195 protein-coding genes, 13 tRNA genes and 1 pseudogene (2 of these 209 only partly in view) are annotated in these 230,686 nt (G+C 68.3%); 144 read left to right on the top strand and 65 right to left on the bottom strand.

Features of this window, described 5'->3' with window-relative positions:
• The 5 genes from purK to Strain318_RS10230 form a co-directional block, all read right to left on the bottom strand.
• A protein-coding gene (gene purK / locus Strain318_RS10250) for a 5-(carboxyamino)imidazole ribonucleotide synthase (RefSeq protein ID WP_367885606.1) crosses the window boundary here: on the bottom strand, positions 1-500 show its beginning. 646 nt of this gene lie to the left of the window's left edge; 500 of the gene's 1,146 nt are visible here — the first part of the coding sequence; its start codon is at positions 498-500; its stop codon lies beyond the left edge, outside the window.
• Positions 497-982 (bottom strand): 5-(carboxyamino)imidazole ribonucleotide mutase, encoded by a 486-nt coding sequence (purE, locus tag Strain318_RS10245; RefSeq protein WP_367885605.1) that lies wholly within the window; start codon positions 980-982, stop codon positions 497-499. Before purE ends, purK begins: the two co-directional genes overlap by 4 nt.
• A 38-nt stretch (positions 983-1,020) precedes the next feature.
• On the bottom strand, positions 1,021-1,530 hold the full coding sequence (locus tag Strain318_RS10240) for a DUF1697 domain-containing protein (RefSeq protein ID WP_367885604.1): 510 nt from the start codon (positions 1,528-1,530) through the stop codon (positions 1,021-1,023).
• An 11-nt stretch (positions 1,531-1,541) separates the two neighbouring features.
• On the bottom strand, positions 1,542-2,312 hold the full coding sequence (locus Strain318_RS10235; protein WP_367885603.1) for an SDR family NAD(P)-dependent oxidoreductase: 771 nt from the start codon (positions 2,310-2,312) through the stop codon (positions 1,542-1,544).
• A gap of 82 nt (positions 2,313-2,394) precedes the next feature.
• Positions 2,395-2,467 (bottom strand) — tRNA-Asn (locus Strain318_RS10230).
• Between the two features lie 130 nt (positions 2,468-2,597).
• Between Strain318_RS10230 and Strain318_RS10225 the strand changes: the two genes are divergently transcribed.
• A complete protein-coding gene (locus Strain318_RS10225) occupies positions 2,598-3,815 on the top strand; it encodes an ABC transporter permease (protein WP_367885602.1) in 1,218 nt (405 codons plus the stop codon).
• A gap of 14 nt (positions 3,816-3,829) precedes the next feature.
• Here Strain318_RS10225 and uvrA read toward each other — a convergent pair whose 3' ends face one another.
• Entirely contained in the window at positions 3,830-6,637 is a 2,808-nt protein-coding gene (gene uvrA, locus Strain318_RS10220; RefSeq protein WP_367885601.1) for an excinuclease ABC subunit UvrA, read from the bottom strand.
• Positions 6,634-8,496: a serine/threonine-protein kinase gene (locus tag Strain318_RS10215; RefSeq protein ID WP_367885600.1), complete on the bottom strand. Its 1,863-nt coding sequence runs from the start codon at positions 8,494-8,496 to the stop codon at positions 6,634-6,636. The genes uvrA and Strain318_RS10215 overlap by 4 nt, the downstream gene beginning before the upstream one ends.
• Positions 8,497-8,590: 94 nt before the next feature.
• Between Strain318_RS10215 and Strain318_RS10210 the strand changes: the two genes are divergently transcribed.
• The 4 genes from Strain318_RS10210 to Strain318_RS10195 are packed head-to-tail and all read left to right on the top strand — an operon-like array spanning position 8,591 to position 12,819.
• The gene (locus tag Strain318_RS10210; RefSeq protein WP_367885599.1) at positions 8,591-10,447 is read left to right on the top strand and encodes an ABC transporter ATP-binding protein; all 1,857 of its coding nucleotides are present in this window, start codon (positions 8,591-8,593) and stop codon (positions 10,445-10,447) included.
• A 56-nt stretch (positions 10,448-10,503) separates the two neighbouring features.
• Positions 10,504-11,871, top strand: a complete 1,368-nt coding sequence (locus Strain318_RS10205; protein WP_367885598.1) for an FHA domain-containing protein — start codon at positions 10,504-10,506, stop codon at positions 11,869-11,871.
• 5 nt (positions 11,872-11,876) lie between these two features.
• Complete coding sequence (locus tag Strain318_RS10200; RefSeq protein WP_367885597.1) at positions 11,877-12,629, top strand: Stp1/IreP family PP2C-type Ser/Thr phosphatase; 753 nt, start codon at positions 11,877-11,879, stop codon at positions 12,627-12,629.
• Positions 12,622-12,819, top strand: a complete 198-nt coding sequence (locus Strain318_RS10195; RefSeq protein ID WP_367885596.1) for a hypothetical protein — start codon at positions 12,622-12,624, stop codon at positions 12,817-12,819. The genes Strain318_RS10200 and Strain318_RS10195 overlap by 8 nt, the downstream gene beginning before the upstream one ends.
• Positions 12,820-12,825: 6 nt before the next feature.
• Here the strand turns inward: Strain318_RS10195 and Strain318_RS10190 are convergent, their stop codons facing one another.
• On the bottom strand, positions 12,826-14,043 hold the full coding sequence (locus tag Strain318_RS10190) for an HD domain-containing protein (RefSeq protein WP_367885595.1): 1,218 nt from the start codon (positions 14,041-14,043) through the stop codon (positions 12,826-12,828).
• A 143-nt stretch (positions 14,044-14,186) separates the two neighbouring features.
• Here Strain318_RS10190 and Strain318_RS10185 point away from each other — a divergent pair, with 143 nt between their 5' ends.
• The 5 genes from Strain318_RS10185 to Strain318_RS10165 are packed head-to-tail and all read left to right on the top strand — an operon-like array spanning position 14,187 to position 20,478.
• Complete coding sequence (locus tag Strain318_RS10185; protein ID WP_367885594.1) at positions 14,187-15,290, top strand: Fic family protein; 1,104 nt, start codon at positions 14,187-14,189, stop codon at positions 15,288-15,290.
• 46 nt (positions 15,291-15,336) lie between these two features.
• Positions 15,337-15,987: a DNA methyltransferase gene (locus tag Strain318_RS10180; RefSeq protein WP_367885593.1), complete on the top strand. Its 651-nt coding sequence runs from the start codon at positions 15,337-15,339 to the stop codon at positions 15,985-15,987.
• A complete protein-coding gene (locus Strain318_RS10175) occupies positions 15,984-17,630 on the top strand; it encodes an Eco57I restriction-modification methylase domain-containing protein (RefSeq protein ID WP_367885592.1) in 1,647 nt (548 codons plus the stop codon). Before Strain318_RS10180 ends, Strain318_RS10175 begins: the two co-directional genes overlap by 4 nt.
• Positions 17,623-20,160 (top strand): DEAD/DEAH box helicase family protein, encoded by a 2,538-nt coding sequence (locus Strain318_RS10170; protein ID WP_367885591.1) that lies wholly within the window; start codon positions 17,623-17,625, stop codon positions 20,158-20,160. Before Strain318_RS10175 ends, Strain318_RS10170 begins: the two co-directional genes overlap by 8 nt.
• A gap of 33 nt (positions 20,161-20,193) precedes the next feature.
• Positions 20,194-20,478 carry a hypothetical protein gene (locus Strain318_RS10165; RefSeq protein ID WP_367885590.1) on the top strand — a complete coding sequence of 95 codons (285 nt, stop codon included), beginning with the start codon at positions 20,194-20,196 and terminating at the stop codon, positions 20,476-20,478.
• A gap of 72 nt (positions 20,479-20,550) precedes the next feature.
• Here Strain318_RS10165 and pckA read toward each other — a convergent pair whose 3' ends face one another.
• Positions 20,551-22,161 carry a phosphoenolpyruvate carboxykinase (ATP) gene (gene pckA, locus Strain318_RS10160; protein ID WP_367885589.1) on the bottom strand — a complete coding sequence of 537 codons (1,611 nt, stop codon included), beginning with the start codon at positions 22,159-22,161 and terminating at the stop codon, positions 20,551-20,553.
• A gap of 7 nt (positions 22,162-22,168) precedes the next feature.
• Positions 22,169-24,427, bottom strand: coding sequence for an NADP-dependent malic enzyme (locus Strain318_RS10155; RefSeq protein ID WP_367885588.1), 2,259 nt, complete (start codon positions 24,425-24,427; stop codon positions 22,169-22,171).
• A 126-nt stretch (positions 24,428-24,553) separates the two neighbouring features.
• Here Strain318_RS10155 and Strain318_RS10150 point away from each other — a divergent pair, with 126 nt between their 5' ends.
• The 3 genes from Strain318_RS10150 to Strain318_RS10140 all read left to right on the top strand — a co-directional run bounded on the left by Strain318_RS10150 (position 24,554) and on the right by Strain318_RS10140 (position 27,840).
• Complete coding sequence (locus Strain318_RS10150) at positions 24,554-24,940, top strand: DUF2946 family protein (protein WP_367885587.1); 387 nt, start codon at positions 24,554-24,556, stop codon at positions 24,938-24,940.
• 87 nt (positions 24,941-25,027) lie between these two features.
• Positions 25,028-27,298, top strand: a complete 2,271-nt coding sequence (locus tag Strain318_RS10145; protein ID WP_367887951.1) for a TonB-dependent receptor — start codon at positions 25,028-25,030, stop codon at positions 27,296-27,298.
• A gap of 74 nt (positions 27,299-27,372) precedes the next feature.
• Positions 27,373-27,840 carry a hypothetical protein gene (locus Strain318_RS10140; protein WP_367885585.1) on the top strand — a complete coding sequence of 156 codons (468 nt, stop codon included), beginning with the start codon at positions 27,373-27,375 and terminating at the stop codon, positions 27,838-27,840.
• On the opposite strand, the gene Strain318_RS10135 is transcribed toward Strain318_RS10140, so the two are convergent.
• Genes Strain318_RS10135 through Strain318_RS10085 form a run of 11 tightly spaced genes read right to left on the bottom strand, consistent with a single transcriptional unit; the run spans position 27,837 to position 37,233 of the window.
• Complete coding sequence (locus Strain318_RS10135; RefSeq protein WP_367885584.1) at positions 27,837-29,054, bottom strand: murein hydrolase activator EnvC family protein; 1,218 nt, start codon at positions 29,052-29,054, stop codon at positions 27,837-27,839. The two genes, Strain318_RS10140 and Strain318_RS10135, sit on opposite strands and share 4 nt — an antisense overlap.
• An 8-nt stretch (positions 29,055-29,062) precedes the next feature.
• Positions 29,063-29,911: a cell division protein FtsX gene (locus Strain318_RS10130; protein ID WP_367885583.1), complete on the bottom strand. Its 849-nt coding sequence runs from the start codon at positions 29,909-29,911 to the stop codon at positions 29,063-29,065.
• On the bottom strand, positions 29,908-30,594 hold the full coding sequence (ftsE, locus tag Strain318_RS10125; RefSeq protein ID WP_367885582.1) for a cell division ATP-binding protein FtsE: 687 nt from the start codon (positions 30,592-30,594) through the stop codon (positions 29,908-29,910). Before ftsE ends, Strain318_RS10130 begins: the two co-directional genes overlap by 4 nt.
• A gap of 3 nt (positions 30,595-30,597) precedes the next feature.
• Positions 30,598-31,755 (bottom strand): trans-sulfuration enzyme family protein, encoded by a 1,158-nt coding sequence (locus Strain318_RS10120; RefSeq protein WP_367885581.1) that lies wholly within the window; start codon positions 31,753-31,755, stop codon positions 30,598-30,600.
• A gap of 16 nt (positions 31,756-31,771) precedes the next feature.
• A complete protein-coding gene (locus Strain318_RS10115) occupies positions 31,772-32,074 on the bottom strand; it encodes a molybdopterin dinucleotide binding domain-containing protein (RefSeq protein WP_367885580.1) in 303 nt (100 codons plus the stop codon).
• Positions 32,074-32,628, bottom strand: coding sequence for a hypothetical protein (locus tag Strain318_RS10110; RefSeq protein WP_367885579.1), 555 nt, complete (start codon positions 32,626-32,628; stop codon positions 32,074-32,076). Before Strain318_RS10110 ends, Strain318_RS10115 begins: the two co-directional genes overlap by 1 nt.
• Positions 32,625-33,518: an ATP-binding protein gene (locus Strain318_RS10105; RefSeq protein ID WP_367885578.1), complete on the bottom strand. Its 894-nt coding sequence runs from the start codon at positions 33,516-33,518 to the stop codon at positions 32,625-32,627. Before Strain318_RS10105 ends, Strain318_RS10110 begins: the two co-directional genes overlap by 4 nt.
• Positions 33,515-34,468: a carbohydrate kinase family protein gene (locus Strain318_RS10100; RefSeq protein WP_367885577.1), complete on the bottom strand. Its 954-nt coding sequence runs from the start codon at positions 34,466-34,468 to the stop codon at positions 33,515-33,517. Before Strain318_RS10100 ends, Strain318_RS10105 begins: the two co-directional genes overlap by 4 nt.
• The gene (locus Strain318_RS10095) at positions 34,465-35,466 is read right to left on the bottom strand and encodes an ROK family protein (RefSeq protein WP_367885576.1); all 1,002 of its coding nucleotides are present in this window, start codon (positions 35,464-35,466) and stop codon (positions 34,465-34,467) included. Before Strain318_RS10095 ends, Strain318_RS10100 begins: the two co-directional genes overlap by 4 nt.
• A gap of 8 nt (positions 35,467-35,474) precedes the next feature.
• A complete protein-coding gene (locus tag Strain318_RS10090) occupies positions 35,475-36,656 on the bottom strand; it encodes a glycosyltransferase family 4 protein (protein ID WP_367885575.1) in 1,182 nt (393 codons plus the stop codon).
• A gap of 4 nt (positions 36,657-36,660) precedes the next feature.
• Entirely contained in the window at positions 36,661-37,233 is a 573-nt protein-coding gene (locus tag Strain318_RS10085; RefSeq protein ID WP_367885574.1) for a hypothetical protein, read from the bottom strand.
• 114 nt (positions 37,234-37,347) lie between these two features.
• On the opposite strand from Strain318_RS10085, the gene Strain318_RS10080 reads away from it, so the two are divergent.
• Complete coding sequence (locus Strain318_RS10080; protein ID WP_367885573.1) at positions 37,348-38,511, top strand: hypothetical protein; 1,164 nt, start codon at positions 37,348-37,350, stop codon at positions 38,509-38,511.
• A 72-nt stretch (positions 38,512-38,583) separates the two neighbouring features.
• On the opposite strand, the gene lepA is transcribed toward Strain318_RS10080, so the two are convergent.
• Positions 38,584-40,383, bottom strand: coding sequence for a translation elongation factor 4 (lepA, locus tag Strain318_RS10075; protein ID WP_367885572.1), 1,800 nt, complete (start codon positions 40,381-40,383; stop codon positions 38,584-38,586).
• Positions 40,384-40,499: 116 nt separating this feature from the next.
• Here lepA and Strain318_RS10070 point away from each other — a divergent pair, with 116 nt between their 5' ends.
• The 10 genes and pseudogenes from Strain318_RS10070 (at position 40,500) to Strain318_RS10025 (ending at position 55,212) form a co-directional block, all read left to right on the top strand.
• Positions 40,500-41,420 carry a DUF58 domain-containing protein gene (locus Strain318_RS10070; protein ID WP_367887950.1) on the top strand — a complete coding sequence of 307 codons (921 nt, stop codon included), beginning with the start codon at positions 40,500-40,502 and terminating at the stop codon, positions 41,418-41,420.
• Complete coding sequence (locus Strain318_RS10065; protein WP_367885570.1) at positions 41,417-43,216, top strand: vWA domain-containing protein; 1,800 nt, start codon at positions 41,417-41,419, stop codon at positions 43,214-43,216. The genes Strain318_RS10070 and Strain318_RS10065 overlap by 4 nt, the downstream gene beginning before the upstream one ends.
• The gene (gene mfd / locus Strain318_RS10060; protein ID WP_367885569.1) at positions 43,216-46,524 is read left to right on the top strand and encodes a transcription-repair coupling factor; all 3,309 of its coding nucleotides are present in this window, start codon (positions 43,216-43,218) and stop codon (positions 46,522-46,524) included. The genes Strain318_RS10065 and mfd overlap by 1 nt, the downstream gene beginning before the upstream one ends.
• A gap of 32 nt (positions 46,525-46,556) precedes the next feature.
• Positions 46,557-47,990, top strand: coding sequence for a foldase protein PrsA (locus Strain318_RS10055; protein WP_367885568.1), 1,434 nt, complete (start codon positions 46,557-46,559; stop codon positions 47,988-47,990).
• A 12-nt stretch (positions 47,991-48,002) separates the two neighbouring features.
• Complete coding sequence (locus Strain318_RS10050) at positions 48,003-49,325, top strand: peptidylprolyl isomerase (RefSeq protein ID WP_367885567.1); 1,323 nt, start codon at positions 48,003-48,005, stop codon at positions 49,323-49,325.
• On the top strand, positions 49,322-50,227 hold the full coding sequence (gene pdxA / locus Strain318_RS10045) for a 4-hydroxythreonine-4-phosphate dehydrogenase PdxA (RefSeq protein WP_367885566.1): 906 nt from the start codon (positions 49,322-49,324) through the stop codon (positions 50,225-50,227). The genes Strain318_RS10050 and pdxA overlap by 4 nt, the downstream gene beginning before the upstream one ends.
• A gap of 53 nt (positions 50,228-50,280) precedes the next feature.
• Positions 50,281-51,330 carry a cation diffusion facilitator family transporter gene (locus Strain318_RS10040; RefSeq protein WP_367885565.1) on the top strand — a complete coding sequence of 350 codons (1,050 nt, stop codon included), beginning with the start codon at positions 50,281-50,283 and terminating at the stop codon, positions 51,328-51,330.
• Positions 51,330-52,904: a type IV pilus twitching motility protein PilT gene (locus tag Strain318_RS10035; RefSeq protein ID WP_367885564.1), complete on the top strand. Its 1,575-nt coding sequence runs from the start codon at positions 51,330-51,332 to the stop codon at positions 52,902-52,904. The genes Strain318_RS10040 and Strain318_RS10035 overlap by 1 nt, the downstream gene beginning before the upstream one ends.
• A gap of 159 nt (positions 52,905-53,063) precedes the next feature.
• Positions 53,064-54,898: pseudogene (gene typA, locus Strain318_RS10030) on the top strand (translational GTPase TypA).
• Positions 54,898-55,212: a hypothetical protein gene (locus Strain318_RS10025; RefSeq protein ID WP_367885562.1), complete on the top strand. Its 315-nt coding sequence runs from the start codon at positions 54,898-54,900 to the stop codon at positions 55,210-55,212. Before typA ends, Strain318_RS10025 begins: the two are co-directional and overlap by 1 nt.
• 39 nt (positions 55,213-55,251) lie before the next feature.
• Here Strain318_RS10025 and pap read toward each other — a convergent pair whose 3' ends face one another.
• Positions 55,252-56,730 carry a polyphosphate:AMP phosphotransferase gene (pap, locus tag Strain318_RS10020; protein ID WP_367885561.1) on the bottom strand — a complete coding sequence of 493 codons (1,479 nt, stop codon included), beginning with the start codon at positions 56,728-56,730 and terminating at the stop codon, positions 55,252-55,254.
• Positions 56,731-56,852: 122 nt separating this feature from the next.
• Between pap and Strain318_RS10015 the strand changes: the two genes are divergently transcribed.
• Positions 56,853-56,926 (top strand) — tRNA-Ile (locus Strain318_RS10015).
• 90 nt (positions 56,927-57,016) lie between these two features.
• On the opposite strand, the gene Strain318_RS10010 is transcribed toward Strain318_RS10015, so the two are convergent.
• Complete coding sequence (locus tag Strain318_RS10010) at positions 57,017-58,765, bottom strand: M14 family zinc carboxypeptidase (RefSeq protein ID WP_367885560.1); 1,749 nt, start codon at positions 58,763-58,765, stop codon at positions 57,017-57,019.
• A gap of 140 nt (positions 58,766-58,905) precedes the next feature.
• Between Strain318_RS10010 and dgcN the strand changes: the two genes are divergently transcribed.
• The 7 genes from dgcN (at position 58,906) to Strain318_RS09975 (ending at position 64,556) form a co-directional block, all read left to right on the top strand.
• Positions 58,906-59,922 carry an N-acetyltransferase DgcN gene (dgcN, locus tag Strain318_RS10005; RefSeq protein ID WP_367885559.1) on the top strand — a complete coding sequence of 339 codons (1,017 nt, stop codon included), beginning with the start codon at positions 58,906-58,908 and terminating at the stop codon, positions 59,920-59,922.
• The gene (dgcA, locus tag Strain318_RS10000) at positions 59,919-60,902 is read left to right on the top strand and encodes an N-acetyl-D-Glu racemase DgcA (protein ID WP_367887905.1); all 984 of its coding nucleotides are present in this window, start codon (positions 59,919-59,921) and stop codon (positions 60,900-60,902) included. The genes dgcN and dgcA overlap by 4 nt, the downstream gene beginning before the upstream one ends.
• Positions 60,903-60,972: 70 nt before the next feature.
• On the top strand, positions 60,973-61,299 hold the full coding sequence (locus tag Strain318_RS09995) for an ArsR/SmtB family transcription factor (RefSeq protein ID WP_367885558.1): 327 nt from the start codon (positions 60,973-60,975) through the stop codon (positions 61,297-61,299).
• Positions 61,300-61,354: 55 nt separating this feature from the next.
• Positions 61,355-62,272 (top strand): arsenite methyltransferase, encoded by a 918-nt coding sequence (locus Strain318_RS09990; protein WP_367885557.1) that lies wholly within the window; start codon positions 61,355-61,357, stop codon positions 62,270-62,272.
• Positions 62,273-62,312: 40 nt separating this feature from the next.
• On the top strand, positions 62,313-62,762 hold the full coding sequence (gene arsN2 / locus Strain318_RS09985; RefSeq protein WP_367885556.1) for an arsenic resistance N-acetyltransferase ArsN2: 450 nt from the start codon (positions 62,313-62,315) through the stop codon (positions 62,760-62,762).
• Positions 62,756-63,802, top strand: a complete 1,047-nt coding sequence (gene arsB, locus Strain318_RS09980) for an ACR3 family arsenite efflux transporter (protein ID WP_437436298.1) — start codon at positions 62,756-62,758, stop codon at positions 63,800-63,802. The genes arsN2 and arsB overlap by 7 nt, the downstream gene beginning before the upstream one ends.
• A gap of 4 nt (positions 63,803-63,806) precedes the next feature.
• Positions 63,807-64,556, top strand: coding sequence for a metallophosphoesterase family protein (locus tag Strain318_RS09975; RefSeq protein WP_367885555.1), 750 nt, complete (start codon positions 63,807-63,809; stop codon positions 64,554-64,556).
• On the opposite strand, the gene Strain318_RS09970 is transcribed toward Strain318_RS09975, so the two are convergent.
• Positions 64,553-65,374, bottom strand: coding sequence for a ZIP family metal transporter (locus Strain318_RS09970; RefSeq protein WP_367885554.1), 822 nt, complete (start codon positions 65,372-65,374; stop codon positions 64,553-64,555). The two genes, Strain318_RS09975 and Strain318_RS09970, sit on opposite strands and share 4 nt — an antisense overlap.
• Before the next feature lie 63 nt (positions 65,375-65,437).
• Between Strain318_RS09970 and Strain318_RS09965 the strand changes: the two genes are divergently transcribed.
• Genes Strain318_RS09965 through Strain318_RS09950 form a run of 4 tightly spaced genes read left to right on the top strand, consistent with a single transcriptional unit; the run spans position 65,438 to position 69,113 of the window.
• On the top strand, positions 65,438-66,274 hold the full coding sequence (locus Strain318_RS09965) for a sterol desaturase family protein (RefSeq protein ID WP_367885553.1): 837 nt from the start codon (positions 65,438-65,440) through the stop codon (positions 66,272-66,274).
• 10 nt (positions 66,275-66,284) lie between these two features.
• Positions 66,285-67,607 carry a Na+/H+ antiporter NhaC family protein gene (locus Strain318_RS09960; protein ID WP_367885552.1) on the top strand — a complete coding sequence of 441 codons (1,323 nt, stop codon included), beginning with the start codon at positions 66,285-66,287 and terminating at the stop codon, positions 67,605-67,607.
• Positions 67,608-67,656: 49 nt separating this feature from the next.
• On the top strand, positions 67,657-68,844 hold the full coding sequence (locus Strain318_RS09955) for a mannose-1-phosphate guanylyltransferase (protein ID WP_367885551.1): 1,188 nt from the start codon (positions 67,657-67,659) through the stop codon (positions 68,842-68,844).
• The gene (locus Strain318_RS09950) at positions 68,844-69,113 is read left to right on the top strand and encodes a hypothetical protein (RefSeq protein ID WP_367885550.1); all 270 of its coding nucleotides are present in this window, start codon (positions 68,844-68,846) and stop codon (positions 69,111-69,113) included. The genes Strain318_RS09955 and Strain318_RS09950 overlap by 1 nt, the downstream gene beginning before the upstream one ends.
• Here the strand turns inward: Strain318_RS09950 and Strain318_RS09945 are convergent.
• Positions 69,110-69,655 (bottom strand): hypothetical protein, encoded by a 546-nt coding sequence (locus tag Strain318_RS09945; protein WP_367885549.1) that lies wholly within the window; start codon positions 69,653-69,655, stop codon positions 69,110-69,112. The two genes, Strain318_RS09950 and Strain318_RS09945, sit on opposite strands and share 4 nt — an antisense overlap.
• Positions 69,656-69,723: 68 nt before the next feature.
• Here Strain318_RS09945 and Strain318_RS09940 point away from each other — a divergent pair, with 68 nt between their 5' ends.
• The gene (locus tag Strain318_RS09940; protein ID WP_367885548.1) at positions 69,724-72,249 is read left to right on the top strand and encodes an IPT/TIG domain-containing protein; all 2,526 of its coding nucleotides are present in this window, start codon (positions 69,724-69,726) and stop codon (positions 72,247-72,249) included.
• A gap of 1 nt (position 72,250) precedes the next feature.
• Here Strain318_RS09940 and Strain318_RS09935 read toward each other — a convergent pair whose 3' ends face one another.
• Both Strain318_RS09935 and Strain318_RS09930 read right to left on the bottom strand, forming a co-directional pair.
• Positions 72,251-74,797 (bottom strand): ABC transporter permease, encoded by a 2,547-nt coding sequence (locus Strain318_RS09935; RefSeq protein WP_367885547.1) that lies wholly within the window; start codon positions 74,795-74,797, stop codon positions 72,251-72,253.
• On the bottom strand, positions 74,794-75,531 hold the full coding sequence (locus Strain318_RS09930; RefSeq protein ID WP_367885546.1) for an ABC transporter ATP-binding protein: 738 nt from the start codon (positions 75,529-75,531) through the stop codon (positions 74,794-74,796). The genes Strain318_RS09935 and Strain318_RS09930 overlap by 4 nt, the downstream gene beginning before the upstream one ends.
• A gap of 7 nt (positions 75,532-75,538) precedes the next feature.
• On the opposite strand from Strain318_RS09930, the gene Strain318_RS09925 reads away from it, so the two are divergent.
• From Strain318_RS09925 to Strain318_RS09875, 11 genes are all read left to right on the top strand, one after another.
• On the top strand, positions 75,539-76,258 hold the full coding sequence (locus Strain318_RS09925; RefSeq protein ID WP_367885545.1) for an arylesterase: 720 nt from the start codon (positions 75,539-75,541) through the stop codon (positions 76,256-76,258).
• The gene (locus Strain318_RS09920) at positions 76,255-79,422 is read left to right on the top strand and encodes a S41 family peptidase (protein ID WP_367885544.1); all 3,168 of its coding nucleotides are present in this window, start codon (positions 76,255-76,257) and stop codon (positions 79,420-79,422) included. The genes Strain318_RS09925 and Strain318_RS09920 overlap by 4 nt, the downstream gene beginning before the upstream one ends.
• A gap of 107 nt (positions 79,423-79,529) precedes the next feature.
• Positions 79,530-80,096, top strand: a complete 567-nt coding sequence (efp, locus tag Strain318_RS09915) for an elongation factor P (protein ID WP_367885543.1) — start codon at positions 79,530-79,532, stop codon at positions 80,094-80,096.
• A gap of 62 nt (positions 80,097-80,158) precedes the next feature.
• A tRNA-His gene (locus Strain318_RS09910) sits at positions 80,159-80,232 on the top strand.
• 12 nt (positions 80,233-80,244) lie between these two features.
• Positions 80,245-80,317 (top strand) — tRNA-Trp (locus Strain318_RS09905).
• A gap of 134 nt (positions 80,318-80,451) precedes the next feature.
• Positions 80,452-80,524: transfer RNA gene (locus Strain318_RS09900), tRNA-Glu, on the top strand.
• A gap of 41 nt (positions 80,525-80,565) precedes the next feature.
• Positions 80,566-80,637 (top strand) — tRNA-Glu (locus tag Strain318_RS09895).
• Between the two features lie 93 nt (positions 80,638-80,730).
• Positions 80,731-80,805 (top strand) — tRNA-Asp (locus tag Strain318_RS09890).
• 79 nt (positions 80,806-80,884) lie between these two features.
• A tRNA-Leu gene (locus Strain318_RS09885) sits at positions 80,885-80,966 on the top strand.
• A 41-nt stretch (positions 80,967-81,007) separates the two neighbouring features.
• Positions 81,008-81,079: transfer RNA gene (locus tag Strain318_RS09880), tRNA-Thr, on the top strand.
• Positions 81,080-81,264: 185 nt separating this feature from the next.
• Entirely contained in the window at positions 81,265-81,852 is a 588-nt protein-coding gene (locus tag Strain318_RS09875; protein ID WP_367885542.1) for a hypothetical protein, read from the top strand.
• A gap of 20 nt (positions 81,853-81,872) precedes the next feature.
• Here the strand turns inward: Strain318_RS09875 and Strain318_RS09870 are convergent, their stop codons facing one another.
• From Strain318_RS09870 to Strain318_RS09845, 6 genes are all read right to left on the bottom strand, one after another.
• Positions 81,873-82,970, bottom strand: coding sequence for a hypothetical protein (locus tag Strain318_RS09870; RefSeq protein ID WP_367885541.1), 1,098 nt, complete (start codon positions 82,968-82,970; stop codon positions 81,873-81,875).
• The gene (locus Strain318_RS09865) at positions 82,970-83,974 is read right to left on the bottom strand and encodes a hypothetical protein (RefSeq protein WP_367885540.1); all 1,005 of its coding nucleotides are present in this window, start codon (positions 83,972-83,974) and stop codon (positions 82,970-82,972) included. The genes Strain318_RS09870 and Strain318_RS09865 overlap by 1 nt, the downstream gene beginning before the upstream one ends.
• 7 nt (positions 83,975-83,981) lie before the next feature.
• Positions 83,982-84,635, bottom strand: a complete 654-nt coding sequence (locus Strain318_RS09860) for a hypothetical protein (RefSeq protein WP_367885539.1) — start codon at positions 84,633-84,635, stop codon at positions 83,982-83,984.
• On the bottom strand, positions 84,635-85,540 hold the full coding sequence (locus Strain318_RS09855) for an ABC transporter ATP-binding protein (RefSeq protein WP_367885538.1): 906 nt from the start codon (positions 85,538-85,540) through the stop codon (positions 84,635-84,637). The genes Strain318_RS09860 and Strain318_RS09855 overlap by 1 nt, the downstream gene beginning before the upstream one ends.
• The gene (locus tag Strain318_RS09850) at positions 85,537-85,914 is read right to left on the bottom strand and encodes a GntR family transcriptional regulator (protein ID WP_367885537.1); all 378 of its coding nucleotides are present in this window, start codon (positions 85,912-85,914) and stop codon (positions 85,537-85,539) included. The genes Strain318_RS09855 and Strain318_RS09850 overlap by 4 nt, the downstream gene beginning before the upstream one ends.
• Before the next feature lie 201 nt (positions 85,915-86,115).
• Complete coding sequence (locus Strain318_RS09845; protein WP_367885536.1) at positions 86,116-87,393, bottom strand: acetyl-CoA hydrolase/transferase family protein; 1,278 nt, start codon at positions 87,391-87,393, stop codon at positions 86,116-86,118.
• A 79-nt stretch (positions 87,394-87,472) separates the two neighbouring features.
• Here Strain318_RS09845 and Strain318_RS09840 point away from each other — a divergent pair.
• From Strain318_RS09840 to Strain318_RS09830, 3 genes are all read left to right on the top strand, one after another.
• Positions 87,473-87,545 (top strand) — tRNA-Gly (locus tag Strain318_RS09840).
• 63 nt (positions 87,546-87,608) lie between these two features.
• On the top strand, positions 87,609-88,925 hold the full coding sequence (locus Strain318_RS09835; RefSeq protein WP_367885535.1) for a hemolysin family protein: 1,317 nt from the start codon (positions 87,609-87,611) through the stop codon (positions 88,923-88,925).
• A complete protein-coding gene (locus tag Strain318_RS09830; protein WP_367885534.1) occupies positions 88,918-90,237 on the top strand; it encodes a hemolysin family protein in 1,320 nt (439 codons plus the stop codon). The genes Strain318_RS09835 and Strain318_RS09830 overlap by 8 nt, the downstream gene beginning before the upstream one ends.
• Positions 90,238-90,255: 18 nt before the next feature.
• Here Strain318_RS09830 and Strain318_RS09825 read toward each other — a convergent pair whose 3' ends face one another.
• From Strain318_RS09825 to Strain318_RS09805, 5 genes are all read right to left on the bottom strand, one after another.
• Entirely contained in the window at positions 90,256-90,642 is a 387-nt protein-coding gene (locus tag Strain318_RS09825) for a type II toxin-antitoxin system VapC family toxin (RefSeq protein WP_367885533.1), read from the bottom strand.
• Positions 90,643-90,645: 3 nt separating this feature from the next.
• Entirely contained in the window at positions 90,646-90,876 is a 231-nt protein-coding gene (locus Strain318_RS09820; protein WP_367885532.1) for a type II toxin-antitoxin system Phd/YefM family antitoxin, read from the bottom strand.
• A gap of 120 nt (positions 90,877-90,996) precedes the next feature.
• The gene (locus Strain318_RS09815; protein ID WP_367885531.1) at positions 90,997-91,782 is read right to left on the bottom strand and encodes a phenylalanine 4-monooxygenase; all 786 of its coding nucleotides are present in this window, start codon (positions 91,780-91,782) and stop codon (positions 90,997-90,999) included.
• Between the two features lie 264 nt (positions 91,783-92,046).
• Positions 92,047-93,300, bottom strand: a complete 1,254-nt coding sequence (locus tag Strain318_RS09810) for a RagB/SusD family nutrient uptake outer membrane protein (RefSeq protein ID WP_367885530.1) — start codon at positions 93,298-93,300, stop codon at positions 92,047-92,049.
• 5 nt (positions 93,301-93,305) lie between these two features.
• Positions 93,306-96,281: a SusC/RagA family TonB-linked outer membrane protein gene (locus Strain318_RS09805; protein ID WP_367885529.1), complete on the bottom strand. Its 2,976-nt coding sequence runs from the start codon at positions 96,279-96,281 to the stop codon at positions 93,306-93,308.
• A 377-nt stretch (positions 96,282-96,658) separates the two neighbouring features.
• On the opposite strand from Strain318_RS09805, the gene Strain318_RS09800 reads away from it, so the two are divergent.
• The 6 genes from Strain318_RS09800 (at position 96,659) to dprA (ending at position 108,237) form a co-directional block, all read left to right on the top strand.
• Positions 96,659-97,735 (top strand): serine hydrolase, encoded by a 1,077-nt coding sequence (locus tag Strain318_RS09800; protein WP_367885528.1) that lies wholly within the window; start codon positions 96,659-96,661, stop codon positions 97,733-97,735.
• Positions 97,736-98,116: 381 nt separating this feature from the next.
• Positions 98,117-101,320: a helicase-related protein gene (locus Strain318_RS09795; protein WP_367885527.1), complete on the top strand. Its 3,204-nt coding sequence runs from the start codon at positions 98,117-98,119 to the stop codon at positions 101,318-101,320.
• A complete protein-coding gene (locus tag Strain318_RS09790) occupies positions 101,317-102,075 on the top strand; it encodes a DUF4391 domain-containing protein (RefSeq protein ID WP_367885526.1) in 759 nt (252 codons plus the stop codon). The genes Strain318_RS09795 and Strain318_RS09790 overlap by 4 nt, the downstream gene beginning before the upstream one ends.
• A gap of 14 nt (positions 102,076-102,089) precedes the next feature.
• On the top strand, positions 102,090-104,033 hold the full coding sequence (locus Strain318_RS09785) for a site-specific DNA-methyltransferase (protein ID WP_367885525.1): 1,944 nt from the start codon (positions 102,090-102,092) through the stop codon (positions 104,031-104,033).
• 151 nt (positions 104,034-104,184) lie between these two features.
• Positions 104,185-107,163 (top strand): type III restriction-modification system endonuclease, encoded by a 2,979-nt coding sequence (locus tag Strain318_RS09780; protein ID WP_367885524.1) that lies wholly within the window; start codon positions 104,185-104,187, stop codon positions 107,161-107,163.
• A gap of 120 nt (positions 107,164-107,283) precedes the next feature.
• Positions 107,284-108,237: a DNA-processing protein DprA gene (gene dprA, locus Strain318_RS09775; RefSeq protein ID WP_367885523.1), complete on the top strand. Its 954-nt coding sequence runs from the start codon at positions 107,284-107,286 to the stop codon at positions 108,235-108,237.
• Between the two features lie 788 nt (positions 108,238-109,025).
• On the opposite strand, the gene Strain318_RS09770 is transcribed toward dprA, so the two are convergent.
• Both Strain318_RS09770 and Strain318_RS09765 read right to left on the bottom strand, forming a co-directional pair.
• Entirely contained in the window at positions 109,026-110,144 is a 1,119-nt protein-coding gene (locus tag Strain318_RS09770) for a tyrosine-type recombinase/integrase (protein ID WP_367885522.1), read from the bottom strand.
• A 608-nt stretch (positions 110,145-110,752) separates the two neighbouring features.
• The gene (locus Strain318_RS09765) at positions 110,753-111,688 is read right to left on the bottom strand and encodes an ArdC family protein (RefSeq protein ID WP_367885521.1); all 936 of its coding nucleotides are present in this window, start codon (positions 111,686-111,688) and stop codon (positions 110,753-110,755) included.
• Between the two features lie 749 nt (positions 111,689-112,437).
• Here Strain318_RS09765 and Strain318_RS09760 point away from each other — a divergent pair.
• Positions 112,438-112,860 carry a rolling circle replication-associated protein gene (locus Strain318_RS09760; RefSeq protein WP_367885520.1) on the top strand — a complete coding sequence of 141 codons (423 nt, stop codon included), beginning with the start codon at positions 112,438-112,440 and terminating at the stop codon, positions 112,858-112,860.
• A gap of 68 nt (positions 112,861-112,928) precedes the next feature.
• Here the strand turns inward: Strain318_RS09760 and Strain318_RS09755 are convergent, their stop codons facing one another.
• Positions 112,929-114,761 (bottom strand): ATP-dependent nuclease, encoded by a 1,833-nt coding sequence (locus Strain318_RS09755; protein ID WP_367885519.1) that lies wholly within the window; start codon positions 114,759-114,761, stop codon positions 112,929-112,931.
• Between the two features lie 399 nt (positions 114,762-115,160).
• Between Strain318_RS09755 and Strain318_RS09750 the strand changes: the two genes are divergently transcribed.
• Positions 115,161-115,234 (top strand) — tRNA-Pro (locus Strain318_RS09750).
• 74 nt (positions 115,235-115,308) lie between these two features.
• Positions 115,309-116,142 (top strand): DUF1028 domain-containing protein, encoded by an 834-nt coding sequence (locus Strain318_RS09745; protein WP_367885518.1) that lies wholly within the window; start codon positions 115,309-115,311, stop codon positions 116,140-116,142.
• Here Strain318_RS09745 and Strain318_RS09740 read toward each other — a convergent pair.
• The gene (locus Strain318_RS09740) at positions 116,096-116,716 is read right to left on the bottom strand and encodes a DUF3592 domain-containing protein (protein ID WP_367885517.1); all 621 of its coding nucleotides are present in this window, start codon (positions 116,714-116,716) and stop codon (positions 116,096-116,098) included. The genes Strain318_RS09745 and Strain318_RS09740 overlap by 47 nt on opposite strands.
• Positions 116,717-116,839: 123 nt before the next feature.
• Here Strain318_RS09740 and Strain318_RS09735 point away from each other — a divergent pair, with 123 nt between their 5' ends.
• On the top strand, positions 116,840-117,466 hold the full coding sequence (locus Strain318_RS09735) for a hypothetical protein (RefSeq protein WP_367885516.1): 627 nt from the start codon (positions 116,840-116,842) through the stop codon (positions 117,464-117,466).
• A 65-nt stretch (positions 117,467-117,531) separates the two neighbouring features.
• Positions 117,532-118,668, top strand: coding sequence for an isoaspartyl peptidase/L-asparaginase (locus Strain318_RS09730; protein WP_367885515.1), 1,137 nt, complete (start codon positions 117,532-117,534; stop codon positions 118,666-118,668).
• Positions 118,669-118,670: 2 nt separating this feature from the next.
• Here Strain318_RS09730 and Strain318_RS09725 read toward each other — a convergent pair whose 3' ends face one another.
• Entirely contained in the window at positions 118,671-120,638 is a 1,968-nt protein-coding gene (locus Strain318_RS09725) for a hybrid sensor histidine kinase/response regulator (RefSeq protein WP_367885514.1), read from the bottom strand.
• Positions 120,639-120,756: 118 nt separating this feature from the next.
• On the opposite strand from Strain318_RS09725, the gene Strain318_RS09720 reads away from it, so the two are divergent.
• The 4 genes from Strain318_RS09720 to Strain318_RS09705 all read left to right on the top strand — a co-directional run bounded on the left by Strain318_RS09720 (position 120,757) and on the right by Strain318_RS09705 (position 122,836).
• A complete protein-coding gene (locus Strain318_RS09720) occupies positions 120,757-121,401 on the top strand; it encodes a Pycsar system effector family protein (protein WP_367885513.1) in 645 nt (214 codons plus the stop codon).
• Positions 121,398-121,778, top strand: a complete 381-nt coding sequence (locus tag Strain318_RS09715) for a DUF423 domain-containing protein (RefSeq protein WP_367887903.1) — start codon at positions 121,398-121,400, stop codon at positions 121,776-121,778. The genes Strain318_RS09720 and Strain318_RS09715 overlap by 4 nt, the downstream gene beginning before the upstream one ends.
• 87 nt (positions 121,779-121,865) lie before the next feature.
• Positions 121,866-122,147, top strand: coding sequence for a rhodanese-like domain-containing protein (locus Strain318_RS09710; protein WP_367885512.1), 282 nt, complete (start codon positions 121,866-121,868; stop codon positions 122,145-122,147).
• Between the two features lie 239 nt (positions 122,148-122,386).
• A complete protein-coding gene (locus Strain318_RS09705; RefSeq protein ID WP_367885511.1) occupies positions 122,387-122,836 on the top strand; it encodes a VOC family protein in 450 nt (149 codons plus the stop codon).
• Positions 122,837-122,846: 10 nt separating this feature from the next.
• Here Strain318_RS09705 and Strain318_RS09700 read toward each other — a convergent pair whose 3' ends face one another.
• Positions 122,847-123,770 (bottom strand): hypothetical protein, encoded by a 924-nt coding sequence (locus Strain318_RS09700; RefSeq protein ID WP_367885510.1) that lies wholly within the window; start codon positions 123,768-123,770, stop codon positions 122,847-122,849.
• A 17-nt stretch (positions 123,771-123,787) separates the two neighbouring features.
• Positions 123,788-125,533, bottom strand: coding sequence for a hypothetical protein (locus Strain318_RS09695; RefSeq protein ID WP_367885509.1), 1,746 nt, complete (start codon positions 125,531-125,533; stop codon positions 123,788-123,790).
• A gap of 49 nt (positions 125,534-125,582) precedes the next feature.
• Between Strain318_RS09695 and dut the strand changes: the two genes are divergently transcribed.
• The 3 genes from dut to Strain318_RS09680 are packed head-to-tail and all read left to right on the top strand — an operon-like array spanning position 125,583 to position 129,562.
• The gene (dut, locus tag Strain318_RS09690; protein ID WP_367885508.1) at positions 125,583-126,083 is read left to right on the top strand and encodes a dUTP diphosphatase; all 501 of its coding nucleotides are present in this window, start codon (positions 125,583-125,585) and stop codon (positions 126,081-126,083) included.
• Positions 126,084-126,102: 19 nt separating this feature from the next.
• Positions 126,103-127,440, top strand: coding sequence for a M16 family metallopeptidase (locus tag Strain318_RS09685; protein ID WP_367885507.1), 1,338 nt, complete (start codon positions 126,103-126,105; stop codon positions 127,438-127,440).
• A 1-nt stretch (position 127,441) separates the two neighbouring features.
• A complete protein-coding gene (locus Strain318_RS09680) occupies positions 127,442-129,562 on the top strand; it encodes a M16 family metallopeptidase (RefSeq protein ID WP_367885506.1) in 2,121 nt (706 codons plus the stop codon).
• Positions 129,563-129,716: 154 nt separating this feature from the next.
• On the opposite strand, the gene Strain318_RS09675 is transcribed toward Strain318_RS09680, so the two are convergent.
• Together Strain318_RS09675 and Strain318_RS09670 are read right to left on the bottom strand one after the other, a co-directional pair.
• Positions 129,717-132,311 carry a zinc-dependent metalloprotease gene (locus tag Strain318_RS09675; protein ID WP_367885505.1) on the bottom strand — a complete coding sequence of 865 codons (2,595 nt, stop codon included), beginning with the start codon at positions 132,309-132,311 and terminating at the stop codon, positions 129,717-129,719.
• A 36-nt stretch (positions 132,312-132,347) separates the two neighbouring features.
• Positions 132,348-133,574, bottom strand: a complete 1,227-nt coding sequence (locus Strain318_RS09670) for a Y-family DNA polymerase (protein WP_367885504.1) — start codon at positions 133,572-133,574, stop codon at positions 132,348-132,350.
• A gap of 49 nt (positions 133,575-133,623) precedes the next feature.
• Between Strain318_RS09670 and Strain318_RS09665 the strand changes: the two genes are divergently transcribed.
• The 5 genes from Strain318_RS09665 (at position 133,624) to Strain318_RS09645 (ending at position 139,166) form a co-directional block, all read left to right on the top strand.
• Positions 133,624-135,600, top strand: coding sequence for an acetoacetate--CoA ligase (locus Strain318_RS09665; protein ID WP_367885503.1), 1,977 nt, complete (start codon positions 133,624-133,626; stop codon positions 135,598-135,600).
• 222 nt (positions 135,601-135,822) lie between these two features.
• Entirely contained in the window at positions 135,823-136,947 is a 1,125-nt protein-coding gene (gene hppD / locus Strain318_RS09660; RefSeq protein ID WP_367885502.1) for a 4-hydroxyphenylpyruvate dioxygenase, read from the top strand.
• Positions 136,947-138,128 carry a homogentisate 1,2-dioxygenase gene (locus Strain318_RS09655; protein ID WP_367885501.1) on the top strand — a complete coding sequence of 394 codons (1,182 nt, stop codon included), beginning with the start codon at positions 136,947-136,949 and terminating at the stop codon, positions 138,126-138,128. The genes hppD and Strain318_RS09655 overlap by 1 nt, the downstream gene beginning before the upstream one ends.
• Positions 138,129-138,153: 25 nt before the next feature.
• The gene (locus tag Strain318_RS09650) at positions 138,154-138,783 is read left to right on the top strand and encodes a flavin reductase family protein (protein ID WP_367885500.1); all 630 of its coding nucleotides are present in this window, start codon (positions 138,154-138,156) and stop codon (positions 138,781-138,783) included.
• A gap of 5 nt (positions 138,784-138,788) precedes the next feature.
• Positions 138,789-139,166, top strand: coding sequence for a hypothetical protein (locus Strain318_RS09645; protein ID WP_367885499.1), 378 nt, complete (start codon positions 138,789-138,791; stop codon positions 139,164-139,166).
• Between the two features lie 75 nt (positions 139,167-139,241).
• Here Strain318_RS09645 and Strain318_RS09640 read toward each other — a convergent pair whose 3' ends face one another.
• Both Strain318_RS09640 and Strain318_RS09635 read right to left on the bottom strand, forming a co-directional pair.
• The gene (locus Strain318_RS09640) at positions 139,242-141,743 is read right to left on the bottom strand and encodes a YbcC family protein (protein ID WP_367885498.1); all 2,502 of its coding nucleotides are present in this window, start codon (positions 141,741-141,743) and stop codon (positions 139,242-139,244) included.
• On the bottom strand, positions 141,740-143,293 hold the full coding sequence (locus Strain318_RS09635) for an NADH-quinone oxidoreductase subunit L (RefSeq protein WP_367885497.1): 1,554 nt from the start codon (positions 143,291-143,293) through the stop codon (positions 141,740-141,742). Before Strain318_RS09635 ends, Strain318_RS09640 begins: the two co-directional genes overlap by 4 nt.
• 93 nt (positions 143,294-143,386) lie before the next feature.
• On the opposite strand from Strain318_RS09635, the gene Strain318_RS09630 reads away from it, so the two are divergent.
• Both Strain318_RS09630 and Strain318_RS09625 read left to right on the top strand, forming a co-directional pair.
• Positions 143,387-144,286 (top strand): LysR family transcriptional regulator, encoded by a 900-nt coding sequence (locus tag Strain318_RS09630; RefSeq protein ID WP_367885496.1) that lies wholly within the window; start codon positions 143,387-143,389, stop codon positions 144,284-144,286.
• Positions 144,287-144,426: 140 nt separating this feature from the next.
• On the top strand, positions 144,427-146,121 hold the full coding sequence (locus Strain318_RS09625; protein ID WP_367885495.1) for a hypothetical protein: 1,695 nt from the start codon (positions 144,427-144,429) through the stop codon (positions 146,119-146,121).
• 44 nt (positions 146,122-146,165) lie between these two features.
• Here Strain318_RS09625 and Strain318_RS09620 read toward each other — a convergent pair whose 3' ends face one another.
• On the bottom strand, positions 146,166-146,519 hold the full coding sequence (locus Strain318_RS09620) for a hypothetical protein (protein WP_367885494.1): 354 nt from the start codon (positions 146,517-146,519) through the stop codon (positions 146,166-146,168).
• A gap of 115 nt (positions 146,520-146,634) precedes the next feature.
• On the opposite strand from Strain318_RS09620, the gene Strain318_RS09615 reads away from it, so the two are divergent.
• Positions 146,635-148,041: a tetratricopeptide repeat protein gene (locus tag Strain318_RS09615; RefSeq protein ID WP_367885493.1), complete on the top strand. Its 1,407-nt coding sequence runs from the start codon at positions 146,635-146,637 to the stop codon at positions 148,039-148,041.
• 6 nt (positions 148,042-148,047) lie between these two features.
• Positions 148,048-148,239 (top strand): DUF2256 domain-containing protein, encoded by a 192-nt coding sequence (locus tag Strain318_RS09610; protein ID WP_367885492.1) that lies wholly within the window; start codon positions 148,048-148,050, stop codon positions 148,237-148,239.
• On the opposite strand, the gene Strain318_RS09605 is transcribed toward Strain318_RS09610, so the two are convergent.
• Both Strain318_RS09605 and Strain318_RS09600 read right to left on the bottom strand, forming a co-directional pair.
• A complete protein-coding gene (locus tag Strain318_RS09605) occupies positions 148,193-149,578 on the bottom strand; it encodes an MATE family efflux transporter (protein ID WP_367885491.1) in 1,386 nt (461 codons plus the stop codon). The genes Strain318_RS09610 and Strain318_RS09605 overlap by 47 nt on opposite strands.
• Complete coding sequence (locus Strain318_RS09600; protein WP_367885490.1) at positions 149,575-149,949, bottom strand: cupin domain-containing protein; 375 nt, start codon at positions 149,947-149,949, stop codon at positions 149,575-149,577. Before Strain318_RS09600 ends, Strain318_RS09605 begins: the two co-directional genes overlap by 4 nt.
• 114 nt (positions 149,950-150,063) lie before the next feature.
• On the opposite strand from Strain318_RS09600, the gene Strain318_RS09595 reads away from it, so the two are divergent.
• Positions 150,064-153,447, top strand: a complete 3,384-nt coding sequence (locus tag Strain318_RS09595; RefSeq protein WP_367885489.1) for a WD40/YVTN/BNR-like repeat-containing protein — start codon at positions 150,064-150,066, stop codon at positions 153,445-153,447.
• A 4-nt stretch (positions 153,448-153,451) separates the two neighbouring features.
• Here Strain318_RS09595 and Strain318_RS09590 read toward each other — a convergent pair whose 3' ends face one another.
• Positions 153,452-153,820 carry a carboxypeptidase regulatory-like domain-containing protein gene (locus tag Strain318_RS09590; protein ID WP_367885488.1) on the bottom strand — a complete coding sequence of 123 codons (369 nt, stop codon included), beginning with the start codon at positions 153,818-153,820 and terminating at the stop codon, positions 153,452-153,454.
• Positions 153,821-153,913: 93 nt separating this feature from the next.
• Here Strain318_RS09590 and Strain318_RS09585 point away from each other — a divergent pair, with 93 nt between their 5' ends.
• The gene (locus Strain318_RS09585) at positions 153,914-155,092 is read left to right on the top strand and encodes an aminotransferase class I/II-fold pyridoxal phosphate-dependent enzyme (protein ID WP_367885487.1); all 1,179 of its coding nucleotides are present in this window, start codon (positions 153,914-153,916) and stop codon (positions 155,090-155,092) included.
• A 32-nt stretch (positions 155,093-155,124) separates the two neighbouring features.
• Here Strain318_RS09585 and Strain318_RS09580 read toward each other — a convergent pair whose 3' ends face one another.
• On the bottom strand, positions 155,125-157,353 hold the full coding sequence (locus tag Strain318_RS09580) for a TonB-dependent receptor family protein (RefSeq protein WP_367885486.1): 2,229 nt from the start codon (positions 157,351-157,353) through the stop codon (positions 155,125-155,127).
• A 253-nt stretch (positions 157,354-157,606) separates the two neighbouring features.
• On the opposite strand from Strain318_RS09580, the gene Strain318_RS09575 reads away from it, so the two are divergent.
• The 3 genes from Strain318_RS09575 to Strain318_RS09565 all read left to right on the top strand — a co-directional run bounded on the left by Strain318_RS09575 (position 157,607) and on the right by Strain318_RS09565 (position 161,545).
• On the top strand, positions 157,607-159,736 hold the full coding sequence (locus Strain318_RS09575) for a S9 family peptidase (RefSeq protein WP_367885485.1): 2,130 nt from the start codon (positions 157,607-157,609) through the stop codon (positions 159,734-159,736).
• Between the two features lie 72 nt (positions 159,737-159,808).
• Positions 159,809-161,404: an SLC5/6 family protein gene (locus Strain318_RS09570; protein ID WP_367885484.1), complete on the top strand. Its 1,596-nt coding sequence runs from the start codon at positions 159,809-159,811 to the stop codon at positions 161,402-161,404.
• 12 nt (positions 161,405-161,416) lie between these two features.
• Complete coding sequence (locus Strain318_RS09565) at positions 161,417-161,545, top strand: MetS family NSS transporter small subunit (protein WP_367885483.1); 129 nt, start codon at positions 161,417-161,419, stop codon at positions 161,543-161,545.
• A 178-nt stretch (positions 161,546-161,723) separates the two neighbouring features.
• Here Strain318_RS09565 and Strain318_RS09560 read toward each other — a convergent pair whose 3' ends face one another.
• Positions 161,724-162,287, bottom strand: a complete 564-nt coding sequence (locus Strain318_RS09560) for a DUF502 domain-containing protein (RefSeq protein ID WP_367885482.1) — start codon at positions 162,285-162,287, stop codon at positions 161,724-161,726.
• Between the two features lie 79 nt (positions 162,288-162,366).
• Here Strain318_RS09560 and Strain318_RS09555 point away from each other — a divergent pair, with 79 nt between their 5' ends.
• Positions 162,367-165,225, top strand: a complete 2,859-nt coding sequence (locus tag Strain318_RS09555; RefSeq protein ID WP_367885481.1) for an alpha/beta hydrolase family protein — start codon at positions 162,367-162,369, stop codon at positions 165,223-165,225.
• Between the two features lie 19 nt (positions 165,226-165,244).
• On the opposite strand, the gene Strain318_RS09550 is transcribed toward Strain318_RS09555, so the two are convergent.
• Positions 165,245-166,147 carry a c-type cytochrome gene (locus Strain318_RS09550; protein WP_367885480.1) on the bottom strand — a complete coding sequence of 301 codons (903 nt, stop codon included), beginning with the start codon at positions 166,145-166,147 and terminating at the stop codon, positions 165,245-165,247.
• A 144-nt stretch (positions 166,148-166,291) separates the two neighbouring features.
• Here Strain318_RS09550 and speA point away from each other — a divergent pair, with 144 nt between their 5' ends.
• Both speA and Strain318_RS09540 read left to right on the top strand, forming a co-directional pair.
• The gene (speA, locus tag Strain318_RS09545) at positions 166,292-168,268 is read left to right on the top strand and encodes a biosynthetic arginine decarboxylase (protein WP_367885479.1); all 1,977 of its coding nucleotides are present in this window, start codon (positions 166,292-166,294) and stop codon (positions 168,266-168,268) included.
• 182 nt (positions 168,269-168,450) lie between these two features.
• Positions 168,451-169,746 carry a cation:proton antiporter gene (locus Strain318_RS09540; RefSeq protein ID WP_367885478.1) on the top strand — a complete coding sequence of 432 codons (1,296 nt, stop codon included), beginning with the start codon at positions 168,451-168,453 and terminating at the stop codon, positions 169,744-169,746.
• A gap of 78 nt (positions 169,747-169,824) precedes the next feature.
• Here Strain318_RS09540 and Strain318_RS09535 read toward each other — a convergent pair whose 3' ends face one another.
• A complete protein-coding gene (locus tag Strain318_RS09535; protein ID WP_367885477.1) occupies positions 169,825-170,433 on the bottom strand; it encodes a superoxide dismutase in 609 nt (202 codons plus the stop codon).
• Positions 170,434-170,490: 57 nt separating this feature from the next.
• Positions 170,491-171,132 carry a DedA family protein gene (locus Strain318_RS09530; RefSeq protein WP_367885476.1) on the bottom strand — a complete coding sequence of 214 codons (642 nt, stop codon included), beginning with the start codon at positions 171,130-171,132 and terminating at the stop codon, positions 170,491-170,493.
• Positions 171,133-171,208: 76 nt separating this feature from the next.
• On the opposite strand from Strain318_RS09530, the gene Strain318_RS09525 reads away from it, so the two are divergent.
• The 9 genes from Strain318_RS09525 to Strain318_RS09485 all read left to right on the top strand — a co-directional run bounded on the left by Strain318_RS09525 (position 171,209) and on the right by Strain318_RS09485 (position 180,605).
• Positions 171,209-171,961: an RNA methyltransferase gene (locus Strain318_RS09525; protein ID WP_367885475.1), complete on the top strand. Its 753-nt coding sequence runs from the start codon at positions 171,209-171,211 to the stop codon at positions 171,959-171,961.
• 152 nt (positions 171,962-172,113) lie between these two features.
• Positions 172,114-172,836: a cytochrome c3 family protein gene (locus Strain318_RS09520; RefSeq protein WP_367885474.1), complete on the top strand. Its 723-nt coding sequence runs from the start codon at positions 172,114-172,116 to the stop codon at positions 172,834-172,836.
• Positions 172,837-172,843: 7 nt separating this feature from the next.
• Positions 172,844-175,921, top strand: a complete 3,078-nt coding sequence (locus tag Strain318_RS09515) for a molybdopterin-dependent oxidoreductase (RefSeq protein WP_367885473.1) — start codon at positions 172,844-172,846, stop codon at positions 175,919-175,921.
• 15 nt (positions 175,922-175,936) lie between these two features.
• On the top strand, positions 175,937-177,340 hold the full coding sequence (nrfD, locus tag Strain318_RS09510) for an NrfD/PsrC family molybdoenzyme membrane anchor subunit (RefSeq protein ID WP_367885472.1): 1,404 nt from the start codon (positions 175,937-175,939) through the stop codon (positions 177,338-177,340).
• 1 nt (position 177,341) lies between these two features.
• Complete coding sequence (locus Strain318_RS09505) at positions 177,342-177,845, top strand: DUF3341 domain-containing protein (RefSeq protein ID WP_367885471.1); 504 nt, start codon at positions 177,342-177,344, stop codon at positions 177,843-177,845.
• The gene (locus tag Strain318_RS09500; RefSeq protein WP_367885470.1) at positions 177,835-178,566 is read left to right on the top strand and encodes a c-type cytochrome; all 732 of its coding nucleotides are present in this window, start codon (positions 177,835-177,837) and stop codon (positions 178,564-178,566) included. Before Strain318_RS09505 ends, Strain318_RS09500 begins: the two co-directional genes overlap by 11 nt.
• Position 178,567: 1 nt before the next feature.
• Positions 178,568-179,911, top strand: a complete 1,344-nt coding sequence (locus Strain318_RS09495) for a hypothetical protein (protein ID WP_367885469.1) — start codon at positions 178,568-178,570, stop codon at positions 179,909-179,911.
• A gap of 78 nt (positions 179,912-179,989) precedes the next feature.
• Positions 179,990-180,062: transfer RNA gene (locus Strain318_RS09490), tRNA-Ala, on the top strand.
• A gap of 78 nt (positions 180,063-180,140) precedes the next feature.
• Positions 180,141-180,605 carry a redoxin domain-containing protein gene (locus Strain318_RS09485; RefSeq protein WP_367885468.1) on the top strand — a complete coding sequence of 155 codons (465 nt, stop codon included), beginning with the start codon at positions 180,141-180,143 and terminating at the stop codon, positions 180,603-180,605.
• Between the two features lie 107 nt (positions 180,606-180,712).
• Here Strain318_RS09485 and Strain318_RS09480 read toward each other — a convergent pair whose 3' ends face one another.
• Positions 180,713-181,144, bottom strand: a complete 432-nt coding sequence (locus Strain318_RS09480) for an Hsp20/alpha crystallin family protein (RefSeq protein WP_367885467.1) — start codon at positions 181,142-181,144, stop codon at positions 180,713-180,715.
• A gap of 215 nt (positions 181,145-181,359) precedes the next feature.
• Between Strain318_RS09480 and Strain318_RS09475 the strand changes: the two genes are divergently transcribed.
• The 10 genes from Strain318_RS09475 to Strain318_RS09430 all read left to right on the top strand — a co-directional run bounded on the left by Strain318_RS09475 (position 181,360) and on the right by Strain318_RS09430 (position 191,500).
• Complete coding sequence (locus tag Strain318_RS09475; RefSeq protein ID WP_367885466.1) at positions 181,360-182,928, top strand: two-component system sensor histidine kinase NtrB; 1,569 nt, start codon at positions 181,360-181,362, stop codon at positions 182,926-182,928.
• A complete protein-coding gene (locus Strain318_RS09470; protein ID WP_367885465.1) occupies positions 182,925-183,593 on the top strand; it encodes a response regulator in 669 nt (222 codons plus the stop codon). The genes Strain318_RS09475 and Strain318_RS09470 overlap by 4 nt, the downstream gene beginning before the upstream one ends.
• A gap of 7 nt (positions 183,594-183,600) precedes the next feature.
• Positions 183,601-185,118: a sensor histidine kinase gene (locus Strain318_RS09465; RefSeq protein ID WP_367885464.1), complete on the top strand. Its 1,518-nt coding sequence runs from the start codon at positions 183,601-183,603 to the stop codon at positions 185,116-185,118.
• A 109-nt stretch (positions 185,119-185,227) separates the two neighbouring features.
• Complete coding sequence (locus tag Strain318_RS09460; RefSeq protein ID WP_367885463.1) at positions 185,228-185,941, top strand: energy transducer TonB; 714 nt, start codon at positions 185,228-185,230, stop codon at positions 185,939-185,941.
• A gap of 36 nt (positions 185,942-185,977) precedes the next feature.
• Positions 185,978-186,718, top strand: a complete 741-nt coding sequence (locus Strain318_RS09455) for a MotA/TolQ/ExbB proton channel family protein (RefSeq protein WP_367887949.1) — start codon at positions 185,978-185,980, stop codon at positions 186,716-186,718.
• A 35-nt stretch (positions 186,719-186,753) separates the two neighbouring features.
• Positions 186,754-187,203 carry an ExbD/TolR family protein gene (locus Strain318_RS09450; protein WP_367885461.1) on the top strand — a complete coding sequence of 150 codons (450 nt, stop codon included), beginning with the start codon at positions 186,754-186,756 and terminating at the stop codon, positions 187,201-187,203.
• Between the two features lie 28 nt (positions 187,204-187,231).
• Positions 187,232-187,642, top strand: coding sequence for an ExbD/TolR family protein (locus Strain318_RS09445; RefSeq protein ID WP_367885460.1), 411 nt, complete (start codon positions 187,232-187,234; stop codon positions 187,640-187,642).
• Between the two features lie 77 nt (positions 187,643-187,719).
• Positions 187,720-188,562, top strand: a complete 843-nt coding sequence (locus Strain318_RS09440) for a hypothetical protein (RefSeq protein WP_367885459.1) — start codon at positions 187,720-187,722, stop codon at positions 188,560-188,562.
• A 159-nt stretch (positions 188,563-188,721) separates the two neighbouring features.
• Positions 188,722-190,161 (top strand): amino acid permease, encoded by a 1,440-nt coding sequence (locus Strain318_RS09435; protein WP_367887948.1) that lies wholly within the window; start codon positions 188,722-188,724, stop codon positions 190,159-190,161.
• Between the two features lie 10 nt (positions 190,162-190,171).
• The gene (locus tag Strain318_RS09430; RefSeq protein WP_367885457.1) at positions 190,172-191,500 is read left to right on the top strand and encodes a dicarboxylate/amino acid:cation symporter; all 1,329 of its coding nucleotides are present in this window, start codon (positions 190,172-190,174) and stop codon (positions 191,498-191,500) included.
• Between the two features lie 88 nt (positions 191,501-191,588).
• Here Strain318_RS09430 and Strain318_RS09425 read toward each other — a convergent pair whose 3' ends face one another.
• The 4 genes from Strain318_RS09425 to Strain318_RS09410 all read right to left on the bottom strand — a co-directional run bounded on the left by Strain318_RS09425 (position 191,589) and on the right by Strain318_RS09410 (position 197,547).
• Positions 191,589-192,527 (bottom strand): BadF/BadG/BcrA/BcrD ATPase family protein, encoded by a 939-nt coding sequence (locus Strain318_RS09425; protein WP_367885456.1) that lies wholly within the window; start codon positions 192,525-192,527, stop codon positions 191,589-191,591.
• Positions 192,528-192,549: 22 nt separating this feature from the next.
• Positions 192,550-194,079, bottom strand: coding sequence for a sodium:solute symporter (locus Strain318_RS09420; RefSeq protein ID WP_367885455.1), 1,530 nt, complete (start codon positions 194,077-194,079; stop codon positions 192,550-192,552).
• A 75-nt stretch (positions 194,080-194,154) separates the two neighbouring features.
• A complete protein-coding gene (locus Strain318_RS09415) occupies positions 194,155-194,511 on the bottom strand; it encodes a HesB/IscA family protein (RefSeq protein ID WP_367885454.1) in 357 nt (118 codons plus the stop codon).
• Between the two features lie 90 nt (positions 194,512-194,601).
• Positions 194,602-197,547, bottom strand: a complete 2,946-nt coding sequence (locus tag Strain318_RS09410; protein WP_367885453.1) for a glycoside hydrolase family 3 N-terminal domain-containing protein — start codon at positions 197,545-197,547, stop codon at positions 194,602-194,604.
• On the opposite strand from Strain318_RS09410, the gene Strain318_RS09405 reads away from it, so the two are divergent.
• The 19 genes from Strain318_RS09405 to Strain318_RS09315 all read left to right on the top strand — a co-directional run bounded on the left by Strain318_RS09405 (position 197,539) and on the right by Strain318_RS09315 (position 212,019).
• Positions 197,539-198,849: an exo-beta-N-acetylmuramidase NamZ family protein gene (locus tag Strain318_RS09405; RefSeq protein ID WP_367885452.1), complete on the top strand. Its 1,311-nt coding sequence runs from the start codon at positions 197,539-197,541 to the stop codon at positions 198,847-198,849. The genes Strain318_RS09410 and Strain318_RS09405 overlap by 9 nt on opposite strands.
• A complete protein-coding gene (locus Strain318_RS09400; RefSeq protein WP_367885451.1) occupies positions 198,849-199,472 on the top strand; it encodes a CDP-alcohol phosphatidyltransferase family protein in 624 nt (207 codons plus the stop codon). The genes Strain318_RS09405 and Strain318_RS09400 overlap by 1 nt, the downstream gene beginning before the upstream one ends.
• Before the next feature lie 51 nt (positions 199,473-199,523).
• The gene (locus Strain318_RS09395; RefSeq protein WP_367885450.1) at positions 199,524-199,970 is read left to right on the top strand and encodes a hypothetical protein; all 447 of its coding nucleotides are present in this window, start codon (positions 199,524-199,526) and stop codon (positions 199,968-199,970) included.
• 26 nt (positions 199,971-199,996) lie between these two features.
• Positions 199,997-200,308, top strand: a complete 312-nt coding sequence (locus Strain318_RS09390; RefSeq protein ID WP_367885449.1) for a hypothetical protein — start codon at positions 199,997-199,999, stop codon at positions 200,306-200,308.
• Positions 200,309-201,448: a thiamine pyrophosphate-dependent dehydrogenase E1 component subunit alpha gene (locus Strain318_RS09385; protein ID WP_367885448.1), complete on the top strand. Its 1,140-nt coding sequence runs from the start codon at positions 200,309-200,311 to the stop codon at positions 201,446-201,448.
• Positions 201,449-201,450: 2 nt separating this feature from the next.
• Entirely contained in the window at positions 201,451-202,425 is a 975-nt protein-coding gene (locus Strain318_RS09380) for an alpha-ketoacid dehydrogenase subunit beta (RefSeq protein ID WP_367885447.1), read from the top strand.
• The gene (locus Strain318_RS09375; protein ID WP_367885446.1) at positions 202,422-202,715 is read left to right on the top strand and encodes a hypothetical protein; all 294 of its coding nucleotides are present in this window, start codon (positions 202,422-202,424) and stop codon (positions 202,713-202,715) included. The genes Strain318_RS09380 and Strain318_RS09375 overlap by 4 nt, the downstream gene beginning before the upstream one ends.
• A 30-nt stretch (positions 202,716-202,745) precedes the next feature.
• Positions 202,746-204,086 (top strand): dihydrolipoamide acetyltransferase family protein, encoded by a 1,341-nt coding sequence (locus Strain318_RS09370; RefSeq protein ID WP_367885445.1) that lies wholly within the window; start codon positions 202,746-202,748, stop codon positions 204,084-204,086.
• Positions 204,086-204,346 (top strand): hypothetical protein, encoded by a 261-nt coding sequence (locus Strain318_RS09365; RefSeq protein WP_367885444.1) that lies wholly within the window; start codon positions 204,086-204,088, stop codon positions 204,344-204,346. Before Strain318_RS09370 ends, Strain318_RS09365 begins: the two co-directional genes overlap by 1 nt.
• On the top strand, positions 204,346-204,612 hold the full coding sequence (locus Strain318_RS09360) for a hypothetical protein (protein WP_367885443.1): 267 nt from the start codon (positions 204,346-204,348) through the stop codon (positions 204,610-204,612). Before Strain318_RS09365 ends, Strain318_RS09360 begins: the two co-directional genes overlap by 1 nt.
• Entirely contained in the window at positions 204,609-205,472 is an 864-nt protein-coding gene (locus tag Strain318_RS09355) for a PHP domain-containing protein (RefSeq protein WP_367885442.1), read from the top strand. The genes Strain318_RS09360 and Strain318_RS09355 overlap by 4 nt, the downstream gene beginning before the upstream one ends.
• A gap of 4 nt (positions 205,473-205,476) precedes the next feature.
• Positions 205,477-206,202, top strand: a complete 726-nt coding sequence (locus Strain318_RS09350; RefSeq protein ID WP_367885441.1) for an SDR family oxidoreductase — start codon at positions 205,477-205,479, stop codon at positions 206,200-206,202.
• Positions 206,189-206,986, top strand: a complete 798-nt coding sequence (locus Strain318_RS09345; RefSeq protein WP_367885440.1) for a hypothetical protein — start codon at positions 206,189-206,191, stop codon at positions 206,984-206,986. The genes Strain318_RS09350 and Strain318_RS09345 overlap by 14 nt, the downstream gene beginning before the upstream one ends.
• Before the next feature lie 52 nt (positions 206,987-207,038).
• Positions 207,039-208,022, top strand: coding sequence for a thioredoxin-disulfide reductase (trxB, locus tag Strain318_RS09340; protein ID WP_367885439.1), 984 nt, complete (start codon positions 207,039-207,041; stop codon positions 208,020-208,022).
• A complete protein-coding gene (locus Strain318_RS09335) occupies positions 208,022-208,666 on the top strand; it encodes an MBL fold metallo-hydrolase (protein ID WP_367885438.1) in 645 nt (214 codons plus the stop codon). The genes trxB and Strain318_RS09335 overlap by 1 nt, the downstream gene beginning before the upstream one ends.
• 90 nt (positions 208,667-208,756) lie before the next feature.
• The gene (locus tag Strain318_RS09330) at positions 208,757-209,554 is read left to right on the top strand and encodes a hypothetical protein (RefSeq protein WP_367885437.1); all 798 of its coding nucleotides are present in this window, start codon (positions 208,757-208,759) and stop codon (positions 209,552-209,554) included.
• Positions 209,551-210,942 carry an aspartate ammonia-lyase gene (locus tag Strain318_RS09325; protein ID WP_367885436.1) on the top strand — a complete coding sequence of 464 codons (1,392 nt, stop codon included), beginning with the start codon at positions 209,551-209,553 and terminating at the stop codon, positions 210,940-210,942. Before Strain318_RS09330 ends, Strain318_RS09325 begins: the two co-directional genes overlap by 4 nt.
• A gap of 45 nt (positions 210,943-210,987) precedes the next feature.
• Entirely contained in the window at positions 210,988-211,443 is a 456-nt protein-coding gene (locus tag Strain318_RS09320) for an RrF2 family transcriptional regulator (protein WP_367885435.1), read from the top strand.
• 3 nt (positions 211,444-211,446) lie between these two features.
• Positions 211,447-212,019, top strand: coding sequence for a hypothetical protein (locus Strain318_RS09315; RefSeq protein WP_367885434.1), 573 nt, complete (start codon positions 211,447-211,449; stop codon positions 212,017-212,019).
• A 79-nt stretch (positions 212,020-212,098) separates the two neighbouring features.
• Here the strand turns inward: Strain318_RS09315 and Strain318_RS09310 are convergent.
• Positions 212,099-212,182, bottom strand: a tRNA-Leu gene (locus Strain318_RS09310).
• A gap of 64 nt (positions 212,183-212,246) precedes the next feature.
• Here Strain318_RS09310 and smpB point away from each other — a divergent pair.
• The 20 genes from smpB to Strain318_RS09210 all read left to right on the top strand — a co-directional run.
• Complete coding sequence (gene smpB / locus Strain318_RS09305; protein ID WP_367885433.1) at positions 212,247-212,723, top strand: SsrA-binding protein SmpB; 477 nt, start codon at positions 212,247-212,249, stop codon at positions 212,721-212,723.
• Entirely contained in the window at positions 212,723-214,150 is a 1,428-nt protein-coding gene (locus Strain318_RS09300) for an N-acetylmuramoyl-L-alanine amidase family protein (RefSeq protein WP_367885432.1), read from the top strand. Before smpB ends, Strain318_RS09300 begins: the two co-directional genes overlap by 1 nt.
• On the top strand, positions 214,150-215,094 hold the full coding sequence (locus Strain318_RS09295) for a dihydroorotate dehydrogenase (protein WP_367885431.1): 945 nt from the start codon (positions 214,150-214,152) through the stop codon (positions 215,092-215,094). The genes Strain318_RS09300 and Strain318_RS09295 overlap by 1 nt, the downstream gene beginning before the upstream one ends.
• A 90-nt stretch (positions 215,095-215,184) precedes the next feature.
• Entirely contained in the window at positions 215,185-215,874 is a 690-nt protein-coding gene (gene pyrF, locus Strain318_RS09290; RefSeq protein WP_367885430.1) for an orotidine-5'-phosphate decarboxylase, read from the top strand.
• A 303-nt stretch (positions 215,875-216,177) separates the two neighbouring features.
• On the top strand, positions 216,178-216,294 hold the full coding sequence (gene rpmJ / locus Strain318_RS09285) for a 50S ribosomal protein L36 (protein WP_367885429.1): 117 nt from the start codon (positions 216,178-216,180) through the stop codon (positions 216,292-216,294).
• Between the two features lie 5 nt (positions 216,295-216,299).
• Positions 216,300-216,677: a 30S ribosomal protein S13 gene (rpsM, locus tag Strain318_RS09280; protein ID WP_367885428.1), complete on the top strand. Its 378-nt coding sequence runs from the start codon at positions 216,300-216,302 to the stop codon at positions 216,675-216,677.
• Positions 216,677-217,054: a 30S ribosomal protein S11 gene (gene rpsK, locus Strain318_RS09275; protein ID WP_367885427.1), complete on the top strand. Its 378-nt coding sequence runs from the start codon at positions 216,677-216,679 to the stop codon at positions 217,052-217,054. Before rpsM ends, rpsK begins: the two co-directional genes overlap by 1 nt.
• 3 nt (positions 217,055-217,057) lie before the next feature.
• Entirely contained in the window at positions 217,058-217,690 is a 633-nt protein-coding gene (rpsD, locus tag Strain318_RS09270; RefSeq protein WP_367885426.1) for a 30S ribosomal protein S4, read from the top strand.
• 187 nt (positions 217,691-217,877) lie between these two features.
• Entirely contained in the window at positions 217,878-218,951 is a 1,074-nt protein-coding gene (locus Strain318_RS09265; RefSeq protein ID WP_367885425.1) for a DNA-directed RNA polymerase subunit alpha, read from the top strand.
• A 5-nt stretch (positions 218,952-218,956) separates the two neighbouring features.
• A complete protein-coding gene (rplQ, locus tag Strain318_RS09260; protein WP_367885424.1) occupies positions 218,957-219,313 on the top strand; it encodes a 50S ribosomal protein L17 in 357 nt (118 codons plus the stop codon).
• 3 nt (positions 219,314-219,316) lie between these two features.
• Positions 219,317-219,538: a 50S ribosomal protein L28 gene (gene rpmB / locus Strain318_RS09255; protein ID WP_367885423.1), complete on the top strand. Its 222-nt coding sequence runs from the start codon at positions 219,317-219,319 to the stop codon at positions 219,536-219,538.
• Between the two features lie 160 nt (positions 219,539-219,698).
• The gene (gmd, locus tag Strain318_RS09250) at positions 219,699-220,673 is read left to right on the top strand and encodes a GDP-mannose 4,6-dehydratase (RefSeq protein WP_367885422.1); all 975 of its coding nucleotides are present in this window, start codon (positions 219,699-219,701) and stop codon (positions 220,671-220,673) included.
• Between the two features lie 2 nt (positions 220,674-220,675).
• Positions 220,676-221,629, top strand: coding sequence for an NAD-dependent epimerase/dehydratase family protein (locus Strain318_RS09245; protein WP_367885421.1), 954 nt, complete (start codon positions 220,676-220,678; stop codon positions 221,627-221,629).
• On the top strand, positions 221,616-224,855 hold the full coding sequence (gene carB, locus Strain318_RS09240; protein ID WP_367885420.1) for a carbamoyl-phosphate synthase large subunit: 3,240 nt from the start codon (positions 221,616-221,618) through the stop codon (positions 224,853-224,855). Before Strain318_RS09245 ends, carB begins: the two co-directional genes overlap by 14 nt.
• On the top strand, positions 224,852-225,430 hold the full coding sequence (locus tag Strain318_RS09235) for an acyltransferase (protein WP_367885419.1): 579 nt from the start codon (positions 224,852-224,854) through the stop codon (positions 225,428-225,430). The genes carB and Strain318_RS09235 overlap by 4 nt, the downstream gene beginning before the upstream one ends.
• On the top strand, positions 225,427-226,467 hold the full coding sequence (locus tag Strain318_RS09230) for a Gfo/Idh/MocA family protein (RefSeq protein ID WP_367887947.1): 1,041 nt from the start codon (positions 225,427-225,429) through the stop codon (positions 226,465-226,467). The genes Strain318_RS09235 and Strain318_RS09230 overlap by 4 nt, the downstream gene beginning before the upstream one ends.
• A 92-nt stretch (positions 226,468-226,559) precedes the next feature.
• Positions 226,560-227,672, top strand: coding sequence for a DegT/DnrJ/EryC1/StrS family aminotransferase (locus Strain318_RS09225; RefSeq protein ID WP_367885417.1), 1,113 nt, complete (start codon positions 226,560-226,562; stop codon positions 227,670-227,672).
• Between the two features lie 20 nt (positions 227,673-227,692).
• Positions 227,693-229,039: a nucleotide sugar dehydrogenase gene (locus Strain318_RS09220; RefSeq protein WP_367885416.1), complete on the top strand. Its 1,347-nt coding sequence runs from the start codon at positions 227,693-227,695 to the stop codon at positions 229,037-229,039.
• A 7-nt stretch (positions 229,040-229,046) separates the two neighbouring features.
• Positions 229,047-230,354: a UDP-glucose dehydrogenase family protein gene (locus tag Strain318_RS09215; protein WP_367885415.1), complete on the top strand. Its 1,308-nt coding sequence runs from the start codon at positions 229,047-229,049 to the stop codon at positions 230,352-230,354.
• On the top strand, positions 230,351-230,686 hold the beginning of the coding sequence (locus Strain318_RS09210; RefSeq protein WP_367885414.1) for a UDP-glucuronic acid decarboxylase family protein. It continues 621 nt past the right edge of the window; the window shows 336 of its 957 coding nt (coding positions 1-336); the start codon lies at positions 230,351-230,353; the stop codon falls past the right edge of the window. The genes Strain318_RS09215 and Strain318_RS09210 overlap by 4 nt, the downstream gene beginning before the upstream one ends.

Raw genomic sequence — 230,686 nt, 5'->3', positions numbered from 1 at the left:
GCGGTCTTCACGCGTACCTGGCCGCGGCCATCGTAGCCGCCCATCGCCGCCTTCACGATGCTCGGGCCCAACGCCGCCACCGCAGCCTCGGCCCCGGCGGCATCCGTCACGACGCGGAAGGCGCCGAGAGGAAAGTGATGTCGCTCCAACCACTGCTTCTGCCGCGCCCGTTCCTGCACCGTGAAGACGGCGTCGACGCCCGGATGCAGCGGTGCGGTGCGCGCCACGGCTTCGAGCGAGGGGCGGGGAATCTGCTCGATTTCCAGCGTGACCGCGGCGCAGCCCTGCGCGAGCTCGGCTGCGGCGGCGGCATCGCTCCACGCGGCAGTGATCGTGTGCGACGACACGCCGCGCGCCGGGCAATCCTTCTCGGGGTCCAGCACGCGCACATCGTACCCCAGCGTGCGCGCGGCCATCGCCGTCATGCGGCCGAGCTGGCCGCCGCCGAGAAAGCCGATCGTCGCGCCGGCGGGAACGGCGGGATGAGCGCCGCCGCTCACGGCAGCGTCTGCGCGCGGACGTCGGCGGCGCGGCTCTCGCGCCAGGCCTTCAGCTTGGCGCGCACCTCGGGCTTGTGCGTGCCGACGATTTCCGCGGCGAGCACGGCGGCGTTCGTCGCGCCGGGCTTGCCGATCGCCAGCGTGCCGACCGGAACACCCGCCGGCATCTGCACGATGCTGAGCAGGGCGTCGAGCCCGTTGAGCGCCGTGATGTTCACCGGGACGCCAAGCACGGGCACCAGCGTCTTCGAGGCGACCATGCCCGGCAGGTGCGCCGCGCCGCCGGCACCGGCGATGATCACGAGCAGGCCGCGCGATTCCGCGGACTCTGCGTACTTGAACATCTCATCCGGCGTGCGATGGGCCGAGACGACCTTGGCTTCGAAGGGGATGCCGAAGTGCGCCAGCAGCTCGCACGCGGGGGCCAAGGTCTCGTAGTCGGACTTGGAGCCCATGATGACGCCGACGAGTGGTGCGGTCATAGGGGAAATATGCCCGCAGGGCGGGGGACGGCGCCACGCTAGGGCGCCGCCAGCTCCAGCAGCGCCCGCACGGTGTTCAGGTTGCGACCCGTCCCTTGGTCCGCGAGCGGGACCTTGAGCTTCGACGTGCCCATGCCGTCGGGGAAGTGGATGAACAGCTCGCGGCCGTCGAGATGCAGTTGCTCGCGGCCGGGAATCTTCACGCCCTTCATCACCGTGCGAGGCGGTGCGTCATCAAGGAACACCACCAGGACGCGTTTGGGATCGGCATCCCGAAACGGATTGCGGGTCTCGACCTCCACGAGCTCGTCCACGCTGCGGAGCAGTGCCGCGTGGCGCTTTCCGAGACGGCGCTCGAGCGCGTCTTCCAGGGCGCGTCTGGCGCGCACGGCGCACAGTCGGCTCTCGAAGACCACGTTCCCGGACTGGATGTAGGTGCGCACGTTCGTGAAGCCAATCGACTCGCAGAGCGCACGCAGCTCGGCCATCGGCAGCTTGCCGGTACCGCCGACGTTGATGGCGCGGAGCAGGGCGATGTGCGTGGGCATCGCCCGGGAGCTTAGCGCCCCGCGCGCACCCGCGACATCCCGCCGTCGATGGGGATGACCTGACCTGTCACCCAATCGCTGGCGGGATCGAGCAGCCAGCGCGCCGCGGGTACCACGTCCTCCGGACGCCCGATCCGGCCGGCGGGGTGCATGGCCACGGAGACTTCGAGCGACTTCGCGTTGCCCGTGATGCGCGCGGCGAGCGGCGTCTCCACCAATCCCGGCGCGAGCGCGTTGACGCGCAGCTTGCGGCCGGCATACGTCGCGGCGGCGCTGCGCGCGAGACCGCCCACGGCGGCTTTCGCCGCGGCAATCGCCTCGTGGTTTGGCAGTCCGACCTCCGAGGCCGAGCTCGCGAAGAGCAGCACGCTGCCACCGTCGGTCATGACCTTGCCGGCGGCTCGGACGGCGGCGAAGGCCGTCTGCACGTTCTGCCGGAGCGTGTCCGCGAGGTCGGCCTCACTCGTCATGTGCGCCGGCTTGAGGAGAATGGAGCCCACGGCATTGACGATGCCCGCCACAAGGCCATGCCGCTGCGCGGCGCCGGCGACCAGCGCCTCGACGGCGGCGAAGTCGCTCGCCTCGACCGCCGCGGTTTCGACTTCGGCGCCGTGCGCGTGCAGCCCAGCGGCAAGCGCGTCGAGCGCCTCCGGGCGGCGGCCGGCGAGGACGAGCCGTGCGCCGTCGGCGGCGAGGGAGCGGGCGATGGCGGAGCCGATGCCGCCGGCGGCGCCGAGGATCACGAAGGCGCCGGCGGACGAGAGGTCGCGATTGAGCGTCATGCGAGGCGAACGGCTGGCCCCGATGTCACGTTCCGAAAATCCGAACGCCCCGTCTGCGATGCAGGGCGGGGCGTTCGGAAAGCTCCGGCGACAGGACTCGAACCTGTGACCCGGTGATTAACAGTCACCTGCTCTACCAACTGAGCTACGCCGGAATAGACGCGTAAGATAAACGGGCCAACCGCCCGCGTTCAAGGCGTCGGACCAGTCTCGGGTTCCCCCTCGGACGCCTCCCCGCGCGGGCGGCCCTCGTAACCTCCCGCCGCCCGCGCCGTATTTCCCACCATGCGACACTCCCTGCACGTCGGCGTCGAGGCCCTCCGCGCCAATCCGCTCCGCACGATCCTCTCCACGCTCGGCGTCGTCATGGGCGTCGGTGCCATGGTGTCGGTCCTCGCCCTCGGCGACGGCGTCGAACGCTACGCCCGCGAGGAACTGGCCCGTACCACGGACCTGCTGACCGTCGCGATCTCGCCCCGGACGGCGGTCGAGGTGGATGGCATGTTCCTCGCCCGCGACTCCGTGCTGCGCCTCAGCCTCGATGACGCCGAGGCGCTGCGCCGCGCGTTGCCGACCGCCGCGGCCGTGCGACTGTCGGCGCGCGGCGGTGCGATTGTGCGCCTGGGCAGTAGTGAGGCGCCACGCGGTCTGGAGATCCGCGCCGTCCCAGCGGAAGGGGAAAGCGAAGGCGTGCCCACACTCGCGACGGGCCGCTGGATCACGGATGCCGACACCGCCGTGATCGTGCTCGCCCACGCGGCCGCTGGGGCTGTGGCCGGCGACTCCACGGCGCCGCAGCAGGCACTCGGCGCTTCGGTGAGCCTGCGTGGGCAGCCGCACACGGTGATCGGCGTCCTGGCTCCGCGAGACGGCGACCGCGGTCTGGTCGCCTACGTGCCCGTGGCAGACGCCGAGCGCGCCCTCGGGCCGCGCGTCGCCGCGTCGCTCGTCATCCAAGCGGCGCGGATCGAGGACGTGGACTCCCTGCGGGCGGGGGCGGAGCGATGGGCGCAGCAGCGCATCGGCACCGAATGGCGCGAACAGGTCCAGGTGGTGAATCGCCGCGATCGTGCGGAGCAGGCGGCGACGGCGATGCGCGTGTTCAAGCTGCTGATGGCGGCCATCACCGGCGTGTCGCTGCTGGTCGGCGGCGTGGGGATCATGAACGTGCTGTTGGCGTCGGTGGCCGAGCGTACGCGCGAGATCGGCATCCGCAAGGCGGCGGGCGCGCGCGACCGCGACATCCTCACGCAATTCCTCGCCGAGTCGGTGGCGATCACGGGCGCGGGCGCGCTGATCGGCGTATTGCTCGGGCTCGGCGTCGCCTACGCCACGGCCGCGGTGATGCGCATGCAGACGCAGGCGCCGGTGCAGGCGGCGGTCACGCTGCCGACCGTCGGCTTCGCCGTCGTGATCTCGGTGGTGATCGGGCTGACGTTCGGGCTGTATCCGGCGCGGCGGGCGGCGCGCCTGAGTCCCGTCGACGCGATGCGCAACGAATAGCGCGGCGCGCGCGATCAGGGCTTGGCGGTGAGCTCCGGGGCGAGGAATCGCCCCGTGTGCGACGCCGCGACGGTTACGATGTCTTCCGGCCGCCCCATCGCGACGACCCGGCCGCCACCGTCGCCGCCGTCCGGCCCCATATCGATGATCCAGTCCGCGCGCTTGACGACGTCCATGTCGTGCTCGATCACGATGACGGTGTGCCCGTTGTCCACGAGCCGGTCGAGCACGTCGCAGAGCACTTCGACATCCCGCGGATGCAGGCCCGTCGTGGGCTCGTCGAGGATGTAGCACTTGCGGCCGCCCTTCTTCGCGGCGAGCGCGAGTTCGCGCGCGATCTTGAGCCGCTGCGATTCGCCGCCGGACAGGGTGGTCGCGGGTTGACCGAGGCGGAGGTAGCCCAAGCCCACCTGCTGGATCTGCCACAGCGCCTGGCCGAGCTTCTCCTCGCGCGGGAAGAAGCGGATCGCCTCGTCCACGGTCATGTCGAGCACATCGGTGATGCGCTTGCCGAAGTACGTCACTTCGAGCACCTCGGGCTTGTAGCGCGTGCCGCCGCAGGTCTCGCAGGGCACGAAGACATCGGCCATGAAGACCATCTCGACCTCGAGCGCGCCGGCGCCCTCGCAGGTCTCGCAGCGCCCGCCGGCCACGTTGAACGAGAAGGTGCCCGCGCTGTAGCGGCGCTGCCGCGCGAGCGGCACCTCGGCGAAGATGCGCCGGATCTCGTCGAAGGCCTTCACGTAGGTCACGGGATTCGACCGCGGCGACTTGCCGATCGGCTCCTGATCCACGAGGACGACCTCGTCGAGCGCCTGCCAACCGTCGAGGCTGTCGAAGGCGCCGACGCGTTCGCCGAGGTGCTGGCGCGCCGTGTGCTCGCCGGTGAGCTGGCGCTCGAGGGCGCGGAAGAGCACGTCGTGCACGAGCGTGCTCTTGCCGCTGCCGCTCACGCCGGTGACGCAAGTGAGCGCGCCGAGCGGGATCTTCACGGCGACCTCGCGCAGGTTGTGCTCGCGCGCGCCGCTGAGGGTGAGCCACTGCGGTCCGACGCGACGGCGCTTGGCGGGCACGGCGATCGTGCGGGCGCCGGTGAGGAACTGTCCGGTGAGCGGACTGTCGGCCGCGTTCACCGTCGGGCCGCTGAACACGACTTGTCCGCCCTTCTCGCCGCTGGCGGGGCCGAGTTCGAGCATCCAGTCGCTCAGGCGGATGGCTTCGAGGTCGTGCTCGACCATGAGCACGGTGTTGCCCGTGTCGCGCAGGCGCTTCAGCAAGTCGAGCAGGCGCCCGAGGTCGCGCGGGTGGAGGCCGATGCTGGGTTCGTCGAGCACGTAGAGCGTGTCGACGAGGCGCGCGCCGAGCGAGTTGGCGAGGCCGATGCGTTGGGCTTCGCCGCCCGAGAGCGTGCGCGTGGCGCGGTCCAGCGCGAGATACGTGAGCCCGACATCGCAGAGGAAGGCGATGCGATCGCGGGCCTCGCGCAGGATGTGCGCCGCGATGGCCGTCTCCTGCGGCGAGAGCGCGAGAGTGTCGATCCACGCGCGCAGCAAGCCGACGGGCATGGCCTGCACCTCGGCGATGGTCTTGCCCGCGACCTTCACGTGCAGCGCGTCGGGCTTGAGCCGTGCGCCCTGGCAACTCGTGCAGGTCTGCGCGGTCTGGTACTGCCGCAGGAACACGCGGATGTACTGCTTGTACTTCTTCGGCTCGAGGGCTTCGAGGAAGGGGAACATCCCGACGTAGCCCTTGGCCTTGCCGCGCAGCAGCTTTTCGCGCTGCGCCGATGCGAGGTCGCGCCAGGCGACATCCATGGGGATGCCATTCGCCTTGGCGAACTCCGCCAGCGCGCGGCGCTTGTTCTCGTAGCGCGGCTTGGTCCACGGATCGAGCGCGCCTTGGGCGAGCGTGCGCTCGGGGTACGGGACGATGAGCGCTTCGTCGTACTCCAGGGTGGCGCCGAAGCCGTTGCAGGTCTCGCAGGCGCCGCGCGGGTTGTTGAACGAGAAGAGCTGGGGCGAGGGCGGCGGCGCGACGTGCCCGTCGTTCGGGCAGCGAAACGCGGTCGTGAAGCGTAGCGGCGCGAGTGCGATCGGCTCGGACACCGGAATCACGACAGCGTCGCCGTCCCCCTCGCGGAACGCCGTCTCGAGCGCGTCGGTCAGGCGCGTGCGCTGCTCCGTGCCGACCGACAGGCGGTCCGTGACCACGAGCAGCTCCTTCACCTTCGCGAGGTTCGGCTTGCTGCCCGTGATCTCGTCGAGGTGCAGCACGATTCCATCCGCGGCGACGCGCACGAAGCCCTTTGCGCGCAGATGCTCGAGGATGCGTGCGTGCGTGAGCTTGGCCGAGCGCGCGAACGGAAAGGCGACCATGAGGCGCGTGCCTGCCGGCCAGGCGAGGACGGCGTCGCAGGCGGACTCCGCGGAATCCGGCTTGAGCTCGCGTCCGCAGTGCGGGCACAGCGTGTGTCCGGCGCGGGCCCAGAGCAGCCGCAGGTAGTCGGTGATCTCGGTGGCCGTGCCGACCGTCGAGCGCGAGGTGCGCGTCGGGTTCTTCTGTTCGATGGCCACCGACGGCGAGAGGCCGTCGATGGAATCGACATCCGGCTTGGGCATGCGCTCGAGAAACTGCCGCGCGTAGGCGGACAGGGACTCGACGTAGCGCCGCTGGCCCTCGGCGTAGATGGTGTCGAACGCGAGCGAGGACTTCCCGGAGCCTGAGGGTCCGGTGACGACGGTGATGGCGCGGCGGGGGAAGTCGACCGAGACGTCGCGCAGGTTGTGCTGGCGCGCGCCGCGGACGATGATGCGGTCTTTCACGTGCTGAGCAGCGTAATGTCTGGGCCTGACGCGGCGGCCGGCGGCGGGAGCGCCGGCGGATCCTCCTCGAACACGCTGCGGGTGCGCAACGTGCCCTCGATGGCCTGCAGCAGCTCCTCGAGCTCCTGCGTGGCCGTCTGCAGCTCCCAGCGGTAGAAAGCTCGCGAGGCGGAAATGGCCAGCGCGCCGGCGGCCAGTGCTGTGATGGCGGCCGGTGCGCCGATCGCGAGGCCGGCGAGGGCCATCGCCTTGGCCCCGATTGCACCGCCGATGACCCCGGACACCGCGCTAATCCCGCCGGCGATGATGCCGTAGCCCCACACGTTGTAGCCCACTCCCGGCCGCAGGTCCGCCACGACGGTCACCTCCGCGGCGCCGCCGTCGAGGTCGAGCGGGCGGATCGTCGCTCGCAGCTCGCGCGCGTAGAGTCCGTACCGCAACCACGTGAAGTGCGTGAAGTTCGTCCCCGAGGCGTCCATGTCGGGCAACTTGAAGACGAGGATGCCGCCGTCGAGCGGATGCCGACCGAGCTGGTCCTTGAGCGTCAGCCGGAAAGTGGCGTTCTGGAACGTCCGGCCCATCGCCTTGAGCACGTCGCGCGCCGGCGCGCGGATGACCCGCGAGACCGACAGCGAACGTTGGACGCGCCCGAGGATGGCGCGCCCCGCCTGCTCGCGCGCTTCGCTCGGGTCGACCGCCGCCTCGAGGGCGTCCGTCCCGGGGAGCTCGCTCAGCGCCAGGGCCACGTAGCGCTGCGAAATGCCGGCTTCGATCGCCGCCGATTCCACGTCCTGCAGGCGATAACTCGACGTCGGTGGGCCTTGGGCCGGCGTGCTCGTGGTCACGGGTTCACCCAGCTGCGTCCGCACGGCGTGTGCCCGGGTCTCGCGTTCGAGGCGCGCGGCCGCTTCCGCCTGCAGTTGGGCGGCCCGCCGCCACACCAGTGCGGCCTGATCCTCCGAGAGGAGGCGATGCCGATCGCTGACGACAGGTTCGCGCGATGCGACGGCGCCTTCCATGGCTCGCCGCAGCGCCTCGGCTAGATCCTCGCCCGTGGCAAACCGCTGCTCGGGATGCTTCGCGAGGCAGCGATCGATGGTCTCGGCCAGCGCGGCCGGCAACTGCGGCGCGACGCTGCGCAGCGGCGGCGGCGCTTGGGTAGCGTGCGCGACCAGCACCGCCCCCGGGGTCATGCCCTCGAACGGCAGTTTGCCACTGAGCAGGAAGTACCCGACGACGCCGAGTGCGTAGAGATCCGAGCGACCGTCAAGCGCGCCGCCGTTGACCTGTTCGGGACTCATGTAGTGCGCGGTGCCGACGACGTGGCCTTCGGTGGTGAGGTGCGCCGCGGTCTCGACGCGCGCGATGCCGAAGTCCGTAACCAAGGCGCGATTGCTGCCGCGCTCGATCATGATGTTCTCGGGCTTCACGTCCCGGTGGATCACCCCGCGCGCGTGGGCGTAGGCGAGCGCCCAGGCGACCTCGCGCAGGTGCCGCACGGCGTCGCCGGGCGGCAGCGGCCCGCGATCGCGCACGCGCTGGCCGAGGTTTTCGCCTTCGACCAAGCCCATCACGAAGTACGCGAAGCCCGCACGCTCGTCGGCGCGATGGATGTGCACTATGTGCGGATGCGAGAGCTGGCCGGCCGTCCGCGCCTCGCGGAGGAAGCGCGCGCGCACTTCGGGGTCGGCCCCGAGGGACGGCGGCAACACCTTCAGGGCGACGCTGCGGTCCAGCATCAGGTCCGTGGCGCGGAACACCACGCCCATGCCGCCGCGCCCGAGTTCCGCCTCGAGCGCGAACTCCTGCGCGAGCGCCGCGGCGAGCGGGGCGAATTGCGGGTCGAGGGCGGGGGTCACGGCGGCGTCCGTTCCGGCATGGCTGAAAAGTATTGCCTGCGCAGCGCTGCCACTGGGGCTAGCCCGGCTCCCGCGCCACCGGCGAGATTCCATCGTGACCGCACCCACCAGCATCAGCCACGAGGAGGAGGCCCTCAACAAGGCCTTCGACCTGCGCCTGGCCCGCCGCTTGCTCGCGCTCGTGCGGCCGTATCGTTGGCAGGTCGCCGGGGCGCTGGGCCTGCTGCTCGCGGTCGGCACCCTGCAGCTCGTCGGGCCCCTCATGACGCGGCGCGTCATCGACGTGGCGATCCCGGCCAAGGACAGCGCGTTGATCGTGCAATCCACGCTCATCCTGCTGGCCGCGCTGCTCGCCCAGGTCATCGGCGCGTACTTCGAGACGGTCGTCACGGGCAAGCTGGGACAGCGGGTGATGCACGACCTGCGCCGTCGGGTGTTCGCGCAGCTGCAGCGCCTGCCGGTGACGTTCTTCGACCGCAATCCCGTCGGGCGCTTGGTCACGCGCGTCACGAATGACGTCGAGTCGCTGAACGAACTGTTCACGTCGGGTGTGGTGGCCGGCATCGGCGACCTGTTCACGCTGGTCGCCATCACGGTCCTCATGCTGGTCGTCGATTGGCGGCTCGCCCTCGCCGCCTATCTCGTGGTGCCGGGCATCCTCTGGGTCTCGGCGGTGTTCCGCAAGCGCGTGCGCACCGAGTACCGCGAGATCCGCACGAAGCTGGCGCGCATCAACGCCTTCCTGCAGGAGCGCATCGCGGGGATCCGCGTGGTGCAGCTGTTCGGGCGCGAGGCCGACGAAGCCGCGCGGTTCCGCGAGATCGACCGCAGTCACCTCGCCGCGCACCTGCGCAGCGTGACGGTGTACGCGATGTACTTCCCGGCCATCGAGATCCTCACGACCGTCGCGCTTGCGGCGCTGATCCTCGCGGCGGCGCCGCGCGTCGAAGCCGGGGGGCTCACGGTCGGCACGCTCGCCGCCTTCCTCCAGCTGGCGCGCCGCTTCTACCAGCCGCTGCAGGACCTCAGCGACAAGTACAACACCCTGCAGCAGGCGATGGCGGCCAGCGAGCGCATCTTCAAGCTGCTCGACGAGACGCCGGAGCCGGAGCGGGCGGGGGAGGGGCCCGATCGTCCCGCCGCGACGCTGCGCGCGGACGCCGTGCAGCGACACGGCGTGACGGTCGCCTTCGAGGATGTCTGGTTTGCGTACGACCTTGCGCACGTCGCCAGCGGGGCCGCCGCGCCGGCCGAACCCGAGTGGGTACTGCGCGGCGTGAGTTTCTCCGTGCGGCCGGGCGAGACGTTGGCGCTGGTCGGCCATACCGGCGCCGGCAAGACGACGGTCATCAACCTGCTGCTGCGCTTCTACGAACCGCAGCGCGGGCGCATCCTGGTAGACGGCGTGGATATCCGGCAGATCCCGCTGGACGAACTGCGCCGCGCCGTCGGCTACGTGCAGCAGGACATCTTCCTCTTCGCCGACGACATCGCGACGAACATCCGCCTCTCCACGCCGCTCACGGACGCCGAGGTGGCGAGCGCCGCCGCCCGCGTGGGGGCCGACCGCATCGTCGCCCGACTGCCCGACGGGTATCGCCAGCGCCTCGGCGAGCGCGGCAGTTCGCTGAGCGTCGGCGAGCGGCAGCTGCTCAGCTTCGCGCGCGCCATCGCGGCCGATCCCGCCCTGCTCGTCCTCGACGAGGCGACGAGCAGCGTCGACAGCGAGGTCGAAGCCCAGATCCAGCGCGGACTCGACGTCCTGATGCAGGGCCGCACGACGATCGCCGTCGCGCATCGCCTCAGCACCATCACGCGTGCCACGGAGATCCTCGTCATGCATCACGGCGAGGTGCGCGAGCGCGGCAGCCACCGCTCGCTGCTTTCGGCCGGCGGACTGTATGCGCGGCTCTACCGATTGCAAGCGGGAGAACTCGCCACGGCCTCGTGACACGGGGACCGTCGCGCTTGCCGACCTTCCGGACGGTGCGGTAACTTTCGTCCCGGATGCCCTATCTGCAGCTCCAGGACCAACAGTTCCCGCTCCCGGCGGGTGATGCGACCGTCGGTGCCTTCCCAGGCGCGACGGTCCCGCTGCCTAACGGGGGCGCGTCGGACCGGGCGGTGGTGACGGTCGGGAGCTCCGGAGTGGTGATCAAGCGCGGGGCGCCGGATGCGGTCATCCTGGTGAACGGGGTGCAGCTCGGTCTCGAGCCCAGCCCCCTCCTGCACGGCGACCGCGTCGAGATCGCGGGCCACGAGCTGCGACTCGGCGACGACCAAAAGGAAGGCAGCACCCAGTTCGTCTCGGCGGCGGATGTCGCGGCACTGGTGGCGAACGCCAAGGGCGGCGCGGCCCCGAAGAAGCCCACGACGGCGACCGGCGGTCGCCTTGTCTCGCTCGTGGACGGACGCGAGTACACCGTGAGCGACGCGGGCATCACCTTCGGGCGCGAGGTCGGCAACGACGTCGTCCTCTCGTCGAGCGAAGTCTCGCGCAAGCATGCGAGCATCGCGCCGGCGGCGAACGGCTACGTCTTGGCGGATCACAGCACCAACGGCGTGTGGGTGAACGGCGTGCGCGTCGCGGGCTCGCAGTTGCTCGGTCGCGGCGATGTGCTGAAGATGGGGAGCGAGGAGTTCCGGTTCTACGCGGATGTCGCGAAGGCGGCACCTGCGCCTGCGGTTGCCGCCGCACCGGTGCCGGCGCCCGAGCCGGTTCGTGAGCCGGCACCAGCACCAGCACCAACTCCAGCTCCGACACCAGCTCCGACGTCTGCACCCGCAGCCGTGCCGACTCCGGCCGCTGTGTCCGCGCCGGACGCAGCGCCCGCCGCCCGACCGGGCCGCGCGCCACTGGCGACGCTCGAGATCAAGGCGGAGGGTCCGCTCAAGGGCACGCGATTCGATCTCCACGCCGCGCTCACGAACATCGGGCGCGGTGAGCACAACGACATCGCGATCCGCGATGAATCGATCTCCGACTCCCACGCGAAGATCCAGAAGCGCGCGGACGGCTGGTGGGTCGTGGACCAGGGGTCCACGAACGGCACCTACGTCGGCGGCCGTCGCGTGCAGGGTGAACAGAAGCTCGAAGGCTCGCCGGACATCCGGTTCGGCGGTATCAAGATGACGTTCCGTCCGGCGGCGCAGGCCGCCGAGGCGGCGGGTTCGACGCGGGCGATCGCCGCGGCCGACGTGGACGCGCTGCGGCGCGGCGCGGCGGCAAGGACACCGGCCATGGCCAAGGCTCCGGTCGCTCCGGCGCCGGAAGCCAAGAAGAAAGCCGGTTGCGGTGCGGTCATCGCCATCTTCCTCAGCCTCGCCGGTGCCGGCATGGGGCTCATCGCGTTCCTTCTGACTACGGTGCGCTGACCGCTATGCAGATTCACGTCGGCGCCGGGACGGATGTCGGTCGTATCCGCTCGGGTAACGAGGACAACTTCTTCGCCGAGGCGGATGATCGCCGCGGCGTTTTCGTGGTGGCGGATGGAGTGGGCGGTCACGCGGCGGGCGAAGTCGCCAGCGAGATGGCCGTCACCATCGTCTCGCGACACCTGCTCGGCCTCTCGTCGGTGCGCGACGCCGGTGCCGCCGACCTGGTCAACAAGTCGCTGCAGGAAGCCAACCGCGCGATCTTCGAGCGCATGCTCGCCGAGTCGGACAAGCAGGGCATGGGCACCACCGCCTCGGTGATGGTGCTTTCCGACCATGGCTACCTGATCGGGCAGATCGGCGACTCGCGCGTCTATCTGTACCGCGACGGCGCCCTGGTGCAGATCACCAAGGACCACTCCTACGTGCAGGAGCAGGTGGACGCCGGCCTGCTCACGCCGGAGCAGGCCCGGTATCACCCCTACAGCAACGTGATCACGCGCTGCGTCGGGGCGAGCGACGAGGTCGAGTCGGACATCTATTCGGGTGAGGTGCGCGTCGGCGACGTGTTCCTGCTCTGCTCCGACGGACTCACCGGCATGGTCGACGACCGTCGTCTGGCGCAGCTGCTCATGGCCCGCTCGGGTCCGGGCCGCATCGTCGATTCGCTGATCGCCGAGGCCAACGGCCGCGGCGGCCTCGACAACATCACGGCGATCGTCATCCAGGTCCTCGGCCTCGAGGCCGCGGGTGGCTGAACAGCCGGAATCGGTCGGCGGGCTCGCCGAGCTGTACCTGGGCAACATCCTCTACGCGCTGGAGCGCTGTGCCCTCGCGATGGCCGAGGAAGGGCGCGGGGCCGATGCGAAGTTCTATCGCGGCATCGGCAAGTTGTTGGCCGAGGCGCACGGCAAGGCGAAGCAGGCGTCGTCCGAGCCCACGGCGTAGCGGCCCTCAGCGCCCGAGCACGGCCAGTACCTCGGCCAGTGCCACCGACCGCCGCTCGGACGTGAACACGCGCAGCCAGCGCGCCGACTGGTAGAGCTGCTCGCCGAGAATCGGCAGGTTGAGCGTGCCGGCGAGCCCGGCGTCGGTGAGGCGATGCACGCTGCCGTCCTTGGCGAGCAGCGGTAGGTCCAAGCCGAGCATGCGCTCCTTGCGCGGGAAGTCGAGCAGCAGCTCGCCCGCCTTGAGCCCCATCGACGCGGCCAGCGCATCCTCGGCGAGCCGGATGCGGGCGCGATCGTCGGCCAACCATTCGAGGTCGTAGTCGGCGAGGGCGAAGGCCGGGACCTCGAGCGCACGCTTGAAGAGGCGGCGTTCGCGAATGGCCGCGACCAACGGGCGGTCGCCGCGCTCGAGGTCGTGCAGCAGCCCTTCGTCGGTGAACTGCGCGAGCCGCAGCGGGTCGAGCGAGCCGTCCTGCAACGCGTCCTCGACGAGGCGCTTGTACATCGCCGTCGCGCTGCGCACCGCGTGGTGCCAGTACACGTTGCGGTACATCTGGTACTTGGCGAAGAGCAGGGACTCGAGCGCCGAGAGGCCGCGTTCCTTCAGGCCCACGGCGCGGCGGCCCGTGACGGGATCGGTGACGAGGACCAGCGCATGGCGCAGGCGGTCGACGTCCACTTCGCCGTACGAGACGCCGCAGTTCATGGCGTCGCGCTTGAGGTAGTCGATCTTGTCGAGGTCGATGCTGCCGGAGATGAGGCCCTGGAGGGGCTCCTGGCTCTCGCCGCGCACCAGCGCGAGGATGCGCTCCGGCGCGTCCGTCGCGAATTCGCTGCGCAGGATCTCGGCCACTGCACCCTCGGCGATCAGCGGTCCCGCGACCGTCTCATGGTGCGGGACGCCCAGCTCCTCGAGCGCGTGCGAGAACGGGTAGTGCCCGATGTCATGCAGCAGCGCCGCCGCGATGACGACGCGGCCGTCGAGCTCGCGGAAGCCGTCTTCTACCGACGTCTCACGCAGGATCCGGACCGTTTCCTGCGCGAGGTGGTAGGCGCCCAACGCATGCTCGAAGCGCGAGTGCGTCGCGCCGGGATACACCAGGTGCGCGAGGCCCAGTTGCCGCACGTAGCGCAGCCGCTGGAACGCGGGCGTGTCGAGCAGGCGAAGGTAAGGGCCTTCGATGCGGATGTTGTTCCAGAGGGGGTCGCGGAGCGTGGGCATGCTGGGAATGAATATATCTGCTTTATTGACAATGAGTTACAGCGTTTGCGGCGAATACGCAGGCTATTCGCCGCAAATTGTGCGGTAAATAGTTGATTCTTTCGCCGCAAACGGCCATATTCACCGCATAATTTGCGGTGAATATGTCATACATCCATAATAACCCTGAGTGGCCGCGGCTCGCCTGGGACATCGAGTCCCTGGCTGGGCAGCTATCGGGCGTGCGGCATCGGCAGGGGTTGTTGGTGGGCCGAGTGGCAGCGCTGGGGCTCGAGACGCGGCAGGAGTCGCAGCTCGCGGCGCTCACCGCCGATGTGGTGAAGTCCTCGGCCATCGAAGGGGAGCAACTGCCTCCCGCTGAAGTGCGATCGTCCATCGCCCGCCGGCTGGGGATTCCCGTGGGCGGACTGTCAGAGACCAGCCGTACCGTGGACGGCGTGGTGCAGATGATGCTTGATGCAACGCAGCACTACGATCAGCCGCTCACGGAGCGGCGATTGTTTGACTGGCATCTCGCGCTGTTTCCTGTCGGGCACACCGCGCGCAGTCGACTCTCAGTCGGCGCGTGGCGAACGGATGCGCAGGGTCCGATGCAGGTGGTCTCGGGGTCGTTGGCCGAGCCGCGTGTGCACTTCGAGGCACCGGCGGCCGCGCGGGTGCAGGGCGAGATGGAGAGGTTCTTCGAGTGGATGAACGCGCCGTCGGCGTTGGATCCCGTGCTGCGGGCGGCGGTCGCGCACTTCTGGTTCGTGACGATCCATCCGTTCGACGATGGAAATGGACGCATCGCTCGCGCAATCGCGGACTTGGCCTTGGCGCGCGCGGATGGTCGGCGTGAGCGTTACTACAGTATGTCGGCGCAGATCGAGGCCGAGCGCAACGACTACTACCGGCAGTTGGAGCGTGCGCAGAGTGGCGGGCTGGATATCACGAGTTGGATCCGATGGTTTCTCGGATGTCTTGATCGCTCGTTCACGCGTGCCGAGGGGGCGATGGCCCGCGTGCTGCGCGATGCACGGGTGTGGGACTTGGTCAATGCGCGCGGCCCCAATGATCGCCAGCGGTTGGTGCTTTCGCGGATGCTCGGGGACTGGGCGGGATGGTTGACGACGTCGAAGTACGCGACGCTGGCGAAGTGCTCGAGCGATACGGCGCTGCGGGACGTGAAGGAGTTGGTGGGGTGGGGGGTGTTGGTGCGGAACGAGGCCGGGGGGCGGAGCGTGAGTTATCGGCTGGTGGGGGAGTAGTGCGAACAGCTATCCTATACCGTCAACCCTCTTTGCGCCCCAGCCTATGACTCTCGTCAGATCCAAGCAGCGCGTCGCCGATCACGGAGAGGTGTTTACGCCTGCGTGGATGGTTGAGGCGATGCTCGACCTCGTGAAGGGCGAGACGGAGCGCATCGATTCCCGATTCCTTGAGCCGGCCTGCGGCAGCGGCAATTTCCTGGTCAAGATCCTGCAGCGCAAGCTCGCTGCGGTCGAGACGAAGTTCGCTCGGTCAGACTTCGAGCGACGGCACTATGCGCTCCTTGGTCTGATGTGCACGTACGGGATCGAGCTCCTGGACGACAACATCGCGGAGTGCCGCGCGAATATGCTCGAAGTGTTCGCGGAGTATTTGCGGCTCGAGGAGTCGGATGTCCTGCAGCGCGCAGCCGCGTACGTGCTCTCCGTGAACCTCGTGCACGGGGATGCCCTGACGATGCGAACGAGCGTCGGGCAGCCCATCACCTTTGCAGAGTGGGGTTACCTCGGCAAGGGCAAGTTCCAGCGTCGGGACTTTCGTTTGGACAAGCTGACCCAGTCCTCGGCGTTCAGCGAGGAAGGATCGTTGTTCGCCCATCTCGGGAAGCACGAGATCTTCACGCCGGCCAAGACGTACCCGCCGCTGACGGTCCTCGAGCTGGCGGAAATGGCTGCACGGCAGGGGGATGTCGAATGAACGGACAGGCGCCCTTCACGCTGCGCAACCGCAATCCGGACATCCTCACCTGCATCGCCAATCTGTCGAACGATGAGGTGTTCACGCCGCCGGAGTTCGCCAACCGGATGCTGGACACGCTGACCGAAGCGTGGGCAGCGGATCATCAGGGTGCGAATCTGTGGGCGGACAGTACGGTTCGCTTTCTCGATCCGTGCACGAAGTCTGGCGTGTTTCTGCGTGAGATCACGCGGCGGCTGAATGAGGGGCTCTCGGGGCAGATTCCGGATCTGCGGGAGCGAGTGGATCACATCCTGACGAAGCAGGTGTTCGGGATTGGCATCACGCAGCTCACGAGCCTGTTGGCTCGTCGGAGCCTGTACTGCTCGAAGCACGCGATGGGTGCGCATTCGATTGTGAAGGGGTTCGCGAAGGACGAGGGCAACATCTGGTTCGAACGCGTCGAGCATTCGTGGAACGCGAACCGGTGCGTGTACTGCGGGGCAAGCAAGAAGACGCTGGACCGGGGAGAGGACCTTGAGTCCCACGCCTATGCGTTCATACACACCGATGACATCAAGTCGCGCGTAGCCGACTTGTTTGGAGGCGCGATGCAGTTTGACGTGATCATTGGAAATCCGCCGTATCAGCTCGAGGATGGCGGATACGGTACGAGTGCGGCGCCGATTTACCATCTCTTCGTTGAGCAGGCAAAAAAGCTTGAGCCGCGATATCTGTCGATGGTGATACCGTCGCGATGGTTCTCTGGCGGAAAGGGGCTGGATGATTTTCGCGAGTCGATGCTAGCGGATGATAGGCTGCGCTCGATTGATGACTTTCTGAGCGCGGCCGATGTGTTCCCGGGAGTCGGCTTGAAAGGCGGCGTGTGCTACTTCCTTTGGGACCGAGACAGCCGGGGGCTCTGCCGTGTTACGACTCATCACAAAGACGAGAAGCCTTCGGTGGCAACACGCCGCCTGCTAGAGCCTGGTAGCGACGTGTTCATCCGGTTTAACGAAGGATTGTCAATTCTGACTAAAGTCGTCGGCGTCGAGAACGGGCAGGCGCGGTCGCTTGCACTCCCTGAGAATAGACGCTTTGACTTGCTGGTGAGCTCGCGAAAACCCTTCGGCTTGGATACGACGTTCAGGGGGCGCGAGAAGAAGCGCGAAGGTGATGTCGCTGTGTACCAAAACGGCGGTGTTGGTTACGCATCACGAGATAGCATTACGACGGGTAGGAATCTCATTGATTGTTGGAAGGTCTACGGCGGCTACGCCGCTCCAGGCACGGGAAACAAAGACACCTATCCACATCGAGTTATCAGCACGCCATTTGTCGGTGAGCCCGGTTCTGTCTCATCCGAAACCTATCTCTGTTTTGGCCCATTTCAGTCAAAGCCGCAGGCGGAAAGTGTACTGTCGTACCTCTCTTGCCGGCTTACGCGCTTCCTGATTCTTCTGCATAAGCCCTCACAGCACACGACTCGCAAGGTCTACGCGTTCGTCCCAACACAGGACTGGTCGCGGAAGTGGACCGATGCTGATTTGTACGCAAAGTACTCGTTGACGGCTGAAGAAGTGGAATTCATCGAGAGGATTGTCCGCCCGATGGACCTCTCTGAGAGAGACTCGGAGCAACCAGGATCCGACACTGATGAGTAGGTCAATCGAGGCTATTCTGGCGCCCAAGCCGGAGGCACGCCCGCGCATCTACGCCTACTCTATCGCGGACGACGCACACCAAGGGCTCCTCAAGATCGGGCAAACCACGCGCTACGTGAAGGAGCGCGTGGCGGAGCAGCTGAAGACAGCCCACATCAGGAACTTCCGCATCGAGCTGGACGAGCCCGCCGAGCGCGTGGACGGCAGCGTCTTCTCGGATCACGACGTGCGTGCCGTGCTGCTGGAGAAGGGCTTCAAGAAGGTCGCGCTGGAGTGGATGCGCTGCACCGTCAAGGACGTCCAGACGGCGCTGACGGAGCTGCGCACGGGGCAGCGGTTCATCGGCGCGCACGACCAAACCTTCAAGCTGCGGCGCGAGCAGGCCGCCGCCGTCGAGGCCACCCACGCATACTTCCACTCGCGGTGGCAGGAGGATATGCACGCCGTCCCGCGCTTCCTCTGGAACGCGAAGATGCGCTTCGGCAAGACCTTCACCACCTACCAACTCGCCAAACGGCTTGGCGCGAAACGCGTGCTGGTGGTGACGTTCAAGCCGGCCGTCGAGGATGCGTGGCGCACGGACCTCGAGTCCCACAAGGACTTCGACGGCTGGCAGTACTTCTCCAAGTCGGTCGGAAAGGATCCGACGACGGCCAAGAAGGCGCAGCCGCTCGTCTACTTCGGGTCCTTCCAGGACCTTCTCGGCCGCGACGACGTGGGCAACATCAAGGCCAAGAACACCTGGCTGCACAAGATCAAGTGGGATCTCGTCGTCTTCGACGAGTACCACTTTGGCGCCTGGCGCGACACTGCCAAGGAGTTGTTCGAGGGTGAAGACGGTGCGGTTGCGCGGAAAGAGGCACGGCTCGAGTACGCGGCCGATCTCGAGGAGATGAACGAGGACCTCACCGTCCTCTCGGAGCAGGAGAGCGCCTTTCTCCCCATCACCACCAAGGCGTACCTGTATCTCTCGGGCACGCCGTTCAAGGCCTTGGCGACCGGCGAGTTCATTGAGGAACAGATCTTCAACTGGACGTACACCGACGAGCAGCGTGCCAAGGCGGACTTCGCACGCAGGCATCCGACGGAGTGGAACCCGTACGGCGCATTGCCGCAGCTGCGCCTGCTGACCTATCAGATGCCGGACGAGCTGCTCGCAATCGCCAGCGGCGGCGAGTTCGACGAATTCGACCTGAATGAGTTCTTTGCCGCGACGGGCACTGGCACTGCCGCACGCTTCAGGCACGCGAGTGAGGTGCAACGCTGGCTTGACATCATCCGGGGCGGGGACAAGCAGAAGTCCCACGAGCACCTGAAGACCGGAACCAGGCCGCCCTTCCCGTACTCGGACCTGCGGTTGCTGCCGTACCTGCAGCATTCGTTCTGGTTCCTACCGAGCGTGGCGGCGTGTCACGCGATGGCCAACCTGTTGCGCGAGCGGCACAACACGTTCTGGCGCGACTACGAGGTGGTGGTGGCCGCTGGCAGCGGCGCTGGGCTCGGGCTCGCCGCCCTCCCGCCGGTGCGCGACGCCATCGGCAGTGGTTTCGACACCAAGACCATCACGCTCTCGTGTGGCAAGCTCACGACCGGTGTCACGGTGCCGCAGTGGTCGTCCATCCTGATGTTGCGGAATCTCACGTCGCCCGAGACCTACTTTCAGGCCGCGTTCCGCGTGCAATCGCCCTGGGCCATCAGGAACCCAAACGGTGACGACCCGCACGAAGAGGAGATCCTCAAGCCGGTCTGCTTCGTGTTCGATTTCGCGCCCACGCGGGCGCTACGACAGCTCTCCGAGTACGGCATCGGTCTCTCGCCGGGCGACCCCAACCCCGAGAACGCCGTGAAGGACCTCGTCGCGTTCCTTCCGGTGCTGGCCTACAACGGTGCCACGATGAAGCAGGTGGACGCCGGGGAGATTCTCGACATCGCAATGGCCGGGACGTCCGCCACGTTGTTGGCTCGGAAGTGGGAGTCCGCGCTGCTGGTGAACGTGGACAACGCCACGCTGGCTCGCATCCTCGCGGATCCCGAGGCAGTTGCGGCGGTGGAGCGCATCGAGGGCTGGCGATCGCTTGGCGATCACCCGATCGAGACTATCATCAACAAGAGCGAGAAGATCAGGGAGCTGAAGGGGAAGGCCAAGGACGGCAAGCTTACGGCCAAGCAGCAGAAGCAGCTTACGGAGGCCGAGCGGGAGTACAAGTCCAAGCGGAAGCTCATCCAAGAGAAGCTCATCAAGTTCGCGACGCGCATTCCGGCGTTTATGTACTTAACAGACTTCCGTGAGAATACGCTCCAAGATGTCATCACCAAGCTCGAGCCGGACCTGTTCCGGACGGTGACGGGGCTGACGGTGAAGGACTTCCATCTGCTGGTGCGCCATCGGGTCTTCAATACCGAACAGATGAACCAGGCAGTCTTTGCGTTCCGGCGCTACGAGGACGCCTCACTGCAGTACACGGGCATCGCGAGCCACGAGGGGCTACGGCAGTATGGCTTGTATGACACGGTCGTGGCCAAGGAGTGAGTCGGGATACCGTCAACTCTTCGGAGGCGGAACGTGGCGAAGAAGAAGGCGACTCGGGAGCGAATCGTTGGCAGCGTGAAGGAAGTTGATGTCGTGCGGCAACCGCACGGTGCGAAGCGCATTGGTGAGCCCGTCGCGCTCAAGGTTCGCACGCGCGCCGAAGGGAGAGTTCAGGCGGAGTGGTTTGCCGTGGGCAAGAAGCTCAAGAGCCGCGTTCGTGATTTGGCGTCGGTGCCTGAGCAGCTGGTCGGACATACATTCGAGTTCTCGCTGAACGAAGCGGGAGAGATCGTCGAGCTCTCCCGCATCTCCATGTAGCGCACATGTGAAGAAAGGGGGCCGAGACTCTCGTCTCGGCCCCCTTCCGTCCTCCGCCCAAGGCCCTCGCGTTCAGCCCTTCGGCCCCGCGCTAAGAATATCCGCGGAGACCGCCGCACCGAACTTCTTGATGTTCTCCTGGAACATCGCGGCGAGCTTCTTGGCCTGCTCATCGTAGGCCTTCGAGTCCTTCCACGTGTTGCGCGGGTTGAGGACCTCGTTCGGCACGCCCTCGACGTGCACCGGCAGGTGCAGGCCGAAGATCGGGTCGGTGATCGTGTCTTCCTTCTCGAGCGCACCCGAGAGGGCCGCACGCACCATCGCACGCGTGTACGGCAGCTTCATGCGTGCGCCGACGCCGTAGGGGCCGCCGCTCCAGCCGGTGTTCACGAGCCACACCTGCGAGCCGTGCTTCTTCAGCAGCTCACCGAGCATCTCGGCGTACTTGGTCGGGTGCCACACGAGGAACACGGCGCCGAAGCATGCCGAGAACGTGGCCTGCGGCTCGGTGACGCCGCGCTCGGTGCCGGCCAGCTTGGCCGTGTAGCCCGAGAGGAAGTAGTACATCGCCTGCTCGGGCGTGAGCTTCGCCACCGGCGGCAGCACACCGAAGGCATCGGCCGTGAGGAACACGACGTGCTTCGGATGGTTGCCACGCCCGCTCGGCACGTGGTTGCGGATGTAGTGCAGCGGGTACGAGGCGCGGGTGTTCTCCGTGATCGCCTGCGAGCCGAAGTCCACGCGCTTGGTGCCCGGCTCGAGCACCACGTTCTCGAGGATGGTGCCGAACATCTCCGTCGTGGCGTAGATGTCGGGCTCCTGCTCCTTCGAGAGGTTGATGACCTTGGCGTAGCAGCCGCCCTCGAAGTTGAACACGCCGTGCTCGCTCCAGCCGTGCTCGTCGTCGCCGATGAGGCCGCGCTCGGGGTCCGCCGAGAGCGTCGTCTTGCCGGTGCCCGAGAGGCCGAAGAACAGCGCGGTGTCTCCGTCGTTGCCGATGTTCGCCGAGCAGTGCATGGAGAGCACGCCCTGCTTCGGCAGCATGTAGTTCATCACCGTGAACATCGACTTCTTGAGCTCACCCGCGTAGCGCGTGCCGCCGATGAGGATCGTGCGCTTGGCGAGGTTGAGCACGATGAACGTGCTCGTGCGCGTGCCGTGCTTGGCCGGATCGGCCTGGAACTCCGGCGCGTGCAGGATCGAGAAGTTCGGCACGAAGCTGGCCAGCGCGCTGACGTCCGGGCGGATGAACATGTTCCGCACGAAGTTCGCGTGCCAGGCATTCGGCGTGACGTAGCGGCAGGAGAGGCGGTACGCCGCATCGGCGCCGCAGTAGAGGTCCTGCACGAACAGCTCGCCCTGCTGGTTCAGGTAGGCCTGCACGTCGGCGAGCAGCGTCTCGAAATGCGCCTCGCTGATCGGCTGGTTGACCTTGCCCCAGTCGACGTCGTTCTCGGTGCTCGGCTCCTTCACGACGAACTTGTCGTTCGGCGAGCGGCCGGTGTGCGGCTTGGTCACGGCGACGAAGGGCCCCATGTGGGCCAGTTCGCCTTCACCCTTGCGGATGGCGGCCTGCACGAGGTCCGGCGCCTCGAGATTCCAGTGAAGCGTGCCAGCGGGCTTGAGGCCCTGGGCGCCGAGTCCGGTCGAGCTCTCGCGCACGGGAGCGGAAGCAGTGGTCATGGGAATGTCAGGTGGTGGGACGGGAGCGCTGCTGCGCGTCGATGACGGCAACGGCGGCCATGTTGACGATCTCCTGCACGTCGGCGCCCTGTTCCAGTACGTGGACCGGGTGCTGCATGCCGACGAGGATGGGGCCGATCGCCGTGGCCCCGCCCAGTTGGGTAAGCAATTTATACGCGATGTTCCCCGCGCTGAGGTCGGGGAAGATCAACACGTTCGCCGCCTCCTTGAGGGCGGAGAACGGGAAGCGGGTGTTCAGGATCTCGCTGCTGAACGCCGTGTCCGCCTGCATCTCGCCGTCGACCACCAGCGAGGGGTCGCGGAGGCGGAGCATCGAGACGGCCTGGGCCACCTTCTGCGCCTCGGGGTGCTTGACCGAGCCGAAGTTCGAGAACGACAGCATCGCGATGCGCGGCGAGATGCCGAAGGTGCGGGCGAGGCCCGCCGCGCTCCAGGCGATCTGCGCGAGCTGCTCCGACGTCGGCTCGATGTTCACCGTGGTGTCGCCGAAGAAGACGACGTGCTTCTCGAACACCAGCATGTAGAGGCCGCTCACGAGCCCGTGGCGACGGTCCGTGCCGATGATCTCCAGCGCCGGACGGATCGTCTCGGGGTAGTGCTTGCCCAAGCCGCCGACCAGGGCGTCGGCGTCGCCCATCGCGACCATGACGGAGCCGAAGCTCGTCGCGCGCGTGATGCGCTGGCCGGCCTCCACCAGTGAGAGTCCCTTCCGCTGGCGCTTCTGCCAGAGGTACTGTGCGTAGCGCTCGCGGTTGGCGCTCGTGCCCGGCTCCTCGACGTGGATCATGTCCAAGGAGATCCCGAGGTCCTCCGCCGTGGCGCGCACGCGGTCCTTGCGGCCCAGTAGGATGGGCGTCGCGATCCCGTCGTCGGCGAGGATCTGTGCGGCGCGGATGATCTTCGGATCCTCGCCCTCGGGGAAGACCACGCGCTTGGGTTCACGCTGGGCGCGCGTCGCCAGCCCGCGCATGATCCCGCGGGCGCGACCGAGCCGCGCCTCGAGCTGGTCCCGGTAGGTCTCCAGCTCGATGAACTCGCGGGCCACGCCGCTGGCGACCGCCGCCCATGCCACCGCGGGCGCCACGGTCAGCAACGCGCGGGGATCGAAGGGGAAGGGAATCAGGTACTCGGGCCCGAACTTCACGTTGGTGAGGCCGTACAGCGCGCTCACCGACTCGGGCACGTCTTCCTTGGCGAGCTGCGCGAGGGCGCGTGTCGCCGCCATCTTCATCTCCTCGTTGATCTCCGTCGCGCGGGCGTCGAGCGCGCCGCGGAAGATGAACGGGAAGCCGAGGACGTTGTTGACCTGGTTGGGATAGTCCGAACGGCCGGTGGCGATGATCGCGTCATCGCGGACGGCGCGCACCTCGTGCGGGAGGATTTCCGGCACGGGATTGGCCAGCGCGAAGATGATCGGGGCCTTGGCCATCTTGGCGATCATCTCGCCGGTGACGGCCCCCGCGACGGAGAGCCCGACGAAGATGTCGGCGCCGTCCAACGCGTCGGCGATGCTGCGCATGTCCGTCTTCCGCGCGAACCGCGCCTTGTACGGATCCATGTCTTCCTTGCGGCCTTCGTAGATGACGCCCTTGCGGTCGCACATGGTGATGTGCTCGCGCTTCACGCCCAGCCGCACGTAGTGCTCGGCCGTCGAGATGGCGGCGGCGCCGGCGCCGGAGAATACGACCTTGACCGTCGCGATGTCCTTGCCGCTCACCTCGATGGCGTTGAGCAGCGCCGCGCCGGAGATGATCGCCGTGCCGTGCTGGTCGTCGTGGAAGACGGGGATCTTCATCGTCTTCCGCAGCGTCTCTTCGATGTAGAAGCAGTCCGGCGCCTTGATGTCCTCGAGGTTGATGCCACCCACGGTGGGCTCGAGGAGTTGGCAGAACTTGATGACGTCGTCCGGGTGCTCGGAGCCGACTTCGAGGTCGAAGACGTCGAGGTCCGCGAACTGCTTGAACAGGTTGCCCTTGCCTTCCATCACCGGCTTGCCGGCGAGGGCCCCGATGTTGCCGAGCCCGAGGACGGCCGTGCCGTTCGTGACGACGGCGACCAGGTTGCCCTTCGCCGTGTACTTGTAGGCGTCGTCGGGGTTGGCCTTGATTTCGAGGCAGGGCTCGGCGACGCCCGGCGAGTAGGCCAGGGCCAGGTCGCGCTGGTTGGTGAGCGGCTTGGTCGGGACGACGGCGATCTTGCCGGGTCGTCCGCGGGCATGGTACTCGAGGGCGTCCTCTCGCTTCATCCGCGCAATCTAGTGGATTCGGGCCGCTCACGGAGGTCGCTCCCCCCGTCGTAAGCGCTTGGGCTGGAACCCCTTGGGGGCGAGCGGGGTTGTGAACGGGTTCCCGTGCGACTACCCATTCAAGCCGTGACCACCGCCCTCCGCGCCCCCTCCCGCCAGCCCCGCCACTCGCGGGGTGCCTTGGGGCGCGTCCTGGCCGGCCTCTGGCTTGTGCTGCAAGTGTTCGTGGTCGCGGCGGCACCGGTGGCCGACGGCTTGGTGGACCACGGTGATGCAGTCGTGGTGCACATGGAGGACGCCGATGGCGGGCCGTGCCCCGCATCCCACGGCCCCGAAGCCTGCGACCTGTGCCAGTTGGCCCACGGCATGCGCGGCCTCGCGGGGCAGTCGAAGGCGCTCACGGTGCCTACCGTCGCGCGGGTGTCCGCGCTGCCGGTCAGCCGTGTCACCCACCCAGTCGCCTTCGAGTTCCTCGAGGGTCACTCCTCCCGAGCCCCACCGGCCCTCGGTTGAGTTGAGCGTCGCGCCCCCGAAGGGGCGTGACTGAGTCGTACCGTGGACGCCATCCGGGCCTCCACTCAACCGTCATCTCGGATACTCATGGACCGCCAGTTCCTGGCGATGCGCGCGGCGTTCGCTGCCGCATGCCTCCTCCTCACGACCGCCCCCCTCGTGGCGCAGACGGCGCATGTCGTCGGCCGCGTCGAGGACGCGGCGACCGGCACGCCGCTTCCGGCTGCCGTGGTGCGGCTCGTCGAGCTGCATCGTGAGGCGCGCAGCCACGAGGACGGCTCGTTCACGCTCGGGGCGGTGCTGCCCGGTCGCTATCAGCTGACGGTGCAGCGCATCGGTTACCGCAGCGTCACGCGCGTGGTCGAGGTGCGAGTCGGCATGGACTCGCTGCGCATTCCCATGACGGCCTCGCCGCTGCAGTTGGGCGCGACGGTCGTCACGGGCCAGGTGTCGGAGCGCGGAGCGGCGGACGCGATCAGTCCCGCGAACGTGCTGGCCGATGCGCGGCTCGACCGCGTCCTCGACGGCACGGTCGCGGCGACGATTCGCGGGACGCCCGGCGTCGCCATGGCGTCGATGGGCCCGGCGACCGCTCGGCCAGTCATCCGCGGCTTGAGCGGCGACCGCGTCCTGGTGCTTGAAGACGGCCAGCGCCCGGGCGACCTCTCGAGTTCTTCCATGGATCACGCGGTGGCGGTCGAAGCCCTCACCGCGCGCAAGGTCGAGGTCGTCCGCGGCCCGATGTCGCTGCTCTACGGCTCGAGCGCATTGGGCGGCGTGGTGAACGTGATCCGCCAAGAAGTCCCGTCGGTGGCGCTCGAGCACCTGCACGGCGGCATGAGCGTGCAGGCGAGCTCAGTGAACGACGGCGGCACGGTCGGCGGCTACGCCGAGTTCCCGCTGGCAGGGTTCTCCGTGCGCGCTGAGGGGAGCGGACGCTTGGCCGGCGACCTGCGCACGCCGGTGGGGCGCTTGGTGAACACCGGTGTGGTCAGCTCTGGCGCGGCGCTGGGCGTGTCGAAGGTGGGCGACTGGGGCTACAGCGGCCTGAGTTACCGCTTCTATGGAAACGAGTACGGCATCCCGGGGGGCTTCGTCGGCGCGCATCCCGGCGGCGTGGACATCCGCATGTTCCGCCACACGTTGCGCAGCGAGACCGACTGGCACCCGCGCACGGGCCGCTTCGAGAGCGTCAAGGCGACCGCGACGTTCACGGCGTACGAGCACGATGAACTGACGGCGAGCGGGAACGTCGGGACGGCCTTCGATCAGACGCAGGGTACCTTCGAGCTGGTCGCGCGTCACGCGCACACCGGCATTGCCGAAGGCGGTGTGGTCGGGATGCGCGCCCAGTACCGCGACATCGCGCCATTCGGCGCCAACCGCTCGACGCGGACGGCCGACTGGTCGTTCGCGGGATTCGTCATCGAGGAGTTCGGGGCGGGGCCACTGCGGGCGCAGGCCGGGTTGCGCTACGACCTCGCGCGGTTCGTGCCGCTCGAGGACCGCAACATCGTCGTGCAGAACGACACCTTGCCGGTCGCGCCGCGGACCTTCGGCAGCGTGAGCGCGTCCCTCGGCGCGATCTACAGCTGGACGAACGGCATCAAGGTCGGCGCGAGCGTCAGCCGATCGTACCGCACGCCGGATTTCAACGAGCTCTACTCCGACGGCCCGCACCTCGCGGCGTACTCGTACGACGTCGGCGACCCGCGCAACAACCAGGAGACGGGCGTCGGCGCGGACCTGTTCCTGCGCATCGATCGCACGCGCGTGCGCGGCGAGATCGCCGCGTTCGCGAATCAGATGCAGGGCTATCTGTTTCCCCGCAACACGGGCGAGCTGGGCCGCGTGGGCGAGCGCTGGAAGTTCCAGTTCACCAACGAGGACGCCACGCTCGTTGGCGCCGAGGGCGAGGTCGAGCTCACGCTCGCCGAGCATTTCGTGCTGGAGGCCACCGCGAGCTACGTGCAGGGCACCATCGCCGGCGCGCGTGACAGCATCCCGGCCTCGCCGGGCCAGCCGGCGCGCCTCGAGTCGCGCTTCCTGCCGCTGATGCCGCCGCTCAATGGGCGGCTCGGCCTCCGCCACGAGACGCCACAGTGGTCGTACGGCGCGGGCCTGCGCCTCGCCGCGCGCCAGACGTCGCTCGGCGACTTCGAGACCGAGACGCCGGGCTATGCCACCGTCGACCTCAACGTGGGCCGTCGCTTCGTGATCGGTTCGCGCCTGCACAGCCTCACGCTGCGTATCGACAACCTGCTCAACGCCGAGATCCGCGAGCACCTCTCGCGGACGAAGGAGATCATCCCCGAGGCGGGGCGCAATGTCGCCCTGCTGTATCGGGTGCAGTTCTGAAGCCTGTTGTTCCCCTGGCGGCCGCATGGGGCGGCCGTCGCATCCGTCACACCATTCGTTGGAGAATATTCGCGATGCTTCAGTTGTCCCGTCACGCCCGCCGTGCCGCGCTGCTCGTGCTGTCCGCCTTCGCCCTCGCTGCCTGCAGCGATGACAAGGATGACCACGAGGTCGAAGTCGACTTCATGCGCATTACGGCCGGTGCCCAGCAGGTGATGGTCAACAGCACGGGCGCCGTCACGGGCGGTCCGCTCACGTTGCAGGCCGGTGTCGCGCGCTCGATCACCGTCGATTTCCTCAAGGCCGACATGACCAGCGACGCGCTCGAGGACGAGGCGGACGAGTTCCAGGTGGCACTCACGCTGCCGGCCGGCGTGACGTTCACGCGCACGGGTCCGTTCGCGGGCACGTTGACGGCCTCGGCGGCCGGCTCGTACAACGTCTCGTTCGCGCTGCTGCACGTCGAGGAGAACCACGAGGACTTCGGGCCGTTCGCGGTGCCGGTCAGCGTGAGCGCCGCGGCCGTCGCGGTGCAGCGTTAACGCGGCTGGCGCCTTAGCCAGTCGAGCGGATCCACTGCCCGGCCGCCGTTGGGCCGGATCTCGAAGTGCAGACGGGGGGGCAGGTCGGGATCGGCCTGCCCCACCGTCCCGAGGGTCTGGCCCTTGGTGACGCGGCCGCCGCGGCGCACGTGCACTTCCTGCAGCGAGGCGTACATCGAGTAGGCGCCGCCGCCATGCTGCACGATCATCGTCAGGCCGTAGGTGCCGGCCTGCTCGGCGAACACCACCTCGCCCTCGGCGATGGCCTTCACCGGGGTGCCCGCCGGCGCCGAGATGCCGATCCCGTTCCAGGTGATGCTGGTGTTGTTCGGATTCACCACGCGGCCGTAGCGATACACGATGCTGCCTTCCACCGGCCAGTCGAGGCGTCCGAGGTCGGCCGTGGTCAGGGCGCTGGCGCTGGGCGCGGCGCCTGAGCGCGCCGCCGCCGCTTCCGCACGCCGCCGCGATTCCTCGAGGGCGGTGATCACGTTCGTGAGCCGCTGTTCGTCGCGCGAGATCTGCTGAAGCCGCTGCTGCGCGGTGCGCTGCTGGGCCTCGATCTGCGCCAGCGTCCGGCCGCGCTGCAGTTCGAGCCGACGGAGGCGCTGCTCCTCCTCGGCCTTCTCGCGACGGTTCATCTCGACGTCGCCCTGCAAGCGCACCAGCATGGCGCGCTGCTCGGAGATCTGGCGATTCAACTGCTCCACGCGCTGCACCAATGAGCGGTCGCGCTGCGCCGCGAGGTGCAGGTACTTGTAGCGGGCCACGAGCGACCCGAAGCTCTCGGCCGAGAGCAGGGCTTCGAGCGTGTACAGCGGCCCGCGCTTGTAGATCTCCTGCACGCGCCGCGTCAGCACGGCCCGCTTGATGAACAGCTCGTCCTGCGTGCGGACCAGCGACGCATTGACGTTCTCGACCTCGTTGTAGAGCGTGCCGAGCTGCGAATCGAGCGAGCGCACGACGCGCGCGGTGGCCTGCGCCTGACGCTCCAGGTTCTGCCGTTCGGCGGCGACGTTCTGGGCATTGCGCTGGTAGTCGCGCATGCGCTGCTCGAGCGTGCGCCGCTCCTGGCGCAGCCGTTCGAGTTCGAGTTGCTGCTCGCGGATACGCTCCGTGGACTGCTGCGCCGACGGCGGCAGGGCGGGGCGCTGCTGGCCGTCCAGCCCGGCGGGCAAGGCGCACAGGACGAGCGCGAGTGCCAGCCGCCTCACGCCCACCGTCAGACCTTCCGCAGGTGCCGCCCGACAGACACCGCGCTGCCGAGCAGGCCGATGCCGGCGCCGGCGACGATGCCCGCGAGCGCGATCGGCGCATCGAAGAACTGCACCTGCATCACCCAGCGGCCGGAGACCTGCACCGCGACCCAGGTGAGCAGCAGCGCGAACAATCCGCCGAGCGTGCCCTTGATCGCGCCCTCGACCAGGAACGGCGCCCGGATGAACCCGTCCGTCGCGCCGACGAGGCGCATGATCACGATCTCGCGGCTGCGGGCGAGCACCGCCATGCGGATCGTCGAGCCGATGATGATGATCGAGACCAGCGCGAACGTGATGCCGAGCGCGAGCCCGGCGCCGGTCGCGATGTTGCGCAGGCGGTAGAGGTTGCGCACCCACTCCTCGCCGTAGCGTACGTCGTCGATGAAGTCGTAGTTCTCGAGGCGCTTGGCCACGCGGGCCACCGTCTCGGGGTCGCGGAAGCCCGGCTTGAGCCGTACCTCGATGCTCGACGGCAGCAGGCCCTCCTCGAACACGTCGGTGAACTCGCGCAGTTCGCGGCGCGCGCGCTCCAGCGCCTGCGCCTCGGTGACGAGGCGCACCTGCGCCACCTCGGGGAACAGGGCGACGTCGTCGACGGCCGCGCTCGAGGCTTCGGGCGGCGTCCCCGCGGCGACGAAGCCGCGTACCTCCACGCGGTCCTCCACCTGCTGCAGCGCCTGCCGCAGGTTGAGCGCGACGAGGCCGAACAGGCCGAAGGCGAACAGCGAGAACGCGATGGTCGTGATGGACAGCATCGAGAGCATCGGCGCGCGCTCGAAAGCCCGCAGGGCTTCGCGGATGGCGAGTCTCATCCCTGCGCTCCCGGGTCATCGGCGGCGGAGTCGAACACCAACCGCCCCCGATTCAGTTCGAGCGTGCGGAAGCCCGCATCGCGCACGAGCGTGAGGTCGTGCGTGGCCATGAGCACCGCGGTGCCGGAGGCGTTGATGTCGCGCAGCAGTTGGAAGATGCCGCGCGTGGAGCGTTCGTCGAGGTTGCCCGTCGGTTCGTCGGCGAGCAACACCAGCGGATCGTTCACGAGCGCGCGGGCGATCGCCACGCGCTGCTGCTCGCCGCCCGAGAGTTCGTGCGGCAACGCCGTGGACTTGCTGGCCAGGCCCACCTGCGTGAGCGCGCGGGCCACCTTCGGCCCGATCTGCGTCTGCGGCGTGCCCGTCACCTCGAGCGCGAAGGCCACGTTCTGCTCCGCCGTGCGGTCCTCGAGCAGCCGGAAATCCTGGAACACGACGCCGAGGCGGCGGCGCAGCCGCGGGATCTCGCGGCGCGAGAGCGTGACGGAGCTCTTCCCGTCGACGCGCACCTCGCCGCTCGACGGCCGTTCGGCCACGTAGACCAATTTCAGGATGGTGCTCTTGCCGGCACCCGAGGGGCCCGTGAGGAACGCGAACTCACCGCGGCGGAGACTGAACGACACCTCCTCGAGGGCCGGCCCGCCGCGCGGGTACTGCTTGGAAACCTTGGTGAATCGGATCATCGATTACTTGAGGGCCTGCTCGAGGTCGGCGATGAGGTCCTCCGCCGACTCGAGCCCGATGCTGAAGCGCAGGAAGCCATCGGGGATGCCGATGGCCGCGCGCTCGGCGGGCGTCATCTTCGCATGCGAGGTGAAGCGCGGCTCGCTCACGAGCGTGTCCACCCCGCCAAGCGATGGTGCATGAGTGACGAGTCTGAGGCGCTTGAGGAAACGGTCCGCGGCCTTTCCGCCGCCCTTCAGTTCCAGCGCCAGCATGCCGCCGTAGCCATCGAGGATGTCCTTGGCGATCTCGTGGTCCGGGTGCGACTTGAGGCCGGGGTAATGCACCTGCACGACCTCCTTGCGCTTCTCGGCCCAGAGCGCGACCTGCATCGCCGTCTCGTTCGAGCGCTGCACGCGCACGTCGAGCGTCTTCAGGCCGCGCTCGAGCAGCCAGCAGGCGAAGGGATCGGGCGTCTGGCCCCAGAGCATCTCCTTCTGGAGCACTTCCTCGATGTACGGCTCGGAGCCGAGCACCGCGCCCATCAGCACGTCGTGGTGGCCGTTGAGGTACTTGGTGGCCGAGTGGATGACGACGTCGGCCCCGTGCTCGAGCGGGCGGAAGTTGATGGGGCTGGCGAAGGTCGAGTCGACGACGAGCGCGATCCCGGAGTTGCGCGTGAGGAACGAGATCGGCCGGAGGTCGAGCACGCGGCAGGTGGGGTTCACCGGCGTCTCGAGGAAGATGGCCCGCGTCTCCTTGCGGATGTTCTTGCGCCAGACGCGGGGCTCCCAGGGATCGACGAGCTGCACGTCGATGCCCATGCGGACGAACTCCTCAATGAACAGGCGATGCGTGCCGCCATAGATGTACTGCGACGCCAGGAGGTGGTCCCCCGGCCGCAGCAGCGCGAGCAGCGCGCAAGCGGTGGCCGCCATGCCGCTCGAGAGCAGCAGCGAGGCCTCGGCGCCCTCGAGCAGCGCGAGGCGCTTCTGCACGCGCGCCGCATTCGGCGTGTTGCCGTAGCGCGTGTAGAGCAGCCCCTCGCCGGTGCCGGGCTTCTGCAGGTGGTTGACGCTCTGGACGAGCGGTTCGACGACGGCATCGCCGTGCGCGTGGGCCTCGCGGGCGCCGTGAATCGCGAGCGTCGCGAGGGAGGGCTTCTTCGACTTGGGAGGCATCCGCGGACCTAGGCGCTCAGGCGAGGTTCTTGGTGAGGACGGGGCGGTGGTCCACGTCCATCTTCACGAGCTTGACGATCTCGGTGATGGCGACGCCGGCGAGGTCGCGCACGACGATCCCGCCCTTCGGCAGCGAGTCGTCATACGCCACGGGCGCGAGTTCGTGGCGCCGGGGCCCGTACACCCACACGAGTTCGCCGTCGTCGATGAGGCGCATGCGGGCGTCCTCGGGCCGGATGCGCACCAGCGGGCCCCGCTCCGCGTCGCCGCGACGCGAGGCCACGTAGCCCACCACCTGCAACGGCTGGAACGCCCGCATCAGGCCACGGCCCCGAGCGGCACGAAGCGATCGGCCTCGCGGCGCAGCAGGCGACGGCGCGCCAGGCGCTCGAGCATCTCCTGGCAGGTCTCGCAGGCAAGGCCCACTTCTTCGGCGACGGCGTCCGCGAGTGCGGCGCCATGGCGCATCACGGTCTCCCAACAATGCCGCTCCTTCTCCGTCACCGCGCCGACCAAACGGACCTCGGCGTTCGGCAGCTGCACGACGAGGGCGAGCTCGTGCACCTCAAGCACGGCCTCGATGATCTCGAGGTGGTGCTCGGCGATGCCGCGCAGCAGCAGGTAGCCGTCCTTCGACGGATGGTCCGCCGTGAGCGGCAGCATGAGCTTCGAGAGGATCTCGTCGGCGCAGGAGCGGTCGAGCAGGCCGATGTGCGAGAAGTCGAGCACGGCGACGCTGCCGTCGGCGAGGTCGGCGATGCGATGCTCAATCACCGTGCGCACGAGCTGCCCGGTGCGCCGCGTGACGAGATCGGAGTACGGCTGCTGGCTGCCTTCCTGCAACGCGGAGCGCACGTCGATGTTCGGCGTCACGATCCCTCCGCCCGTTCCGGGATGATGATCTGCAGCTGCGCGCCCACAAACGCCGGCAGGCCGTCCTCGCGCGCGGGGGAGTCGTCCCAAGGAGGGACGATTGTGACCCGCGAAGTGCCACTGCGGATGCTCAGGCGGCCGTCGTGCCGGTGCACGTAGCCCTTGATGCCACGGATGCCCTGGCCGCGGCCGGGCTCCGTATGGCGGCTGTAGCCATTCGTGACAGCCGCCTCGAGGGCCTCGCCGTCGCCCCAGCGGTCGCCGGCCAGCGCACGCACCCGCGTCGTGGACAGCGATTGGCGGAAGCCTTGGCCGGCGTCGGCCACGGCAATCACCACCACCTGCCGTCCGACGCGCCGCTTGGCCCAATTGTAGACCTGCACGCCCACCCAGCCGCCGCGCCCCGCGTGTTCCACGATGTTCTGGCAGGCCTCCGACAGCGAGACCGTGAAGCCCATGGTCGCGCGCGTCTCGAGCTTCAGCTTGTTCGTCAGGATGTGCGTCGCGCGGTCCTTCACGCGCTCCACCACCGTGTGCACGTCCTCGCTCTTGGCGATCGGCGTGACCTCGAGCACGGTGTCCGAATCCTGGTGCACGCGGCCCTTGGGCACCGTGCCGCGCATCGTGAACAGCTCCTCCGCGTAGCGGAAGAACGACGAGCGCGACCAGTACGACTTCACCTCGTCATCGGCCGGCGGCGCGAAGTCGGCCTTTTCGGCGCGGGACTGCGCCAGGCAGAGCAAGCCGGTGAGACCGTAGGGCGTCGCGAACCGCGTGTGCCGCGCGTCGACGAGGAGCTTGGCGTCGGCCGGCAGGGGCGCCACCTGTTCGAGCACTTGCTCGAAGCTCTGCTCGTCGAGGGACGCGGGTACGGTGATGACGGCGGTCACGGCGCGTGCAGCTCTCCCCGGAGGTGATGGGCGAGGCCGGACGCCCCGCGGTGCTCGACGTTGCGCGCCGCCGCCTCGACGGCGCGGCGCATCGCAACCTCTAAGGTATCACCCGCGACGGCACGGGAGAAATAGGTCGCGCCCCAGACGTCGCCGCAGCCCGTGGGATCGCCGGGCCCGTCGACGCGCGCCACCGCGGCCGGCACCAGCGCGGTGCGCAGCGGACGCCCCGCGCCCGCATCCTCGAAATACACTACGCCGCGCTTGCCCATGGTGACGAACAGCGTCCGCACGCCGTGGCTGAGCGCCTTGGCCGCCAACGCCAGCGGGTCGGGCGCGAGCATCGCGACCTCGTCCTCGTTCACCTGCAACACGTCGAAGCAGGCACACCAGGCCTCGACCTCGGGGATCTGCCGCCACGTGCGCAGCCCGTTCGGCTCGAGCGCCAGGGTGAGCGAGTGCAGGTCGCAGTAGATCGGTCCCTTGAAGTGCTGGCGGACGAGCTGCGCCGTCTCGAGATCCAGCTCGAAGCCGCTGATGAGGTTGATGTACAGCGCGTCGATGTTGCGCAGCAGCGGCTGCAGGCCGGCCCAGGTCCAGCCGGGCACGCCGCCGCTCAGCACCTCGCTGCGGCGCTCGTCGGAGTGGTAGCGCAGCTCGACACGGTTGTTGCGGTAGGGGACCTCGACGGGATGCGCGTCGGGCGCGAGGTGCCGCAGCGTCCGGAGGAACTGCCGTGCCTGCGGGGCGAGGTCGCTGCCCACCTTCACGATCGGCACCAACTCCCAATCGTCGGGCAGTGCCGCATCGCAGGCGGAGAGCGCGTAGGTGATGCCGCCCCATTCCTCGACCGGTGCGCTGCGCACGTCGCGGCCGTGGATCACGTCCCAGACGAAGCTGCCAATGACTCCGAGGCGGCGCTTGGGTGCGCGCGCCGGCGCAGCGGTCACATCAACCCCTGCTGCTGCGCGAAGGTCGCGATGGCGCCCACGACGCCTGCCTTGCCCTGCAGCGAGCCCGGCACGATGCGGCAGGCGTCCACGGCGGGCTTGAAGGCGCGCCGGCGCACTTCGGCACGCATCGGCTCGAAGAGCGCGTCGCCGGCCTGCGTGACGCCGCCGGCGAGCACCACCGTATCCGGATTGAAGATGTTGAGCAGGTTCGCCACGCCCGCACCCAGCAGCCGCGCCGTCTCGCGCACGACTTCCAGGGCGAGCCGGTCGCCTTCGCGGGCCGCTTGGTACACCAGCGCCGCGGTGAGTCGCGAGAGGTCGCCGCCGACCAGCGCCGGCATGCTGCTCGGCTCGCCGCCGGCCAGCGCCTCGCGCGCGCGCTCGGCGATCGCCGGCCCCGAGGCGTACGCCTCAAGGCAGCCGTAGTTGCCGCAGCCGCAGCGCCGGCCCGTCGAGTCGATCGTCGCGTGGCCGAGCTCGCCGGCCACGTCGCTCGCGCCGTGATAGAGCCGGCCATCGAGGATCAGGCCGCCGCCGATGCCGGTGCCAATCGTGAGCCCCACGACGTTGCGTCCGCCCTGCGCCGCGCCCCGCCACCACTCGCCGAGCGTCGCGCAGTTGGCATCGTTGTCGAGCGTTGCGGGGAGGCCGACGGCTTCACTCACCCGGTCGCGCAGGGGGAAGTCGCGCCAGCCCAGGTTGGGCGTGAAGATGACCAGGCCGCGCTCGCGATCTAACGGGCCCGGCGATCCGATGCCGACGCCAAGCAGCGCGTCGCGCGACGCCCCTGTGGCGGCCATCGTCTCGGCCGCCACGCGTTCGATGAGCTGCACGATGCGCTCCACCACCGCGTCGGCGCCCATCGCGGCCCGCGTCGGGATCTCGTGCATGCCGAACTCGCGCGTGCCGTCCACGCTCATCGCGCCAACCACGATGTTCGTGCCGCCGAGGTCGACGCCGAGGATGTAGCGGTCGTGGGGAGCGCTGCGGGCCATGCCGAAAACTAGCGGGCCGTGATCGGCCCCGCGCCGCGCGCCACCGCCGTGCGGATCACCGCATGCACCTCGGCGAAGTTCCTCGGCTCATCGTGCCGTGCGCCCTCGACGGCCGCCGCGGCGCCGACCCTCGCGCGGAATGCGTCGTCGGCCAGTTGCCGGATGGCGCCGATGATCGCCTCGTCGCGCGCGGGATCGACCACGAGGCCGGATTCGCCGTTGACGATCAACTCCGCCGCGCCCACGTAGGGCGTCGTCACCACCGGCAGCCCACTGGCCATCGCCTCCAGCGAGACGAAGCCGAACGAATCGTGCCACGAGAGGTGCAACAGCGCGTCGGCTGCGGCGTGCGCGTGCAGCGACGGCCGCACGTCACCCGCGAACGTGACCTGCCGCTCGAGGCCCAGCGACCGCACCAGGCGCCGGGCCTTGCGGCGCTGCGGTTCGCCGGTGCCCTTGCCCGCGACCAGCAGGTGCACCGGCCGGCCGAGCGGGCCGAGCCGCGGCAGGACCTGCAGCATCTGCCACAGGCCCTTGAGTCGGAAGTTGTGGCCGAGGAAGAGCAGGCAGAGCGCCTCCGGGGGGATCTGCCAACGCGCCCGCATCTCGTCGCGCAGCGCGAGCCGCCGTGCGGGTGTGTACTCCTCGGTGTCCACGGCATTGTGCACCACGTGCACGTGCTCGGGCGGGATGCGGTAGCTGCCAAGGATCTGGTCGCGCATGTATCCGGACTGCGCGATGACGTCGGGGAAGGGCCGATGCCCCTCATAGAACTGGCGCTCCCAATGCATGTCGGCCAGCGTCCACGGCAGCGCACGAATGGCTTTCCGCATCCCGTACTCGAGCGGGTTGCGGAACGAGCGCAGCTTCTGGAGATACTGCTCGGTGCCGTAGGCCGCCCGCAGCACGTTGGCCCGGATGCCGCGGAAGGGACGCGAGCGCTCTGGGTTGAGCAGCAGCGCATCGAGGGCGAGGTCCTGCACGGCGCCGCGAACGGCGCTCGCCGTGTGCCGATGCCAGTCGTGCACGTGGGTCCCTGCAGGCGCCTCGGGCGCGGCCTTCTGCGGCAGGACGGTCATGTAGTGCACGTCGTGCCCGCGCTGGGCGAGCCAGCTGCCGAGCCGCCACAGGTAGCGCTGCTGCCCCGGACCCTGCGGGGGCACCACGCGCATGTCGATCCCGATGCGCACGCCGCTACCGGAAGCGGTAGTGGCGCATCGAGCCGGCCTGGGTGACGAAGCGCGTGGGGCCGAGGAAGTGGTCGGCGGTCTCGCGCTCGACGGCGCGATGGCAGTCATGCACGAACACGTCGGCGCCGCTCTTCGCGGCCAGCACCGAGGCGGTGTAGACGCTCTTCATGCGTCCGGGCGCCTTCCAGTTCGTCCCGCGCGGCGCGTCCACCAGGATCACGTCCCACGGAGTCTCGAGCACGTCCCGGGGGAGCTCGCGCAGGAACAGGCGTTCGGGCGACATCCGCTTGAGCAGCGGCCACATGAAGCGCCGCGTCCAGCCGTAGGACAGGTCGTGGACGATGGCCGTCGGCGAGGCTTGGCGCGAGAAGTCCGCCCACCGCTTCACGTTTTCGAGGAAGACCGTCGTGCCGCCGCGATTCACGTCGAGCCACAAGGGCGTGTCGCGGCCGACGCCGAACACCAGCATGCGGCAGGGCACGCGCTGGGCGAGGACGCGGTACACGATGGTGTATTCCTCGACCGTGGCCTGGCCGGGGTTGCTGGCGACGAGTGCGGCGATGGCGGCGTCCGACATGGCGCGAAAGCTACCGGTGCCGTTCCGACGCGACAATGTGACCTGCGTCCGTGGCGACTGGCGCCGCGACGATTCATATTCTGGCGGCTCGACTCACACTCTTTCGGAGGTCCGATGTCCCGCGTGCGTGGCTCGCTGGTTTCCTTGATGACCCTTGCCGCGGTGGGTCTCGCGCCGGCTCCCTTGGCCGCCCAGGCGAGTCGCACGGCGAACGCGCCGGCGCAGGGACTGCGGCCGATTCGCCTCGGCCAGGATGTCGCCGGGACGCTCGCCGCCACCGATCCGGCGCTCAGCGGCCGCGGTCCCTTCCACGCCTACCGCTTCACGGCGCGCGCCGACAAGCGCTACGTCATCACGATGACCGCGCCCGATTTCGACGCGTTGGTCACCGTGATGCGCGAGGTCGGCGGCCTCACGGACCAGATCGCCAGCGATGACGACGGCGGTGGCGGCACCGACGCGCGCCTGCGCTTCCGTCCGCCGGCCGCCGGCTCGTACATCGTCGTCGCGCAGGCGCTGTCGGAGGACACGCGTGGCGCGTACACCCTGCGCATCGAGGAGACCGATCCGCCGGTTGCGCCGAAGGCCCGCGAGATCGGCGTCGGCCAGTCGGTGCAGGGGACCATCAGCAATGAATCGGCCGTCGACGACGAGGAGGGGTTCCCCTTCGACCTGTACGCGCTCAGCGGCAGTGGGCAGCGCGTGCGCATCGTGATGCGCTCCGGCGAGTTCGACACCTTCCTCAGGCTGTCGAAGGTGACGGACTCCGGCGAGGAGGAAGTCGCCACCGATGACGACGGCGCCGGCGGCACCGATTCGCGGATTTCCGTGCTGCTCGACGGCCGCTACCGCGTGTACGCGCGCCCGCTCTCCAACAGCGACCGCGGCGGCTACACGCTGTCCGTCGAGGAGGCAGTGCCGGTGGCCGTCGTGCAGCGCCCGATCCGTGCCGGCCAGACCGTCGAGGGCGAACTCAGCTCCGGCGATCCCGAGCTGGATGAGGGCGGCTACTTCCATGAGTACGTGATTGACGCCGCTGCCGGTGACGAGCTGCGCCTCACGCTGCGCTCCGGCGAGTTCGATTCGTTCCTGCGCTGGGGCACCAAGAGCGGTGACGCGTTCACCGAGATCAGCTCCGACGACGACGGCGGCGGCGAGCTCGACTCGCAGCTCACGGTCCGCGTCAGCACGGCCGGCCGCTATGTCATCCGCGTGTCGTCGTTGGGTTCGGGCTCGGTCGGTCCCTACTCGCTCAGCGTGGAGCGCGTCGGTCGCTAAGCCGCCGTCGGCGAACGCAAAAGGGGCGCCCGGCATCCGCCGGGCGCCCCTTCGCCATTCCGTTGCGCGCGACTATTCGACCTGCAGCACCGCGAGGAAGGCTTCCTGCGGGATCTCCACCGAGCCCACCTGCTTCATGCGCTTCTTGCCTTCCTTCTGCTTCTCGAGGAGCTTGCGCTTGCGGCTGATGTCGCCGCCGTAGCACTTGGCGAGCACGTCCTTGCGCAGCGCCTTCACGGTCGAGCGCGCGATGACCTTCTGGCCGATCGCCGCCTGGATGGCGACCTCGAACAGCTGCCGCGGGATCAGGTCCTTGAGCTTGTCGGCCACCTTGCGGCCCCACTCGTAGGCCTTCGACTCGTGCACGATCACGCTGAAGGCGTCGATCGGGTCGCCGTTGATCAGCATGTCGAGGCGCTGCAGGTCGCTGCGGCGGTAGCCGAGCATCTCGTAGTCCAGCGAGGCGTAGCCGCGGCTGATGGACTTGAGCTTGTCGAAGAAGTCGAGGATGATCTCGCCGAGCGGGAACTCCCAGTCGATCTCCACGCGCGTGGTGTCGAGGTAGTTCATGCCCTTGTACTCGCCGCGGCGCTCCGTGCCCAGCGTCATGATCGGCCCGATGTAGTCCGTGGGGACCATGATGCGGGCCTTCACGTAGGGCTCTTCGATGTATTCGATGACGCTCGCCGGCGGCATCAGCGCCGGGTTCTCGACGAGGATCTCCTCGCCATCGGTCTTCTTCACGTGGTATTCCACGCTGGGGACCGTCGTGACGAGGTCGAGGTCGAACTCACGCTCGAGCCGCTCCTTCACGATCTCCATGTGGAGCAGGCCGAGGAAGCCGCAGCGGAAGCCGAAGCCCAGGGCGGTGGACGTCTCGGGCGTGTAGTTCAGCGAGGCGTCGTTGAGCTGCAGCTTCTCCAGCGCGTCGCGCAGGTCCTCATACTGCTGCGTGTCGGTGGGGAAGATGCCGGCGAACACGAACGAACGCACCGCCTGGTAGCCCGGCAGCGGCTGCGTCGCCTTGTTCTCGGCGTCGAAGATGGTATCGCCGGCGCGCGTTTCCTTCACGGACTTCACGCTGGCCACGACGTAGCCGACCTCACCGGCGGTCAGCGCCTTCGTCGGCACCTGCCGCATCTGGTTGTAGCCCACGTCGAGCACTTCGTACACCGACTCCGAGGCGCCGAAGGTGATCTTCATGCCCTTCTTGAGCGTGCCGTCCACGACGCGCACGCTGGGAATCGCGCCGCGGTACTTGTCGTAGTAGGAGTCGTAGATCAACGCGCGCAGCGGGCCGTCGGGATTGCCGCGCGGCGGCGGGACCTTCTTGACGACCTCTTCCAGCAGCTCCGGGATGCCAAGGCCCTCCTTGGCGCTCACCAGGAGGATGTCCTCGGGCTTGCAGCCTAGCAGGTCCACCACCTCTTGGCGGCGCTTCTCCGGCTCGGCGCCCGGCAGGTCGATCTTGTTCAGGATCGGGATGATCTCGAGCCCGGCGTCCATCGCGAGGAACAGGTTCGACAGCGTCTGCGCCTGGATGCCCTGTGACGCATCGACGACGAGGACGGCGCCTTCGCAGGCGGCCAGCGAGCGGGAGACCTCGTAGGTGAAGTCCACGTGCCCGGGCGTGTCGATGAGGTTCAGCTCGTACGTGGTGCCGTCCTTGGCATCATAGGACATGCGGACGGCGTTGAGCTTGATCGTGATGCCGCGCTCGCGCTCGAGGTCGAGCGTGTCGAGCACCTGGGCCTTCATTTCACGCTTCTGCAGCATGCCCGTGGCCTCGATGAGGCGGTCGGCCAGGGTGGACTTCCCGTGGTCGATGTGGGCGACGATGCAGAAGTTGCGGATCAGGTGCGGGGCGGTCACGGCGGATGGAGCGAGAGGGCGATTGTGGATAGCCTTGAAAGCTAGCGGCAGGGCGCTGCGGTTCCAACGCCAGCGGGTTGGAGCGCGTTGGTGAGCCGTCTAGCTTTCCCACTCAGATGTCAGCACCGGCCACGGGCCCCCTCCGGCCCGACTTGATGGACCCCCGGACCCTCGCGGCGCTTGGTCGCCTCGAGGTCATTTCGCGTTGGCTGGTGGACGGCGTGCTCAACGGCCTCCACCGCTCGCCGAAGAAGGGTTTCTCCGTCGAGTTCGCCGAGCATCGCGCCTACCAGCCGGGCGACGACCTGCGCCTCATGGACTGGAAGGTCGCCGCCCGCGCCGACAAGTGGCTCATCAAGCAGTACGAGGAAGAGACCAACCTGCGGGCGACCATCGTGCTCGACGTGTCCAAATCGATGGACTGGGCCTCGGCACCCACGCTGCTGACCAAGCGGCAGTACGCGGAACAGGTCGTGGCTGCGCTCTCGCTCCTGCTCCTGCGGCAGCGCGATGCCGTCGGCCTCATCCGCTTCGACGACCAGATCCGCAGCGCGATCAAGCCCGCGTCGCGGCAGCTGCAGTTCACGCGCCTCGTCGCCGCGCTGGGGGAGTCCGGCGGCGGGCCCGCCTCCGATGCCGGCAGCGCGCTGCGCCAAGCCGCGCAGGCGGTGAAGCGCCGCGGCATGGTCGTCCTCGTGTCCGACCTGCTGCTGGACCCGCAGGACGTCGACGATGCCGTGCGCGTGCTGCGCGCGCAGGGGCACGACGTCGCGGTGCTGCACATCCTCGATCCCGCGGAGCGTAGCTTCGAGCTCGGGGTCGGTGAGTCGCTCTTCGTGGATACGGAAGGCGGCGAGTCGCTCGCCGCGACGCCCGCGGAGGTGCGCGAGGCCTACGTCGAGACCGTCGCCGAGGCGATGGCCGAATGGCGCGCGCGGCTCTCGGCCTCCGGCGCCGTCTATGAGCCCATCCTGACCACCGAGCCCTTTGGCGTGCCCCTGCGCCGCGCGTTCGCCCGCCGCCAGCGGCTCCCGTGAACTTCCTCACACCGTGGGCGCTGCTGCTGTCCGTCGCGGCGGCCGTGCCGTTGCTGCTGCACTTGCTGCGGCGACGTACGGGCGACCGTGTGGAGTTTCCGGCGCTCCGGTACCTGTTGCGGGCCGAACGCGAACACGCCCGCGAGGTGCGGCTCCGCAATCTGCTCCTGCTGCTGGTCCGCATCGCGATGGTTCTCGCCGTCGCCGGCGCCCTCGCCCGGCCGGTCGGGCCGTTTCCCGGCGTCGGGCACCCGCCGACCGCGCTGGCCATCGTGCTCGACAACTCGGCGTCGTCGGCGGCCGTCGTCGGCGGGAGCACGATCCTCGAAGCCGAGAAGCGCGCCGCACGTGACGTCCTCGCCGCCGCGTCCGATGCCGACCGCCTCTCGTTGGTGACGATGGACGGCGAGGTGCGCAGCGGATCCCCCGACGCCTTGCGGACCGCACTCGATGCCCTGCGGCCCATGGACGGCGCGGGAGACCTCGCCGCAGCCCTGCGTCGCGCCGAGGCGGCCGTCGCCGCGGCCGCATTGCCGGAGTCCCGCGTGGTGGTGCTCAGCGATGGGCAGCGGAGCGCGCTTGCCGCGACGGTGGCGGACTCCGGCAGCGTGCCGCGGTCGCTGTATGTGGTGCCCGGTGCGCGCCCGGCCAATCGCGGCATCGCCAGCGTGCGCCTAGAGCCGCCGTACTGGAACCCGCGCGGCGCGCTGCGCGCGCAGCTCATCGGTGACTCCGTCGCCTGGCGCGTCGAGGTCGCCGGTCGCAGCGTGGCGCGCGGACGCAGCACCGACGGCGTCGTCCTCGCCCGGGTGCAGGACCTGCCGCGCGGTTGGCACGCGGGCAGCGTCGAACTCGACGCCGACGACTATCGCGGTGACGACCGGCGGTACTTCGCCGTGCATGTCGGCGACGCTCCCGGCCTCACGGCCGACGCGGCGAGTCCGTTCCTGCGCGAGGCCGTGGCCACCCTCGTCACCTCCAGCCGCGCGCGCGCCGGCGGCCAGGTGTTCATCGGCAGCGCGCTGCGCGCGCGCCGCCCGGCGGTGCTCTTCGCGCCGGCCGATCCGCTCGAGATCACGGCCGCGAATCGCGCGCTGGCGCGCGCTGGCGTACCCTGGCAATTCGGTTTGAAGCGGCAGGGGCCCGCACCGTTGCGTGGCGCCTCGGTCGACGGCGCCACGGCCACGCAGTGGTTCTCCCTGACGCCGCTCGACGGTGCGCGCGCCGACACCATCGCACGCGTCGGCAGCGATGCCTGGGCGGTGGCCGGTGAAGACTACGTCCTCGTGGCCTCGGCGGCCGATGCCGGCGCCACCGATCTCACCGTGCGCGCCGCGTTCGTTCCCTGGATCGACCTGCTGGTGAGCGAACGCCTCGGCGCCGCCGAAGGGCGGGCGCTTGAGGTCGCGGCGGCGGCTCGTGTGACCGTGCCGACGGGTGTCGATGCGCTCGAGTTCCCGGACGGCGAGTCCCGACCCGTCGCTGCGACGGCACAGATCGCCGCGCCCAGCGTGGCCGGCGTGTACTTCTGGCGGCGCGGCGCCGCGCGCGTCGGTGCGATCGTCGTCAACGCCGAGGCGCGCGAGTCCGAACTCGCCATGATGCCGGCGGATTCCGTCGCCGCGGCACTCGACGCGCCTCGCGGGGAATCCACGCCGGAATCGCTCGCCCGCGCCGCGTTCGCCGCCGGTGGCCGTCGCGCGCTCGATACCCCACTGCTGTTGCTGGCCCTGGTCCTCGTCGTCGCCGAGTCGTGGCTCGCCCGACGGGGACACGCCGCACGTTCCGCTGACTGATGGCTCTTCCCATTCTCATTGAGCGCCTGCGGGCGCTCCCAGCGTTCACCCGACTCACCGCAACCCTTCCGGCCAAGAGCGGGCATCAAGAGGTTGGCGGGCTCGCGGGATCTGCCGATGCCGTGCTCGTGGCGGCGCTCGCCGAACGCGAGCCCAACCGCCTGTTCGTCGTCGTTGCCGACCAACTGCCGGACGCCGAGCGCTGGCACGCCGACCTGCAGTCGGTGTTCGGCGCCGACGGCGTGGCGCTGTACCCGCCGCGCGAGGGCTTCGGGGAAGTCGAGCCGCACGCGGAAGTCGCCGGCGAGCGCGTCGAGACGCTGGAGGCGCTCGCGAAGGGCGCCGTGCGCGTGTTGCTCACGACGGCGCGCGCCCTGCAGGAACGCACACGCCTGCCGCGTGCCTTGGCCGACGCGCGCCTCGAGCTCAAGCGCGGCGACACCTGGCGCCTCGAGGAGCTGATGTTCCACCTCGAGAGCGTGGGCTTCGAGCGCGTGCCGCTCGTCGAGGATGTGGCGCAGTACTCGGTGCGCGGCGGCATCCTCGACGTGTACGGCTTCGGCATGCGCGAACCCGTGCGCCTCGAGTTCTGGGGCGACGAGCTCGAGGAGCTGCGCGGCTTCGACGTGGCCACGCAGCGCGCCACCGGGCCGGTGGACCGCGTGGTCATCCTCCCGGTCGACGTGCGCGGCGACGAGGCGGAGGCCAAGTACCAGCGCGCCGCGCTGCCCGACCTGTTCCCGCCGGGCACGCTGTTGGTGTTGCCGCAGGGATCGAAGCCGCGCGAGGAGTTCGACCGCACCTGGCATGAGGCGCAGCACCATCTCGAGCTGGCCCGTCGCCGCGGCGAGGATGCCGCACCCCGCGACGAGCTCTTCCAGTCGCCGCCGACCGCCGAGGGCGTGCTGCGCGGCTTCCCGCGCCTCGAGATCATCGCCGCCAGCGAGGATGACCCGCGCGCCGTCGTCTTCCCGCTGCGTGCGCCCGAGCCCGTCGAGCGCGACATGGCCAAGCTCGGCGCCATGGTGCGCGATGGCACGCCGACGCTGATCCTCTGCGACAACAGCGGCCAGGCCGAGCGATTGGAAGAACTGCTCGAAGGCGCGCGCGGCGGCGGCGAGACGCGTGAGCGGCTGACGCTCGCCATCGGCGTCCTCGCCGGCGGCTTCATCCTGCCGCCGCGCGGCCCGGAAGGCCTGCGCGTCCTCACCGACCACGAGATCTTCCGGCGCGAACGCCGCATCCGACGCGCGCGGCGCTACGCCTCGGGCGCTGCCCTCGAGCACGTCACGGCGCTCAAGCCGGGCGATTTCGTCGTGCACCTGGAGCACGGCGTCGGCATCTACCGCGGCATGAACACGATCTTCCACGGCGAAGCCACGATGGAAGTCGCCGTGATCGAATACGAGGGCGGCGACCGCCTGAACGTGCCGCTCTATCGGCTCGACCAAGTCGAGAAGTACCGCGCCGCCGGCGACGTGGACGACGACGCGCCGCCGCCCAAGCTCCACAAGCTCGGCGGCAAGAAGTGGGCGGCCCAGCGCGACCGCACGCGCTCGGCCCTGCGCGAGATGACGGCCGAGCTGCTCGACCTCTACGCGCGGCGCCGCATCGCCGCGCGGCCGCCGCATCATCCCGACGGCGCATGGCAGAAACAGCTGGAGAGCTCGTTCCTCTTCGAGGACACGCCCGACCAGCGCACGGCCACCGATGCGGTGAAGCAGGACATGGAAGCGCCGCGCCCGATGGACCGCGTCTTGGTTGGCGACGTGGGCTACGGCAAGACGGAGATCGCCGTGCGGGCCGCCTTCAAGGCGGTGCAAAGCGGGCGGCAGGTGGCCGTGCTCGTGCCGACCACCGTGCTCGCCGAACAGCACGCCCGCACCTTCGGGGACCGCTTCGCGGATTTCCCCGTGCGCCTCGCCGTGATGAGCCGCTTCCAGACCGCCAAGCAACAGGCGGAGGCGCTCAAGGAGATCGCCGAGGGCAAGGTGGATGTGGTCATCGGCACGCATCGCCTGCTCAGCCCGGACGTCACGTTCCACGGGCTCGGGCTCATCATCGTCGACGAAGAACACCGCTTCGGCGTGAAGCACAAGGAGCGGCTCAAGCAGCTGCGCTTGGAGACCGACGTGCTCACGCTCACCGCCACGCCGATCCCGCGCACGCTGCACCAGTCGCTGGCCGGCCTGCGCGACCTCACACTCATGCAGACGCCGCCGCGCGACCGCTCGCCGGTGCTCACCTTCCTCGAACCTTGGGACGACGCGCTCATCGACGAGGGTATCAACCGCGAGCTCGACCGCGGCGGCCAGGTGTTTTTCGTGCACAACCGCATCGAGACGATCCTCGCCGTGGCGGACCACGTGCAGCGCATCGTACCGCGGGCCCGCGTGGCCGTCGGCCACGGCCAGATGAAGGAGCGCGAACTCGAGGACGTCATGCGCCGCTTCGTCGCCGGCGAGATCGACGTCCTCGTGTCCACGCTGATCGTCGAGAGCGGCATCGACGTGCCCAATGCGAACACGATGTTCGTGGATCGCGCCGACCGGCTCGGGCTCGCCCAGCTGTACCAGCTGCGCGGCCGCGTCGGCCGCTCGCACCGCCGCGCCTACTGCTACCTGATGGTGCCGGATCGCATTGACGAAGACGCCGAGCGCCGGCTGCGCGTGCTCGAGCACCACACGGAGCTCGGCGCCGGCTACCGCGTGGCCCTCAAGGACATGGAGCTGCGTGGGGCGGGGAATCTGCTCGGCCCTGAGCAGTCGGGCTTCGTGCAGGCTGTGGGCTTCGACCTGTATCTGCGCATGCTCGACGAAACGGTCGAACGCATGAAGCGCGGCGATTCGGCGCCCCCGCCGCCCCCCGCCGACGTCACGCTCGACCAACCGCACTACCTGCCGGACGACTACATCGAATCGGCGGCCGTGAAGCTCGACCTCTACCGCCGCATCGGCGCCGCCAAGGTGGCCGACGACATCGACGCCCTCCGGGCCGAGATCCGCGACCGCTTCGGCAAGCTGCCGCCCGAGGCCGAGGCGTACCTCATGGTCGCCAAGCTCCGCCTCGTCGGCGCGCCCCTCGGCGTCGAGGCGATGCTGGTGCGTGGGGACGAGGCCCGCATTAACTTCCGAGCCGACGCCGTCCCGCGTCTGAAGCCGCTCGCGGCCGCCTTCCGGGACGTGCAGTTCCAAGTGGACGTGCGCCGGGTCCAGCCGTTGTCGCTTGCCCTCAAGCGCCTCGGCGGGTCCGCCCTGCTGGACGGCATCGTCCGGGCGTTGCGGACCATCGAGCCCGATCCACGGTAGTACATCCTTATCCAATCCCCCTTCTCGGTCCCATGACCCGCCTTCGTCTTGCTCTCGTTGCCGTCATCCTGACCGCCGTCACGGCCTGCGGCGCCCTCAAGGACGCGATGACCGCCCACGTGGATGTCGTCGCCCGCGCCGGCAACCAGGAGCTCACGGTGTCGCAGCTCAGCGACATGCTCGCGAACTCGCAGGTGCCGCTCCGCCCCGACGTCGCGCGCAGCGTCGCGCAGCTCTGGGTGAACTACCAGCTGCTCGGCCAGGCTGCCGCCGCCAACGATACGCTCCACTCTGACGAGCTCGCCGATCAGGGCATGTGGTCGGCCATCGACCAGATGCGCCTCGCCGCGCTGTTCGAGCAGTACACGGCGACGGTGGGACGTCCGGACTCGACCAAGTTCCAGGCCGCGTATGAGGCGGGCGAACTGCTCGGCGCCGCGCACATCCTGCTCACCAAGCAGCCGGATGGGCTCGGCACGGCGGTGAACGACTCGATCAAGCGCGAAGCCGAGCGCATCGCGCGCACCGTGACCTCGGCGACCTTCGCCAGCGTCGCGCGTGCCCGCTCGCAGGATCCGGGCTCCAAGGATCGCGGCGGCGACTACGGCGTGTTCCCGCCGGGCACGATGGTCCCGGAGTTCGAAGCTGGCATCCGCAGCGTGCCGCCGGGTGGCATCACCGGCGTCGTGGAGACGCAGTTCGGCTACCACATCATCCGCCGCTCGACCTGGAACGAGATCAAGGACCAGTTCGCGCAGACCTACGGCCAGATCGTGCAGCAGCGCGCCGAGAGCACTTTCTTCGCGGAAGCGGAGAAGGACGCGAACATCCAGGTGAAGGGCAGCGCGGCGCGCATCGTGAAGGCCATCGCCGAGGATGTCGATTCCTACCGCACCGACCGCACCGTCATCGCGACGTCGCGCCGCGTGGACCTCACGGCCGGCCGCATGGCGATGTGGATCGCCGCGTTCCCGCCGCAGGCACAGATCCGTCCGCAGATCACCGAGGCGCCGGACTCCGTCATTCCGTCGTTCGTGACCAACATCATGCGGAACGAGCTCCTGCTCAAGCGGGCCGATGAACAGGGCATCAAGGCCGATACGGCCCGCGTGCGCGAGGCCCGTGAAGCGTTCTTCGGCGCCGTCACCGGCTCCATGACCGCCCTTGGCGTCGCGCCGGCGCAGCTCGCCGACACCACGGACGACCGCAAGGCGCGCGAGGCCTTCGCCGGCAATCGCGTGACGGCCTTCGTGCAGTCGCTGCTCCGCAGCCAGGTGGAGTACGTCGATGTCCCGGAGCAGGTGGTCTTGGTGCTGCGCGACCGCTACGAGGCCCGCGTGGTGCCGGCGGGGCTCGACCGTGCGCTGGCCGAGGCGACCAAGTTGCGGACGGCGGCCGACTCCGCGGCCGCGGCGAACCAGACGCCGAGCGCGGTGCCGATGCCGTCGCCGACGCCCAACCCGTAAGCGGCGGTGGTGATGCATCTGCGTCGTCTCCTCCTCGCGCTGGTCGCCGGCGCCGTCGCACCTGCGGCGGCGCTGCAGGCGCAGGACGGCGTGCGCCTCATTCCGGTCGATCGGGTCGTGGCGGTGGTCGCCACCAAGCCGATCCTCTGGAGCGAGGTGCTCGAACGGATCAGCCTGGCGCGCGCGCAGGGCCTGCAGGTGCCCAGCGACTCGGCGGCGCAGATGGCCATCGCCAAGGACATCCTCGAGCAGTTGGTGGACGAGGAGGTCCTGCTCGCCGTCGCCACGGACTTCAAGCTCGAGGTCCCGGAGACGGAAGTGTCGGCGAACGTCGACCGACAGTTTGACCAGATCCGCGGGCAGTTCGGGACGGAGGCGGAGTTCCGCGAGGCGTTGCGTCGCGAGGGCTTCGGCACGCCGGAGGAGTATCGCCGCAAGACGCTGGAGCAGGCGCAGCGTGACGAGCGCCAGCGGAAGGCGCTCGACACCCTGCGGGCACTCGGACGCTTGGCGCCGGTCAACGTGACCGAGCGCGAAGTGGCGGAGGCCTTCGAACGCTTGAAGGCTCGTCTCGGGCCGCGCCCAGCGCTCGTCGCGTTCCGGCAGGTGGTGGTGCCGCCGCGCCCGCGCCAGGCCGCGAAGGACCGTGCCCGCGCGCGCATCGATTCGCTGCGTGCCCGCCTCGAGGCTGGGGCGGACTTCGACTCGCTGGCGCGCGCCGTCTCGATGGACCAAGGCAGTGCGCAGCAGGGCGGCGATCTCGGCTGGAACCGCCGTGGCCGCATGGTGCAGGCCTTCGACAACATGATGTTCGCGCTCGCGCCCGGGCGCATCAGCCCCGTCGTCGAGACGGAGTTCGGGTTCCACGTCATGCGCGTCGATCGCGTGCGTGCCGGCGAGGTGCGGGCGCGGCACATCCTGATCCAGCCGGACGTGGACTCGACCGATGCCGCGGCGGCGCGGTTGCGTGCCGATTCCGTCCGCACGCTGTGGCAGGGCGGCATGCCCTTCGATACGCTGATCGCCCGCTATCACGATCCGGCCGAGGAGCGCTCGATTCCCGAGGGCTACCCGATCGACTCGCTGCCCCCCGAGTACCGCGTGGCCCTGCGCAGCGTGCCCGAGGGCGGCTTCTCGCAGGTGTTCGCGATGCCGATGCCCGGCACGCAGCTCAGCAAGTACATCGTCGCGTTCGTGACGCAGGCGAAGCCGGCCGGCGAGTGGTCGTTGGCCGACTACCAGGAGCGCATCCGGCGGCAGCTGCAGGAAGAGCGCTCGACGCGCCGCACCTTGGATAACCTGCGGCGCGAGTACTACGTCTCCGTCCGATTGTGACGCTGCCGACGCTCGCGGTCACGCTGGGCGACCCGCGGGGCATCGGGCCGGAGATCGTGCGCGCGGCGCTCGCGACCCCCGAGGTCATGGGCGCCGCGCGCTGCGTTGTGGTGGGGCCGAGCGGGGCGGGGATCGCGGTGGAGGAATCCATCGGCGAATGGCATGGCCGTCCCGGGCCGTCGACGCCGGAGCTCGCCGCCGCGGCCGGGTCGCTGGCCGGCAAGGCCATCGAGCGCGCGGTCGAGCTCGTGCGCAGCGGGGCGGTGCAGGGCATCGTCACGGCGCCGATCGACAAGGCGGCACTCGCGGCCGCCGGCTATGCGGACCCCGGGCACACGGAGATGCTCGAGCGGCTCACGGGGCATCCGACGGCGATGATGCTCGCGTCATCCATGCTGCGGGTGGTGCTCGCCACCACGCATCTCGCCCTGCGCGACGTGCCGCAGGCGGTCACGCAGGCGGCGCTCGTCCGTGCCGCCAAGCTCACGCGCGACGGGCTGCGCGACTGGTTCGGCATCGCCGAGCCGCGGCTCGCGCTCTGTGCGCTCAACCCGCACGGTGGAGACGGCGGCCGCTTCGGGGATGAGGACATGCGCGTGCTGGCGCCCGCCGCGCGCGAGGCGGAGATGGCGGGGCCGTTTCCGGCGGACACCGTCTTCGTACGGGCCATGCGCGGCGAGTTCGACGCCGTCATCGCGCCGTATCACGACGTGGGCATGACGGCCATCAAGGTCGCGAGCTTCGGCGAGGGCGTGAACGTCACCCTCGGGCTCCCATTCCCCCGCACGTCCCCCGACCACGGGACGGCGCTGGATATCGCGGGCAGCGGCCGTGCCGATGCCGGGGCGATGGCCCATGCCATCGTCGTCGCGGCCGAGATCGCCCAGCGTCTCGCTCGCTGACGCCTCGGCTGACTGGCCCCCCGGCCGTCGGGGGGAGAGATTATCGCAGAGCGATGTCTACGCCGCGCGATCCCTCCGTGCCCTCGTTCGAGGACTGCCAAGCGCACCGCCCCTCGGCGGCGCGCGAACATGCGCACGGGTATGCGCACGGGCATGCGCACGATCATGCCCACGAGCACGACGCGCACGCGACGGCGCATCGACACCACCATGACGACACCTCCACGCGCCGACTGGCCCTGGCCCTCGGCGTGACGGGACTGCTGCTCGTCGCCGAGGTGGTGGGCGGCATCCTCGCCAACTCCGTCGCGTTGCTCGCCGACGCCGGCCACATGCTGACCGACGCGGGAGCGCTCGCGCTGTCGCTGTTCGTCGCGTGGTTCGCGCGGCGGCCGGCCACGCCGCAGCGCACGTATGGCTACCTGCGCTGGGAGATCCTGGCGGCGTTCATCAATGGCGCCACGTTGCTGCTGCTCTCGGCGTGGATCCTCGTCGAGGCGGTGCAGCGCATCGGCGCTCCGGAGCCCGTCGGCGGCGCCCTCATGCTGGGCATCGCCGTCGCGGGCCTGCTGGCCAATGGCGTCAGCGCCTGGTTGCTGCACGGGCACCACGAAGGCAGCCTGAACATGCGCGGGGCCTACCTGCACGTCCTCTCCGACTTGCTGGGCAGCGTGGCCGTGATCCTCGCCGCGATCGCCGTGCACTGGTTCGGCTGGACGCTCGCCGACCCGCTGGCGTCGATCGCCGTCACGTTGCTCATCATCCGCGGCGCCTGGCGCCTCGTCCGCGAGGCGGTCGAGGTGCTCCTCGAGCACACGCCGGCGCATATCGACGCCGAGGCGCTGCGCGAGGCCATGCTTGCCGTGCGCGGCGTCGGGGCGGTGCATGACCTGCACGTGTGGACGCTCACCTCCGGCGTGGTCGCCATGAGCGCCCACGCCATTGCGCCCACGGTGCAGGAGCACCCGCGCGTGCTGGCGGACCTCCACGCCGCCGCAGCACGATTCGGCATCCTCCACACCACGATCCAGCTCGAGGGCGAACCCCTGGCCGCCTGCTGCGGTGAGTTCGCCGACTCCCCCCTCACGCCGGCGACCCGCTGATGGCCCAACTCGACAAGCTGCTCTCCGTGATGATTTCCAACCGTGCGGACGAACTGGTCCTCACGGAGGGCGCGGCCGCCGTGCTGCTCTCACAGGGCAACGAACGCCCGGTCACCAAGGCGCTCACCGCGCCGCAGATCGTCGCCCTGCTCAAGGAGATCGCGCCGGCGCCGGCGCACGCGGCCCTCGACGCCAAGCAGCCCACGAAGTTCCAGTACATGAGCGAGGACTCCGTCTTCGCCGCGCGGGCGATGGTGCTGGGCGACGGCAAGCTGTCCGTGCGCATCCAGGTGGACGCCGACGGGGAGTTCAAGCGCTCGACCGGCATGTTCACGCGCGTGGTGTTGCCGGAGGAACCGTCGGCGCCGTCGGCGGCGGCGATGCCGAACGTGAAGGAAGCGGCGGTCGATCCGGCCGGCGCCCGCGAGGCCATGGAGAAGCTGCTGCGCATGCTCGTCGAGCAGGGCGGCTCCGACCTGCACATGCGCGTCGGCGAGCCGCCCATCCTGCGCAAGAGCGGCGAGATGCACCGCGTGGAGGGCCAGCCCAAGCTCGATCCCGCGACGACGGAAGCGCTGCTCGCCTCCATCATGCCCGAGCGCAACCAGAAGGAGTTCCGCGAGAGCAACGACACGGACTTCGCGTACGAAATCGCCGGCGTGGCGCGCTTCCGCGCCAACGTGCTGCGCGACCGCAAGGGCTGGGCGGCGGTATTCCGCGTCATCCCCAACACGATCATCACGGCCGACCAGCTGGGCCTCTCCCAGGAAGTGCAGAACCTCTGCTACCTGACGAAGGGACTCGTCCTCGTGACGGGCCCGACCGGCTCGGGCAAGTCGACGACGCTCTCGGGCATGATCGACCTCGTGAACCGCTCGCGCAACGACCACGTGATCACGATCGAGGACCCGATCGAGTTCGTGCACGAGAACAAGAACTGCATCATGACGCAGCGGCAGGTGGGCGTGCACACGGGCTCGTTCAAGAGCGCCTTGCGCGCCGCGCTGCGTGAGGACCCGGACATCATCCTCGTCGGCGAGCTCCGCGACCTGGAGACGGTGAGCATCGCGATCGAGACGGCCGAGACGGGCCACTTGGTGTTCGGCACGCTGCATACGACCACGGCGGCCAGCACGATCGACCGCCTCATCGACCAGTTCCCGGCCGACCGCCAGGAGCAGGTCCGGACCATGCTGTCCGAGTCGCTCAAGGGCGTGATCTCGCAGGTGCTCTGCAAGAAGATCGGCGGGGGCCGCGTGGCCGCGCGCGAGATCCTGCTCGTCACCCCGGCGATCTCGAACCTCATCCGTGAGGGGAAGACGTTCCAGATTCCGTCCATCATGCAGACCAGCAAGCGCCTCGGCATGATCACGATGAACGACACGCTGCTGGAACTGGTCGAGAAGAAGCTGGTCGAACCGAAGGAGGCCTACATGAAGTCGGTGGACAAGGGCTCCTTCGTGAACTCGCTGAAGGCCAAGGGCTTCGACGTGAGCTTCGTGGAAGCGGACGAACCGGGCGGTGCCAAGCCGGCGATGGGCGGGCCGGCAGCCAAGCCGGGCGCGAAGAAGTAGCCGAAGGGAAGGAGCGAAGAGCGAGGGCGAAGACCTGAGGGGCGAGGGGAAGGGGTGAAGGGTCAGGGCGAAGGCGGCTCTCCCCCTCACCCTTCACCCCTTTCCCTCATCCTTCGCCCCTCCCCCTCGCTCTTCGCTCCTCTGTTATCTTTAAAGGCTATGGAAATCCGCAACATCGCCATCATCGCGCACGTGGACCACGGGAAGACGACCCTCGTGGACCAGATGCTCCGGCAAGCCGGGGCCTTCCGCGCCAATCAGGTCGTCGCCGAACGCGTGATGGACTCCAACCCGCTCGAGCGCGAGCGCGGCATCACGATCCTCGCCAAGAACACCTCGGTGCACTGGGGTGACGTCAAGCTCAACATCGTCGACACGCCCGGGCACGCCGACTTCGGCGGCGAGGTCGAGCGCATCCTCCGCATGGTCGACGGCGTGCTCCTGGTCGTCGACGCCTTCGACGGCCCGATGCCGCAGACGCGCTTCGTGCTGCGCAAGGCGCTGGCCCTCGGCCGCACGGTCATCATCTGCATCAACAAGATCGACCGCCCCGGCGCCGATCCGATGCGCGTGCACGAGGAAGTGCTCGACCTGCTGATCGAGCTCGAGGCCAACGAGGCGCAGCTCGATGCGCCGGTGGTCTACGCCTCCGGCCGCGACGGCGTCTCGACGATGTCGATGGACGTCCCGCCGACGGACCTCAAGCCGCTGTTCGATACCATCGTCCAGCACGTGCCGCCGCCGCCGAGCGATGCGGCTGCGCCGTTCCAGATGCTGGTGTCCACGATCGACCACTCGAACTACCTCGGACGCCTCGCGATCGGCCGCATCGACCGCGGCACCGTGAAGGTCGGTGACACCGTCGCGCTCTTGCCCGTCGACCACGCCGCCAAGGGCGCCCTCGGCCGTGTCACGAAGCTGTTCGGCTACGAAGGCCTCGAGCGCGTGGAAGTCGAGACGGCGACGGCGGGAGAGATCGTCGCGCTGGCCGGCTTCGAGCACGTGGAGATCGGCCTGACCCTCACGGATCCCGAGCATCAGGAGCGCCTCGAGGGCATCGCCGTCGAGGAGCCGACCATCTCGGTGGACTTCCTCGTGAACAACTCGCCGTTCGCCGGTCAGGACGGCAAGTTCGTGACCTCGCGCCAGATCAAGGAGCGTCTCGAGAAGGAACTCGAGCGCAATGTGGCGCTGCGCGTGGAAGAGACGGACTCGACGGATACGTGGACCGTGTCCGGCCGCGGCGAACTGCACCTCTCCATCCTCATGGAGACCATGCGTCGCGAGGGGTACGAGTTCCAGGTGTCGCGGCCGCGCGTCATCACGCACCTCGGCGAGAACGGGGAGCGGCTGGAACCGTACGAAGAGCTCGCCATCGACGTGCCCGAGGAGTTCATGGGCACCGTCATCGAGAAGCTCGGGCCCCGCAAGGCGCAGATGATCGAGATGAAGAATCCGGGGCAGGGCCTCGTGCGCCTCGTGTACAAGATCCCGGCGCGCGGCCTCTTCGGCTACCGCTCGGAGTTCCTCACCGACACGCGCGGCACGGGCATCATGCACCACCGCTTCCTCGAGTACGGGCCCTGGGCCGGCGGGCTGCAGGGCCGCCTGCGCGGCGTGCTGGTCTCGATGGAGCTGGGCACCATCATCGCCTTCGCCCTCGGGAACCTGCAGGAGCGGTCGACGCTATTTGTGAAGCCGGGCGACGAGGTGTATGAGGGAATGATCGTCGGCGAGAACTCGCGGCCGGGGGACATGGACGTCAACCCGACCAAGGAAAAGAAGCTGACGAACATGCGGTCGAAGGGCGCGGACGACGCGATCCAGCTCGAACCGCCGCGCCTGTTGACGTTGGAAGGTGCGCTGGAGTATATCGAAGACGACGAGCTGATCGAGGTCACCCCGCGAACATCCGGTTGCGCAAGCGCATGCTCAAGGCGAGCGATCGCAAGCGCATCAACCGCGATGCCAAGCGGGAGCGTGAGGCGAGCTGATGTCGTCGGACGTGACAACCAACTGGAGAATGCGGACGATGCGGGGCAGCGCAGTGGCGCCGTGGAAGTTGGCGGCGGAGGATGAAGAGGAATTCGACGGCTTCGATCCCGACCTCGACGAAGACGACGAATTCGATGACGAGGACGAGCTCGACGAGGACGAGGATGACCTCGATCTCGACGAGGACGACCTCGACGACGATGACGATGATCTCGACGACGACGATCTCGATGATGACCTCATCGACCTCGACGACGAGTACGACGACGCCGACGAGGACGACAAGCCCCACCCGGGGCGATTCGACGAGTGAGGGCAGCGGGGGGCGCCAGGCGGCGCCCCCCGCCGCGTATCAGGCCCCGGCCTCGAGCGCGCCCTCGAGCCGCTCGACGATCGTGCGCAGGATCTGCACCCGGGCGAAGCGCTTGTCGTCGCCCGCCACCACCGTGAACGGCGCCTCGCCGGGGCTGCAGCGCGCCAGCATCTCGTCCACCGCCGCCTTGTAGGCCGGCAGCTTCTTGCGGTTGCGCCAGTCCTCGTCGGTGATCTTGTGGCGCTTCCACGCCACGCGCTGGCGCTCCTTGAAGCGCTTCAGCTGCTCCGCGGGGCTGATGTGGATCCAGAACTTGCCAAGCGCCGCGCCGTGGTCCACGAGCTGCCGCTCGAAGGCATCGATCTCGAAGTAGGCGCGGTCCCAGTCGGCGACCGGCGCGAATCCCTCCACGCGCTCCACGAGGACGCGGCCGTACCAGGTGCGGTCGAAGATCGTGATGCGCCCGTCGCGCGGGACGTGCCGCCAGAAGCGCCAGAGGTAGTGCTGGGCGCGCTCTTCGTCGGTGGGGGCGGCGATGCCCACCACCCGGTACAGGCGCGGGTCCAGCGCCTGGGTGACGCGCCGGATCGCGCTGCCCTTGCCGGCGGCGTCCCAGCCCTCGAAAGCCAGGATGGTCGGCACCTTCTCCTCGCGCGCGCGCCAGGCAAGGCGCGAGAGCCGCTCCTGCAGCTGCGGCAGCTCGCGTTCGTATTGGCTCACGGTCAGCCGCTGCGTGAGGTCCACTTGATCGAGTTGCGACGGTCCAGGGACCCAGGTGCGGGCCGCCGGTGCCGCGGCGCGAGCGCGGCGCTTGGGCGCCTCGAGCGTCGCGGCATGCTCGAGCGTCGCGAGGAGCAGCTTGGCCGCCGTGATCTCGCGGTGCCGGCGGTCGGTCGCATCCACGGGATGCCACGGCGCGTGCGGCTGGTGCGTATGCTCCAAGGCGAGCTCCGAGACCGTGCGGAAGCGGTCGTACTGTTTGAAGTGCTTCCAGTCGTCGGGGCCCAAGCGCCCGAGCCTTTCCAGTTCCTTGAGCCGCTGGCGCTGCGCGGGCTTCGAGAGGTGGAGCCACAGCTTGAGGACGTGGATGCCGCCATCGGCCAGCATCTTCTCGAAGGCCACGATGCGGTCCAGTTCGGGCACGAAGTCGCGCTTCCGCCGCGACTTGGTCACGCGGTCGATGATCGGCCGCGTATACCACGAGCCGAAGAAGATGCCGATCTTGCCCGCGCCCGGCATTGCGCGCCAGAAGCGGTAGAAGTGCGGACGCTCATCCTCCTCGTCGGAGTGGTCCCAGAACGCCGTCGTCGTGACGCCCCGCGGGTCCAGCCATTCGTTGAGGCGGTGCACCAGTTCGCCCTTGCCGGCCCCGTCGCTGCCGGACACGATCACGAGGACCTGTCGGCCAGACTGCTGAAGCGCGAAGTGCGCCTTGAGCAGGGCAGGGCGCAGGGTTCGGAGCTGGCGCTCGTAGGCGCGGTCCGTGAGGGTCAGGCCTTGTTCGGCGGCGTCGAGCATAGACGGGTGGGCTGGGAGTCCCGAGAGGGTCGCCCCGCGCCGCCACCGCCGCAAGTCGGGGGCCCGCCGATGCGCAAACGGTTGACCGACAGGGGCTTCCACGCTTTATTTCAAGGCTCGCCGGGCCTGTAGCTCAGGTGGTTAGAGCGCACGCCTGATAAGCGTGAGGTCGGAGGTTCAACTCCTCCCAGGCCCACTCCGGCAAACCGACGGCCCCGCAAGCGCTTCGCTTGCGGGGCCGTCGTGCGTTCCGTCGAGGTATCGCCGCGCGCCGCGCGGCGCTCCATCACGGCTGGTAGTACCGGGTGCGGTTGAACTCGTTGAAGCTCGTGACCTCGAGCAGCGACATCGGCTGCGGCTTCACCACGCGCATCATCGGCACCCGCTGCTTCTGCCGCATCATGGCTTCGGCGCGCGTACGGAGCTGTGCCTGCTGTTCCGGCGTCAGTGAGTTGAGGTCGGTGTCGCCGAGCAGGGCCTGCATGGCCTCCTCGACGTTGGTCGGCGTCACGCGCAGCACGTTGTCCGTGTAGTTCCACGTGATGAGGTTGTCGTCGGTCTCGGGTTCGAGCAGGTAGCTGATCAGGTTGCCCTTGGCCTGCGCGGTGCTGATGTAGTACCAGCCGGCGGGCACCGCGATGCTTTCGGTCTTCTTCTCGACGCCGGTGACGGCCTGCAGGTAATGGCCCTGGAAGTACTCGCGCCGTTCGACGCCGAGTGCATCGTAGACCTCGAGTTCGAGCGTGGTCGGCGCGGTGAACCGGTGCACTTGGATGCCGTGCTCCATGAGCAGCGGCACGACCTTGGCGATGGACGCAGGCAACACGTAGCCGCGCGCGCGGGGTACGGTGCGCACGACGTCATACTTGAGCCACACCGGCACGTTCTGCAGCGTGTAGGTCACGTCCTGTCCCGGTCCGCTCGGCATCCACACCGGTTCCGTGCCGCGCGAGACGAGTGTGTAGTCGACGACCACGCCGTCGTTCGCGGTCGGATTGGCGCCCGCACGAATGGCCCGCTGGCGCGACGCATTGGTGAGCGTCCGGATCTCGCCGCGCTTCGCGTGCGCGTGCTGCAGCACCGTCCGCAGGCCGATCACCTGGCCGCGCACCTGGTGGAAGTACCGCTCCGGCTGCGGGATCGCCTCGACACGCCCGTTGCGCACGCGGTGCGACGACGACGGCGTCTCGAAGAGCATGCCGATGGAGTTGATCAGGCCCGTGTACACGTGGTGCTTGCGCGCTTCCACCGACGTCGAGCCCCAGCCGCGCACGCCATCGCGCGTCTGCGCACCGGAATAGTCGAAGCCGTCGTAGCCCTCGGCCTGCAGCGCGCGGCGGATGGCGGGGAAGACCGTGCGGTACGGATACTCGCGCAGCTGGCGGTCGGCGGCGGGATTCAGCGTGCCCTGCCACGTGAGCGTGTAGGGGGCGGATCCGCCGTGGTGCGTGTCCACGTGGATGTCGGGTGTCCACTCGTTGAGGATCTGCGTGACGATGGCGTGGATCTCCTGCGACTCGAGCTTGAGCCAGTCACGGTTCATGTCGAAGCCTTCTTCGTTCGTGCGTCGCCGCACCTCGCCGCCGTCGGGGTTGATCAACGGGACGATGAGCACGATGGCGCTGTCGAGCACGTGCTTGAGGTCGCCGAACACGAGGTCGCGGGCGATGAGCTGGCTGGCTTCCTTGCCCGCGGGCTCATTGCCGTGCACGGCGTTCGCAATGAGCACGATCGTCTTGCCCGAGCGAATCGCGTCCTGCGGGTTGGCGATCGGCTCCCGGGCGATCGTGACCAGCGTGAACGGCCGGTCGAGCAGCGTGCGCGTGAGCGGGCGGATGCTGACTTCGTCGCTCAGGCGGTCGAGCTCATACCAGAACTTCATCAGCGGCTCGTACGGCGTGGGCCCGGCCTTGAAGTCGTTCTCTTCCTGGAAGGTGCGCGGCAGTGCCTGCTGCGCGTCGAGGGGACTGGCCGAGCCGCCGATCGCGGCAAGGACGAGCGCCGCAGAGGCGGCGCGCAGGAACGGGGAGGGCATCGTCGGTGGGGATTCGGGAAATGGCGCGATGGAGCCTGTTCGAGAACCTTACGCGCCGCAGGGCGGCACCGCTGCCAACTCCCCCGGCGCAGCCGTTGCCCGCAGCGCCCGGGCTGGGTACACTCCGCGCGGAGACTCCCATGGAAATCGCTCATCCATACCTTCTGTTCATCGGCGACGTGCCCGACGCGCTCGCCGCCAAGACCGCGCAAGGCATTGTCGACTGGCGCCCCGAGTGGTGCGTCGGCCAGCTGCGCTATCCCGGCTGCAAGGCCGACCTCGGCATCCCGGACCTGAGCGTGACGGCCGCGCGTGCGGCCGGTGTCCGTACGCTGATCGTCGGTGCCGCGAACGCCGGTGGCATCCTCCCGGACCACTGGGTCGCGACCATCGTCGAAGCGCTGGATGCGGGCATGGACGTGGCGAGCGGCTTGCACGTGCGCCTCGGGTCTGTGGCGGCGATCGCCGACGCGGCCCGGCGCAACGGGCGCTCTCTCTTCGATGTGCGCCACTCGTCGCAGCGGTTCGATACCGGCAAGGGCGACAAGCGCAGCGGCATGCGCCTGCTGACGGTCGGCACGGATTGCTCGGTGGGCAAGAAGTACACGGCGCTGGCGCTGGAGAAGGGCATGCGGGCCGCGGGCTTCGAGGCCGACTTCCGCGCCACCGGGCAGACCGGCGTGTTCATCTCCGGCCGCGGCGTCGCCATCGACGCCGTGGTCGCGGACTTCATCTCGGGCGCGGTCGAGTGGATCTCGCCGGCCGCGGCGCCCCACCACTGGGACCTGATCGAAGGACAGGGCTCCCTGTTCCATCCGTCGTTCGCCGGCGTGACGCTCGGGCTGCTGCACGGCGCGCAACCAGACGCCTTCGTGGTGTGCCACGAACCCACGCGCACGACCATGCGCGGCGTGAAGCATCCGTTGCCGAGCATCCAGGCGGTGATCGATCTCACGGTGCGCTGCGGGCAGCTCACCAATCCGCAGATCCGCTGCGTCGGCATCGCCGTCAACACCGAAGCGCTCGAGGAATCGGCGGCGCGGGCGTATCTCGCGCGCGTCGAGGCCGAGCATGGGCTGCCCGCGACGGACCCGGTGCGCTTCGGCGTGGAGCCGATCGTCGCGCGCCTCGCGCGCGAGTTCCCGCGCGCGGGCTGACCGTGCGCCTCGGCGTCGCCGTCGAACGCTGGCCGATCGCCGGCCGATTCACCATTTCGCGCGGCAGTCGCACCGAGGCGGTGGTGGTTGTCGCGACGATCCGAGCCGGCGACCATGTCGGCCGCGGCGAGTGCGTACCCTACACGCGCTACGGGGAGACCGTCGAGGGCGTGGCGGCGGCCATCGAGGCACAGTGGCAACTCGTGGAGCACGGGCTCGATCGCGCGGCCTTGCAGGACGCCCTGCCGGCGGGGGCGGCGCGCAATGCGCTGGACTGCGCACTCTGGGACCTCGACGCGAAACGCAGCGGCCGTCGCGCGTGGGAGCTCGCCGGTGCCCGTGCCCCGCAGGGCGTGACCACTGCGTACACGCTGAGCCTCGGCACGCCCGCGGAGATGCGCGTCGCGGCGCAGGCGGCGAGCGTCCGCCCGCTGCTCAAGGTCAAGCTCGGCGGCGCCGGCGACGCGGAGCGCATCCGCGCGGTGCGCGAGGGCGCACCAGGTGCCACGCTCATCGTGGATGCCAATGAAGCCTGGCGCGCCGAAACGCTCGGCGAGAACCTCGCGGCCTGTGCGGCCGCGGGCGTCGCCCTGATCGAACAGCCGTTGCCCGCCGGAGACGACGCCGCGTTGGATCAGGTGCGGACGACCATCCCGATCTGCGCCGACGAGAGTTTCCATGACCGCGGGAGCTTCGATGCCATCGCCGAGCGATATCAGGCCATCAACATCAAGCTCGACAAGACCGGCGGCCTGACGGAGGCCTTGCAGGTCGTGCGCATGGCGCGTGCGCGAGGGCTGCAGGTGATGGTGGGCTGCATGCTCGGCACCTCGCTCGCCATGGCGCCGGCGATGCTCCTGGCCGGCGAGGCGGAGTTCGTGGACCTGGACGGCCCGCTGCTCCTGGCCAAGGACCGCGAGCCGGGGCTGCGCTTCGACGGCAGTCGCGTGTCGCCGCCGGACGCGGCGCTTTGGGGCTGAGGCACCCCGTGAAATGCATCAAGGAAACTTGGTGGTTGACAGATCAAGAACTCTTGATACATTCAACGCCATGACGACCACCGCTGCCACCGCCATCGCCAACAGCCGGAGCGCCGAGCTCTTCCATGCGCTCTCGGACGAGGCGCGCCTGCAGATCATCCAGATCCTGCTCGACGGCGAGCACTGCGTCTGCGACCTCCAGGGCCATCTCGACGTGGCGCAGTCGCGCCTGTCGTACCACCTCAAGGTCCTGAAGGACGCGGGCGTCGTCACCGACCGCCGGGAAGGCCGCTGGGCGTACTACACGCTGAACCGCGACGCCATCGTCGAAGCCGAGCGCCTGCTGGCGGCACTGCGACCCGCGTCGAACCGACGCCTCGTCGCCCGCTGCTGCTGACCACGCCCCCTTTTTTCGCCAGATCCATCAAGATTTCTTGTTCAAGGAGCATCGTATGGAATCCCTCAAGCGCCGTGACCCCAATAGTGATCCAGTCTCCCCGCTCCGCGACGCGGTCCGCGAGCGCTATGGCGCCGCCGCGCGTCGCGTCGCCGAGGGCATCGCCGCATCAGAGACCGCCGCGACCGCTGCGGCCACGGCGACGGCCAGTTGCTGCGCGCCGGCGGATGGTACAAGTGGCTGCTGCGGCAGCTCGACGGCCTCCTGGGACCCGATCACGGCGGACCTCTACGATGAAGGCCAGGCCGCCGGCGTTCCCGCCGAGGCGCTGCTCGCCTCGCTGGGCTGCGGCAATCCGACCTTGCTCGCGAACCTCCACGAAGGGGAGACCGTCCTCGACCTCGGCTCCGGCGGCGGCATCGACGTGCTGCTCTCCGCCAAGCGCGTCGGCCCGACCGGGAAGGCCTACGGGCTCGACATGACCGACGAGATGCTCGCCCTCGCCAACGAGAACAAGGCGAAGGCCGGCGCGACGAACGTCGAGTTCCTCAAGGGGCACATCGAACAGATCCCGCTTCCCGACGCCTCGGTGGACGTCATCATCTCCAACTGCGTGATCAATCTCTCCGGCGACAAGCGCAAGACCTTGGCCGAGGCTTTCCGCGTGCTCAAGCCGGGTGGCCGCTTCGCCGTGAGCGACGTGATCGTGCGCGGCGAAGTGCCGGCGGACGTGCGGCGCAACATGGAACTCTGGATGGGCTGCGTCGCGGGCGCGCTGGAGGAGCGGGAGTTCCTGTCCCTCCTGCAGGAAGTGGGCTTCGAGCAGCCGAGCATCGAGCCGACGCGCGTGTACACGGCGGACGACGCGATGGCCTTGCTCGCCGGTACCGGCCTCGACGCCACCCGGTTCGCGCGGGAAATGGAAGGGAAGTTCCTCAGCGGCTTCGTTCGCGCCACGAAGCCAGCCGCCTAGTGCTCAGATGACTGCCGCCACGACATTGCCGAGACCGACCATGACGACGACCGCACCGATCCTCAGACCCGCTTCCCCAGATGACCTGCCGCGCGTGGAAGCCTTGCTGACCGCCAACAAGCTGCCGCTCGACGGCGTGCGCGAGGCCTTGCCGTGCTTCGTGGTCGCGGAGCATGACGGCGCGCTCGTCGGGGTCGCGGGCACGGAGCGCTGCGGCGTCGGGCAGTACGCGCTCCTGCGCTCCGTCGCGGTGTCGGACGCCTGGAAGGGGAAGGGTCTCGGGCGCGCGCTCGTGACGCGCGTGATCGCCGACGCCGAGTCGCGCGGCGCCCGCGCCCTCTACCTGCTCACGACGACCGCTGAGCAGTACTTCCCGTCGTTCGGCTTCCGGCAGACGACCCGCGCGACCGTGCCGGCGGAGGTGCAGTCCTCGGTGGAGTTCACGAGTGCCTGCCCGGCCAGCGCGGTGGTGATGGTGCGGGAGTGCTGAGCCGCCTCTCGACGCTGGATCGCCTCCTGCCCGCGTGGATCGTCGCGGCGATGCTGCTGGGCATTGGGCTCGGCCGCGCATTCCCGGGCCTCGGGGCGGCGCTTGACCGGGTGCAGGTCGCCGGTGTGTCCGTGCCCATCGCGATCGGCCTGTTGTGGATGATGTACCCCGTGCTCGCCAAGGTGCGCTATGAGAGCATCGGCGCGCACGCACGCGACACCAGGCTCCTCGGCACCTCGCTGGTGTTCAATTGGGTCCTCGGGCCGATTGTGATGTTCGCGTTGGCCTGGATCTTCCTGCCGGACCTGCCGGAGTACCGCAACGGCTTGATCCTCATCGGGCTGGCGCGATGCATCGCGATGGTGCTCATCTGGAATCAACTGGCCTGCGGCTCCGGTGAGCTCGCGGCGGTGCTCGTCGCGCTGAACTCCGTGTTCCAGATCGTCACGTACAGCGTGCTGGGCTGGTTCTTCCTCGGCGTCGCGCCGGAGTGGTTCGGCGGCGAGACGGCGGTGGTGGACATCTCCATGCTCGAGATCGCCAAGAGCGTGGGCATCTTCCTCGGGATTCCGCTGCTCGCCGGCTACCTCACGCGCCGCATCCTCGTGGCGCGCCGCGGCGGCCAATGGTACGACGAGCGCTTCATCCCGCGCATCGGGCCGACGGCGCTGATCGGCCTGCTGTACACGATCGTGCTGATGTTCGCGATGCAGGGCGACCGCATCCTCGAACTGCCGATGGACGTGCTGCGCATCGCGCTGCCCTTGCTCGTCTACTTCCTCGTGATGTTCGGCCTGGCCTTCACGATCTCCGCGAAGCTCGGGTTCGACTATCCGGCCACGGCGTCGCTGTCGTTCACGGCGGCCGGCAACAACTTCGAGCTGGCGATCGCCGTCGCCGTGGCGACCTTCGGCATCGGCTCCGGCGAGGCCCTGGCCGCCGTCGTCGGACCGCTCATCGAGGTGCCGGCGCTGGTCGCGCTCGTGTACGTCTCGCTGTGGGCGGGTCGCCGCTTCTTCAACTTCGCACCGCAGGGATGACGCCGTGCGCTACGCGCTGATCTCCGATATCCACGCGAATCTCCCGGCGCTCGACGCCGTGCTCGCCGCCATCGATGCCCGGGGCGACGTGGACGCGATCGTGCACGCCGGCGATCTCGTCGGCTACTCGACGTTTCCCAACGAGGTCATGCAGCGCTTGGCGGAGCGGAGAATCGCCGGGGTCGCCGGCAACTACGACTCCACCGTGGCGACGGGCTACAAGCATTGCGGCTGCCGCGCCGATACGCCGCGCCAGGAGGAGCTCGCGCACGTCTCCTACGAGTACACGCTGCGCACGACCCGCGAGGAGACCAAGCGCGCACTCGCGGCGCTGCCGTTCTCGCTCGATCTCCGGCCGCTCGGGGGGCACGGCGCCGGGCCGCGCCTCGTGCTCGTGCACGGCACGCCCACGCTGAATACCGTGTACTGGACCGCCGACCGCGACGACGACTTCTGCCGCAAGATGGCCGCGCTCGTCGGCTTGAAGGCGGGCGACGCCATCGCCTTCGGCCACACGCACAAGCCCTGGCACCGCATCGTGGACGGCATGCACTTCATCAATACGGGGAGCGTCGGCCGCCCCAAGGACGGCGACTGGCGCGCGGGATACGTCCTGCTCGAGCTCGGCGAGGGCGAGGCGCGCGTGACCTTCGAACGCGTGGCGTACGACATCGCGACGACCGTCGCCGGCATCCGTGCCGCCGGCCTGCCCGAGGACTTCGTGACGTTCCTCGAGAGCGGCGGGAAGGCTTAGCCCAGCGCCACGTCGAGCACCATCATCACGATGAAGCCGCCGATGAACCCCAGCGTCGCGATGTCGGTGTTCGCCGCCTGCTGCGTCTCGGGAATCACTTCCTCGACCACCACGTAGATCATCGCGCCGGCGGCGAAGGCGAGGGCGTACGGCAGGATGGGCTGCATGAACAGCACGGCGGCGGCGCCGATGACGCCGGCGACCGGCTCCACCATCGCGCTCGCCTGGCCGAGGCCGAAGCTCTTCCACTTCGAGAGGCCGGCGCGGCGGAGTGGCATCGACACGGCGATGCCCTCGGGGAAGTTCTGCAGGCCGATGCCGATCGCCAGCGCGACGGCGCCGCCGATCGTCGCTTCCGGGATGCCCGCGGCCACGCCGCCGAACAGCACGCCCACCGCGAGGCCTTCGGGGATGTTGTGCAGCGTGATCGCCAGCACGAGCAGCGTCGTGCGATGCCAGGGCGTCTTCACGCCCTCGGTCCTGGAGACATCGAAGTTGATGTGCAGGTGCGGCAGCACCTTGTCGAGCGCGAAGATGAACAGCGCGCCCATCGCGAAGCCCACGGCGGCGGGGAGCCATCCGGGGACGCCCATGCGCTCCGCCATCTCGATCGCCGGGTTGAGCAGCGACCAGAAGCTCGCCGCGACCATCACGCCACCCGTGAAGCCGAGCATGGCGTCGAGCCATTGGCGGCTCATGTTCGGCACGATGAGCACGAGGCCGGCGCCCGCGGCGGTGACGAGCCACGTGAACGTCGTCGCGATCAGCGCGCCGAAGACGGGGTCGGTACGTGCGAAGAAGTCGAGGACCGGAGTCATGGACGAGAAAGTTAGGACGCACTAACTCAATGTCAAGACGCAACTATTGTAGATTCTGCGCCTATGCAAGCGATCGCTGACTACTTCGCCTCCATTCCGTCGTCGCACCGGGCGATGATCCTGGCCGGTGGCATCGCCTTCTTCTGGATCTGGGAAAGCGCCGTGCCGCTGTTCAAGCACGAGTACCGCAAGTGGCCGCATGCGCTGGTGAACTTCTTCTTCACGTTCACCACCATCGTCGTCAACTTCGCGCTGGCCTTCCTGCTGCTGCGCGCCTCGGAGTGGGCGATCGCCCGCGAGTTCGGCCTGCTTTTCTGGCTGCCCGCGATGCCGTTGCTGCTGAGCACGCTTGTCGGATTGCTGATGCTCGACCTGATCTCCGCGTGGCTCGCGCACTTCGTCTCGCATCACGTGCCGCCGCTGTGGAAGCTGCACCTGATTCACCACAGCGACACCCACGTCGACACGACGACCGCGAATCGCCATCACCCGGGCGAGAGCGTGGTGCGCTTCGCGTTCACCGCGCTCGCCGTCGTCGTCACCGGCGCGCCGCTCTGGATGGTCTTCCTCTACCAAGCGATGAGCGTGGTGCTCAGCCAGTTCAACCACGCCAACATCTCGCTGCCCGCGTGGCTGGACCGCGCGATGGCCTGGGTGATCGTGTCGCCCGACATGCACAAGGTGCATCACCATTACGTGCTGCCGCACACGGACTCGAACTTCGGCAACATCTTCTCCGTGTGGGACCGGATGTTCGGCACCTTCCGCACGATCGATCGCGCGCGCTTGGTGTACGGCATCGACACGCACATGGACCCCAAGGAGCACACGGGCATCGGCGCGCTGCTGACGATGCCGTTCCGGCCGAAGCCGCAGCCGACGCGCCCGCCCGCCGAGTGACGGGCCGCCCGTGCTGACGCGCCGCGCACCGCACCCGTTGGTTCTCCTGTTGGGCGGGGTAGGCGCCGCCGCGGTGCTCACCTGGTTGCTGCCTGCCGGGGCTTACGAGCGCACGGTGGATGCCGCGACCGGTGCGGCCCGCGTGATGCCCGGCACCTTCGCGCCGGTCGAGCCCGCACCCGTCGGACTCATGGACGCGCTGCTCGCCGTGCCGCGCGGCTTCGTCTCTGGTGCCGACGTCATCATGACGATCCTCGTGACCGGCGGCGCATTCGGGCTGCTCGATGCCAGCGGCGCGCTCTCGCGGCTCCTCGGCGCCTTGGTCGGCCGCACGCGGCGTCCGGCGCTCGTCGTCATCGGGCTCAGCATCGTGTTCGCCGGATTCGGCGCCGCGGAGCAGATGCACGAGGAGTTCGTCGCGCTGATCCCGGTGCTCGTGATCCTCGCGCGCAACCTCGGCTACGGCTCGGTCACGGCGCTGGCGATGAGCATGGGGGCGGCGATGGTCGGCGCGGCGTTCGGTCCGACGAATCCCTTTGGCACCGGTGCCGCCTTGAAGGCGGCCGAGCTCGCGCCGATGAGCGCGGCGGGGACGCGCGTCGCCGTGCTGCTGGCGGCGCTTGCGGCGTGGATCGCCTACACGCTCTGGCGCGCGCCCGCGGACGACGTGCGCCCCGAGGTCACTGCCCCCTCGACGGAGCCGCCGACCTGGCGCGACGCCTGCTCGCTGCTCGCGCTCGTGCTGCCGATCCTGTTGTACGTCGTCGGCATCCTGCGCTGGGGCTGGGGCATCAACGAACTCTCCGCCCTCGTGCTCGTCGGGGGCTTCGTGGTCGGCGCCCTGCAGCGCTATGCGCTGCGCGAGACGGCCGCGAGGTTCCTCGTGGCGATGGAAGGCATGGTCGCGGCCGGCGTGCTCGTCGGCGTCGCGCGCGGCATTGGCTTGGTGCTCACCGACGGGCGCATCATCGACACGATCATCGCGGGCATCGTCGCGCCGTTGCAGCTGGTGCCCGCCGAGGTGGCGGCGGTCGCAATGATCCCGGCGCACGCCATCATCCACATCGGCGTTTCCTCCACGAGCGGCCAGGCGATGCTCACGATGCCGATCCTCGCGCCGCTGGGGGACCTGCTGGGCATCTCGCGCGATGCCGTCGTGCTCGCGTTCTCCGCCGGCGGCGTGTTCACCGATGCCGTGAACCCCACGAACGGCGCGCTCTTCGCGATGCTCCTGAATGCCAAGCTCACCTACGGACGCTGGCTCAAGTTCGCGATCCCCGGGATGCTGCTCGTCTGGACCGCGGCCGCGGTCGGCATCGTGCTCCTCGGCTAGCCGCCGAGCCGTGGCGATGCCGCGACGCCCCGTCTAGGTTTTCCTGTCTATGCCTCTTCCCGGCGCGACGCCTCCCGGCGACCTCTCCGGCAGCACTGCCGCCGGCAGCACTGCCGCCGGCACGCTGCCCGCGGAGCAGCTGGCGGCGTTCAGCGAGCCCGAAACGGACGTCGCGCTCTGGGCGGTGATCTTCGCCGGCGGCATCGGCTCGCGATTCTGGCCGCTCTCGACGCCGGCGCGCCCGAAGCCGCTGCTCGCGCTCGTGTCCGAGCAGACGCTCATCGAGGAGACGGTGGGACGGCTGCAGCCGACGATCCCGCCCGAGCGCGTGCTGATCCTCACCAGCCGCGACATCGCGCCGGCCATCCGCTCCGTGACGAAGGACGTACCGGACGAGAACGTGCTCGTCGAACCGCGTCCGTTGGGCACCGCGGCGGCGCTGGCGTGGGGGGCGCAGGAGCTCGTGCGTCGCGCGGGCCCGAGCGCGATGTGCGTCGCGATCCACGCGGATCTCGCGGTGGATTTCCCCGAGGAGTTCCGGCGCACGCTGCGCCGTGCCGCCTCCTACGCCGCCCGCGAGCGCGCGTTGGTCTCCGTCGGCATCCAGCCCTCGCGTCCGGAGACGGGCTTCGGATACATCGTGCCGGGGCCGGCGCTCGACGTGGACCACCCGCTCGGCAAGGGTGGAGCGGCCACGACGCTGCGCTACGTCGAGAAGCCGAGCGAACACGAAGCGGCACAGTTGATCCGCGAGGGGTGCCGCTGGCACTCCGGCATCGTCGTCGCCTCGGCGGAGACGATCCTCTCCGAGCTGGCGGCGCACACCCCGGAAGTGCGCGACGGCCTCGAGGCGCTGCGGCTCGGCAACCTGCCCACGTTCGTCGGCATGGTCCGCGCCACCTCGCTCGAGCGCGGATTGCTGGAACGCACGCAGCGTCTCCTCGTCATCCAGGGCGAGTTCGGCTGGGACGACGTCGGTACCTGGGCCTCGCTGCGCCGCGCCCGCGACCTCGATGACGACGGGAACGGCGCCGTCGGCCACGTCCATTTCGTCGAGGCCGACTGCAACGTCGTGCACGCTGAGCGCGGGACGGTCGTGGTGTACGGCGTCTCGCGTATGCTTGTCGTCACGCTCGATGGCCTGACGTTCGTCACCTCGCTCGACCGCGCCACCGATCTGCGTCCGCTGCTCGACGCCCTGCCGGGCTCGATGCGCATCCATCCCACGGGGTCCTGATGAAGAAGAGCACGCTGGTCACCATCCTCATCATTGCCGGCTTCACCGGCCTCCTGCTGTACTCCACGCTCTCGGCACAGCAGGTGGAGTGCTCGGCCTGCGTGACCTTCGAGGGCAAGACGAACTGCGCGACGGCCACCGGCAAGGACGAGGCCGAAGCGTTGAAGACCGTCGTGAACACGGCCTGCGGCACCATCTCGCAGGGCATGGACGGCAGCATCCGCTGCTCGGGGATGCCGCCGCAGCGCCCCGTCTGCCGCACGCGCTAGGCCTCGGGCGGCCGCTCCGTCGCCATCCAGCGGGCGAGCTGCAGCGTGAACAGCGTCGCGCCGATCACGAGCAGCCAGCCCACGCCGCGCAGCATGCGCGCCAACGCCAGGTCCTGCTTGAGCGCGCCGGCACTCGCGAGCAGGTAGTGCCAGTCGTGGCCGCCGCCGTCGGGCGAGAAACTCACGAGATCGAGGTCCTGCGCTCGCGCATCGGCCACGTACCACGAGAGATCGCCGAGCGCAGAGGCGAGGAACAGCGCGCAGACGGCGACGCCGAACCAGTCTTTGGATCGCAGCACCACGGCCGCCGCGCCGATCGGCACGAGCAGTTGCATGAGGCTGCCGCCGGCGATGGTCATCCATTCGCCGAAGAACGCGAAGAACAGGTGCCCGAACTCGTGGGCGCCGAAGTTGATGCCCGCGAAGAGGTGACCACCCATCGCCCGGAGCGGGCGCACGGCCTGCCAGGCGAGCACCGCGAAGAGCGGTACGCGCCAGTGCCATGAACGGCCGGCAGCCCAAGTCCGGGGCGGGGTCAGCACGCGTCGAATCTACCGCGGGCGGAACGGTGGCGTGGGGCGTGGGGTTGTCGTAGAGTACGAGCAGCGTCGTGCGCCTCTCCCCCGCCATCCGCTTGGGGCGCGTCCCCTTGGTCGGCAGCGCCATCGTGATGATTGCGCTGTCGCTGGGCTGCGCGCCCGATCGGCCGCTGCCGCCGTTCGGCGTGCGGCAGGTGGCGATTCTCCTCGATGCCGATACTATGCGCCCGGGGCAGCAGCGCCTCGCGCGCGCGGTCGCGACGGGATTCGGCGGTGAGATCGTCGATGCGCCCGTGGTCTGGCGCTCGCTCACGCCAACGACCCTCGCCGTCAGCGCCGCCGGCCAACTGCTCGCGCTCGCCCCCGGGGTGGGCGTCGTACGCGCCGCCGTGGGAAGCGTCGTGCGCGACCGCGAAATCCAGCTGGTGAACCCGCCGGCCGTCGCCTTCATCGTCGAGCCGGAGTCGCTGGCCCTGCGCCTGCCGGGACCGAGCGTCGTCCCAAGCGTGATCCCGCTCGACGTGTTTGGCGAACCGATCATCGGCGCGGCGCTGCGCTGGTCATCGGACGCCCCGCGTATCGCGACGGTGTCGCCGACGGGCAGTGTCACGCCCGTCGCGGTCGGTGCCTCCACGCTGCGCGTCGAACTCGACGCGGTCTCGCGCGACCTCATGGTGCGCGTCGACGCGGCGGGCGGCGCGTCGGCGCCGAGCATCGATTCCGTGGTGCCGTCTACGATCGTGACCGGCGCGCCATTCACGGTATACGGCACGCGGTTGACGGCGGGCGGCTTATCGAGCGGTCTCGCCGTGGATGGCTTCGCCGCACAGGTGCTCACCAGCGCGAGTACGCAGATCACCGCGCTGGTGCCGTCCACCGCCGCCGCCTGCGTGCCGAGCGGCGAGGCGGCGGTGCAAGTGAGCACGGCCGACGGCATCGGCGCCCATCCGGTGCGCATCGCTTTGGCGCCGCGCCGCACGCCGGCCCTCGGCAGCGCCGTGTTGCTACTCTCCGCCGCGGAGGCGGCCTGCGTCGAGTTGCCGGCGTCGGGTCGCTACCTCGTGAACGTCCTGCACGCGGCGCGCGCCGTCGGGGCCGGCAGCATCGCCCTCTCGGTCGATCACCGCAGCGGTCGCGAGGCGCCGTCGACGCTGCAGTTCGCGTCGGGCCCCGTCCCGTCCTCGGGACAGCACGCGCACCTGGCGCTGCTGGAGCGCAACCGAGCCTTTGCCGCGCACGATGGTGCGCCCGAAGCTCCACGCGTCGGTGTGCGCGCCTCGCTGCAACTCCCGCCACTCGGCGGCTTCGCCGCCGTCCGCGTACCGGATCTCGACGATCCGCGGCTCTGCGTCGGGTTCCGCGCCATCGGCGCGCGCACCGTGTATGACGGCACCCGCATCGCCATCCTCGAGGACACGACGTCGCTCATCGGTGACCGCCCGTCGCTGGCCGGGCAGATGGATGCGGCCATCGCCGCCCTCGGCAGCGAGATCGATCTCACCATCTGGCCGCTGATCGAACGCTTCGGCAATCCGCTCGTCATGGACGACCGCCTGGACGCCAATGGCAAGGTGGTGGTCGTGCTCACGCCGACGCTCAACGCGATGCGGGGCGGCGCCATCATGGGTGCGGTGGTGAGCTGCGACTTCTTCCCGCGCGCCGCGGCGCCGGCGAGCAATGTGGGCGAGATGCTCTACCTGCAGGTGCCCGATGTCCGCGCGCATCCGGATCCGGTCGAGGCGCTCCGCGTGTGGCGGGCGGCCGTGCGCGGCACCATCGCGCACGAACTCAAGCACGTCGTCGGTTTCGCCGAGCGCATCGCGCGCGGCCAGCTGCTCGAGGAATCCTGGCTCGAGGAAGCCACCGCGCGCCATGCGGAGGAGCTCTACACACGCGCGCTCACCGGGCTGACGTCCACCAGCGACGCCGCCTACGCCAGCATCCGCTGCGAGGCGCGCGCGGCGCTCGGCGACGGCAGTTGCCAGGACACACCGGTGCTCATGCGGCCGGCGCTCGCCGGACTGTATCGCTTTCTCGACGCGCGCGGCGCCCGGTCGCCGCTCGGGAGCGTCGCGTCCGGCGACGACAGCTACTACGGGAGCGGATGGTCATTGCTCCGCTTCGCGATGGATCACGCCGCCATCGATGAAGCGAGCTTCACGCGCGCGCTCAGCGTCAACGGACAGTCCGGGATCGCCAATCTCGAGGCGCGCAGCGGCCGCAGCTGGGACGAGCTGCTCGCGCGCTGGTCGCTCGCGGTGGTCACCGACGGTCGCGCCGCCGGCGCCGCGGTCGAGCCGACGCTGCGGCTCAAGGGCTGGGCGCTCGGCGATCTCTTCGAGGGCTTCTGCGGTGACCTCGGGGCCTGTGGCGGTAGCGGCGGCGTGAACGACGTGTTCGGTCGGGCGGATCCCGTGCGGCGCACGGCCTTAGCCGGCAACGTGACGGTCGATCTCGCCGAACTCGCGCCCGGTGGCTTCGCGACGTTCGAACTCGCGCCGTCCACCGCCGGCAGCACCAGGCTGCTGCGCTTGCGCGGACTCGGCGGCGCGCCGTTGCCGTCGACGGCGCGCGTCGCGTTGCTGCGCGTCGAGTAGCCTACGCCTCTCGCAGCACCGCCATCGGGGTCTCGCGGAACACGTCGCGACCGGTGAGCAGGCCGATCGAGACCGCGAGTGCCATCATCGCGCCGGCGATGCCGAGCGCCGGTAACGCCGCGAACGTGAACGTGCCTTCGAACACGAAGGTGATCAGTCCCCACGCGCCGCCGACCGCGAGCAGCATGCCCGAGAGGCTGCCGAGCAGCCCCAGCACCGCGTACTCGGCGAGCAGGATGCGGCCGATCTGCGCGCGCGTCGCGCCCAGCGTCTTGAGCAGCACGCCCTCGCGCAGGCGGTCGCGGCGCGTGGCGGCCACGGCGCTGAACAGCACCGGGATGCCCATCGCGAGCGAGAACAGCGCGAGGAAGCGCACGGTGAGCGTCACCTTGCTCACGATCTGGTTGATCGTGCCGCGTACCAGCGAGAGGTCGATGCTCGATACGTTCGGGTACCGCCGCACCGCGTCGCGCTGCAGGCGGGCGACCGCCGTGTCGCTCGACACGGCGGCGATGGTCACGAACTGGGCGGGCGCGCCTTGCAGCGCCGCCGTTTGGAACACCGCGAAGAAGTTCGGTTCGAAGCGGCCCCAGTCCACCTCGCGGGTGCTCGTCACCACCGCCCGGATCGTGACGCCCTGCACGTCCCACTGCAGCGTGTCGCCGAGCGCGGCGTGCAGCTCGTCGGTGATGTCGCGCTCGAGCGACACCTCGTAGACGCCGCTGGGCAGTGCCCGCGCGCCGAACCACTCGCCGGTCAGCAGCGTCTCCGTCGGGACGATCGAGTCCCGGTACGTCGAGCGATACTCGCGCCGCAGCGCCCAGTTGCGCGCGGGGATGCCGACGCGCTCCGCCCATTCCTCGCTCGTGAGCCCGTTGCCGCCGGCGAACCGCATGGTCACGATCGGCGTTTCGCTGACGATCTCATGGCCCGCCGTGCCGATCAGCTCGGCCAATCCGCTGCGCTGGTCTTCCTGGACGTCGAAGAACACCAGGTTGCCCCGCGACTGCGCGGCCGTGAACTCGAACTGCGCCAGCAAGTTCGTCTGCACGAGCACGATCGTCGTCACGAGGAACGAGCCGAATCCCAGCGCCAGGATCACCGACTGCGTCTGGGCGGCGGGGCGGTGCAGGTTCGCCACGCCTTGGCGCAGCACGTACGGCCAGCTCGGCGCGACGATGCGGCGCGTGAGGCGGGCCAAGCCCGCGGCGGCGAGCCACAGCGTGCCGATGCTCACGAACACGCCCACGGCAAACAGCAGGCCCTGCGGCACGGTCTCGGCGCGGTTGACCGCGAGCCCGATCACCGACGCCACCAGCGCGACGTTGGTGAGCTGCGTGGCGGTGTCCTTGCGGCGCGATTCCGCGAGCGCCGCGTCATCGCGGCGGATCGCCTGCAACGGCGAGACGCGACGGAGGACCAGCAGCGGACGCAGCGCGAAGACCACCGCCACCCAGACGCCGATCGCCAGGCCGAGCAGGATCGCACTCGGCACCAACGTCACCTGCACATCGACGGGCAGGAAGTCGCCGAGCACCTGCGGCAAGCCGAACTGGATGCCGATGCCGAGGACCACGCCCACCGCGGCACCCACGAAACCCATCGCCGCCGCCTGCACGAGATAGATCGTCAGCACCTGCGCGCTGGACGCCCCGAGGCAGCGCAGGACCGCGACGGTGTCGATCTTCCGCTGCACGAAGGCATTCACGCCGCTCGCGACGCCGATGCCGCCGAGCAGCAGCGCGATGAGGCCGACGACGGAGAGAAAGCGCGCGAGCTGCTGGATGGCATCGGTCAGGTCGATCTCCCGTTCCTCGACCGTGCGGATGCGGATGTTCTCCTTCTCGAGGCGCGGTCGCAGCGGCGCGACCCAGATCGGCGTCTTCGTGCCCTCGGGGAGCTTGAGCACGGCCTCGTACTCGGCGCGCGCGCCGGCCGTGATGAGGCCCGTCTCGGCGAGATGCCGCGCCGGGATGAACACCCGCGGCCCGATGGTCGCGGCGATGCCCGGATCGCCCGGGATGTTGGTGATCGACGCCAGGATCTCGAAGCGCGCGTAGCCGATCCGCAGCGAGTCGCCGACCTGGGCGTCGAGCCCGATCAGCACGGAGGGATCGACCATCACGTAGCGGCCGCGATGCAACTCGGCCCAGCGGCCGGCGGGTTCGGTCAGCACTTCGCCGTAGAACGGGAAGCCGGGCGTCACCGCGCGCACCTGCGTGAGCCGCGTGTTGCCACTCGGGTACGCCGATGCCATCGAGGCGAAGCTCGTGACCTTGGCCCAGGGGTAGCCGGCCGTCGCCAGCGAGTCGAGCACGGAATCGGCGGCGGCGGTGAAGCCTTGGCGCGCGCGCAGGTTGAGGTCGCCGCCCATGAGGGTGCGCGACTGGTCCTTGATCGAGCGCTGGACGTTGGCCGCAAAGGAGTCGATGGCCACCAGCGCCGCCACACCCAGCGAGATGCTGCTCATATAGAGCAGCAGGCGACGGCGAGCGGTGCGGCTCTCCCGCCACGCGAGGCGGAAGAGCGTCGAGAGCGGAGCCCTCACGCGCTGGCTCCGGCGGCTGCGGTCGGGTCGTCCGAAGCCGCGGCGTGCGTACCCGAACCGCCGCGCCCCGCGCGATCCTCGATGACGACGCCGTCGCGCAGGCGGATGACGCGCTGCGCGTGCTCGGCCAGCGAGAGGTCGTGCGTGACGATGACGACCGTCGCGCCGGACTCCTGGTTCAGTTGGTCGAGCAGCGCGACGATCTTCGCGCCGGTCGCCCCGTCGAGATTCCCCGTGGGTTCGTCGGCGAAGAGGATCTTCGGCTCGTTCGCGAAGGCGCGCGCGATGGCGACGCGCTGCTGCTCGCCGCCGGAGAGCTGCGAGGGAAAGTGGTCGAGACGGTCGCCCAGCCCGACGCGCGAGAGGAGGTCGCGGGCCTTCTCGCCCGCGTCGCTGCGGCCCTGCAGCTCGAGCGGCACTTGCACGTTCTCCTGCGCCGTCAGCGTCGGGATGAGTTGAAACGATTGGAAAATGAACCCAACTTTCTCGCCACGCAGGCGGGCCCGCGCGTCCTCATCGAGGCGCGTCAGGTCCACGCCATCCAGGAGGACGGCGCCGCGCGTGGGCTGATCGAGGCCCGCGAGCAGGCCGAGCAGCGTCGTCTTCCCGCTTCCCGAGGGCCCCACGATGGCAACGAACGCTCCTTCGGGAATGTCGAATGACACGTCACGCAGCACGGCCAACGGGGCCGTGCCGCTGCGGTATTCCTTCGTCAACGTGCGAGCGACGAGCATGGGCAGAGTGAGAGTTCGGGCGGGAATGGCGCTGGTGGCGCTCGGGGCCGCGGTCGCGGCCTGCGGGGGCTCCGAGACCAAGCCCGCCGCGACGGCGCAGGTTCCGGTGGAATCAACCACGGCGACACCGACTGTGGCAACGGATGGTCGTGTGCGCGTCCTGTTTGTCGGGACGTCGCTGACCGCCGGATTGGGGCTGGACCCCGAGCAGGCCTATCCGGCCGTCCTTCAAGCGATCGCCGATTCGGCCAACTATCGCATCCAGGTCGTCAACGCCGGCCTGTCCGGCGAGACCTCGGCCGGCGCGCTGCGGCGCGTGGATTGGCTCCTCCGCGACACGCCGCCGCAGGTCGTCGTTATCGAGACCGGGGCCAACGACGGGCTGCGCGGCCTCTTGCCGGATACCACGCAGGCCAATCTCACCGGCATCATCACGAAGGTGCGCGCCGTGAATCCCGAGGCGCGCATCCTGCTGGCGCAGATGGAGGCGCCGCCGAACCTCGGGCCGCAGTACACGCGGCGCTTCCGCGATGTCTTCCTCGCCGTCGCCGCCGACCAGGCGGTGACGCTCATCCCCTTCTTCCTCGACGGAGTCGCCGGCGTGCCGACCATGAACCAGGCGGATGGCATTCATCCCACGGCGGAGGGCGCGCAGCTCGCGGCGCGTAACATGTGGCGTACCCTCGCACCGGTGCTGCGCGAAGTGCCGGGAGTGTTGGCCCAATGAGCCGCGCGCGCATGCTGGGCCTCGTACTCGTCCCCACGCTTGGGGCGATCGCTGCTGCGGCGCCGCTCTCGGCACAGTCGCTGGGCACGCCGCGCCCTGCGCTCTTCGCCGAGCCCGACCCCTCGCCCGACGGCCGCGAGCTCGCGGTCGTCTCGGGTGGCGACATCTGGGTCGTGTCGGCCAGCGGTGGCGAGGCACGCCTGCTCGTCGCGCACGAGGCCAATGACTATCGCCCGCGCTGGTCGCCGGATGGCAAGCAGCTCGCGTTCGTCTCCACGCGCAGCGGCAACGGCGACATCTACGTGCTGGAGCTCGCGACCAACGCCGTGCGTCGCGTGACGTACGACGACGGTGCCGAACAGCTGGATGCGTGGTCTCCCGACGGGCAGTGGCTGTACTTCTCGAGTTCCTCGCAGGACATCGCCGGCATGCAGGATGTGTATCGCGTGCGGGCGAGCGGCGGCACGCCGGCGCGCGTCGCCGGGGATCGTTACGCGAGCGAGTACTGGGCGGCCCCGGCACCGGATGGCCGCCGGCTGGCGATCACCGCGCGCGGCACCACGGCGGGCCAATGGTGGCGGCGCGGGTCCTCGCACATCGACGAAGCCGAGATCTGGACCGTGTCGCTGGAGGAGACCCCCGTCTATGCGCGCGTGTCCTCGGGGGAGCGCCCGGGCAAGGGGCGCGACGTGTGGCCGATGTGGACGCCCGATGGCCAGGCGATCGTGTACATGAGCGACCGCGGCGGCGTCGAGAACCTGTATCGCCAGCGCGTCGGCGCGGCGGATCGCGAGGCGCTCACGCGCTTCACCGACGGGCGCGTCCTCTGGCCGCGCATGAGCCGCGACGGCAGCACGGTGTACTTCGAGCGGGATTTCCAGGTGTGGAAGCTCACGCTCGACGGCTCGGCACCCGCACCGCTGCCCATCACGCTGCGCGGCAGCGCCACGCGCCCGCAGGGCGAGCGCCTGTCGCTCACCACCGGCGTGCAGGAGTTCGCGCTCTCGCCAGATGCGAAGAAGCTCGCCGTCATCGTCCGTGGCGAGCTGTTCGCCGCCGACGCCAAGGAGGGCGGGGAGGCGACGCGCCTCACGACCAGCGTCGTCCCCGAGGGCATGCCCGCCTGGGCGCCGGACAGTCGGCGCCTGGCGTTCACGGCCTGGCGCGGTGCGAAGGCGGGTCTCTTCCTCTATGACGTGGCGGCGCGGAGCGAGCGCCCGCTCACGCCGGGCGGTGACGACGTGAACCCGACGTGGTCCCCGGACGGCAAGCTCGTCGCCTTCGTGCGCGATGGACGCGAGCTTCGCATCGTCGACGTGGCGAGCGGCGCCGAACGCCTGCTCGCGACCGGGCGTCAGCTCGGGCGCGTACCGTTTCTCCCCGAGCGGAACTTCGCATTCTCGCCGGACGGCTCACACCTCGCGTATCTCGACATCACCGACCGCGGTTTCCTGAATGCCTTCGTCGTGCCCGTGGCCGGAGGTGCGGCGCGGCAGGTCAGCTTCCTCTCCAGCGCCTTCGGCGGCACCGTCACCTGGGCTGCGGATGGCCGCGCACTCTACTTCACCAACTCGCAGCGCACCGAGCAGAGCCAAGTGATCCGCGTGGACCTCGTGTCGCGCGGACCCGCGTTCCGTGAGGCGCGCTTCGATGCGCTCTTCACGCGGGACTCGACGCCCGCCGGCAGCGTGCGCATCGACACCACGGGCCTGCGGCGTCGGGCCACGGCCATGCCGATCAATCTCTCCGTGGGGTCGGTCGCGGTGAGTCCCGATGGCAAGACGCTCGCCATGATCGGCACGGCGGCCGGCCAGACGCAGCTGTGGACCTGGCCGCTCGAGGAGGGTGGCAGCGAGGCGCCGCAGTTGCGGCAGGTCACGTCGAGCGCGGGCGGCAAGGGCAACCTGCGCTGGTCGCCGGACAGCAAGGAGCTCTGGTTCCTCAGCGGCGGCCGCGTGCAGGCGATCGGCGTCGAGAACCGGCAGCTCCGCAGCATCAGCCTGACGGCCACGCTGACCACGGACTTCGTGGCCGAGCGCGCCGAGGTTTTCCGCCAGGTCTGGGGCTGGACGGCTGAGAACTTCTATGATGCCGACATGCACGACGTCGACTGGCCGGCGATGCGCACGCGCTATGCGCCGATCGTCGCCGCTGCGCAGACGCCGGAGGAAATGCGCCGCGCGCTCGGCCTCATGATCGGCGAACTCAACGCGTCGCACACGGGCGTCGGCGGGCCGTCGGCGCAGCCGCCTTCCACGGGGCGCCTGGGCATCGACCTCGACCGCGCCGCACTCGAGCGCGATGGCTCGCTGCGGATCGCCGCCATCCTGCCGCGCGGCCCCGTGGCCTTGGCGGGCGGCGTCGCGGTGGGTGATATCATCGTCGCCGTGGACGAGTCGCCCGTGCGCGGCGCCAATCTCGACTCGCTGCTCACCTTCACCACGGGCCGCCGCGTCACACTGCGCGTGCGGAATGCGTCGGACGGCCGCACGTCGCGTCTGGTGACGGTGCAGCCGATCAGCACCGGTGCCGAGAAGGCGCTGCGCTACGAGGCGTGGGTGGAGGAGCGCCGGGCGTACGTCGCCAAGGCCAGCAACGGCCGCTTGGGCTACGTGCACATGCTGGACATGGGCGAGGGTTCGCTGCGCCAGCTCTACTTGGACCTCGACGCCGAGAACCTGGGCCGCGATGGCGTCGTGATCGACATCCGCAACAACAACGGCGGCTTCGTGAACGCGTATGCGCTCGACGTGTTCGCGCGCCGGCCGTACATCACGATGGAGCGGCGCGGCACGGGGGTCGAAGCGTCGGCGCGGTTGCAGCTGGGCCAGCGGGCCTACGAGAAGCCCACGGTGCTGGTCACGAACCAGCATTCGCTGAGCGACGCCGAGGACTTCACCGAGGGCTATCGCGCGCTGGGTCTGGGGCCGGTGATCGGCGAGCCGACGTCGGGCTGGATCATCTACACGAGCAACGTCACGCTGTTCGAGGGCACGACGCTGCGCATCCCGTTCATCCGGATCCGCGACGCCGAGGGCAAGGACATGGAGCTCTTCCCGCGGCCGGTGGACGTGCGGGTGGACCGGCCGGTGGGCGAGGAGTACCGGGGGGTCGACAGCCAGCTGGATGCGGCGGTGCGCGCGCTGCTGGCGCGGCTCCGGTAGGCAGGACGGGGCGAACGGGGTCCGTTGACCGAGGGGGAAAGCGCAGTTAAGCTTAAAGGCTGTCTAGGTTTACCTGCGCTTTTCACTCCGTTCTTTTCGGTCCGACTATGGCACTGCCGGCCACCCAGATCCGCCGCGGGATGGTGATCGTCTTCGAGGGCGATCCCTGCCGTATCATCGAGTTCCGCCACCACACGCCGGGCAACCTGCGTGCGATGGTGCAGGCGAAGCTCAAGAACCTGCGCTCGGGCAACAACTTCGAGCACCGCTTCCGCGCCGACGACCAGATCCACAAGGCGGACATGGAGACGCAGGAACTGCAGTTCCTGTACAAGGCGGGCGACACGTATCACTTCATGAACACGGACAACTACGAGCAGCTCGAGATGGACGACGAGACGCTCGGGGACAATGCCCAGTGGATGCAGGACAACATGATGGTGATGGTGGAGTTCTATAACGGCAAGCCGATGTCGGTGCAGCTCCCGCAGTTCCTGAACTTCACGATCGTCGACACCGCGCCGGTGATGAAGACGGCGACGAAGACGGCCAGCTCGAAGCCGGCCAAGCTCGAGAACGGCGTGACGATCAACGTGCCGGAGTTCATCGCCACGGGTGAGCGCGTGCGCGTGAATCCGAACACTGGCGAGTACATGGATCGCGCAAAGGACTAGTTGATAAGCCCGGACCGCTCCACTATTTTTCGGATTCTCCGGCCGATGCGGGCCGAGATATGGTGGCTGTAGCTCAGTCGGTTAGAGCATCGGATTGTGGTTCCGAGGGTCGCGGGTTCGAATCCCGTCAGCCACCCCTCGAGGTCTTAGGTCCGTAGCTCAATTGGTAGAGCACCGGTCTCCAAAACCGGCGGTTGGGGGTTCGATTCCCTCCGGGCCTGTTGGGACTGCAGATGTAAGCTGTAAGTCGGAAGATGTGAGAAGACGGGAGTGCGAGACGGCAGAGCGTGGAAGTGGTTGCAGTTCGGTTGCAGTCCGCTTTCATCTCACGTCTCTGATCTCAAGTCTGCCCTTTGGCGGTATCGTCTAGAGGCCTAGGACACAGCCCTCTCAAGGCTGGAACACGGGTTCGAATCCCGTTACCGCTACTGTTGGATGCAGCATCGCTGGTGTGGCACCGTGGGACATCGGCCCCATCGTCTATCGGCTAGGACGGCACCCTTTCAAGGTGCAGAGACGGGTTCGATTCCCGTTGGGGCTACTCCGCCCCCGCTTGGGGGAGGAAGTTGGAGCAGGAGGTGCGGGTGAAGGATCGGGTCACCGTTCCCAGCCAGTGCACGCGCAGGACGTAGTTGGGGGCGTAGCTCAGTTTGGTTAGAGCACTCGACTGTCACTCGAGAGGTCGCGGGTTCGAGCCCCGTCGCTCCCGTTCAGGAAGAATGGCAAAGGTGAAGGATGAAGGGGTTTCCGTTCAGCCTTCACCTTGTCCGTTCCTCCCCCGTAGGAAAGCCCTGGTGGTGAAATTGGTAGACACGCCATCTTGAGGGGGTGGTGCCGCAAGGCGTCGCGGTTCGAGTCCGCGCCAGGGCATGTCGGTGTGGTTCCTCAGTACCGAGTGGGATCCTCTCCCCGCCACAGTAGCTCAGGGGTAGAGCACTCGATTCGTAATCGAGCGGTCGTGGGTTCAATTCCCACCTGTGGCTCTCCAGCAGTATTCACGTCGCGGCCCCCGGCTTCCCGCCGGGGGCCGCATGTGCATGCGGACGGGGTGCGACCGCGCGCCGGCGTCCCGCGCCCGGTGGCACCACAGGGCGCTCGCGGGGTAACTTCTGCGCGGTGCGGACGTCCCATGGGATGTCCCCGTGCTCACCACCTCGAGAGGACCGTCATGCGTCACGCCCCGCTCGCGCTGCTGCTCGTCACTGCCGCCTGTGCTTCCGGTCCTGGCGGCTCCGATCCCGCGCCGGTTCCGTCCACGGCCCCGACCATCCAGACCGAGCGTGTCGTGACGTCGTCGGGCGGCGGCGGTCTCGCCATCACGTCGGCCAATCTCGACAACAACATCCGCCTCCTCTCGACCGGCACCGTTGCCCAGGTGTGGTCGGTGCTGCCCAGCGTGTACGAGGATCTCGGCATCCCGCTCACGGTCAACGACGCCAATCGCAAGGTGATTGGCAACGAGGGCTGGCGTACGCGTCGCCAGATCGGGCGCGTGCCGATGCAACGCTACCTCGAGTGCGGCCGCTCGGGTACGATCGAAAACGCCGAGACCTACCAGATGAACATCACCATCGTCACGACGGTGACGGCGAATCCCGGCGGCGGCTCCGTGGTCGGCACGATCATCTCGGCGGTCGGACGCAATCCCATCACGTCGAGCACGCAGGACGTTCGCTGCTCGTCGACCGGCGACCTCGAGATCCGCATCCGCGACATGGTGCAGCAGCGCGTCGCGGCGATGGTGCAGCAGCCCTAGTCGGCGCCGCGCGCTCGGCCCTAGCTGCGCGCGCGGGGCGCGCGCAGCACGGCCCAGCCGCTGAGTCCCGCCACCAACAGCAACCCGAGCGCCAGCGGGAGGCCCGCGCGCAGCGGCCCGCTGTTGCGCTCCCCGACGTAGCGGCGCATGTACGACATCGCCCAGGTCTCGAAGGCCTCCCCGGTCACGGCCTCGTACGCCTGCGCCGGCGGAAGGGCGCTCTGCCACCAGCGTGCGAAGCGCTCGGCGCCCATGGATGCCCGGAGGGTCGCCGTGACGTCGCCCGGGTAGTCACGCAGCTCGAACGGATACGCCGACGAGAGCCGCGGTTCTTGCGCGACCGGGAGGCTGACGCGGCGCCTGGTGTCGTTCACAGGATTCAGCAGCGCGATGTGGCAGGCGTCGCCGCGCCCCGCGGCGCAGGCCAGCGGCGCGGCAGCCTCGAGCATCATGCCGCCGCTGAGCCGGCTGACGCCGCCCCAGGCAACCTGCCGTTGGGTCGGGGCCTCGCGGTCCCAGGATGCGGAGCTGTCACCCGCCGCGCTGATGGCGCGCGTCTCGTCCAGCCACGCGGCGATGCCGGGCCCGGGCATCCCGTGGCGTGCATACAGGCCGCAGACGCCGAGGCGGCGGTCCCCCGTGCGCGGGGCGAAGGTCTGGCTGCGCGATTCGCGGATGCGGATCATGACGATGCAGGGCTCGCCTAGGCGCGCCGGTCGCAGGTACCAGCCCGAGTACGAGCTGAAGCTCGCGTTGCTGTCGGCGACGAGGAGCACGCGCAGCGGGACCTTCGGTGTGCCGATCGCCTGGAGTTCGCGCTCGATCAGCTGCAAGAAGGCCGCGCGCGTGCCCGCGCTGATGGCTCCTCGCGTCTCGAGCACGAATGGCTGCGGCCCGCGGGTGACGGACGCGGCGATCGCGAGCGTCTGCGCGCGCGCCAGCGCCGCAGACCAGGCGCGCATGGTGTCGCCGCGGGCGAGCACCTGCGCGCGCGCTTCCGCCACCTCCGGGTGCTGCTGGGCGAAGACGGCGTCCGGCGTGCGCTCGCGCATGCGGGCCACGAGCACGGTCGCGACGACGATGCCGGTGACGACGGTGGCAGTGATCCAGCGGCGCATCAGCGAGGCCTCCGGCGGGTCGCGACGAGTCCGAACACCAGGATCCACGCGAGGCTGGTCAGACCCATGGCGGGCGATACGCGCGCGCGCGCCTCGCCGCCACTGGAGATCGCCGCCTGCCATTGCGTGATGAGTTGGTCGGGATCCAGGGATGCGGCCGAGGCGAGCACGGCGATCGGACTCGCGTCGGCGGGCGCGGCGTCCATCGCGGTCACGAGCTGCGGCCCCGCGCGTTCCATCACGAACATGAACAGCGTCGCGCGCACGCCCGCCGAGGCGGGCGGGAAGTTGCGCCGCGTGTCTTCCTCCGTGTACCACTCGTCGCGGCGCGCGGGGTCGAGGATGATGGTGCACTCCCGCACGTCGCCGCGCGCGCAGCGGCGCGAGCGCGTCGTGCCACGCAGGACGAGATCGCGCGAGGCGCCGTAGTACATCTCCGCGCGATCGCGCAGGAACAGCGAGCCGCCGAGCCAGCTGCCGAAGGCCGCATGCCGCGCGACGATCCGGTCCCCGACGCCGTTCTTGATGATGCGGACCACGGTTTCGCTCGACAGCGGGAATCGCAGCAGGCTCGCGGCGGACTCGGAGCGACGCGTCGCCGGGAGGAGGCTGACAAAGGGACGGCCCAGCGCGCCGGGACGCTTGAGGACCGTCAGCTGCCACCGAGTCTCGGCCAGCAGCGTGCGCGCGACGTCGCCGAGCTCGGCCTGCAGCTCGCGATCCGCCGTCGCGAATGCGGCGGCCAAGCGGCGACGCTCGGCTGCCGGGACATCCGCCGACGTGAAGCGCACGACGGCGCCCGAGAACACGAGGGAATCGTCCGGCCGCGACCGCAGGCGCGCTTCGGCCTGTGCCAGCTGCGCCCGCGCTTCGCCCGAGCGCAGCCGCAGCGCCGCGACGGAGTCCTCGATGGCCGCGATATCCTGCGCGCGTGCGTCGGGGGCCAGCGCGGCACCGAGCATCACCGCGATCGCGGCGAGTCGGCGCACCGGGCGGCGAAACATCAGCGACTCACACATCGATCAGCGTCCACGGCGCGACGAACAGCGAGAGCGGGCCCGGCCAGAGGAAGAGCAGCTCGGCGCCGCGCTCCAGCAGATCCCCTTGGCCGAGGAGCGTGGCCCCCAAGACAATCACGAGCACGCCGACCAGGATGCCCGCCGCGACGTGCGTCGCACGGCGGCCTGCGAGATACTGCAACGCAAACGAGATGGCGTAGGCCAGCAGCGACGCGAGGAAGAACCGGAACGCGAGTGCGCCCGGATACGCGCGCAGCAGCGGCGGCAGGTCAATGGTCGAGACCGTGGCCCAGGCGCCGATGTACAGCGCAACCGCGGGGATCACCAGCGTGATCGCGCCGATGAGGAAGCGCGTCCGCACCCACCACGACCACTCGACCGGCAGCGAGAGCGGGTACACGTGCCGCGTCTCGTGGTCGATGGTCCAGGGCAGCGCGGCGAGCACGAACGGGCCGAGCAGGGCGAGGAAGCCGAGCATCGGTCCCAGCAAGGCGAATCCATCGAGGACCTGCGTGATGGCGCGATCGGCGCCCGCGCTGCGCGTCAGGTAGCGGACCAGCGTGGGGAACACCAACGCCAGCGCCGCGATTCCGAACACCGCCAGCCGCGTCCAGCGCCACTGCATGCGGAACATCATCGCGAACATCAGCGGGCCTCCATGGTCGCGGCGCGGGCGCCGCTCAGCAGTTCGACAAAGCTCTCTTCCAGGTCCAGATCCTCCACCTCGCGCAACTCGGCGCCGGCGCGCGCGAACCACTCCCGCATCTCGGGCTGCCAGCCGCGCACCACCCAGGTGTCGACATGCGGTCCGCTCGCGCCCTTGGAGAGCAGCGTGCAGGGGAACGGCGCCGTACTCACGGCGTCGCCCGACACGCGCAGGCGCTTGATGCCCGAGCGGAACTCCTGCATCGGCAGCTCGGCCACGAGCCGACCGCCATCCATGACGCCGACCCAGTCGCAGATGCGCTCCTGCTCATGGACCAGGTGCGACGAGATGAGCACGGTCGCCTGCTTGGCCTCGACGAACTCGACCAGCGCGGAGAGCACGTCGCGGCGGATGACGGGATCCAAGCCATCGGTTGGCTCGTCGAGCACCAACAGCTCGGGCCGCTGCGCGAGTGCGAGCAGCATCATCAGCTTGCCGGCTTCGCCCTTCGACAGCGCGGCGATCCGCTGCGTCTCGCGCAAGGTGAAGCGCTTGCGCAGGCGCTCCGCCTCGGCGTGGTCGAAGGTCGGGAAGAAGGTCGCGTGAAAGCGGATGCTCTCTTCGACCGTGAGCCGCCCGTACAGATGCAGGCGTTCCGGCACGTAGCCGATGCGCGCGAGGGCCGCCGGCGCCTTGGCGGGCATGGCGTGGCCGAGCACCTCGATGCTGCCGCCGTGCGGAGGCTGCATGCCCAGCAGGCAGCGGATGGTGCTCGTCTTGCCCGAACCATTGGGCCCAAGGAATCCATAGATGGCGCCGGTGGGCACGCGCATCGAGAGGTCGCGGATGGCGAACTCGCGGCCGGCCTTCCAGTGCAGGTCGCGAATGCGGATGGCGTCGGTCACGCGTCCTCCGGGAGTTCCTTGTCGAGCGCGACGCGGACGTCGCGCGGGGTCAGGCCGAGGCGCGTAGCCTCGGCGAGCATCTCACGCACGAGGCGGCGTGCGGCGGCACTGCGTTCGCGGGTCTTCGTCTCGGCGCCGATCGGCGCGATGAAGGTGCCGGCACCCTGCCGCAGCTCGACGATCGCTTCGCGTTCGAGGGCGCGGTACGCTTGGACGATGGTGGCCGGATTCACGCGCAGCTCGGCGGCCAGCGCGCGGACTGAGGGCAGGGCATCGCCCTCCTTCAGGTCCCCGGCGGCGATGGCCACGCGGACGCGATCGGCGATCTGCGCGTAGATCGGGACGGGGCTGCGGGGGTCGATGCGGGAGAACATGGTCTGGTGTATTGGTGTGCCAATACACTAGGCGTGCGGGCGGAGGCTGTCAAGACACGGCTGGGAGAGGGGAGACGGCGGTACGGGCGGGGGGTGGGATACGGGAATGGGGGAGATGGGGGGCAGACGTCTCACGTTCGTCTCACGTCGTCCCCCCATCTCCCCCATTGGCCTCTCTCCATCTCCGCCCCTACCGCCGTCTCACCTCTTCCACTTTCGGAGTTCCGCCCGAAAGTCCGGATGCGCAATCGAGATCAGCAAGTCCGCGCGCTCCCGCAGCGACCGCCCATGCAAGTTCACCGCGCCGAACTCCGTGACGACCCAGTGCACATGGCCTCGCGTGGTGACCACGCCCGCGCCCTCATCCAGCACGGGCGCGATGCGCGAGACAGTGCCTTTCGCCGCGGTGCTCGGCAGCGCGATGATCGGCTTGCCGCCCGCGGAGCGCGCGGCGCCGCGGATGAAGTCCATCTGGCCACCGATGCCGGAATAGATGCGCGTGCCGATGGAGTCGGCGCAGACCTGGCCCGTGAGGTCCACCTGCAACGCGGAGTTGATGGCCACGACCTTCGGGTTGCGCCCGATCCGGCCGGTGTCGTTGGTGTAGTCGCAGCCTTCGAACTGCACGGCCGAGTTGTCGTGGACGAAGTCGAAGACCTTCTGCGACCCGAGCACGAACGACGTCACGATGCGCCCGCGCGCGAAGGACTTCTGGTCGTTCGTGATCGCGCCGGTGTGGTAGAGGTCCACGAGACGGTCGGAGAACATCTCCGTGTGCACGCCGAGGTTGCGCCGGGTGCCGAGGCGCGCGAGCACGGCATCGGGAATCGCGCCGATGCCCATCTGCAGCGTGGAGCCGTCCTCGATGAGATCGGCCACCAACTCGCCGATGCGCGCGATCTCCGGCGTCTCGGCGGCAGGCGCGTGCTCGGGCAGCGGGCGATCCGTCGTGGTGAAGGCGGTGAGCCTGGTGAGCGCGACGGCCGTGTTGCCGTGCGTGCGCGGCATCTTGGCATTGATCTCGGCGAGCACCAGCGCGGCGCTGTCGACGGCGGCGCGCGCGGCGTCCACGGCGGTGCCCAGCGAACAGCGGCCGTGGCGATCCGGCGCGGAGAGCTGCACCAGCACGGCGTCGAGCTTCACGATGCCGCTGGTGAAGAGCCCCGGGACGTCCGAGAGGAAGATCGGGACATAGTCGGCGCGCCCCGCATTCACCGGCTCTCGCTGCGAGGGTCCGGTGAACAGCGAGACACCGCGGATGCGGCCGGCCATCTCGGGCGCCATCCACGGCGCGGGGCCGTCCGTGTGCAGGTGGTACAGCGTGACGTTCTCGAGGTCGCTGCGGCGGCAGAGCGCCTGCAGCAGCGGATGTGGCGTCGCGGCGGAGCCGTGGACGAACACGTGCATGCCCGAGCGGATGTGCTTGACGACTTCGTCGGGCGAGCCCGCCGCCTGGGCCCAAGTGGGGGGGAGCGTCATGCCGGGAAGTCTAACGTTTGCAAGCACTTGCGTCACGCGGCTTGATGGCGCCCCTGCCGCACGGTATGTTCCCTCTCATGCGGGCGTAGCTCAGTTGGTAGAGCGCCAGCTTCCCAAGCTGGATGTCGTGGGTTCGAACCCCATCGCCCGCTCTGGCAGGTCCTGATAGGGTCCCTCTGGCCGGTGGCCGCAGGGACCTTCTCATTTCCCACTTTATGAGTCTGGTCGTCGCGGCGGTCGTCGCTGCATTGATCCTGGTCAACGCCCTCTACGTGGCCGCCGAGTTCTCGGCGGTAAGCGTGCGGCGGAGCCGCTTGCAGCAGATGGCGGAGGAGGGCGATCGACTCGCCGCGCGCATGCTCGCCGTGCTCAACGACGGCGTCGCGCTTGACCGCTACATCGCCGCGTGCCAGGTCGGCATCACGATCTCGTCGCTGGTGCTCGGCGCCTACGCGCAGGCCACGCTCGCCGTGGATCTCGCGCCGATGTTCGCGCGCCTCGGAGACCTGCAGGAGGCCACGGCCGAGAGCGTCGCGGCGGCCGTTGTCCTCGTCTTGCTCACCGTCCTGCAGATGGTCATCGGCGAGCTCGTGCCGAAGTCGCTGGCGCTGCAGTTCCCGACAAAGGTCTCGCGCCTGACGGTGCTGCCGCTGCTGCTGTCGCTCAAGCTGATGCGCTGGCCCATCTCGCTGCTGAACGGCAGCGGTGCGGCGATCCTCCGTGCCTTGCGCATGCCGACGCACGGGCACGCGCACATCCACTCGCCGACGGAGATCGAGTACCTGATCGCCGAGAGCCGCGAGGGCGGGCAGTTGGATCCCCAGGAGTCGCAGCGCCTGCGCGAGGCCCTGCGCCTCGGCATGCGCACCGTGGGCGAGCTGATGGTGCCGCGGACGCGTGTCGTCGGCATCGCGGACGACACGACCTGGCCCGAGGTGGTCGAGGTGCTGCGGCGCACGCCCTTCTCGCGCCTGCCGGTCTACGAAGAGACGCTGGATCATGTCGTCGGCGTCCTGCACGTGCGCGACGTGGTGCGGCGCTTGATCGACGGCGCCGAGCCGCCGGCCTCGCTGCGCGACGTGATCACGCCGGTGCTCGTGGTGCCGGAGACGATGGCCGTCGATCGCCTGCTCGAGCGCCTGCGCGCCGAGCGGAAGGCGCTGGCGATCGTCGCCGACGAGTTCGGCGGCACGGCGGGCCTCATCACCGTCGGCGACCTCCTCGACGAACTACTCGGCGAGACCGGCGACGAGTTCAAGCCGAAGGAGAACGCGCCGCAGCGCCTCGCCGACGGGCGTGTGCGTCTGCCAGGCGCGCTGCGGCTGGACGAAGCCACGCCGTGGGTCGGGGTGCATTGGGAAGCGGACGCGTACACGGTGGGTGGACTCGTGATGGAGCGTCTCGGACGCCTCCCGGTGGCCGGGGACGCGCTCGAGGTCGACGGCGTGCGCATCGAAGTCGAGGCGCTGCGCGGTCGCGCCGTGGAGTGGCTGGTCGTCACGCCGAAGCGCGCGGAGGCCCGCGATGCTTGAGGCACTCGCCGCTGCCATCGCCCCGACGCTGATCGTCACGGCGCTGGTGCTGGCCAACGGTCTCTTCGTTGCGGCCGAGTTCGCGATCGTCGGCGCGCCGCGCGCGACCATCGACCGGCTCGCCAATGGCGGCAACCGCGCCGCGCGCCTCGTCCGGCGCATCGTCGAGGATGCGCGCGAGGTGGACCGGTTCATCGCCACGGCCCAGCTCGGCATCACACTGGCCTCGCTGGGGCTCGGCATGTACGGCGAGCACCTGCTGGCCGAGTGGCTCTCGGTGAAGTTCGAGGCGCTGGGGGCGAGCCGCTGGATCGCCGCGCATACGCTGGGGAGCATCGGCGCCATCGCGGTGCTCACCTACATACACATCGTCGTCGGCGAGATGGTGCCGAAGAGCATCGCCTTGGCGAAGGCCGATCGCGCCGTGCTGTGGATCGCGCCGCTGATGCGGGGCTTCCAGCTGGTGCTGTTCCCCTTCGTGGTGGTGCTCAATGGCATCGGCAACGCGACGCTGGCGCTGTTCGGCGTCCGCCGGCAGGAGATGAGCGCCGAGTCGGTGCGGACGCCGGACGAGCTGGCGTACATCGTGCGCGAGAGCTCGGCGGGCGGCCTGCTCAAGAAACAGAGCGCCACCGTCGTGCAGGAGCTGCTGGAGTTCGGCGACCTCACGGCGGGGCAGGTCATGGTGCCGCGTGTGCGCGTGGTCGGGGTCGACGTGGCCGATCAGGCGCCGGAGGTCGCAAAGCTGCTGCGCGATGCGCCGCACTCGCGGTATCCGGTGATCGACGGCGATCTCGATCACATCATGGGGATGGTGCACGTGAAGGACCTGCTCGGCGGCCTCGCCCCGGGGCAAACCGTGCGCAGTCTCTCGGCGCGCCCCGTCCCCTTCGTGCCCGAGACGATGACCGCCGACCAAGTGCTCGCGACGATGCGCCAGCAGCGCTCGCAGCTGGTGGTCGTGATGGACGAGCACGGCGGCACCGCGGGCATCATCACGCTCGAGGACCTGATCGAGGAAGTCGTCGGTGAGCTCACCGAGGACGCCTCGGCGCCGGCGGAGATCCGGCCGCGCGAACAGGGACGCTTCGTGGTCGCGGGCACGGTGCGCGTGCTCGATGCCGGCGCGGCGATCGGCGCGGTGGTCGAGCATCCCGACGTGGAGTCGGTGAGCGGGCTCGTGCTGGCGCTGCTCGGCCGCCCCGCGAAGGTCGGCGACGTGGTGGAATACGAGGAGATGCGCATCGAGGTGCTGACGCTGCGCGGGCGCGGCGTGCGCGAGGCGTTGGTGGAGCGGCGCGCCGGGCGCTGACTCAGCAGCTGCGCAGCACTACCAGATGCGCGTGATGCCGTAGGCGTCGAAGAGCGATTCGGTTGAGACCAGCGCGAGGCGTTCGCCGCGGGCCTGTGCGATCAGCATGCGGTCGAAGGGATCCCGATGCTCGCCCGGAAGCTCACCCGCGACCTGTGCCTGCTCAACCGTGATGGGCAGCGCGGAGAATCCTTGCGCGCGAATCACGCGGGCGAAGTCCACGGCCAAGGGGCCCGCACCGGGCAACTTGCCGATGCGGTGCTTGGTCGCCACTTCCCAAGCGGACGCAGCGCTGACGAAGATCTCGTGGCGCTCGTCCGAGATGGTGCGCTTGGCGCGCGGCGAGAGCGCGGCATCGCCGGCCAGCCACCAGAGCAACGCGTGCGTGTCCAGCAAGACGCGCACGCGTCAGCTCTCCCACGCATCGAGTTCCGAGGCCGGCAGCGGGTCGAAGAACGCCGGCGTGACCTGGACCGAGCCCGCGAGGGCGCCGAAGCTGCGGGTAGGCGCTGTGCCGATGCCCACGAGCCGCGCCACGGGGGTGCGGCCCCGCAGGATCACGACTTCCTCTCCGGCCTCTGCGGCTGCGACGAGCTTGGAGAGGGTGGTCTTTGCGACGTGCATGGTGACGGTCTTCATGAGAGGGGCTCCAGTTAGCTAATAACATAGCTAAGTGAGAGGCCCGTGGCAAGTGCCACAGGATACCCGCCCGCACGGGCGCGCGGGTATCCGGCGATTTCCCATGGTATCGCATCGTGGCTAGGCCGCGCGTTGCCGCGCCGTCAGCGTCTCCACCGCCTCGAACAGTTGGTCGAAGTGCTCGACCACGAAGAGCACGTCCTGGAAGTGGTCGATCTCGAACGGCTGGTTGATGACGGCCTCCACCGAGAACGGCCGGCGGTCCACCTTCGGGCCAAGGGCGTTCGCGGCGTCACCATGGGAGGAGATGAGGCCGCTGCCGTAGATGCGCACGTCGCCGCGCTCGCGGATGAGCCCGAACTCCACGGTGAACCAGAAGAGCCGCGCCATCTGCGTGGTCTCCTCCGGCGTGCGCACGGCGGCCGCGAGGGCACCGAAGCGCTGCAGGAAGTCCGCAAAGACGGGATCCGCGTGCAGCGGTACGTGACCGAACACGTCGTGGAAGATGTCCGGCTCGGGGAGGTAGTCGAGCTGCGCGCGCGGGCGCACGATCAGCGTGGTCGGGAAGCGCCGGCGCGAGAGGCAGCGGAAGAACTGCGCGGCGGGGATGAAGCCATCGACACCGACGGCGTTCCAGCCGGTGCTCGCGTCGAGGCGGCGGTTGACGTCGTTCAGGTCGGGCACACGATCGGGCGCAAGGCCGATGCGCGCCATGCCGTCGAGGAACACGCGGCTCGCCGTGTCCTGCAGCGTGGCCATGCGGCGCTCGAAGAGTATCTGCCAGACGGCATGTGCCTCATCGTCGTAGCGCGCGTATTGCTGGGCGCGGAACTCCGGCAGCTCGGCTTCGGTGGGCGTGACGGCATCATGCTGACCGGCGTGGTGGTGCGCGTGCGTGTGTGACATGGCGGTGTGCGGGTGCGGGTGGAAAACGAAAAGCGCCCCGTGGAGAATCCACGGGGCGCTGGGGAACTCGAGCTTCGGTGAGGCGCTGCTCTGTCGCTAGGCGCGCACGGCTCGGACTCCGCGTCCCGGGATTCGGGGCGCGTAGTAATAGGAGCGGGTCACGGAGCGGCAGGCCATACAGGAATCGTAGTGGGCGACGCGGGACTGTTCCAGTCCCGTCGGCGGGCCGGCCACACGCTTGGTGGCCGGCCCCGCCTGAGGGCGTCAGAAGTTCGGGTTCGCCAAGCGCTCGACGTTCGGAAGCGGCCAGCAGCGCTGGTTGCCGTACTGGCTCCCCTTCGGATACGCCGTTCCGGCCGCCGGGACCTGCGCGAGGTTCAGCCGATTCATGTCCCACCAACGCGTGCCCTGCAGGAAGAGCTCGCGGCTCCGCTCGCTTGCCAGCGTGGCGGAGTAGTTCGCTTGCTCGGCGGCATCGAGCGGCGGCAGGGCGACGCCCGGTCGCGCCCGGAGGGTGTTGAGGATCCCGACGCCAGTGCCGGGGCCCGCGACTTCGGCACGGATGAGGGCCATCTCGATGCCGGTCGCGATCGGCGTCGGCGCGGTGAGCGACGTGTACTTGGCCTGGACGAAGAACGTGTTGACTTGATCGGGCATCAAGGTGGGCGTTCCCGCGCTCACGGCGACCCGAGGATCCGGCGCGCCTTGGACCTGGAGGCCGCGGTACGCCGGGGCAATCGTGACCGCCCGGCCTTGGTTGTTCTGCGCGAAGATGCGGTTGTTACGAACGGCCGCGTTGGCGTCGGCCGTGGCGTTGTAGACGAAACTCTGCGGGACGTTGGCCGCGTCGGCCGCGGCGCCGGGACCATCGCCCCCGTTGAGGCGGGCGCGCGCCCGTCCGGCGTACGCGAGGTTGATCAGGGCCGCGTTGTTGGCCGCCTGCGCTGCGGCGAGCGCCACGGTGAACCGGGCTTCCGCCGAGTCGAAGGCGGCCGCCTGCGTGAGTGCCGGCCCGACGTTGATCACGCACTCACAGAAGGACTCGCCGAGCAGGAGGATGGCGTAGCCCGCCATCGCCGCGTTGCGCGCAATCATCAGCTGGCGGTTCGGCACCTGCGCGTCCGTCCATTCGGACAAGAGGCGCACCGCTTGGTCGTTGGTGTGCCGGGCTACGTTGAGCGGCGTATACACGCCGATTCCCACGCAGCTGCCCGAGGAGTAGAGGTCCTGGTTGGCGTCGACGTCGCGGCGGTCGTAGCTCCAGCGCGCCGCCGTCTGGCTGCCGTCGGCCAACTCGCCCGCGGCGAGGCCGGCAGCGACGATGTACCCCCCCAAGGCGCACTCGAAGTCCGCGACGGCCGAGGCCGAGATCAGTGCCGCGTTGGAGGGTTGGAGGAAGTTGTTCTCGGAGAGCCGGCTCGGAGACTCGACGGAGAGCAGGCGGTCGAAGGCATCGCAGGCCGACGTGCCAAGCACGAGGACGGCGACGCAAAGGGTCGCGCGGAAGTCGGTGCGCATCGGTGTCAGAAGTTGAGGTTGATGGTCACGACATAGCTGCGCAGTTGCGGGAGCACGTTCTGCTCCCACTGGCCGTAGGCGCCGCCGCGGGTGCCGCTGTTGAACGAGGCCTCGGGTTCGATGCCCGGGAAGTCCGTCCAGAGCGCGAGGTTGCGGCCGGCCACGGTGATGCTGGCCCTGGTGCTGCCGAACCGGCTGGCCAGCGGCGTGGGGATCGTGTACGTGACGGACAGCTCGCGGAAGCGCGTGAAGCTGGCGTCGTGGATCAGTTGGTACGTGTACGCCGTGCCGCCGCGGTGCGCCGCGATGAGCTCGGGCGCATAGCCGTCCTGCGGGTAGTAGTTGATGCGGCAGAGATTGAAGAGGCTGCAGCGCACGCGGTCGTTGCCGTCGAGCTTGCTGTAGCCGCCCCGGTAATCGAAGAACGCATTCACGCGCCAGTCGCGGAAGAGCGTGCTGCCGATGCTGAACGAGCCCTCGCGGGTCGGGACGGAGTTGCCGAGGAACACCGCGGGCGCGCTCGCGCAGGCGACTGAGCCGCCGGCGCCGTCGTCGCAGAGGACGTTGGACACGACGTTGGTCGCGGGGTCGTAATCGGCGCTCACGATCCGCCGATCGAACCAGGCGCCCGGGGCGTAGCCGACGCGGTGCTGCACATTGCTCGTGACCGCGACGATCTGCGTGTTGGCGCCGAGGCTCTTGATGTCGTAGCCCACCGTCGAGCCGCTGAGAGCGAGATCGAGCGCCACCCGCGGCGTGTTGAGCGGCTGGTAGCGGATGAGCCACTCCATGCCGCTGCGGTCGACGCGCCCGGCGTTGAAGAGCTGGCTCCCGGGGAAGCCCGCGGACGGCGGTGCGAGGCGCGAGAGGATCGCGTCGCGGGTGGTGCCGTTGAAGTACGTGAACTCCACGCCGAGGCGGTCGTCCAGCAGCGAGGCATCGAGGCCGAGCTCCGTCTCGAGGCTGCGCTCGGGGCCGAGGTCGGGGTTGCCCGCGTTGGCCGGCGTGAGGAAGCCGCCGGCGGCCGCATAAGTGCGCACGGCGTCGAAGGCGCCCGGCTGCTGGCCGCTGCCGCCAAAGGCCGCGCGGAGCCGCAACTCGCCCACCGCGTCCGGCAGCGGGACCCGCGGGTCCTCGCTGATGACGTAGGACGCACTGAGCTTCGGGTAGGTGACGATGTCGAAGTTGGTGCCGAAGGCCGAGTTGTCGTCGGCGCGCATCGCGCCGGTCAGGTAGAGCCGGTCGCGCCAGATGACCTGCTGCTGCACATAGCCGCCGACGGTGTTGTTCTCGAACACCTCGTCGCCCGAGATGTCGCGGATGGCCGCTGCGGCCAGCGAGGTCAGGCCCGCGGCCGGGAAGCCGGTCGCCGAGGCGGCCCGGAACAACGACCGCCGTCCGAAGAACTGGCCGCCGGCCGAGGTCACGGTGCGCCAGCGGTCGTTCCAGGTGAAGTCCGCGTTGGCGGCATAGTCCCAGGTCGAGACGACGACGTCGCGGGTGGAGACGGCCATCGACCCGTTGGTGGGCGCCGTCAAGCCGCTGAACGCCGCGTAGCGCGCACCGATCACGTCGTCGCGTGGCGAGAGCGCCTGGTTGTCTTCCATCAACCGGTCGACGCCGACGATGATGCGGTGGTTCAGCCACGCCAGCGGGCGATGCGCCAGCGTGATGCTACCGGTGAAGCGGTCGGCGTCCTGGAAGTTGTTGTAGGCGTCGTAGTACACATCCGGCGGACCCGAGCGGAACCCCAGTTGCGGGTTGCCGGGATTCCCCGCGCTATACAGGAATGCGGGGGAGGAGAAGTACGTGCCCCACGTCGCACCGCCGCCACCGGCTTCGTAGGGTAGGTACGTGCGGCCCGACGTGTAGTTGATGGACGTCGTGACGCTCACCTTGTCGTTCGGCACGGCCGAGAGGTTCAGCCGGAGATTGGAGCGGTTGAGGCGGTTGACCGGCTCCGCACCCTGGTTCTCCTCGTAGCCCACGCCGAGGTAGTAGCGCAGGGCGTCCGTCCCGCCACCGACGGAGAGCTGGAGGTCCTGCAGGGCGCCGACCTCGAAGATGTCGCGGCCGAAGTTGCGCTGCAGCGAGTCGTTGAGCTGTCGCGTCGAGATGGAGACGGTGTCGAGGCCGCCGCCGGCACGCGGCACCGTGCCGTAGTTGTCCGCGAAGCGTGTGCGCCAGTCCGGCACCCAGTTGCCGCCGCTACGCAGCGTGAGGTTCCACGTCGGGCGTCCGGCGCTGCCCTTCTTGGTGATGATCTGGATGACGCCGGCCGCCGCCTCGGTGCCGTAGAGCGTTGCCGCCGCGGGCCCCTTGATGACCTCGATGCTCTCGATGTCGTCGGGATTGAAGTCATTCCAGCGCGAGATCGATTGCGACCCGAACCCTTGCGTCGTGGGGCCGCTGGCCTGCGAGTTATCGACGCGCACCCCGTCCACGAAGATGAGCGGGTTGTTGGTGAGCGAGAGCGACGAGGCACCGCGGACGCGGATGCGCGAGCCCGTGCCGACTTGGCCCGAGCTCCCGACGACGCTGACCCCTGCGGCCCGCCCGTTGAGCAGCTCCTGGAACGAGCTGACCGGCTGCGTCGCGACGATCTCGGCGGCGTTCACCGTGGACACGGCGTTGCCGATGGCGCGGCGCTCGGCCACGCCTGCCGTGCCGGTGACGACCACGCCGCCCAACTCCACGGCGCGTTCCGTGAGGCCGATGCGAAGGTCCAGTTGGCCCACGTCGGCGCTCAGCGTGCGCGGCGCGAAACCAAGGCGTCGGACGGTGATTTCGACCGTTCCGCTCGTCGGGAGTCCAACGAGCCGGAACCGGCCGCTGGCGTCCGTGGCGACGGCAAGGTTGCGGGCCTGGACGAGCACCTGCGCTCCCGCGAGGGGACCACCGGTGCGTTCGCTGACTACGGTGCCGCTGATGACGCCACCCGTCTGCGCGCCGATCGGCACCGCGGCGGCGAGGGCGGACAAGAGCGCGAGCGTGGCAGGCCACCATGAACGAGGAATCGCTGCGACCATAGGATCTCTCCGTAAAGGTTGGGTCACATGAACGAGTCGCGGTCGCCATCGTATGACTTTGCGGGCAGCGCCGCAAGATGGGCCGGCTTGCGGGTGGATGGCGGGTGCCCGAGCTTGCGGCCATGCCGATCCCATGCCGGCCGCACCGACCCCTGAGGCCACGACGGACAGCCCCGTGGCTCATCCTGCTGGTTGCGTTGTCGGGCTGCCCGGGGCCTGCAGGGGCACCGGCTCCACGGCAGGACGCAGACCCCCTCGCCGCCTCCGTCGCGACCGCCGCAACCGTAGCGGGTGCACCTGAGATCTTTGCAGATCCCGCGCGCTACCGCGTGCAGGCGATCTGGACGCAGATCGATCGCGACGCGGCCGGTCGGCCGCGGTTCACCGAACACCGCTTCCGTGCCGGGGCCGAGTACCACTATCCGGCCTCCACGGTAAAGCTGCCCGTGGCGGTGCTTGCGCTGGAGAAGGTCAACGCGCTCGCCGCATCGGGCGTGCGGCGCGATTCCTGGATGGTCACGCATCCGCTGCTCGAGGGCGACACGCTCGTCGACCGCGACAGCACCGCCGCCAGCGGCCGGCCGAGCGTGGAGCACTATATCAAGCGGATCCTGTTGGTCAGCGACAACGCCTCGTTCAACCATCTCTTCGAATTCGTGGGGCGGGAGGCGATCAACGCCCGTCTGCACGCGCTCGGCTTCGCTGATGCCGAGATCATGCACCGGCTTGAACGGCCGCTGCCGCCGTCGGAGAACGCGCGCAGCAACGCGGTGGAGTTTCGCGATGCTACGGGCCGCGTGCTGCATCGGCAGCCCGCCGACACGGCGCCCGTGCACCATCCCACGCGTCGCGACCTGCTCGGCGTCGGCTTTCTCGCCGACGGTCGCCTCGTGAACGCGCCCTTCGACTTCAGCCTGCGCAACCGCTGGACGCTGGAGCACGCGCATCGCCTGACGCAGTGGCTGCTCTTCCCGGAGACGCAGCCCGCCGACCGTCGGTTGCGGCTCACGCGGGAGGACTATGCGTTCCTACGGCGATATATGGGCATGTGGCCCGCCGAGAGTGCGGATCCCGTGGTCGCACCGCCGGCCTGGCCCGCCTATGTGAAGTTCCTCGTGTACGGCAGCCGGCGCGACGCCGAGCCGGACGCGGGACTGCGCATCTATAACAAGGTTGGCAACGCGTACGGCTTTCTCACCGACGCGGCCTACGTCGTGGACTCGCTGTCCGGGGCGGAGTTCCTGCTGTCCGCGTCGATCTACGTGAACGCCGACGGCATCCTCAACGATGGGCGGTACGAATATGAGGAGGTGGGACTGCCGTTCCTTGCGGCGCTGGGGCGCGAGGTGCTGGCCGCCGAGCGTCGGCGACGCGCCCGGGTGGAATCCCAGCGCGGGACCGACTAGGTTTCCCGGTCTGTCCGCGCACGCGGCGGACGGGACGTAGCGCAGCCCGGTAGCGCACCTGAATGGGGTTCAGTACGACCGCGTGTTGGAAGCTGGGATGAGTGATTGGATAAGTGTTTGTGAGACAATGTGTTGTGCCAGCCGGAGCCCCTTGATTGGGGCTCTTTTCGTTTCTGGAGTTGTGCGAGTAGTGTGCGGGATGACCAGACCGCTACCCTGTCAGCCTCCCCCTCAGCTTCAGCCCTAGGCCATTTCGCTCCGTAAGCCGCTCGGTTGCGCTGTCGCGGACTCGTCCCGAGTCGTAGGTTGACCGAAGCGTCGAACTGCATCCAAACCCAGAGGCAATAGCCTCCGCCACGACACCAGAGCCCAGTAGTTGTCATGCGACTAGTTGCGAATGCCGGTAGCGATCGAGTCATCGACATCTTCAGCTCCGCATTGCAACCGGGACGGCGACTTGACCTGGTGACGTCGTCGCTCTCGCTCTTCGCCTTCGCGGAACTGAGAGCGCCGTTGTCCAGGCTCGGCCACAGCCGGCTCGTACTACCGAGGTCTGGCTCCGACCTGCTACTCCTGGGCTCAGAGCAGGATCGCGCAGCCCGGAATCGGCTTCAGCAGCGTTGGCTCGCCCGTTCTCTGGCCGAATGGCTAAGAACGACAGTTGAGGTGCGCCGAGCTAGGGGAGCCGTGCCTCAAGGCACCGCCGTGGTGCGTGATGCCTCCGGCGCGCCGCTCAACGTGGTGCTGGGCTCACTCTCCCTGAGCACGGATGGCCTCGGGCTCGCCCCTGGAAACTCGCTCAGCCTGATCCAAGCATCCGAGTCGGTCGGCGAAGCGGCAGCGTTGAGCGGCTGGTTTGACGTTCAGTGGAAAAGCTTGCTCGCTGACGAGAGCGCCAAGAGTGAGCTGCTGGCCGAGCTCGACGGTCTGGCTTCGCACAAGGATCCATCCCTCGTCTACAACCTGATTTTACATCACGTCTTCAAGGCGCGCGGAGACGACTTGGATGAGGAGCGGGTCGTCAAGTCGGCCACGGGGATCCGCGAGACGCAGGTGTGGAAGAAGCTCTACAAGTTCCAGCGAGACGGCGTGGTCGGTGCTATCGACAAGCTAGAGCGGTTCGGCGGCTGCATTATCGCAGACAGCGTGGGGCTCGGAAAGACTTTCGAAGCACTGGCCATCATCAAGTACCACGAGCTTCGGAATGATCGGGTGCTGGTGCTTTGCCCAAAGCGTCTGCGCGACAACTGGACGCTCTACAAGGCCAATGACCGTCGGAACGTGCTGGCGGGGGACCGGTTTAACTACGATGTCCTGAATCACACGGACTTGTCCCGTGACGGCGGGCTTTCCGGCGATATCGATCTCGCCCACGTGAACTGGGGCAATTACGATCTCGTTGTGATCGACGAGTCGCACAACTTCCGGAACAAGAAGACGCCTCAGGCCGGAGGCGAGACGCGCTATGACCGTCTCATGCGCAAGATCATCCGCGAAGGGGTGAAAACGCGGGTTCTGATGCTCTCGGCCACGCCAGTTAACAACCGCCTGGCTGACCTCAGGAATCAGATCGCATTCGCCACCGAGGGCGACGACACCGCACTGTTGGACCACGGCATCGGAAGCATTGATGCCACGACTCGCCTTGCGCAGCGGCAGTTCAACCGCTGGCTCGATCTGGACGAAGCCGAACGCACGCCCTCGCGTCTCATTGAGATGCTGGGATTCGACTACTTCACTTTGCTCGACCTCCTTACCATCGCTCGTTCTCGTCGCCACATCGAGAAGTACTACGGCACCAAGGAAACTGGCCGATTCCCAGAGCGCCTCAGGCCCATCAACATCAAGGCCGACGTGGATCGAGCAGGAGAATTCCCGGCAATCGCGGCCATCAATCTCGAGATTCGCCGGCTGAACCTCGCCTCATACGCCCCCCTACGTTACGTGCTGCCGCACAAGCAGGAGGCCTACGATCGCAAGTACAGCACTCAGGTGAAGGGGGGAACGGGCTTCTTCCGCCAGGTTGACCGCGAGGAAAGCCTCATACACTTGCTGCGGGTCAATGTCTTGAAACGGATGGAGAGCGCGGTGCCGTCATTCGCGCTCACCGTGGAGCGCCAGCTCCGCGACGTAGAGGCGACGATCGCGCGCATCGAGGCGCAGGCCGACGACTTGGAAGAGATAGAGATGTCCGCTGATGACCTCGACCTTGAGGATCCAGCGTTCGAGAGCCTGGTCGTTGGGCGCAAGGTCAAGGTGTTGCTCAGGGACGTGGACGTGGTGCGCTGGAGGCAGGACTTGATCGAGGACCGTAACCGGCTTGCGAGCTTAGTCTCCGCGGCGCGGGAGGTCGATGCCGGCCGAGACGCCAAGCTGGCGGCACTGCGCGAGGTGATCGAGCACAAGTGTCGCCAGCCAATCAATCCCGGCAACCGCAAGGTCATCGTCTTCACCGCGTTCGCCGACACTGCCCGCTACCTGTACGAACAGCTCGCTCCCTGGGCCAAGAAGTCCCTGGGAATACACGCCGCGCTGGTCACAGGCGCGGGCGGAAACCAGACCACGCTGCCCGGTCTGCGCAGGGATCTTGCGTCGATCTTGACTTCCTTTGCGCCGCGTTCGAAAGAGCGGCCAGAGGAACTGGCGGATGAGGGTGACGTCGACTTGCTCATCGCCACGGATTGCATTTCTGAAGGTCAGAACCTTCAGGACTGCGACTGGCTGATCAACTACGACATTCACTGGAACCCGGTCCGGATCATCCAGCGCTTTGGTCGGATTGACCGCCTGGGGTCACCCAATGCCAGCATCCAGCTCGTGAACTTCTGGCCCAACATGGAGCTCGAGGAGTATATCGGCCTCGAGCAGAAGGTGAGTGGCCGTATGGTGCTCCTCGACATTTCGGCCACGGGGGAGGAGAACCTGATCGAGCAGCAGTCAGGTAATCCGATGAACGACCTCGAGTATCGTCGCAAGCAGTTGCTGAAGCTGCAGGATGCGGTCATCGACCTCGAGGACCTGTCCACCGGTGTATCGATTGCGGATCTGACGCTGACCGACTTCCGCATTGACTTGGCGGAGTACCTGCGAGCCCGTCCTGGTGTGCTCGAAACTCTGCCGCTCGGGACGATGGCCGCTGTTGTCACCGCGGACGATGCTATCCCGCCGGGCGTTGTGTACTGCATACGAGCCGAGGGTGAGGCCGCCGCCCGGTCCTTCGAGCCGGGCTACCCGCTGGCACCGCACTACCTCGTGCACGTCGGCGACGACGGCACCGTGTTGCTGCCGTTTACGCAGGCAAAGCAGATTCTGGATCGGCTCAAGCGCATGTGTGTGGGCCGGGATCTGCCCGACGCCGCTGCCTGCGCCAGCTTCGACGTGGCCACCAAGCGCGGTGAGGATATGAATCGTGTCAGGCGGCTCCTTGGTGCGGCGGTAACCTCTGTCGTCGGAAAGACCGAGGAACGTGCTGTCGCCAGCCTCTTTACCCCGGGCGGTACCCACGCGCTCGAGGGCGAGTTTGCCGGGATTGACGACTTTGAGGTAGTGGCGTTCCTTGCGATCCTGTCAGATAACGCCTCGTGACGGTTGCCGATACGATTGCCGCGCTGGACCTGCCACCAAGCGCGCGGGTGGGCCGCCGTGTGCCCAAGACCCTTCTGGTGGAGCACGGTGCGCCGACGGCTGCTGACCGGCGTCGGATTATTGAAGGTGTTGAGGAGGTGCACTGGGTGGCCACCCTGAAGCCGGGTACGGTCGGCGTGCCAGCGTTCCGCGACGACGTGCGTGAGTACCTGGAGATCGCGGTGCTTATCGCTTCGCTTCGGGTTGGCGCCAGGGCCGGCCGTCTCGTCGAACTGCTTCATCGCGCGATACCATATCCGGTCTTGCTTCTTTCGGACGACGGCGGGAGTCGTGCGCTTTCACTGGCCCACAAGCGATGGTCGATGGGGCAGGAGCGATCAACGGTGCTCGATGGCGAGGTGGTGGCGGCGCACGTAGCGACGACGGAGCAGGCGGACGTGCTTTCAGAGTTTCGGAATGCGCTGTCTCTGGCACGGCAGCCGCGCTCCGACCTGTATGAACTGTATCAGGGCTGGATGGACACCCTGATTGCACTGCTTGCCGCTCAGGTGTCAGGGCGGTTTGCTATCTTGTCCGAGGCTGGAGAACGCTGCGCAAGGCGAGAGGCGCTTCGGGCGCACGAGCGGTATAGTGCCGAAGTCGCTCGGCTGCGCGCGGCTGCCGCGAAGGAACGGCAGGTGCCCCGGCAAGTGGAACTGAATCTCGAACTTAAGCGCGTCGAGGCCGAGCTGGCTGCGGCGCTGGCAAGGCTCTGAGGAATGAGGACTCGATGAAGAAGCTGTCTGCCGCAGATTCGGAGACCAAGAGCGCAGATCTCGTGTCTGAGAACGTCGAGCGCCTCAAGGCTTTGTTTCCCGAGCTTGTGACCGAGGGGCTGGATGGCGTCGCTATCAACGTGGACGTGCTTAAGTCGCTTGTTGGCGACAGGACGGTAACCGACGCCGAGGAGAAGTACGGCCTCACGTGGCACGGCAAGCGTCGCGCCCGGCAGCTTGCCCTCACACCCTCCACCGGCACGTTGCGCCCCTGCCCAGAGGACAGCGTTGACTGGGAGACGACCCAGAATGTGATGATCGAGGGCGACAACCTCGAGGTGCTCAAGCTCCTTCAGAAGAGCTACGCGGGGAAGGTGAAGCTCATTTACATCGACCCGCCCTATAACACGGGCAAAGACTTCGTATATCCCGACGACTTCAAGGACAACATCAAGAACTACCTTGAGCTCACGTCACAGACAGAGGGCGGGCGGAGGACTAGCAGCAATACTGAGGCCAGTGGAAGGTTCCATACGGATTGGCTCAACATGATGTATCCGCGGTTGAAGCTGGCGCGGGCCCTGCTTAAGCAGTCCGGTGCGATCTTTATTTCAATCGATGACAATGAGCTTTCCAACCTAAAGGCAGTCTGTGACGAAGTGTTTGGTCCCGAGTGCTACGCTGGATGTGTGGCACGAGTCACAGGAACACCGACTGGCGGTGGATTCCGAACGCTGGTCAACGAAACGGACAACGTCCTTCTCTACTTGCGGCAGCCGGATGTCGAGATTCAGGGCGTCGCCTTCAGTGAAGATGACGCCGCGATCTACGACCGCGAAGACGCGAACGGTAGGTACCTCATTCGGTCTCTGCGCAGGACCGGAGGTGAGGACAGACGAGAGGATCGGCCTAGTATGTACTTTGGACTAACCGCTCCGGACGGTAGCGAGATATTTCCGATTGGACCTACGGGCTATCAGAGCCGATGGATCTGTGGTCGGGATCGCTATGAGGAGATGGTTGCTGAAGGTCTCATCGAATGGCAGCAGGTCGAGAGTAGCGGCGCGCTCACGTGGCAAGTGTATCAGAAGTTCTACCTTGAAGGACGCCTTAAGCAGCCGTCGAACCTTTGGGACGAACTGGAGGGCAACAAGAAGGCAACGCGGGCTCTCAAGACTCTCTTCGACGGAGAGAAGGTTTTCAGCTATCCGAAGCCAGTTGGTCTGCTCCGGCACATTCTTCAAATGGCGGCTGCGGAGCAGGATGCAATCGTTGTGGACTTTTTCGCCGGCAGCGGCACCACTGCACACGCCGTGCTTGAGCACAATGCGAGCGACGGCGGTCAGAGGCGCTTTATCCTCGTCCAACTGCCCGAACCACTGGACCCAGAGACAAGAGAACAAAAGGTGCCGGCCGACTTCTGCGACAAACTCGGCAAGCCGCGCAATATCGCTGAGCTGACCAAGGAGCGTCTTCGTCGCGCCGCGGCGAAGGTCAGGGGTGACAATCCGCTCTTCGCTGGTGATCTTGGATTCCGCGTGTTCAAGCTCGACTCCAGCAACATCCGTGCGTGGGAGCCTGATCGCGACAATCTGGAAGAAACGCTCCTCGAGCACGCCGACCACCTTAAGGAAGGCCGCACCGAGCAGGACATCCTTTACGAGCTGCTGCTTAAGCTGGGCCTCGATCTGTGTGTGCCAATCCAGAAAGCGACTATCGCCGGCCGGGAGGTGCACAGCATCGGAGGCGGAGTGCTCCTAGCGTGTCTCACTACAGAGATTACTCGCGAAGAGGTGAATCTCCTCGCTGAAGGCATCGTGGACTGGCACAAGGCGCTCTCGCCGGCGGGCGACACCACCTGCGTGTTCCGCGACAGCGCCTTTGCCGACGACGTGGCCAAGACCAATATGGCGGCCATACTTAATCAGCACGGCATCACAAACGTGCGGAGCCTGTAGAAGTGTCGAAGCCAAACGAACCGACCGGCAGGCGCCCTGCGGCAGAGTACGGGGCGTCGGTTCCGATTCGCCTCGTGCTCTCGGAGGCTCCGAGGCAGTCGCGGCTCCCCGGTGCAGCTGCAAGCACACAAGGCAGGAAGGGCGGTCCCCGATGAGGCTCCACTTCGAGCCGAACCTTGACTACCAGCTTCAAGCGATCGAGGCCGTCTGCGACCTGTTCCGCGGGCAGGAGGTCTGTCGCACGGAGTTCACCGTTACACGGAATGCGGTGGGCGGACAGGAGGCATTGGCCTTTGCCGAAAGCGACCTGGGTGTTGGAAACCGGCTGACGCTGCTCGACGAGGAATTGTTGAAGAACCTCGAGGACATTCAGCTGCGCCACAGTCTCCTCCCGTCGGGCACGCTGGCTTCGGGCGACTTCACAGTCGAGATGGAGACCGGTACCGGCAAGACGTACGTCTATCTGCGAACGATCTTTGAGCTGAACAAGCGGTATGGATTCACCAAGTTCGTGATCGTTGTGCCGTCAGTGGCGATTAAAGAGGGGGTCTACAAGTCGCTACAGATTACCGAGGAGCACTTCCGAGGGCTCTATGCCGGCGTCCCCTTCGACTTCTTTCTGTACGACTCTGCCAAGCTTGGCCAGGTACGCAGTTTCGCCACCAGTGCCAGCATCCAGATCATGGTGGTTACTGTGGGAGCCATCAACAAGAAGGACGTCAACAACCTCTACAAGGACAGTGAGAAGACCGGCGGCGAGAAGCCGATCGACCTAATCAGGGCCACGCGTCCCGTCTTAATCGTGGACGAGCCGCAGAGCGTAGACGGCGGCCTCGAGGGACGCGGCAAAGAAGCACTCGATGCGATGAACCCGCTCTGCACCTTGCGCTACTCCGCCACCCATGTGGACAAGCACCATATGGTCTACCGGCTTGACGCGGTGGATGCGTATGAGAGGCGGCTGGTGAAGCAAATCGAGGTCGCATCGGCAACGATCGAAGACGCTCACAACAAGCCCTATGTGCGGCTTGTTTCCGCTAACAACAGGCGCGGTGCGGTCAGTGCACGGGTTGAGCTGGATATGCAGGTTGCAGGGGGCGGGGTGCGCCGGCAGGAGGTTACCGTCCAGGACGGCGACAGCTTGGAGCTGACTACCGGCCGAGCACTCTACACTGACTGCAGGATTGGCGAGATCCGTGTGGCTAAGGGCGACACGTACCTAGAGTTGCGAGTGCCTGGTGGTGAGCACTATCTGAAGCCCGGGCAGGCTTGGGGTGACGTAGATCCGATGGCGGTGCAACGCGAGATGATCCGCAGGACGATTCGAGAGCACCTGGACAAGGAGAAGCGTCTCAGGCCGCAAGGCATCAAGGTGCTATCGCTGTTCTTCATCGATGAGGTTGCCAAGTACCGGTCGTACGACGCAGACGGCAATCCGGTGAAGGGAGAGTACGCGCGTATCTTTGAAGAGGAGTACCGCCGCGCGGCGAATCTGCCCGACTATCGCACGCTGTTTCAGGAGGTGGACCTCACTCGTGCCGCTGAGGCGGTGCACAATGGTTACTTCTCCATCGACAAGAAGGGCGGATGGACGGACACCGCGGAGAACAACCAGACGAACCGCGACAACGCTGAGCGCGCCTACAACTTGATTATGAAGGAGAAAGAGAAGCTGCTCGGGTTCGAGACGCCGCTCAAGTTCATCTTCTCACACTCTGCGCTAAAAGAAGGTTGGGACAACCCGAACGTCTTCCAGATCTGTACCCTGCGTGACATCCAGACCGAACGCGAACGGCGCCAGACGATTGGGCGAGGGCTGCGACTCTGCGTCAACCAGAACGGCGAGCGTGTACGCGGCTTCGAGGTCAACACGCTTACTGTTGTCGCGATGGAGCGCTACGAACAGTTCGCCGAGAACCTTCAGAAGGAGATCGAGCAGGATACGGGAATACGATTCGGCGTCGTCGAGCCGCACCAGTTCGCTGGGCTCGCGGTCCCACAGCCTGACGGCAGCACCGCGCCGCTTGGCGTTAAGCAATCCAGGGCGCTGTGGGACCACCTCAAGGCCGTTGGGCTCATAGACGCGAGAGGGAAGGTGCAGGATGCGCTAAAGCAGGCGTTGAAGGACGGTACTCTAACTATGCCAGAACCGTTCGCTACGCAGCGCGATCAGATCGCCCAGGTCTTGAAGAAGCTGGCAGGGCGCCTCGAGATCAAGAACGCTGACGAGCGTCGGCAGGTTGGCACTCGTCAAGCCGTGTTGCACAGCCCTGAGTTCAAGGCTCTGTGGGATCGTATCAAGCACAAGACGACTTATCGCGTGCAGTTCGACAACGAGAAGCTTGTCGAGAACTGCATCCGCGCGGTGCGCGAGGCGCCTCCAATCCCGAAAACCCGCTTGCAGTGGCGTAAGGCTGACATTGCCATTGGCAAGGCCGGCGTCGAGGCCACAGAGCGGGCGGGGTCGGCTACGGTGGTGCTCGATGAGGCCGACATCGAGTTGCCCGATCTGCTCACCGACCTGCAGGACCGTACGCAACTGACCCGCCGAAGCATCCAGCGCATCCTAACCGGTAGCGGGAGGCTCGGTGACTTCAAGCGCAATCCGCAGGCCTTCATCGAGTTCACCGCTGAGGCGATCAATCGCTGCAAGCGCCTCGCTATCGTCGATGGCATCAAGTACGAGCGGATGGGCGACGAGCACTACTACGCGCAAGAGCTCTTCGCGGAGAAGGAGCTGACTGGCTACCTCAAGAATCTGTTGGAGGCGAAGAAGGCGGTCTATGAGGGTGTCGTATACGACTCGGACGTCGAGCGCGCCTTTGCTGACCAGTTAGAGAAGAACGACTCGATCAAGGTGTACGCCAAGCTGCCGGGGTGGTTCGTCGTGCCAACGCCGCTCGGTGGCTACAACCCGGACTGGGCGGTGCTGGTCGAGAAGGATGGTGCGGAGCGCCTCTACTTCGTGGTGGAGACGAAGGGGGATCTCTTCCTGGACAGTCTCCGTGACGTGGAGAAGGGAAAGATTGAGTGCGGCAAGGCGCATTTCCGTGCGCTTGCGGTCAGGGAGAGTCCAGCGGAGTACACCGTGGTTCGGACGCTCGATGACCTCCTTGCTACATCGTCGTGATGTGCGCTTGCCGCGACCCTCGGTTGTGGCGGACAGTAGGAACGGGCTCTCTGGCGCTCGTGCTGGACTTCCATTAGATTCCCGAACATAATCCGAAGCACTGCCTACGTCGGGAGCACGATGACTCACGCCAACGCCAAGCTGGAAGCTGAGATACAGAGCGCCTGGCAGCTTTGGATCGAGATCTCCGAGGGTAGGAACCACGGTGCCCTCGAGCAGGTCTATCGTCGCTATAGCGCCTACGTTCAAGAGTTTGAGGCGCCGTCCGCTGCCCTTCGCACTTGGCGCGACAGGCAACAGCAGTTCGGAGACCTTTTCGCTGCAGCCGTCGAGGTAGACGGAAGCTCAATCGCTGCATCGGCACCGAGCGCTTGGCAGGGCAAAGCTTTCAAGCCCATTCCGCTCGGAACCGAGTCGTATCCCAGCCAACTGGCCGAGATTGCTGACGCGCCGCCGATCCTCTTTGTCGAAGGCGCATCGGAGTCACTACTTCGACCTGGCGTAGCGGTGGTCGGCACCCGCAAGGCTTCGAAGGCCGGCATAGTGAGGGCTCGCAAGGCGGCCGAGGCCTTGGTGAAGTCAGGCTTTACGGTCGTCTCTGGGCTTGCCGCTGGAATCGACGCGGCGGCTCACTCAGCTGCCCTGGAGTCTGACGGGGTCACGGTAGCTGTGATGGGAACGTCGATTGATCGACGCTATCCTGCCGCAAACGCCACGCTTGCCGAAAGCATCGTTGGTCAAGGTGGAGCACTCGTGAGCGAGTTTCCGCCAGGGACCGTGACGCGGCCATGGCACTTTTTGCGTCGCAATCGAACCATGTCGGGGCTAACGCTGGCAACCGTGGTGATCGAGGCGTCAGAGACGTCAGGCGCCAAGTCGCAAGCATTCGCAGCCTTGGAGCACGGGCGACCGGTGTTTCTGCCGCAGTCATTGACGGAACAACACGCTTGGGCCAAGTCGCTTGTCGAAGAGGGCCGACGGGGCAGGAGGGCAATCTTGGTTCGGGAAGCCGACGAGATCGCCGAAGCGCTCGCTGGTGAGGCTTGGGATACCGTTGCCGACATCGCTTTCTGAGCGACGACGGTCGGTTCTTGCGCCACTCAGTGGGGCGCTTCACTCCGCTGACCACACCGGTCGCGCGGATCAGTGCCCGAGATGCAGCGGAACGAAGGATTCTCTGTTCAAGACGTGCGGTGGTTGCACTATCGTAGCGCGGTCTGTGAAGCTCGGAAGAGTTCACGTCGGGGTGTTGGTCCCAAACCCGTCCGACCTCTATCCGTCCTTCATCTCATATAAGCGAACGCCCGGGCGCCCGGACACAGCTAGTCTAGAACGCGTCACGGCGATTCTCTCTGGTGCCGTTGAGCAACATCTCGATGAGATTTCAAAGGAGCTTGGTGGCGCACCGACGGTTGTTGCCCCAGTTCCCTCTACAAAGGTAGCGGCGGATGTTCAGCCACTCCTGAGGGTCCTTCGCAGCGTGGGTGCTATCAAGAGCGTAGCCGAGCCCGCACTGAAGCACACTGGGCTCCCGCGTGTCACTCGCGAGGTTCAAGCTGGGCTGTTTGAGGCTCGATCCGGTCTACGAGGAGAACGGGTTCTTCTGATCGAAGACCTTTGGGTTCGGGGGACCACTGCGGCGTCGGCGGTGCTCGCCCTGCGAGACGCCGGCTGCGAAGCCTCAATCCTGGCGATTGGCCGCGAGGTTCGGCGAGACTATCTGAGCTGCAGCGAGTTGCTTGACGCGACTGGCCGTCCTGCCTGGTGGTAGCCGGCATTGCAGCGCCCGCGGCCGCGTTCGGAATGGGTCGAGAGTTGCGGCTCTGGTGCCGTGTACAGCCGTTGATTACTAGCATCAAGCGCTAGGATCCGCTCTCGTGCTGCGATGTTCCGAGCAGCGTGGCCAGCGCTGCCGTAGCTTCGTTCTGCTGGTTCGGCAGCACGTGGGCATACGTGTCGATCAGAAATGCCGCGTCCTTGTGGCCGAGCCTCTCCTTGAGAACCGTGAGCGGGACCTGGGCGGCCAGGAGGAGGGTGGTCCCCGTGTGCCGCAGGTCGTAGAGCCGAATCTGCGGAAGCCCATGACGCTGGAGCAGCGTCTTGAACTGCCGCCGTGCCAGAACCTTCTGGTTCATCGGGGTGACCCCGTCCTGGCTGAAGATGAGATCCTCCGGCTTCCGATGCTCTGACTGGTCCCACCGTGCCTTCAGGAGTGTGGTGGCCAGTGGGTCAAGAGGTATGTGGCGGTAGCCCTGCTTGGTCTTGGGAGACTGGATCACCAGCCCCTTGCTCGTCCAAGACACAGCGCGCCGCACGTTGATTGTCCCGCCCTCGATGTCGCACCACCGGAGCGCCAGCGATTCGGATGGACGGAGTGCGGCCGTCAGAAGTAGGGCCCAGAGCGCCCCCAGTGGCTCGCCAGGCAGCGCACGCAACAACGTCTGCGCCTGCTCGACTGTGAGGGAGGCTACCTTCGCCCGCTCGACCGTCGGCCGTTCGATATCCTTACAGGGATGCGTCCCCAGCTTGCCGGCCTTAACAAGCTGGGTGAACGCATTGTGGAGCACTGAGAACGCGTGCTTGATGCTTCGCGGGCTGAGCCCCTTGGCCTTCAGCGTATTGACCCAGGCGACTACGTGGTCGCGAGTCAGCTCGGATACACCGATCTCGCCGAGGTGGGGGACGATGTACCGACGGGCCATCTCCCGGTACCCGTCCGTTGTGCGCTGCTTCCTGTTGGGTTCAACCGTCTTCCTCAGCCACTCATCGAGCCACTCGGCTACCGACATCGTGACCGGACTAAGGAGCGTGCCAGCATCCCGCTGCACCAGCAACTCCCTGAGCCTCTTCTCGGCCGCCTCCTTTGTGGCGTGAATCGTTTCTGAGTACGTGCGACGCCTTCCGCCGATCGTGCCGACGACGATCCGAATGCGATACTTCCCTCTTGCGATGAGCTTACACTGGCCAGAACGACGTGACATTGTGAATCTCCGGAAAACACGACGGGCCCCCGAGCAAATGCTCGAGGGCCCGCGTCGTGTGTGGTTGTAGGTGTGTTACTTGCTACGGCGCTGCGCGAGAGGCGCTGCGTGCGCCAAGCTACTGTGTCGCAGCGGGTGGGCTGCTGGAATGCTTGGGCTCGCTTGCAGTGGTCGCGGTGCTGACACCGTCACCGACGCGAGGTACCGACGAACATCTCCCAGCTTCCAGCGAGTACGCCTCGGGGACAGCACGATCTTGTCGATGGGAAGGGCGTACACCTTCGAGACATCGAGCTTCAGAATGCTGGCGAGCTCCTCAGCGGTCAGGAGCCTGTCGTCGCCGAGATCCACGTCGGCCCCGCGTTGCCCGGCATTGCTGGTTGAGCAGAATACTTCCTGTACATCTGCAATCCTCAGTTGGTGGTTTTGCGCGCCAGGCCTTGACAAAAGCAGCCATTCTTGGCGTTACTACCTGTACTGATAAGCCGAGAGGGGATCAGCTCGCGCGCACCCAAGGGTGCGCGAGCTGATCCCCTCTCGGCGTGATAACAGGTAGTCAGTTGTCGTTACCACCTGGGTACAGCAGAACGTGATCAAGTGGGCGCCCGTCATCCGAGGCAAACCAGCTCGGTCCGCTTGGACGCCTCCTCGACTCCCAGTTCGGTGGCAGGCCTGACCTCCGGCTCCCACTCCCCGAGTACGAAGTCCGCAGCGAGCTGCGCCTCCTTCGCAGCCGTGAACACCGCCCGGCAGTCGCCATCCAACAGGCGAAGCCAGCTCTCGATGTAGCTGGCCGACTGGCTCACGGTCTCCAGCCCAGCGTCGGTGCAGAGGAACGCGGACGCCAGCTCCGCGATCAGCTCCTCAGCGGCGTACGCCGGGTCGCCAAACCGTCCCTCGAAGTTCCGGTGGAGCCGGGTGGGGTGGCCGGTCCAGTGCGCAGCTTCATGGAAGGCCGTCGCGTAGTAGCCCGGGGCGCTGACAAACTGGGCTCGCGGGGGAAGGTAGATGCAGTCCTCCTCAGGGGCGTAGGCCGCGCGGTCACCGGCGTGGATGATGGTCGCCCCGCACCGTTGGATGATCTGCTCAGCGCGCCCATCAGGATCAGCCACGAATGACATCCGGCCGAAGTGCTCCCTGAGGCCGTCCAAGCCTTCGACTTGGTGCAGGGAGAAGACCCAGTGGTGCCGGGCTAGGTACACAAACTCCTGATCAACTTCCTGGTCCCAGCTTGGCTCCTCGGAGGGCCGTTTTGGGCGACGCTCGTAGAAAATCACCATCGTTCCCGACTCGCCACGCCGAACGTGGCCGCCGAGGCGCTTGGCCGCACTGTAGGTCAGCCAGCCCGAGCACTCGTAGCCGCGCTCCAACGCGGTGAGCTCCAGCAGGAGCCGATTGATACCGCGGTAGCGTCTGCCGCTCTCGGCGTTTCGGGGTGCCGCCGACGCCCACGGGCGCTCCCACGGCACCACGCCGTTCTTGAGAGCCTCGACGATTCGGTCGGTCACCTCGAGATAGCGGGGTCCTTCCGTCTTCCTGGGCATTTGGGTGCCCTCCAGCAAAGGGTGGAAACAAGAGCGGCCCCCAGAGCGAAGGCTCTGGGGGCCGCGTGAACCCGCCTCAGGGGCGAGGCGGGGTAGGGGGGCTTCCGGGATAGATGCTGCCCACGGAGGCCGTCAGACTAGGTATGGGCTCAGAAAAACGCGTCGGACTGGGGATGAGATAGTGGGTACCGCTCCTGCGGCTGCCCATCGACGAAAAGAGCGCCTCCTGCACGTCGATATACCCAGTATCCGGAAACCCCAGACGGATACACGTTGAGGTGTATTTGGAGGGTCGTCGATACACGTTGACCGCGACCGCGATACACCTCTATCGACGAAGACGCTGAGGACGGCAGGCGCCGGGACGCAATAGGGGCTAGCTATGCCGCCGGCCATCCGAGCCGAGACGGCCAATGGACCTTGAGGGAACGAAAAAAAGGCCCCCACTCCCCGAACGGGGAGCAGGGGCCTCTGGTGACATCTAGCATCTCTTAGCTGCTGCTGACTGCTCCAAGCGCTGATCGCCGTGGATTCTTGCGATTTGTGCTCGGTGACAGCGACTAACTAGGTGAACGGGAGAACCAGGCAGGCGCAAATCGGCACCATCGACAATGACCCGTGATGCGAACTGCCCTCTTCCTCAACTCAACCTAGGAACTGGCCCCGGTCGGCCTTGTACCACGGGTGCACCCCAAGCCGACCAGGCTGGGTGTCTACGCGCCAGTTCCGCAGCGAAGGGAGCAATCGACATGGGCGCGGCACACACGAACACATACCCCCTGCTTGGGGAAGAGCGACTTACTGACGAGCTGGGGGCGTGGCTGGGCGGACACCGCTGGAACCACTTCGTCACGTTGACCTACCACTACTCGGCTCGCGGCGATCGTCAGTTCTATCGGTGGATTCGTCGCCTAGAGCAGTTGGCAGGGCGGTCAGTGCAGTTCGCCATGTTCTCGGAGCTGACGACTGCCGGCTTCCTGCATCATCATGCTTTGGTGTTCGGGACTGGAGGGCTGCCAGCAAACATCCTGCGGGAAAGCTGGACGTCGGGACGTTCAGATGTTCAGGTCTATGACCCAGAGCGCGGGGCTTCGCACTACATCTGTAAGAGGTACGGTAAGGATGAGCTTGCATTTCCGAACTTGAGCGCGCAGATGCCGCCAACGGCTTGAGGACGAGCGAGGATGCATCATGCTGGCCCCCGTTTCAATGAATAGCGCGCCGCGAAGTCGCTCAATCGTCAAGTTCTATTCTTGATGGCATCCAGCAAATCGTTCTCGGCGCTCCACTCAACCGCACCTGCTGGCACCGATCGTTGAAAATCAACCAGTGCCCAAAGGAGTTCAGTGACCGCAGCCAGGGCGTCAGCGTCGGAGCGCAAGTGCTCGAGAGCGTTGTACGGCTTTTCAGATCTGCCGCTCGGGATGCCGAGAAACCCAACTTCAAAGTTCTCGATTGAGGCAAGCAATCTTGTTTCAGCGGGTGCCTTCTGGATCTCGGCCAGAATACTCAGGTTGTCTGTCCAAGCCGAGTTCCTGCGCGTGCCAGTCTTGGTTGTGACGGTCGGCATGTCCGAATCATGAAGGATCGCGTAGGGTGCACCGAACTGATTCAGGATCTTGGAAAGGGCTACGATGGTTGCCTTTCCTCGCGCCTTCACGATGTGGATGTTGCGGAACGTGTCAGGGTTCTGCGCGATAACGAATCGGAACGCCGCGTACTCGGTATCTCCTTCGACAAGCACAACTCGACCGCCGAAGAAGAACTCTGCTACGTATGGATCGCAGAGATTGAGTAGTTTCAAGGCCTCTTTGTCTGTCGCGTCAAACTTTGCGAGCTTCGGCCGGAAGATCGTGGTGCCTGTGACCGCCCCCGTCTCCGCACGCTCGACGCGTACGACGGAGGTGTGGTCGCGTGAGAAGTCGATGAAGCATGGTGAATGCGTCGTGAGCATTACCTGCCAGTTCGATGCCTTCTCTGGAAGTTCATAGAGCAGTCGGCTCGCCTCCCTGACCGCCCCGGGATGCAGACAGATCTCGGGTTCATCCAACAAGAGCACGAATGGTCGCTGATTGCGCCCTTTTTTTGCCCGATTGGCTTCAGCGACCAGCTTGATTGCAGTCCAGAGCAGCGTGCGGCGCGCTCCACTACCTTGTTGTTCCAGCGGGGACTGAAATCCACCGGTGGGCCCCATTCGAATACTGGGCGCTGATTTGAATAGCGAGACATACTCGCTAAGGTCCTTCCCGGTGTTCGTGTCAAACTTGACACGATGTTTGGGGAACAGCTCGTTCAGCGATTCGCTGAGGGAGTCTTCGAGCTTGACAACTTCGCTCTGAACTTCAGCTAAAACGGTTTCCTGGAGCTCAGAGACCGACTTGAGAAGTTTCCCAAAGGCTGACTCGGGGTCGCTGCCTTTCGACTTGTGCTCCGCCATTCTCTGTGTGAGCACCTCGCTGAGAAGCTTCGAAATCGCCGTCGCCTGCTTGTCGGGCGAAGCGAACGCATCAATGTGATGAGGTTCGGGTCGTCGGGAATTCGCGACGCTGGCAACTCCCCAAGGCCCCTTCTCATCATCAGAGGGTTCCGCCCATCGGCCTCTGTGCACGTTAAAGCCAACCCGCTCTGGCTTACCCACCTGCTTCCACTGCCAGCGCTCGCGGACCACCATTTCGCCGTCGGCAGTCGTGTGAATCCATTCCTTGCCAGGCAAGTCTCCATAGACGATGGTCGTGAGCTCGATCGTCGGTGGGTTGTTCGGGTCCGGGATTCCGTTGGGGAAGTCATCGGCGGAGAGCGACACCTCTCCTGAACCATCGTTCATCACGAGCTGGTAGGCCTTGAGGATAGAGCTCTTGCCGGTATTGTTGGGTCCGACCAAGACGACGATGTTGTCGAGTTCGATCGAGACCGGCTGAGCTCCAATCGCGCGAAAGTTTTGAACGGTGAGCCTTGAGAGGCGTGGTCTGGGCACTGCCGCCGGATCGCCGCTGGCATCTGGTCCCCGCGTATCGTCTTTCTCCGTCTTCGACGGCTTCTTCTTTGCACTCTTCTTCGGCTGCTTGTCCGCCACGTAAGCGACCTCTCTAGGAAGGGGTGGGCGCTAGACTAGAAGATGTGAGGTGCACACCGGCGCGCCAGTAAGCCTAGGCCGCGGTTCTGCGAAGAGACTAAGGCCGCAAAGCGATGTTCACCTTGGCCAGTGGGCTGTGCCTCGTCTTTCAGCTTTTCCGACCGTACGCGCGCGCGGCGGCATTGTGCGAGTAGTGTGCGAACCATCGGCAATCTGCAGAAGCTTCGCGAAGTAGCTGAGCTTGGGACGATCGGCCTCGCCTCGCCGTTCGAATCGCCATGAGGGTGTCCGCGCGAGCTGCCAGAGAGTCCTAACTGCTTGTGGCGCAGGGGTTTGCTGGGGTTGGCATTTGGGCCACCACCCGACTAGTATTCCCGTTCTGTCCGCACATGCGGCGGACGGGACGTAGCGCAGCCCGGTAGCGCACCTGAATGGGGTTCAGGGGGTCGCGGGTTCGAATCCCGCCGTCCCGATACTGCACATGATGCCTCGCGATCTCGGTCGCGGGGCATCATTCTTTTGTGCCCCTTCGCTTCGAGGTCCGTCCGTGCCATTTCCCCGCCTCAGCCGCATCCTCGCCGCATCGCTCGCGCTCGCCAGTGCTTCGCCGGCGATCGCCCACGCGACCTGGTCCGTCATCGCCCTCGACCGGAGCACGGGTCGCATGGTCATCTCCTCGGCGACCTGCGTCGCGCAGGCCAACCTGCTGCGCTTCCCGTCGAAGGGCCTGATGGATGTGCAGGCGATCATCGCACCGGGCTTTGGCATCGCGGCGGCGCAAGCGGGCGTGGACCGGACGCGCGCGAACCAGACGCTGATCCACACGGAGCTGAAGAAGGGCACGCATCCCGCGGAGATCCTGCAGCAGCTGATGGCCGACTCCGCGATCCAGGTGCGGCAGTTCGGCATCCTCGACCTCCAAGGGCGCTTCGCCGGGTTCTCGGGCGCGCGGAACGGTGCGGCGTCGCTGGCGGTGCAGGGGCAGGTACCGGGCACCGAGGTGTTCTACGCCATCCAAGGCAACATCTTGGCCTCGAATGAGGTGGTGCAGGCCGCGGTGCGCGCCTTCGAGGCCGCCACGGGCGCGCTGGAGGACCGCGTGATGGCGGCCATGGAAGCCGCGGACGCGGCCGGCGGTGACCGGCGCTGCACCTGCGCCACGCCGCCGGTGCCGGAGACGGTCCGCGCCTGCACGTCGCGCAGCGCGCACGTGGCGTACCTCGCGATCGCCGACCGCAGCTCCACGGATGGTGTCGGCGTGAACGATGGGAACTACGTGCGCGTGATCGACGTGACGGATGCGAACATCACCCGCGACGAAGACGCGAACCCGGTCAAGACCTTGCGGATGCGCTTCGACGCATGGCGACGGTCACGATGAGTGCGACGGCGAGCAGCGCCGCGTAGCAGGCCTGCATCCACAGCGGTACCGGCTCAGGCAGTTGCGCGTGATGCCACCACAACGGCCCCAGCAGCGCGACGGCGCTCGCCGCCGTTCCCCATGCGGGCAGCGCCACGGCCGCTCCGATGAGCACGAACAGCAGCGGCGCCAGCGCAATCACGTACGGCAACCACAACAGCTCCTTCAGCAGGAACGCGCGCTCGGCGTCTTCCGGGTCCACCCACACGGGAATCGCCGACCCGACCGGGAACCGCGATGCCAGCTGCCGCATCTGCTTGCGGCTCGACGTGCGCATCTCGTGCGGCAGCACGCGGTCGTTGGTCCAGAGCGTATCGCGCGCGACGTACTGGTAGCGCACACGCGCCACATGCGAGTCCGGCCCACGCACGCTGGTCGCGGTCTCGACGTACGCCTCGAGCACCTCGCCTTGGACCTCGACGGCGCGCGCGAGCAGGCGCGATTGCTGCAGCACGAGCGCCCAGCCGACGGCGACGAAGATGAGGCCAATGCCGCCGAAGATTCCGCCGACGAGCCAACGTTCTTTCTGTTGCATGGACGACACGTTGCGCCTCCGACGTAGTGGGCCACCAACCTAGGGCAAACAAGCATCCTGTTGCGCGGCCAACGGCCAAAGCCTAGCGTCGCGGCTATCCACCATGCCAGAGGGAGCGCCACGATGCTGAGCCCACACTACGAGTCCCTGCGATTCGTCCTGCTCGCTGCCGCAGTGGGGATGCTCGCGTGTTCCAAGGACTCCGCGACGGGACCCGAAGCGAACCTCACGACCGAAGAAGTCTACGACGCACTCGAGGCCATCAATGCGATTGGCTTCGACGTTGGCGCGTTCTCCATGGCAGGGCTGCGTGCGGACGAGGGGCGCCTCGAGGCGCTGCGCCTCGGCACCGGGCCGACCGCGGCGTACACGGAATCCATCGACGAATCCGTCGCCTGCCCCAACGGCGGGACGACCCGCATGCGCGGCTCACTGACGGTCAACGAGACCACGGGCGCCGGTTCGATCGATCTGCGGCAGTCGTTCAGCAACTGCGGCTCCACATCGACCGCGGGCCGTCTCTGGGTCTTCAACGGAGATCCCGACCTGCGCACGCAGCTGTCGATGAGCATCAACGCTCAGACGGAGGAGGTCTCCGTGACGGGCGCGCAGCGCGGCGCCTTCAACTTCAGCTCGAACGGGGCGTCGGGGCGCTGCAGCATCGACCTCACCATTTCCGTCTCATCCACCGGCTATCGCATGACTGGTCGTGTCTGCGGGCGTTCGGTGACGGAGATCGAGACCTTCTAGCTCTTGCGCTCCGGTTGGTGGCGGGGTGCGCTGGCGGGCCGCGGGCGGTGCAGGTAGGATGCGGCATGGTCTCTCGCCGCGATTTCGTCCGCAGCACCGCCGTCGGCCTCGCCGCCGCGCCGGCGCTCCCCAACATCCTGATTCGACGGGCGGCCAGGCCCGTCGTCATCGCCGACTACTCGGGCTACGCCTTCAAGAACGGTGGCAGCGAGAACGCCGTCGAGCGCGCCTTCCGCGGCATCACGCAGGGCGAGGACGTGCTCGACGCGTTGATTGCCGGCGTGAACATCCCGGAGCTCGACCCCACCGAGAACGGCATCGGCTACGGCGCACTGCCCAATGCCTATGGGGTGGTGCAGCTCGACGCCTCGTGCATGCACGGGCCCAAGCGCCGCGCCGGCGCGGTGGCGAGCATTGAGGGTGTGCGCACGCCCTCGCTCGTGGCCAAGGCGGTGATGGAGCTGACGGACCACCATCTGCTCGTGGGACGCGATGCGCGGGACTTCGCCCGCGACGTCGGCTTCACGGTCGAGGACGATCTCAACACGCCGGACAGCCGTCGGCTCTGGATGGAATGGCGGCGTCGCGTCGATCCCGAGCATTGGCTGGATCCGAACGGCGCGGGGCGGCGTCGCCGCGACGAGAACCGTCCCGCGCATGAGCGTGATCCCGAGCTGCTCGCCGGCCTCTCGATGGTCCGCGACGGCCTCATCCGCGAAGGCTCGTTCTGGGGCACCATCAACTGCAGCGGCATCACGCCCGCCGGCGACCTCGCGGGCGTGACGACGACCAGCGGCCTGGCCTGGAAGATTCCCGGCCGCGTCGGCGACTCGGCGATCCTCGGCGCTGGCATGTACGTGGACAACGACGTGGGCGCCGCCGGCTCCACCGGACGCGGCGAGGCGAACCTCTACAACCTCTCGTCGTACCTCATCATCGAGGAGCTGCGCCGCGGGCGCGCACCCAAGGACGCGGGGATGGAGGCGTTGCGCCGCATCCAGAAGAACACCGTGGAGCGGCGCCTCCTGAACGCGCGCGGGCTGCCGAACTTCAACGTGCGCTTCTTCATCCTCGACAAGCAGGGCCGCTGGGCGGGCGTCTCGCTGTACCGTGCCGGCGAGACGAAGTACGCGCTCTGTACGGAGCAGGGGTCGTCGGCCCCGGATCTCGAGCCGCTGCTGCCGGGCGCGCCCGAGGACTGACCTCAGCGCAGCAGCGCGGCGCGGATGTGCGCGGCGAGCTCTTGGATGCTGAAGGGCTTCGCGAGCACGGCGGCGTCATCGAAGGCCGCCACGCCGCCGTGCAGGATGTCGGCGGTGTAGCCGGACATGAACAGCACGCGAAGTCCCGGACGCCGCGCCTGCAGCGCTTCCGCGAGCTCGCGCCCGTTCATGCCGGGCATGATGAGATCCGTCAGCAGCAGGTCGATTGGACCGTCGTGCGCCTCCGCGAGGCGCAAGGCCGACGCGCCGTCGGCGGCGCTGAAGACTCGATACCCGAGCGCGCCGAGCGCGCGCACGGCCAACTGCAGGACGGCCGGCTCGTCCTCCACCACGAAGATCGTTTCGCTGCCACCGCTCGCGGCGTGCGTGGCGGGCGGCGCGGCGGTCGGGGACGTGCCCTCGCGCACGCGCGGCAGGTGGAGATGAAACGCCGATCCCTCGCCCATGGTCGAGTCGACGGTGATGAATCCGTTGGCCTGCGCGACGATGCCAAACACGGTTGCCAGGCCGAGTCCGGTGCCCTCTCCGGCCGGCTTGGTCGTGAAGAAGGGTTCGAACATCCGTTCGCGGACATCCGGTGGGATGCCCGGGCCGGTATCGCGCACCGTGAGCCGCACGTACTCGCCCGGCAGCACGCCCTGCTGGTGCGCCTCGGTCGGCGCGACGACCGCGTGCGCCGTCTCGATCTGGATGGCGCGGGCCCGCCCCGCATCAGCGGCTGTCGTGCGCGCGCCGCGAATCGCATCAGCCGCGTTCACGCAGAGATTCGCGAGCACCTGGTCGAGCTGACTGGGGTCGAGATGGGCCATCCAATCGTCCCCGCCGGCATCGATGCCGAGCGCGATGTCCTCGCCGACCAAGCGGCGCAGCAGCCGGATTGTCTCCCGCGCGTGCGTGGCGATATGCAGGGGGATGGGCGTCGACGGCTGCTTGCGCGAGAAAGCGAGGAGCTGCTTGGTGAGGTCGGCCGAACGACGGGCCGCGGCGTGGATCTCCTCGAGATGCTCATGCGGGGCGCTGCCGGCTGGCACGGCGGCCAGCGCGAGCTCGGTGTGTCCGAGGATGACGCCGAGCATGTTGTTGAAGTCGTGCGCGACGCCGCCGGCGAGGCGCCCGATCGCCTCGAGGCGCTGCGACTGCCGGAACACATCCTCGAGGTGCCGCCGCTCGGTGATGTCGATGGAAATGCCCAGCAGGCCGGGGACCTCCCCGGTCACCGGGTCTGGGGCCAGCGGTGACTTCACTTCGAGATAGATGCGCTCGCCGGTCGGCGTACGGACGCTGATCGTCTCATGCGTGCGTTCGCCGGCCAAGGCGCGCAGGTCCACGGCGCGCAGCCGCGCGACGACGTCCGGCGGGAAGAAGCGCTCGTCGCCGCTGCCGGCGAGCTCCTCGGCGCTGACGCCGAAGAGGCGCAGCGTGGGGGCGTTGGCGTACTGGTAGCGCGACGCACGATCCTTGATGTACACGAAGGCCGGGACTTCATCGAGCGCGGAGCGAAACCGCTCGGCCTCCACGACGGCCGTGGCGCGCGCCTCCTCGGCGGCGCGCAGCGCCGTGATGTCGGTGAAGGTGACGATCACCCGTGTGACCGCCCCCTGCGCATCGAAGCTCGGCTGCGCGCGGACGAGGATCCAGATGCGCGCGGTCTGTGAGTTGTTCCGCACGCCCATCACGACATCGTCCACGGCCCGCCCCGTGCGCAGCGCCTGCATGGCGGGAAACTCGTCCTGCGGGAACGTGGAGCCGTCGAGCCGCACGACGCTCCAGTGCGGATCGAGGATGCTGCGGCCCAGCAGTTGGTCGGCCGTCATGCCGAGCAGGTCGAGGGCCCGCTGGTTGACGTAGCGAATCGTGGGCGTGGCATCCTGCACGAGCACGCCCACGGGGAGCGTGTCCACCAGATGGCGGAGCTCGGGCTCAAGCAGCGGCGGAAGATTGACGGCCACGGTCCCTACGGGTGCGAGCGATGGTAAAGTGCGTCGCCCCGGCGGCCGTGGCTAGCGGGGGTTCTGCCGACGCGTCGCAGGGATTCCGCTGTGGGGCACAGCCTGTATCTTCTCTGCCGTGAGTGACGAGATCGCATCGGCCCCGAAGGGGGAAAAGCTGGAGAAGGCGCTTCGCAAACTCGAGGAATCGCGCGGCCTCCTCGAGCCCGGCGATCGCTACCGAGCGCTCGTGAATGCCGTGAAGCAGGCCCAGGACCTCATCGAGATGGGGGACCGCAAGGCGCGGTTCGCGCTGGTCATCATGAGCGTGCTCAATGCGGTGGCCGTGCTGCTCGTCGCGCGGGGCGGGACGTCGCTGCTGCCGACCACCGGCCTGTGGAGCCTCGCGCTCGCGGCGATGATCGCCGTGTACGTGGTGGTCACGCTGTACTTCGTGGCGCAGGCGGTCTCGGCCCTGCGGCCGCGGGGGGTGCATCCGCCGCCGGCGCACGAGATGCCGCGGGACGTGCAGCCCGGCGTGTCGATGCGGATGCTGTTCCATGCCGACGTGATGGCCCGCGAGCGCGACGAGTACCGGGCGCTCTGGGAGCGCCTGCGCATGGACAACCTGACGACGGAGCTCGCCGACCAGCTCTACACGCTGTCGATGGTGAACCAACGGAAGTACGCGGCACTCGACCGGCTGTATGTCGGCGTCAACCTCATGACGGCGCTGCTCGGCCTCATGCTCGCGACGCTGGGCCTCTACCACCTCGTGACCTGATGCGTCTCTTCACGATCCTCGGGGCCCTCTCGGCGGGCATCGCCGTGGCGGCGGGCGCGTTCGGGGCGCATGCGCTGCGCGCGCGGGTGGAGCCGCGGCTGCTCGAGGTGTTCGAGACGGGCGCGCGCTACCAGATGTACCATGCGCTCGCGCTCCTGGCGGTGGCGTGGCTGGTGGGGCAGGGGGGACGCGTCGCGGGCCCCGCCGCCTGGGCGGGGTGGTGCTTCGTCGCGGGCACGCTGCTGTTCTCGGGCTCGCTCTATGCGATGACGTTCACCGGCATCCGGGCCCTGGGCGCCATCACGCCGCTGGGCGGGGTGGCATTCCTCGCCGGATGGCTGCTGCTCGCGGTGGCGGGCAGCCGCCTAGGGCGCTGAGCGGCCCTGACCACGGGACTTGCGGGGCGCGGGGTCGCGGTATATTCTACTATATCGTTAAGTAATAACTAATACTCCTGACCGACCATGCCGACCTTCCGCAATCGCCCCGTTGATGCCGTGATCGATGTCCGTTCGAAGCTCGAGTTCTGGATGGGCCACCTCGAGGGTGCGACCAACGTGCCCGTGGACCGCCTGCCCGAGGGGCTCGACGGCCTCGGGCTCACGCCGAAGAGCCGTATCCTCGTTTACTGCGCCAGCGGCATGCGCTCCGCGCAGGCGGCCAGCATCCTCAAGGCCGCGGGCTACGCGAACGTGGTGGACGGCGGGGGCATCGGCGCGGCGAGCCAGGACTACGCGGCCGCCTAAGGGCCCGCACGGTCCCGGGGATCGCGTCCGCTCTATTGCCTGCGCGGCCTACCCCGCGTTGCTTTAGGGCGATGCTCTGCTCCGTCTGCAACAAGGAAAGCAAGAATAAGCGCGTTTGCCCGTATTGCTTCACGCCGTATCCGGCGGAGGGGCCGTCGGCGAAGCGGTCGTCGTCGACCCGCCAAGCGCCGCCGGCCTCCGCGTCCGGCGCGTCGAGCGCGGGAGCGGGGGCTGCATCGGTGCTGCGTGATCTCACCGATGGCCTGCGTGCCCTCGCGCGTCGCGGCTGGGCATTCTACCAGAAGCAGACGCCCATCGTGCGCGTCGCCTCGGCGGGCATCGTGCTCGTGCTCGTCCTGTGGATGGCGACGTCCGATGAGCCAGAGTTCGAGGCCGGCGTCGTCCAGTCGGACATCATCGCGACCCCGATGCAGCGCGAGGAAGCCCTCGCCGTCATCAAGCAGACGCGCGAGACGGCCATCGTCGACGTGCAGCAGGATGAGGTCTTCGTCAGCTACCCGGCCGCGACGTTTCCCGTGCGCGAGGAAGGCCAGTTGGCCTTGGTGCAGCAGTTCACGAACGCCGATGAGATCGTCGAGGGTCGCAAGCGTCGCATCTATTACTACAACCCGAACGGCAAGCTCTTCGCGCAGTCGGACGGGGTGCGCGGCGTGATGCTGGTCCGCTAGGACACGCGCGTCACTGGTACTGCACGTACAGCACCTTCGGCCGGAGCGCGATGATCTCGGCCAGCGTGGTGCGCGGGTTGTCGTTCCGCTCCTTGTAGAACTGCTTCCAGCCGGCGAACTGCACGGGCTCGGTCCGGATGTACGCGTTCCACGTACCGCGCTTGAGCGTCGGCGTGCCGAAGCCGTCCATGTGCATGATGATCTGCACGTGTGGGTCGAGGCGGATGTTCTGCGCGTTCGTCACGCCGCGGCGCGTGAAGCGATGCACGACGAGGATCTTCGGCGGGACGTTCGCGTCGCGGGCGAGCTGCGACAGGAAGCGCACCGCGTAGTTGATGTCCTCGGCGTCGTAGGTGCCGATGCGCTTGCCCGGGATCCCGCCGTTCTTCATGGAGAACTCGGGGTCGATGCCCAGGTGGAAGTTCGGACGACGCAGGAAGGGCGCGAGCCGCGGCAATTCTTCCTGAAGCGTCGAGAGGCCGACCTGCACGTCGAGGAACACCAGCGCATCGCGCGTCTCCGCCCAGCGGGCGACGCGCTCGATCAGCGTGTCGGCCATGCGGCCGCGATACTTGCCGTCGGGGCCGGGGTTGTCGCGCGCCACCACGGCGATGAGGTGCAACGCGGGCTTCACCGGCGTGCTGGGATCCGCCGCCTGCCAGGTCGCGACCTCGGCGTCGAGCATCGCAAGCATGAGGTCCGGCGGATACTCGCCCATCACGCCCATGCGGCGCGAGAGCGGATTGCCGTAGAACGCGATGATGCGGTGGTAGGGCAGGATGGCGCCGGGGCGGGGCCGCCCGCCGGGGATCGGTTCCTCGGCGGCCGGTTGGGCGGTGCCGCGCGACTGCGCGACGGCGTCCGGCGCGTGGGCGGCCGCGGCGGCGAGCAGCGCGCCGATGGTCGCGAGGGCGAGCAGGTGGGGGATGCGCATAGGCGCGCGGAAGATAATCAGGGCGCGACGACGACGAGACGGCGGTCGGCGCGGATGGTGTACTGGCCGGCGACGCCGACTTCGAGCTGCACGAGGTAGTCGCCGGGGCGCAGCGTGGAGATGTCGAGTTCCAAGGCGCGCGCCGTGCGCGTGCTGCCGCGCGCCGAGACGTCCTGCGCGCCGACGCTCACGGGCGCCGACTGCCGCGAGAGGCGCAGGGCCCGCGCGGCACGACGCATGGCGCCCGCTTCCTCGGTCTCGGGCACGACGGTCAGTGAGATCGTCATGACCTCGCCGGCGGGATCGGTGCCGTAGGTTTCCCAGAACACGCCGAGCTTCTGCCCGCGCGGAATGCGCTGCGTGGGGATGGCGTGCGGCAGGGCCTGCTCGACGGTGGTGGGGAACTCGCCGAAGGGTTCGTAGAAGAGCAGGTCCGAAAGCGAGACCCGCGCGCCGGTCGCGAGCGGCGGACGGATGCCGTAGCGCGCGCGGGCGAGCACGCTGGAGTCCGGCGCCGCCACCTCGGCGCTCATGAGCAGCGGCCCCCAGGCGGCGCGGGCGATGAGCGTGCCCTTGGCCGGTGCGTTGGCCTGCACGACGAGGCCGGGGTTCGCCAACGACCCCGATGTGGCGACAAGCCCGGCTTCGAGTGCGGCGCTGCCGCGCTGCGCGATCTTCCGTACGTCGTAGGCGAGCAGCACCAGCGCGGTGTCGCCGCGCCGGAACAGCGCCTGCTGGTGCTCGAGCATGTAGAGCCGCTTCGCGTACGGGGGTTGATAGCGTGCCACCACCGGCGGCAGCTGCACGGCCCAATCGGTGGAGTCGGACGTGAGCGGCGCGTTCAGGACGTAGTTGGGCGGGATGTAGCGGTACGCCGGCGTGGGATCGTGCCCGACGATGTTCATGACGCGTTCGCCCGGCATGCCCATCGGCATCTCCGGGCCGCGCGACCAGGCCCGGGCCCAGCCGAACCGGAGGAGCAGCTCACGCTCGTCTTCGTCGAAGCCGAACATGTAGGCGCTGGGCGCCGCTCGCAGGAACTCGGCGTACGTCAACCGTGCGAAGTGCTCGCTGCGGGCGTCATTGCCGCGCAGGGAGTAGCGCGGGCGGGCCAGCCACCAGATGCGGGCGGTGAGCGAGTCGCGCTGTGCCGTGCCGCAGCCGTTCCGCGCGTACTGTCGGCGCGCGTCGTCGTCGAGGTAGAGCCCGACGTCGTGCCAGAGGCAGCGCAGCGACGCCGGCATCGTGACGAGGGTGCTGTCCCAGCGGAGCTCGGCCTCGGGGTAGCGGCCGAGTTGGTGCAGGGCGAATCCGCGTAGCGCGATGCACCACCAGCCATAGGCTTCGCATTCGGTGGCGGCGGTCAGCGCCTCGCGGTTGCGACCCGCTTCGTCGAGATAGCGCACGCGCTGGCCGGCCAACCATTCGTCGGAGGGCAGGGCGCGGCCCAAGGAGTCCAGCGTGAGGATGAGTTGCGAGCGCGCGGCCGTGACACTGAGGTTCTCGGGCTCCGGCGGCGGCGAGACCTCGTCGTACCAGTAGCAGAAGCGCCCAACGCGTTCCTCGCAGCGGTTGCTCGTGCGGCCGCGATGCGCCGGCAGGTTCGCACGCCGAAAAGTCTCGAAGCGCTGCTGGGCCCGTTGACCCACGTCGCGGGGGTCGAGGCTGGGCTCGGTGCCCCCCGAGGCCTGCGCCGTCAGGAGCAGCGGCAGCGTCAGCGCGAGGGTCCCCACGACGCCGCGCACGGCGGACAAGATTTGCATGTCTCAATGATACCCCGCAGACCGAGCCAGGTTGTAGCTTTCTCCCTCTATGGAACCGATTGTGTTCGAAGCGTTGCATCCGGGCGTGCGGCCCCCGCAGCGCGCGACGGCCGCCAGCGCGGGCCATGATCTCGCCGCCTGCCTGCTTGGCGGGCGCGTCACGGTGTTCATCGCGGGCCAGCCGGAGCCGCGGGCGCTGGAGCCAGGCGATCCGCCCACCGTCGTGCTCGCGCCGGGGGAGAAGGCGCTGATTCCCCTCGGCTTCCGCGCGCGGCTGCCTGTGGGGTATGAGGCACAGGTGCGCCCGCGCTCGGGGACCTCGCTCAAGACCGACCTCGTGATCGTGAACAGCCCCGGCACCATCGACGCGGACTTCCCCGACGAGTGGATGGTGCCCGTGAAGAACGGCGGGACGGCGCCGCTGCGCATCGCGCACGGCGAGCGGATCGCCCAGATGGTGTTGGCCAAGTACGAGATCCTGGACTTCGCGGCCGGGACCGTCGCGCGCTCGACCGAGCGCGCCGGCGGCTTCGGCTCCACCGGGCGCTAGGCGCCCACCACACGTGCCCATGCAGAGACTTCGCCACGGACTGCTGGCAATGGCCTGTGCGCTGCCGCTTGCCGCGCAGCAGCCAACGCCCGTCAAGATCGAGAGCTTCACGCTCACCAATGGCCTCAAGGTGCACGTCGTCGAGGACCACTCGGCGCAGGTCGTCGCCGTGAACGTCTGGTACGACGTCGGCTCGCGGAACGAGCGGCCCGGCCGCACCGGCTTCGCGCACCTCTTCGAGCACATGATGTTCCAGGGCTCGCAGAACGTGGGCAAGATGGAGCACGGGCAGTTGGTGGAACGCGCCGGCGGCACGTACAACGGCAGCACACAGCCGGACCGCACCAACTACTTCCAGACGGTGCCGTCGAACCGGCTCAACCTCGCGCTCTGGCTCGAGGCGGACCGCATGCGGTCGCTGGTGATCTCGGCCGAGAACCTGGAGAACCAGCGCCAGGCCGTGAAGGAAGAGCGGCGCCTGCGCGTGGACAACCAGCCCTACTCGGCGGCGTTCATCGACTCGCTGCCGCTGCTGTTCGACCGCGAGCGCTGCTTCGCCTACGCGCACTCCATCATCGGCTCGATGGCCGACCTCGATGCGGCGAGCGTGGACGACGTGCGCGACTTCTTCCGCACGCATTACGCGCCGAACACCGCGACGCTGGTGGTCGTCGGCGACGTGACGCCACAGCAGGTGATGCGGCTGACGCAGCAGTACTTCGGCAACATCCCGGCCGGCCCGGCCCGTGACGCGGTCCGCTGCGATGCGGCACCGGGTGTCGGCAGCGCCTCGGTCCGCCGGGTGGCGGACGAAAAGGCCTCCCTGCCGGCGGTGCTGACCGCGGTGCGTGTGGTGGCGCCGTCGCATGCGGATTATCCCGCGTTGGCACTGCTCTCCACGATTCTCGGCGAGGGCGAGAGCAGCCGCTTGAACCGCGCGATGGTGCGCGGCAGCAAGTCGTCGGTGGCCGTGCAGGCGTTGCACGATCCCTTCGGCCCGATGCGCGGCGCGGGAGTGTTCGGTGCCCTGGCCATCGCGAACGGCGGCGTGCCGGTGGATTCCGTGCGGTCAGAACTCGCCCGCGAACTGTTCGACGTCGCCGACCGCATCGACGCCGAGGAACTGGAGAAGGCCAAGAACGCATGGCGCGCCCGCACGATCTTCGGGCGTCAGCGCGCGGCAGACGTGGCCGAGGCGCTGCAGTTCGCGGACATGTATCTCGGCAGCCCCGACGCCCTGAACACCGAGGCGGCGCGCTACGCCGCCGTCACGCTTGCCGACATGCGCCGCGTGGCGCGGACTTACCTGCGTCCCGAGCGCTCCCTCACGCTGGTCATCGCTCCGGAGGATCGCTGAGATGCGCGCCGTCCTCATGACACTTCTCGCTGCCGCGGTGCCGACCATTGCCGTCGCGCAGCAGCCGACGCGGCCCAGCCCGCAGCCCACGCGTCCCGCGCCGCAGCAGTCGCCGCGCCAGCAACCCCCGGCGCCGCTGCCGCTCACGGAGGCGCAGTTCCCGCCGTTCGTCGAATTCGAGCTGGAGAACGGCCTGCGCGTGGTGCTCGTGCCGAGCGCCAAGCAGCCGGTGCTCTCCATGCAGCTCTCCGTGCTCGGCGGCACGCTGTATGACCCGCCGGGCAAGAGCGGTGTGGCCGACATGGTCGCCGGGTTGCTGACGAAGGGCGCCGGCAATCGCAGTGCGGATCAGATTGCCGAGTCCATCGAGCGCGTGGGTGGGAGTCTCTCGGCGAGCGCAGGGCCGGACGTGCTCAGCATCTCTGCGTCCGTGCTCCTCGACGACCGCGAGCTCGCCTTCGAGCTCATGGCCGATGCGTTGCTGCGCCCGAACTTCCCGGCGGAGGAAGTCGAGCTGCTGCGCACGCAGACGCTGTCGGCGCTGGCGCTGGCCAAGTCGCAGCCGGAAGCGATTGCCGGACGGATCTTCGCGAAGGCGCTGTACGGGGACCATCCGTACGCGCGCCGCGCCGACGAGGCGAGCGTCCGCGCCATCACGCGCGACGACTTGGTGCTCTTCCACACGACGCGGGCGCGTCCGGCGCAGGGCCTGTTGGTGCTGGCGGGTGCGATCGACAGTGTCGAGGCGCACCGGTTGGTGGCGCGGCATTTCACGGCGTGGACGGGACGCGGCGCCACGCCGCCGCCGGCCCGTCCGGCCCCGCAGCGCATGCGCAGCGAGATCATTCTCGTGCATCGGCCGGGGTCGGTGCAGTCGAACATCGTCGTGGGCAACACCACGTGGCTGCCGACGGATCTGCGAGGCCACGCGATGGACCTCGCCAACCAGATCCTGGGCGGGGCCAGCGATTCGCGCCTGTTCACGATCCTCCGCGAGGAGAAGGGTTGGACCTATGGCGCGTACTCGGACGTGACCGAGGTGCGCGGCGTCGGCTCGTTCACCGCGACGGCGGAAGTGCGAACGGACGTGACCGATTCGGCGCTGGTGGAGTTGCTGCGGCAGGTGCGGCGCATGGGGAGCGAACCGGTGCCCACCGCGGAGTTCGAGCGCCAGCAGCAGACGCTCACGGGCCGGTTCCCGCTGCAGATCGAGACGGCGCAGCAGGTGGCGGGGCAGGTGGCACGCGCGCGCCTCCTCGGCTTGCCCAACGATTATGTGCAGACGTACCGCCAGCGCCTCGCGGCGCTGACGCCGCAGCAGGTCCAGTCGGCGTCGCGCGCCGGCATGCGCGCTGACGCCGCGTTGATCGTCATCGTCGGCGACGGGCTCGCGCTGCGCGATCGGCTTTCCGCCATTGCGCCCGTGACGCTGGTGGATGTGGAGGGCGAGCCGATCGCCGCCGAGACGATGGAAGTGAAGCCGATTCCGCTGGCACTCGACCCGGCGCAGCTGCGCCCGTCGAGCGACTCGTTCGCCGTGATGGTGCAGGGCCAGAACTTCGGCTACCAGACCACGGCGCTCGAACAGAGCGCGACGGGCTGGACCTTCCGCGAGCGCAGCGTGCTCGGGCCGATCCTGCAGCAGCAGACGACGGTGGAGTTCAGCAACGCGATCACGATGCTGCGCACCGAGCAGTCCGGGAAGGTGCAGGGCAACGACCTGCGGATCGTGGTGCAGTACGCGGACGGCAAGGCCAGCGGCGAGGGGGTGACGCCGGGCCAGGCGGGCATGCAGCCGGTGAACTACAAGGACGTCGCTGTGCCGCAGGGGACGGTGGACGACAACGTCGTGGCGGCGCTGCTGCCGTTCTTCACGTGGGCGGAGGGGGCGACGATTGAGCTCTCCGTCTTCGCGTCGGGCCGCGGGGTGGTGGAACGGCGCTCGTTCCGCGTCGAGGGCGTGGAAGTGGTGAACCTGCCGATCGGGGCGGTGGCGGCGTTCCGCGTGAGCTATGCGGGAGGGGAGGCGCCGGGGACGTACTGGATCGAGCAGGCGGCGCCGCATCGTGTGCTCAAGTTCGGGCCGGCGGGGGTGCCGCTGGAGTTCGTTCGAGTGCGGTGATTGAACGGCAGTTGCGGGTTGGGAGTTGGCAGTTGAAAGAGAACTGCTCTCCCAACTGCCAACTCCCAACCTCCAACTGCAGTTGTTGGCAGCAAAAGGAACGGCCCCGGCGAGCATCGCCGGGGCCGTTCCTTTTGCTCCCTTCTCCCAACGCTTACGGATTCAACAGCTGGTCAATCTGCCACCGCGCGTCCTGGATATGCGCGCGGGTCGCCGCATCGCCAGCCTTCGGCAGCGCGGCAGCGAGCGCGGCGTCGAGGCTGCGCAGTTCCATGCGGAGCAGCGACTTCGCGTCGGTGCTCGGACGGGCAGCTGCCCGCGAGACCGGCGTTCCGCCCGCTCCCGACGCGGAGACACGCTGTGCCGTCGACGGATTGGCGTTGAGCTTCGCCGCCACCGCCTCGAGGTAGATGCGCTGCAGGCCGCGGCGGTACGCATCCACGCGCACCGAGCCGGCGCCTAGCTCGCTCCAGATGCCGGTCCGCATGTCGGCGAGGAACTCCGAAAGCGGATACGGGCGCACGGTGCCCGGCAGGGCCTCGTACTCAACGAGCCGCGCCATGCGGTTGTCGTCCATCATGAAGCCGAGGATGCCGCGCTGCATGGCGTTAATGCGCGCCACGGAACCTTCCGGCTCGAGGCGACGCAGGATGGCCGGATCGAGCATCCACGTCGGCGTTGCGAACACCTGCTGCTGGATGAACTGCACTGCGGCCCGCTGGCGCTCGCGCGGAATCGGCGTGAAGCGCGCGCCCGGCTGCGAACCGTACTTCTCCTGGCCGTCCGACGAGCCGACGATCGCGGCGACGTGACGGACCTCCTGCGTGAACTGGCTGAGGATGCGGCCGTAGCCTTCCTTGGTGAACGACACGTCCTCGAGTGGCTGCGTCGTGGCCGGCAGCAGCATCGGCACGAGGCGCTTCAGGTTGCGGATGCCGAGCTCGGTGCTCTTGATCGCGTCCTGGTCGCCGACCGCTTCAGTGTACGCCGTGTACGGAATGGCGCCGAAGTCGTCGCCGACGCCGTAGCGGAACCACGGCACCGTGTCCTGCTGGCGCGCGAGGGCGTCGAGCGCCGGACGCTCGTCATCGGCGTTCGTCGTGCCGGGGAACACCGAGTAGCCCCACTTGATCGAGAAGAGATCGTACGGCCCGACCTGCGGGATCAACGTGTGCAGCGGGAGATTGTCTTCGGGCTGCGCCACGTAGTTGAAGCGGGCGTAGTCCATGATCGTCGGCGAGTGGCCCATCTTCTCAACCCACGTACGCGAGCGCACGGAGTCGGCCGGGTACATGGCCGAGGCGACCTGGTTGTGCGGCAGGCCGAGCGTGTGGCCCACTTCGTGGGCGACGACGAACTGCACGAGGCGGCCCTGCAGCGAATCGGGCAGCGGGAGCCGCGCGGCGCGCGGATCCAGCGGACCGACCTGCGTCCAGTACCACCACGTCTGGAGGTTCATGATGTTGTGGTACATCCGGACGTCGGCTTCGATGATCTCACCGGAGCGCGGGTCCACGATGGACGGGCCCTGCGCATTCTCGGTCGTCGAGGCCAGCCAGCGAATCACGGAGTAGCGGGCGTCGTCCGGCGACCAATCGGGATCCTGCTCGGGGCTCGGGGCGTCCGCGGCGACGATGCCACGACGGAAGCCGGCCGCCTCGAACGCCGGCTGCCACTCCTCGATGCCCGCCTTCACCCACGGCACCAGCCACTCGGGCGTCGCCGGGTCCACGTAGTACGTGATCGGCTTCACGGGCTCGGAGATCGCGGCGTTCGGGTCCTTCTTCTCCAGGCGCCAGCGCGAGATGTACGCGCGGTTCTGCGCGCGCTGCTCCGGGCGCGAGTAGTCGATGCGATTGCTGTGGAAGTAGCCCACGCGGCTGTCGAGCAGGCGCGGGCGCATCGGCGTCTCGGGCAGCTTCACCATCGACCAGTGCACGACGAAGCTCTTGGTGATGGTCGGCGTGCCGGGCGCCGCGACGACGGGCTGACCCGTGAACGGGTTGAAGCCGCCGCCCGGCGGTGCATTCACCGTGAGCACGGCGTCCACTTCGACGTTCGTCGGGAAGCTCGCGACCTTCTCGAGGAAGCTGCGCGTCGCGTCCACCTGGCCGCGCGACTGCTGCACGATGCTCATCTCGTTCGGCGGGTTCGTGAACAACCGGCTCACGTCGATGACCACCGCCGAGTCCGGACCGAAGGCCGCCACGGGGAAGGCCGCCAGGATGGCGTCGTAGTTGGAACGGGCAACGGCGTCGGCGATCGGGTCTGCCGGGTCGGCAATGATGCCGTACTGCACGCGCCGCAGCAGCACGCGATTGCCGCGCCGCTCCCAGCGCACCACACCCTCGCTCACTTCGTCGCCGCCGTACCCTTCGCTGTTCGTATTGAACGCGGCGCGGGTGACGAGCAGCATCTCCTTGCCCAGCTCGCGGGCCGGAATCTCGTAGTAGAGCTGGTTGGCGCCGATCATGTGGGTCTTGAAGAGTCCGTCACGGGTCTTCACGTCGCCGCGGATGACCTGCGCATACGGACGCGGCTGCGGGTCCTGCTGGCCGCCACCGCCTTGTGCGCCACCTTGAGCGCCTTGAGCAGCGCCCTGCGCGGCCCCGTTCGAGGGGCCCGGCTGGGCTGGCGCCGTGCGCGCGGGCGTCGGAGTGGGAGCTGGAGTCGTCGCGGCGGCCGGCGTGCATGACACGGCGGCCAAGGCGAGACCAGCCGAAACGAACAACGGTCTGGTGAATCGCATCGGACCTATGGAAAGGGTGATGGTGGGGCTCTAGCTCTACGGCGCGCGGCGCAGCGGCGTTGAGGCGGTGCGGATGGCCGCATCCCCGAATCGCTCTCGGACTCTGTCCACGGCGCGCGAAAGCGCCCGATCCTCGGCGCGCTCGACGGGGGCGGGGCCGCCGGCAAAGAGACCGAGCTGCTCTGCGTCTCGCGCGGCGACCAGGCCGCCAAGGGCCACGCCGACCAGCCGCGCGGGGTGGCGGCGCGCCATGCGCAACTTCCGCAGGAGTGATACGGCGAGGTCGCCGATGGCGCGGTCACTCTCGAGCGGCTCCGCCGCCGTGCGGCTCGCGAGCCGCGTCGTGAAGTCGGCGTCGCGCAGCTTCACCGTCACGCTGCGGGCCGCCAGATGCGACTCGCGTAGCTCGGCGGCGGCCTTCGCCACCAGCGCCCGCAGGTGCGCGCTCAGCTGCGCGTCGTCGGCCACGTCGCGCGAGAACGTACTCTCACGGCTGATCTGCTTCGACGTGCCCCGCGGCTCGACCGGCGCCGTGTGGATGCCGCGCACCCGCGCGTAGAGCCATTCCGCGGGGCGCCGTCCGAGCCAGCGCGCCAGCGTCGAGCGGTCGTGCGGCAGCACGTCCTCGACGCGCACCAGTCCGAGGCTGCGCAACTTCTCCTGCAGCTTGGGTCCGACGCCGGGCAGCTCCGCCAGCGCGAGCGTGCGTAGGAAATCCCCTTCGCCACCCTCGGCGATGATGCGCACGCCCGTGGCCTCCGTGCCCGGCCGCGGCTTGGCCTTCTCGGCGGCGAGCTTCGCCACCAACTTCGACGTGCCGCCGCCGATGGAGATCCACATGCCCGTCTCCCGGTGCACGGACTGCCGAATGCGCACGGCGGTCTGCTCCAGCGTCTCGTGACCGTGCAGGGCTTCCGTCCCCGTGAGATCCAGGTACCACTCGTCGATGCTCGCGCCTTCGACGACCGGCGTGAAGCGCCCGAGCACCGCAGCAATGGCCTTCGACGTGGCGCTGCAGGCCGCGCGCGGCACCGGCACGCACATCGCATCGGGGCAGAGGCGCAGCGCCTGGGCGATGGGCATCGCACTGCGGACGCCGTAGGCGCGCGTCTCGTACGAGGCCGAGCAGACCACGCCACGCCCGCCGGGGCGGCCCCCGACGATGAGCAGCGGCGCCCGCCCTGCGCCCTCTGGATCCGCCATCCGGGCCACCGCCACGAAGAAGGCGTCGGCGTCGGCGTGGAGGATTCGGCGGGCGGTCATCCTGCAAAGCATAGAGGGAAACCGCCCGCGCGGCTACATTCCCCCAGCGATGACCGCCCTTGACAGCGAACCCCTCTGGCGTCCCCGCCCGGAGGCCGCGCAGGCCTCGCAGATGGCGCAGTTCTTCGCGTACGCCGCCGCGCAGCACGCGGGCACGCCCGCGCCGGGCGCGCCGTACGCGGACTGGCACCGCTGGAGCGTCGAGCAGGCCGAGACGTTCTGGTCCTCGCTCTGGGATTGGGCCGGCGTGCGGGGCAAGCGTGAGGGCGGCCTGCGCAGCGCGGAGCTCTCCTATGCCGCGCATCTGCTCCGGCGGCAGGACGACGCGCCGGCGATCATCGCCCGCGACGAGCGCGGGCGGCGCCGCGAGCTCTCGTGGCGGCAGCTCAACCGCGAGGTGTCGCGCGTGGCCGAAGGGTTGCGCGCGGCGGGCGTCGAGCGCGGCGACCGCGTTGTGGGATTCCTGCCGAACATTCCCGAGGCCGTGATCGCTGCGCTCGCGGCGAATGCCATCGGCGCGGTGTGGTCCTCGTGCTCGCCGGACTTCGGGGCGCAGGGTGTCCTCGACCGCTTCGGGCAGATCGAGCCGACGGTGCTGTTCGCGGCGGACGGCTACACGTATGCCGGCAAGTCGATCGACTGCCTGGAGCGCGTGCGGCAGATCGTCGCGGCGATCCCCAGTCTGCGCCATCTCGTGCTCGTGCCCTTCCTTGGCGACGCGATCGACGACGCGACGCTGGCGGGCTGCGCGGCAGGCGGGGCGGGCTCGCTGGACATCTCGCGCTTCGCGTCGTTCGGTCCGGGAGACGCGCCCGAGACGCCCCGGTTCGCGGTGCTGCCCTTCGATCACCCGCTCTTCGTGATGTACAGCTCGGGCACGACGGGCCTGCCGAAGTGCATGGTGCACGGGCAGGGCGGCACGCTGCTGCAGCACGTGAAGGAGCATCGCCTGCACTGCGACCTGCGGCCCGATGACCGCATGTTCTACTTCACCACCTGCGGGTGGATGATGTGGAATTGGCTCCTCAGCGCGCTCGCCAGCCAGGTGACGATCGTCCTCTACGACGGCGCGCCGATGCCGGCCGCGAACGACGATGCGTGCTGGGACTTGGTGGCCGAGGAGCGCGTCACGCACTTCGGGACCAGCGCGAAGTACCTCGCGCTCTCGCAGAAGCAGGGCCATGCACCCGCGCGCACCCACGACCTGTCGGCGTTGCGCATGATCCTCAGCACCGGCTCGCCGCTGGCGGAGCATTCGTACGACTTCGTGTACCGCGACGTGAAGGCCGACGTGCACCTGGCGAGCATTTCCGGCGGCACGGACATCATCTCCTGCTTCGCGCTGGGGAACCCGCTGCTCCCGGTGTACCGCGGGCAGCTGCAGTGCTTCGGGCTCGGCATGGCGGTGGACGTTTGGGACGACGCGGGCCAGCCGCTGCGCGGCGTGGCCGGAGAGCTGGTGTGCACGAAGCCGTTTCCCAGCATGCCGGTGGGCTTCTGGAATGACCCCGACGGTGAGAAGTACCATGCGGCGTACTTCGCGCACTTCCCGGGCATCTGGCGCCACGGCGACTGGGCGGAGATCACGCCGCAGGGCGGGCTGATCATCCACGGCCGCAGCGATGCGACATTGAACCCAGGGGGCGTGCGCATCGGCACGGCGGAGATCTACCGCGAGGTCGAGCAATTGCCCGAGGTCGTGGAGAGCGTGGTCATCGGGCAGGAGATCACGACGGATGGCGACAAGGACGTGCGCATAGTCCTCTTCGTGCGCCTGCGCGAGGGCCTGACGCTCGATGACGCGCTCCGCGACCGCATCAAGAAGGCGATCCGGGCGCGGACCAGCCCGCATCATGTACCCAAGGTGATTCTCCAAGTCGCGGATATCCCGCGGACGATCTCGAACAAGATCTCGGAGATCGCCGTGCGCGAAGTGGTGCATGGGCGACCGGTGAAGAACACGGAGGCGCTGGCGAACCCGGCGGCGTTGGGGTTGTACCGGGATTTGCCTGAGCTCAGGCTCTGACAACTGCAGTTCTTGTATATTGAAGGGGTCCTCCGAACCGGAGTTGATATGCCCATCCAGACGTGGCAAAACGCGAGTGTGTGGGGCCGCTGGTGGACCAGCGCCCGCACCGGCGCCCGCGGCGCATAACTGAGAGGTGAGCACCGCGCCGCCTAGCGCGCGCGGTGATGCGGTCGCCGTTCGCTTCCAACTCCCAACTCCCAACTCACCACTGCCGTTCCTATGACTACCGCCACCAAGCCCGTCGCGGAAACCGCCCACGATACTTTCCCCATCAACGGAACCGACTACATCGAGTTCTGGGTCGGGAACGCGAAGCAGTCGCAGCTCTTCTACCGCGCGGCGTTCGGCTTCAAGCTCGTTGCCTACCGCGGCCCCGAGACGGGCGTGCGCGACCGCGCTTCATACCTGCTCGAGCAGGGCAAGATCCGCCTCATCCTCACGACGCCGATGGGCCCCGAGGGCGAGATCGCCGCGCACATCGCCAAGCACGGCGACGGCGTGCGCGACATGGCGTTCTGGGTGGATGACTGCCGCGATGCCTACGCGAAGGCCATCGAACGCGGGGCGGTGAGCGTGCAGGAGCCGACGGTGCTCAAGGACGAGCACGGCGAGATCGTCGTCGCCGGCATCCGCACCTACGGCGACACCATCCACTCGATCGTCGAGCGCCGCAATTACAAGGGCCTGTTTATGCCGGGCTTCATCGCGGCCGATTCGCCCTTCCAGCCGGAGCCGGTGGGCCTGAAGTACGTCGACCACTGCGTCGGCAACGTCGAGCTCGGCAAGATGAACCACTGGGTGCAGTTCTACTCCGACGTGCTCGGCTTCTACAACCTGCTGTCCTTCGACGACAAGACCATCAGCACCGAGTACTCGGCGCTGATGTCGAAGGTCATGAGCAACGGCAACGGGCGCATCAAGTTCCCGATTAACGAGCCGGCGCAGGGCAAGAAGAAGTCGCAGATCGAGGAATACCTCGACTTCTACCGCGGTCCCGGCGTGCAGCACATCGCGGTCGCCACGGACGACATCATCAGGACGGTGCGGGCGCTGAAGAGCCGCGGCGTGGAGTTCCTCACGATCCCGCGCACCTACTACGAGACGGTGCTCGACCGCGTCGGCAAGATCGACGAGGACATCGCGCCGCTGGCCGAGCTGGGCATCCTCGTGGACCGCGACGACGAAGGCTACTTGCTGCAGATCTTCACGAAGCCGGTGCAGGATCGCCCGACGCTGTTCTTCGAGATCATCCAGCGTAAGGGCGCGAAGAGCTTCGGGGCCGGCAACTTCAAGGCGCTGTTCGAGAGCATCGAGCGCGAGCAGGCCAAGCGAGGCAACCTGTAATGCCGTTCTACCACACGCTGGGGAAGATCCCGCGCAAGCGGCACATCGCGTTTCCCAAGCCGGAGGGCGGCATCTACAACGAGCAGCTCGTCGGCATCGAGGGCTTCACGGGGCCGGCGGCCCTGCTGTACCACATCCACCCGCCGACGACGGTGAAGGCCGTGCGCCGCCTGTTGGAAACGCCCTACGAGGCGGATCCCGACAAGACGCTCAAGCACCGCCACTTCAAGACGGCGCAGATCGCCCGCGGCGGCAGCCCCACGCTCAACCGCGTGCCGTTGCTGTTCAACGACGACATCGCCATGCTGTACGTGGCGCCCGACAAGCAGGACGAGCACCTCTATAGGAATGCGCAGGGCGACGAAGTGGTCTACGTCGCGGAAGGCGAAGGCACGCTGGAGACGCAGTACGGCGACCTGCCGATCATCCCCGGCGACTATCTCGTCATCCATCGCCACATCCTGCATCGCTACAAGTTCACGAAGCCGGCCAAGCTGCTGGTGATGGAATCGCGCGGGCATGTGCGGCCGCCGAAGCGTTATCTCAACAACGTGGGCCAGCTCGTGGAAGGCGCGCCGTACTCCGAGCGCGACATTCGCGTGCCGCGCGAACTCAAGACCTACGACCAGAAGGGCGATTTCCCGATCGTCATCAAGCAGTACAACGGGCTTAACGAGATCGTGCTCGATCACCATCCGCTCGATGTGGTCGGCTGGGACGGGCAGTTCTATCCCTGGGCGTTCAACATCCACGACTTCGAACCCATCGTCGGCAAGGTCCACCAGCCGCCGCCGGTGCACCAGACCTTCCAGGGCGACGGATTCGTCATCTGCTCGTTCTGCCCGCGCCCGTACGACTTCCATCCGCAGGCGATTCCCGCGCCGTACAACCACTCCAACGTGGATTCCGACGAGGTGCTGTTCTATGCCTCGAGCGAGTTCATGTCGCGCAAGGGCATCGAGTACGGCAGCATCACGCATCATCCCGACGGAATCCCGCACGGCCCGCACCCGGGCCGCTACGAAGCGAGCATCGGCCAGACGCACACCAACGAACTGGCCGTCATGATGGACTCGTTCCGGCCGCTCAAGGTGGCGAAGGCCATCACGCCGTACGAGGACAAGAACTACATGTTCAGCTGGATCGAAGGCGGGCAGGGCTTCTCGCCGCCGACGAGCTGAGCGGCGCGCGCGTCGCCTCGCGCCCATGGACATCGCACTCGCAGAGCTCTTGCCGGTCGAGCGTCATCGTTGGTTGACGCCGCTCATCGCGCCGCGCCCGATCGCCTTCGTCTCGACGATCAGCGCGGCTGGTGTCGGCAACCTCGCGCCGTTCTCGTTCTTCGCCATGGGCGGCCAGAGTCCGCAAGGGGTCGCCATCTGCCCGACCGCGGACCGTCACGGCAATCCCAAGGACACGCTGCGCAACATCCGCGAGACGGGCGAGTTCACGATCAACCTCGTCTCGCGCGAGATGGCCGAGCGCGTGAACCAGGCCTCGGCGCCGTATCCCCCGGACGTCGACGAGTTCGACGTCGCAGGCTTTACGCGCGTGCCGAGCGTGGTGGTGAAGCCACCGCGTGTCGCCGAGGCACCGGCGGCACTCGAGTGCCGCGTGTTCCAGATTGTCCCCCAAGGCTCGGGACCCATGCATGGTACCTGGGTCCTCGGCGAGGTGCTGCATCTGTGGGTACGTGACGACGTGCTCGCGTCCGACGGACTGCCCGATACCGCCAAGGTGCATCCGGCCGCGCGGATGGGCCGTGACGAGTGGGCGCATGTCACGCCGCAGGCTATCTTCCGACTCAACCGACCGACGGTCGTTCCCAAGGAGTGATTTCCATGTCCCGCCGCATTCTCGCCGCCGCACTGCTCGTCGCGGCCTTTGCCACCGCCGCCACCGCATCCATCCTGCACGATCTCACCGGACGCTGGCAGCTCGCCGTCGTGACCGACAACGGCACGGGCTATCCGGTCCTCGAGCTCAAGCAGGAGGGCGACAAAGTCACGGGGACCTACACGTCCAATGCGATGGGCTCGCGCACCATCTCGGGGACGGTGTACGGGGACACGCTGTCGTTCGTGCTCTCGCCGAGCGGCGCCGGCGAAGGCATGGTCCTGACCTACACGGCGCGCATCGTCACGGCCGACTCGCTGAACGGCTACGTGGACTTCGCCGGGCAGGGCGGCGCCCGCTTCACGGGCACGCGGCAGCGCTGACGCCGTCGGGGACACCAAGCACAGCGGGGTCGGTGCCAAGCACCGACCCCGCTGACGTTCTTCCTGCTCCGGCGCCTACCAGCGCGCCGCGTTCCCGCTGGCGATCGGTTCCCAGCCACTGCGCGTGCGCAGCGTGACGCTGCTCGTCTCCGGGTCGATGCGGTAGAGGAACATCCACTCGTGCTCGACGAGCGCGCGTACATGCGCGTGCTTGGCGAGAATGGCGTCGATGGCCGCCTCGCCCGCCTCGAGGTACACCCCGAGCCGCATCGGATCGTGCACGAAGCGCGTGCCATCGTGCACCGACTGCTGCGCGAGCCCGATGCGCAGGTCGCCGCCAGCCCCTTCGTACACGCCAAGGCTACCGCCCGCGACGTTGTGCCGCGTCTTGTCGCCGCTCCCGAAGCGGCTCGGATCCACCGTCGAGGCCCAGTACTGGAAGTTGATCCAGTGCGCGACCACGACCGGCGCGGTGAGAATCAGCTCCAGCACGCCGTGGTCCGCGTCGCGGCGCTCATCGTACTCGTGCAGGAAGGCACGTCCCTTGAGGTCGAGCGCGCGCGTGCGGCGTCGCGGTGCCGCGATGAATGCGGCGTTGCCGGCCAGCGCCCACTCGGGGCGAACCTCGGACCAGTCGGCGGCGCGATGGCGCAGCGCGTCGGCGAGGGCGAACGGATCGCTCGTCTCGATGCCGAGCCGTGCTGCCCGCTCGGCCCGCGTACGTCGCGACGCGCGGGCGCAGGCCGCCCGGAACTCCGCCAACACCTGCGCATGCGAGGCCGCGGTCTCGGCGTCGGGGAAGAACAGCAGGTCGTCCGTCGTGGTGTCGTGCAGGCCACCGACGAATCGCGTGCGGTCGGGGATCTCGATGCCCCTCTCGCGCAACCCGCTGCGCACCGCCGGCTCGTTCAGCAGGCCCGCCGCGACGCGTGCGTTGATCTCGCCGGACTGCCCGCCGCAGGCGCCGCAGGCGAGGCCTGCCGCCTGCGGATTGTTCACCACCAGCGCGCCGTGACCGATGAACGCGACCAGCGGCGCGAAGCCCTGCGTCAGCGACATGCCGCGCAGGATGCCGGCCGCGATATCGACCTTGGCGGCGCCGTCGAGCGCCGATCCGTCGCTGCGCCGCGTGAGCGTCGGCACGACGTGTCCCTCGCCGGCGTCGAGCCCGTAGCGGCGCGCGTCGCCCTTCGCGCGCTCCGGCTCGAAGCTCGCGCGCAGCATGCGGAATGCGGCGGCGAGTCCGGTGGACTCGACGAACGCGAAGGTCGACGGCACGCCACCCGCCACACCCTTCCACTGGGCACGCGCACTGCCCTGCGCGACGATCGCGCCGCGCAGCGTGTCGACGCCCTCGCCCCGATCTTCCGCGACGACCCCGGGCGCGAGCAGGCCGGGGAGTTGCGGGCGCGAGGCGCCCAGCAGCGGCTGGTACTCGAGCGGCACGCCGAAGAAGCCGGCGAAGCCGAGCGTGTGGATGCCGCCGTCGCAGTCCTCGAGGTGGCGGCGGAAGACTTCGCTGCGCACGTCGATGCAGAACACCGCCTGCGCGCTCACCGTGGCCGGCGCGGCTGCGCCGGAGTCGGCGTGGCGCAACGTCGGGTGCCACGCGAGGGCATTCGCCAGCTTCTCTTGGTACCGGACCTCGAAGGCCCGCTGCAGGATCCACTCCGGCTCCTGCGCGCGGGGTACGGCCTCGGCGAGGTCCTGCCAGCGGCGCCGATCCTGCGTCCAGCGCGAAGGCAGGTCGCTGGCGGTCGCGGTGCGGTACAAGAGCAGCTCCCAGCCGAGGCGCACGGCGAGCAGTTCGACGATGGTCTCGTCGTCCGCATGGCGCAGCCGGGCCTCGAAGCGCCGGTGCGCCGCCGCACTCGCCCACCCGATCACCGAGAGCAGCACGGCCGTGAGGTAGGTCGTGCGCGCCGCACGCGGGAGCGCGAGGGTGTCCAGCGCCTCGGCGATCAGCGCCTCGGCAGTGTCGGGAAGTTCGCCGGCGGCATCGCGGATGTCCGGCGCGCCCAGGAGCAACTGCGGCGTGCGGTCCGTGAGCATGAGCTCGCGCCAGAAGGCGTAGAGGCCATCCGGGGCGACGGCAGCCCACGGCGCCTGCGCGGCGTCGAAGTAGGCCTCGCAGGTCTGGCCGACCTGCTGCAGCAGGTAGTCGCGCCAGAGCACCTCGCGCGCGGGATCGCGCTGCGCGTCGCGCAGCTCGCTCACGAGCGGATGGTGCGGAAGCTCTGGCGCGTCCGCGTAGAGCGCGGCGAGCACGTCGTCCTTGCGCAGCGCGAGTCCACGACGCTTGATGGCGGTCTCGATCGCCTCATCCGGAATGAGCCCCGCCGCGCGCTGCGCGCGGTACCAGGAGCGTGGCATGAGCATCGGTGCCGAGGCCGTCGCGCCGATCGTCGCCGCCGCATCGGCGATGGGCCGGTCGGTCCATCCCCAGTACGGATTGACGGCGATCAAGCGGTCCAGCGGCCACGCCGGCGCGATCCGGGCGCAGGCGGCGTCGATGTGCGCGCGCACTTGGGCACGCGTCGTCGGATCGACGGGGAAAAGGGTCGGAGTGGCGGTCACGCGGCACGCTCGATGCGAAGGGGTGAACGCTCACGCCGCTGACGGACGGCGGGCGCGGTGATGGTCGGCGGCCAGAGACGGAACGTGAGCCGCGTGAACACGGCGTCGAGATGGAATCCGGCGAGCGCGTGTGGATACAGCGCGCGGGCGAGGCGTCCCTGCGGCGCCTGGGCGACGGTGACCTGCACGGCCAGCGCGGCGGCAAAGCCCGCGATGACGAGCGCGGCAACCCAGGCCGGGACAGGCAGCGTCGCGGCGCTCGGCGCGATCGGGGCGAGCACGGCATGCCAGATGGCGTAGAGGGCGGGGAGGCCGAGGATGATGCCGAGGCCGCTGCGGAGGGACGCAGATCCATCGGCGAGCCGCAGGGTGGCGAGGGCGGGGATCAGCGCGAGCGCGACCACCGTGGCGCTCAGCAACAGCGACGGCGTGGTGGGGGTCCATGTTTGCGTCATGCGGGCCGCAGCCAACGCGGCGGCGACGACCGCGATGGCCGCGAGCCAGCGCCCCAGCCCCTCCTCGGGCGCGAGCGGGGCGCGGCTCCGCAGGGCATCGCCCGCGCGCAGCTGCTGGGCGGCGACATGAACGCCGCTGCCGGAGGCGAGGAAGGCGTTGGCCTTGTAGGCACCGTGCGCGACGATGTGCAGCAGCGCGAGGTCGAAGGCCCCGAGGCCGACTTCGACGAGCACGAAGCCCATCTGGGCGCAGGTGGACCACGCGAGCGCCCCCTTCACGCTGCCGCGCGTACGCATGACGAGCGCCGCGAGCGTCGCCGAGGCGAGGCCCGCAAGCGCCAGCAGCGTGAGCGCCGCGGGCACGGCGACGAAGAGTGGCGCGAGACTGATGGCCACGTAGGCGCCGAGGTTGATGACACCGGCGTGCAGCAGCGCGCTCACCGGTGTGGGGGCTTCCATGACCTGGATGAGCCAGCCGTGAAAGGGCAGCTGCGCCGAACGCAGGATGATCGCGCCGGCGAGGAGCAGCGTGCCGGCGGTGGCCGTGCCGGGTATCTCTCCCGTGCCTGCGGCCTCGAGGAGGCGCGGGATGTCGGTGGTGCCGAAGGCGGTCGCGATGAGGATGACGGCCGTCGCGACCGCGAGGTCGGCGACGCGGCTCAGCAGGAACTTCTTGTGCGCGGCGATCTCCGCGGCGGCGCGCGCCGGTCCGACGGTGAGCAGCTGGTGCAGGGCCAGCGAGGTCAGCGTCCAAGCGAGACCGGTGACGATGAGGTCGCGGGACACCGTGACGAGCGAGGCGCCGGCGACGGCCAGCAGGAACCACTGCACGTAGCGCGGCCCGTCCGCCTCGCCGTCGAGGTAGCGGCGCGAGAAGCGCAGGGTGATGGCCCCGAGGGCCGCGATGAGGAAGGCCATCACGCGGGCGGCTGGCGCGAGCGCGGGCACGGCGAGGAGGGCGAACACGGGCGCGGCGAGCGTGACGCGCTCGCCGATGGTCCACGCGGCGTGCGGCCGCCAGCGCACGAGCAGCGCGGCGGCGACAAGCGCGCCGGGCAGCAGCCAGGCGAGCGGAGCGAAGGCAAGGTCGGGCACAGAGACTCCGGGAAGGGACACACGGAATCTCGGCGCTTCCTATCGTTCTGTAAAATACATACTTTATATCAAACACATCGCGAAAAAAGAACAATGGAATCGCGCCTCCCGACGCTCAACTACCACCACCTGCTGTACTTCTGGGCGGTCGCCAAGGAAGGCCACCTCACCCGCGCCGCCGCCCATCTCCGCGTGTCGCAATCCGCGCTGTCCACGCAGATCCGACAGCTCGAGGCACGCCTCGGCCAGCCCCTCTTCCAGCGCCAGGGGCGGCAGCTCACGCTCACCGAGGCCGGACGCATCGCGCTCGAGTATGCCGAGCAGATCGTCGGGGCGGGGCAGGAACTCGTCGCGACGCTGCGCGAGGGGCGTGAGGCGGCGCGGCAAGTCGTCCGCATCGGTGCCGTCGCCACGCTCTCGCGCAACTTCCAGCGCAGCTTCGTCGCGCCCCTGCTCGGGGTGCCCGACGTCAGCCTCGTGCTGCAATCGGCATCGCTGGGCGAGCTGCTGGCCCGCCTCCGCGCGCACACGCTGGACGTGGTGCTCGCCAACCGACGCGTGCACGAGGACGCCGAGCATGCGTGGCGCTGCCAACGCATCGCGCGCCAGCAGGTGAGCCTCGTCGGGCATCGGCGCCGCGGCCGGGCGTTCCGTTTCCCCGAGGACGTGGGCAAGGTGCCGCTCATCCTGCCCAGCCGCGACAGCGAACTGCGCAGCGGCTTCGACGTGCTCTGCGAACGCGCCGGCATCCGGCCGACGGTCGTCGCCGAGGTGGACGACATGGCGATGCTGCGCCTCCTGGCGCGCGACCTGCAGGCCGTCGCGTTGGTGCCCGCCGTCGTCGTGCGCGACGAACTGCGGCGCGGCACGCTGCACGAGTACTGTGCCGTGCCCGATCTCTACGAGGAGTTCTTCGCCGTCACGGTGCGGCGCCAGTTCGCCCCGCCGCTGGTCCGCACCTTGCTGGATCACCGCATCGAATCGGCGCTGTGACCGCCATCACGCGCCGCGCCAGCGCGGTGAGCGGCACGGAGTTGCGGGGCGCGGTGTACGGAGCGAGTGTACGCTGAGTGCCGTGTGTTCGCTTCCGCGCCGAGGTGCCTGTGTCGGTCCAGACTGTTCCCGTTTCCCCCGTGCGTCGATCGCTGCTCCTGCTCAGCCTCGCGGCGTTGCCGCTGGCCGGTGCAGGCGCGCAGCAGAGTGAGGAGGAGCGGTATCGGCGCTTCCTGGAACAGCAAGAGCGGCAGTTCAACCAGTTCATGACGGCGCAGGACAGCGCCTTCGCCAACTTCCTCGAGCGCGACTGGCGCGCGATGCAGGCCTTTGCCGCCAGCCAGGGCTACACGGCGCCGAAGCCGCGTACCTTGCCGCGCCGCACACCGACGCCGGCCCCGGCGCCGGGGCCGCGGCCCTCGCCGACCCGACCCACGCCGGCCGGCGGGAACACACCGCCCGCCAACACGCCGCGCGCGAACACGCCGCCCGTTCCCGTCGCGCCACCGGACAACGTCGTCGCGAACATCCCGGCCCTGCCGCCGATGCCGCCGCGTCGCACTACGGGCACGCCGGGCAATCGTCCGGCGCCGCTGGCGCTGATTCCGCCGGCGAGTCGTCCGCTGCCGGCGCGCCCGGTGGATCCGTCGATGCTGCCGCCCGAGCCGGCACCCGCCCCCACGCCCGCTCCGCGCCCGGCGGCCCCGGCGCAGACGCTCAGCGTGCCGTTCTATGGAGGTCCGATCCCGCTGCGCTACACGCGCTCGCCCCTTCCGGCGCTGGGCAGTCCGGTGGACGGAAAGGCGATTGCCGATTTCTACCGCGGTCTCGCCTCCGCCGACTGGGGCGTGCTCGCCGAGGACCTGCGCGCGCAGTCCGAAGCCCTCGCGCTCGACGACTACGCCTACGCGCAGTTCGTGCTCCGCTTGGGCCGGCAGCTCGCAGGCGACGAGAGCCGCGCGCGATTGCTGACGTGGTATCTGCTGCTCAAGTCCAACGTGGACGCGCGTGTCGGCTACATCGGGCCGAACGGCGCCACCGCCGCCATGCCGGTGGGTACCATCGTGCTGCTCGTGCCGAGCACGGTGATGGTGTACAACACGACGTACTTCACGCTGCAGAACGAGAAGTTCTTCGCGGTGTCGCTGGACGAGGCGCCGTCACCGGACGGGCTGGGGCGCCTCTTCACCTACGACGGCAACTATCCCGGCCAGCCGCGCAAGATGGACATGCGCATCGCGCGGACGCCGAACCTCGGCGTCGCCGCGGAATCCCGCACGCTGCGTTGGAGCTACAAGGACACCACGCACACCATCGAGGTGCGCGCCGACCGCAACGCGGTGAAGTACCTCGAGTGGTTCCCGCAGGTCGAGTGGGACGTGTGGTTCGGCATCCAGATGTCGCAGCCGGCGCGGGAGACGCTGCTGCCCGCCCTGCGGCGCAAGCTCCAGGGCCGCAGCGAGCGCGACCAGGTGAACTTCCTGATCCGCTTCGTGCAGACGGCCTTCGAGTACAAGACGGACGGCGACCAGTTCGGCCGCGAGAAGCCGCTGAGCGTGGACGAGACGCTGCTCTATCCGTTCTCGGACTGCGAGGACCGCTCCATCATCTTCGCCGCGCTCGTGCGCGAACTCACCGGACTCGAGGTCGTGGGCCTGCTCTACCCGGGCCACATGGCGACGGCGGTGAAGTTCCGCGCGGCCGTGACCGGTGATGCCGTGGTGATCGGCGGGGAGCGCTGGATCGTCAGCGACCCGACCTACATCGGGGCGGACGTCGGCGAGGCCATGCCGCAGTTCAAGACCGTCACGCCGCAGATCGTCCGCATCCCCTGAGCGACGGCGTTGCGCCGTCGCCCGGGCTGCGTGCCGCGTACCGCTTACTCCCAGGTCCAGCTGGTCGGCGCGTAGGAGTCCGCGACGCGCGCGGCTTCGAGGAGGTTGCGGCGATGCTCGAGATCGGCCAGCTCCGCCTTCGCCGTGGCCAGCTCGTCCTGCGCCTTCGCCACCATCGCGGCGTCGCCGCGCGGCGTGACGTCGGCGAGCTGCCACTCGAACGCGCGAATGCGCGCGCGCGTGATGCGGAGGCAGGTGTTCACGCGGATCGCGTGATAGTGCGACCACAGGGAGACGGTCCGGTCATCATCCTGCCAGAGGCCTTCGATGCCGTCGTAGACGGAGAACGGCGGGATGGTGACGGCGTCGAGGTCAGGGGCGGTGTACGCAGCGGACATGCGGGCGGGCTCCACGGGAAGGTTGCCCGATGAACAGCCGCCGCCGCGGGCCTGTTCCCGCGGAAGAGCCCCGATTGACCCGCCGCCCGCCCCCGCGCTTTTTTCGTGGCGAGCCATGCGCACCCTCCTTCGCTCCCTCGTCGTGTTCGCCGCTGGCGCTGCGTTCAGCCCGGGGCCGGTGCCGGCACAATCCGCATCGCCCGCCGACACCCTGCCGGCGCTGCGCGCGGCCGCCGCGGCCGCACGCTCCGCGCACGACACGCTGGCGTGGGCTGGCCTCCTCGAAGAGTTGGGACTCGCGCACTGGCGTGCCGATCGCTTCGACTCGGCGCTCGTGCATCTCATGGCCAGCCGCGACCTGTCGGCGGCACGCGGCGACAGCGCGGCGGTGGCCCGCGTCTCCAATTCCGTCGGCTCGTCGCATTACCAGATCGGCAACTTCGAGCTCGCCCTGCAAGCCTACATGCGGTCGTTGGCCATCCGGACCGCCGACGGCAACGCACGGGGCCAGGCCTACCTGCACGCGAACATTGCCAAGGCGTACCAAGACTGGCGGCAGTTCGACCGGGCGCTCGAGAGCGCCGACAGCGGCGTCACGTTCGCCGATGCGTCGGGCGATGGCCACACCTTGGGGTACGCGCTGAACACGCGCGCCGACATCCTCGCCGACCTCGGCCGCTTCGCCGACGCCCGCGCGGATGTCGAGCGCTCGCTCGCCGCGTACTACAGCGGCCGCCCGCCGATCAGCCGGCGCGATTCGCTGAGCGCATGGTCCATCAACATCCTGTTGCTCGGCGAGATCGATCTCGCGTCAGGGCGGCCGGATGACGCGCTGCGGCGCTTCGGCGAGGTCTACGACTGGGCGCTCAAGGGCAACACCCTGCGCGGGCAGGCCAACGCGGCGCTGCAGATGGCGCGTGCGAACGAGGCGCTCGGGCGGTCGCGAGCGGCCGTCGAGGATTATCGCCGTGCGCTCGCGGCCGCCGATCGCACGGGCAACCGCGTGTATCGATTGGAGGCGCTGCACGGGCTCTCGCGCGTGTCGGAGCGCCTCGGCAACGCGCCGGCCGCGCTCCGCTATGCGCGTCAACACGAGGCCCTGCGCGACTCGGTCTTCGACGCCCGCGCGGCGCAGCGTGTGGCGGCCATCGAGCTCGAGGCCGAGGCGGCCCGCCAGCGGGCGGCCGCGCGGGACCTCCGCGAGCAACAGCAGGTGCAGGCCGCGGCCTTGCGCCTACAGCGCGTGCTGACGGGCCTCGCCGTGCTCCTGCTCGTCATCACGCTGCTGTTCGTGCTGGCGCTGCTGCGCGCGAGGCGTGAAGTGCGCACCCTCTCGGGCTTCATCCCGATCTGCGCCAACTGCAAGAACGTCCGCGACGACGCCGGCTATTGGCGCAGCGTCGAGGAGTACATGGCATCGCGGTCGATGGCGCAGTTCTCGCACTCGATCTGCAACAGCTGTGGCCCCAAGCTCTACGGCGATGATTGGGACCCGCCGTCCGCCGCCGCGACGCCGGGCTGACCCGCCATGGCCCGCATGCGGAAGAAGTCCGACCTCCCGCAGAAGGACTGCCTGAACTGCGGCCGTCCGTTCACCTGGCGGAAGAAATGGGAGCGGGACTGGGAGCAGGTGAAGTACTGCTCTGATGCCTGTCGGCAGCGCGGCGCGGGCGTTACGCCGCCGACGGCTGTGGGGCGGGGCCGGCCGCGAGGGCGCTGAGTCGGCGCGCCGCCTCGCGGCGCAGCAGCCAGAGGGCGAAGAGCGCGTGCACCGTCGTGGCGACGACCGAGACGCGCCACACCCAGTGCAGCTGGAAGCCCGGCAGCCGGGAGACCCAGAAAGCGGGGATCGCGAACACGGTCAGCCGCACGGCGCTCGAGACGACGCTGGGAATCGTGTTGCCCATCGCTTGGAACATCGACGAGCAGGTGAACACGAGCCCGCTCGCCACGAAGTTCCACGAAATCGTGCGCAGGAAGTCCACCGCGACCTCGACGACGACCGGGTCGCTGGCGAAGGGCTGCACGAGCACCGCGGGCCGCCAGTGGGCGAACAATGTCATGAGGGCCATGAGCGCGCTGCACAGCCGCGCGGCCGCCCAGAACGTCTCGCGTGCGCGGTCCGGCCGGCCCGCCGCCACGTTCTGCCCCGCGATGGGCGCGGCCGAGATCGCGATCGCCATCACCGGCAGGAACAGCGACTGCATGATGCGCGAGCCCACGCCGAAGCCCGCCTGCGCCGCCGCCCCGAAGCCGCCGATGATGCCGTAGATGATCGCCATCGAGACGAACATCAGCCCGAACTCGCCGCCCGCGGGGACGCCGATGCGCAGCAGCTTGCGCCACACCGCCGGGTCCGGCCGATACGGGGCCTCCTCTGCCGTCGCGGCAAAGAAGCCCGTGCGGACGAAGTACGCCGCCGCGGCGATGACGCCGACCGCAACGGCGATGGTCGAGGCGAGTCCGGCACCGGCGATCCCCATCGGTCGCCCGGTGCCCCAGCCGGCAATCAGCACCGGCGCAAGGATCGCGTTGAGGAGCACCGTCACCATCTGGATGATCATCGTCGGCTTCGCGATGCCGGCACCCCGGAGCGCGGCGCCCATCGAGATCAGGGCGAACTGCAGTGCGAGCGCCGGCAGGAACCACTTGAGGTAGATGAGTCCGTTCCGCACCGTCTCGGCGTCCGCCGCCACGCCGCGCAGGTACATCGGGGCGAGCACGCCTCCCGCGACCAGCACGAACACGCCCGTGATGCCGGAGAGGAGCAGGCTCTGCCGGAAGGCGCGTGCGCCATCGACGCGATCCTTGCGCCCGGCCGCGTGGGCGATGAGCACCGTGGTCCCGACGCCGAGCACCTGCGTGAGGGCCATCACGATGAACTGCACGTTTCCCGCGGCGCTGACGCCGGCGATCGCCGCATCGCCGAGTTGCGCGACGAAGTAGAGGTCGACCAGCACGTACAGCGTCTGGAAGATCATGCCCAGCGCCATCGGGATCGCCATGCGGACCAGGTGACCCGAGATGGACCCCTGCGTGAGGTCGAGGCCCGTCGTCACGGCTGGACCAGCGTCACCTGATCCGGCTTGTCCGGCACGACGCAAATAAACTCGAAGGGGCCGTCCACGACCTCGTAGGCATGCGGCACGCCGGCGGGAATGAACAGCGTGTCGTCGGCGCCGACCTCGTGCACCGCGTCCGCAATCCGGATGCGCGCGCGGCCGCGCAGCACGTACTGCTGGTGCTCGACGAGGTTGGTATGGAGCGGCATGCCGCCGCCGGCCCCGAAGGTGAAGCGGCGGAGCACGAAGGTGGTCTCGCCCTGCTGCGGGCCGACGAGGACGCGGAACGCGGCGTCGCGGCCGGACGGGATGACGGTCGGCGTGACGCTGTCCGCGGGGCGGACGGTGGCGGCGGGTGTCGTGGACATGCGAGAAACCTACATACGTCCGCGGGCGACGGCGCCGCGGCCAGCGCCGAGCCCTGACGCCGCGTAACTTCTCCGCGCGCCATCCCAACTGTCTCACCCCGTGGAGCACCTTCCGTGAAGACCTCGACCCTCGCCCGCCGTGTCCTCGGCGCCTGTGGCGCCCTTGCCCTACTGGCCTCCGCGACCTCGGCGCAGATCCCCGTGGCCGAGGAACTCAACCGGCTACACTTCCGCTCGATCGGCCCGGCGACGATGTCGGGGCGCATCGCGGACGTGGCGGTCTCCGAGAAGAACCCGGCCCTCTGGTACGTCGCGACGGCGCACGGCGGCGTGTGGAAGACGACCTCCGGCGGCACCACCTGGGAGCCGATGTTGCAGGACCAGGGTCTGATGAGCATCGGCGACGTGACGCTCTCGCAGCAGAACCCGGACTTGGTCTGGGCCGGCGGCGGCGAGAGCAACAATCGCCAGTCCACCAGTTGGGGCAGCGGCGTGTGGAAGTCCACCGACGGCGGCAAGACGTGGACGAACATGGGACTGCGCGAATCCAAGCACATCCATCGCATCGTCATCGACCCGACGAACAACGACATCGTCTTCGTCGCGGCGACGGGTCCGCTCTTCGGCCCCGGCGGCGAGCGCGGCATCTACAAGACCATCGACGGCGGCCGCAGCTGGCGCCGCGTCCTGGCCGGCGATGACGACACGGGCGGCAACGACATCGTGATGTCGGCTGCGGATCCCAAGGTGCTCTTCGCCTCGACGTACCAGCGCCGCCGCAGCGAGTGCTGCTTCAACGGCGGCGGCCCGGGCAGCGGGCTGTTCAAATCCACCGACGGCGGCGAGACCTGGGCGCGCGTGGCTGGGGGCTATCCCAGCGGCGAGCTCGGCCGCATCGCAGTGGACATCGCGCGGTCGAACCCGAACATCGTGTACTCGCTCGTCGAGGCACCCGCGCCCAGTGCGCCTGCAGCCGGAGCGCCTGCCGCCGCTGCGCCTGCGGGAGGCTCGATGGCGTCGAGCGCGCCGGCGAACAACCAGGTCAGCGGTCTCTGGCGCTCGGATGATGGCGGCGCGACGTGGACGCGCGTGAACGGCGCCAACCCGCGGCCCATGTATTTCTCGAAGTTGGCCATCGACCCCAGCAACGCGGAGACGGTGTACTTCGGCGGCGTCGGCCTCCACATGACGCTCGACGGCGGCAAGACGGTCGAGACCGATGCCGCGATGGTCACGCACGACGACATCCATGCGCTGTGGGTGAACCCGGCGAACCCACAGCACCTCGTGATCGGCAACGACGGCGGCATGGCCGTGTCGTTCGACCAAGCCAAGAGCTGGCAGTTCGTGCCGAACCTGCCCGTGGGCCTGTTCTATCACGTCAGCTACGATATGAGCGTGCCGTTCAACATCTGCGGCGGCATGCAGGACAACTACAACTGGTGCGGCCCTAGCCGCTCGCGTTTCAGCCGCGGCATCGTGAACCACGACTGGTTCCAGATCCTCGGGGGCGACGGCTTCCACGCGATCCCCGACCTGCGCGACCCGCGCATCGTCTACACGGAGTCACAGAACGGCAACATGATCCGTCGCAACGTCGTGACGGGCGAGAGCAAGAGCATCCGTCCGACGCCGAACACGGTGACGCCTGCCCCGGCGGCGGGGGAGACCTTCCGCTTCCAGTGGGACGCGCCGATCCTGCTCTCGCCGCACGATCCGGGCACGCTGTACGTGGCGGGCAATCGCGTCTTCCGCTCCACGGATCGGGGCGACTCGTGGACCGTCGTGTCGCCCGACCTGACGATGAATGCCAATCGCGATTCGATCGTCACGATGGGGAAGGCCGGCCGCGACATCCGCATCGCCACGCACGATGGCATCTCGCAGTGGCCGGCGCTTGTCTCGCTGGCGGAATCGCCGGCGCAGCGAGGCGTGCTCTGGGCAGGCTCCGATGATGGCGTCGTGAGCGTGACGAAGGACGGGGGTACCACCTGGACCAACGTAGCGGCCAACCTGCCGGGATTCCCGCGCGGCGCGTACATCGGGGAGGTCGTGCCCTCGCGCGGCGCGCCCGGCCGCGCCTACGTGGTGGTGCCCAACTACCGGCAGAACGACTACGCGCCGTATGTGTGGAGCACCGAGGATTTCGGCGCGACGTTCCGCCGCATCGACGCAGGCCTGCGCGGCGAGGTGGTCCGCACGCTGACGGAAGACATCAGGAACCCCGACGTGCTCTACGTCGGCACGGAGACTGGCCTGTTCGTCTCGCTGGACCGCGGCAACTCGTGGCGCCGCTTCAAGAGCAACCTGCCGGACGTGCGCGTCGACGAGATCGCCATCCATCCGCGCGACAACGCGATGATCGTCGGCACGCATGGCCGCGCCATCTTCGTGCTCGACAACCTCGCGCCCGTGCAGGAACTCGCCGCCGCGCAATCGGCGAGTCGGCCGGCAACGCTGTTCACGCCGACGCCGGCCCTGCAATGGAAGACCAAGGACGACCGCAACGACGAGTGCTGGGGGCATCAGTGGTTCACGGGCGAGAACCCGCCCAGCGAGGCGGTGCTGCCGTTCCACGTGCAGCGTGAGGTCCAGTCGTTGGAACTGCGCGTGGTCGGCGCTCGCAACGCAGAGGTGCGGCGTCTCGAGGTGCCGGCCGCGAAGCGGACGCTAGGCCTGCAGGCGGTGTGTTGGGACATGCGGGTGGCGCCGGTTGCGGTGGGCGCGCCGCCGGCTGCGGGTGGCCCCGGCGGGCAGGGCGGTCCGGGCGGCGGGCCCTCGCAGCAGCGTCCGATTCCCGGTGTGCGCGCACCGCTGCCGGACGTCGGCTTCCGGCCGGAGAATCCCTGCGGAGGCGCGGGCGGATTCGCTGGTGGCTTCGGGTTTGGCGGCAACGCGAATCTCGGGCCGTACGTCGCGCCGGGCCGCTACACCGTCGAGCTGATCGCCGACGGCTCGGTCGTGGACAGCAAGCCGCTCACCGTCGTGGCGGACCCGGCCCTCACCTGGACGGTCGCCGAGCGCGCCGCCTACGATCGCCTCGTCATGCAGTTGCACGATGAGCATCGCCGCTCGGCGACAACCGTGGCGCGCCTGAACACGCTGCGTTCGCAGCTGAGCGCGGCGCAGCAGCGTGCGGATTCGCTGCAGCTCAGCGCCGATGAGCGCGCGAGCCTTGCGCAGCTGAAGGCGCGCTTGGACAGCGTCGGTCCGGCGCTTGGCGTCGGCATCGCGCCGCAGGGCGGCGGCGCGGGTGGCGGGGGTGGCGGGGGCGGATTCGGCGGCGGCGCCGGCGGCGGCAACGCCTACTCGCGCTTCACGGGGCTCAAGGCGTCCGTGATCGGGCTCTGGGAGATGCCGAGTGCCGGTGTGCAGCAGCAGCTCCGCAATGCCCAGCAGGCGTTGGTGGCGCCGGTCCGTGATGCGGAGCGCTTGCTGGCGGACGCGGTGCGCGTGGGGCGCAGCCTGCAGGCCAAGGGCGTGCAGCTTGCGCCCTGAGGATTCAGGGCTGGCGCAACGCGATGTTGAAGGTCTGGTTGCTGCCGTTCAGTACGATGCTCACCCGCACCGTGTCGAAGCCTTCCTTCATCGCTGACACCAGCATCTGGGAGGCGCGGTAGCCGTCGAGGGCGTAGAAGCCGGCCGAGTCCGTGACGCTGCGGCTCGAGCCCCCCTCGACGGTCACGCCGGCGATCGGTGTGTTGGTCCCCTGCCGGAACACGCGGCCGCTGACGAAAGTCAGCGGAAACTGGGCTGGCGGCGGATCCCAGCGCGTGGCGTTCGGGTCGGTCGGGAACGTGTGGCAGCTGGCCGCCGCCACGACGGCGATGGCGAGCGGCACGACCAAGCGGGGTAGGCGAATCGACGGCATGGGGAGCATCGCGCGGGCTGAGATGAAGCGCGTAGCTTACATGCTCGCTTCGCCCGCTTCAACTCCGTCGTTCCCACCGCGCCCCCAGGCCCCGTGAAGACCACCGCCCGTTTCGATTCGCTGCCGGTCTACCTGCTCGCCACGATTCCCCAGAAGAAGCGCGAGCTCATCGCCCGGGGTGTGGACGTCATCGACCTCGGCGCCGGCGACGCCGACCTCGCCGCACCGCCGAAGGCCGTGGAGGCGCTCATCAGCGCCGTGCAGGACCCCGCGATGAGCCGCTACGGATTCGGACTCGGGCTGCCCAAGTACCGCGAGGCCGTGAGCGCCTGGATGGAGAAGCGTTTCGGGCAGCGCTTCGATCCGCTCAAGGAGATCGTGCCACTCATCGGGTCCAAGGAAGGCATCGCCCACTTCTGCCTCGCCACGCTGCAGAAGGGCGACGTCGCCATTCTCCCCGATCCCGGCTACCTCGCCTACCTCGGCGGCACCCTGCTGAGCGAAGCCGAGCCGTACATGTATCCGATCACGCCGCGCACCAACTTCCTCGTGGAACTCGACGAGGTGCCGGCGGAGGTGTTGGCGCGCACGAAGGTGTTGTTCCTCAACTATCCGAACAACCCGACCGCCGCGATTGCGCCCATGGAGTACCTCGCGCGCATCGTCCGACGCTGCAAGGAGCTTGGCATCATCCTGCTCTTCGACAACGCATACTCGGAGATGACCTTCGACGGCTACGTCGCGCCGAGCATCTTCGATGTGCCCGGCGCGCGCGACGTGGCCATCGAGTTCCATTCGCTGTCGAAGACCTACAACATGACCGGCTGGCGCTGCGGCTGGGCCTGCGGCAACGCGGAGTTGGTCGGCGCGCTGTCGAAGACCAAGAGCTTTCTCGACACCGGCCAGTTCATGGCGGTGCAGGCGGCGGCCGTGGCTGCGCTGGAGAGCCACGCGGAGTGGGTGCCCGGCAACCTTGCGGTGTTCAAGGAACGCCGCGACGCCGCGGTGGCCGCCTTCCGCGCGAACGGCTTCGCCGTCGAGGCGCCGAAGGCCTCGATGTACCTCTGGGTGCCGCTGCCGGCGGGCATCACGTCGCTGGAGTTCCACGAGCGCCTGATGATGGAAGAAGGCGTCATCGTGCTCGCCGGATCGTCGCTGGGCGCGGGCGGGGAAGGGTTCTTCCGCATCTCGTTCATCACGCATCCAGCGCGCATCGCCGAGGCGGCGATGCGCGCCGGTCGCGTCCTCCGTCGGATGCAGCCCGGCGCCTGAGCGCCGGGCCGCCTCGCGCGGATTCGACGGGCCTAGAAGCTCCGCTCCAGCCCCAGCTGCAGCAGCCTCGGCATCCCGGGGAGCAACCCGCGCGTGCGGTCGACCACGACCAGTTCATCGAAGACGTTCTTCACCGTGGCGAACACCGTGACGCCGAGCGGCGCCGACGTCCAGTTCGCCGACAGGTTCCAGAGCGTGTTGGCCGCGAGCGGGCCCTGCTGGCCGTCCGGCACGAGAACGCTGGTGTTTGCGGCGTCGCCGAACTGCCGGCCCACGTGGACCGCCTCGGCGGAGAGATCGAGGCCTGCCCGGTGCCGGACACCGAGCGTCGCGGTGACCGTGACCTCGGGTGCATACGGCAGGCGATTGCCCGTCACGCGCAGGGCCGTCCGCGACTCGGCCGCGTTCTGCTCCGCGTACACTTGGCCGGCGACGTCGGCACCGCCGGTGCCGATGAAGGCGAAGCGCTCGCCTTCGAATCGGGCGATCGGCATCCAGGTCGTCGCCAGCTGCACGAAAGGCGTCAGGCCACCCAGCGCCGGCAGGTCTCCGCGCAGGTCGAACTCGACGCCTTGGTGCAGGGTACGGCCGGCGCTTGTGAGCGTGGCGCCCGCTCCCCCGGCCACCGAGGCCGGAATCACCTGGTTCTCGAAGTCGAGGCGGAACACCGTCGCGTCGAGGTTCCATCCCCGCGCGGAGGTCCAGCGCGCCCCGACTTCGTAGTTCCACGAGCGCTCCGGGTCGAGCTCGACGACGCCACCCGTGGTGTTGCTGATGATGTCCTCGTTGCGCGGCGGCGCGAAGCCACGATGCGCGCCGGCGAACACGGTGAGGCGCGCGCTGGGTGCAAGCGTGGCGCCGATGCCCGGGATGATCTCGGTGAGCGACGTCTCGCCGCCGACGCCCGAGGGCGCGCCGGCCAGCGGGCGGCGGTTGGTGCGCGTGATCGTGATCCGTTCCACCCGCAGGCCTGGCGTGACGCTCCACGTCAAGCCTCCGATGCGCGCCTGTACGAAGCCGGCGAGGGCGCTGGTGGTGCGAAGGTTGTCCTCAAGGATCCCGGAGCCCGGATTGCCGGCGGGTCCGGCGCTGCGACTGTCGTGCGCCGCTCCGTTGAGCTGCACCCGGGTCTGGACCTCGCGATGCAGCCGCAGCCCGGCGTCGAGCTCACCCGCGAGGGCGCCGAGGACGAGTGGCTGCGCGTAACGCGGTTCGATGCCGGCGATCCGATACTGCCGCAACCGCCCTTCATTGCCGCACCCCGTCTCGAGGGCGGCGATCGACCCGCAGGCGGGGTCGGCCGCGTCATTCGGGCGCTGCGAGGAGTTGCTCGACTGTCGCCACCAATCCCGCTGGATCTGGTGGCCGTAAAGCGTGGTGACGAGGCGCCGGTGGCCGGCGGTCCACTCGTGGGCGATGGCGCCGCCGAGGCGCTGGATGTCGAAGCGGTCGTTGCGGAAGGGATTCTGGCGCGGATTGTCCGCCCACTCGGATTCACGCAGCCCCGAGTAGGTGACCTGCGACCCTTCGCGGAAGAAGTTGGCCTTTGCCGTGAGCCGCTGCGTCGGGGCCAGGCGCAGGAAGAATTTCGCTGAGGCGTCCGAGACGTCGGAAGCCGTGTTCTCGCGGGCGCCGAGCGAGCGGAAGCGGCCGACGTCGAACACCACACCGCCATCGCCCTGCACGGCCGCCACGCGCGCCTGCGCGCTGCCGAACGCGTTGGAGCCCCCGGCCACCCGCAACGACGTCGAGGAGACGGCGGGGAGCCCGGGCGTGATGTAGTTGATGACGCCACCGATGGTCTGCGGGCCATAGAGGATCTGGCCCGCGCCCTTGAGCACTTCGATGCGCTCCATGCGGCCGATGGGCGGGTGGTAGTACGCGGCATTGTCGCCGTAGGGGGCGAGCGCAACGGGAACGCCGTCCTCGAGGAGCAGCACTTTGGCGGAACGGGTCGGATTGAGCCCGCGAATGCCGATGTTCGGGCGCAGCCCGAGGCCCTCCTCGTCTCGCACGACGATGCCGGAGACCTTGCGCAGCGCTTCGTTCGTGGTGAAGACGCGGGCTCGGGTCAGGGTGCGCCGATCAAGCGTCTGGGCTGAGCCGGGAATGCGGCTCCGGTCTTCCGTGGTGCCGATGATCGTGAGGCCGGGCAGCCGCGCGACGGAGTCGCGGAGGCTACGGCTGGAATCCCGCAAGGCGCGTCGGCCGGGGGCGGTATCGCGCGCTTGCGCGGTCAGTCCGCGAGGGGCGAAAGCCACCAGCGACAACATCAACGCCAGCGGAAGTGCACGCGACGCGCGGCGGGGGCGGGGGGAGGAGGAAGCCATTGAGTCGAACGTTAGATGAGAATCGTTTTCAAAAGCCAGTTATGGAGGCTAAACGCCAATGGGGAGTAATGCAATAGGGTTTCCGGCGATTCGCTGTCCGTCAGCGTCTGGCGGGGGCGAGTACGTAACGCTCGTGTTATCTCTCGCCCAGACCGACGTACTCTCACGCCGAGCCGCCTCTCCCATGCGTGTCCTCCGTCGCGCCCTCACGGCGCTTCTCTTCGCCCCCGCGGCAGCCGCCGCCCAGCGTGCGATGCAGCCCAACGACTGGCATCGCCTCACGACCGTCTCGCAACCCGCGATGTCGCCCGACGGGCGCCTCGTTGCCTTCACCGTGACCACGGTGAACGAGCGCGAGAACAAGCGCCACCAGGAAGTCTGGGTGGCGCCGGCCGCCGGCGGCGATCCGCAGCGCTACACGGCACCCGGCTACGAGAGCAGCAATCCGCGCTTCTCGCCCGACGGCAAGTACCTGTTCTTCTCGTCGCAGCGGCCGGGCGGCAGCGGCAACACCTGGGCCATCCGCATGGACGCGCCCGGCGGCGAGGCCGCGCAGGTGGAGAACTATCCCGCGGGCAGTTGGCCGCGCGACGGCAAGTTCGCGGTATTCAGCGCCGCGGCCGATGCCGATACTGCAGGCGGCCCGCGTGCGGCACGCGAGGCGGATCCGTACGCCCGCATGCAGCCCACGGCGCGTCCGCCCTTCGGCGCCATCACGAAGCCGGTGATGCCCGAGCGCTTCGACGGCCGGCACATCTTGAGCGCCCGCTACAAGGCGAACGGACAGGGCTTCCTGCCCGGCGCGCGCACGGCGCCGCAGGTGCGGCCGCAGCAGATCTTCACCCAAGCACCGGGTGCTCGCCGTGAGCAGCTCACGCGCACGGCGTACTCGCATCGCAGCCCGGTCGTGAGTCCGGATGGCCGATTCATCGCCTTCATCGCCGATGCCGACCTGCGCCCCGATTCGCTGGTGCAGGCCATCAACGATTCCATCTCGCGCCTGCCGTATGACCGCGTGCGCGACGAAGCGCCGCGCAACGACGCCGACATCTTCGTGATTCCCGTCGCCGGCGGCACGCCGCGCAAGGTCGCGACGCTGGTCGGCACGGAGTCGGATCTCACCTGGTCGCCGGACGGCCGCCAGCTCGCCTTCGTGCATCGCGCCTCGCGCACCGCGAACGCGCGCCTCATGGTCATCAACGTGGCCGGCGGCCAGCCGACCAACCTCACGCCGACCTGGCGCTACGAGCCCGGCGGCATGGAGTGGCTGCCCTCCGGCGAGATCGCGATGTGGGCCGACATCGGCGGCTCGAGCGGTCTCTTCATGGTCAATCCGCGCACGGCACAGATGCGCGAGGTGCTCGGCGGCCGCCGCAAGATGAACGGCTTCTCGTTCAATGCGGCCGGCACCAGCGTGGCGTACGTGTCAACGAGCGTGGCCAAACCCACCGAGCTCTTCATCGCCGGCGTGGACGGCCGGAACGAGCGCAAGCTCACGGGCTTCAATGACGCGCTGAACCGCGAGATCGCGTGGAGCGACGCCGAGCGCCTCACGTACAGGTCGGTCGGCGACGTGGAGATCGAAGGCTGGCTCATGAAGCCCTTCGGCTACGAGGCCGGCAAGAAGTACCCGCTTGTGCTGTACATCCACGGCGGCCCGCACTCGCAGTACGGCGAGCAGTGGTTCGATGAGACGCAGAACCTCGCCGCGGCCGGCTTCATGGTGCTGTACACGAATCCACGCGGCTCCAGCGGCTACGGCGCGGACTTCACGTTCAGCACGCGCGGGCGCTGGTTCGCCGAGGACTACGAGGATCTCATGAAGGCCGTGGACATCGCCGCCGCGCGTGCGGATGTCGACTCCACGCGCATGGGCGTGACGGGTGGGTCCTACGGGGGCGTGATGACCGCGTGGGTCACCGTGAAGACCAATCGCTTCAAGGCCGCGCAGGCCGACCGCATGATCTCCAACTGGTGGAGTTGGTACGGCACGTCGGACGCGCAGGGACTGACCGAGTTCGAGTTCTACGGCCGTCCGTGGGACAACCCGGCGATGTATGACTCGCTCTCGCCGATCCGCTACGTGCGGCAGGTGCAGACGCCGACGTTCATCCTGCAGTCGGAAGAGGACCATCGCACGCCGATGACGGACGCCGAGCAATGGTTCGCCGCGTTGGTGCGGCAGGGCGTGCCGGTGGAGTTCGTCCGCTACCCGCGCAGCACGCACGATCTCTCGCGCACCGGCGAGCCCTGGCTGCTCGTGGACCGGCTCGGCCGCCTGCGCGATTGGTTCGGCCACTGGCTGAAGCCCTAGGCCACGTGCCATCTTCAGGCGTTCTGTAGGACATTCCCCCGCAGGTTCCCTCATCCCCCGGACAGAGACCTGATGTCTGATAACAAGGAAGAATGGGGCAGTAAACTCGGCGTGATCCTCGCAGTCGCGGGATCCGCCGTGGGCCTCGGCAACTTCCTCCGCTTTCCCGGCCAGGCGGCTGCGAACGGCGGCGGCGCATTCCTGATTCCGTATTTCTGCGCGCTGTTCCTGCTGGGCCTGCCGATCGGCTGGGCCGAGTGGACGATGGGCAAGTACGGCGGCAAGAAGGGCCTGCACGGCGCGCCGATGGTGATGGGGGCCATCGGCAAGGGTCGCCTCGCGCGCTATCTCGGCGTGCTTGGCGTGCTCATCCCGCTGGGCGTGAGCACGTACTACGTGTTCATCGAGACGTGGACGTTCGCGTACTTCCTCAAGTACATCAGCGGCGGCATCGGCATCGACCGCACGGCAGACATCGTCACGCAGACGGCGCAGTCCGGGTCGTTCTATACGATGATCACCGGCGCCGACGGCGACGGCCTGCTCTTCACGGGCGACTCCAAGTTCACCGTGATCAGCTGGATCGTCGTGTTCGCGGTCAACATCTTCTTCGTGTTCCGCGGGCTGTCGAAGGGCATCGAGAAATTCGTCTCCTACGCGATGCCCGTGATGGCCGTCTGCGCGTTGATCGTCCTGATCCGCGTGCTCACGCTCGGCACGCCGAACCCGGCGATTCCCGAGCAGAACGTGATCAACGGCCTCGGCTACATGTGGAACCCCGACTTCTCGGCGCTCGGGAACTTCCAGACATGGCTGGCGGCCGCCGGGCAAATCTTCTTCTCGCTGTCCGTCGGCTTCGGCGTCATCATCAACTACGCCTCCTATATGAAGGCGAAGGATGACGTCGCACTGTCGGGCCTCACGGCGTCGGCGACCAACGAACTCTTCGAGGTGGGCTTCGGCGGGATGATCACGCTCACCGCCGCCTTCGTGTTCCTCGGCTTGAGCGGCACGGCCGGTGCGGTCGCGACGGGCTCGTTCGGCCTCGGCTTCAACACGCTGCCGGTGGTATTCGCGCAGATGGGTGCGTTCGAGAACATCATCGGCGCGATCTGGTTCTTGATGCTCTGGCTGGCGGCGATCACGAGCTCGCTCTCGATGTACGCCCCGGCGACGGCGCACCTGAAGGAGGCGACGGGCTGGTCGCACACCAAGTCCACGTCGACGATCGCCATCATCGGCACCATCGGCGCGATCCTCACGCTCTGGTTCACGGCGGGCGGCGCCTTCTGGAGCACGGTGGACTTCTGGGTCGGGACCTACCTGATCTTCGTGCTGGCGATGGTGCAGATCATCTACTTCGGCTGGGTGTTCGGCATCGAGCGCGGCTGGAAGGAGTTGCACCAAGGCGCGTCGATCCAGGTGCCGACGATCTTCAAGGTGATCATGAAGTACATCGCGCCGGCGTACCTGATCATCGTGTTCGTGGGCTTCACGATCCAGAACTTCAGGGCCTCGCTGGAGGCGTCCTGGGCCAACACGGGCTCGCGCGTCGCGATGCTGACCATCGCGGCGATCCTCGCGTACCTCGTGATCGTGACCTATGTCGGTGAGAAGCGCCTGCGCGCGGCCGGCGTGGACATCGACGACAACAACCCTGCGGACTGAGGAGAAACCACAATGACGACCCTGGGTTGGATCTTCATGACATTCTCGCTCCTGCTCGTGTGGGGCGGCACATTCTGGTGCTTCAAGAAGGTGTTGGAGACGCCGCAGGAGGAGAAGGCGCCGCCGGGCTTCGGGCCGTAGGCGAGGCCTCGGTTGGCACGAGGGTCCGTGAACGACGCTGCCACAGAGGCACGGAGACACGGAGTATTGCACGGAGAACCGCGTAGGCACTTAGGGGGTCCACACCGATGCATTGGTGCGGACCCCCAAGTCTTTGTTGTGCCCCGTGCAACCTCAGGGCCTCCGTGTCTCCGTGGCGTCAGTTTCCATGCTTGGCGCCGGGCACATCGGTGACGCCGCCGGAGACGATGAACGCCAGCACGTCCGAGCTCGGCGCCTCGATCTTCGTCACGCGCGACGCCGGCACGACGACGAGTTGCCCCGCGAAGTTGTACGACTGCGGGAAGTACACCGCCACATCATCGGCCAGGCCGAGCCGCTCCAGCGACTCCTGGGTGATGAAGCCAAAGGTCCGCACCGCGCCGTCCGCGCTCATGGCGACCAGCACTGGGCGGTCGAAGCGCCGCTTCTCGCCGACGAAGGCGTCCAGCAGGTCCTTCGTCGCGTTGTAGAGGATCCGCACGAACGGCAGGCGGTCGAGCATCCGCTCCATCCGCTCCACCATCGTGTTCCAGAGGAAGTTCGAGCCGAGGAATCCGACGAGCGTAATGGCCGCGAGCGTCACGAGCAGCCCGGCGCCGGGCACGGGAATGCCCAGCCAGCCATCGATGGTGCGCAGCGCAATCCAGCAGACGGCGATCGTCACCGCGAGCGGGACGGTGAGCACGAGGCCGCGGAGGAAGTACGAAACGAGGTGGCGCATCGGCGTCCTGAACGGCTGGGGGAGGGACGGCGTATCCTGTAGCGGTGCTCGAGCCAAGATAACCCGAACCGTCCCGTCGATGCATTTCCGTCTTGTCGTCCTCCGGGCGGCGCGAGTCGTCGCGCTGCTGCTCCTGCCGGCCCTCGCGGCTGCCCAAGGCGAGCGCAAGGTCCTCACGCAGGACACCTACGACCTCTGGCGCTCGATTCTCCAGCCCACGCTCTCGCCCGACGGGCGCTGGGCGGTCTACACGCTCTCGCCGACCGCCGGCAACGGCGAGCTCGTGGTTCGCGCGACGGCGGCCGCGACGGAATATCGCGTCGCACGCGGGTCCACCGGCCGTCCGCTGCAGAGCGTGACCGGTCAGCCCTTCTCGCCGCAGGCAGCGCAGGTTACGGGTGACTCGCGCTTCGTCGTGTTCTTGCGCTATCCCACGCAGGGCGCCTTGGACTCGGCGCGGGCCCGTCGTGCCCGCGCCGCCGACCAGCCCAAGGCCTCGCTCGGCATCCTCTCGCTCGCCGATGGCAACGTGACGGAGATCGAGAAGGTGCGCGGCTACTCCGTCGCGCGCGACGGTGGCCGTTGGGTGGTCTACCAGCCGGAGGCGGATACCGCCGCGTCGCGCAACGGCGCGCGTGCCGGCGCCGACTCCTCTGCCCGCCCCGCGCGGCGCAAGGACACCGGCAGCCCGCTCGTCATCCGCGAGCTCGCCACCGGAACGGAGACGCGTATCGAGCACGTGAGTGCGTACGAGCTCAATGAAAGCGAGCGCTGGCTGGCCTACGCGCGCGCCGGCGCCGACTCGCTGGGCGTCGATGGCGTGTACGTCCGCGATCTCACGACCGGCGTCGAGACGGCGCTGAAGGTCGCCACCGGCAACTATCGCTCGCTGGCCTTCGACGAAGCGGGCTCGCAGCTGGCGTTCATCACGGACGCCGATTCCTGGGGTGCCGAGACCGTGCGCTTTGCCGTGTACCACGCCGCGCTCGCGGGGCCGCGGAGTCGGCCCGGCCCGCAGCAGGCGACCCGCGCTGTGGCCGCCAGCGAGATCGCCGAAGGCTTGCAGGTCGCGGAGCGCAGCCGCGTCGACTTTGTGGAGAGCGGCAGCGCGCTCACGTTCGGCGTCTCGCGCATCCAGCCCGACTCCATTCCCGCCGACTCGCTTGCCGACAAGGCCGTCGTGGATCTCTGGCACTGGCAGGATGCCCGTCCGCAACCGATGCAGCGCATCCAGGCCGGGCAGGACCGCAACCGCCAGTACACGGCCATCTACCACATCGCCGCGAAGCAGATGCGGCAGTTGGGCTCGCGGGAGTTCCCGAACATCACGCTCTCCAGCGATGGCCGTACGGCGGTGGCGAACACCAACGTGCCCTACGAGCTCGATGCCATCGCGGGCGAAGGCGGCACGGACATCAACGTCATCAACACGCTCACCGGCGCGGTGCGTCGCGTCGCGACCAAGGTGCGCGGTGGCGGCCAGCTCTCACCGGGCGGCAAGTACGTCACATGGTGGGAGAATCGCGCCTGGCGCGTGCATGACATCGCCGCCAACCGCACGCGCGAGCTCACGGCCGGGGTGACCGGCGTGTCCTTCGAGGACGAGTCACACGACACGCCGAGTGAGCCTGGGCCCTACGGACTCGGCGGCTGGGCCGCCGCCGATGCTGCGGTACTGGTGTACGATCGCTTCGACGTCTGGGACGTGGACCCCGCGGGCGTACGCGCGGCGCGCAATCTCACCGATGGCGCGGGCCGTCGGGACAGCATGACGTTCCGTGTGGTCGACTTCGACGCCGATCTCGACTACATCGATCCCGCCGCGCCGCTGTACCTGCGCGCCTTCGACATCCGCAGCAAGGATGCCGGCGTGTATCGCGATCGCCTCGGCGCGAACACGGCGCCGGAACGCCTCGTCATGGCGCCCAAGACCTGGCCCGTGCTCCAGAAGGCCCGACGCGCCGAGCAGTTCCTCGTGGCGCGCGCGGACTTCCGCGAGTATCCGGATCTGTGGTCCGGCCCGCGCTTCGACCAGCTCACGCGGCTGTCCGACGCGATGCCGGAGCAGTCGCAGTACCGCTGGGGCAACGTCCGCCTGCACAAGTGGATGAACAGCGACGGCGTGCCGATGGAGGGCCTGCTGTACACCCCGGAGGGCTTCGATCCCAGCCGCAAGTACGCGATGGTCGTGTACTTCTACGAGCAGCTCTCCGACAACCTGCACCAGTACCACCGGCCGGCGGGTCGCAACATCATCAACCCCAGCGTGTACACGTCGCTCGGCTACGTGGTGTTCTTCCCGAACATCCATTACACGCCCGGCTACCCTGGCCCCAGCTCGGTGAAGAGCATCGTGCCCGGTGTGCAGTCGCTGATCGCGCAGGGCTTCGTCGACCCGAAGCGCGTGGGCATCGGCGGTCAGTCGTGGGGCGGCTACCAGACGGCGTACATCATCACGCAGACGAATCTCTTCGCGGCGGCGGTGCCGAACGCGACGGTCGTGAACATGACGTCCGCGTACGGCGGTATCCGCTGGGAGAGCGGCGTCGAGCGCGCCATCGTGAACTACGAACGCGGCCAGAGCCGGATCGGCGGGTCGCTGTGGGAGTATCCGGAGCGCTACATGGAGAACTCGCCGCTGTTCTTCCTCGACCGCGTCACGACGCCGGTGCTGTTCATGGCCAACGATGCCGACGGCGCGGTGCCGTGGTACCAGGGCATCGAGTTCTTCGTCGCGATGCGTCGCCTGGGCAAGGAAGCCTACATGCTCAACTACAATGGCGATGCGCACAACCCGCGGAAGTACGCGAACCAGAAGGACATCGACCGCCGCATGCAGGAGTTCTTCGCCCACCACCTGCTTGGCGCGCCGAAGCCCGAGTGGATGGAGCGGGGCATTCCGTTCCTCGAGCGCGGGCGGGATCAGCTGAATCGCTGATCCCACCCAGCGCGAGGGCCTATCGGGTACCCGTCTCGGCCGCCGGCACGGTCTGCAGGTACTTCCAGATCGCCGTCATCTCCACCGGCGTCATCAGCTTGGTCGCCTGCACGGGCATCACCGGGTGCAGCGTCGTGCCGTCGGGGCGCGTGCCGGTCGTGAGCACGCGCACGAACGCGTCGTAGTTGTAGGCGGCGAGACCCGTCGGCGTGAGGTTCGACGCGTGCGGCCAGTCCGGCGGCGCGCCGCCGATGGGACCGCCCGAGAAGTTCTGGGCGTGGCAACCCGAGCAGCCGCCGTTCGCGAGGTATCTGCCGTAGGCCACCGTCGAGTCGGGCGCGACGGACGGCACCACCTCGTTGCGATGCGTCACGCTGTTCGCCGGGAACAGCGGCATCTTGTTCGTCGCGTACAGCGCGCGGGCCAGCGGCCCCACGCGGTTCGGCGGAATCTCGCGGTCCACCGGGGCCACTGTCCGGAGATACGCGATCAACACGCCGACGTCCTCGTCGGACATCAGTTGGTACTCGTGCGAGGGCATCAACACGAGGCGACGGCCGTCCTTGGCCACGCCGTGGCGGATCGCCCGCTCGATGTCCGCGTCCGTCATGCCCGAAAGCACGCCGCCGCGACCCGTCGTGATGTTCGGGCCGCTCAGCCGGCCGATTGCCGCATCATCCACCATCGTGCGGCCACCGAAGTCCTCGCCGTGGCAGTCGCCGCACTTCGCGAGCGCCTTCATCACGTGCTCGCCGCGCGCAATCGATGCCGAGTCCGTCGGGGCGGTGAACGGGTGGGTGGGGTCCTCGACCGTGGCCGTGAGTTCGCCGTTGGACCACGCGTACAGGCCCGCAACGCCCGCACCCGCGAGGACGATGAGGCCGCCGGCGGCAAACGCCGCCACTTTCAGGAATCGCTTCATGGTTCGTTCCGTGTAGGGGGGTGGGACGAACGGCAGTACGGGAACTGCCTGGGAGAAGTTGCGACGGGATCGGTCAGGGCGCGAGCGCGCGAGTTGGCCGTCCGAGTACCCCCAGGGGCCAAAATCCCGTATTCTTCTCTCCCTATGGCCTCTACGTCCCGCCCCGAGTCCGCCGCCGCTCCGGCGCCGAAGCCGCCCGTCGAACCCCAGCCCTGGTCCGTCGAGCGCGCGAAGGCGCTCTACAACATCGAGGGATGGGGCGACGGCTTCTTCGACATCAATGAGAAGGGGCGCGTCGTAGTCCGGCCCGACAAGGACCAGCCGGAGCGCACGCTGGACCTCTTCGAGCTCGCCCACGACCTCGAGGCCCAGGGCGTCGGCCTGCCGGTGCTGCTGCGCTTCTCCGAGATCCTCAAGGCGCGCATCGAGAACCTGCACCAGCGCTTCGCCAACGCGATCACCGAGTTCCAGTACGAAGGGCAGTACACCACGGTGTATCCGATCAAGGTGAATCAGCAGCGGCACGTCGTCGAGGAGATCGTCGAGTTCGGCCACGCGACGGGCGTCGGCCTGGAGTGCGGCTCGAAGCCCGAGCTGCAGGCGGTGCTCGCGCTCACCGACCGCACCGACCACCTGATCATCTGCAATGGCTACAAGGACGAGGAGTTCATGCGCCTCGCCCTCATGGGCCAGCGCCTCGGCCATCGCGTGATGATCGTCATCGAGCAGGTGAGCGAGCTCGACGTGCTCATGCAGGTCGCCGCGGACCTCAAGATCGAGCCGACGATCGGCGTGCGCATCAAGCTCTCGGCCGAAGGCTCGGGCCGTTGGGCCCAGTCGGGCGGCGAGAAGTCCAAGTTCGGCCTCAACGCGGCGCAGCTCATGCAGGTCATCGAGCGGCTGCGCGCGGCCGGCAAGACGGAGTGGCTGCGTCTGATCCACTTCCACCTCGGCTCGCAGATCACCGACATCCGCTTCATCAAGCGCGGCCTGCAGGAGGTCTCGCGCTTCTATGTGGAGCTGCGCCGCCTCGGGCTCTCGATCGACTACGTGGACGTCGGCGGCGGCCTCGGGGTGGACTACGACGGCACGCAGAGCACGGCGCAGGCGTCGATGAACTACTCCTCGCAGGAGTATGCCAACGACATCGTCTACACGCTGGCCGAGACCTGCCGCGAGGAAGGACTGCCGCATCCGCACATCATTTCGGAATCCGGGCGCGCGCTCACGGCGCACCACGCGCTGATGCTCATCAGCGTCATCGACGTGGAGTCGGCGAACGATCCGTCGCCGCCGGCGCTCACGGAGGAGGACCACACGCTCCTCCACGAGATGGCCGAGGACCTGAAGACGCTGGGGCGCAAGAACCTCTCCATGCGCCGCATCCACGAGATCTACCACGACGCCACGTTCGACAAGGAGCGCGCCCAGCAGCTGTTCAACTCGGGCGTGCTCTCGCTGCGCGAGCGCGCGATCGCCGAGCAGTTCTACCTCTGCTCGCTCAACGCGGTGGCCAAGCTCGTGAGCGGCAAGCGCGAGCGCTTCGACGACATCATCCGCGACCTCGACGCGGCGCTCGTTGACCGCTACTTCGCGAACTTCTCGCTCTTCCAGTCGCTGCCCGACAACTGGGCCATCGACCAGCTCTTCCCGATCATGCCGATCCACCGCCTCGACGAGGAACCCTCGCGTCGCGGGACGATCCAGGACGTGACCTGCGACTCGGACGGCAAGATCGACCGCTTCATCGGCGGCCGCGACGGCCAGCCGTCGCTGCCGCTGCACGTGTTCAAGGATGGCGATGCCTACATCCTCGGCATCTTCCTCACGGGCGCGTACCAGGAAATCCTCGGCGACCTGCACAACCTGTTCGGCGACACGAACGCCGTCCACATCCGCCTGCGCGGCGACGCGTACGAGGTCACGCACCTCGTGCACGGCGACACGGTCACCGAAGTGCTCGACTACGTGGAGTTCCGCGCCTCCGACCTGCTCGCGACGTTCCGTCGCAAGGTGCAGGGCGCGAAGGGCATCTCGCGCGAGGAAGCGAACATGTTCATCGCCGAGTACGTCGCGGGGCTCGAAGGCTACACGTACCTCGAAGGCGAAGCGGCGCGATAGCGCGGCGCGCCTCGTCGGCGTGCGCATCTTCATTCCTATATAAAGGGCCGCGAGACGCGGGTGCCGCGTACCGCGTGAACGAACGCGCACTGTCGTGCGTATAGTACGATGTCCGCTCGACGTGCAACGCGCCGCGTTGGCGCTGCGTCGCGCTCACCCTCGATCTCTCGCGCTGGGTTGACGTGAACTTTCCCGTACCGCTCCTCGCCGCCGCCGGCGGCAATACCGAATTCGAACACCTGCTCCTCGTCCTTGTCGCGGTCATCGTCGCGACGAAGCTGATGGGTGCGTTGGCGCAGAAGTTCGGGCAGCCCGCCGTGCTCGGCGAGCTCGTCGCCGGTGTGGTCCTCGGCGGCAGCGTCCTCGGCATCCTCGACCCGTCCGACAGCGTGGTCCATGCGCTCTCGGAACTCGGCGTGCTGATCCTGCTGTTCCAGATCGGACTGCACACGGACCTGCGCTCGCTGGCCAAGGTGGGGTCGACCGCCCTCTTCGCCGGCGCGGTCGGCGTCGTGCTGCCCTTCGTGGGTGGCTTCGGCGTGGCGCGCGTGATGGGCGTCGAGACGCTCACCGCCATCGTCATCGGCGCCGCGTTGACCGCGACTTCCATCGGCATCTCGGCGCGCGTGCTGTCGGACCTTGGGCAGCTCAAGACGCCCGAGGGCCAGGTGGTGATCGGTGCCGCGGTCTTCGACGACGTCGTCGGCCTCATCATCCTGTCGATCGTGGCGAGCATGGTCGCCGGCGCCGACCTCACGGTCGGCGGCATCGGCCAGATCGCCGGCGTGGCGATCGGCTTCGTCGTGATCGCGCTCGCCCTCGGCAGCGTGGCCATCCCGCCACTGTTCCGCATCATCGAGCGCGTGCGCGTGTCCGGCACGCTCAGTGCCGCGGCGATGGGCTTTGCGCTGATGCTCGCACTACTCGCCACGCAGGCCGGATCGGCGATGATCATCGGCGCCTTCGCGGCGGGCCTCATCCTCCATCCCACGCCGCAGCGGCATGAGATCGAGGAGAGCGTGACGCAGCTCGGCTTCTTCTTCGTGCCCATGTTCTTCGCCACGGTCGGTGCGTCGATCGATCTCGGCGCCCTCATGACGCGCGAGGCGCTGACCATCGGCGGCCTGCTCGTCGTCGTGGGCGTCATCGGCAAGGTGGTCGCCGGTTACGCCCCCTGGTGGTTCAAGGGCAACAAGCTGCTGGTCGGCGTGGCCCTCGTGCCGCGCGGCGAGGTGGGGCTCATCTTCGCCCAGCTCGGTCTCGCCGCCGGGGTGCTCACCAACGAGCGGTTTGGCGCGCTGATGTTGATGGTGGTCGTGACCACCTTCGTGACGCCGCCGCTGCTCAGCCTGATTGCCGGGCGCGGCACGCCGAACGAGGAAGGCGCACCCGACCACGTCGGCATCGACGATCTCGTCGTGGGCTCGAGCAGCCGGAAGTCGCGGAAGATCAAGGCGCTGCATCCGACGGATCACTGATCGCGACGCGTGGGTGCGACAAGCGAAGGGGGCGTCGAGCCAAGCTCGACGCCCCCTTCGCCATTCGCCCTGTGCGGCTCAGCGCGCGCCGTAGCGCTTGGCGACCTCGGCCCAGTTGACCACGTTCCACCAGGCATCGATGTAGTCGGGGCGACGGTTCTGGTACTTGAGGTAGTACGCGTGCTCCCAGACGTCGAGACCGAGCAGCGCGTGCCGGCCTTCCATGAGCGGGTTGTCCTGGTTCGGCGTGCTCTCGATGCTCACCGTGCCGTCCTTGGCGGCCACGAGCCAGGCCCAGCCGGAGCCGAAGCGGCCGGTGGCCGCCGCCTTGAAGGCGTCGCGGAACTTGCCGAAGTCGCCAAACGCCTTCGTGATGGCTGCGCCGAGCTCGGCGCCCGGCTCACCGCCGGCATTGGGGGCCATCGTCGCCCAGAAGAGCGAGTGGTTCCAGTGGCCGCCGCCGTTGTTGCGCACGGCCGTGCGCACGGACTCCGGCACCTTCGCGATGTCGCGGTTCAGCTGCTCCAGCGACCACGACGCGAGCTCGGGGGCCTTGTCGATCGCCGCGTTGAGATTCGTCACGTAGGCATTGTGGTGCTTGCCGTGGTGGATCTCCATCGTCTGCGCGTCGATGTGCGGCTCGAGCGCGGTCGTCGCGTAGGGCAGGGCGGGAAGCGTATGGGCCATTGGGGACTCCAAGTGTAGTGCGAGAGAATGGCGAACGGTCAGTGCAGAATATATCCCTCAGCGCGCCGCGGCATTCCCGCGGGACTGCCGTGCTTTCCACCAGCCGTAGATGCCCGGCGTGATGGAGAGCAGGATGATGCCGATGATCAGCTTCTCGACGTGCTGGTCGAGGCCGGGCACCATCTTCACGACATAGAAGCCGGTCAGCAGCATCGACCAGATCCAGAGCAAGCCGCCGATCACGTTGTAGAAGACGAAGGTCGGGTAGTGCATCTTCGCCGCGCCCGCGACCACCGGCGCAAAGGTCCGCGCGAAGGGCATGAAGCGGGCGAGGATGATCGTCTTGCCGCCGTGCTTCTCGTAGAAGTCATGCGCGGCCCGGAGATGGCTCTGCTTGAACCAGCGCGAGTCCTCGCGCTTGAACAGCGCCTCGCCCGAGCGACGCCCGATGCCGTAGGCGATCTGGTCGCCCACGATGGCGGCGACCGAGCAGAGCAGGCCGAGGGTCCAGACGTTGAGCGGCGAGTTGACGGCCGCGGCGGCGAGGCCTGCGGTGACGAGCAGCGAGTCGCCGGGGAGGAACGGGAAGAGCAGTCCCGTCTCGATGAAGATGATCGCGGTGATGCCGACGTAGCCGGCGGTCGCGACGAGCGACTCAAGGTCGCGGAGCTGGTGGAAGAGATCGAGGAGGAAATCCATATCCGACGAAAGCTAAGCCGCGGCCACCGCTTTCTGCACCGCGCGCCCGCCGTCGCGTGGCTAGCTTTCCCCCGCTATGTCCGTCCTGCACCGCGTCGCCATCGTCCTCAACAAGCCGCAAGACCAGGTGAACATCGCCGCCGTCGTGCGTGTGATGAAGAACTTCGGTTTCGTCGACCTGCGGCTGGTGGATCCCGTGCCCTACGATCCGTGGCGCATCGAGGGTGTGGCGCACGGGACGCGCGACTTGGTGGAGCGCATCCGCCACTTCGCCACCCTCGACGAGGCCCTGGCCGACTGCGTGTACGTCGCGGCGTTCGGCGCCAAGCGCCGCGCACACCGCTGGCCCGTCACGGAACCGCGCGCGCTGGCCGGGACCCTGCTGGAGAAGGTTCCCGACGGTACGGTGGCGTTGCTCTTCGGGCAGGAGGATCATGGCCTGCCGAACGAGGCCATCGACCGCGGGCAGGTCTTGGTGCGCATCCCCACGACGGAGCATGCCTCGCTGAACGTGGCGCAGGCGGTGAACATCGCGCTCTACGAGCTCCACGTGGCGGCCGGCGACGCGACGCGCGAGGTGGCGCGGCACAAGCATCATGCGGCGCTGCCCAAGCACGACGAGTGGGAGCGGGCGCTGGGGGACATCGACCGTGCGCTGGCGGCGATCGCGTTCTACCGGACGCGGAACCCGGAACACATCATGCGGACCGTGCGTTCGCTGCTCAATCGCGCGGGACCTGACAGTCGCGAGCTGACGTTGGTGCGGGCGATCGGCATCGAAGTGCTGCGTACGATTGACCGTGTGAAGCGCGGGTTGGACCCGGAGTAGCCGGGTGTTCGATACGGCAGTAAAGCCCCGATTGTCACGGGGTTGCGATAGTTGAGTATTGCGGTCATTTTTCCGCGTTGCCGTGAAGCTTGTGAAGTTTTTCACAAGCCGAGTATAGTATTCGGATATCCCCTTTCCCGAGTCATGTGCCGATGACGGGTCGTAGCAAGTGGGTCCTGATTCCTGGGACGGTCGCGATTGCCATCGCGGCCACGATGCTCTCCGCCTACGCGGGGTCGCAGACGGCGCAGGAGGCCGCACCGGCTGGTGCGGCGGAGACCGCCACCCAGGCCGCCAATCGTGAGGCCGCCGGCAAGGCGCAGCCCGGTCCTTGGGCGTACAGCGGCGCCTCCGGCTACACGTTCTACGTCGGCGGTGGCATCGGCCGCTCGCCGGAGCAGCCGGTGAAGTTCCCGCACCCGGTGCACGTGAACACGCTGCAGATGAACTGCGCGTTCTGTCACAACGCTGCCGGGCAGTCGCCGGACCCGGGTCTCCCCGCCGTCGGCACCTGCATGGCCTGCCACACGCTCGTCGGCACGGACCGCCCGGAGATCCAGAAGCTTTCCGAATACTGGGCCAAGCGCCAACCGGTGCCGTGGGTCCGCGTGCACAAGGTGCCGGAGTACGTGCACTTCCCGCACATGCGTCACGTCAACGCCGGCGTGACCTGCCAGACTTGCCACGGCCAAGTGAACAACATGCCGCAGGTCTTCCAGACGCAGTCGCTGAACATGGGCTGGTGCGTCCAGTGCCACGTGAACGGCTACTCGCCGGCCGAGGGCATGCGCGCCGCCGGGTACGAACCCGACTCCGCCACGCTCGCCATGCCGCGCAAGAAGGCGAACTACGATTGCGCCACCTGCCACTACTAAGACCGCGATGACTCCGAACACCACGGAAGCCACCAAGGGCGCCCTGACGGAAGTCCAAGAGGAGCGCGCGGCCGTCAAGCGCCGCGAGTTCCTCAAGGTCCTCGGCGTGTCCACCGCCGCCACCGCCGCCGTTGGCTGCGGGACGACGGACGTCGAGAAGCTCATTCCGTATCTCGTCTCGCCGGACAACACCGTCCCGGGCGTCTCGAACTACTACGCCACCACCTGCCGCGAGTGCGCCGCCGGTTGCGGCCTCATCGTCGAGGTGCGGGACGGCCGCGCGATCAAGGCCGAGGGCAACCCGGAGCACCCGGTGAACCGCGGTGCGCTCTGCGCGCGCGGCCAGTCGTCGCTGCAGGCGCTGTACAATCCGGATCGCTACCGCGGCCCGATGAAGCGTGAGGGCGCCATGTTCGTCCCGACCACCTGGGATGATGCCATCGGCATCCTCGCCCAGAAGCTCGGGGAGGCCAAGAGCCGCAACGCAGGCCGCGGCGTCGCCTTCATCAACGGACACGAGCAGGGCAGCTTCCCGGCCGTGCTCGACCAGATCCTCGCCGGCTACGGTGCACCTGCGCACCTGAGCTACGACGCCGAGGCGCCTGTTGCGGTGGCCATCGCGAATCGCGCGGCCTACGGCACGAGCTGGCCGCACCACGACTTCGGAGCCGCCGACCTCATCGTCTCCTTCGCCGCCGACTTCCTCGATGGCTGGGGCGTGCCGGTGCCGCAGCAGCTCGAGTTCGCGGAAGCCCGTGGCAAGGTCGAGGGCGCGCCGCGCTTCATCTATGTGGGCGCGCGTCGCACGCTGACCGGTCTCAACGCCGACTCGTGGATCCCGGCCCGCCCGGGCACCGAGTTGACGATCGTCAACGCCCTGCTCGGCCGTGGCTCGCTGGCCGCGGCTGCCGAGGAAGCCGGCGTCGCCGTCGCGCTGCTCGAAGGCCTGCGTGACGAGATCCGCAACGCGAAGGCCTCCGCGATCCTCGGCGGCGGCTACACCACCAACAGCGGCGAGCTCGCCGCGGCGGTGGCTGAGCTCAACAAGCAGCGCGGCAACGTCGGCAAGACCATCCTGCCGAACCGCGGCCTCAACGCCTTCGAAGGCGTGGCCACGCTGGCCGATGTCCGTGCGCTCACCGAGCGCATGAATGCCGGCGACGTCACGCTCGCGATGGTCCGCAACGCGAACCCGGCGTACACGACGCCGCCGAGCCTCGGCTTCGCCGCGGCCTTCGCGAAGGTGCCGTTCAAGGTTGCGTTCTCGAGCATCCCGGACGAAACCACGGCGCTGTGCGACCTGATCCTCCCCGATCATCACTCGCTCGAGAGCTGGGGTGATGCGGAGCCGGTGAACGGCCGTCTCTCCCTGCAGCAGCCGGTGATGGATCCGGTGTTCGATTCCCGCTCGACGGCTGACGTGCTCCTCGCCGTCGCCAAGAGCGATCCGTCGCTGGCGTCGCGTTTCCCGGCCGCCGATTACCGCGCCTGGCTCGCCAGCCGCGTCGGCGGCAACAGCAACCTGCGCAGCGCGCTGACCACGGCGATGATCAACGGCTCGGCGCTCTCGCGCACGGGCAGCGCCGGTCGCACGACGGCGAAGCCGGCGGCCGCCGGGGCGGGTGAGTACCACCTCGTCACCTACCTCTCGCCGACGGTCGGCGACGGCCGCGGTGCGAACAAGCCCTGGCTGCAGGAGCTGCCGGATCCCGTCACGAAGATCTGCTGGCAGACCGTCGTCGAGATGCACGGCGAGACCGCCGCGGCCCTCGGCATCGAGGACGGCGACATGGTCACCGTCACGACGGACGCGGGCACGCTCACTGCGCCGGCGTTCATCTACCTCGGCATCCGTCCGGACACGATCGCGGTGATGGTCGGCCGCGGTCAGTCCGAGTCGGCGGGTCGCTACGCGGTCTCCGGTGAGAATGCCTATGCGCTCGGCGCCGTGACCGAGGACGCGCGCACGGGTGCCGCGGTCTACGGTGCGACGAAGGCGCGCCTCGCGAAGGCCACCGGCAACCAGCGCTTGGTGACCACGGAAGGCTCGGGTCGCCAGCACGGCCGCAACATCGCGCAGGCGACGACGATCGCCGCGCTGCTCGCCGGCGAGAACGAGGTGAAGCACCACCACTTCGACGGCCAGGCCAGCACGGAGTTCGAGCCCGGCCTGCGGTCGCCGACGGCGAACGACGCGCAGGGCGAGTTCGGCGTGAAGGGCTCGAAGGACAAGGGCATGTACGACCCCGAACACTGGAGCGGCGCGGCCAAGCGTCGCTGGGCGATGACGATCGACCTCGCCAAGTGCACGGGCTGCTCGGCCTGCGTGACGGCCTGCTACGCCGAGAACAACATCCCGACGGTGGGTGCCTCGTGGCAGGGCCCGGTGCTGCTGCCGGACCGCACGGGCTTCGGCGCCAACATCACGCGCTCGCGCGAGATGAGCTGGATCCGCCTCGAGCGCTACTACGAGATCGACCGCGAGCCGCGCGACGTGAAGTTCGACCCCGCGCATCCGGACTTCGAGACGCGCTTCATCCCGATGATGTGCCAGCACTGCGGCAACGCGCCCTGCGAGCCGGTGTGCCCCGTGTACGCGACGTACCATGCGCCGAACGGGCTCAACGTGCAGGTCTACAACCGCTGCGTCGGCACGCGGTACTGCTCGAACAACTGCCCGTACAAGGTCCGCTACTACAACTGGTTCGGCTACGGCGATCCGAACCGCTCGCAGTACGCGTTCCCGGAGCCGCTGCACTGGCAGCTGAATCCGGACGTGACGGTCCGCCAGAAGGGCATCATGGAGAAGTGCACGTTCTGCGTGCAGCGCATCAAGGAAGCCGAGAACCGCGTGGCGCTCGAGGGTCGCGACCTGCAGCCCGACGAGTTCACGACGGCCTGCGCGCAGGCTTGCCCGTCCCGCGCCATCATCTTCGGCGACGCGGCGGACGAGAACTGGTCGGTGGCGAAGTGGGCGAAGGACCGCCGCGCCTACCATGTGTTCGAAGAGCTCAACACCTACACCGCGGTGGTCTACTTGCAGAAGGTCAACCATCCGGCGCCGTCGGCGTCGGCCCACGCGTAAGGAGGACGGCAACCAATGGCTACGCTCGCGCAGCCCGTGGACGAACCCCGCCGCCCGAACATCGCGTCGGCGGACATCCAGCTCCCGGCAGTCACCAGCTACGAACAGGTCGACAGCGAGATCCTGTCGATCCTGAAGCCCACCAAGGCGTGGTTCATGGGCCTGCTCCTGGCCCTCGCCGCGTTGGCGCTCGGCATCTTCTCGTGGACCTACCAGATCCACCAGGGCCTCGGCGTCGCCGGCTACAACCCGCCGGTGATGTGGGGCGTGTACATCATCACCTTCGTGTTCTGGGTCGGCATCGGCCACGCCGGGACGCTCATCTCCGCGATCCTCTACCTGTTCCGCGCCGGCTTCCGCACGACGATCTACCGTGCAGCCGAGGCGATGACGGTGTTCGCGGTCATGACGGCCGGCCTCTTCCCGATCATCCACATCGGCCGGCCGTGGAAGTTCTTCTGGCTGATCCCGTATCCGAACTGGCGTCTCCTGTGGCCGAACTTCAAGTCGCCGCTGGTGTGGGACGTGTTCGCGATCACGACGTACCTGACGATCTCGACGACGTTCCTCTACGTCGGCCTGATCCCGGACATCGCGGTGCTGCGTGACAAGGAGACGAACCCGGTCCGCAAGCGCATCCTCGCGTTGCTCTCGTTCGGCTGGCGCAACTCGGAGCGCGAGTGGCGGCACTTCGCCCGCGCCTACCTGTTCCTCGCCGCGTTCTCGACGCCGCTGGTGCTCTCGGTGCACTCGGTGGTGTCCTTCGACTTCGCGATGGGCATCGTGCCGGGCTGGCACACGACGATCTTCCCGCCGTACTTCGTCGCCGGCGCCATCTTCTCTGGCTTCGCGATGGTGTGGACGATCGCCATCCCGATGCGCAAGTGGTTCAACCTCAAGCACTACATCACGCTGAACCACCTCGACGCCACGGCGAAGATGGTGCTGTTCACGTCGCTGGTGGTGGGCCTCGCGTACCTGATCGAGTTCTTCATCGCCTGGTACGGCGGCATCCCCTACGAGCAGGACTACTTCTGGAACCGCGTCTTCGGCCAGTGGTGGTGGGCCGCCTGGATCATGCTCACCTGCAACATGATCCTGCCGCTCTCGCTGTTCTCGCAGAAGCTGCGCCGCAACCCGACCTGGCTGTTCATCCTGTCGATCTTCATCAACATCGGCATGTGGTTCGAGCGCTTCGTCATCGTGGTGCCGTCGCTCTCGCACGACGTCGAACCGTGGCAGTGGTCGAGCTACGTGCCGACCTGGGTCGACTACGGCCTGCTGATCGGCTCGTTCGGCTGGTTCTTCATGTGGTTCCTGCTCTTCATCAAGCAGCTGCCCATCATGGCGCTGGCGGAAATCAAGGAAATCGTGCCGCCGAAGATGAAGAAGTCGCACTCGCACCACGGGGGGCACTGAGATGTTTCGCGGCATCGTAGGCGTCTTCCATGAGCTGGACTCCACGACGGACACCATCGAGGAGCTCCGCCACAAGAATCTCGGCCAGCTGACGGCATACTCGCCGACGCTGCGCCACGAGCTGGAGCATGCGATCCATCCGCCCCAGAGCGGCGTGCGCAAGTTCACGCTGTTCGGCGCGCTCGCGGGCGTCAGCTTCGGGTACTGGCTGTCGATCTGGGGTTCCGAGTACTGGCCGCTGGTCGTGGGCGGCAAGGCCATCAGCACCTGGCTGCCGTACACGGTGTTCGGCTTCGAGGTCATGGTGATGGTGGGCGCGCTGTCCACCGTGTTCGGCATGTTCTTCCTGGCGGGGATCCCGCGGCTCACCGAGACGGTGGGCTACGATCCGCGCTTCAGCGGCGCGCACTTCGGCGTCTGGTGCGAATGCGCGCCGGAGCAGCAGGCCGAGGTCGAGGCCATCATGCGCCGCCACGGGGCGGTGGAGGTGCGCGGTGAGCGCTAAGGTCTTCTCCCGCGCCCTCGGGGCGCTGGCCCTGCCGCTGGCCCTCACGGCCTGCGATCCCAAGATGTGGCTGACCGACATGAAGCAGCAGCCGTCGGTGGGCACCTGGCAGAAGTTCGCCAGCGACTCGGTCTCGGGTGACACGGTGCCGTTCCGCGGCAATCCGCAGGGCTCCGTACCCGTCACGGGCGTGACGGTTGCCGCGTGGGAAGTCTCGTATCTGCCGAACCCGCAGACGGTGGACTCGATGTCCCGTCTCGCGAATCCGGTCGAAGCGGACGCGCGCTCCATCGAGAACGGGCACCGGCTCTATCAAGTGAACTGCGCCGTGTGTCACGGCGACGCCGGTGACGGCCGCGGCAAGCTGGCCGAAGTCTCGGGCATCGCCTTCGTCCCGGCCATCAACGGGGCGGCTACGCAGGCCCGCAGCGACGGCTACATCTGGGGCATGCTCCGCAACGGCCGCGGCCTCATGAGCAACTTCAACCGCATCCCGGAGCGCGAGCGCTGGGACGTGGTCAACTACGTGCGTGGCCTCCAGGGCAAGTACGACGTCCCGAAGGGCATCACCCTCAAGCCCGGCGAGGCCCGCGCGTTCAGCGCCGTGAGCCCCGTCGCGCCGAACATGCCGCACGCCTACCTCCGTCCGTCCACCGCCGGCATCGTCCCGAAGGCCGAGAAGCCGAAGGCCGAAGGCGCCGAAGACCACGGGGACCACTAAGATGAGCCACCAGCACCACTACTCGCCGCCGCGCGACCAGTTCATTGACGTGCTCCGGACGAAGCAGATGCCGGAGATGTGGAAGAAGGCCTCGCTGGGCCTCGCCGTCTTCGGCCTCGGCCTCTTCGGCTACGGCGCCATCACCGGCCAGGCCCGCGCGTGGCAGGCCTTCCTGATGAATTGGCTGTTCTTCACGACCATCGCCTCGGCCGGCGTGATGTTCTCGGCCGTGCAGCGCATCACGACGGCGCGCTGGTCGCGTGGCGTGATCCGCTTCCTCGAGGGATTCGTCGCGTTCCTGCCGTTCGCTGCGGTGGGCCTCCTGCTGATCATCTTCTTCGGCAAGGGCCACATCTATCCGTGGTGGGACAAGGTCGGCACGGGCTACCTGATTCCCGAGAAGGAGCTGTACTTCAACCACGGCTTCTTCTACCTGCGCTCGATCGTCGCCTTCGGCGCGCTGCTCGCGCTGCAGGTGTGGTATGTGTACACCAGCGTCCGCCTCGACGTCGGCGTGACGCCGGAGTACGGCGCCTCGTGGGCCGCCGGGCTCCGCGCCAAGATGCGCGCCTCGTTCGGTGAGGAGCGCCGCGAGCTGCACAGCACGCACTCGCTGCAGGGCAAGCTCGCCGTGATCATGGCGCTCGTCTTCGGCTTCGGCTGGTGCATTCTCGCCTGGGACCACTCGATGTCCCTGGACTACTACTTCTTCAGCACGATGTACGGCTGGCAGGTCTTCATGGGTGGCTGGCTGGTCGCCCTCATGATCTGGGCCATCCTGCTCCGCTGGTGGAAGACGCAGTTCTCGGAGCTGCCTGAGCTCATCACCGACAAGCATTACCATGACGTCGGCAAGCTCGGATTCGCCTTCACGGCGTTCTGGGGCTACCTGACCTTCTCGCAGTTCATCATCATCTGGTACGGCAACCTCGCGGAAGAGACGCACTGGTTCACCCTGCGCCTCAGCGGCGTCTGGAGCACCACGACCATGCTCGCCGCGATCCTGACGTTCCTCGTGCCCTTCGCGGGCCTGATGAGCGTGAAGGCCAAGGTGTGGTCGCCGACGATGATCCTCTTCGCCTGCTCGTCGATCGCCGGCCTCTGGTTCTCGCGCTTCACCGAGATCTATCCGTCGATCTACGGCTCGGGCGCCGAGCACCTGCCGCTGGGCATCTGGGAGCTCGGCATCTTCCTCGGCATGGCCGGCCTGTTCGGCTGGAGCTATGCCCAGTTCATGGACGCGTTCCCGAAGGCGCAGGTGTTCAAGATGACCTCGCCGTACCGTGACGAAGTGCAGGTCCCGGTGGATCCGGAGACGATGGAGCCGCTGCCGGCGCACGAGTAGGCGCCGTGCGCGTTCAGTTTGCGATGGGGGGCGAGGCCATTGGCCTCGCCCCCCATTCGTCTTAGATTGCGTGGCTGAGGGGCGTTAGCTCAGCTGGGAGAGCACCTGCTTTGCAAGCAGGGGGTCGCCGGTTCGATCCCGGCACGCTCCATCGGGTCCAGACGTTTATCTCGGGTCGCGTCGGCGGTCGTCGGCGCGACCCGTGCCTTTCCACCAGAGATTCCCCATCATGACGCTCACGGTCCCCGCGGTCGGCTCGCCGGCCCCCGACTTCTCCCTGCACAGCACCAACGGCGAGGTCGTCACGCTCGCCCAGTTCAAGGGCAAGGCGAACGTGCTGCTCGCCTTCTTCCCGCTGGCCTTCACCTCGACCTGCACGGCCGAGATGTGCGCCTTCACGGAGGATTACTCCTCATTCGCCGACCAGGGCGTGGTGGTGCTGCCCGTGAGCGTGGACGCCGTGCCGTCGCTCAAGGCCTTCAAGACCCAGTACAACATGGGCGTCGAGCTGCTCAGCGACTTCAAGCGCGAGGCCTCGCGCGCCTACGGCACGCTGATGGAGAGCACGTTCTTCTCCAACCGCGCGTACTTCTTGGTCGACAAGGCCGGCGTGCTGCGCTGGAGCTATGTGGAGGAGACGCCGGGGACGAAGCGCGAGAACTCCGAGATTCTGGCGGAGATCGCGAAGCTTTGAACCGCAGATGTGAGATGTAAGATGTGAGATGTAAGTGGGGCGCACCGAACCCTCGGCGCGCCCTTTCTTACATCTCACATCTCACATCTTACATCTGCCGTTATGCGCTAGACTGTCCGCACCTCGATCTTCCGCGCCGGCACCTCCGCCTTCGGCACCGTCACGGTCAGCACGCCATGCGCGTAGCGCGCTTCGATCGCGTCCTCCCGCACCTGCGCCGGCAGCCGGAAGCTGCGCTCGAACGCGCCGCTGATGCGCTCGGTGCTTAGCCAGCGGGCATCCTCGTCACCTTCCTTGCGAACGATCTCCTTCTGCCCGCGGATCTTCAGCACGCGGGCCTCGGCCGTCACCTCGACCTGCGCTGGGTCGACGCCGGGGATCTCCACCGCGAACTCCCAGGCATCCTTCGTCTCACGGATGTCGACGGCGGGCGTCCAGCTCGCGGTGATCGGCGCCACGCGCGCCACGGCGTCGTCGAAGAAGCGGTCAAGCTCGCGGCGCAGGGAACCGATGGGAGACAGGGTCGTGCGATACACCATGGAATCCTCCAGAATAGGCTGACAGTGCGTTCTGCGGGCCTTCGCGCCCGCTCGCTGCGCAGAACGCGCAACCGGCGTGCCGCCGCAAATGCGCCGACGCGACCGATGGGGCTGTCGTCGCGGCGGAGCACGCTGTCAGGACGGCACCGGCGGGCCTGATTTCCCTTGTCGCGCCTCGGCGCCGGGCGTAGCTTCCGCGCACTCCCCAGACCCTCGTGACCACTCCCGCCAGCCCTGAATCCGCCCGAGAAGGCCGAGCCGCCCGCGCCCTGTCGGCGCTGGCGGGCATCAGCGCCGAACTCGCTTCGGCGCGGGCCCTGGAGAGCACGGTCGATCGCGCGCTGGGCACGCTGCGGGCCTTCCTCGAGGCCCAGCAGGTGTCGCTGTGGCTGCACACGCCGCAGGGGCTGGCGCTGACCTTCACGGCCGGCGACGACACCACCACCGAGGACGACGTGCGCAAGGGCCTGCGCCTCGGCGACTCGCTGCAGGTGGTGCGCGACCTCGAAGTCGCGCCGATCATCCTCGGCGACCGCCGCGTGGGCGCCCTCGTGGTGCGTACCGCCCGCGCCCTCGGCGACGAGGAGCGCATGCTCCTCACCGCGCTGGCCAACCTGCTGGCACCGGAGCTCGCGCACGCCGAACGCTCGCGTCAGCTCGAGGTGGAAGTCGCGGCGCGCACGGCGGAGATCGAGCGCGGTCGCCGCTTCACCGAGAAGATCATCGACTCGCTGCCGCTCGGCCTCTACGTAATCGACCGCGAGTACCGCATCCAAAGCTGGAATCGCAAGCGCGAGACCGGCATGCAGGGTGTCTCGCGTGAGGAGGCGATCGGCCGCACGATCTTCGAGATCCTGCACCGCCAACCCGCCGAGATGCTGCGTCGCGAGTTCGACGACGTGTTCTCGACGGGGCGCATGCAGGAATACCAGATGGAGTCCGTGGCCTCGGGCGAGGCGCGCACGTACCGCATCACGAAGATCCCGATGCGGCTCGGCGACGGGCCGGTGAGCCACGTGATCACCATCGGCGAGGACGTGACGGACTGGAAGGAGGCGCAGGAGCGCTTCTCGCAGGCCGAGAAGCTGGCGGCCATCGGCCAGCTGGCCGCCGGCGTGATGCACGAGATCAACAATCCGCTGGCGACGATCGCCGCCTGCGCGGAGTCGCTGGGCTACCGCATCGAGGACCTCGAGAAGAGCGGCGTGACGATCGCGCCGGAGACGCTCGACTTCCTCGGCATCATCGAGAACGAAGTCGTCCGCTGCAAGCAGATCGTCGACGGCCTGCTCGACTTCTCGCGGCCTAAGCAGGCGCGCAAGGAGCGCGTGAACCTCAATGAGGTGGTCGAACGCACGCTGTTCCTGCTGAAGCATCACGTGCGCTTCAAGAAGCTCACGGTGCAGACGGATCTCGACCCCACGATCGGGCGCGTGCCGCAGGCCAACTCGGAGCAGCTGGTGCAGGTGTTGATGGCATTGTTGATCAACGCCATGGACGCGATGGGCGAGAAGGGCATGGTGCGCATCGTGACGCAGGCGGGCCCGGACCCCAAGCGCGGGGCCATCCTCGAGGTGATCGATTCCGGGCACGGGATCGCCAAGAGCGAAATCGCGAAGATCTTCGAGCCGTTCTATACCACCAAGGCGCCGGGGCAGGGGACGGGGCTGGGCCTCTCCATCTGCTACGGCATCGTGCAGGAGCACGGAGGCGTGATCGAAGTGGATAGCACCCTGGGGCAGGGCAGCACCTTCCGCGTGGTCCTGCCGGTGGTGGCGCAATGAAGGTGCTGGTGATCGAGGACGACCCGACGGTCGGGCAGTTCGTGAAGCGCGGGCTCGAGGAGGCACGCTGGACCGTGGATCTCGTGGCCGACGGCGAGGAGGGCGAGCAGCTGGCGAAGAACCAGCCCTATGACCTCGTCGTGCTCGACCTGCGCCTGCCGGGCCGTTCGGGGCAGCAGGTGCTGCGCAACCTGCGGGCCCGCGGCTTCGAGAAGCCCGTGCTCGTGCTCACGGCGCAGGATGCGGTGGACGCGAAGGTCGAGACGCTGCGCGCCGGGGCCGATGATTACGTGACGAAGCCCTTCGCCTTCGAGGAGCTGCTGGCGCGCGTCGAGGCGCTGGCGCGTCGCCCGCGGGCCATCGTCTCGCCGAAGCTGACCGTGGCCGACCTCGAGGTCGACCTCGATGCCCGCGAGGTGAAGCGCGCGGGTGAGCCGATCGAGCTCACCCCGAAGGAGTTCCTGGTGCTCGAGTACCTCGCGCGCCACGTGGGCCGGGTGCTGAGCCGCACGCTGATCACCGAGTATGCCTGGGGCTATCACTTCGATCCCGGCACGAACATCGTGGACGTCGTGATCAACCACCTGCGCAAGAAGATCGACGCGCCGCACGAGAAGAAGCTCATCCATACGGTGCGCGGCGTCGGGTACGTGCTGAAGCCGTGAGGCGCCCGTGACGTCGATCCGCGCGCGGCTCACGGTCTCGTACGTGGCGGCGCTGACGGCCACCCTCGTGGTGTTCGCCGCGATCGTGTGGTCGGCCACGCAGACGGAGGCGACGCGTACGCTGCAGCGGCGCACCGACCTCGTGGCGGACCTCGCGGCGATCATCCTGCAGACGAGCCCGGCGAGCATCTCCCTGCTGGTCACGGAAGACTCGCTGGTGGGCCAGAAGATCGAGCAGGGCGTGCGGCGTTCGCTGGACATGCTGCCGGGCTACGTGATCATCACGGACTCGACGCGCGTGCTCTACTCCAGCCCGGCCGTGGACCGCCTCAAGTTGGATGACCGCCAGCGGCTCGTGAACGCCGCGTTCCGGCGCACCCGTGAGCAACCGGCGGCCGAGGTGCGCATGGACTCGACGGCCAACATCTTCGTCATCGCGCACTTCGAGACGCCGTCCCGGCGCATCCCGGTGCATCGCGTGGTGGCCGGCGAGCCGGTGGCGGGATTGTCGCTGCGCGACAGCGCGCTCTACTATCCGATCCTCGTCATCCTGCCGCTGATCCTGCTGCTGAGCTCGGCGGTGAGTTTCCTGTTGGCCGGGCACGCGCTAATGCCCGTCGGGCGGCTGATCAGCGACCTCGAAGCCATCCAGGACGGGCGTTCGCTGCATCGACGGCTGCCGGTGGAGTCGGACGAGAACGAGATCGATCGGTTGTCGCAGACGCTGAACGCGATGATGTCGCGTCTCGAGACTTCGTTCGCCGCGCTGCGCCGCTTCACGGCGGACGCGAGCCACGAACTCAAGACCCCGCTCACGGTGCTGCGCGCCGACATCGAACGCGCGATGCAGTCGCCGCACGTGGCCGACGACCAATTGCCGGCGCTGGAGGAGGCCCTCGCCGAGACGGCGCGGATGGCCGACTTAGTGGAGTCGCTCCTCACGCTGGCCCGCGCCGACGAAGGCCGCTTCGACCTGCACCGTGAGGATGTGGCCCTGGAGCCGATCGTGCGCGAGGTCGTCGAGACCGCGATGATCCTCGGGGAGGCGAGCGGGGTCCGCGTCCGGTTGGAGACGGCCGACACCGTGCACGTCGACGGGGATCCGGTGCGCCTGCGCCAGCTCTTCCTCAACCTGGTCACCAACGCCGCGAAGTACACCCCGCGCGACGGCCTCGTGACGATCTCGCTCGAGGACCGCGGCGACCACGTCGCGTTCGTGGTGCAGGACACCGGCGTCGGCATCGCGGCGGCGGACCTGCCGTACATCTTCGACCGATTCTGGCGGGCCGATCGCGTGCGCTCGCGCACCGGCGAGCGGGGCGGGGCGGGCCTGGGGCTCGCCATCGCGCAGTGGATTGCCCATGCGCACGGCGGCTTCATCTCCGTCGGCTCGCGACTCGGGCGGGGCAGCACCTTCACCGTGCAGCTGCCGCTGCGTGGGGCACCGAGTCAGGCGCTCGGTCATGCGCCGGGCCACGCGCCCGGCGGCCAAGCGAATCCTCACGGTCGGTTAAGCGAAACTTAATCTTCCCCCACTTCTGTCCTCATCGGGCGCGGGTACGTTCAGGCACGGTGGATGCCCGGACTCCCTGGGCATCGTCACGCGAAGTGTCCACGTCCCACGGAGTGCACGCGTGTTCAACAACCTGATCGAGTCGAGACCGGTCAAGCAGCGCTCGTTTGGCGCGTCGGTGGTGTCGACTACCTTCCACGTCCTCATCATCGCGGGTTCGATCATCGCGACGGCGAATGCGGGCATGGAAGAAGAGGAAGAGGTCGTCCAGAAGGTCGACTTCGTCGAGGTCAAGCAGGACGAGCCGCCGCCGCCGGAGCCTGACGCTCCGCCGCCGCCGCCGGACGCCGTCGCGGCCCCGCCGCCGCCGAAGGGCTTCCAGGTGCTCGCCGCGCCGGTCAGCATCCCGGATGTGATCCCGGAAATCGACCTGTCGAAGGCCATCACCAACGAAGCGGACTTCTCGGGTAAGGGTGTGGCCGGCGGTGTCGCCGCCGGCGTCGTCGGCGGTGTCGCCCCCGTCGTGCAGGACCAGCCCTACTTCGACTTCCAGGTCGAGAAGCCGGCCGCCTCGGCGCCGGGCTCGGCCGGTCCCCGCTACCCGGACATCCTCCGCTCCGGCGGCGTCGAAGGCGAGGTGCTCGCGCAGTTCGTCGTCGATACGACCGGCCGCGTGGACGTCTCCACCTTCCGCGTGCTGCGCTCCACGCACGCCTTGTTCGAGCAGGCCGTCCGCAGCTCGCTTCCCAACATGCGCTTCCTCCCGGCCGAGGTCGGCGGGCGCAAGGTGAAGCAGCTCGTGCAGCAGCCCTTCGTGTTCAATCTGCAGCGCTAATCCCACCACATCATCGGATTCTAGGAGAACGCAACGATGAATATGTCCATCGGCTACATCTGGGAGCACAGCCCCGTCTTCGCGAAGGGCATCTGGATCGTCCTCGCGATCATGTCCCTCTGGTCGCTCTCGACGGCCTTCGGCAAGTGGTGGAACCTCCGCAAGGCGCAGAAGGAGACGCTGAAGTTCGCCCCGGAGTTCTCGCAGTTCCTTGAGGAGGACAACCTCACGGCCGCGATCGACCTGGCGCTGACGTACAAGAAGTCGCACGTCGCGCGCGTGCTCGGTGGCGCCCTCAACGAAGTCAAGCCGCTCATCATGGACGGCTCGGTGACGGTGTCCGACATCAACTCGGCCGAGCGCGCCGTCGAGCGTAACGTGCTCGTCGAGATCGTCTCGCTGAAGCGCGGCCTCGCGATCCTCGCGACGGTCGGTTCGACCTCGCCGTTCGTCGGCCTCCTCGGCACGGTGTTCGGCATCATCAACGCCTTCGCCGCCATGGGATCGGCGGGCTCCACCGGCATCGCGGCCATCACGGTCGGTATCGCCGAGGCGCTCATCGCCACGGGCTTCGGCCTCCTCGTCGCCATCCCGGCGGTGTGGTTCTACAACTACTTCCAGACGAAGATCGACAACCTCACCTCCGAGATGACCTACGTCTCGAAGGAGATGATCGATTACCTCATCAAGGGCGTCTCGGGCGAGTTCGGCCGCAGCCGCTTCACCCGCGAGTTCAACACGGCCGCCCAGAAGGGCTCCGCGCCGATCTCGCAGTAACTCGCTGACCCCCACAGGAGGGCACGCGAATGGGTATGTCAGTGAGCACGGGGGGCGGCGTCAAGGCCGAGCCGAACGTCGTCCCCATGATCGACGTCATGCTGGTGCTGCTCATCATCTTCATGGTCGTGACGCCGGCGATTGCCGCCGGCTTCACGGCCGAGCCCCCGAGCGGCATCAACCTCAAGTCGCATCCGGAAGCGGATGAGGACCAGGTGCTGGGCATCGACAAGTTCGGGAACTACTTCCTGAACAAGCAGCAGATTCCGAATCCCGAGCTTGGTCAGCGTCTGCAGGCCATCTACTCGGTGCGGACCATCGACCAGATCCTGTACGTGAAGGCCGATAAGAACCTCGAGTATGGTCGCATCCTCGAGGCCATGGACATCGCCGCGAAGAACGGCGTGCGCATGGTCGGCGCCATCACGGACCAGGTGCCGGGCACGGTCTCGACCGTCGAAGGCGACGAAGCCAAGAACCCGTAACCACCTTTCACCGGAGCGTACCATGGGAATGAGCGTCGGTGGGAGCAGCGGCGGGCTGAACAACGAGCCCAACGTCGTGCCGATGATCGACATCATGCTCGTGCTGCTGATCATCTTCATGATCATGCAGCCGATGATGCGGAAGGCCGTGGACCTGCAGCTGCCGGACCCCACCCCCGCGGTGGTGACGGCGAACCAGGCCAGCGACCAGATCGTGCTGGAAGTGTTGGCGGATGGATCGTTCGCGGTGAACAAGGAGCCGGTGACCAAGGAGAACCTCGGGAACCGTCTCCGCGAGATCTACGACCCGCGTCCGGACAAGATCATCTTCATCAAGGGCGAGCCGTCCGTGATCTATCAGGACGTCATCCACGCGATGGACGTCGCGCGTGGCGCCGGGGTGAAGGTCATCGGAATTCCGCCGAAGGACACGAAGTAAGTCCTCTCGGAGTTTGTCGACGGCGGGCGAACCTTTTCGGGCTCGCCCGCCGTATCATTTATGTGACCCTGGTGCATATGTCCTCCCTCCCCGAGCCGCCGGCCGAGAAGCCCAAGCGCCCGCTCCGTCCCTTGCATGGGATTCCGGAGCCGGAGCGGCGGTCGCGCTCGGGCTGGATCGTCTCGGGGCTGCTGCACGCGTTGATCATCACGGCCCTGCTCCTGCCGCCGCTCGTGGGGCGGATTCTTGAGGAGCAGACGCCGGGTGGCGCGGGTGGCCCCGGCCCCGCCGGCGGCGGTGGAGGCGGCAGCGGCGGGACGGGTGGAGCGATCACCCCCGAGCGCATTCGCTACCTCGATGTCGCTCCGCCGGCCGCCGCGGCGCCGACACCCCCTCCAGTCGAGCGCCCAACCCCGACCCCGACGCCGGTTCCCCCGCCGCCGCCTGAGCCCGAACCGGTGCCTCAGGCGGCGCAGGTGCAGCAGGCCCCAGCGGCCCCGGCATCCAACGGCACGACCGTCCCGACACCTGGTTCCGGCGGCGGCAGCGGCAACGACGGTTCGGGCGGCAACGGGCCGGGCAGCGGGGGTGGGATCGGCAGTGGCATCGGCACGGGGCGCGGCTCCGGCGTGGGGCCCGGCACAGGCGGCGGCAACGACCAGATCTTCCCGCCCACCGTGACCAACCTCGCCATCCTGCCGCTGCCCGTTCCCTCACGCGTGCGCCCGTATCGGCTGGTGGCGCACTTCGACGTGGACGAGAAGGGCAATGCGCGGCTGATCGGGTTCAACCCCTCGCGCGACCGCAGTTACAACAACAAGATTCGCGAAATGCTCGCGGAGGTGCGGTTCCGGCCCGCGACGCGGGCCGACGGCACACCGGTGCGGGACACCGCCGTCATCACCGCCGAAGCGCCGTAACGTCGTTTCTCACTGGTCCTCGGCTACCTCCGGGGATACCTTCCGCCGATGACCAGTTCCCCCCAACCGGCAGCCTCCGGCGGAGCCGTGTCCGGCCTCCGTTCCCTCTGGGCCCGCAAACCGATCGCCGCCCTCGTTCCTGAAGGTGAAGGGCACGGGATGAAGCGGGCCCTCGGCACGAAAGACCTGGTAAGCCTCTCGATCGGTGCCGTGATCGGCGCCGGCATCTTTTCGACGCTCGGTACCGCGGCCGCGGGCGAGATCAATGCGGCGGGTGAAGTGGTCCGCTACGGCGCCGGTCCGGCGCTAGTCCTCTCCTTCGTCCTGCTCGGGGCGGTCTGTGCGCTGGCCGCCCTCTGCTACGCCGAACTCGCCTCGATGATTCCCCAGGCCGGTTCGGCGTACGCGTATTCGTACGCCTCGCTGGGCGAGCTCGTGGCGTGGATCATCGGCTGGGACCTGATCCTCGAGTACGCCGTCGGCAACGTGGCGGTGGCCATCGCGTGGGGCGGATACTTCGAGTCGCTGATGTCGCCGTGGTTCGACATCCCGGGCTGGCTCACGCATGGCTACTTCCAGGTGAAGGCGAGCAGCAACCCGGAGATCCTCGCCTTACTCGACTCGGCGCCGAGTCTCGCGGGAATCCCCATCCTGATCAACCTGCCGGCGTTCCTGATCGTCATGGCCATCACCTGGTTGCTGGTGATCGGCGTGAAGGAGAGCACGCGGGTCAACAACTGGATGGTGATCCTCAAGCTTGCGGTGCTGGCGCTGTTCGTGATCGTGGGCGCGATGCACATCAACCCTGAGAACTACACGCCCTTCGCGCCGAACGGTTTCCGCGGCATCCACCAAGGTGCGGCGATCGTGTTCTTCGCCTACATCGGCTTCGACGCCATCTCGACGGCCGCCGAGGAGACGAAGGACCCGCAGCGGACGATGCCGCGCGGCATCCTGATCGGCCTGGCGATCTGCACGTTGATCTACGTGATCGTCGGCGCGGTGGCGACGGGCCTCGTGCCCTACGAGCAGCTCAAGAGTTCCGACCCGCTGGCCCACGCCTTCGAAGTGGCCGGCCTGACGCAGTTCAGCTGGATCATCGCCGACGGCGCCGTGGTCTCGATGAGCGCGGTGCTGCTGGTGTTCCAGTACGGCCAGCCGCGCATCTTCTACGCGATGGCGCGCGACGGCCTGTTGCCCAAGGGTGCGGCGAAGCTGCACAAAAAGTACCGCACGCCGCATGTGACGACGATCATCACGGGCGTCTTGGTCGCCCTGGCGGCCCTCGTGGCGGACGACGCGGCGACCTACGACCTGACGAACATCGGGACGCTCTTCGCGTTCGTGCTCGTTTGCGTGGGCGTGATGGTGCTGCGAGTGGTCGACCCTGACCGCCCGCGGCCCTTCAAGGTGCCCTTCGTGTGGCTGGTGGGCGGCGGCGGCGCCGCAGCCTGCCTCTTCGTGATGAAGGGGCTGCCGGCGGCCGCCTGGAAGGGCTTCGGCATCTGGCTGCTCATCGGTTTGGCCATCTACGCCGTATACGGATACAGGAATTCCACGCTGCGCCGCGGCCTCCCGCCGCGCTCCTTCGAGGATTGAGACCACAGGTATGAGCGAATCGATCGGCGGGTCCGGCCCGGGCATGAAGCTGCACACGAAGATCCTCATCGCGCTGGTGGTGGGCGCGACGGCGGGCATCGCGGCGAATCTCACGATGGGCGGCGACGACCCGACCGTGGTCTTCGTGAACACGTATCTGGCGGGCCCGATCGGGCAGATCTTCCTGCGCATGCTGTTCATGATCGTGATGCCGCTGGTGTTCGCGAGCATCACGCTGGGCGTCGCGGGACTCGGCGACCTCAAGAAGGTCGGGAAGGTCGGCGGCAAGGCGATCGGCTACTTCCTGGCGACCACCTTCCTCGCGGCCAGCTTCGGGCTGTTCGTGGTCAACACCTTCCGCCCCGGTGAAGGCCTGTCGCCCGAGGTGAAGACCGAGTTGATGGCGACCTACGCCGAGGACGCCGCCGGCAAGATCGAGGCGCAGGCGACGGGCAACTTCGGCATCAATACCTTCGTCGAGATCGTCACGCGCAATCCGGTGAAGTCGGCGGTGGACACCGACATGCTGGGCATCATCTTCTTCGCGCTGGTCTTCGGCGCGGCGCTGACGCAGATCAAGCCGGAGCGGGCCGAGCCGATGATCAAGTTCCTCCAGGCACTCGAGGACGTGGTCATCAAAATCGTCGGGATGGCGATGAAGATCGCGCCCTACGGCGTCGCGGGCCTCATCTTCGGCGTGACCAGCCGTTTCGGCTTCGCGCTGCTCAAGCCGTTGAGCGCCTACGTGCTCGTCGTGATGGGCGCGCTGCTCTTCCACCTGTTCGTGAACCTCTCGCTGATCCTGAAGTTCGTCATCGGGATCAACCCGCTGCTCTACTTCTCGCGCATCAAGGGCGCGATGGTGACGGCGTTCTCGACCAGCTCGAGCTCGGCCACCTTGCCCACCGCGCTGCGCGCCGCCGAGGACGGCCTCGGGGTGCCGCCGAAGATCGCCGGCTTCGTGCTGCCGCTGGGCTCGACGATGTGCATGAACGGCACGAGCATTTTCGAAGGCATCACGGTGATCTTCCTCTGCCAGGTCTTTGGCGTGGACCTCTCGCTGGGGGGGATGGCGATCGTCATCGTGATGTCGGTGATCACGGCGGTGGGCGCGGCCGGCGTGCCGGGCGGCTCAATCCCGCTGCTGGTCGGCATCCTCACGATGATGGGCGTGCCCGGAGAGGGCATCGCCATCGTGCTCGGCGTGGACCGCATCCTCGACATGACGCGCACGGTGGTGAATGTCTCGTCGGATATCTCGTCGACGACCTTCGTGGCGAAGAGCGAAGGCGTGTGGGATGCGTCGATGGTGCCGAAGGAAGCCCCGACGGCGGCGTAACGGCTGTTCGCGAAGAGGCTACGAAGACACGAAGGCACGAAGCGACTTGCTTCGTGCCTTCGTGCCTTCGTGGTGACAGCCGCTGTAGCTAGGCTGTCGCCGACACCTTGAGCAGCGCCGCCGCCATCTTCACCGCGCCGCGCGCCGGCACGACTTCTTCCGCGTGCAGCACGCAGCCCGGCACCGCGGTCTTGAGCCGGTGCTCCACCAGCCGGCGCAGGAAGCTTCCGCGCTGCAGCATGCCGCCGGCCAGCGCCACCGGCACGGCCGCACGCTCATCGACAAAGAGCTGACGCGCCAGCGTCCGCACGTGGAGCACGAGTTCTTCGGCCGCCAGCGTGCAGATCGAGTTGGCGCGCAGGTCGCGGTCCGCCGCGAGGGTCGTCACGTGCACGGCAAGCGCCGCGAGATCCTTCGGCGTGGCCTTGGCCGCCCAGGGGATGATGTCGTCGATCGTCTCGAGTTCGAGCGCGGTCATCAGCGCGCCCGTGAGCCGCGACTCCGGCTCGCGCTCGTCGGCGCTCGACGTCACCACGCTCAACGCGCGACGGCCGATCCACGCGCCGCTGCCTTCGTCGCCCGCCACCGGGCCCCAGCCGCCGCAACGGCGAAACGCGCCGGCCGGGCCGCGGCCGAAGGCCACCGAACCCGTGCCGGCGATCAGCAGGATGCCCGCGCCTTCGCGGCCGAAGGCATCGGTGAGCGCGATCTCCGCATCAGGGACGACCTTCACGTCCTCGGCCAGCGACTCGTTGCGGAGGGCGCGCAGCAGCGCCTTCTGCTCCTTCTCGCGGCCCGTGCCCGCCACGCCTGCGACCACGGCCGCCGGGCGCTCCGTGATCTCGGCCTGCGCCAGCGCGTCGCGCACCAGCGCGCCGATCACCTCGGCCGACGACAACGCCTCGCCTGGCGCCACCGCCGAGGAGTCGCCGGTGACTTCGGCGAGGACCTTGCCGCGCGGAGTCGCGACGATCACATGAGTCTTGCTGCCGCCACCATCGACGCCGACGACGATCTGCTGAGCCATTGCGAGAGAGAGCGAAAGAGGGTCAGGACGCGCGCGGCGCGGCCGCGTGCGTGAACGACGAGAGGATTCCGGTGCCGAGCGTGACGGCCGTGCCGATCAGCACGAACCACGGCCAGGCGATGCCCGTGACGGGAGCCAGCGGACCGGCGAGCGCCGGGAACGCGGCGCTCAATCGGCCCGCAAACACGACGATGCTCATGACAAAGATACCTACACCCATCCCTGTGATGGCATCCCGCTGGATGGCGCGCGGCCAGAGCAGGGCGAGGAAGAATCCCCCGAGCAGGCCACCGTAGGTGAACGAGGCGATCGACAGCGCAATGACGACCACCGGCGTGCCTTCGGCGCGGTAGAGCAGGGCGCCGCCGACGAGGATGGCGCCCCAGAGCAGCGTGAAGCGGCGCGACAGGCGGAGGGCCGTGCGGTCATCGGGGACGCCCTTGAGCGGAGTCCAGATGTCGTGCAAGGTCGCGGCGGCCAGTGCATTCAGCGAGCCCGACACGGTGCTCATCGCCGCTGCGAGGATTGCCGCAATCACGACGCCCGTCATCCCGGGCGGCATGCCCTCGATGATGAAGGTCGGGAAGATGCGGTCCGGCGCACTGAACGTGCGTGCCTCGTAAAGCGCCCAGAGCCCGAGCCCGATCGTGAGGAACATCGCGAACTGCAGGATGACCGCGACGCCGCTGCCAATCAGCGCGCGGCGCGCGTCGCGCAACGAATTCGCCGTGAGCAACCGCTGCACGATGATCTGGTCCGCGCCATGCGAGGCCATCGCCAAGAAAGCCCCGCCGAGCAGGCCCGCCGCCAGCGTGTGCGGCTTGTCGAGCCCGAGCGAGAGATCGAACAGGCGCAGCTTGCCCGCCGCGTCCGCATCGGCAACGATGCGCGCCCAGCCGCCGTCCACGCCGCGGCCGATCAGGTACAGCGCGCCGACGCCGCCGAGCAAGTACACGCCCGTCTGGATCACGTCGGTCCACACCACGGCGCGAATGCCGCCGTGATACGTGTAGTACAGCGTGAACACACTCAGGACGAGAATCGCGCCCGGCGCCGTCCACTCGGGCGGCAGCACGCCGCCGAGGATCAGCGCGACGGGAATCGAGGTCGCGAAGAGCCTGACCGAATCGCCGAACGCGCGGGTCACCATGAACGTCACGCTGGCCAGCCGACGCGTCGCAAGGCCGAAGCGTCGCTCGAGCAGCGCGTATGCCGTGACGAGGTTCCCCTCGAAGTAGCGCGGCAGCAGCGTGTACGCGACGACGATGCGGCCGAGCAGGTAGCCGGTCGCGACCTGCAGGAAGGTGAAGTCGCCGAGATAGGCGAGCCCGGGGATCGAGATGAAGGTGAGGGCGCTGGTCTCGGTCGCCACGATGGAGAACAGCACCGCCCACCACGGGATCTCGCCGCCGGCCACGAAATAATCCTTGGCGTCCTTCTGCCCGCGGCCGAGCCAGACGCCGATGGCGCTGGTGGCGACGAGGTACAGCACGAGCACGAGCCAGTCGAGCGCGGTGAACGCGGCGGCAGTGGAGGGTACGGACGTCGGCATCGCGGAAAGATGCGCAAAAACGCAAACGGGCGCCCCCGGTTGGGGGGCGCCCGTCGAGGCCTCAGGGTGCGAGGCTTACGCGGAGAAGCTGGAGCCGCAGCCGCAGCCGCCAGTCGCGTTCGGGTTCTTGAACGTGAAGCCCGAGCCCTGCATCGAGGTCACGTAATCGATCGTCACGCCGCCCAGGTACTGCATCGAGAACGGATCGACGAACAGGTTGAAGCCGCCCTGCGGCAGCACCGTGTCGTCATCGGCCGGCTTGTCTTCGATCAGCAGGCTGTACTTGAAGCCCGAGCACCCGCCAGGCTGCACGGCCACGCGCAGGCCGCCGACTTCCGGCGTCACGTTCTCGGCCTGCATGAACTTCTGCACCTCGGCGCCAGCGGCCGGGGTGATGGTGACCAGGACTTCCGGGGCATTCATCGTGCTCATGGGGATCCCTCCTAGGGTTCCGATGTCCCGCGGCATCCGCCGCAGCGACCAACTAATCCTGAATATAGGGTTCGGGGTTCCGCTGACAAGTCAGGGACAGCCCCGAGCGGCCGGTCCGCCGCGCCCAGCCCGGGTCGCGGCGAGGTCGGCGATGGTCGTCCGGACGGGGCCGATGCGCGAGTTCGCCCGGCTTGGGTTCACGCGATTCGTGAGGATGATGACGAACAGATCGCGGGCCGGATCCACCCAGAACGAGGTGCCGGTGAAGCCGGTATGCCCGAACGCCGGGCAGCGCAGCACCCGGCCGGCGGAGTTCGTGCCGTTGGGCGTTTCCCAGCCCAGCGCGCGGTGCGAGATGGCGAGATCCTGGACCCGCGTGAAGTCGGCGATGGTCTGCGGCCGCACGATGCGGGCACCACCGAGCGTCCCGCCGTTAAGCATCATCTGCGCGAAGCGCGAGAGGTCTGCGGCGGTGCTGAAGAGTCCGGCGTGCGCCGAGACGCCGCCCAGGCGGAACGCGTTCTCGTCATGCACTTCGCCGCGCAGATGCCGGCCACGCCACGGGTCGACCTCGGTGGGGGCGATGCGGGCCACGTCCTCGACGCGCGGGTGATAGCGCGTGTCCACCATGCCCAGCGGTCCGAACACCTGCGCCTGGAGGTAGAGGTCGAGCGACTGGCCGGTCACGCGCTCGAGGATCCAGCCGGCGATCATCGCGCCGAGGTCGGAGTACACGTAGCGCGTGCCGGGCAGGGTGTCGAGCGGCGTCGCCAGCACCAGCCGGCGCGCCTCCTCGGCGGTCTCCGTCTCCGTCCAGAGCGTGCGATGGGCGGGCAGTCCGCTCGTGTGCGTGAGCAGGTGACGGACGGTGACCGCGGCTTTCCCGGGGCCGGTGAACTCGGGGAGGTAGCGCTGCACCGGCGCGTCGAGCTCGATGGCGCGGCGTTCGACTTGCTGCATCATCGCCGTCGTCATGCCGACGACCTTCGTGAGCGAGGCGATGTCCCAGATGGTGTGCGCGTCGGGAGCGGCGGCGCTGTCCGGCCAGTCGATGCGGCCGACCGTCACCTCACTCACGAGCTGCGTGCGCGTCCCGATGACGGCGATGGCGCCGGGGAACACGGAATCGCGGAAGCCCTGCTCGAGCACACGGCGCACCGAGTCTGTGACGGCCGCGGCCCACGCGGGCAAGGGACGGCGATACGGCACACCGGCGGCAAAGAAGCCGGGCAGGGACGTCGGCGGTACGCCGCGCATGGGGCTGCGTCCGGTGATGGCGCGCGCCGCCGCGCGCTCCATCGCCTCGCCGCGTCCGTAGGCGGCGACGAAACCGCTCACGCGCGGAATCTCGCGCAGCACATACGGACTCGAGAACGCCACCACGTGGACAGCGCGCTGCGCGGCGACGGAGTCGATCCACTTCGCCACCGGCTCGGCGATGGCGAAGCGACCCTCGCCTTCGATGGTCCGGACAAAGGTCGCGACCACCAGTTGCTCGCCGGCCCCATTGGCAGTGAGGAGCGAGTCGAGCCGCGCGCGCGGCGTCGCCGGCGTGATGCGGACGCTGCGCGTCACCGGAATCGCGGCCCGCAACTCCGCGACGAACGGCCGACCCGCGAGGACGTCGTTCTCACCCGCGTACGTCAGCACCAGCGCGGGGCGATTCGCGGCGAGGGGCAGCTCGGCGAGCGTGTCGCGCAGCAGCGTGATGGCGTCGGCCGCGATCTCGAGGGCCTTCTCGCGGTGCTCGCGCCGCCCGACGACTTCGCGCAGCGAGTCCAGCGAGACGAGCGGGCGCTGGATGGCGCCGGTGCGCAGCTTGAGCTCGAGGATGCGGCGTACGCTGGCGTCAATCCGCTCCCGCGTGATGGTGCCGGCTTCGACGGCCGCCACGACCGCGTCGATGGCGAGCGGCACGTCGGGCGGCATCAGCAGGATATCGGTGCCCGCTTGCACGGCGCGGACGGCGCTCGTGGCGTTGTCGTAGCCTTGGCCGACGCCGCGCATGTCCATGGCATCCGTGACGACGAGGCCACGGAAGCCGAGTGAATCGCGCAGCAGTCCCGTCATGATCTCGGGCGCGAGCGTCGCCGGCGTGCGGTCATTCGTGACGGCCGGCAGCGCGATGTGCGCGCTCATCACGGCGGCGACGCCGGCGTCGATGGCCGCACGGAAGGGCACGAGTTCGAGTGCGTAGAGCCGCTCGGGCGAGGCGGTGACGACCGGCAGCGCGTTGTGCGAGTCGGTGTCCGTGTCGCCGTGCCCCGGAAAGTGCTTCACAGTTGCCGCCACGCCCGACTCTTGCATGCCTTCGACGAACGCCGTGCCCATGGCCGAGACGAGCAGCGGGTCCTCCCCGAACGAGCGGACGTTGATGACCGGGTTCGCCGGGTTGTTGTTGACGTCTACCGTCGGGGCGAAGGCGAGGTGGATGCCCACGGCCCGCGACTCTTCGCCGGTGATGCGGCCGGCCTCGCGGGCGTGCTCGATGCGGCGTGTGGCACCGATGGCCATGTTGCTCGGCAGCACCGTCGCGCTGCCGGCAGCGAGGGTGCCCGGTGAGAATACGCCGCCTTCCAGGCGCCCGAGTCCCGGTTCCACATCCGACGACACCAGCAACGGGATTTCGGCGCGACGCTGCAGCGCGTTCACCTTCTCCGCCACTTCGATCGGCGAGCCGAGCGACATCACCACGCCCCCGACCTTGTCGCGACGGATGCGCTCGACGGCAAGGATGAACGAGGAATCGCTCGTGCTGGTATAATCCCCGAGGACCCAGATCATCACCATCTGTGCGACGCGTTCGCGGAGCGTGAGGCCGGCGATGGTGGTGTCGATCCACTGCTGCGCCGCCTCGGGCAGCGGGTCATGCAGGGACGGCGGGAGCGTTTGCACGGACCATGGCACCTCGACGGGCTCGACGTCGGGGACGGTGACGCGGTCGACGACGGTGGGCGCGGGTGCAGGCGCGCTGACCGGCGCGCAGGAGACCAGGACGAGGCCCAGCAGGGCCGCACGGAGGCGCGGGTGTCGCATCAGGCGTGGAATGGCGTGGGCATGAAGGGACTCTGGCTCTGTGTCGGGCTGTTGGCCTGCGCGCCGCGCCCGCGGGCGCAGGAGCCTCGTCCGGCGCGCCGTGACGTAGCGGTCGCGCCGGGGCTGACCGTGCTCATGGAGGATTCGCTGGCGTTGCTGGCGGGCAAGCGCATCGCGGTCATCACGAACCAGACGGGGGTGGACGCCGAGGGGCGCAGTGTGGTGGATTTGCTGCACCGCGATCCGCGAGCGCGCGCGGCCAACATCACCGTGGTGCGGCTGTTCTCGCCGGAGCACGGCATTCGCGGGGTCGCCGACCGGCCCGACCTACCCGATGAGATCGACCGCGCGACCGGCCTCACCGTGCACTCGCTGTACACGCGCGAAACGATCCCGCCGCCGGACTCGCTGCTGCGCGACCTCGACGCGGTGGTCTTCGACCTGCAGGACATCGGGACGCGCACGTGGACGTATGTGGGCGTGATGGTGTACGCGATGCGCGCCGCGGCGCGCGCGGGCATTCCCTTCGTTGTACTCGACCGCCCCAATCCGATTTCCGGTCGCGTCGAGGGGCCGCTGCTCGATGCTGCGCTGGCGAATCCCGAAGACCCGACGCCGGAGCGGCGCGGCCGTGCCTACGCATTATACCCGGCGCCGCTACGGCATGGTATGACGATGGGCGAGCTCGCCCGCTGGTTCGCCGCGGAGTTGGCCATGCCCGTCACGCTGCACGTGGTCCCGATGCGCGGCTGGCGCCGGAGCATGTACTGGGACGACACCAAGCTGCCGTGGATCGTCCCGTCGCCGGCCATGGTCACGTTGACCAGCGCCACGTTGTATCCCGCGCTCGTCGCCTTCGAACGCAGCAATCTGTCCGTCGGGCGGGGCACCGACCTGCCATTCCAGCGCGTCGGCGCCCCGTGGCTCGATGCGCAGCAGGTGGTGGACTCGCTGAATACGCGCGGGTTGAGCGGCGTGCGCTTCGAAGCCGAACGCTTCACGCCGCGGAATCCCACCGACGCGAAGTACGGCAACCGCGCGATTCCCGGTGTGCGCATCGTGCTCGTGGACCGCGACCGGGCGCAGATGGCGCGCGTCGGCGCCGCCGTGCTCTGGGCGATCGCCAAGGTGCACCCGGACTCGCTCGAGGTGAACGCGCGCGGGTGGGACGAGCGCTTCGGCATGCCGTCGGTACGCGAGGGCCTGCTCGGCCGCGGCGATCCTGACGAACTGATCGATGCACAGTTGCCGAGCGTGGTGGCGTGGCAGCAGGCCACGCGGCAGTACTTGATCTACCGCTGATGGCGGCGCTTCCGCTTTCCCTCTGGCACGCGATCCGCGACGGCTACCTGCGCGGTACGCAGCCGCTCGTCGCGTGGTGTGTGCGGGTGGGCATTTCGCCGAACGCCCTCACCGTGTTGGGCACGCTCTGCTGCGGTGTGGCCGGCGCGATGTTCGCGGCCGGCTGGATCCACGCGGCTGGCTGGACGCTGGGGCTGACCGCGTTCTTCGACGTGATCGATGGTGCCGTCGCGCGCGCCAGCGGGAAGGCCACGGTCTTCGGGTCGTTCTTCGATTCGACGCTGGACCGGGTGGCCGACGCGATGCTCTTCGGGGGCATCGCCCTGTTCTTCGCGGCGGACGGCCCGCACCGCTCGTGGCCCATGGTCGGTGTCTCGTTGCTGGCCCTCAGCGCGGTGCAGGTCACGAGCTACACCCGCGCCAAGGCCGACGCGCTCGGAATCAGCCTGAAGGGGGTGGGTGCCCTGGAGCGCCCTGAACGCATCACCATCCTGGCGGCCCCGCAGGCCTTCTTCGGCCTGCTCTGGAACGGCGCGGTCCTGCGGGGGGTGGTGACGTTGCTGGCGGTGACGGCCGTCTGGACCGTGGTCCAGCGGGTCCGGCACGTCGCCCGGAGCGCGTAACCTCGCTATTTTCCAAGGGTTCCCGGTCGTCCCGCCACCTTGGAGCATCCGATGGCTCGCCTCCGTCCCCTGCTGTCGTTCCTGTTCGTCGCGGCGCTCGCCGGGGCGGTGCAGGCCTGTGGTCCCAATCCCGATGATATCGGGGTGGTGCGCCTGTGGACGGACAGCTTCGAGATCCGCCTCAAGCCGGATGTCATCCCGCCGCGCGCGCTCGAGCAGATCACGTACACGATCACCGTCTACGACAAGGAGACGCGGGAGCCGATCGTGAACGGCGAGGGCCAGCTCTTCGCGACGAACGCCGACCGCAAGACCGTCTACAACGGCCTCGAATACGGCCCCGAGCCGGGCACGTATCGCGCCAAGATCATGTTCATCACGGCGGGCGAGTGGGCCATGGGATTCCGCTTCCGCCGCGACAGCACGCAGGCCCTGCAGCGCACCGACGATTGGCGCCAGCAGGTCCGGAATGAAGTGGTGCCGACCGGCAGCAACTGATTCGAACCTTCCGTCTTCAGCCCCCCATGAAGCACTTCCATCGCACCAGCCTGCATCCCGACGCCGTCCTCGCCACCGCCGACGCCTTCTTCCCCACGATCGGGATGATGCCGGCCGGTCAGACCGCGCGCTCCCGCACGTTCAAAGGCAGCGTCGGCACGCCCGAGGTTCCGTCCAGCCTGACCATCAGCGTGAAGATGGAAGGCGGCCACTACGTGTTCGTGGAAGCCGACACGGACCAGATGGGTGAGAGCCGTCTCGACCGCAACGTGAAGAAGTTCTTCGTCTCGCTGCATACGCAGGTCGACGCCAAGCACACGTTCGCCCCGGCCTACTGAATGCCTCCCAAGTCCGGGCGCGCCGCCTCGCGCGGCGCGCAGCCCCACCTGGGCGAGGCGCTGCCGATCGAGCGCAAGCTGGAGCTCTACTACTGGATGCGGCTCACGCGCACGCTCGAGGAGCGGCTCGTGGCGCTGTATCGGCAGACCAAGGTCGTCGGCGGCCTGTTCCGTTCGTTGGGCCAGGAAGCGGACGCGGTCGGGTCCTGCTACGCGCTCGAGCAGCGCGACGTCATGTCGCCGCTCATCCGCAACCTCGGCGCGATGCTCGTGAAGGGCGCGACGCCGGTCGAAGTGCTCAAGCAGTACATGGCCAAGGGCGACTCGCCGACGCGCGGCCGCGAGCTCAACATCCACTTCGGCGACATCGGCGAGGCCGGCAAGACGCGCGGATTCCTCGGCCAGATCTCGCCGCTCGGCGACATGGTGCCGGTGATGACGGGCGTGACCATGACCTTCAAGATGCGCGGCGAGGATCGCGTCGGCTTGGTCTACGTCGGTGACGGCGCGACGAGCACCGGCGCGTTCCACGAGGGCATCAACTTCGCGGCGGTGCAGCAGCTGCCGCTGGTCGTGGTCATCGAGAACAACGGCTACGCCTACTCGACGCCGACGTCCAAGCAGACGGCCGCCGCGCAATTCGTGGACAAGGCGATCGGCTACGGCGTCACGGGCGAACAATGCGACGGCAACGACGTGCTGGCGGTCTATGACTGCACCAAGCGAGCGGTGGACCGCGCGCGCGCCGGCGAAGGCGTACAGCTGCTCGAGTTCATGACGTACCGGCGCAAGGGTCACGCCGAGCACGACAATCAGTCGTACGTGCCGGACGGCGAGATCGAGCGCTGGGCGGCGGAGAACGACCCCATCGACCGGTTCGTGCGGGTGCTGCTCGACCGCGAGAAGGTCGCCCAGGCGACGCTCGATGAGATCGATGCGCGCGTTGCGAAGGAAGTCGATGCCGCGACGGACATCGCCGAGGCCTCGCCGTTCCCCGAGCCGCTCGACGCGATGATTGGTGTCTACGCCGATCCGCCGGTCGAGAAGCCGCTGTGGTTCCGCGAAGGCGCGGATGTGTCGAAGCTCGGCAAGGAGCGCGCCGAAGGCTGGGGCACCTTCGACGCCAAGGGAGGGAAGTGACGATGGCCGAGATCACGTATCTCGAGGCCATCCGCGAGGCCCTCGACGAAGAGATGGCGCGGGACCACAACGTCTTCCTGCTGGGCGAGGACATCGGCGCCTTCGGCGGCGCGTTCAAGGTCACCGAAGGCCTGATGAAAAAGTACGGCGAGCAGCGCGTGATCGACTCGCCGATCAGCGAGATCGGCATCGTCGGCGCGGCCGCGGGCGCGGCCCACATGGGCATGCGGCCGGTGGTGGAGATGCAGTTCATCGACTTCATCGCCAATGCCTACGACATGCTCACCAACTACGTCGCGACGGCACGCTACCGCGCGTTCTTGCCGACGCCGATGGTCGTGCGTGGACCCTCGGGCGGCTACGTGCGCGGCGGTCCGTTCCACTCGCAGAATCCCGAGGCGGGCTTCATCCACACGCCCGGCCTCAAGGTGGTGTATCCGGCCACGGCCGAGGATGCGAAGGGGCTGATGAAGGCCGCCATCCGCGACGACGACTGCGTGCTCTTCTTCGAGCACAAGTATCTGTATCGTCGCATCAAGGGCGTGATGCCGGCCGGCGACCACGTGGTGCCGATCGGCAAGGCGCGCACGGCTCGCGAGGGCCGTGACGTCTCGATCATCACCTACGCGGCGACGGTGCATAAGTCGCTCGAGGCGGCGGAGAAGTTGGCCGCGGAGGGCATCGACGTCGAAGTGATCGACCTGCGCTCGCTCGCGCCGCTGGACGACGAGGCGATCTTCAACACGGTGCGCAAGACGAACCGCGTGCTCATCGTGCACGAGGACACGCGCACGGGCGGCATCGCCGGCGAGATCACGGCGCGCATCAACGAGAGCTGCTTTGCGTACCTCGATGCACCGGTGCTGCGCGTGACAGCGCATGACATCCCGCTGCCGTACGCGCCGCAGCTCGAGGACTTCGTGCTGCCGCAGGTCGATGACATCGTGACCGCGGTGCGCCGCTTGGTGGGCTGGTGACCACGCCCGCGAACTTCGAGAAGCCGTCGGTGGGCCGTCAGGCCGCCATCGGCTGTTTCATGTCTGTCGTCGGATTCTTCTCGGGCGGGATGATCGCCGTGCTGGTGAGCAAGGCGGTGGCGTTTTTCACCAAAGCCCCGAAGTGCGACGGCATCCCGACCTGCGATTGGTACATTTATATGTTCGTCGGCGGCGCCATCGGTGCCCTGACGCTTCCCTGGCTCGTGGTCTCGGCGATGCGGCAGCCCGCGCCGCCGGCCAAGGACGAGCCGACAGACCGCAAGAACTGACCGTACGAACTGACCTGAGGTTGAGCGATAATGGCCCGTGTTGACGTGATCATGCCCCAGATGGGCGAGTCCATTGCGGAAGGCACCCTTTCGCGCTGGCTCAAGAAGGTGGGCGACGAAGTGAAGCGCGACGAGCCGATCTTCGAGATCTCCACCGACAAGGTGGACGCGGAGATCCCGGCGCCGAGCGCCGGCACGATCGTCGAGATCATCGTGCACGAAGGCACGACGGTGCCGGTGAACGCCGTGGTGGCGCGCATCGAAACGGAGAAGGGCGCGGCGGTTGCGGCGCCGGCGGCGCCGGCGGCTCCGGCTCCCGCGCCTGCCGCTGCAGCTCCGTCGGCCCCCGCCGCCGTCGCTGCCGCCCCGAGTGCGCCTGCCGCAGCGGCCAAGCCGTCCGCTCCCGCAGGCTCGTTCGAAGAGCGCGTGCGCACCAAGAGCTCGCCGTTGGTCCGTCGCATGGCCGCCGATGCCGGCGTGGACATCAGCACGCTCAACGGCAGCGGCATCGCCGGCCGCGTGACGCGCAAGGACTTCGAGGCGTATCTGGCCAGCGGCGCGAAGCCGGCCGCGGCGCCCTCGCCGGTGACGGGCGCGATGCCGGCCGGCCTGCCCTCGCAGATCGCGGTCCCGGCTGGCCACGTCAGCGAGCCGACGTTCAACCCCTGGCCGGGCGACGTCGTCGAGCCGATGAACAAGATCCGCAAGCTCACGGCCGACCACATGCGCCAGGCCAGGCAGGTCGCGGCGCACGTCACGAGCTTCTTCGAGATCGACCTCACGCGCGTCGCCAAGCTGCGCGCGCAGATGAAGGCCGACTTCGAGCGCGAGAGCGGACAGAAGCTGACCTACCTGCCGTTCATCATCCGCAGCGTCGTCGAGAACCTGCGGCGGCACCCGGTGCTCAACGCCACGGTGAGCGGCACGGACGTCATCCTGCGCAAGCGCTACAACATCGGCATCGCCGTGGCGCTGGAGCCCACGGGCCTCATCGTCCCGGTGCTCAAGGACGCCGACGGCCTCAACCTCACGGGTCTCACGCGCGGCACCAACGACCTGGCGCAGCGCGCCCGCAGCAAGAAGCTCTCGCCGATGGACGTGCAGGACGCGACGTTCACCATCACGAACCCTGGCGTGTTCGGCTCGCTCTTCGGCACGCCGATCATCCCGGTGGGCACGACGGCCATCCTCGGCCTCGGCGCCATCGAGAAGCGCCCGAAGGTCATCACCGGCGCCGATGGAGAAGACACCATCGCCATCCGCACCTGCGCGTACTTCTCGCTGTCCTTCGACCACCGCGTGGTGGACGGCGCCGACGCCGACCGCTTCATGGCCGACCTCAAGAAGACGCTGGAGTCCGTGACCAACTGATGCCTCGGGCCCTGACCATCCATCGCATCGTGGTGCCGCCGGCCGACCGCGCAAAGTTCTTCGAGCGGCTCCGCGAGAAGGAACGGCACTACACGGCGATGGGCTGTCGATACTGGGTCTTCGAGGAGCAGCAGCTGGCGGGTGCGTTCGTCGAGTTCTGCGAGGCGGACAGCGCCCAATCCCTTTCAGCCGCGCACGCGGCCGCGCCGGAGACCCCCCGTGATCCGTCGCGCATTTACACGCAGGTGGAGCTTTCCTGATGCCGACCCGCCGCATCTCCATCGCCGGCAAGCAGTGGCAGGTGTATCCCTCCGGCTACATCACGCAGTACGACGCCGACGAGTTCGGCCTGATCTTCGTGCATGGCGCGGCCGATGAGCGCGAAGTGCGCCTGACCCGCTACTCGCCGACCGCCACGCGTTCGCGCGAGACCTCGCTCGCCGAGCTCAGCGACGCCGAGCTCGAGCGGCTGTTCGCGCTCTCGCAGCCCAGCGACACGTCGCCCGAGGCCGGGTACTCCCGGTGACGAACCCGACGGACGCGGGCGCGCCCGCGTCCTACGTCGACCTGCACGCGCACTCGACGGCTTCCGACGGGTCGCTGCCGCCGGCGGCTGCCGTGCAGGCCGCGCACGCCGCGGGCCTGAGCGCGTTCGCGCTGACCGACCACGACACCTTGGCCGGCATCGCCGAGGCCCAGGCGCAGGCCGACGCGTTGGGCCTGCGCTTGATACCCGGCGTTGAACTCAGCGTGCACCAGGGCGGCGACGAAGTGCATCTGCTCGGCCTGCACATTCGCGACGTCAACGCGTTGCAGGATCGTCTCGAGGCGTTCCGGGGATTCCGCCGGCGCCGCGCCGAACAGATGGTCGAGCGGCTCAACGCGGCCAGCGTTCCCGTGACCTTCGACTCGGTGCTCGAACAAGCGGCGGGCGGCGCAATCGGCCGTCCGCACGTGGCGCGTGCCCTCGTCGCGGGCGGATGGGTGAAGGACCTGCGCGAAGCGTTCGACCGGTGGCTCGGCGCTGGCAAGCCCGCGTACGTCGACAAGGAGCGGCTCGAGATCGCCGACGGCATCGCGATGATCCACGAGGCCGGTGGCATCGCCGTGTATGCGCATCCCGGTGGCGACGGCCGGCGCGAGTCGATCGAGCCGTTGGTGGCGGCTGGGCTCGACGGCATCGAGGTGCGCCATCCGAGCCACTCGCGCGAGGATGAGCTGCGGCTCGCCTCGCTCGCGGCGTTCTTCGGGCTGGTCGTGAGCGGCGGTTCCGATTGGCACGGCGCCATGCAGGGCGGCCGCGTGCTCGGCGCCATGCAGGTGCCGGCCAGCTGGCTGGAGCTGCAGGATCGCCGCGTGCGCGAGCGCCGCGGCATCGGCGCGTAGGCGCATGACGGCCGGCAAGGTCGCGCTCGTCACGGGTGCCGGCCAGCGCGTCGGGCGCGCGATCGCCGAAGCCCTCGCCGCCGAGGCGTACCGCGTCGGCGTGCACTACCGCGCCTCACGCGATGGCGCGGACGAGGTCGTTGCGGCCATTCGCGCACAGGGCGGGGACGCGCAAGCCTTCGCCGCGGACCTCAGCGACGCCGCCGCCTGTGAGCGCCTCGTCGACGACGTCTACACGCACTTCGACGGACTCGACTTGTTGGTCAATAGTGCGGCCGGCATGGAGAAGACGCGGCTGGGGCACACGACCGCGGCGCAGTTCGATGCCATCATCGCGCTCAACCTGCGGGCGCCATTCCTGCTCGCCCAAGCGGCCGCGCGGCTCATGCCGGCCGGCAGCGCGATCGTGAACATCGCCGATCACATGGCCGAGGAGCCCTGGCCAGACTACAGCGTACACGGCATCGCCAAGGCCGGCGTGATGGCGATGACGCGGCACCTCGCCGCCGCGCTCGCGCCCGATATCCGCGTGAACGCCGTCGCCCCGGGCTTCGTGCTCGCCCCGCCCGGGATGCCGGCCGATCGCATCGAGGCCTTCGCGAAGGACACGCCACTGCAGCGCATCGGCGCGCCCGAGGATGTCGCGGCGGCGGTGCGCTACCTCGCGACCGCAGGTTTCGTGACCGGCGAGACGCTGTTCGTGGACGGTGGTCGCCGTGTCCGACCTTAGCGCGACGACGACGGAGCGGTCCGCCGACCCGCAGCGCTACGGCGACATCATCGTGGTAGGTGGGGGCTGCTACGGCAGCTACTATCTGCGCCAGTTGCAGCGCGCCCATGCAGCGGGAGCGTTGCGCTGGGAGCGGCTCCTGGTGATCGACCGCGACGCCGACTGCCGGGTGGCCGCGGAGCTTGAGCGCGATCCGCCGGCCGCGTCGGTGACGCTCGTCGCGCGCGAATGGGGCTCGTTCTTCGCGGAGTATCTGGATGGCAAGGCTCAGGCGCCGTCGCCGAACCAGGCCGCCGAGCACGCAATCGTCCCCTCGCCGTTGATGCCGCACCTCATGGCGCAGTGGGTGATGCGTCGAGCCCGCGCGCGTTGGCCGGGTCGCATGATGCGCTTTGCGCCGCTCGAGGGGGCGGTGGACGTGCCCTGGCAGCGCAGCGGTGACGACGGCACGCACTACGTCAGCTTCGCGACATGGCTGTGCCCGATCAACTGCATCGAGCCTGCGCGCTGCCCGCACACGCGCGGGGCGCGCGCGTGGAGCATGCCACCGACCCTACGGGCATTCGTCGAGACGGAGCGGCTGCGCGGGCGCCGCATCGACGGACCGGCGGTGTTCCACTGCGTGCACCGTGCGTACGGCGTCGGCATGTTCAGCGTCGACGAGGTGCTCGCCGCCGACGCACTCGTGGCCCAGGTCGCCGCGGGCCGAGCCGCCGAGGTACTGATCGGCAGCGTGTCACATTGCCATGGGGCGCTCGCCGTACTGGAACTCGCCGCACCGTAGCAGGATTGCCTGATAGATTTCCGGATTCCCAACGCGAGGACGAGGACGCACTGTGGCGACGCACGAGTACGAAGTGGTGATCATCGGAGCCGGCCCGGCCGGCATGTGCGCGGGGCTCTACGCGGGACGCTCGATGCTGAAGAGCGTCGTGCTGGAGCGCGGGTTTCCCGGCGGTGAGCTGCTCAATACCGAGGTCATCGAGGACTACATCGGCTTCGAGCACGTGCTGGGTCACGAGCTGGCCACGAAGTTCCAGAACCACGCCGAGAAGTTCGGCGCGCAGATCCTCACGTCCACGCCGGTGGAGTCGGTGAAGAAGGCGGCGGACGGTCTCTTTGACGTCGTCGTCGAGAACGGTGACATCTATCGGGCGCCCGCCGTGGTCGTGACGGCCGGCGGTACGCCGGTCAAGCTCGACGTCCCCGGTGAGGTCGAGTACGCCGGCAAGGGCGTCAGCTACTGCGCCATCTGCGATGGGGCGTTTTACAAAGGCCACACCATCATGGTCGTCGGCGGCGGCGACGCCGCGCTCGAGGAAGCGGACTTCCTCACGCGCTACGCCGAGAAGGTGTACCTCGTGCACCGCCGTGACACGTTCCGCGCCTCGAAGATCGTGCAACAGCGCGCCTTCGCGAACCCGAAGATCCAGGTCATCACGGACACCGTGGTGGACGAGATCGTCGGCGCGGGCGGCCTCATGACGCATGCGAAGATCCGCAACACGAAGACCGGCGTCGCGTCGGACCTCGTCGCGACGGGCATCTTCATCTTCATCGGGTTCACGCCGAACACCGGCATGATCAAGGAGCACGTGCAGCATGACAGCGCGGGCTACCTCATCACCGACGCCAACATGCAGACCTCGGTCCCGGGCCTCTATGCGGCCGGCGACGTGCGCGCGCAGCTGACGCGTCAGGTGACGACCGCGGTCGGCGACGCGACCACGGCGGCGATTGCCGTCGAGAAGTTCCTGACGGCGCGCAAGAACGGCGAGCCGACGCCGGCCCCTGTGCCGATGCTCATCCCCTCGGCCTGATGCGCGTCCACGCGCTCACGGTCGGTGCGTTCCAGGAGAACACCTGGTTCCTGCATGACGAGTCGGCGCGCGAGGTCGTGGTCATCGATCCGGGCGCGGAGCCGCGCCGTCTCGCCGCCGAGATCGAGCGGATGGACGCGCGGCTCTCGGCCATCTGGATCACGCACGGGCACCTCGATCACATCGGCGGCGTCGCGGGCCTGAAGACCCTGTGGCCGGAGGTGCCGGTGTACGCGCACCCGCTCGATGCGCCGCTGTGGGAGCATGCGCCGCGCATCGCCGCCGGGTACGGGCTCCCCTTCGAGGCGCCAGCGCCGCCGGATCGCGCGCTCGCCGAGGGTGACATCCTCGAGTTTGGCGGCGAACGCTTCGCCGTGTGGCACCTCCCGGGGCATGCGCCGGGGCATGTGGCCTTCGTGTCCGAGACGCTGTGCTTCAGCGGGGACGTGCTCTTCGCGGGCTCGGTCGGACGCGTCGACCTGCCGCTCTGCGATGCGGCGGCCTTGGAGCGATCGCTCGAGCGCCTGTTGACGCTCGAGGACGGCGTGATCGTGCATCCAGGCCATGGGCCCCGCACGACCATCGGCCAAGAGCGCGTGTCGAACCCCTTCATGAACGGTACCGCCCGCCTTCGCAAAGGCTGAACCGCGTCCGGTGTGACGGCGGCGGGCTGCGGTGTAGTATTGGAACAGGGCCTGTGCCCACCCGACGATTCCCCGACTTTCCGAACTCCAATGCGTGCGCTTCTCCTCGCAGCACCTCTCGTCCTCGCGCTCTCCGCGTGCCTCGACACCAACCTGCCGGCGCGCGAGCGCATCGGCCTGGTGGACATCCGCGCGTGGAACAACGGCGGCACGCCGGTCATCCGCGCCCGCGGCGTCTTCTACAACATCGCCGGGCTGCAACTGTTCCCGGCCGTGCCGCAGGAATGCGGGCTCTACGGCTACACCCCGCCCGTGCCCAGCGACAATGCCGGTGAGACCATCAGCGCCGGCTCGATGGTGAGTTTCACCGTCGCCGGGTTCTCGGAGAATGCGATTCCGAACCCGCTGGCGACCTTTCCCATCTACACGTTCCCGGCCGGCTCGTATCTCGACTTCACGGCAGGGGACTCGGTCCTCGTGAGCATCCCCGGTGCGACTGGTGGCTTCGAGCCCATGGCCATCCGTGCGCGGCTCGCGGAGCCGTTCACGGCGGATCCGCTGCCGGCCTACGTCGAGAACCAGCCGATGACGGTGACGTGGCAGCCAGCCACCGAGCCGGGCTCCGTCATGGTTGTCTCCCTGCGGTACAACTCGACGCCTGGGGCGACGCAGCCAGATCTCGAGATCGCCTGCGCCTTCGAGGACGACGGGTCCGGCACGATCTCGTCCACCCTCGCCAACGGGTGGGGCGCCGGGCAGCCGGGCACGCAGGAGTTCGCCTTCATCCGGGTGCGCGAGCGCCTCGTGGAGTTCGATGACCGCACGCGCACGCGGGTGCGCTCGATCTACGAGTTCCCGCTCCGGGCGCTGGCGGACGCCGTGCCATGAGCGCGCCGACGCGCCGTGAGCGCGACCCGCTTGGCATCGTCGAGGTGCCGGCGGACGCCCTCTACGGCGCACAGACCGCGCGGGCCGTCGCCAACTTCCCGATTTCCGGGCTGCGGCCCGATCCCGCGTTCATCGACGCCGTCGTACGCATCAAGCGTGCGGCGGCGTCCGTGCATCGCGGCACCGGGCGCCTGGACGCGGCACGCGCGGACGCGATCATTGCCGCCGCCGACGCCGTCCTCGGCGGCGCGCATCGCGATCAGTTCGTGGTGGACGTATTCCAGGCGGGAGCGGGCACGTCGCTGAACATGAACGTCAACGAAGTGCTCGCGACGCTGGCGACCCGTGCGCTCGGCGACGCAGTGCATCCCAACGATCACGTCAACATGGCGCAGTCCACCAACGACGTGATCCCGACGGCCATCCGGCTCGCGACGCTCGATCGCCTGCGGCCGGCGCTCGCCGCAGTCGATGCGCTGGCCGCCACGCTGCGCCAGCGGGCCGTGGAATTCGACGGATTGGTGAAAGCGGGTCGCACGCATCTGCAGGATGCGATGCCCATCCGCCTCGGTCAGGAGGTCGCGGGTTGGGCCGGCTCGCTCGAACGCGGTGCGCGCCGCGTGCGCGAGGCGGCAGACTACTTGCTCGACCTCGGCATCGGTGGCACCGCTGTCGGCACCGGCGTGAACGCGGAGCCCGTGTACGCCGAGCGCATGGTGGTCGAGCTCACTCGACTCACGGATTTTCCGCTGCGCGAGGGCGCCGACCGCGTGCAGCTCATGCAGAGCATGGGCGATGTCGCCGCCGTGAGTGCGGCGTGGCGCGTCCTGGCGCTGGACCTCGGCAAGATCGCCAGTGACCTCCGGCTCCTCGCCTCCGGTCCGCGCACCGGTCTCGACGAACTGCGGCTCCCCGCCGTGCAACCTGGCTCGAGCATCATGCCAGGCAAGGTGAATCCGAGCATTCCGGAAATGGTGAATCAGGTCGTGTTCCAAGTCGTCGGGCACGACGCGACCGTCAGTGCGGCGGCGGAGCAGGGGCAGCTGGAGCTCAACGTGATGATGCCCGTCATCGGGCACAACGTGCTGAGCGCCATCCGCATCCTCGGCAATGCGGCTGCAGTGCTCGACGAGCGTACGGTGCGCGGCATGCAGGCGAACAGCACCATGCTCTCGTACTGGGTGGAACGCTCGGCCGCGCTGGCGACGGCCTTGGCGCCGCGCATCGGCTACGCGGAGGCGGCTGCCCTGACCAAGCGCTCAGTCGAATCGGGGGAGTCGATCCGTACGCTCGTGCTCCGCGAAGGGCTGCTCACGCCCGAGGAAGCCGATCGCCTCTTGGACCTCGCGCGGATGACGGAGCCGGGGGTACCGGGACAGGACGCGTAACCGACAACGCTTGTCCCATTAGGCCGCCGGGGCCATCTTTCGGGTATGCGAATCACCACCTGGGCCGAATACGGCGTCATCTGCGCGTTGCACCTTGCACGCCGCACCGACGAAGGCCCGGTGACGGGGCGGGACGTGGCGGCCAAGGAGCGGCTGCCGGGCGACTACGTCGAGCAGATCCTGCTGCGCCTGCGGCGTGCGGGCATCGTGCAAAGCACGCGTGGTGCCAAGGGCGGCTATGCGCTGGCGCGGCCGGCGAGCGAGATCACCGTGCGGGAGATCATCGCGGCCGCTGAGCTGGTGACCTTCGACCTGCACTGCGAGACGCACCCGCTCGACTCCGAGCGCTGCGCCAACTCCTGCGACTGCAGCATCCGGCCCGTGTGGGTCATGCTGCAGAAGCGCATCGACGAAGTGCTCGATTCGGTGCGCCTCTCCGACCTGTTGTTCGCCGAGCCCGAAGTGCGGCAGAAGGTCGGCCTCCCCGTCCTGCAGGCGTAAACGATGGCGCTCCCCTTCACGGCGGCCTGGCGCGCGGCGCGTGAGCGGGATCGCCGTGCCAAGCTGGTGGCCGAGGGGCTTGGACGTGAGCCCGATGCGGGAGATGTCGCGTGGCTGGCGGAGGCTGCCGCCGGTGGCGACGAGGACCATGCGCGCTGGGAGCTGCGGTATGCCCGGGCGGCGATCGGTCTCCTCCTCGCGCAGCGTGATGCCCTCGACGATCGCACGGCGGCGGAGCTGGCCGCGGCCATCGGCGTGATGCTGGACCGCGACCCGCGCATCGCCGAGGACCGCCGCGACCTCGCCGCGTCGCAGTTCAACGAGCGCCTGCTGGCGTATCGCGAGGCGTTCCAACTGCGCAGTGGCCCCATCACCTCGGCCGACGCCGTCGGACGCTGCCTGTTGGCGTTCGCCAGCGACGGCGCCCGCACCGCGGGTGCCCCACTGGCCTACGCGATCGAGCTGCTGGAGCGCTACGCCGCCGAGGCCAGCGCCCTCTTGGCCAAGGCTTATGGAGAGGTGCAGTTGCCTGAGGACGTCCCCCCGAGCGTACTGCGCGCGTCACAGGGCGGCTAAGCGGCGGGAGAAACAAAAAGAGGCCGCCCGCAGGCGACCTCTTTCGTCTCACATCTTACAGCTTACATCTGCCGCTCAGTGCCGAAGGGGGGACTCGAACCCCCACGGGCTTGCGCCCACTGCGCCCTGAACGCAGCGCGTCTACCAATTCCACCACTTCGGCGAGGAGACGGAACGTACGCGAGACCGGTACCCAAGTCAACGCTGAATCGTCATCCTTCTGGACTGTGAACACGAAGCCGGCCCCCGACGAGGAAATCGTCCCGATTGCGCGGAACAAACGCGCTCGCCACGACTACGAGATACTCGACACGTGGGAGTGCGGCCTCGTGCTGACCGGTACCGAAGTGAAGGCGTTGCGCGACGGCAAGGCGCAGATCACCGACGCCTACGGCATCGTGAAGGACGGCGAAGTGTGGCTGCTCAACGCGCACATCGCGCCCTATGAACGCGGCAACATCTGGAATCACGAACCCACGCGCACGCGCAAGCTGCTGCTGCACCAGAAGGAGATCCGGCAGCTGATCGGCGCGGTGGAACGGAAGGGGCTGACCTTGGTGGCACTCGACCTGTACTTCAAGCACGGACGCGCAAAGCTCAAGCTGGGCTTGGCGCGCGGCAAGAAGCTGCACGACAAGCGCGCCGACCTGAAGGAGCGCGACGATGCGCGCGAAGTGCAGCGTGCGCTGCGGAGCAATCGCTGATGGCGCGCCAGGTGTCCGCGCTGCGGCGCGCCCTCGCGCCGGTGTTCGCGGCGGCGCTGCTTGTCGCGTCGGTCGGAGCGTCGCATGCCGCGCCGCCGCATGCCGCGCCGCCGCATGCGCCGCCGGGCGACGCGATCCGCGTGCGCGGCGTCGCGGGCGACACGGTCGTGCAGTTGCTGCCGAGCGAGGGCGGGGGACGCGTGCGCCTCGATGTCATGGTCCGCCTCCTGGGCGGGACCATGGATTCCCTCGCGGCGGATCGCTGGCGGGTCAGCTTCTCCGGCTCGGCCATCGAGCTGCAGGACGGCGTGCCGTTCGCCGCGTACAATGGATTCGCGTTGCCCTTGCACGAGGCGGTGCTCGTCTCCAGCGGCGTGGTGTTCGTGCCGCTGCAGGTGTTCAGTGAGATCGTCCCGCGCTTCGGCGTGGGCATCGTGTGGGACCGGAGTCGCTGGGAGGTCCGGTTGTTCCAGGCGGTAGCGCGCCGTGAGGCGGCGCCGGCCGTCCCCGCCACGACGCCTGCCGCGCCGACGACGCCTGCGCGCACGGCGAGCAATACGCCCGAGCCGCGCGTGGTCGTGCCGCCCTCGGCGCCGCCGGCGAATCCGGCGACGACCCCTGCAACTCCGCCCGCGTCGACTCCCGGTGCGGCAGCGCCCGCAACGCCGCGGCGTGATCCGGCGGCCCCGCCCGGGCTGTCGCGGCGCTATACCGTGGCGGTCGATGCGGGCCATGGCGGCGTCGATCCCGGTAACAACGGCGTCGTGCTCAATGGCCGGCGCGTCAACGAGGCGCGTCTCACGCTGGAGATGGCGAAGCGGCTCGAGAGCGAACTCCGCTCGCGCGGACTCGACGTCGTGCTGACGCGTCCCGAGGACCGCCTCGTGCCGCTCGACCAGCGCGGCCCCATCGCAAACGCCCGGCGCGCGGACCTCTTCCTCTCGCTGCACACGAATGCGGCGAACCCCAATTGGCGGAACGGCAGCGCGGTGCGTGGTGTCGAGACGTACTTCCTCGCGACCGCACGGACCGAGGACGAACGTCGCGTGGCCGCGATGGAGAACGAGGTCGTGCGCTTCGAGGTCGAGACCAATCCGGGCGCCGGTGACCCGCTCGGTTTCATCCTCAATGACATCGCCCAGAACGAGCACCTTCGGGAATCGGCAGACCTCGCACAGCTCGTGCAGGACGCACTCGCGGCGAAGCACCCGGGACCGAGCCGCGGCGTGAAGCAGGCTGGGTTCATGGTGCTGTCGAAGGCCTTCATGCCGGCGATCCTCGTCGAAGTCGGCTTCGGCACGAACATCGAGGACGCGCGCTGGATGGCCAGCACCGCCGGCCAGCGCGACATCGCGCAGTCGATCAGCGACGCCGTGTTCGAGTACCTGCGCCACTACGAGCGGCGCACGCGCGCCGCGGGCCGTTGATGGCCGCTGCAGCGCACACCGCCAGCAGCTCGCGGCTCGCCGTCGAGGCCTGCGGGCTCACGTTTCCGAATCCCATCCTCTTGGCGGCAGGCACCGCGGCGTACGGTCGCGAGCTCGCCGACGTGATGTCGCTGGAGTCACTCGGCGGCTTCGTCACCAAGGCCGTGAGCCCTGAGCCGCGCAGCGGCGCGCCGGCGCCGCGCGTGGGGGACTTCGACGGCGGCATGATCAACGCGGTCGGCCTCGCCAATCCTGGCATGGAAGCGGTGAAGCGCGAAGATCTGCCGTGGATCGCGACGCATGTACGCGCACCGCGCGTCCTCGTGAACGTCGTCGGCAAGGTGGCCGAGGATTTCGGCACGGTGGTCGAGCACCTCGACGACGCGTCGGGCTTCCAGGGCTACGAGTTGAATGTGTCGTGCCCCAACGTGAAGCAGGGCGGCATGGAGTTCGGCGCCGACCCGCAGGCGCTGCACGCCGTGATTGCGGGTGCGCGCTCGCGCACGAAGAAGCCGCTCTTCGTGAAGCTCTCGCCGACCCTGCCGCAGATCGGCGATGTCGCGAAGCGCGCCGTCGACGCAGGCGCCGACGGCATCACCGTGATCAACACGATGCCCGGCATGGTCGTCGATGTCGAGCGCCGCCGTCCGCTGCTCGGCTTCGGCTCGGGCGGCGTGAGCGGTCCCGGGCTCTTGGCGGTGGGCGTGCTCGCGACTTGGCGCGTGAAGCAAGCGGTCAGCGTCCCGATCATCGGCGCCGGCGGCGTCCAGAGCGTCGAGGACGCGCTGCAGTTCGTTCTTGCGGGTGCGAGTTGCGTCGCGATCGGCACCGCCGCCCTCGCCGACCCGAAGCTGCCGGGCCGGATCGTCCGGGATCTCGAGCGTTGGTGCGAGCGCCACGGCGCAAAGGTGGCAGACCTCATCGGGACCTTGAAGACGGGTTGATGGCGACGACGTCTCCCGTCTCCCCCCCATCTCCCCCATTCCCGTCTCTCCATCTCCGCCCCTACCTCCGTCTCCCCTCTCCCACCGTCCGTGCGCTCGCAGCCCATCATCGCCCTCGACGTCCCCATGCTCGCCGACGCCAAGGCGCTCGTCCAGCGCCTCGGCCCCGACGCCGACTTCTACAAAGTCGGCCTCGAGCTCTTCACGGCCGAGGGTCCGCGGGTGGTCGAATGGCTGCGCGGCGAGGGCAAGCGCGTCTTCTTGGACCTCAAGCTCTACGACATCCCGAACACCGTGCGCGGTGCCGCCCGGAGCGCTGCCACGATGGGCGCCTCGCTCCTGACCGTACACGGCTACGGCGGCGCCGCGATGGTGGATGCCGCGGTGGAGGGGGCAGGGGCCGAGACCGGAATCCTCGTGGTTACGGTGCTGACGAGCTTCGACGCGCCGTCACTGGGCATCGCGCTGGGCCGCGAGGCGCCCGAAATGGGCGGTGAGGTACTGCGCCTGGCGCAGCTCGCCGACCGTGCGGGCGCGCACGGCATCGTGTGCTCGGGACACGAGGTGCGCGCGGTGCGCGGCAGCTACCCGCGCCTCAAGCCGCTGGTGCCGGGGATCCGGCTCAGCGGAGGCGCGACCCACGATCAGGCCCGGGTGGCGACACCGGAGTCAGCCGCGGCCGACGGAGCCGCGTACCTCGTGCTCGGACGGGCCGTCACCGCCGCCCCATCTCCCGTAGACGTCCTGCGCGAGATACGGATGACGCTGGCCGCCGGATAGACGGGGCGAGAGAAGGGGGCAGGGACGGGGAGTGCGAGACGAGAATGGGAAAGACGGGGGGCAGACGTCTCACGAACCCCTCCCTTCTCCCCCAACGTCTCCCCCCATTCCCTTCTCTCCATCTCCGCCCCTGCCCCCATCTCCCCTCTCCCAGCCTGGGGCAGGAAAGATGCCGGAAGACGAGAGACGGTACACGTCGATCACGCCCCTTGTGTCAAGGGGTTTCCCCGACTATCCTACGGGTCTGCCCGAAACCCGGGCATTGCAACGATTTCCCGTTCATCCGTACCTGTCGGAGTTCCCGTGAAGGTTCGTAGCAGCGTCAAGCCGATCTGCGAGCATTGCAAGGTGGTGAAGCGTGCGGGTGTGACGCGCATCATCTGCAAGCGCAATCCCAAGCACAAGCAGCGTCAGGGTTAATACACATGGCTCGTATTTCCGGCGTGGATCTTCCGCGCGACAAGAAGGTCGAGATCGGCCTGACCTACATCTACGGCATCGGCCGCGTCACGGCGCGCAAGATCCTCGAGGCGACGGGTGTGAACCCGGAGCAGCGGATCCGCGACCTCAATGACGCGGACGTGAACAAGCTCCGTCAGGAGATCGAGAAGACGCTGCGCGTCGAAGGTGCCCTGCGCACCGAGATCGCGATGAACATCAAGCGCCTCATGGACATCGGCTCGTACCGTGGCTTGCGCCACCGTCGTGGCCTGCCGGTCCGTGGTCAGCGCACGCACACGAACGCCCGCACGAAGAAGGGGCCGCGCCGCGCGATCGCGGGTAAGAAGAAGGTGACGAAGTAATGGCTATCGGAAAGAAGACCAAGAAGGTCGTCGACGCCGAAGGCGTCGCGCACGTCAACGCGACCTTCAACAACACGCTCATCACGATCACGGATGCCCACGGCAACGCGATCTCCTGGGGCACGGCGGGCAAGGCCGGGTTCAAGGGTTCCAAGAAGTCCACGCCCTTCGCGGCGACCGTCGCCGCCGAGCAGTGCGCGCGCGAAGCGCTGTCGCTCGGTGTGCGTCGTGTGCATGTGAAGGTTCAGGGTCCGGGGTCTGGCCGCGAGTCGGCCATCCAGGCGCTCGCCGCCGCCGGCCTGCAGGTCAAGTCCATCAAGGACGTGACCCCGATTCCGCATAACGGCTGCCGGCCGCCGAAGCGCCGGAGGGTCTAACCGATGCGTTACACTGGTCCCAGCTGCCGGCAGTGCCGGCGTGAAGGCACGAAGCTGTTCCTGAAGGGCACGAAGTGCTTCACCGAGAAGTGCCCGGTTGAGCGTCGCCCGTATGCCCCTGGCCAGCACGGCCAGAATACGGCCCGCCGCCGCAAGGTGAGCGAGTACGCGAAGCAGCTCCGTGAGAAGCAGAAGATCAAGCGCATCTACGGCGTGTCGGAGCGTCAGTTCCGCAACACGTTCGAGAAGGTCGCGTCGCTCCCGGGCGTCACGGGCCACAACCTCCTCGCCGCGCTCGAGAGCCGCCTGGACAACATGGTCTACCGCATGGGCTTCGCGCCGAGCCGCAAGGCCGCGCGTCAGCTGATCCGTCACCGCCACATCGAGGTCGACGGCAAGTCGGTGGACATCCCGTCGTTCGCGGTGCAGCCCGGTCAGGAGATCAAGATGCGCCAGGCCTCGCGCGAGCTCGTGCTCGTGAAGGAAGCGCTCGAGATCGCCGCCCGTGGCCAGGCCCCGACGTGGCTGGCCGTGGACAAGGACACGTTCTCCGGCCGCATGCTCGAGCGTCCGCAGCGGGCGATGATCCCGATCGCGGCGCAGGAACAGCTCGTCGTCGAACTGTACTCGAAGTAGTAGAACTACAGTTGAAAGTTGGGAGTTGGAAGTTGGAAGTCTTTCAACTCACCACTCCCAACTCGTAACTGCAGTTGTCGGTCTGGCCCCCTGATGGCCTTACGAGCGTACCGCGGATCAGGGCCGGGGTACGGCGTCGGTGGCGCGATTCGCCATCGTGATTTTCTCTCCTCAAGGATTCCCAACGATGTCTCAGACGATTGACCTCCGCGGCCTTGTCCGTCCGCAGCTCGTCGAAATGACGAAGCGCGACGACAACCCGAATGTCGCGGAGTTCCGGTTGCAGCCGCTCGAGCGTGGCTTTGGCCACACCCTCGGCAACGCCATGCGTCGCATGCTCCTGTCGAGCCTGCGCGGCGCCGCCGTGTGGGGCATCCGCATCGACGGCGTGCTCCATGAGCACCAGACCATCCCGGGCGTCGTCGAAGACGTCCACCAGATCGTCGCGAACCTCAAGACCCTCGTGCTCGCGCTGGACGAGGATGTCGAGGACGCGATCCTGCGCGTGAAGGTCACCAAGAGCGGCGCCGTGACCGCGGGTCAGCTCGACCTGCCGGCCGGCGTGCGCGTCGTCGACGCCGCGCACCACATCCTCACGCTGCAGGACGATCGCGATCTCTCGATCGAGCTGTACGTGAACAAGGGCCGCGGCTACATCGAGGCCGAGCAGCACCCGACGGATCGTTCGCTGCCGGTCGACCTGGTCCGCATCGACTCGATCTACTCGCCGGTCAAGCGCACGAACTTCGCCGTCGCCGAGACGCGCGTCGGACAGCGCACGGACTACGACCGCCTCACGATGACGGTCGAGACCAACGGCACCATCTCGCCGGAGCAGGCGGTCAGCTACGCCGCTGCGCTGGCGCAGACGCACTTCCAGTACTTCGCGTCCTTCGGGACCCACGCGGCCGCTGCGGTGGCCGTGCCGGGCGCCGAGGGCTCGAGCGATGCCGCGCGCCTCGCCGAGTTGCTCCGCACGCCGATCGACGATCTCTCGCTGTCCGTGCGCTCGGTGAACTCGCTCAAGAACTCGAGCATCCGTTCGCTGGGTGACCTGGTCCGCCAGACGGAAGCGCAGATCCTGCAGGTCAAGAATTTCGGCAAGAAGTCCCTCCAGGAGATCGCCGACCTCCTCGAGAAGGAAGGACTCAATTTCGGGATGCGGTTTGAGGAGTCGACGGATGGGGTGCGCGTGGCCGATTGGGGCACGCCGCCGAGCCGTGCGGCCGCTGCTGCGCCTGACGACGACGAAGAGGAATAAGCACGATGCGTCACCGTAAGGCTGGGCGGAGCCTCCGCCGTACTTCTGAGCAGCGCCTCGCGCTGCTCCGCAACCTCGCGACCTCGCTCATCGAGCAGGGCGCGATCGAGACCACCGAAGCCAAGGCGAAGGAGCTCCGGCCCTTCGTCGAGAAGCTGATCACCAAGGCGCGCACGGGCACCCTGCACGCGCGTCGCCTCGCCGGCAAGCACGTCCAGAAGCGCGAAGCGGCCGACAAGCTGTTCCAGGAAGTCGGGCCGAAGTTCGCGAAGCGGGCCGGTGGCTACACGCGCATCCTCAAGACCGGCTTCCGCAAGGGCGACGGTGCTGAGATGGCGCGCATCGAACTCGTGGAGAACTGACCCGTGGCCATCCAGCGCAATATCTGCTACGTCTGCTCGAAGGGCGTCGCCCACGGCAACAACGTCTCGCACGCGAACAACAAGACGCGTCGCACCTGGAAGCCGAACCTTCAGGTCGCCCGCATCGTCGTCGAGGGCAAGACGGTGAAGATCAAGGTCTGCACCCGTTGCCTCAACGCCGGCAAGATCCAGCGGGCCCCGCGGAAGGCTGTCGCGGCGGTTTGAGTTCGAGGCGCTCGGAAGAGAGCTTCGGCGGGGGGAGCGTTTCGGCGCTCCTCCCGTTTTGCTAGAGAAGGACCGCTGAGGTGCCGCGAGCTCGGCCACGACGGCGTGCCCGCACCCGCGATCTCGTTATCCTCTTGAGACCCTCCACCAGACAGTCATCGTGCGTACCGCGCTAATCACCGGCATCACGGGTCAGGACGGTTCCTACCTCGCCGAGCTGCTGCTCGCGAAGGGCTACCGCGTCGTCGGCATCGTCCGGCGCTCCTCCACCACTCCTTACGAGCGCATCGCGCATCTCGTGGACAAGGTAGAGCTGGTCTCGGCGGACCTGCTCGACCAGACCTCGTTGATGGATGCGATGGCCGAGGTGAAGCCTGACGAGATCTACAATCTCGCGGCGCAATCCTTCGTGGCCACATCGTGGACCCAGCCGGTCCTCACGGGTGAGTTCACCGCAACGGGCGTCACCCGCATGCTCGAAGCCATGCGGCGCACGGTGCCGAGGTCTCGGTTTTATCAGGCGTCGAGCTCGGAGATGTTCGGGCTCGTACAGGAGACGCCGCAGCGGGAGTCCACGCCGTTCTATCCGCGCTCGCCGTACGGTGTCGCGAAGCTCTATGGCCATTGGATCACGGTCAACTACCGCGAGTCGTTCGGGCTCTACGCCGTCAGTGGCATCCTCTTCAACCACGAGTCTCCGAGACGCGGCTTGGAGTTCGTGACGCGGAAGATCACGGACGGTGTGGCGCGCATCAAGCTTGGCCGCGCCACCGAACTGCGCCTCGGCAACCTCGAAGCGCGGCGCGACTGGGGCTTCGCCGGCGACTACGTGGACGCGATGTGGCGCATGTTGCAGCAGGAGACCCCGGGTGACTACGTGATCGGGACGGGTGAGACGTTCTCGGTGCGGCAGTTCCTCGAGGAGGCTTTTGGCCACGTGGATCTGGACTGGCGCGAGTTCGTGAAGCAGGACGAGCGCTTCATGCGACCTGCGGAGGTGGACCTGCTCGTCTCGGACCCCGCCAAGGCAGCACGAGAGCTCGGGTGGCGCCCGACGGTGCCGTTCAAGGGCCTGGTGCAGATGATGGTCGATGCCGACCTCGCGCGGCATCGTGCCGCCAAGGGCGTCGGCTGACCATGCGCGCCCTCGTCACGGGAGCGGCTGGGTTCGTCGGACAATGGACCTCCCAGGCATTGCTCCGTGATGGGTGGGCGGTAACGGGCGCGGCGCTGGAGGGGATTCCGTCGAGTGGCACGCTCTCGGCGGACAACCGCGCGCGCGTCGAGTGGATAGCCGGCGACCTGCGCGACGATACTGTTTTGGAGCGCCTGCTCGACCGGCGCCCCGACGCCATCCTGCACCTCGCCGGGATCGCGTTTCAGCCTGCGGCCGGTGCGGATGAGGCCGGGACTCGCGCCATCAATGTCGGTATCGCGGCGCGCCTATTGACGGAGATCGCTCGCCGTCGGGCTGCCGACGCCGGCTGGGATCCGACCATCCTCGTCATCGGCAGCGGTGAGGAGTACGGGCGACACGAGGCCGACGAGTTTCCGCTGCCGGAAACGGCCGCTTTGCGCCCCGCCACGTTCTATGCCGCGACCAAGGTGGAGCAGGAGCGCCTTGCGCTCGAGGCACATGCCCGTGACGGCCTGCGCGTGATTTGCACCCGCGCGTTTAACCATTCCGGCCCCGGCCAGGCCGCGAGCTTCCTGCTGCCCTCGCTCGTGCAGCGCGCGCGCGAGGCCCGCCGCACGGGGCAGCCCGTGCGCATCGGCAACACCGACGTCACGCGCGATTTCCTGCACGTTTCCGACGTCGTCTCCGCGTATATTTCACTGGTTTCGCGCGGGCAGCCGGGCGAGGTCTACAACGTCTGCAGTGCAGTCGGGGTCCGCGTGGGGGACTTGGCGGCGGAAGTGCTTGCCGCGGCGGGAGTTCGTTCGCCCCTCGAGGTCGACCCGGCACTGCAGCGCGCGGTGGACGTCCCCGTGCTCGTCGGCGACAACGCCAAGCTGCGTGCGGCAACCGGTTGGACCCCCGTGAAGTCCCGCTCCGACATCATCCAAGACCTGCTCGATGCCGCGTCGTAACGATATCCATCGCATTCTCCTCATCGGCTCCGGCCCGATCGTCATCGGGCAGGGCGCTGAGTTCGACTACTCCGGTACGCAAGCGGCGAAGGCGCTGCGCGAAGAGGGCTACGAGGTCATCCTCGTGAACTCGAACCCGGCGACGATCATGACTGACCCGGAAGTCGCCGACCGCACGTACATCGAGCCGGTGACGCCGGAGTACGTGGAGCTGATCATCGAGCGCGAGAAGCCCGACGCGCTGCTGCCCACCATGGGCGGCCAGACGGCCCTCAACGTGGCGATGGCCCTGCATGAGCGCGGCGTGCTCGAGAAGCACGGCGTGGAGCTGATCGGCGCGAACGCGCGGGCGATCGCCGTGGCCGAGGACCGCAAGCTGTTCGCCGAGGCGATGGCCGAGATCGGGCTCAAGTGCCCGGAAGGCAAGATCGCGACGACCTGGGAAGAGGCGCTGGAGATCGCCGAGTGGACGGGCTTCCCGGCGATCATCCGGCCGGCGTTCACGCTCGGCGGCTCGGGCGGCGGCATCGCGTACAACCGCGACGAGTACGAACGCATCGTGCGCCGCGGGCTCGACGAATCGCCGATCTCCCAGGTGCTGATCGAGCGCTCGCTGCTGGGCTGGAAGGAGTACGAGCTCGAGGTGATGCGCGACGCGCAGGACAACGTCGTGATCATCTGCTCGATCGAGAACCTCGATCCGATGGGCATCCACACGGGTGACTCCATCACCTGCGCGCCGGCGATGACGCTGTCGGACCGTGAGTATCAGGTGATGCGCGACGCGGCGATGAAGGTGATCCGCAAGATCGGCGTGGCGGCTGGTGGCTGCAACATCCAGTTCGCGGTGAACCCGGCGAACGGCGAGATGGTCGTCATCGAGATGAACCCCCGCGTGTCGCGGTCCTCGGCGCTGGCGTCGAAGGCGACGGGCTTCGCGATCGCGCGCATCGGCACGAAGCTGGCGGTGGGCTACTCGCTCGACGAGATCCCGAACGACATCACGAAGACGACGCCGGCAAGCTTCGAGCCGGTCCTCGACTACGTGGTCGTGAAGGTGCCGCGCTTTGCCTTCGAGAAGTTCCCCGGCGCGAACACCACGCTCACGACGCAGATGAAGTCGGTGGGCGAGTCGATGGCGATGGGGCGTACGTTCAAGGAGGCCTTCCAGAAGGCCCTGCGCGCCCTCGAGACGGGGCGTGCCGGCTGGGTGGTGGGCGAGCGGCCGGTGGACGACCGCGTGGCGGACGATTCGATCGACGCCGTGCGCGCCGCGCTCCCGGTGCCGGTGCCGGAGCGCATGTTCCAGATCAAGCGCGCGATGCTCCTCGGCATGAGCCTCGAGGAGATCCGCCAGCGCACGATGATGGATCCGTGGTTCCTCGAGCAGTTCGCCGAGATGCTCGAGGCCGAGAAGGCGTATGCCGCGGCCCCGACGGTGGACGCGCGTCTCGTGCGCCGCATGAAGCGCATGGGCTTCAGCGACCGCCAGCTGGCCGCGCTGCGCAAGGAGACCGAGCAGCAGGCGCGTGAGCGCCGCTGGGCGCTTGGCGTGCGCCCGGCGTACAAGATGGTCGACACCTGCGCCGGCGAGTTCCCGTCGAACACGCCGTACCTGTATTCCTCCTACGACGAGGAGAGCGAGGCGCCGCGCACGGGCAAGAAGAGCGTGATCATCCTCGGCTCCGGGCCGAATCGCATCGGCCAGGGCGTGGAGTTCGACTATTGCTGCGTGCGCGCGGCGCTCGCGCTACGCGAGGCCGGGTACGAGACGATCATGGTGAACTCGAACCCCGAGACCGTCTCGACCGACTACGACACCTCCGACAAGCTGTACTTCGAGCCGCTGACCTTCGAGGACGTGCTGGAGATCGTCGACCGCGAGCAGCCGGTGGGCGTGATCGTGCAGCTCGGCGGCCAGACGCCGCTGAAGCTGGTGAAGCCCTTGGAGGCCGCGGGCGTGAAGATCCTCGGCACCTCACCCGAGGCGATCGACATCGCCGAGGACCGTAAGCGCTTCGAGCAGCTGGCCCGCGAGCTGGGTGTGCAGCAGCCGCCGAACGGCACGGCGACCAGCGTCGAGGAGGCAGTGAAGATCGCCGAGCGCATCGGGTACCCGGTGCTGCTGCGGCCCAGCTACGTGTTGGGCGGGCGTGCGATGGAGATCGTCTATGACGAGCCGTCGCTGCGTGATTACTTCCAGCGCGCGGTGCGCGTGAGCGAGGATCGCCCGGTGCTTGTCGACGCGTTCCTCGAGGACGCGTTCGAGGCAGACGTGGACGCGTTGTCAGACGGCGAGACGGTGGTGATTGGCGGCGTGATGGAGCACATCGAGGACGCCGGCATCCACTCCGGCGACTCGGCCTGCGCGCTGCCGCCGTACTTGATCTCGCAGGAGCATCAGGACCAGATGCGGGCGCACACCGTTGCGTTCGCCAAGGCCCTCGGCGTCGTCGGCTTGATCAACGTGCAGTACGCGCTCAAGGATGGCGTCGTCTACGTGCTCGAGGTCAATCCCCGTGCCTCGCGCACCGTGCCGTTTGTGTCGAAGACCATCGGCAAGCCGTTGGCGTCGTTGGCGGCGCGAGTCATGCTCGGGGAGACGCTGGAGCAACTGGGGTACACGGAGGAGATCGTCGCGCCGTTCGTCAGCGTGAAGGAAGCGGTGTTCCCGTTCACGAAGTTCCGTGAGTTCGACCCGATCCTCGGCCCCGAGATGCGGTCCACGGGCGAGGTGATGGGTGTGAGCGAGACCTTCGGGATGGCCTATGCCAAGGCCGAGATCTCCGCCGGCAACCCACTGCCGCGCGAGGGCACGGTGATGTTGACCGTGAACGACCGCGACAAGGCGAAGGCGAGCAAGATCGCCGCCCGGTTCGCGACGCTCGGCTTCGGTCTCGTGGCGACGGAGGGCACGGCCAAGCATCTCGCGGGGCGGGGGATCGAGGCGCGCAGCGTGTTCAAGGTGAGCGGCGGGCGGCCCAACGGCATCGACCTGATGGTGAACGGCGAGCTGCAGCTGCTGATCAACACGCCGCTGGGCAAGCGGGCGCAGAAGGACGACTATTCGCTGCGGCAGGCGGCGGTGGCGAACCGCGTGCCGTACACGACGACGCTGTCGGGGGCGAGCGCGGCCTGTGAGGCGATCGAGACGATGCGGACGACGAAGGCGGCGGTGAAGAGCTTGCAGGAGTGGCAGGCGATGGTCGGGGTGGAGCCCGCGTGAGCGAGCCCTTCGTCCACGAATCGTCGTACGTGGATGCGGGCGCCAAGATCGGCGCCGGCACGAAGGTCTGGCATTTCTGCCACATCATGCCGCGGGCGGTGATCGGCCGCGACTGCAACATCGGCCAGAACGTCGTGGTCATGAACGGCGTCCGCGTCGGGGATCGGGTGAAAATCCAGAACAACGTGTCCCTCTATGAAGGCGTGGTGCTCGAGGACGACGTGTTCTGCGGCCCATCGATGGTCTTCACGAACGTCATCAACCCGCGCAGCCACGTCAGTCGGAAGGACGAGTACCGTCCGACTTTGGTGAAGCGCGGGGCGAGCATCGGTGCGAACGCGACGGTGGTCTGCGGGGCGACGCTGGGTGAGTACTGCTTCGTGGGCGCGGGCGCCGTGGTCACGAAGGACGTGCCGGCCTACGCGTTGGTGACCGGCGTGCCGGCGCGCCGCACGGGCTGGGTCTGCGCCTGCGGCGCGGTCCTCCGCGGGGACGGGCCGGGCTATCACTGTACGGAGTGCGGTGCGGCGTACGAGGTGCGCGCGGGCGCGTTGGCGCCCGTGGGGGGCGCGTGAGCACGCCGGTGCGCATCGCACTGGTCGGCTGCGGCCGCATCAGCGCCAACCACTTCGAGGCCATCGACAGGGTCGAGGGGCTCGAGCTCTCCGCGGTCTGCGACAGCGTCGAGGCGCGGGCGCGCGAGGCGGGCGAGCGTTGGCAGGTGCCGTGGTTCACCAGCTACGAGAAGATGCTGGTCGAAGCGGACTGCGATGCCGTGGCGATTGCGACGCCGAGCGGGCTGCACCCGGCCCACGGGATTCTCGCGGCGCGCGCCGGCAAGCACGTCATCAGCGAGAAGCCGATGGCCATCACGCTGGCGTCGGCCGACGCCCTGGTGAAGGCCTGCGACGATGCGGGGGTGCACCTGTTCGTCGTCAAGCAGAATCGCCTGAACGCGACGGTGCAGATGGTGAAGCGAGCGCTCGACAAGGGACGCTTTGGCCGGCTGTTCTTGGCGAATACGACCGTGCACTGGTCGCGACCGCAGTCGTACTACGACCAGGCGCCGTGGCGTGGGACCTGGGAGTTCGATGGCGGCGCCTTCATGAACCAGGCTTCGCACTACGTGGACCTGATGCAATGGCTGGTGGGTCCGGTGGAGAGCGTGATCGCGAAGACGGCGACGATGGCCCGGAAGATCGAGGCGGAGGACACGGGCGCGGCGGTGCTCAAGTTCCGCAACGGCGCCTTGGGCGTGATCGAGGTGACGATGCTGACCTATCCCAAGAACCTCGAGGGGTCGTTCACGCTCATCGGCGAGAAGGGGACCGTGAAGGTGGGTGGGACGGCGGTGAACCGGATCGAGCACTGGGCGTTCGCCGATGCGGACCCCGACGATGCTGACGTGGAGCGGGTTAACACCGACCCGCCGTCCGTCTACGGCTTCGGGCATGAGCCGTATTACCGCAACGTCTTGCGGGTGATTCGGGGCGAGGCCGTGCCCGATACGGACGGTCGAGGCGGCCGGAAGTCGCTTGAGCTGATCTTGGGGATATATGAGTCGGCCAAGACCGGTCGGGAGGTCCCGCTGCCGCTGCGGGGAGCCCTCTAGTGCGTTGACTATGTTGCGTCAGGGAGCGAACTTACAAGGCTCGCACGGGTGTCCGTGCGGGCCTTTCTTTCGCCCTTTCAGGTGCCGTTCCAATGGCCGTACCGCTTCTCGATCTCAAGGCGCAGCACGCGACGATTCGCGACGAAGTCGTCCGGCAGCTCATGAAGGTCGTCGATGACCAGGCGTTCATCCTCGGCGAGCCCGTGCAGAAGCTCGAGTGCGAAGTGGCCGGGCTGTCGAAAACCAAGTACGCGGTGGGCTGCGCGAACGGGACGGATGCGATTCTCATCGCCATGCGCGCCTTGGACATCGGGCGCGGCGACGAGGTGGTGACGACGCCCTTCACGTTCTTCGCCACGGCGGGGACGATCCACAACGTCGGCGCGACGCCGGTGTTCGTGGACATCGATCCGAAGACGTACAACATCCGCCCCGACCTCGCGGCGGCGGCGGTGACGTCGAAGACCAAGGCCGTGATCCCCGTGGACCTCTTCGGGCAGATGGCGGCACTCGAGGAGATCCGTCGCCTCCTGCCAAGCATGCCGATCATCGAGGACGCCGCCCAGAGCATCGGCGCGCGCCGGAAGATCGGCGGCGAGTGGAGAATGGCGGGGGAGGTGGCGACCATCGGCACCTTCTCGTTCTTCCCGTCAAAAAACCTCGGCGGCTACGGCGACGGCGGCATGATCGTGACGCAGGACGAGGCGATCTTCAAGCGCCTGATGCGCCTGCGCACGCATGGCTCGGTGCAGACCTACTTCCACGAGGAAGTGGGCTACAACTCGCGGCTCGATGCGTTGCAGGCGGCCGTGCTGCTGGCCAAGCTGCCGCACCTGGCGGCGTGGAGCCAGGCGCGCCGCGACAACGCCGCGTTCTACACCCAGGCGTTCGCGGACATCGCTGACATCGTGCCGCCGTACATCGATCCGGCCAACGAGAGCATCTACAACCAGTACACGATTCGGGTGCCGCAACGTGATGCGCTCAAGGACCATCTGAAGGCGAAGGGCATCGGGCACTCGGTGTACTACCCGCTGCCGTTGCACCTGCAGCCCTGCTTCGCGCACCTCGGCTACAAGGAGGGTGCCTGCCCCGAGGCCGAGAAGGCGGCGAAGGAAGTCGTATCGCTCCCCGTGTTCCCAGAGCTCACGGCTGCCCAGCGCGACGATGTGGTCGCGGCGGTGCGGTCGTTCTTCGGCAAGTGACTCTGTCTCCCATCCTAGGCATGCCCTCGACGAAGGACGCGCTGCTGAGCAGGATTGCCGATCGCTCAGCAGTCAGTGCGGTGGTTGGGCTGGGTTACGTCGGTCTTCCGCTTGCCATGGAGCTTTGCGAGGCCGGCTTTCACGTGATCGGCTACGACGTGAGCACGCGCGTCGTGGATCTGCTCATGCGCGGCGAGTCGCATATCCAGGACGTGCCGGCGGCGCAGGTGGCGAAGCACGTGAAGTCCGGAAAGTTCGTGGCGACGACCGACGCGGCGAAGCTGAACGCCGCGGACACCATCTCGATCGCGGTGCCGACGCCGCTGGCGAAGACCCGCGATCCGGACATGTCGTACGTACTGTCAGCCGCCGAGACGATCGCGGCGCACACGCGCCCGGGCCAACTGATCGTGCTCGAGAGCACGACGTATCCTGGCACGACGCGCGAACTTCTGCAGCCGCGGCTAGAAGCGAAAGGGCTCACCGTCGGCAGGGACGTATTCCTTGCGTTTTCGCCGGAACGCGTGGATCCGGGCAATCCGAAGTACAACACCAAGAACACGCCGAAGGTCGTCGGCGGCATCACGCCGGCCTGCAACGAGGTCGCGACGCGGTTCTACTCCTCGACGATCGATACCGTCGTCCCGGTGTCGTCGCCGGAAGCGGCGGAGTTGGTGAAGCTGCTCGAGAACACCTTCCGCTCGGTGAACATCGGCTTGGTGAACGAGATGGCGATCGTCTGTGAGCGACTTGGCGTGGACGTGTGGGAAGTGATCGACGCCGCCGCGACGAAGCCGTTCGGGTTCATGAAGTTCACGCCGGGGCCGGGCATCGGCGGCCACTGCATCCCGCTCGACCCGCACTACCTCGCGTGGAAGATGCGGTCGCTGAACTACAAGACGCGCTTCATCGACTTGGCCAGCGAGATCAACTCGGCGATGCCGGATTTCGTGGTCGAGAAGATTGCCCATGCGCTCAACGAGGACCGCAAGGCGGTCAACGGCAGCCGCGTGCTCGTGCTTGGCATCGCGTACAAGAAGGACATCGATGACATGCGCGAGTCGCCGGCGCTAGACGTCATGAGACTGCTTGAGGCGCGCGGTGCCGTAGTGAGCTATCACGATCCGTTCGTTCCCAGCTTCCGCGAGGACGGGCACGAAGCGTCCAGCGTCGCGCTGACCAAGGACGCGCTGGCGACGGCCGACGCGGTCGTTGTCGTGACGGACCACACCGCGGTCGATTACCAGTTCGTCGTCGATCACGCCACGCTGGTGGTGGATACGCGGAACGCGCTGGGGAAGGTCAAGGCGTCGAAGGCGCGCATCATCCCGCTGACTGCCCAGCGCCTGCCCATCTCATCCCACTGATCGCGTCATGAAGATCACAGTCGTTGGCACGGGCTACGTCGGCCTCGTGGTCGGTGCCTGCCTCGCCGAAACCGGAAATGACGTTATCTGCGCGGACGTCGATCAAGGCAAGGTCGACGGGCTCAAGAAGAACGTCCTGCCGATCTATGAACCGGGTCTGGAGGAGTATGTCGAGCGGAACCAGGCCGCCGGACGCTTGGTGTTCACCACCGACGTGCCGTCGGCAATCCGTGACGCCGAGGTGATCTTCATTGCCGTCGGGACGCCGCCGGACGAAGACGGCTCTGCCGACCTCAAACACGTACTCGCCGTCGCCGACAGCATCGGCAAGCACGCGGCGCGCGAAGTCGTGGTCGTGACGAAGTCGACCGTGCCCGTCGGCACGGCGGAGAAGGTCGCCGCGGCGATCCGCCCGCACGCGACGGTCCCCTTCCACATGAGCTCCAACCCCGAGTTCCTGAAGGAAGGGGCGGCACTCGACGACTTCATGAAGCCGGATCGTGTGGTGGTCGGCGTCGAGACGGAGTTCGCCCGAGAGCGCATGGCTGAGCTCTATGCGCCGTTCGTCCGGACGGGTAAGCCGATAATCTTCATGGACATCCCGTCCGCGGAGATGACGAAGTACGCGGCGAACGCCATGCTCGCGACGCGCATCTCGTTCATGAATGAGATCGCTAACCTCTGTGAGAAGGTCGGCGCGAACGTCGATCTCGTGCGCAAGGGTATCGGCTCGGACTCCCGCATCGGGCCGGCCTTCCTGTTTCCCGGCCCCGGCTACGGCGGGAGCTGCTTCCCCAAGGATGTGAAGGCGCTCGTGCGCACGTCGGAGGAGCGGGGAGCGCCGATGGGCGTGCTCAAGGCCGTCGAGGACGCGAACGAGAAGCAGAAGCATCGCCTCTTCCAGAAGATCACCGAGGTCTTCGGCGGGCAGCTCAAGGGCCGGCGCATCGCGCTCTGGGGATTGGCGTTCAAGGCAAACACGGACGACATGCGCGAGTCGCCGGCATTGGTGCTCATCGAGGAGTTGCTGACGGCAGGCGCCACCGTGGTGGCCCACGATCCCGCCGCGATGCACGAGACGCGGCGGCGCATCGGCGATGCGATCGGCTACGCGAAGACCTCCTACGAAGCGGCCCAGGGTGCGGACGCGATGGTGGTCGTGACCGACTGGAACGAGTACCGCTTCCCGGACTTCGCACGCCTGAAGTCAGTGCTCAAACAGCCAGTCGTCGTGGACGGCCGGAACCTGTACGATCCCACGAAGATGGAATCGTTGGGCTTCACCTATCGCTCCATCGGGCGGGGCCGCGCATGAGAGTGCTCATCACCGGCGCTGCAGGGTTTCTCGGGTCGCACCTCTGCGACCGTTTTCTCGCCGAGGGGCATGAGGTTGTCGGATTGGACAACTTCCTCACGGGACACGCCGACAACATCGCCCACCTGTTCGGCCACGAACGCTTCAAGTTCCTCCGCCACAACATCTCCGAGTTCACGTACGTCGCGGGTCCGCTCGACGGCGTGCTGCACTTCGCCTCGCCGGCCAGCCCGGTGGACTATCTCGAGATGCCGATTCAGACCCTCAAGGTCGGCTCCCTCGGCACCCATAATGCGCTGGGCATCGCCCTCGCGAAGGGCGCGCGGTTCCTG

The sequence above is a fragment of the Pseudogemmatithrix spongiicola genome (genome assembly GCF_030623445.1).
Classification (GTDB): Bacteria; Gemmatimonadota; Gemmatimonadetes; order Gemmatimonadales; family Gemmatimonadaceae; genus Pseudogemmatithrix; species Pseudogemmatithrix spongiicola.
This window is presented reverse-complemented; position numbering and strand designations above follow the sequence as displayed.

Bases quoted from the DNA above. Each gene is read 5' to 3' on its own strand.
- Strain318_RS09300 (WP_367885432.1), top strand. From the start codon at position 212,723: ATGGCGCGCCAGGTGTCCGCGCTGCGGCGCGCCCTCGCGCCGGTGTTC.
- Strain318_RS09325 (WP_367885436.1), top strand. From the start codon at position 209,551: ATGAGCGCGCCGACGCGCCGTGAGCGCGACCCGCTTGGCATCGTCGAG.
- Strain318_RS09220 (WP_367885416.1), top strand. From the start codon at position 227,693: ATGCCCTCGACGAAGGACGCGCTGCTGAGCAGGATTGCCGATCGCTCA.
- Strain318_RS09515 (WP_367885473.1), top strand. From the start codon at position 172,844: ATGACTCCGAACACCACGGAAGCCACCAAGGGCGCCCTGACGGAAGTC.
- Strain318_RS10040 (WP_367885565.1), top strand. From the start codon at position 50,281: ATGTCTACGCCGCGCGATCCCTCCGTGCCCTCGTTCGAGGACTGCCAA.
- Strain318_RS09675 (WP_367885505.1), bottom strand. From the start codon at position 132,311: ATGCGATTCACCAGACCGTTGTTCGTTTCGGCTGGTCTCGCCTTGGCC.
- Strain318_RS09700 (WP_367885510.1), bottom strand. From the start codon at position 123,770: ATGCGCATCCCCCACCTGCTCGCCCTCGCGACCATCGGCGCGCTGCTC.
- Strain318_RS09860 (WP_367885539.1), bottom strand. From the start codon at position 84,635: ATGTTCGCGATGATGTTCCGCATGCAGTGGCGCTGGACGCGGCTGGCG.
- pckA (WP_367885589.1), bottom strand. From the start codon at position 22,161: ATGACCACTGCTTCCGCTCCCGTGCGCGAGAGCTCGACCGGACTCGGC.
- pap (WP_367885561.1), bottom strand. From the start codon at position 56,730: ATGCTCGACGCCGCCGAACAAGGCCTGACCCTCACGGACCGCGCCTAC.
- Strain318_RS09620 (WP_367885494.1), bottom strand. From the start codon at position 146,519: ATGTCCGCTGCGTACACCGCCCCTGACCTCGACGCCGTCACCATCCCG.
- Strain318_RS09535 (WP_367885477.1), bottom strand. From the start codon at position 170,433: ATGGCCCATACGCTTCCCGCCCTGCCCTACGCGACGACCGCGCTCGAG.
- Strain318_RS09225 (WP_367885417.1), top strand. From the start codon at position 226,560: ATGGCCGTACCGCTTCTCGATCTCAAGGCGCAGCACGCGACGATTCGC.
- Strain318_RS10140 (WP_367885585.1), top strand. From the start codon at position 27,373: ATGCTTCAGTTGTCCCGTCACGCCCGCCGTGCCGCGCTGCTCGTGCTG.
- hppD (WP_367885502.1), top strand. From the start codon at position 135,823: ATGACTACCGCCACCAAGCCCGTCGCGGAAACCGCCCACGATACTTTC.
- Strain318_RS09360 (WP_367885443.1), top strand. From the start codon at position 204,346: ATGCCGACCCGCCGCATCTCCATCGCCGGCAAGCAGTGGCAGGTGTAT.
- Strain318_RS09615 (WP_367885493.1), top strand. From the start codon at position 146,635: ATGCGCACCCTCCTTCGCTCCCTCGTCGTGTTCGCCGCTGGCGCTGCG.
- mfd (WP_367885569.1), top strand. From the start codon at position 43,216: ATGGCTCTTCCCATTCTCATTGAGCGCCTGCGGGCGCTCCCAGCGTTC.
- Strain318_RS09245 (WP_367885421.1), top strand. From the start codon at position 220,676: ATGCGCGCCCTCGTCACGGGAGCGGCTGGGTTCGTCGGACAATGGACC.
- Strain318_RS09865 (WP_367885540.1), bottom strand. From the start codon at position 83,974: ATGTTTCGCCGCCCGGTGCGCCGACTCGCCGCGATCGCGGTGATGCTC.
- speA (WP_367885479.1), top strand. From the start codon at position 166,292: ATGGCCTCTACGTCCCGCCCCGAGTCCGCCGCCGCTCCGGCGCCGAAG.
- Strain318_RS09445 (WP_367885460.1), top strand. From the start codon at position 187,232: ATGAGCGTCGGTGGGAGCAGCGGCGGGCTGAACAACGAGCCCAACGTC.
- Strain318_RS09575 (WP_367885485.1), top strand. From the start codon at position 157,607: ATGCGTGTCCTCCGTCGCGCCCTCACGGCGCTTCTCTTCGCCCCCGCG.
- Strain318_RS09955 (WP_367885551.1), top strand. From the start codon at position 67,657: ATGCCTCTTCCCGGCGCGACGCCTCCCGGCGACCTCTCCGGCAGCACT.
- Strain318_RS09265 (WP_367885425.1), top strand. From the start codon at position 217,878: ATGTCTCAGACGATTGACCTCCGCGGCCTTGTCCGTCCGCAGCTCGTC.
- Strain318_RS09920 (WP_367885544.1), top strand. From the start codon at position 76,255: ATGAGCCGCGCGCGCATGCTGGGCCTCGTACTCGTCCCCACGCTTGGG.
- Strain318_RS09990 (WP_367885557.1), top strand. From the start codon at position 61,355: ATGGAATCCCTCAAGCGCCGTGACCCCAATAGTGATCCAGTCTCCCCG.
- Strain318_RS09450 (WP_367885461.1), top strand. From the start codon at position 186,754: ATGTCAGTGAGCACGGGGGGCGGCGTCAAGGCCGAGCCGAACGTCGTC.
- Strain318_RS09380 (WP_367885447.1), top strand. From the start codon at position 201,451: ATGGCCGAGATCACGTATCTCGAGGCCATCCGCGAGGCCCTCGACGAA.
- Strain318_RS09950 (WP_367885550.1), top strand. From the start codon at position 68,844: ATGAAGAAGAGCACGCTGGTCACCATCCTCATCATTGCCGGCTTCACC.
- Strain318_RS09875 (WP_367885542.1), top strand. From the start codon at position 81,265: ATGCGTCACGCCCCGCTCGCGCTGCTGCTCGTCACTGCCGCCTGTGCT.
- Strain318_RS10025 (WP_367885562.1), top strand. From the start codon at position 54,898: ATGTCGTCGGACGTGACAACCAACTGGAGAATGCGGACGATGCGGGGC.
- Strain318_RS09395 (WP_367885450.1), top strand. From the start codon at position 199,524: ATGGCTCGCCTCCGTCCCCTGCTGTCGTTCCTGTTCGTCGCGGCGCTC.
- Strain318_RS09835 (WP_367885535.1), top strand. From the start codon at position 87,609: ATGAGTCTGGTCGTCGCGGCGGTCGTCGCTGCATTGATCCTGGTCAAC.
- rpsD (WP_367885426.1), top strand. From the start codon at position 217,058: ATGCGTTACACTGGTCCCAGCTGCCGGCAGTGCCGGCGTGAAGGCACG.
- Strain318_RS09365 (WP_367885444.1), top strand. From the start codon at position 204,086: ATGCCTCGGGCCCTGACCATCCATCGCATCGTGGTGCCGCCGGCCGAC.
- rplQ (WP_367885424.1), top strand. From the start codon at position 218,957: ATGCGTCACCGTAAGGCTGGGCGGAGCCTCCGCCGTACTTCTGAGCAG.
- arsN2 (WP_367885556.1), top strand. From the start codon at position 62,313: ATGACGACGACCGCACCGATCCTCAGACCCGCTTCCCCAGATGACCTG.
- Strain318_RS09965 (WP_367885553.1), top strand. From the start codon at position 65,438: ATGCAAGCGATCGCTGACTACTTCGCCTCCATTCCGTCGTCGCACCGG.
- Strain318_RS09480 (WP_367885467.1), bottom strand. From the start codon at position 181,144: ATGGTGTATCGCACGACCCTGTCTCCCATCGGTTCCCTGCGCCGCGAG.
- Strain318_RS09995 (WP_367885558.1), top strand. From the start codon at position 60,973: ATGACGACCACCGCTGCCACCGCCATCGCCAACAGCCGGAGCGCCGAG.
- Strain318_RS10055 (WP_367885568.1), top strand. From the start codon at position 46,557: ATGACCCGCCTTCGTCTTGCTCTCGTTGCCGTCATCCTGACCGCCGTC.
- Strain318_RS09505 (WP_367885471.1), top strand. From the start codon at position 177,342: ATGTTTCGCGGCATCGTAGGCGTCTTCCATGAGCTGGACTCCACGACG.
- Strain318_RS09530 (WP_367885476.1), bottom strand. From the start codon at position 171,132: ATGGATTTCCTCCTCGATCTCTTCCACCAGCTCCGCGACCTTGAGTCG.
- Strain318_RS09430 (WP_367885457.1), top strand. From the start codon at position 190,172: ATGAGCGAATCGATCGGCGGGTCCGGCCCGGGCATGAAGCTGCACACG.
- Strain318_RS10190 (WP_367885595.1), bottom strand. From the start codon at position 14,043: ATGCCCACGCTCCGCGACCCCCTCTGGAACAACATCCGCATCGAAGGC.
- Strain318_RS09335 (WP_367885438.1), top strand. From the start codon at position 208,022: ATGCGCGTCCACGCGCTCACGGTCGGTGCGTTCCAGGAGAACACCTGG.
- Strain318_RS10050 (WP_367885567.1), top strand. From the start codon at position 48,003: ATGCATCTGCGTCGTCTCCTCCTCGCGCTGGTCGCCGGCGCCGTCGCA.
- Strain318_RS09385 (WP_367885448.1), top strand. From the start codon at position 200,309: ATGCCTCCCAAGTCCGGGCGCGCCGCCTCGCGCGGCGCGCAGCCCCAC.
- Strain318_RS10175 (WP_367885592.1), top strand. From the start codon at position 15,984: ATGAACGGACAGGCGCCCTTCACGCTGCGCAACCGCAATCCGGACATC.
- Strain318_RS09850 (WP_367885537.1), bottom strand. From the start codon at position 85,914: ATGTTCTCCCGCATCGACCCCCGCAGCCCCGTCCCGATCTACGCGCAG.
- Strain318_RS09470 (WP_367885465.1), top strand. From the start codon at position 182,925: ATGAAGGTGCTGGTGATCGAGGACGACCCGACGGTCGGGCAGTTCGTG.
- Strain318_RS09315 (WP_367885434.1), top strand. From the start codon at position 211,447: ATGGCGCTCCCCTTCACGGCGGCCTGGCGCGCGGCGCGTGAGCGGGAT.
- Strain318_RS09870 (WP_367885541.1), bottom strand. From the start codon at position 82,970: ATGCGCCGCTGGATCACTGCCACCGTCGTCACCGGCATCGTCGTCGCG.
- Strain318_RS10235 (WP_367885603.1), bottom strand. From the start codon at position 2,312: ATGACGCTCAATCGCGACCTCTCGTCCGCCGGCGCCTTCGTGATCCTC.
- Strain318_RS09735 (WP_367885516.1), top strand. From the start codon at position 116,840: ATGCTGAGCCCACACTACGAGTCCCTGCGATTCGTCCTGCTCGCTGCC.
- Strain318_RS10080 (WP_367885573.1), top strand. From the start codon at position 37,348: ATGTCCCGCGTGCGTGGCTCGCTGGTTTCCTTGATGACCCTTGCCGCG.
- Strain318_RS09665 (WP_367885503.1), top strand. From the start codon at position 133,624: ATGACCGCCCTTGACAGCGAACCCCTCTGGCGTCCCCGCCCGGAGGCC.
- Strain318_RS09780 (WP_367885524.1), top strand. From the start codon at position 104,185: ATGAGGCTCCACTTCGAGCCGAACCTTGACTACCAGCTTCAAGCGATC.
- Strain318_RS09370 (WP_367885445.1), top strand. From the start codon at position 202,746: ATGGCCCGTGTTGACGTGATCATGCCCCAGATGGGCGAGTCCATTGCG.
- Strain318_RS09425 (WP_367885456.1), bottom strand. From the start codon at position 192,527: ATGGCTCAGCAGATCGTCGTCGGCGTCGATGGTGGCGGCAGCAAGACT.
- Strain318_RS10200 (WP_367885597.1), top strand. From the start codon at position 11,877: ATGCAGATTCACGTCGGCGCCGGGACGGATGTCGGTCGTATCCGCTCG.
- Strain318_RS09610 (WP_367885492.1), top strand. From the start codon at position 148,048: ATGGCCCGCATGCGGAAGAAGTCCGACCTCCCGCAGAAGGACTGCCTG.
- Strain318_RS09455 (WP_367887949.1), top strand. From the start codon at position 185,978: ATGAATATGTCCATCGGCTACATCTGGGAGCACAGCCCCGTCTTCGCG.
- Strain318_RS10085 (WP_367885574.1), bottom strand. From the start codon at position 37,233: ATGTCGGACGCCGCCATCGCCGCACTCGTCGCCAGCAACCCCGGCCAG.
- Strain318_RS09730 (WP_367885515.1), top strand. From the start codon at position 117,532: ATGGTCTCTCGCCGCGATTTCGTCCGCAGCACCGCCGTCGGCCTCGCC.
- dgcN (WP_367885559.1), top strand. From the start codon at position 58,906: ATGGAAATCGCTCATCCATACCTTCTGTTCATCGGCGACGTGCCCGAC.
- Strain318_RS09810 (WP_367885530.1), bottom strand. From the start codon at position 93,300: ATGCGCACCGACTTCCGCGCGACCCTTTGCGTCGCCGTCCTCGTGCTT.
- Strain318_RS09630 (WP_367885496.1), top strand. From the start codon at position 143,387: ATGGAATCGCGCCTCCCGACGCTCAACTACCACCACCTGCTGTACTTC.
- Strain318_RS09650 (WP_367885500.1), top strand. From the start codon at position 138,154: ATGGACATCGCACTCGCAGAGCTCTTGCCGGTCGAGCGTCATCGTTGG.
- Strain318_RS09820 (WP_367885532.1), bottom strand. From the start codon at position 90,876: ATGAAGACCGTCACCATGCACGTCGCAAAGACCACCCTCTCCAAGCTC.
- Strain318_RS09930 (WP_367885546.1), bottom strand. From the start codon at position 75,531: ATGCTCGTCGCTCGCACGTTGACGAAGGAATACCGCAGCGGCACGGCC.
- rpsK (WP_367885427.1), top strand. From the start codon at position 216,677: ATGGCTATCGGAAAGAAGACCAAGAAGGTCGTCGACGCCGAAGGCGTC.
- Strain318_RS09845 (WP_367885536.1), bottom strand. From the start codon at position 87,393: ATGACGCTCCCCCCCACTTGGGCCCAGGCGGCGGGCTCGCCCGACGAA.
- purE (WP_367885605.1), bottom strand. From the start codon at position 982: ATGACCGCACCACTCGTCGGCGTCATCATGGGCTCCAAGTCCGACTAC.
- Strain318_RS09740 (WP_367885517.1), bottom strand. From the start codon at position 116,716: ATGCAACAGAAAGAACGTTGGCTCGTCGGCGGAATCTTCGGCGGCATT.
- Strain318_RS09570 (WP_367885484.1), top strand. From the start codon at position 159,809: ATGTCTGATAACAAGGAAGAATGGGGCAGTAAACTCGGCGTGATCCTC.
- Strain318_RS09560 (WP_367885482.1), bottom strand. From the start codon at position 162,287: ATGCGCCACCTCGTTTCGTACTTCCTCCGCGGCCTCGTGCTCACCGTC.
- Strain318_RS09410 (WP_367885453.1), bottom strand. From the start codon at position 197,547: ATGCGACACCCGCGCCTCCGTGCGGCCCTGCTGGGCCTCGTCCTGGTC.
- Strain318_RS09670 (WP_367885504.1), bottom strand. From the start codon at position 133,574: ATGACCGCCCGCCGAATCCTCCACGCCGACGCCGACGCCTTCTTCGTG.
- Strain318_RS09390 (WP_367885449.1), top strand. From the start codon at position 199,997: ATGAAGCACTTCCATCGCACCAGCCTGCATCCCGACGCCGTCCTCGCC.
- Strain318_RS10185 (WP_367885594.1), top strand. From the start codon at position 14,187: ATGTCATACATCCATAATAACCCTGAGTGGCCGCGGCTCGCCTGGGAC.
- dprA (WP_367885523.1), top strand. From the start codon at position 107,284: ATGACTCACGCCAACGCCAAGCTGGAAGCTGAGATACAGAGCGCCTGG.
- Strain318_RS10120 (WP_367885581.1), bottom strand. From the start codon at position 31,755: ATGCCTCCCAAGTCGAAGAAGCCCTCCCTCGCGACGCTCGCGATTCAC.
- Strain318_RS09435 (WP_367887948.1), top strand. From the start codon at position 188,722: ATGAAGCGGGCCCTCGGCACGAAAGACCTGGTAAGCCTCTCGATCGGT.
- Strain318_RS10115 (WP_367885580.1), bottom strand. From the start codon at position 32,074: ATGCGGGCGTTCCAGCCGTTGCAGGTGGTGGGCTACGTGGCCTCGCGT.
- ftsE (WP_367885582.1), bottom strand. From the start codon at position 30,594: ATGATCCGATTCACCAAGGTTTCCAAGCAGTACCCGCGCGGCGGGCCG.
- dut (WP_367885508.1), top strand. From the start codon at position 125,583: ATGGAACCGATTGTGTTCGAAGCGTTGCATCCGGGCGTGCGGCCCCCG.
- Strain318_RS09765 (WP_367885521.1), bottom strand. From the start codon at position 111,688: ATGCCCAGGAAGACGGAAGGACCCCGCTATCTCGAGGTGACCGACCGA.
- Strain318_RS09485 (WP_367885468.1), top strand. From the start codon at position 180,141: ATGACGCTCACGGTCCCCGCGGTCGGCTCGCCGGCCCCCGACTTCTCC.
- Strain318_RS10035 (WP_367885564.1), top strand. From the start codon at position 51,330: ATGGCCCAACTCGACAAGCTGCTCTCCGTGATGATTTCCAACCGTGCG.
- Strain318_RS09590 (WP_367885488.1), bottom strand. From the start codon at position 153,820: ATGCCGTCGATTCGCCTACCCCGCTTGGTCGTGCCGCTCGCCATCGCC.
- Strain318_RS10145 (WP_367887951.1), top strand. From the start codon at position 25,028: ATGGACCGCCAGTTCCTGGCGATGCGCGCGGCGTTCGCTGCCGCATGC.
- Strain318_RS09685 (WP_367885507.1), top strand. From the start codon at position 126,103: ATGCAGAGACTTCGCCACGGACTGCTGGCAATGGCCTGTGCGCTGCCG.
- Strain318_RS09520 (WP_367885474.1), top strand. From the start codon at position 172,114: ATGACGGGTCGTAGCAAGTGGGTCCTGATTCCTGGGACGGTCGCGATT.
- Strain318_RS09295 (WP_367885431.1), top strand. From the start codon at position 214,150: ATGGCCGCTGCAGCGCACACCGCCAGCAGCTCGCGGCTCGCCGTCGAG.
- Strain318_RS09815 (WP_367885531.1), bottom strand. From the start codon at position 91,782: ATGTCACACACGCACGCGCACCACCACGCCGGTCAGCATGATGCCGTC.
- Strain318_RS10180 (WP_367885593.1), top strand. From the start codon at position 15,337: ATGACTCTCGTCAGATCCAAGCAGCGCGTCGCCGATCACGGAGAGGTG.
- rpsM (WP_367885428.1), top strand. From the start codon at position 216,300: ATGGCTCGTATTTCCGGCGTGGATCTTCCGCGCGACAAGAAGGTCGAG.
- Strain318_RS09760 (WP_367885520.1), top strand. From the start codon at position 112,438: ATGGGCGCGGCACACACGAACACATACCCCCTGCTTGGGGAAGAGCGA.
- Strain318_RS09970 (WP_367885554.1), bottom strand. From the start codon at position 65,374: ATGACTCCGGTCCTCGACTTCTTCGCACGTACCGACCCCGTCTTCGGC.
- efp (WP_367885543.1), top strand. From the start codon at position 79,530: ATGGCACTGCCGGCCACCCAGATCCGCCGCGGGATGGTGATCGTCTTC.
- Strain318_RS09600 (WP_367885490.1), bottom strand. From the start codon at position 149,949: ATGTCCACGACACCCGCCGCCACCGTCCGCCCCGCGGACAGCGTCACG.
- Strain318_RS10205 (WP_367885598.1), top strand. From the start codon at position 10,504: ATGCCCTATCTGCAGCTCCAGGACCAACAGTTCCCGCTCCCGGCGGGT.
- Strain318_RS10010 (WP_367885560.1), bottom strand. From the start codon at position 58,765: ATGCCCTCCCCGTTCCTGCGCGCCGCCTCTGCGGCGCTCGTCCTTGCC.
- Strain318_RS10240 (WP_367885604.1), bottom strand. From the start codon at position 1,530: ATGCCCACGCACATCGCCCTGCTCCGCGCCATCAACGTCGGCGGTACC.
- Strain318_RS10130 (WP_367885583.1), bottom strand. From the start codon at position 29,911: ATGAGACTCGCCATCCGCGAAGCCCTGCGGGCTTTCGAGCGCGCGCCG.
- Strain318_RS09565 (WP_367885483.1), top strand. From the start codon at position 161,417: ATGACGACCCTGGGTTGGATCTTCATGACATTCTCGCTCCTGCTCGTG.
- Strain318_RS09495 (WP_367885469.1), top strand. From the start codon at position 178,568: ATGAGCCACCAGCACCACTACTCGCCGCCGCGCGACCAGTTCATTGAC.
- Strain318_RS09415 (WP_367885454.1), bottom strand. From the start codon at position 194,511: ATGAGCACGATGAATGCCCCGGAAGTCCTGGTCACCATCACCCCGGCC.
- Strain318_RS10155 (WP_367885588.1), bottom strand. From the start codon at position 24,427: ATGAAGCGAGAGGACGCCCTCGAGTACCATGCCCGCGGACGACCCGGC.
- Strain318_RS09440 (WP_367885459.1), top strand. From the start codon at position 187,720: ATGTCCTCCCTCCCCGAGCCGCCGGCCGAGAAGCCCAAGCGCCCGCTC.
- carB (WP_367885420.1), top strand. From the start codon at position 221,616: ATGCCGCGTCGTAACGATATCCATCGCATTCTCCTCATCGGCTCCGGC.
- Strain318_RS09420 (WP_367885455.1), bottom strand. From the start codon at position 194,079: ATGCCGACGTCCGTACCCTCCACTGCCGCCGCGTTCACCGCGCTCGAC.
- Strain318_RS09525 (WP_367885475.1), top strand. From the start codon at position 171,209: ATGTCCGTCCTGCACCGCGTCGCCATCGTCCTCAACAAGCCGCAAGAC.
- Strain318_RS09655 (WP_367885501.1), top strand. From the start codon at position 136,947: ATGCCGTTCTACCACACGCTGGGGAAGATCCCGCGCAAGCGGCACATC.
- Strain318_RS09350 (WP_367885441.1), top strand. From the start codon at position 205,477: ATGACGGCCGGCAAGGTCGCGCTCGTCACGGGTGCCGGCCAGCGCGTC.
- Strain318_RS10170 (WP_367885591.1), top strand. From the start codon at position 17,623: ATGAGTAGGTCAATCGAGGCTATTCTGGCGCCCAAGCCGGAGGCACGC.
- Strain318_RS09710 (WP_367885512.1), top strand. From the start codon at position 121,866: ATGCCGACCTTCCGCAATCGCCCCGTTGATGCCGTGATCGATGTCCGT.
- Strain318_RS09770 (WP_367885522.1), bottom strand. From the start codon at position 110,144: ATGTCACGTCGTTCTGGCCAGTGTAAGCTCATCGCAAGAGGGAAGTAT.
- Strain318_RS09550 (WP_367885480.1), bottom strand. From the start codon at position 166,147: ATGAAGCGATTCCTGAAAGTGGCGGCGTTTGCCGCCGGCGGCCTCATC.
- Strain318_RS10070 (WP_367887950.1), top strand. From the start codon at position 40,500: ATGTCAGCACCGGCCACGGGCCCCCTCCGGCCCGACTTGATGGACCCC.
- Strain318_RS09330 (WP_367885437.1), top strand. From the start codon at position 208,757: ATGCGTGCGCTTCTCCTCGCAGCACCTCTCGTCCTCGCGCTCTCCGCG.
- Strain318_RS09645 (WP_367885499.1), top strand. From the start codon at position 138,789: ATGTCCCGCCGCATTCTCGCCGCCGCACTGCTCGTCGCGGCCTTTGCC.
- Strain318_RS09680 (WP_367885506.1), top strand. From the start codon at position 127,442: ATGCGCGCCGTCCTCATGACACTTCTCGCTGCCGCGGTGCCGACCATT.
- Strain318_RS09400 (WP_367885451.1), top strand. From the start codon at position 198,849: ATGGCGGCGCTTCCGCTTTCCCTCTGGCACGCGATCCGCGACGGCTAC.
- Strain318_RS09785 (WP_367885525.1), top strand. From the start codon at position 102,090: ATGAAGAAGCTGTCTGCCGCAGATTCGGAGACCAAGAGCGCAGATCTC.
- Strain318_RS09215 (WP_367885415.1), top strand. From the start codon at position 229,047: ATGAAGATCACAGTCGTTGGCACGGGCTACGTCGGCCTCGTGGTCGGT.
- Strain318_RS09795 (WP_367885527.1), top strand. From the start codon at position 98,117: ATGCGACTAGTTGCGAATGCCGGTAGCGATCGAGTCATCGACATCTTC.
- Strain318_RS10225 (WP_367885602.1), top strand. From the start codon at position 2,598: ATGCGACACTCCCTGCACGTCGGCGTCGAGGCCCTCCGCGCCAATCCG.
- Strain318_RS09695 (WP_367885509.1), bottom strand. From the start codon at position 125,533: ATGCAAATCTTGTCCGCCGTGCGCGGCGTCGTGGGGACCCTCGCGCTG.
- Strain318_RS10095 (WP_367885576.1), bottom strand. From the start codon at position 35,466: ATGGCCCGCAGCGCTCCCCACGACCGCTACATCCTCGGCGTCGACCTC.
- nrfD (WP_367885472.1), top strand. From the start codon at position 175,937: ATGGCTACGCTCGCGCAGCCCGTGGACGAACCCCGCCGCCCGAACATC.
- Strain318_RS09320 (WP_367885435.1), top strand. From the start codon at position 210,988: ATGCGAATCACCACCTGGGCCGAATACGGCGTCATCTGCGCGTTGCAC.
- Strain318_RS09555 (WP_367885481.1), top strand. From the start codon at position 162,367: ATGCATTTCCGTCTTGTCGTCCTCCGGGCGGCGCGAGTCGTCGCGCTG.
- Strain318_RS09830 (WP_367885534.1), top strand. From the start codon at position 88,918: ATGCTTGAGGCACTCGCCGCTGCCATCGCCCCGACGCTGATCGTCACG.